The organism is Paenibacillus bouchesdurhonensis, assembly GCF_900155685.1.
Classification (GTDB): Bacteria; Bacillota; Bacilli; order Paenibacillales; family Paenibacillaceae; genus Fontibacillus; species Fontibacillus bouchesdurhonensis.
Map to the genome: position 1 here is coordinate 4,135,492 of NZ_LT732548.1, position 230,686 is coordinate 4,366,177.

A 230,686-nucleotide genomic window follows, 5' to 3' on the forward strand; every position below is an offset into this window, starting at 1 on the left:
CGGCCCCAGGGCAGCGCCAGACGCCGGACGGCGATGTCGGCGAGCCAGAGCAGCAGCGCGGCGACGAGCAGCGCGCGCTCCCAGCTGCGCAGCGACTTATACGGCTGCACCGGGAAATCGAACAGCGCGCTCGGCTCCTCCCATTTCAGCTCGCGCCCGCCCGTTAAAGCGGCAAGCTTGGCCAGCTTCTCCCCGGCATCCTCCGTCACGATCCGATACTCGGGTGAATAAGGGATCACGAAGCCAGTGCCCGTTCCTCCGCCATCCACAATTTCATCCCCGCGCTTGCCCTGCAACTGAAGGAGGAAAGAGCCCGGCTCACGCACAGAAGTCACCCCGGTATACACCCCGGGAGACGTCTGAATTAGCGGTACTGTAACATCGCTCAAATCCTCGCCAGTGACAATAGCCTCAAGCTCCTCCGGCGGATTTGCCCCTTCCGCAGCAGCAACTTCAAAATAAACCTCGTTGCCCTTTACCGTCGTGTTCACTTCAAAAGGCGAAGCCGAAAACTGCGGGAAAGTCCATTTCACCATATCCGCGAATACGCTCGGAAACCCTGGCCAATTCACCCAGTCCCGCGACCATTTCCCCGTCAAATCGCTCGTCCAGGCTACGGCTCGTCCAGAGCCGTACTGCCAGCGGGCCAGCAGGGGGTCAGGCTCGGGACTTGCCAGCACCGTCTGCGCAGTCGATTTAGCCGATGTGGCCACATAACCGTAGATGGTCGGCAGTCCGCCGGACAACGATTCACGCCAATCTCCCGGCTGGACAAGGGCAGGAACGAAGGGTTTATCCACGATATATGTTCTAGCAATCATCGCCGCTTCCCGGCTGAATATCGTCGGCAAAGTCGTCGCATCTTTTACAAAATAATAACGGCCTTTGGCGCCCTTGGCGAGCGATTCAAGCAGCTGCGTATCCGCGCCATCGCCGACAGCGACGGTGGACATCGTCATATGATTGTCCTTCATCGTATTCAGTAGTTCATCGTAACCTGAGTTCACCGCCGACTGTCCATCCGTTAACAGAATGATATGTTTGCGCTGAGCCTCGACCTCCAGCAGTTTATTCGTCGCATCCGCCACGGCCGGATAAATATTCGTCCCGCCCGCGCTTGGAATGCTATTGATCTTGGCGATAACATCATCCTTCTGATCCCCGAGCTTCGTCGGCTCTACGACCCACCATGGCCTGTCGTCAAAGGCGACAACGCCTACCGTATCCTTGGATCGCAGCATTTCGACCGTACGTATCGCCGATTCCTTGGCCAGCCTGATATTGTCCCCTGCCATGCTGCCGGATCGGTCGATGACGAGAATGAGCCCAAGAGACGGGATCTCCCGCTTGCCCTGCAGCTCCATCGATACCGGAAGGAGCTTCTCGATCGGCGTTTTGAAATAACCGCCCATGCCAAAACTCTCTTCTCCACCGACCATCATGAAGCCGACGCCATAGGAACGAACCGCCTGCTCGATGAGCTCCATCTGCTTGCCTCCGACCTGTTCGCCGGATACATTGTTAAAGATGACGCTGTCATAGCCGGCGTATTTCGCCATTTCCGTCGGCAGCAGGCCAGGCTCGATGACCGTATACTGAATCAAGCCCGATTTCAGTGCATTTTCCAGATTCGAGGACGTTCCCGGCTTTCCCTCGACGATCAATACCTTTGGACTGCCAGTCACGCGGGTAAAAGCATAATTGGCATTGTTTGCTGCCTGCTCGTCCCCGTCCATGAATATTTCTGCCCTGTAGCGATGAAGCCCTGGTTCTCTGGCCAGGCCCTGTAAAGCGAAGCGATTCTCTCCTCGATCCAGCGTCACTGTTTTGCGGCCAATTTCCTGATTATCCTCATACAGCCGCAGCTCGCCGCTGCCGGAAAAAGTACTGCGAATCGATACTTCGAACGTAAATGACTCTGCCCGGTACAGCTTCTCCGGAATGCTCAGCGACTCAACGGCTGCATCCCTCCGCTCTTTCACCGGAGCCTGCAGCACATCAACCGCAATGCCTCTGTCCTTCAGCGTTCTTGCTGCGGAAAGGACATCACCTACATTTTCCTCGCCATCCGAAATAACGATGATCCGCTGGTTGCCTTTACCACCGAATAGACTGCCCGCAAGCTGAAGCCCTTTCTCCAAATGAGTAAAAGCCGCATTCACTTCAGCGCGGGCGCCGCCGGTCGACAGCGGCAGGATATCGAGATTTTTTTCAATGACAGCATCGAGCCCTGCCGAGACGATGGCCGTGCTATCCTGCTCCCCTTTACCGCTGGACGCTTTCGCGGCCCACGCCAAGGATGAGTCGATATCCTCCATGCTGGCGGAACGGTCGATAAGAAACACGGCTTCCTTATTTTTAACCAGTGTAAAGGTCTGAAAATCGGCAAGCGCCAATATTAACAATGTAACAATCGTGACCCGCAGGCCTACGGCCCATTTCTTCCTGCCACCGCTGAGCCGGAAATCCGAACGATAGGCGTAAAATGCACCAGCGAACACAAGGAGGAGCAGCAGCAAAACCCATGGATGATTAAATTGAACGCCCACGCTGGTACACCCCCCATTCTGCGATAATCACGATCAGAGCCAGTAGCACCGCCAAGTAAGCAAGGGAATGCTTGGACTTCGCTTCGATACTTATATTTGATTCGCTCGAAGCTCCGTTTACAGGGGTACCGCTGCTGCTATCGTTAGTGTCTTTGTCATCACCGCCAAATACAAGCGGCTTAGGCTGCCCCATCGCGGATTCGGACGGATAAGCGATCACCTCCACATAGTAGCCAGGGAGTTCGCTGCCGTCTGCTCCCTTCGTTTCAAATCGCCAGAGGCCGGGGAGCTTCGGTGCAGTTTGCTCAGCAGCCAAGCTCTCATTTTGAATGATTGCCGGAATCGGCGCCGCCCCTGTTCCCAGCGCATAGCCATCCGCCGCGATCCAAGCGCCATCCGTCGCCTCTACAGTTGCCGGGATTTCCAGCGTTGAACCCGCGACCACGCGGCCCAGCCCCGTCGTCCGACCCGCTTGCAGCCACTGAACTGCATTGTTGACCATTACCGGGAATTCCGGACGGAGCGGCAAATCACCATCACTTAAGGAAAAGAGGAATACGAGCCGATTGATTCCGCTCTCGGTTCCGGCATAAGCCGCTGTCTTCGAGCCAACTTCGATGAGCGGCTTGCCCCATATTGGCAATTCCCTATCAAGAAGGGTTCCGGTTGGCGGATCATTCAACGAGATATAGCGCATAACCGGGTGATCGAATATCATCGTTCTGCCGTTCGGAGGCTGAATGGTTGCTCCATCACCGCCCAGTGTCCAAGTCGGTATCTCTTTCACTAGCCGGCCCCATTCCCCGGTTTCCAAATATGCAGGGGACTTGCCATCCATAATGATCAGATCCGGCCTGTCTTTGGGAGTTTCCGGAGCTTTGGCCGCCTCTTCATCCCCTGCATTTGCCGAGCTTGATAAGGGCTCCATCCGGGTTACCCTAGCTCCCGCTAGCTGAAGTGCCTTCTCCAGAAAAAGGTTGCCCTGGGAAATAAGCAGCACGCCTGGGGCACCGCCCTTTTCACGGAATGCAAAAGCCTCGTTGTCAGGCGCATAGTCGTCATCCGTTGCCAGCTTTAATTTGTAAATATCCGCAGTAGGCAGTTCTCCGAAGGTAACGGTTGCGGCCTCGCCATTCTTAATCTTCACGGATTCCGATGCCAGTAGTTTGCCATCCCCAAACAGTTCCAAATTCACTTCGACCGGGCTCCCGCCGTGATTCCGAATCACAGCTACCCCCGTGCCGTTCTCCCCATCGCTTTTTACGCCGAATTGCTCTACGGCTGCATTATTAACCGCGGCTCCTCTCAGAGATACAACCTCCAACGGAACAGCAAACGGAATATCGTCCGCCGGCTCGCTCCACTGCTCATCCGTAAAAATAATCATTCTCGCGTCAGGATCATCCTTCGTTAATGCCACAGCCAGGGACATCGTCTCCCGATAAGCAGCCTTGCCGTATTCAACCGCCAGCTTATCCACTTGATCACGGATCGCCTTCTGATTCTTTTCACGAGTCAACAGCACCTCCGGCACCATCCCCAGCTTTAACAAGGTTACCTCGCCGTCCGCTCCCAACGATTCGATGTACTTGCCAACCTGCTGCTTAAGCTCGTCCATCGCCGTTCGGGATGAATGAGTATCCTTCTCGGTTTCGCCGTTCCATGCCGCACTCATGCTCGCCGATGTATCTACAATGATAACGGTGTGCCCTTCCAAGCCGCCTTTGACCCAAATAAAAGGCATCATCAACGCAAATGCAAGCAATGCAGCTACAAGCAACTGCAGCCATAGCAGCAGTCGATTTTGCAGCTTCTGCCAAGGGCGGTTAGCCTCGATATTGCGCAGCACGCGATTCCACAGCAAATGGCTGGGTACCAGCGTATCTATATACTTTCGCTTAAACAGATACATCAGCACGATCAGCGGAATCGCCAATGCGAACCACAGTCCGGGCCAAAAGGAAATTCCCATCTTTTCACCCCTTTCTAGTTGCTCTAACATGATCTGCTTCCAATTCAAAAACAGCTTAAGAGCCAAGCACTCCCGCTCCGCGCAGCGTCTCGAATATTCCCGTTTCTAATGGGGTATCAGTCGTGATCTGTACATAATAAATAGCCCGTTCACTGCAAAAATGCGCAATTTCCGCTTGATAAGCCTGCAAAGTACGTCTATAGGCATCCAGCACTTTTCCGGTCAATGCGATTTCTTTGCCCGTACCCAACTCGCTGTCCACCAGCCGTAAATCTCCACTCAGATTCGGGGCAGTTTCCTCGGGCGACAAGACCTGTACCAATACAATTTCCTGCCCGGCAGCCAGCAAGAAGGACAATGTCTGCGCCAGCTCATCTATTCCGCCATCCAGCCAAAAATCAGAAAAAACCCATGTCATTCCCGGCTGTTTGGGGAGTGCTTTGGGCTGTCGCAGCGCCTGAGCCAAATTCCCGATGCCGCTCGGCTCCGCCGCCTGCAAAAACGAGAACAGTCTAGCCGCAGAGGCCTTTCCCCGAATAGGAGGCAATTGTCCCTCCACCTCTGAACTGAACACCGTTCCCTGCACGCGGTCATATGAGGCCAAAGCCATGTATCCAACGGAAGCAGCAAGGCGCTTCGCATAATTCAGCTTGTTCGCGCCAGACGACGGCTCATTATTTTTAGCGGATGCTTCTTTGTCTCCAAAGTCCATCGAGGCGGAAATATCTACATACAGATTCACCTGCAGCTCCTGCTCATCCCAATATTGACGAACAAAGGGTCTACCCGTTCGGGAATATACGCCCCAGTCGAAACGGCGGATATCGTCTCCCGGCGCGTATTCCCGATAATCGGCAAATTCCAGCGATGACCCAAAGCGGTTTGAGCGCCTCTTCCCCTGCATCGTTCCGCGCACCCGCCGCTTGGAGACTATCGACAGCCGTTCCAGGCGGGGAAGAAGCGATGGCGGAAGGAGAGGTTCGATCATCGTCTTCCCTCCTCAAGCACGGACAGAATATCTTCAATCAACTTGTCCGGGGATACTCCCAGCGCTTGTCCTTCAAAATTCAAAAATAAACGATGGCGCAGCGCTGGAACGGCTACCGCCGCGATATCTCCGGTCGACACATGCAGCCTTCCTTTCGAAATTGCCCTTACCTTGGCTACCGATACAATCGACTGGATTCCCCGCGGCCCCGATCCGAACAGCAAATATTTGCGCACGGACTCCGGAGCCGAGGCTTCCTCGGGATGTGTCATCATTAGCAGCCGCACCCCATAATCGAGCACATCGTCGGCAAGCAGAACCTCTTTAGCAGCTTGCCTGATTTCCAGCAGTTCTCCAGCCGAAGCCACCTTATCCGGAGTCGGCTGATTGCCGGAAGTCGTACGGCGGACGATCTCCTTAAGCTCGTCGGGAGATGGATAACTAACATGAATTTTCAATAGAAAACGGTCAAGCTGCGCCTCCGGCAAAGGATATGTCCCCTCATTCTCCAACGGATTTTGCGTGGCCAGGACAAAAAACGGCTGCGGCAATCTATGCGTCTCCCCGCCAATGGTTACTGTCTGCTCCTGCATCGCCTCAAGCATGGCGCTCTGCGTCTTCGGCGTAGCACGGTTGATTTCGTCCGCCAGCACAATGCTGCTGAACACCGGCCCAGGCTGGAAGACTGTATCCGTGCTGCCTTGCGGCCCAAAACGAATAACGTTTGTTCCGGTTATATCACTCGGCATCAGATCGGGCGTAAACTGAATTCGCGAGAATGACAGGTCTAAGGTGTCAGCAATCGTACGGACGAGCATCGTCTTCCCTAGTCCGGGAATGCCTTCAAGCAAGGCATGTCCTCCAGCAAACACGCACCAGAGCAGCTGCTCGACAATCTCCTCCTGGCCCACAATGACTTTTCCAATCTGCTCCCGCACGCTTGATATTGTATTTGTCCACGACTCCACCCGTGCATTTGCTTCTAGCATCATATGTCCCTCTTCTCCTTCGTCCTCAATATCCCGGATCTATTTCGGTAAAATAGCTCTCTACCAGGCTTTGCATGCTTTGCGGCAGCTCGCTTCGCTCCAGGGAGCGCTTGGCTTCGGCGGCATAATCGCTATACACCTCGTCATAGGGCCGGCTTACTCCGTCAAATACTGGCGACTTGCCGCCTTTTTGCACATCACCGCCGCCGCCGTGAATTTCGCCGCCATCCCGCTCTATATTTCCACTGCCCTGCAGGTCGCGCGGCGTGGTAACAAGCTCCCGTCCGCCGCTCCCGAGTCCCGCACCCAGGCCTATGCCATTTCCTTGACCACTGCCAGTGCCTTGGCCGCCATTTCCCGTGCCACTGCCGTTGCCGCTGCCCGATCCGAAGCCTGAACCTTGACCGCTCCCTTGCCCGGAGCCCTGACCCTGGCCGCCTCCATGATCACCAGAATTGCCGCTCCCTGGCTCCCCGCCGGCGGGTAAATAACCAGCAGCTAATTGATCAGCGACTCCGCCCATACTCCAAGTATCGGAAACAGCAAGGCCGGAGGCGGCCATTTGCTCCGCGAGCTCCATTCCCTGCTTCGCTAGCGCGGCGGCTAATGCCGCGGCAGCCTCGGCCTGATCCATATCGGAATTCAAACCGGCGGCATTCTCTTGAATCGCTTGATTCAGCAATTCCAATGCCTGCTCTATCTCTTCCGAATTTCCCTGTTCGAGCGCTTCTGCAGCTTTTTTCAAAGCTTCCGCCAGACGCAGCGCTTTCTCATCGTCTTGTGGCGCAGCCTCGGCAATACGCTGTAAATCCTGGGCAAGCTGTTTGCGTTCTTCCTCGGACTTTGAGGCAGCTTGCCGACGGAAATCGTCCATTTTCTCTTTCAACGCCTGTTGATTTTGCTGTTTCAGCGCCTCAGCCAAGCCTTGAGATAACGGATTGACCTTCCACTGATCCAGCCATTTCTCTGTTTCCTTTTGCTTGAGTTCTATTTTATCGGCCATTTCCTTCAAGCTTTTCATCGTATTCTCTACACTATCCAGCGCTTCCTCAGGCGCCTTGCTTAACTCCAGCGCGCGCCTCAGCTCAGCTATTTCCCGGTTTAGGGCATCTTGCGCGATTGGCTCCAGCTTGCGCGCCTCCAGCTCTTGGACTCTTTCGTTCGTCTCCTGCTTCTGGGCGGTTACCCATTCCCTTTGCTCTTTGCGCTTCGCAAGCTCCTGATTCATCGGATTCGGCAATACAACCAGCAGGGCTATCGCCATCAGCAAACATGCGCCAGACATCCAAAATTTTCGGCGAACCGCAAAGGGGAGCCGCCGCTTGATCTCTCGCAAGTAGGCCGAGCCATACTCAACAGCTTGAGCGCGCTGCCACTTCGCCGCAACCGTATCCGCTTCGCCGAACGACAGCGCCGTTGCCATATCGTCTCGCCTTTCCTTCCCGGTCACCTGACGATCCATCATACGGGCTGCATCCATTAGGGATACCCGCCTTGCGAACAATCCCCATACCATACCAAACAACGCAGTCAATACGATTACACCGGCTCCTTGCCACAGCAAGCCCTCAATCGGCCGCAGGCGGCCGACAGCCAGCCATAATAAAGCGGCTCCCAGGCCGATGATCAAGCCATGCCGAAATCCATCCCACGCTCTAAGCCATTGCATGCGTCGGCGTACCGAGCTGAGCTGTTGATATATTTCCTTCATGCTGCCGGCCTCCCCTCATAGCTCCAAATACGAAACCTTTTTTATGCCTGGTTGTTACTCCGTCTGCTCATTGTCCTGCGGTTCCCAATCCGTCTGGAGACGCTTCTTGCCCCGCCCTCGTTTGACTGGACGGATATAACGGATCGCTAGCCAAAGCACCAAAGCTATAACTACACTATAAACGAGCAAGAATTGCTGCCACAACTGAATCGGCGCACTGCCCTGCTGGCCTCGTGAATGCGCAAGAAAGACGCTATCCGAGAACGACGGTTCAAAAATGCTGATCAACGCTCCCGCCGGGTTAAGTCCAAGGATAAATCCGATCCAGGAATAATCTGAAGCTAGAGCCGTCCCTGATACATAGTAATTAGCCTGAACCACTCCCATTGCAAACAAATAAACAATTCCCGTAACGAGAAAAATAACAAGTCCTACACCATAAGTCATAATTACGGCAACCATCGTTCGTTTGAACAACGTAGAAAATAGCACGCCCAATGAACCGAGCAGCAGCATAATGAACAAATAAAATAAAAAGACGAATACAAGCTGCTTTGGAGCTACTCCTCCATAAAGGAAAGCTATGCTGTACACCGGCAGCGTCGCCAAAATGACTAATGTCATGAAGCTTAACGAAGATACCAGCTTGCTCAGAATAATCGTCGACGAGCTCTGCTGGGTCGTCAGCAGCATGTTTAAGGTCTGCTTCTCCCGCTCACCGCTAATGACTCCGGCCGTCAGCGCAGGTGTCATAAACGCTATTAGCACTAGCTGGGCAATGCTGAGCGCGTAGAACATGACCCGGCTTGTGCTTGGGTCAATGCGGCCCGAAAAACCTGCACCGCTGCTCATCATGACATAAATAATGCCCATCGCTAGGAGCCCCATCACCAACACATAGACAAACACCGTAACGGCAGAACGAGATGATCTCATGCGGAGACGAAACTCTTTATCCATCACAGGATTAATCAATTTCCTACGCCAATTCATCCGCCGCGCCTCCCTTCGTAATCTCCAGGAATACATCCTCAAGATTGGTCTGTGCTTCATGGAAGGACACAACCCCGTACCCCGCGCCAATGACTTTATTCAGCAGCTCAGCCTGCTCGGCATCCCCGCCGCTAAAATGAACATGCACCCCTGTAGAATCGCTCAGCACTTGAGTGACATGGAGTTCGTCACGGAGCATATTGGCTAGCTCGTCCCCGCGTTCCATGACGCGTATATGCAACACCCGCTTGACGCGCAGTCTATTTTGGATGTCAGCCACCTTGCCCTGAGCCACCATCTCTCCATGCTCAATCACGCCGATCTCGTCCACCATTTCCGCGAGCTCAGGCAAAATATGCGACGAAATAATAATCGTTTTGCCCATGAGCTTCAACTCTTTCAAAATTTCCCTCATTTCGATCCGAGCGCGGGGATCAAGGCCCGAAGCCGGCTCATCAAGTATGAGCACATCGGGATCATGCACTAGGCAGCGGGCCAGGCACAGCCTTTGCTTCATACCGCGAGACAGGCTGTCCACATATGCATTCTGCTTATCGCTTAAATTAACCAACTCAAGCAGCTGCGGGATAAGCTTCTCCCGGTCAGGACGAGGTATGCCATAGCTGGCTCCGTAAAAATGCAGGTACTCCGTCGTTCTAAACTGATCATAAACCCCGAAGAAGTCCGGCATGTACCCGATTCTCTTTCGCACCTCATGCGGCTGCTCGGTGACCTCGAAGCCGCCTACCGTCGCCGTCCCAGAGGTGGGCAGCAGCAAGGTTGCCAGAATCGACATCGTCGTTGACTTCCCGGCTCCATTCGGCCCTACAAATCCGAACACAGTCCCTTTTGAAATGGAAATATTCACCGACTTCAGCGCTTCAAAGCTTCCATAGGTTTTCGTCAAATTGCGTATTTCTATCATCGGCTGCTACTCCCCTTTACAGCGATTTCCGGCAGGTCAAATCCGTTCCAATCCTGCGTAGTGATGACAACGCGCAGCGTCGTCCCACCGACCAAGTATTGATCTATCGGCTGGGCGAGCTCGACAATTCCCTGATTAAATTGCAAAGGCTCAAGCTCTCCCTTAGAGGCATTCCATACCGCCATACTCATGTTGTACCCACGATTGTTTTGGCGCATTTTCAGCTCAGAATACTCAACCTCGTTAGGCAATACATATTCAAGCTCCATTTCGCCGGCGGACATATGCACATTGCCGCTGGACTCATAGCCCCACTCGGAAGACGTTGTCTTGGCGATGGTAGGTTGAATATACCCATAAGGCATACTCCATTGTCCATTTTTTTGGAACTCTGGATTAATACGCTGAACCCACATATTCAGCGAATCATCTTCCACATTTTTACCGTTAACCCCATACTCGAGCAATTCGTCCTTGCTCCAGCCAATGAAGGCATAGTTATGCGTCATATTGCCCCGGTTGAAATAGCTGTTAACCAGGCCTCTGGCACGTTCCTGCTTCATATTCTCTTCGCGATTGCCAACGGTTGGGAATATATGATAGCCATAATCATTGTAGCTTACGGGGATCGGATTCGACGTGATCGCGGCCGTTTCACCTTTGGCAAGATCTCCAAGCAAGTACAATTTATCGTTCAATATAATCGCAGTATCCGTTAAATCCATCATAGTTTTATTTGCAACCGTCCCTTGGGGCGCCCCCTGATCATCAAAGGAAATATTGACTTCCAGTTGACCGAATTGCCGATCCTCCAGCTGCTCCACGGTGAACTTGGCCAGGGAGCGGTACGTCATTCCTTTTAAATTCACAGTCGTTTCGCTATCGCTCTTCCGAATCAACTGCCGCTCGGAAGCATTCGACTGGCCACCGGAAATGAGCCCGTCTTCACGCTGCACCGTAACATGCGTTCCAGCTGGGAAGCTCAGCTTGTAGTTCCCGCTGCGCGGGATAAATAATGCTGTTGACGTGGAGCGGTCGGCATAGCCCTTGCCATCTAATTCAAAAATGCTGAGCGTGTTCGTGCGCAGCGTGCTTTTGCCTGTCGTACCAGCTACGTAAATTCCGCCGCTGGCAAGTACGGCAATGACCGGAATCAGCAGCCATGCCCATTCGCGCTTATCCAATTTTTTCAGCACGAAATACAGTCCTGGGGCAACAATCACTGCATATCCCAGCAGCAGCCAAAGCAGCAAAGAATACGGCGGCAATGTCAGGCTTGGAAAATAATCCAGCAAATGATCGATCCGCTGGGCTATATTTCCCTTCCAGCCCATGTTGGCTTGCGAAGTCGCTGCTAAGGGCTCGTGCTGCTGAAGCACCGTATTCCATAACTCGGCATGACCCGGCCAGGATTGCAACGGCTCCATGGAAACATCATAAGCGGCATAAATTACCGCGCCTTTGCTTACATCCCAGGAAACAAACAAAGGCTGTTCTCCATTAATTATCGTCTGCGCGCCATCTTTCAGCTTAACGGCGGAAATAGGGAACGACGAAGTCAAGGGTATTGACTTGCCAGTCACTTTCTCCAGCTCCTTCAGCGAGGTGACATCCGCATGGCCGGAATAGTCAACTGGGGACAGCTCCTCCAGCCCCTGGATCGTTTTCGCATAGCCAGCACCTCCGGCAAGAACGAGTGTTCCGCCTTTGTTCACCCAGGCCTTAATCGCATCTACCCGCTTAGTCCCGAGATTCCCAGTCGTATAATTATTAATGACGAGCGTATCCAGCCCTGCCAGCAGGGCGGCATCCTCCGGTAATTGTTCCGGCTTAAGGGGGATGAGCTTTACATCCTTTCCCTTGCCGTTCAGCACACTGAGAAAATTCATGCTGTCCGGATCAGGAGCCAGCACACCAATCAGAGTGCCGCTGCTTGCGCCGGAATTCAAATATGGAGCTTTGGTTTTAAAGGGAATATATTTTCCCGTTTCTACCGAATCTTTGTAGAAGCGGATCGAGTTGTTGTCCTTGTGAAAGGAATGCCCCAGAATGCCAAAGGTAATTTCCTTCGGCGTACCCGCAGGCAAATCTACGCTTTGGACATAGGAAGCCTGGCTTGCGTTAAATGGATACTCCACCTGGACAACGATATCACCTGATAAATCCGTATCGCTGGTCAGCGTAATTTTAAGCGGCGTCCATTCTCCCATTTTGTAATGGCCATCGAAGCCAATATCCGTCTTGATAGAAATCGACGGCTCTGCCGCATAGGCGGGCTTGGGGCTCGTGAGCCCCGGCAGCAGCGCTAATATGGCAATAACCAGCCACAGCACTGTTAGGGATGCCCTCTTATTGTCATGTGATAACAAATGATTCTCTCCTCTCATCCACGCAATGATTCTATTAATAGGACGTTTCAAGCGACCAAAATGTTTACGTTCCCGCAACTAATTTTCTGCATGAAACGGCAAAAGCTTACAAATGCGCGCGAAAAACGTAAAGCTAAAGCCGTCCAGTATGACATGCATGCCAACTGTGACGGCTTCCTAGTTGTTCAAGGTAAATTAGTAATTTCAGTTCAACCTTAGCTGAACACGACGGTTTTGTTCTGATGCACGAGGATGCGATCCTCAATATGCCATTTCACTGCGCGTGCCAGTACAACTCTCTCAATCGTGCGGCCGATGCGCTTCAGCTCCCCAACGTCATCACGATGGCTGACGCGCTGAACGTCCTGCTCAATAATTGGGCCGCCATCCAGCTCTTCCGTTACGTAATGGGCTGTAGCGCCGATGATCTTCACGCCGCGATCATAAGCTTGCGCGTATGGCTTGCCTCCGACGAAGGCGGGCAGGAAGGAATGGTGGATATTAATAATGCGGTTCCGGTAAGGATCGATCAGAGCCGGAGACAGGATTTGCATATATCTGGCCAGTACAATCAGGTCTACTTTTCCATTAACCAGCTCCAGCTGCTTCTGCTCGGCCTCTCTTTTGGTGTCCGGGGTAACCGGAATATGATAGAAAGGAATTCCGAACGATTCGACATATTCTTTATTGTCAGGATGGTTGCTGACGACCATGGAAATTTCCGCATCTAGGTCGCCTGCTTGCCATTGCCAGAGCAGTTCTACCAAGCAATGGTCCTCCTTGGATACGAAAATAGCCAGCTTCTTCTTCTGATTCAGCGGATATATGTCCCATTTCATTTCGAATTTGGCAGCAATGACCGCAAAATCCTGTTTTAATTCCGTCAACTTGTCATGCAGCTGTTCCAGGTCAAATTCGACCCGCATAAAAAACATGCCGCCCTCAGGATCCATCGTATACTGATCCGATTGAACGATATTCGCGCCGTGCTGATAAAGAAAATCAGATACGGCAGCGACAATGCCAGGCCCGTCCGGGCAGGAAATCAGCATCCGCGCCCGGTGATTTTCGTATGGTTTTGCAGGCCTTGCGCCTGTTTTAACATGGATATCCATCTTTCTCTCAAATCCTCCCAGTAACTTTTATTAACACATACCTAAAACGCTTATACAGTAGCGGATAAATCCTTCGCCGCCAGCCAACCGATCAATCTGAAATTGATTTGCTCCTCCGTATAATCCGGGAACAGATTGGCTTCCAAGACGAGGTCGTATAATCGCTCTAGCGGCTCGCGCGGATCAGCCTTTCTCGCTTTGGCATCATTCTTGAGCAACGTCCACGTGTCCAGCACGAACGCCCGCTGTGTTATATCGCGTTTTGCAAAAAAGCTGTTCAGCATTTCCATTTCCGTCAGGAAGGATTCGCCGAATCTTCCCGTAACGTCGCCGCGAAGCAGGGCGATTTCGACTTCGTACATCGGCCGTTGGGTTTTGGCTTCTTTGCCGATCCAAGGCGTCTCTAGAATAAACGGGCGCCCCTGCAGCAACTCATGATGCACGACGCGGTTCAGCGCATCAAATCCGATCCACCCGCTGCCGATTGGCGTATGGCGGTCTTTCTTTGCGCCGATTGGATTTTTACTATCATTTACGTGTACGACAGCGATCCGATCCAAGCCGACCAACTGGTCGAATTGATTGAGTACACCGTCCAGATCATTAACGATATCGTAGCCGGCATCATGGATATGGCAGGTGTCCAAGCAGATCGTCAGTCGTTCGTTATGCTGTACTTTATCGATGATCGCAGCGATTTCTTCAAAGCTGCGCCCCATTTCCGTACCTTTGCCGGCCATCGTCTCCAGCGCGATATTGACTTCCGTATCATTCGTACCGTTCAGTACTTCATTCAAGCCCTCGGCGATCCGGTTAATGCCGTATTCGGCATCCTTATCCGTGAATGCGCCGGGATGAAGCACAATATTCCGTACGCCCAGCGCATGGGTACGGCGGATTTCTTCCTGCAGGAAGTCTACCGCCAATTGATACGTATTCGACTTATAGGAGCCAAGATTGACGATGTATGGCGCATGGACAACAATTTCGTCTATTCCGGCAACGGCCATCGCAGCCTTGCCGTCTTCAATATTCATCGACTCAATCGGTTTGCGGCGCGTGTTTTGCGGTGCGCCGGTATATATCATAAACGAGCTGGAGCCGTAAGATGCGGCCTCCTCCGTTGCGGTTAATAGCCCCTTGTCCGAGAACGAGACATGTGAACCTATTTTTAACATTTCCTTTATCCCCCTTATGGACAACGTTCTTTGAACAAACCTATTTTAGCTTGAATGTCGATATAAATCTAGTTAAGTTAGAAGACGAAGGACTTTTTTAGAAAAATATCAGTCCTGGTGTTGGTTTCACCCTTTTAGGATAGAAAGCAGGAAAAGTGGAATATTTGATTTGAACCGATGCGAGTGTACGTTCGCGATTAATGCGTTAAAGACCACTATGCCTAGTGGTCTTATTTCGTCAGGTTATCTGTCGTTTTTATATACTGAGATTGATATATTCAGCATTTTTATTTTTTGTTGCAAATGCAACATAATCAGGTTAAATTATTTATATGCACTTTTGTTGCATTTACAACAAAACTATGTGCCAAGGAGTTAATTATGAAGGAAATTCTTCGTGAAATTGGAACGATCGCTAGGGCATTAGATTCTATAAGTAATATAGAATTTAAAGAATACGACCTTACAAAAGGACAGTATTTGTACCTTGTTCGAATATGTGAAACCCCAGGAATCATTCAAGAAAAGTTAGCTGAGATGATAAAAGTAGACCGAACAACAGCAGCTCGTGCTATTAAAAAACTTGAAATTAATGGGTTCCTCGAAAAAAAAGAAGATAAACATAACAAAAAGATAAAAAAACTCTTTCCAACAGAGAAAGGGAAATATGTGTATCCATTTATAAAAAGAGAAAATGATTATTCCAATATTGTTGCATTAGATGGTTTTTCCGAAGGTGAGGTAGAAACCATTTTCAATCTGCTTCAGCGAGTGAGAAAAAATGTAGAAAAAGACTGGGAATATGTAAAAAAGGGGAATAAGAGAAAATATTAATTATCGAGGAGCGCCATATTTAAATGACTATAACTATAAAAAAGTGTACTTTTAAGGATTTACGACAACTTCAAGAAATTAGCTATGAAACTTTTAAGGAGACATTTAAGCATCAGAATTCTCCCGAAAATATGAATGCCTATCTGGACAGCGCTTTTAACTTAAAAAAACTAGAAAATGAATTATCCAATATTTCTTCGCAATTCTTTTTTACTTATTTTAATGATGAAATTGCTGGATATTTAAAGGTCAATACCAATGATGCTCAGACTGAAGTAATGGGTGATGAATCACTTGAAATCGAAAGGATTTATATAAAGAACAAATTTCAAACACATGGGCTTGGTAAATGCCTGCTAGATAAAGCAATAGAAATTGCGATAGAATGTAAAAAAATAAAAGTCTGGCTAGGTGTATGGCAAAAAAATGAAAATGCAATTGCTTTTTATAAGAAAATGGGCTTTGTTCAAAATGGAGCACACTCTTTCTTTATGGGTGATGAAGAACAATTGGACTTTATAATGACGAAAACACTCATATAACATTTTTCATCGGTGAATTACTATGTATAAATCCATAAATAAGGTATAATTCTTAAAGATTGAAGGGTTTAAGGACTAATTATTCGAGGTGAATGAATCGATGCCACACTGGAGCATAACTTGGTTTATACTGGCCGCGCCGGGGCCAAATCGCTGGTTTATGAACTCGATTGCTTTTTGGGGATTCGTCATGCTTGGCGTTATGTGCATCGGTGGTTTTTTTATGTTTCGCAAATTTTTGAAGGTGCTTCCGAAGGCCGACGGCATGTCCAAGCTCGATTGGCAGAATCACTGGGTAGAGAAAAGCAGGCATTTGTGGACGGACGAAGCGAAAGCCTTCCTGGATCAGCTTGTACAGCCTGTGCCCACTCCTTTCCGGGATATCGCCAAGCATTCGATCGCGGCGGAAATCGGCAAAATCGCCTTAGAAGAAGCAGCAAGCGAGGTTACGAAGGATCACTGCATCAAAGGCTATATTGTGGCTACACCAAAAAGGGACTATAAGTTCCTGATGAACTTTCTGGAGAAGAGCAATATCGACTACCATCCCTACCAGCATCTCATTAACAAATAGCACAATTCCTGCATCCGGTCGCGACGTCCCTGAACAACGCCAGCCGGATGTTTTTCTTAAAAGGTGTATTTTTCACTCTTCCAATTTAACGCCAATGCCCTGATTACTTGCATTTACTTCTACGCAACTTCGTTCTTCGTAAGCATACCTGTTCTTCTTGAATATAAAAGGAGTTTGTTCATTCTATCTTAGGAGGGAATGCTATGAAAGTAGTAATTTTCGGGGGGACAGGTTTTATCGGCAGTGCCTTAACGTCCTACTGGCAGCAGCAAGGCCATGAAATTACGATTATTACGCGGAGCAAGTCGAGAATTGATACAAGCGCTCATCCAAAGAATCAAACTCAGGGGGCTGCCGCTTCGCCTAATTATCTGACGTGGGAGCAGCTATCAGAATCTTCATCCAGTAAGCTAGAAGTAGATGCGGTCATCAATTTGGCAGGAGCTACACTGAGTCAGCGTTGGACCGGCAAGGCCAAAAACCGCATTTTGGAATCGAGGCTGCAAGCAACGAATTTAGCCGCCAAATGGGTGCAGGCGCTCAATCATAAACCTAAGGTCATCATTCAAGGCTCTGCCGTCGGTATATATGGAACTTCCCTCACGGAAACCTTTGATGAGTACTCCCCGCCTGATGCTGAGGATTTCCTGGCGAACGTAACAAGACAGTGGGAGGCTGAAGCGGATGAAGGGTTTCAAGGTATCAGGCTCGTCAAGCTGCGAACCGGCGTAGTGCTTGGAAATACGGGCGGAGCTTACCCACTCATGCGACTTCCTATCTTACTTGGCGCAGGCGGTAAAATTGGAGACGGCAATCAGTGGGTACCCTGGATACATATCGCCGATATCGTTGCCTTGATTGATTTCTGTACGATGCATCCCGAAGTGAATGGCGCCATCAACGCTGTAAGCCCAAATCCCCTGACCAACGATGAGTTCAGCAGAATCGTGAGCCGGGTACATCGAAGGCCATATTGGTTTCCGCTACCTGCCTTCCTGCTAAGAGCGCTGCTTGGTGAAATGTCTGCCTTGCTGCTGGAGGGACAAAGGGTAGTACCGAAAGCCGCTTTGGAACACGGCTTCCGTTTTCAGTTTCCTGAACTTGAGTCTGCTGCGGCAGATTTAAAAAAGAAAGCTAAATGATTTCTGCCGCTCTCTCTATTTCTACCGATTCCTACCCAGATGAAAAGTGATCTCCGCAATGCTGAATGAGTCCCCGGGCTCCATCGAGTAATCTTTGTAAGGCGCAATCAACTCGCCGTTTAACTTTGTGCCGTTTCGGGAGCCTAGATCCTTGATGCTGCAACTAGCCTCCAGTATCATGAGTTCGATATGAGCACGGGATACCCCAGCTTCCTTCTCCACATATTGAGCCAACTCCTCGGAACGGCCGATAATAAAGCTGCCCTTCGGAAGAGGAACGCGTTCCTTGCTACCACCTGAACATTGTTTTTCCAAATAATATGCCGCCTCAGCTTGCAATTGCCCTGGCTCCTCATATTCCTTCAACAATACCGTAGCAGGAGCTGGTGCCGTAGGCTCCCTATGCGATGCAGACTCTGACAATGGAGCCGGAATAAGATTTATGTCCGTTACTGCTAATTCCTCAGCCGTAGAAGCCATACTGCTTCTTGCTTGCTTCGCTGATAAAGATTGTGAATCCGCTTCAACAAAGGAATCATTCCACCGCCATTTTTCCTCATAACGGTGCAGGTTTCCGCCATAGTGAGAGCCTGGATTTTTCCTATTGTCCTTATGATCATTGTTGCCTTTGACGCCTTTATCTTCCTTAAGAACAAAATCGGAATCATGCCTCTCCTGATGGTTATCCCCACTCCATTTTCGTTCGTTCTCATTCCTGAAAAATCCAGCCAGGTCAATTGTTCCACGATTAATAAGCAGCACAAATAATACTATCGCTGCTGATACTCCCATACTTAAATATAGTCCGGTAGCTGTCGGCCTATCCAAATACACAAACTTCCAAACCACCGCCCCTAGCAGCGCAGCGCCAAGCCACATATAAGTAGGCTGAATTTCCAATCTGCTTAACTTGTGCTCCTCGTTTTCTGTATCGTCATCTTCCTCTCCGGAGAAGCGAGAACCGCTGCTATTATCTGTAGCATCGAACGAAAAACTCGCTTTGCTTCGGCTCGGGAGATTTTCCGCTATTGAGAGATATGGATCATTTAGCGAATTTCGTTGCAGCTTATGAGCAGGAGGTACTCCCCTTCCCCCGCCTTCACTTGAACGAAGATTTGTTCCGTGCTCCACTGAAGGGGTTTCATCAAGCAACAGGGAGGTCAGCAATTTTTTTAGCCCAGCAACCGAGAATAACTCTCCTCCGCATAAGCTGATGACTTTCTGTATTCCGCTTCCTTCCATATCCGTTATTCTTGTCATTAAGCGATTGACGAGGGTTAGCAGAGCCTGGGCTACGGATTGCTCTGACGAAATATCAAGTAATGGAAGGTAAACTAAATAAATGATGCCGCTGGATAAAGACTCTTCTACAAAGATATGATTCTCATCCAGCAGGTAGTTACCGGAAGTCAGCATATATTCCTTGCTATGATCAAGCGCTCTAACAATCTGCAGCAGGAAACTGTAGAATTCGGTCATCGTCATCCAATCGCTTTTTAGGCACTGGGACAGCATTCTTTTCCCGGTAATTTCATAGTGCAGCGTAACTTCAAAATCAATTTCCCTTATATCCAGCCGCAGCAAATTAGGGATCGCCACTGAAGCTATCATACTCCTCTGAACCCGATTCAAGTGCTCTGTATGCAGTCCTCCCTCCGTGTTAATAACCATATATGTTCCGCCATTTCTGACAAAATCGGTCACAAACCCCGCCATCTCATGTTCTCCTCCTCACTTCTAAAAATAATAGACGGCCATGATCGAACCGGGCAGTACAGCCAGCATGAACGGAAAGGTTAGCGGCTTATCCTTTGCCGTAAGTGCTTGTACCGGACTTGCGCTGCGCAGCACAATTATCCCTATAACGCTGCGCAATACGGCGCCAAGCCGCATCACCACTTCCCTTCTGCAAATTAGAATTAAAATGCCGATGCATCCGGCGGCAACAATCGAATACAACAGCATAGACAATGTAAGCGGCACTCCTACCCAAGCCCCGATCGCAGCAAATAATTTCACGTCCCCGCCTCCTACGGCTCGTACCACATATAGAATCGCCATAATTCCAAAACCAACGGCGGCGCCCTTCGCTGAAAAAACAAACCCCTGTCCGCCATTCGTTATCACATGGTATGCTGTGCCAAGCAGCGTGCCGGTTATGGTAATCGTATTAGGAATTTTCATCGTACGGATATCGGTTACGAACGCAGCAGCAAGCAAAATAAAACAGCCCCAAATTTCTAAATACATGGCCAGCCCTCCTTACTTCTTTTTATTTGGACTTTCGACAACAAAATCCGCCGCCGTACGCAGTCCGTCTTCCGTTTCAACGACAAAAGTCCAGGTGCCCGGCGTGGTATTCCCTCCAACAAGCCATTGCCACTCTGTAACCCCATGCTCATCGGCGGAAGCTTCGCCCAAATATTTAGCTTGGCTTACCCCGCTTTTATAGTAAACTGTCAGCTTAGCCACCGTTCCGGGTTCGACCCGGGCACTAACCCGCGCTTTATGGCCCGCAAATGCGGGATCTGGCTTCGATAAAATCACCGGGGCTTGTCCCTCGGCCTGCTCCGCACTTCCGCCCTCATTCAACTCATCGGTATCCCCGATCCAAAGACGCTCCTGAGCCCTCGCCTGCAGGACGATTTTCCGGTTCGAGAATGGAACCTTTATCGGCAGTTCGTAACTTAACTCGATGCCGAAATAAGGATTTTTCCCCGTTTTTAAATCAGGCACAGTAACTCGACTGACATGAACATGTTCTTCGCGAAGCAATGTGTCCTGCATAAATGGCTTTAATAGCGGCTTCATCACGGGATCAAGAACAGCCTCCAGCATACTATTTTTAATATCATTCAGCGGTTCATCTCCCTTGGCTGCGGCGTCGCTCATCCATCCAGATAAGGGCTCGGGAAGTGAATCAGCATACTGCCCAGCCCATTCCGAAAGAGACAGCTTGGGCATGCTCCACTCAAATACATTCATTTGCCTGCCATGGCTTTCGCCCTCCGCATTCTGCTCCGAGTGCTTATCGTCGATAGCCAAGGCAATGGGATAGATGTGCGCGGATACTTGTTTCACTGCATTTGAGGCTGCGATATGCATTTGTACAGAATAAACAGTCATTTGAACCATATAGATAAAAAAGAATATTACAATAATAAAAACAGGCATGACAAGTGAAGCTTCCAGCACCATGCTGCCTTGAGAGGTTCTACTGGAAGAGTCAGTATGAATAATGCGCTTGCTTGACAGCATAATATCTGCTTCCCTCCACTCGTCCCTCTAAAGCCCCGGCGTTTCCGATCGCTTTGGATACGCCAGGCAGGAACCATAATGGCAAGGCTGCGGTAACTTCTCCTTTAATATAAGTGGCTCGTTCATCGGGGTTGATTCCTGTCTTGAAACGAATTACCGATATCATCCGTGAAAGTCGCTGTTCACTGCCCCCATGCAGCAATAGAAATAATCGAAGATGATCCCTGTACGTTAAGTTGATTTTCAAAAAACTGCTAAGCGGTATAGTGCCCTTCTGACATAAAAGCACCACATCCTTGATCGCCTCTACAACTCCGTGCAGTAGAGCGGAAGCCAAGATAGCTAGCGGGTTGATCTTGTTAGCATGCTTGATCAGTCCCTCCATTGTGCGAATCGCCAAACGCATAGTAAATATTTCTCCATAAACCGCAGCGATATTTCCTGCTGGATTATGAAATCCATACAATATGTACTCTACTTCCTGACGTTCCGGGGCAAATTGCTCAACTATTGCATCCAGCTTGTCTGGCTTGCCTTCCATAAGTCCTTTCAAGGTGCTGATATCAAAAAAATCAAAGTAACTGATAAGATACTCCGTCTGGTAACCATTGTCCGTCAGGCTTGACAGCATATCCGACAAAGAAGCATATAAAGCATCCATGCCCCCCATCGCCTGCTCTCCAGTCTCATAAGGATCACTGCCGCGCTTACTCAGGTTCTCTTCCGATTCAGCCGTTTGATTTTGATTCAACTTGCGATTACCGTCAAAATAACTATTCAGCAAATCAAATTGCTTCTGATGCTCGCCCATCTTATGCTTTAGATCCTCGATTTGCTTGAGTAAATTAGACACTTTCTTCAGTTCAGCGGCAGCTTGTCTTTCCGTTTGCTTGCGTTCAGCATCGCTAGTTCGGTGAGCCCTCAAGGTGGTCTCGAATCGCTGCAGGACATTGCCGCTTCCGGCATCAACATAGGTTCGTAAATAATGATCGATTTCACGACTAGCCTGAATCGTCCCCGATTTAAAAGCACTTATGCTTCCGGATGAAGCTGCATTAATATCAGAAGACCTCAAAAGTAACGAGTCTACGGCTTGATGAACATGATTGAAGCTCGACTCTTGGGCCTCGATTCCTGCTTCTAAGTCTGCAAGGAGTGATTCTTGCAGTAGCAAGGAATCGCTCTTGCTCCGGACTCCGGCAAGCTCCGCCTCCCCGCTAACACTCTCTTCTTCCTCTGTACTCGGTGCTGAAGATATTGAGTTATACCCCTGCTGTACGGGTCGCTTCTCGGACTCGCTGATCACATGACGCATTTGCTCGTTTAGTTCTCGAATTTCGCCGAGTAGCATTGTAGCGGAAGGCAACTGCTGAGTATGCTGCTTTTCCGCACTTTTGTTCGCCTCTGAAATCGCATCAAAGGCGGCCAGCGTATCATATCGGTAATCCGCCAGTAAGTCGGTATAAATCCGTTCGGCTGGCTTTCTTTGCCGATCCTCCTCCCGTTTTTCTAAATAATCCTGGTATTGGGACGCTGCATCGGATATCAACAGGATACGACCACCAAGCGGGTTGTCCGGAATATATGAATAATCCGCACGGGCTAACCGATCAAGATATCCATTTGCCGAGGATGCGGCTTGCCTCTGCGCCGCAAGCAGTTGATCCAGCTTTTCCTCCCTCTTGTCATAAAGCTTCTGAAGCTTGGCTAGCAAATCTACCGTATTCGAAGCTTCCTTCATGACCTGCGACAATGGTTTGAATTTATTAATCACCTCGATTGCAAAATCGATCGGGGCTTTGTATTTCATCTCTTCCCGAATTTGCTGTGCAAATACAGAATAGTTCCCCAAAGGACGCAGCATTCCTACGGAAGAGGAGTCCAGTCTCGCTCTCATAATCGGCAGATCATCGCTCCGGACTGCAAGATCGAAGTTGTCCTGAAGCACTTTGGACATTATATAATTCCCATCCGTCCCGCCGAATGCAAACAAGCCATATTCCTCTAACAATTGCTTATCGTAAGCGGATAGCACTGAACGAGCTGCCGCATGAGCAAGCGCCTCTGTCCTCGCCTGCAGCGCAGACATCCTGGCAAAGTCAATGAAAATAGCTACAAAGGCGAAGACAGCCGCAAAAATAACGATCAGAAATACCGTCACTGCCCCATGTTCTGAACGGCGCTTGTCAAACATAAGAACCCCCTTCTGAAAAAAACAAATCCTTATTTCGCATATAATTCCAGTGCTTTTCCTGCCTCGTCCTTATGGATATGCTCCGTTCCAGAGCCTTTGAACTTCGCTCCGTAATAACGCACAAGCTCCACGGTTCGAATCCATTCCGTCGGCTCTACAACATAAGCGGCCGAATATCCCGATTGCATGACATCACCGATCACTGCTTCGAGCGGGGAAAGTGGAACATAGCGATTCAAAGATACGGATACTTTACGAGACAGCAGTCTATTATCGTATTGCATCTGCCCTTTCATTCCGGCTGGAATTTCCCTTCCTGTATTTCCGAGCTTCTTCATTGGGAGAGCAATTCCAGACTCATCCCCGTTTGGCAGCTCCAATACAACCGAGGAATTTCCTCCGAGCCAGCCGAAGAGAAGCTGCAGCATGCCATCGTCATTTAAGCGCCAATAAATGGAGTCCTGCTTTCCTTCCTCATAAGCCCCTGTTCGGGGATCCCGATAGCTGTTGTCCCATGTGTAGGCGCTGCGTTCAGCGGCCACGGCAGACGTATGGCCAAGTACGGCATTTTGATACAAATACATGCAAAAAAACATAAGCAGCAATATCGTAAAAAATATGACCGGAAAAACTAGCGAGGCTTCTATTGTAAAGTTCCCATCCTTATTCCGGAGCAGCTTCACTACTCTCCGCCTTCCATGAAAGAATCGGTTTTTTTGCCGGCTTTGGAGAGCAGGTTCTCAACGATCGCCTTCAGCTCCTTACGAAATACAACTGCAATAATAACGATGACCGCGATAATCAGGATCATTTCAAGCATCCCAAGTCCGTCCTCGTTCCGCCAAAGCTCTCCCATTCTCGCACGCATTACCTTCAACATTATTAAATTCCTCCTTAATTAATAAAAGCTATAAATCCATGATCATGAAGGCGGGAGTCCCCACCAAAATCACAATAATTAAAAATAACAGCACCATCGGAAACACCAGCTTGGATGAAGCCTGCTCCCCCAATGTCTTACCGACTGCCTTTCGCTTCTCCCACAACGTATGGGACAAATCGCGAAGCGCCAATACAAAATCGTTCCCGCCGCGGCGGAAATTAAGCAGAACAGTCGTCGTAAATGCAGACACCTCCTGAATTCCACAGCGTTTGCTGAAGCCTTCCAATGCCTGGGGAAAGGAATCCCCCCCTTCACACTCTCTTTGCATTTGAAACAGCTCTCGATACAGAGGATGCGTCTCTTGCCCCCGCTTTCGTTCCAGGCATTGCTTGATTGCCTGCTGGACGGTTGAACCAGCGCCGACCAGCAGTACAATTTTATTCAGCAGCTCCGGCAGCTCAAGTATGATCTGCTGCTCTCGACGCTTTACCTTGCTGTGCAGATCATTAATCAGAGCGATCGGCAGCAGCACGGCGAGAACAGTACCTATGAAAAATCCGCTGGCTTCCCCCTCCATGACTAATGAGATGAAGCATCCTCCTATAAGCAGCAAGTAACTGTAGGAGAGCATCTCCGCTAGAAACAGCATGGTGTATTCCCCGCCGTGCTGCTGGCCATTAATCCGCCTTATCGAGCGCTGGATTTTGAAGAAAAAAAGCGGAAGCCTCTGCGACACTTTCACCTTTTCCAGCAAATAAAGCATGGGAGGGGCAATTCGCTGCAGCCGGATGACTTCCATCCGCAGCTTGGCGAGGTTGGAATATTGATGTGCCGATTTCCGATATAGTAAATTCCACGTGATAAGTAAAACGATCAGCAGGGTTCCCCACAGCAGGTTCATTTTCATCCCTCCTAAACCCGGATATCCATAATCTTCATCATGATCCAAGAGCATATGACAAATAGAATGAGGGCAACGGCTGAAATAACCAGTCCGGCTCCGTGATGAAGCGGCTGCATATATTCCGGAGATGTCAGATCCATAAACAATAAAAACAGGACGGGCGAGACCAGCATGGCCTTAGCCTCAAAGCGCTTTTGGGCAATCATGACACTGATCTCCTGGCTGATTTCCAGCTTCTCGCTAATAATGGAAGAGGTTCTTCTCACCACCTCTACTAAATCACCACCGGAGCGTTTGCAAGTCATAAATACATCCGCGAAATTGCTGATGTCTTCCATGCCGGCCCGTCTGCTGAAATCCTGCAGCGCGTCCTCGATTGGCTCCCCGTACTCCAGACGGGTACATATAATTCCTAGCTCAATGATGAGATCATTCGTCCCATCCGGGTATAGCAGCCGCAAATCTTGTATCGCTTCACGAAATCCGTTCTCCACCGAGCGTCCTGCTGCGAGGGAGGAGGATAATGAATACAAGGCCTGCTTGAAGTTCAGACTCAGTGCCTCCCTTCTTCTGCGCAATAAATACCTGCTCCACGGCTTTGGAACAAATACGGTGCCGCAGGCCAGAATAAGCGACAGTATCCAGGAATGAAAAAATATATACCCGACAACTAAAAGCAGCGCGCCCCCTACGACCAAACAAAGTACGGTTTGCCTTCCTGAAAGCACATAATCCCGATAACCCGGCAGCTGCCCTGCTTCATTCTCCGGGGAATTGATCCTGTTAATCCTGTTACTCCGCCTAAGCAATGCTTTCTTCATGCGTTCTCACCCTTCGATACTGCTCCGTTCGCCCTCTCTTGATCCAGTATAATCCCCGCCATGCGCAGCTTATCGAGTTTGATCAAGCTCCCCCGTCTTGCCAATTGCCCCTGAATTTTCCCGTTCTGCTCCTCCTCTTCCTGAAAAACATACAGCGGATTCAGCACCACCTCCCCCTCACTTAAACCGCATACTTCCGAAATTTCCACGACCCTGCGGGAGCGATCCCGCAGCCGGGATAAATGAATAAAGATATCAATCGCAGACCCGATTTGCTGGCGTACCACTTGAATAGGCAATTCGGCGCCGCTCAGCACCATCGTCTCCAGCCGGCTGATCATGTCCTTAGTGCTGTTAGCGTGACCAGTTGATAAGCTGCCGTCATGTCCAGTGTTCATCGCCTGCAGCATATCCAAGCATTCGCTCCCTCGCACCTCGCCAACAACGATCCTGTTCGGCCTCATGCGCAATGAAGCGCGGATTAAATCTCGAACGGAAATTTCGCCCTTCCCTTCCGTATTCGCATTTCGCGTCTCCAAAGAGACTAAATTCGGAACTGTAACGATTTGCAGCTCTGCCGAATCCTCAATCGTGATCACCCGTTCATCCGGCGGTATATATTGCGAGAGCGCATTGAGAAACGTCGTCTTGCCAGAACCCGTTCCCCCGCTAATGAAAATGTTGTATTTCCCTTTAACTAAGCTTTGTAAAAAGGCTGCAGCCTCCTCGCTTAAAGAGCCCCATTCCACAAGCCGTTCCATCGTTACAGGCTGCTCGGGAAACTTTCTGATCGTCATTGTCGGCCCCTTCAGCGCTATAGGCGGAAGCACGATGTTCACCCGCGACCCGTTCGAGAGTCTCGCATCGACAATAGGTGATGAATCATTGACGACCCGGTTTACGTTAGAAACAATGTTCTGGATGATATCCTCCAGCTTCTCTTGAGATTCGAAACGTACAGGTACCTGCTTGACCTGACCATCCTGTTCAATAAAAATCTCCTCATGGCTGTTGATCATAATTTCAGAGACCAACCGGTCATCCACGAGCGGCTGAAGCACATCCAAGCCCCGAAAAGAGTCATACAATCTGCGCACCCATTTCCGCTTCCCGGAAGCCGTTAATCCATTGAGTTCTTTCTCTTCCAACACGCGGCGTTCAATATAGTCCATCAACTGCGCGTCCGATAGCGTTGCAGTCATATCCAGGCCAGATCGAATACTCGAACGAAGCTCCGTTAAAAATTGCTCAGTCACCCTGCCGTCCCCCAGTCTCAATCGAATGACTTCCGTTGTATACACTGCGGCAAAGCTTGAGCATATCCTTCTGAAATGCCGGTGAATGCAGCGGGGAGCCCTGTCCCGTTCCTTGGCTCCATGAAGGAATATTAGGAAGCGTAACCTTAGCTGTCATCCCCGCTCTGGGCATGTCATGAACCAGTTCTCCCATGCATCTATTGACTGTAAACAGCGTCTTCCCCATCATTTCGCGGAATAGAGACGAATCTCTCCGCTCTATATGAGACATCCACAGTCCGTTCTTACGCATCGAGTTCCACTCATCGGTTAATAGCCAGATTAGCTTGTCACAGCGTTCCAGCACCGTTGATGTCCGCACGTTCGGATATGAATCAACGTCGACGATAATCGCATCGTAAAGACCGCTATTTGCAATGAATTCAATAAGTCCTGCCGTGTCCTTGCGATCCATTTCCAGCATTTCATTCATATTGTCGAGCGGCCCAAAAGTATCTCCCTCTAGGAAGGAATCTCTGTATACATAGGTCGAGAGCTCTCGTTTCAATGGTTCGTCACGCTCCCCTGCCGCCTTCAAATCGTATAGAAGCCTGGCAAGCCCTTGCGCCTCATTCTGTCCTTCCCCCAGAAGCCGACTCTGAAATAAAATACCGCTGCTGATCGTCTCCAGATTAAGATAAAAAGCCTTGCATCCCTCCCCGGCAAGCTGCTTCATCAAATGGATCGCCACCGTCGTCTTGCCGCATCCGCCAACTGCGGAATATATTCCGACGACCAAAGCCTTGCCCTCCACCGAGCCTCTGCCCCCTGCTCCTCCCCGAGCACATTCCAGCACAGCGGATAGAAGCAGAGGCAACGGTTGAAATTTGGAGAGGCTCTTCCCCTGGACATTCCCCTCCCCGCCTTCATCAAGGCGAATCCAGGGCACCTGCAGAGCTCCGCCGCCGCCCAGCCAAGCCTCCAGAAACGTATTCTCCGCCAGAACGAGATCCACAAATAGCCGACTCGACCCCATGTGCCGTACAAAAGCATCCTGGCGGCTGAATGCCGTTACGGAGAAACGGCGATCAAACTCGCTATGGCGAACATAATACAGAAAAGGCTCAATATACTGCTCATCCTTAACGGCCAGAATAAGCCGAACTGGAACCACTCTTACCACCAACCCCCTTGGAACGCAAAAAAGCACCGCCCAATAACCGCTTTACGGTTGTTGGACGGTGCTTCCGCCGTTCATTCCTGAAATTTACAGTTAGAATACCATAATTAGCAAACTCTCGCAAGGCCTTTTTTACATGGCTATCCGTCCTGCAAAAAACGCTCCTTGTTATCCTTCGTAGGAACAAGACATGTCTCATCCTTGCCGAACCATCGATAACGATTGGCTGCCACTACGCGATACACGGCATCCCTTATGAATCGCGGCACAATGATAAACCCGTAAGCCAGCGGCCAAGGAAAACGCAGCCCCTTCGCGATGCGAAGCGCAGCAGATGACCGCGTATAGTAAGCGCCATTCTGATAAAGTACAATCGTATCGATCCGCTCGGAGGAAATATCCTGCCGGGGGCTGCCCTGCAATATTCTCTTCCCGGCTTCCGACTGGAGGGAAGCGAATCGAAAGCGGCGCCCTGGGTCGCGCTTTATAATAAATTTGACCGCGCCCTGGCATAAATGGCATACGCCATCAAACAAAACTACATTTTGCTCCTGCCCCGTCTTTCGTGTCATCATCGCTCACCTCACTTTAGAACGATTATAACATTTCAAATCTAATGAAGCTTCTTAATTCTCAGGGCAATTCCCGGCTTGGCCGGCAGCTCGATCGTGCTTGTCCCGCTAAGCACACCCTCGACCGGAGTTATTGTCATCTCCCAAGTATCGATGATTTCCGCCAGGTAGCTGCTCTTCTCATCCAGCTCAGCTACAAAATAGGCCGGACGATGAATTCCGAAGTAGCCCAAATAGTACTCTCCCTCTATCCCGATCGTTTCCATTTGCCGCATCGTAAACAACGGTTCGCTTCCCTCGGGCAGTTGTTCTATAAAAAGTCGCAGGAAGGATATTCTCTTCGGGCTGCTCCCTTGAAGCTCTCCTCCCTTGGCCCACCATATTTCACCGTCGGGGTGAAGATAAGTCTCGCCATGGCCGGCATACCCCCCGCGGACTGCCGCCTCCCAGAAGCGGTGGGTCATTTCCTCTCCCGTTATATTTCCCCAGCGAAAAGGCACATTGCCCTCATACAGGCATTCATCAATGACGATGGGCTTGCTGTAAGCTCTTTGCCACTCGCGCACCAGAGTAACATCCCAATGCTGTATACTGCAATGCGTAACCCAATCGCGGCTGTGATCATAAAAAACTACACTGGCCGGCTCATACATCCTCGTACCGTTATGAATCGAGCGGAGATGTCCGTACGGATCCTCGGCTTGGACAATTTGAAACAGAGCATCCCACTGACTCATGGTTTTCTCATTCATAAAATCATATTCATTGGCCAGAGACCACCATACGTTGCGGAAAGAAGCAAGCCTGGCTATGATATACCGCAAATATCTCTGATCTGCTTCCGTCGGCATCCGGTCAAAGCCCCATCTTCCTTCATCATAAGGATGAAAAAGGATAAGATCCGCTTCGATCCCCAGCTTAAGCAGCTCATCAATATGGCCTTCCAATCTTCTAAAGAAGGAGGGGTTGAATCTCATAAGATCAAACCCTTCCTCTGGACTGCCTTCGTACGGAAATTCTACCGGATCGGTGGCATTGAAGCTGTAATTCTTCGGAAATACAGTCATGCGCAGCTTGTTAAACGGCGACCTGCCAAGAGAATTCATCGTACGCCGTCTAACGTCTTCAGGCTGATGAATCCAAGCATAACACGTCGTCCCAAATGGATGATAAGCTGTTCCATCCGCATAACAGAAATGTCTTTCGTCTTTTACCTTAACGTAACCGTGATTGTTTGCGGCGGGAGCTGTACATTCAAATGTACCCGATACACCATGAAGCTCCGGCATCCTGCTATTTATTACGTAGGACCAGATCCCGATATCATTAGGCATGAATCGCAGCCGGTATATCCCGTCTCCATCGTAAAATCCCTTCACCTTAATGGATTGAGAGCCCTTCTTGAAGATTGCGCTCCATATATCGTCACTATAAGGATCACTTTGTTCTGGAGCCGAAATAGCAAGCTCAAATCTGTCCCACTGCTTTACAATAGCTGAAGACGTATCCAACTGACCTGAATGCAGCAAGCGATAACCTCCTTGATCTACTATATCTGTTGTTTTATCCCTTGATCCCGGTTGTAGCGATTCCTTCCACAAAATACTTCTGCATCGAGAAGAAGAGAATCAAGCTAGGAACTAAAGACAATACGGACATGGCAAACATCGGCCCCCAGGACGATTCTCCGGTCGAATCCATGAACAGCCGCAGTCCAAGCTGTACCGTGTAAAGAGCAGAATCATTAAGATACAGCAGCTGGCTGAAAAAATCATCCCATGTCCACATAAAGGAGAACAATGCAGTAGTGACTAACGCGGGAAAGGCGAGCGGCATAATCATGCGGTAATAAATCTGCACAGGCCCGCAGCCGTCAATCCGTGCCGATTCATCCAATTCCCTCGGCAAACCCCGGATGAACTGAACCAGCAGGAAAATAAAAAATGCCTCTGTAGCGAGAAACTTAGGCGTAATCAGCGGAAGGAAGCTGTCGACCCAGTCGATATTTTTAAACATAATATACTGCGGTATTGTCTTGACGTGCTGCGGCAGCATAATCGTGATCATCATCATGGCAAACCAAAGCTTCTTCAGACTGAAATCCAGCCGTCCAAAAGCGAAGGCTGCCATCGAACAGGAGATCAGATTACCAATAATGACAAAGACGCATATGAGAATAGAGTTCCAAAAATATATGCCGAAGCCGCGTCCGGCAATCCCTTTCCATCCATCGGCATAATTGCCGAAGGTGAACTCTTTAGGCCAAAGGCTCAGGTCGCTAAAAATATGTTGACTTGGCTTCAGCGAGCTCATGAACATCCAAATGACGGGGTACATCATCAGTACTCCCAGCAAAATTACAAAGCAATGCTTTAGAAGCACCGTATAATTTTTTGTCGTCCGTTCCATGGTTTTATTCCCCTCCATCCCCATATGTCACCCAATGCTTCGAGGAAGCGAATATAACGGCTGTAAATATGCCAATAATCACAAGAAGTACCCAAGCCATCGCGGAAGCATAGCCCATTTCAAAGAAAGAGAAGCCTTTAAGATATAAATAAAGGGTGTAGAACATCGTCGAGTCTAAAGGTCCGCCTTTCCCGCCGCTTACGATAAACGCAGGGGTAAATGCCTGAAACGAGCTGATAATTTGCATAATCAAGTTAAATAGAATGATAGGGGACAGCATAGGGATCGTAATACTCATAAACTGCTTGAATTTGCCTGCACCATCAATCTGGGAAGCCTCATAGTAGTCCTGAGGGATCTGCTTCAGCCCTGCCAGAAAAATAATCATCGAGGAACCGAACTGCCAGACCGACAAAGCAACCAGCGACGATAAGGCATACTTAGGATTGGACACCCAATCCGGCGCCTGAATGCCAAAGTAATCCAGGAGAAAGCTATTCACAACACCGCCACCGCCGAACATTTTTCGCCAAAGCACGGAAATGGCCACGCTTCCTCCCAGCAATGTCGGAATATAATAGATTGTTCTATATAAGCCAAGACCTCGCATGCCCTTGTTCATAAGTATTGCTACCAGCAAAGCAAAGGCAAGCTTAAGAGGAACCGAGCTAAAGACATAGGTGAAGGTTACCTGTAATGATTTTATATAGCGCGGATCGTGATTGAACATCGTGTCGTAGTTGGCAAGACCGACCCATTTAGATGGTGTAAGCAAGTCAAAATCGGTGAAAGATAAATATAACGAAGAAATCATCGGTATAAGTGTCAGAACAAAGAAACCGATAAACCAGGGCAGTAAAAAAAAGTATGCCGTTGCATTACGCTTCCACCACGTTACTAACGGGCGGCTGCCGGCCCGGTCATCTTGACCGGGCGCTGTTGGTGTAACTGCAGCCTGACTCAATGTGCGCTCATCCTTTCTGTCCATTACACTCTAATTCGCTTTATTCACTGCCGCTTCCGCCGCAGATACGACATCCGTCGCTGCTTCTGCCGGCGATTTAGTCCCAAATCCTACAGCCATAGCCGCATTATTCAGTTGTCCGTCGAATTCGCTAATGTTCGGAAGCTCGCGATCCATCGTACTGGCCGTACCTGTTGAGAGATTAAAGTATTCGTAAATCTTCTTATCAATATCGGAACCTTCGCCGATCAGCATTTCTCTTACCTTCTCTGAGCCCGGAATGCCGCGGTCGTTGCCGAGGATTTTAGTGGCTTCCAGATCGTTAACCATAAAATCGATGAACATAGCCGCTTCCTTCGGATGCTTGGATTGCTTACTGACCGTCATGAACTGACTCGGCTGAATCCACAAGCCAGAGCGCTTCTCGTCTTTGGCTGCCGGCAGCAGGCTAACGCCCAATTCATCCTGCATGGCATTTTGGAAGCCGGACATTTGGTTCGACCATACAAGCGACATCAATACTTTGCCCTGTACAAGCAAGGATACATCCGGGCTTGTCTCTGACATGGAGGCCGTTGCTTCGGAGGTAGGAACAATCCCTGCTTCCCGGAAGCCCTTCCACATGTTGAACCAATTTTCAATATCCTCCTTGGCAAAAGCTACTGCACCATCGCGATAAAAGGTTTTGTCCTGCTGACGAAGGAAGTAGTTCAGATAATGCGGGAAAAATGATTGATCCGCAAAGGCATAAACGCCTTTGTCCAGCTTTGCCACCGCATCCTTGCCAAATGCCTCAAGCTCTTCCCATGTCATGTTATCCTTCGGCGGCTGAAGTCCCGCCTTCTCCAATAATGCCTTGTTATAAATAAGCCCAAGCACATTGGAACCCAGGCTGATTCCGTATTGTTTGCCATCCATAGCTCCTGCTTCGATCACATTCTGGTCAAAATTATCTACATTGATCTCCTGTCCCATATAAGGGGTCAAATCCATTAAGGCATCCTTAGAAACGTAGTCTGGATAGTTATTGCCGAGCTGCATCAAATCCGGTGGATTCCCGCCAGCAATTTGTGTAGCCAGCTTGTCGAAATATCCATCATTGCCCATGTATTCCGGGTTGACTTTAATATGCGGATATTTCTCCTGGAACTTTTCAATGACCTTTAATGTCGCATCATGTCTGGCCTGAGAGCCCCACCACATAATTCGGAGGTTCACCTTCTCCTCCCCGGCGCCTTTTGATGTACTTGCAGCATTCTTACCGTTTTCGCCCCCGCTTCCCGAGCAGGCTGTAACGACGAGCAGCATTAGAACCAGTAAAGCTGTCAACAGTTTCTTCTGAATTTTCATGTTAGTTCCCCCATTCTGTTTTTTAAATGCTAGAAATCCTTCTATTTATATTTAAAAAAAGAGAGTAACCGTTTTCATAACTTGTAGTTCATTCAAGCTCAATCGCTTAAATGCAAAGCAAGTGCAGGCTTGCCGGCAAGCTCGTCAACCATATTCAGCACTAGCATATTCCAATTCAGGAATCCGCCGTTCATGACGGGCTGCCCACTGGCCGGATCATAATATTCATGGAGCGTTCCGCTTCTCTCCAGGTCGCTGCCGAAAAGCAATACCGTTTTTCGAGCAATCTCCTTCGCCTCTGCCTTGAATCCGTAGTTCATTAATCCGCGGAACGCTACGTAGTTGACGATTCCCCAGATCGGCCCAAGCCAGTTTGACGGATTATTGGTCGCCGAAATATTATACATTTTCTCATCCATAGCAAGCGAAGGAACTCCATAGGGACTGTTGAAAGTATTTTTGTCCGCGAGATGCAATCCAGATAAATAAGCGCTTTGCTCCAGCGTCGCTGTTCCCGACCATAAGGGAATAAATCCACTCCAAGCGCGAACTTTAATCGGCAGCGTCTTCCAGAAGACACCTAGTCCCGTATGGAACCAATCGAACTGACGTGTTTTAATGTCGACATCCACTGAGTAGAAAAACTTGTCCCTTGGATCCCAGCATTCTTCCTGAATCGCCAACTCCAGCGTCCTGGCTTTCTCCAAATAATGTTCCCTTCTGCCCATAAATCCCCATTTGCTGCAAAGTAAAGCCATGGCTTTCAGTTCGCTGACCATAAATGCATTTAAATAAATATTAGCCGTTGAATATTTCGGTCTTCCGAAGGTCGCTGGATCATTGTCCATCCCAATCATGATGTCGTCCGCCCAAACATATAGTTTGCAGTTCTCATGATAGTAATCGCGGTCATAGCAGCCGAAATACTTTTCTAACCCTTCAACGTATTGGCGTGCCCACTCGTAATCGCCGCAATGTCCCGAAATAAGGGCAATGTGCTGACTCAGAAACGGCTTGTGCATATTGAGCTTGAAACCTTCCTTGCGCTTGCATATAAGATAAGGCTCCTCTGTCTTGCCCTTCTCAATCATCATGGGAATATAGCCATCCTCCTGCTGATGATCAAAGAAGTTATGGATACTTCCCTTCGCGTACGGTGTCACTGCTCCCACTGGAAGCAGGCTGCCCTCCAAATTCAGCAAGGCGTAGGCCGACCAGAAAGAATCCCAATCCCATAGATTCGCGCTATACACGGATCCTGGGTCTATAAAAGGATATTTCAAATAATGCGACGGTTCCTTCAAGCAGCCTACAGCTTGTTCAGCTATGAAACTACGAAGCAAGGTCACATGCTGATCATAGCTATTCGTGTTCATCTGCAACCTCCTGTAATGTATCTTGAGATCGTATTTCCTCAGTTATTAATTCGCTTTCAAAGTAATAATGCCCCGAGCCGGCCGTATAGACCGACCGCCCTTCCTTGCCCCCGACATATTTAGCCGGGCCGACGGTATGCGTCACGCTGCCGGGAATGCAAAGTTCAGCAGTGGTGTTCACTGGCAGGCTTACCTTCATGCTAAATCTGTTGTTCTCCCTGGCCCAATCCACGGTTATGGTGCCGTAAGGACATTCGTAAATGCCCTTAATATGGGTCAAGCTGCCTCCCGGATATGGCTTTATCCGTATTTTCTTAAATCCAGGTTCAAGGGAATCAGGCTCTATACCGGCAGCATATCTGTACAGCCACTCTCCTACGGAACCGAGCGAGTAATGGTTGAATGAGTTCATCGAGGGAGACTGAAAGCCTTTCTCCTCCGTCCAGCCATCCCAGCGCTCCCAAATGGTCGTAGCTCCGTGCTTCACCGAATACAGCCAGGACGGGAACTCCTCCTGCTGCAGCAATTGATACGCAAGATCATTCAAGCCGTTCTGCGATAATACCGGAAGCAGATACCCTACGCCGAGAAAGCCGGTGCTTAAACGGCAGCCATTATTAACGATAAGCTGTTCGAGCCGGTTTATCGCTTGCGGCTTAATCGCCGGAGCAAGAAGATCAAAATGGATAGCTAACACATATACAGTTTGTGTATCCCCTTTGATCCTGCCGTCAGAAGAAACATAGGCCCCCATAAAGGCATCGCATATTCTCTTGAATAGGGCTAGATAAGCTTGTTCATCCTCATCTTTCCCAAGCACTCGCGCTATTCTTGCCAGCAGGGAGACACTGTAGCCGAAATATGCTGTGGCGAGCACATCCTTAGGGGTATCCGCGCCGATGGATAACCAATCGGCATGATCCGCATAATCAGCCCGCAGCAATCCGTCGCTGTTTTTCTCCAAATATTCAACCCAACGCTGCATGGAAGCATAGCAGTCGCTCAATATATCCAAATCACCATACATCAGATAAACCGTCCACGGAATGATGACACCTGCATCTCCCCAGCCTGCATTATCAGGCGCAAACCATTTTGCATTGCTGATGCCTTTATAAATCCGCCATCCGGCATCCGGGGCAACATCAGGGAACGCCCCCTCCGGCGACTGTGCATCTATGATATCTACCATGTACTTCCGGAAAAAACCCGCTACATTCATGTTGTATGAGGCCGTGCGAATGAAAATTTGCGCATCTCCAGTCCAGCCCAGCCGTTCATCGCGCTGCGGACAATCCATCGGAACGGACAAAAAGTTGCTGCGCTGTCCCCACTTGATATTGGAGATAAGCTGATTAACCAATTCATCGGAAGTGTGAAGCTCTCCGCTAGGCGGCGTGTCCGAATGTATGACCTTTCCCGTTAACGCCAGCACAGTCACTTCTTCGGAAGAAGTCTCTACTTCAGCGTATCTGAAGCCATGAAACGTAAAATGGGGTTGAAAGGTTTGCTTCGACTCCCCATCCAGCACATAGTGACAGGTTTGTACGGCTTTCCGCAAATTCAAGGTATACAATAAGCCGGATTCATCCAGCATTTCCGCATGATTGACCGAAACTTTGCTGCCTGCCGGGCCGATCGCCGTCAATGAAGTCCAGCCGGTCATATTTTGACCAAAGTCGAATATGATGGTTCCTCGTTCTGTCATGTAGCTCCGAACAGGCTCCAAGGTTTGCGTTATTCGAACGGGCGGGCCATTTTGCGGTTGAAGCGTGCCGGGATAATCCTGAAATAAATCCGGTACCGTCCAGTTGGAATCGTCGAACCCGGAGCGATCCCATCCACGTTGCTCAAGCCGGGAATCAAAGCTCTCTCCCTTAATCATATCGGAATAGCGAATAGGCCCTTCATTCATTCGCCAGCTTTCATCGGTACAAAAGCTTGCGCTCGTTCCGTCCTGGTATTCTACCCGGAGCTGCATCAGGCAGCATGGATTGCTGCCATAAATCCGAGTTCCCATCATGCCTACATTGCCAGCATACCACCCTGTCCCCAGTATAATCGCCCAGGCATTTCTCCCTTCATGCAGCATCTGCGTAACATCATAAGCCTGATAAAGAGTTCGCTGTGCGTAATCTGTCCAACCCGGAGCCAGTATATGGTCGCCTACCCGTTCGCCATTCAGCCGTGCTTCGTACATTCCTAAGGCTGTTGCATATAACCTCGCCCTAAGAACAGGCTTGTCTATATTCAGCTCTCGGCGCAAATAGCTTGCGGGGACTAGCTCCTCCTCCTGCTGATCGGCCCGTCCGATCCATTTTCCGTTCCAATCCGCATCAGCCAATGCTGTATCGAATTTTCCAATGGGACTCCATACGCCGCCCTGCTGATTTGAGCACCAGATTTGAACTTTGTAAAAATAGGTTGTCCCTGAGGTTAACGTCCTGCCGCGATATGGAACATAAACAGATTGATCACTTTCTATCTTACCGCTATCCCACATATTCCCCTGATCTTCCGCCAAAATCGGCTCGCTATCAGCGACAATAATCCGATAAGCGACTTGCAGTAAATTCCACTCGGGGTCCAGAGAATCTTGTGCCAGCTGCCAACTAAATCTGGGGCAATCTGTTCCGATCGCCAGAGGATTTTCCTCATCCTCAACAAGCAGCCGCACGATTTTTATTGTCATATTTTTGCTATCTCCCCTTTAACTTAAGCCATTAAATCATTACTCTGCAGAATAATTGTTAAAGATTTATCCACAGTATAGGTGAAGTAAAATATAAATTTATAGGGCGATCCGGCATAATAAAAGGGGGGATAATGTAGACTTGATCTTTCCGTGAATCTATGTTTAATATTAGAAAAGCAATGCAAAAATTACCGTAGCCTATTCTTTCTTATATCTTAAAGGCATCAGCCAGCTCATTCTCTGCATGAAAATGGAGGCGCTTTCAAATGGTGTTTACATTGCGCGGCACCCGGTTCTTTGAAGATGATTTTCCAATCTACCTCAATCGTGAAGTCGAGGCGTTTCATCTACGGGAACATGTACATGATTTTGTGGAATTATGTTTGGTTGAAGAAGGACAAGGTCATCATTATATTGACAAAAAATCATACCCTGTGCAAAAAGGAGACATCTTTCTGCTGCCAGTAGGCACGGTTCACGTATTCCGTCCGGTCTCGGCAAAAAGCTCCCATCCGCTGGTAGTTTGTAATTGCATCTTCAAGTTGGAGGCGCTTCAGGAATTGCTGGGCTCCTTTCAGCCTGGCTCGCCGCTTTATGACATGTTGACCAGAACCTCTGCCGGAGAAGGCGGCTGCTGGTACCAGTTCCGGGACAAGCATAATCGACTGCACCAGTTGTTTAATGAGGCCTATATCGAGTACTACAACAGAGGCAGCAATTACAGGGTGCTTATCCGTTCACTAGTCCTGCAAATTTTCATCACACTCGATCGCCTCGCCAGGGAAACTGCTACAAGCTCGTATATAGAACCCTCTACCTTGAAGGCTGACAGGATGCAAGAAGCGCTGCAAATCCTGCAGGATCGCTATCAGGAGCATTTGACGCTAGAGATGATGGCGGAAAAATCATTCATGAGCGTCAGACAGTTCCAGAATATGTTCAAACAAGCCACGGGCAAAACCTTTAACCGTTACGTTCAGCACGTGCGTATTCTCAAAAGCTGCGAGCTGCTCGTTCATACCGACTGGTCTGTTGCTCAAATTGCTGAGGAGGTCGGTTACTCCGATATGAAGTTTTTTCATGCTTTATTTCGAAAAATTACAGGAGAAACCCCCTTGAGATATCGCCAAATATATAAAAAACAGGAAAAGTGCGAATCGGCATATAGTGCCAACAAATTTGTTATGTAGATAAATAAGAAGCGTCTATAAATTCTATATCCAAAAAAAGCAAGCGGGTCAGCCAAGGAAAGTCCTTGATCAACCCGCTTGCTCTTCAATCCTATGAACGGTCTCATAGAGTCCGCTATCAAGCCCGTCTTCAACGTTGATTGACTGCTATCTTACTGAGCCAGCGCTTTCTCGATCCACTGACCATCATCAATCTGCTGTCTGATTTCTCCGCTGAATCTGTCCATGCATTTGCAAATAAAGTCTTTGCGGCAAACCGGACAAGGAGTTCTCTGTAACCGGCTGATGTTCGTTAGCCGCCATTCCGGGTCTCGGTGAAAAAATACTCGGCACGCTGTACCATCAACCATCGTAACGATAAATTCGTACAGCCCTTCCTTTTCGTTGCTGCTGGCCTTGGTCACGTTGTGAACACTCGGTCTGTAAGACATGGTCATCACCCGTATTATCAAATTTAAATCCTAATTTAGTACTTAGACATATTAAATAATTTTTTGCAGTGTGTCAACTTGGAATGATATTACAATTAAATCCATTTCCTACACGTGAAAAAGACTTCTCTCGATCAGTATTGCCCATGAGAAGTCTTTTAAAATCATTACGATTCAATTAAGTTTAATTTTACTTCAATATTGCCTCTAGTCGCCTTCGAATACGGACAGAAATCATGCGCTTTACGCAGCAAGTCCTGAGCTGTATCGCGTTCTACTCCCGGAATTTGCGCATCGATGGCCACAGCTAATTGAAATCCGTCATCCCCCGGATCCTTGCCAATGCTTACGTGGTGCTTAACGATCACCTGATCCAATTTTACGCCTTCTTGTTCGGCTACATGCTCCAGGGCACTGGCAAAGCAAGCCCCATAACCGGCGGCAAACAGCTGCTCGGGATTAGTGCCAGAACCTCCCTGGCCTCCCAGCGCTTCAGGCATGCTGAGCTCTAGTTTCAACGCACCATCGGATGTCTCTACTGTACCTGTTCTGCCGCCTTGTATCATAGCAATTGCCGTATATATTGCTTTCATATTTCGCTCCCTCCTTGTTCAAAATTCGGGTCACTGTCCATTTAAAGCAATTAGCATGCTTTGAAACGCTCGAGATTAAAAAAAAGCCGTCTCAGCAGTAGATTAATCTACTGCTGAGACGGCCTTCCGTCACTTGATGTATGCGGTCGAGAGGACTCGAACCTCCACGGGTATACACCCACTACCCCCTCAAGATAGCGTGTCTGCCATTCCACCACGACCGCATATTGTTTGAAACGAACATTTTTTATTATATCGCTGCCATCGCTAAAAGTAAAGTGTTATTATTTTCCTCAGTATTTCTTAAGGCTTCTACGATATTCGGTAAATTCCAAATATTCTTGAATAAAGGCTTTTTCCTGATCGGTCAACTGACTGATTAAGCGAATCCAATCGATTTCATCGACGACATAATTTTCTCTGCGTTCAAGTACCCTTTCCTGCGGCCGCTCTCGCCCGGTCATCAGCCAATCCAAACTGACGTCAAAGTATGAGGCGATATCGATGAGTTTATTCGTACCGGGTGAAGATTTTCCGCGTTTCCAATCGCCCAAATTGCCAGTACTGATTCCAAGTGTTTGACAAAACTCCTTCTTCGTCATCGATTTGCTTTTGATCAGCCGTTCTATTCTTTCGTAAATGGACAAGTCTCCTACCTTCCTTCACAACAAAAAATTACGCATTTAAGTCATTATTGTTGTAAAATAGCGCAGTTGCGAGTATAATTTCATTATACCACTACTACGTACTGGTCATTACTCCCAGGATCATTATATCATAGACCTCTTCGGCCCTTCACTTCCTGGCAGTTATCCATCATGAATACAGCCTAGCATATATATTACTTATATAATAGATAGGAGTGTTCGCGATGTCCCACGAACCAACCTTATGGATTTCAGCTGCCCAATCCTTGAACCAAGCTCTTGCCATTACCGATGCCCAGGGTACCATACAGCATGTCAATCCAACCTGGACATCAAAGGCGGCACAGCTAGGTTTATCTCCCCTATGGGATCGTCCTGGAATTAATCTCATCGATTTCCTGAAGAATCCTGACAACCGTGAAATATGTCCTGACGCTCCGATGTTCCTTGCTCAGCTAAGCAATATACTTCATGGAGATTGTGCTTCCTATAGCAAGGAGTTACATTTTCATTTATCCCTTTCTCAAGAAGCGATATGGTTTCAGTTGGAGGTCATCCCCCTTATTGACCAACATAGCTCCCTAATCAACGGCATTGTTCTCAGCTGCATAGATACGTCACGCTATAAACGCTTTGAGCTGCAGCTTGTTGAAATCATCTCGCAAATACGAACGCTCCGCGGTTTGCTCCCGATCTGTGCGGTGTGCAAGCGAATCAAGGATGAAGAGAATCATTGGGATGACATTGAGAACTTTTTAATTAGGAATACTCATGCCGAATTTACCCACGATATATGTCCTGATTGCATCCGAGTCTTGTACCCTAAATATTCCTCCTTCCTTGATCAACCTGATGAGGAGGAGTAAGTGATCGAGCGCCTCCCTCTTTTATGATTGGATATGCCTGTTTCTTTTTCTGCCCAGCATTTGTCCTGCCGACGCTCCGATAATTCCGCCAACAATAAGACCAATTCCGCCTAGATTCATTAATCCTGCCAGTGTTGCTAATGCCGCCCCTGTACAAGCTGCCAATAGATGCGGAAGCGTACGTTCACCACCAAACAATAATGCCAGGAACAGCGCAGGAAGTGCGAAACTAAGCACAGTAGCTGTTTCTGAAGGTACAATTCCGCCGATTCCAGCACCCACTATCGTTCCGGCGATCCAAGATCCGTATGCAGCCAATGCAAAAGTTAAATAATACGAAGGTGTAAGCCTTTCACCTGCCGCCGCACGGTTAGAGGTAACAACAAAGCTTTCATCCGTAAGGCCGAGTGCTGCTAACCACTTTAATGGTTCCCGCCAATCTGCTAAATAAGGCCCCATTGTAGCGCCATATAAGACATGACGCATATTAACAAGAAGGATCGTAGCAATGATTGTGACTGGAGCCGTTACTGTTTCAAGCATGCTGATCAGCATAAACTGTGCTCCTCCGGAATAAATCCATACAGAGCTAAATACGGATACGTACCATGGCACACCGCTAGCTGCCGCCAAAACACCAAAAGTAATAGATAAGGGAAAATAGGCCAACACTATAGGCAAGACGTCTTTTAATGCTAAAGCAATTCTATCTTGTCGACTCATATTTGTATCTCCTGTCACATCAAATAATAGGCTATTGCGTAGAATGCGATGCCAGACACAACGGTTAGCAACAATCTTCGTGTCCACCAGGCAACTATTATCGTCGGGATCGCTGCTAACATCATCGTGTTATCCCTGAGCGAAACCCATTGTCCATCATTTAGCAATAGCAAGGGCCCAAGCAAAGCTCCAAGAACCGCCGGTGACACATAGGAGAGCCACTCTTTAGTCCGGTCTGACCATTGCACGCGGCTTCCCAGCGCGAGTGATCCTGCGCGAAATAAATAAGTCCCTAATCCAATAAGAAGAATAATCCATAGTTGAGATTCCATTAACTCATTCCTGTCCTTAAGTTGTCTTGATGATTAGGCGGCACATCAAATTTCATGTATTCCGCCCGGTTAACTACAGATTAATACTATCATATTATCCTTATGTTGACCTGAAATCAATTTCATATTTTATACTCTTAGCAAACAACCACAGAATAATCTATGAGGAGGATATATAAATGAAGTTAATTGCCATCGATCTGGACGGAACACTGCTTACTGCTGAGAGTAAACCAAGCTTAGAGGGCCTACAGGCCATTCATAATATTTTATCCGCCAATGATCATGAAATAACGATTTGCACGGGTAGAGCCCGTTTTGACGTTTTAGGTATTATTGGAGAAGAAATACCCCTCCCAATTATTTCATCGAATGGAGCTGCCGTGCATGATGAACGGGGACAGCTTTTACAAGAGACTCCCATCCCCCATTCTACCGCCGCCGAAGCTATAAATTATCTGATGGCACAGGATGTATATTTTGAAATCTTTTGTCCTGATGAAATTTATACACCTTTTAGCGGGACAAGCAAACTTCAAGCAGAGGTAGATATTCTCGTCAGCGCTAATCCGGATATAGACATCGCCACGCTGCAGAGTGGCATACAAACGCAGATGCATCAATTTGGCATCCAGCAGATTGATGATCCTCGTGAAGTTCTACGCGCCGGAACTCCTATTTATAAATTGCTTCTATTTACTTATGACAATGCAAAATTAAGACTTATCAATAAGCATTTTCAAAACCAAGAATCCGTCCAAACTACAGCTGCTGCCAATCATACGCTAGAAATCATTTCCACAGAAACGGACAAAGGCAGCGCACTTCAATTTCTTGCTTCCTATTACAACATCGACATGGCTGATACAATTGTCATCGGTGATAACTATAATGACATTTCCATGTTTCAGGTAGCTGGAACACGTGTGGCCATGGGCAATGCTGTCGATGAGATTAAACGGCTAAGCACCCTTACCACGCGCAGCAATAACGAGCATGGAGTTGCCTACGCTTTAAATTCACTGCTTAATCTGTAATCTCGGGTTATCTATCTTTATTCCTGCTTAAAGAACATCCTCGCTAAAGCGAGGATGTTCTAATATTCAAGTGATTAACCTATTAATATTGATGATTCGCTGGACTGCACCTTGTATGTAATCATAAATACAGCTAGATGCACAATTTCAAAAGAACCCTGCTTACCAGCAAGGTTCTTCTTTTCGTTATGAATGCGGTCGAGAGGACTCGAACCTCCACGGGTATACACCCACTACCCCCTCAAGATAGCGTGTCTGCCATTCCACCACGACCGCATATTAAGTTGTAAATTTTCGCTCCGACGAACCCACCAAGGGATTCTCACCCCTACTTAAAGCTTATAAGAAAGTGGTGACCCGTAGGGGATTCGAACCCCTGTTACCTCCGTGAAAGGGAGGTGTCTTAACCCCTTGACCAACGGGCCAAATAAAATATTATGTCTACCCTTTTTTAGAGTGACAACAAAAATGAGTATATCAAAATTTACGTGCGTTGACAACCCTATTTTTTGTCGTAAGAAATAAAAAAAGCCCATTAGGACTTTAGCATTTGCTTCGACGAACCCTCCTTCTGAGGGTTCTCACCCTCTAACATAGAGAACCCTCCGGGGATCCGGAGGGTTTCTGATTGAAGTAGTTCAGAACGGAGAGAGAGGGATACTCTCATTTCATTCGAGACTGCGAAGTAACGCTAACGTAGTCTACGCTTCGACGAACCCTCCTTCTGAGGGTTCTCACCCTCTAACATAGAGAACCCTCCGGGTATCCGGAGGGTTTCTAATTGAAGTAGTTCAGAACGGAGAGAGAGGGATTCGAACCCTCGCACCGCTTACGCAGTCTAACCCCTTAGCAGAGGGTCCCCTTATAGCCACTTGGGTATCTCTCCAAAAATATGGCTCCCCGAACAGGACTCGAACCTGTGACAACTCGATTAACAGTCGAGTGCTCTACCGACTGAGCTATCAGGGAACGCTAAGTCACTATAGATACGGTATAATTTATCATGATTTTGAAGCAATGTCAAGGTAAAGAGCAGGTGGCGAGCGGGGTCTGGCTTCACAGCCAGACCCCATGGAACTTTAGGAATCCTTCCGGTGCCGCGCCAGTTCGATGAGCATAACGATGAGTACCAGCAGTTGAATAAGCAGCTCTGCGCTCATAATGCCTCGCCTCCATCCGCGTATTGCTCCTTCGAAGCCGGTTGCCCCTCTCCCCATGGATTCCTTACGCTCCCGTTCTATATATATGACAAGCATGACGACTTCTTGACAATAAAAAAGAACCATCATCTCCATAGAACGAGATCAGGTTCTTCAGTCTGTGTTTATTCTGATTCATAAGTTCTTGCTTGGTCTTAGTTCTTCTTGTTCTCAGATCAGCTGCCGCAAATGGGCTGCGGCTCAGCTCAGGGCTGCGTCCACCTTCACGCGTTAATTTATCGCGCATACGTTTGGCTTTTGATTTAGCCATACATCATCACATCCTTAGTCGATTTGACGTAAGTATATCACATCTCAAGGCATAACCAATTACAAATTTTTCTGTTGCTCATAACCGTATAACTGAAGATTTCCAGAACACTTTCCGCATCGATACCGCTTGGGATCAACACGGCGTTTACGCAAGTATTCCATTCCGCAGCTTGTACACTTTAACATGTAGCGGTACGGCAACTGTTTTCTGCCTTGGCTTCCCGGCAGTGATTGGCAATATCGGCTTCCTCCGACCTGCTTTAATAAGGCTTTGAAGTCAGGATCGCGGTGTCTATAGCCTTTGCCCATAATATGCAGGTGATAGTGGCACAGCTCATGCTTAATAATTTTCTCCACCTCCTCCATGCCGAAGGTTTCCAGCTGCGCAGGGTTAATCTCAATATGATGTGATTTCATGAAGTACCTCCCGCCCGTGGATCTTAATCGCCGATTGAATCTAGCTTCATGCCGGAAAGGAAGTCCAAAGCTGCGAAGCGAAATCTCCTCGACCCAGGCCTGCAGTTGTTCATCCTTCATGAGAATAACCTCCTTTTTGTTCTGCAAATTGCAACCCCACCGGCTTCAAGCGCTGTTTATACTTGAATTCTAACTTCCTATTAAGCTACACTGTCAAGTAGCAATAATAAAAAGGAGAATGTTAAAAAATGGCCTCAATGAGATATGTCATACTACAGCAAGATAGTAATCTACGTTTTGTGGAGATGCCCTCTGACTATGCCTATCAGCTTAGCGCCCTTAATTTGCGCCTGAACAAAGAAATCGAAAAACTAACCGCAGCCGAGGTTCCCTCATTGCCACGAGCGATTGCCGAATGTAACGAGCTAGATCTGCTGCAGGAATCGCTGAAAATTACGAGCGGCCTGGATTACATTAATGAGCTCGAGGCTGCCTTCTCCGCTATTCGCGAGGAAAATTATCCTTTGGTCTCTTTGCTGACGGAAATCCGTGCATTACAGGCTCAATTGGAACAATGGTACGAGGAAGAAGGTCAATAAAGTTATTGGACCTGCACTCTTCATGGCTTCTCCCCATATGCTAACGTACATAGGGAATTGTCGGGGAGGAGATTTTATTGCCCAATTGGCTCAGCAACCAGATGATGCGTGCATTTCATAAAAAAGACCGGCGCCAAATTCGGTTGCTTAACGATTGCTGGTTTTTTTACTACAGCCGCCATAAAACTAGCAATGAAACTAGCCAAATTCAGTAGATAGATCAGCCGCAGTCTTATCATACTAAAATCCCCTTTAGGTTCAGTGTCTGACCCACGCACAAGAAAGTGTGAGCTTCATACACAGTTACTTAAAGGGGTTCTTTTCGCTGCATTAAATCCAAATGGAGTAGTATGCCTCCGCTATGCCGGAGGTTTTTTTTATTTATGCGTGTCGCTTAACTTCCCTGCTAATTGCCGCAGCGCAGCTCCACGATGGCTGATCGCTTGCTTCTCCGATACCGTAAGCTCGGCAAGGGTCTTCTCGTACTCCGGCAGGTAAAAAAGAGGATCATACCCAAAGCCTCCTCCGCCAGCCGGTTCTGAAGTAATCCAGCCTTCCACCGTTCCGGAAGCCTCTGTAAACGCCCCCGTCGTCGGGTTATAAAGTGCAAGGTGACAAACAAAACGGGCCGTACTAAGCAAAGGCTGCTCCGTATCTTCCCCAAGCTGCAGCCGCTCCAGCTCGCCTAGCAGCTTCTCATTGTTGTCTTCGTCTGAAGCTCCTTCTCCCGCATAGCGGGCTGAATAAACACCTGGTGCACCATCCAGCTTGTCTACGCAAAGTCCTGAATCATCAGCCAGTACAGATTGCCCCAGCAAGTCGCCTACTTCCTTTGCTTTCTTGCGAGCGTTCTCTTCGAACGTCTCGCCATCCTCCACTACCTCAGGAACATCAGGATAATCATACATACTCTTAACGGGTTTACCTAGAAATGCGAGTGCATGAGCAAATTCTCTCACTTTCCCCTGATTACGCGTAGCTACGATAATGACTGAATCCTGCTTGTTCATCACATGCCTGCCTCCGGCTGCTTGCTTCCAATCTTCAGTGCAATCGGCCCAAGGGCTTCGCGCTGAATTTCAATCATCTCATTAATACCCTGTTCCGCGAGTTCCAGCATCTTATTCAGCTCTTCCCTGGAGAACGGATTCTCTTCACCAGTTCCCTGTACCTCGACAAAATGCCCTTGCCCTGTCATTACTACATTCATGTCAACCTTTGCCTTGGAGTCTTCCTCGTAGTTAAGATCGAGCAGCGTCTCCTCGCCGACAATGCCTACACTAACCGAAGCAAGGTAGTCCGTAATTGGAAAAACAGGCAGAGAATGCTTCTGAACAATCTTATTCACCGCTAATGCCAGAGCAACGAATGCTCCTGTAATCGACGTAGTACGGGTTCCTCCATCCGCCTGCAGTACATCACAGTCAATCGTAATGGATCGCTCGCCCAATGCATGCAAATCAACAACAGAGCGCAGCGCTCTGCCGATCAAACGCTGGATTTCCATCGTACGTCCGCTTTGCTTGCCACGGGCTGATTCGCGTTGGTTACGGGAGTGAGTTGCCCGGGGAAGCATGGAATATTCCGCGGTAACCCAGCCTTTGCCCTGGCCTTTCATGAACATCGGTACCTTCTCTTCTACCGTAGCCGTACATATTACCTTCGTATCCCCAACCTCAATGTATACGGATCCCTCTGCATATTTGTTAATATTTGCTGTTAACTTCAATGGCCGCCGCTGGTTTGCTTCACGCCCGTTTATTCTCATCGTAACCTGCCTCCTACGTTTCATGCTGTCCTTACGCTTTCCCTATTCTACCAAAGTGTAAGCATAAAATCACCATTCCATTCCTCCCAGCCGGTATCTCTTTAGCTATTATCCACAAAATGAAAATCAGAGCAAGCTGCATCGTCCGATACAACAGAACTGGGCTTGCCGCGGCAAGCCCAAAGCGAAGCGCATAATTATGAAATTACAGAGGAATTTCATTAATGTTTACCGGCCTAGACACGGGTTCACTATATTTCTGATTATCAAGTCCAACGACATCCTTTTCACCATTCAGCCAAATTCGCACTTGATCCTCCTGCGTATTCTCCGTCACGGTAAGAACTAACGATTGAAGCATTTGAGCAGGCACTCTCTCGCCAGGATCAAACATATCGTCGCTGATCGATACGGTAACAATTCCCTCCTGCGATACATCGACACTGTCGACAGTAGTATTGTCTGTAACGACCCTCTCCATGCCTTCCCCACGGGTTGGGCCTTTTATTAATTCTTCCAGCGCCGATTTAACCCGGTCAGAAGCGCTGGCGACAAAACGAGTGACAGGCACGAAATATTGCACGCCTTCCGGCGTCGCCGCTGAAAAATACACAGTAACCGGACTGCTTTGGGACAGGCTAATACCGCTATTCAGCTCCAAATTAATGCCTAATGCTCGCGTCAACGGACGTTCTAGCGGTGTTCCGTCCACGGGCATTTCATTTAGCTTTTCGCCGTCAACCCAGAGCTGAACCTGCCTGATGTCTGGATTTTCCGTCAGCGTCCAAGTGAGTGCCTCCATTACCTTGCGTTCATCACCAGCCTCATAGTTTCTAAAAGGCTCCGTGAATTCGACGATGGCCGTTTGCTGCTCTTTCTGCAGCGTAATTGCCTTGACCTCAGTTCCTTCGGGCAGCACCCCCGTAAATCCTGATGGAATGAGCTTAGCATAAGGGCCGTCCTTTACTAGGCTTTCCAAAGCACGAGTTAATTGATTGCTGTTGTCTTCCTCCGGCAGTTGTAGAGCAACAGGAGCTAATAAGCCGTGATCATTCTCCAAGTAGACAGTCGACATATTGCCTTCCGTGCCCAAGCTTGTCTGGTCTTGCGGCTCAAGATTCCTAAGCATCTGGTATTCGATATCTTCCGGTGGCGGGTCAATCTGGCCTGATGATTTTGCTGCAAAGGGATTACAGGCTGTCAGCAATAACGGGAGTGCGAGCAATCCCGCTACAGCAGAGTTGCGTATTGAGCGGTTCCATTTCATGACCTGGGTTCCTCCCTAACATTTTTCTAAGGTTTGTATTACTATATATACGAGCCCTTTCATGAAAAATAACTAATTTTTCCCGGAAGTGGATACACTGCATCTTAGCCGAGGCAAAATATTCAAGCAGTGGACATTATAAAAGAGGGGTAGAGGTGAATGGGGATGGAACAACCAAAAGCGAAGGCGCCTTACAGTTTGAACAGTAAAAAAGTCGCTGACACCACCATGGAATGGCTGCAAAAACGGGGAGTGAAACTTAACGAGATTGCCGAGCTCGTCATGCTGCTGCAGCAAAAGTATTACCCAAGCCTGACCATGGAGGAATGCATTCACAATGTGGAGCAAGTCCTCAGTAAGAGAGAAGTGCAGAATGCCGTGCTTACAGGAATACAACTGGACATTTTGGCAGAGCAGGGACTTTTGATTCCAGAGCTGCAGGACATGATAATCAATGATGAAGGCTTGTACGGCGTAGACGAGATCTTGGCCTTCTCGATCGTTAACGTATACGGAAGCATCGGCTTCACCAACTATGGTTATGTGGATAAGCTTAAACCAGGTATATTGGAACGATTAAATGATAAGAGCGTAGGCTGCAACACCTTTCTTGATGATATCGTTGGAGCCATTGCTGCTTCAGCAAGCAGTCGTATTGCCCACCGCAAGCAGGCGGAGCGTGAGAAGGAACGGGGCGAAGATACGATGGATACCGACAGATGACTTTGTTCCTGGCAAGCAAAAGAACAAGCTGCAACCTCCGCAGCTTGTTCTTTGTTTTAACCTTATTACGCTACAGCACCCCGTAGCTTTGCTGTAATACTCTAAATCGAATTCCCGTCCCATCGGTGTTCTCTTCCTCGGCCGCACGGCCTTGACGAACGAGCTCAAGCAAGTGGGCGAGCGTCTCGGACATTGCAAACCGCATTTGATGGATGCCAAGCTTCGTCCCAAATACTGCGCTGCAAACCTGGAAGCCCGTCAATGACTCCTCTCGCAGCAGTTGCTCCATCCGAAGCAGGCGCTGCTCATGATGCTGAATCAATGAGCGTATCCTTTCATGGAAATAGTCGAAGGGGCTCCGGTGTCCAGGGAAAGCCATGCTGACTTCATACGTGCCAAGTCGCTCCAGTCCACTTACAAAGGAATTCAGCGGATGGGTCTCACTGCCAGGAAGCAAACTTATATTAGGTGATATTTGCGGCAGGACAGCATCCCCGCAGATCATTACTTTTTTATCCCGATTATACAAAGAAATATGGCCAGGGGCATGTCCACCGCTCATTACAGGCTCCCAGTGCCTTCCACCCATGGTCATTAAAGTATCTTCTGTTATTATCGTAACCTTCGGGAAAGGCGACACTTGAGGAATAAACCCGTTTAAATGCCGCGGCAGCTGATTCAACCATTCGTCAGGCATGCCGTGTTGCCGAAACAGGGTGGGCAGCGCTTCATTTACCGTACTTGCTGTCCCCCACATCCGCTCCGCTTCCTTATAAGCCCTTGCCGACATGTAAACCGGGGCTAGGGTCAGTGACTGCAACTGCCCGGCAAGCCCGAAATGATCAGGATGATGATGTGTCACGACGATCGAGGTAATATCGCCTGGATGTATGCCAAGCTCCTTCCAGACGGCTTCCCATTCCTTCTCGGTCACTTCCGTTCGCGGCCCGGGATCTATAATAGTAACTCCCTCGGGGCCGCGAAGCAGGTAGCTGTTCACTTGGCGCAGCGGAGGAGCCATCGTAATCGGGATTTTAATCATACCAGCTTCCGCCCACTCCTGGTATCTTCCGGAAATCATAAGGATTTCCCAACCATAATCATCCGCGGAGAAATCTCCGGGTCATAGGGGATATCGCCATATCCGCCGTAGACATGCTCCAATTGCAAGCCGCTCTCCAGCAGCATTTTTGTAAAATCCTCGCGATTATACAACTTAATCCGTTCTAAATAATGCCTTGGCTCGTCAGAAGAGCCTGACTCTATATTCTGAATCGTTATATGCTTCTTCACATATCCATCCTGGATGCTGCGTTCCTCTGTAATATGCTGTCCTTCATCTACCCGTTCGGATCGAGGAACCAAACGATTTACGGTATAGGACGGATTTAGGAAATCAATAATGAATTGGCCTCCCGGCTTCAGAACTCGGCGAATTTCCTTAAGCACCTTGATATGCTCCGTATCCTCCTCAAAGTAACCGAAGGAAGAAAATAAATTAACGACAGCATCAAATCCGCCCTCCAGCGGTAAATTGCGCATATCTCCCTTTATCCAGGTTACACGTCCTTCCGGATCATGAATACGCGCCTCCCGCAGCAGCACGTCCGATAAATCTATGCCAGTTACCTTATAACCGGCTTCTACTAGTGCCATGGAATGCCGTCCCATGCCACAGCAAAGATCCAGCACTTTTGCTCCAGCAGGCAACTCTAACCAGGAAATCATCGTATGTACTTCACGTTTCGCTCCCTGCACGTCACGATGTTTATAGACCAGTAAATAATCTTCACCAAAGCTGCGTTCATACCACTCCGCCATTAGAATTGCTCCTTCCTATCTATGCAAAAAAACTGCTCTATTAATAAGGTATACATAAACCAAATAACTTGCAAACGAAAATACCACTTCACGGCATAGTTTCAACGCAATGAATCATTAAATACAGGGATAGCCAGCGTCTCTTTTGCAGGAGACACTGGCTATCCTTAATTCCATATAAATGCAGTTATCACTCGCTGGCTGAATTATCGTTTGCAGCTGTATTTTCTGCATTCGTTAATTTATTGGTAATCTTGGATTTGCTCTTCACTTCATTATACCAATCTTCGAATAATTCCGATACTTGCTGGGCTACCAAGTTCTTACGAATCTCCTCTTTATTCTCTTCGAGTGTCGCCTCTTTAGCGTCCTTGCGATCGGTTAATTTAATGACTCTGTATCCATCATCCGTTTTTACCGCGCCGCTGATTTCATCCTTCTGCAGCTTGAAGGCAGCTTCTTCGATTGCCGGTTCGATCTGCCCCCGCTCAAAGAATCCGGTATCTCCGCCCACTTCCTTCGTAAACGCATCTAGCGACTTATCCTTGGCAAGCTCTGCAAAATCCTTGCCGTCCTTCAATTCTTGGATGACTTCGTTTGCTTCTGCTTCGGTCTCTACCAAAATTACCGAAGCTCGAACCTGTTCCGGTGTGTTGAAGGATTCTTTATACATTTCGAACGTTTCTTTCACTTCCTCGTCCGTCACGTTCGTCTTATCCTCAAGCAGCTTGGACACCATGACATTAAGCTCAGCTTCCTGTTTCAAATCGTCTAATGTCATTCCATACTGTTGAAGCATTTGCTCCAATATCTCGAGACTGCCGAAGGATTTCGTATAATTATCGATCTCAGATTGGATATCTTCCTCAGATACAACAATATTCTTCTTCTTGGCCTCCTGTGTAATCAGCGTCTTCGTAATCATTGCTTCCAACGCTTGCTTGGCTTGTTCTCCGCCGCTAGCCTTTACCAGCTCATTATACAATTCGGCCTGAGTAATTTTAGTTCCATTAACCGTCGCTACAACATCTTTCTTGCCCCCGGCCAGCGGCAGTAGTAATACGATAACAAGCGCTGCGGCTAAAACCAAAGAAATGATCGGCCATATATTTGATGAACCGGATTTCGAGGGAGGAGATGAAGATTCAAACTGCGGAAATGCTTGTCCGCTAGGAGCTTGCTCGGGCTCTGCAGCGCCCGTAGTATCTATTGCCTTCATCGTTTGAACTGCTTCGGGCTCCGTTTCAAGCTCAGAACCTGCTCCATCTGCGGCGTCAGTTGCTGCACTGGCCTCGGTGTCAACTTCTTCGCGAGCTTCCGCTGCCGCTTCACGATCGGCCTCTGCCTCTGTTTCCGCCATTGCCTCCAGATTCCCTTCGTCTGCGGAGTCTGCATTCACGTTTGCTTCTACAGCTGTCTCAGCTTCCGGTGCCGCGTTTTCCTTTTCGACTGCCGCAGCGTCTTGGGATGAGCTCTCTTGCCCTGATCCAGCTTCGTTCTCCTTCCCTAGCGATTCCAGTTCCTTCTTATCTTTATCATCCATTTACTCAATAACTCCCTTCATCTCACCTAACGACGGAGCTCTCAGAATTAAGCTCTCTTTAAAGAGAGTAACAGAATATGCGGAATCAAACATTAAATAAATATAAATTTAAACCGACTTTTATTAAAATCTGCTTAATTCACATCACATGCCATCCCCGCGGTTAGAATAATCCTATTGTTGCTTTGCATTCGTGTTAGTGGACAAAACGTAGTAAAATAGAGGAGCCACAATAACGTTCGGGAGGATCTGATCAACGATGAACTATGAATCCTATTTTCAAAAACACAGAGAACAACATTTGGACGAATTAAAGCATTTGCTGACAATACCAAGCATTTCCGCCCTATCCGAGCATAAGCCGGATATCGCTAAAGCGGCGGAGTGGATTTCCAGCTCGTTATCGAGCGCAGGGCTGGAGAATGTGGAAATCATTCCGACCAAGGGGCATCCGATTATTTATGCAGACCATCTGCATGCTCCCGGGAAGCCAACCGTGCTCGTCTACGGGCACTATGACGTACAGCCGGTAGATCCACTGCATTTATGGGAGACGCCTCCGTTCGAGCCGACCATCCGGGATGGCAAGCTTTATGCACGTGGAGCAACGGATGATAAAGGCCAGCTGTTTCTTCACATCAAAGCCGTGGAGGCTATATTAAAGGAAGAGAAGCAGCTTCCGGTCAACATTAAGTTTTGCATTGAGGGCGAGGAAGAAATCGCCAGCCCAAACCTTCCGCCTTATCTGGATGAGCATAAGGAAAAGCTAGCCGCCGACGTCGTACTCATCTCCGATACGTCTCTGCTGGAGCCTGGCAAACCGGCCATCTGTATTGGCCTCCGTGGATTATGCTCTTTAGAGGTTACGGTGCACACCGCCAATACGGATCTGCATTCAGGAACCTTTGGAGGCGGCGTACCGAATGCACTGCATGCGATCGTTTCTTTGCTAGCTTCGCTCCATGATGACAAGGGAAGAGTCGCCGTGGAGGGCTTCTATGAAGGAGTTCCGGAGCTGACCCCTGCGATGCGTGAGGAATTCGCCAAACAGCAGTTCAACGAGGAAAATTTGCAAGCCGATCTCGGCCTAAATACACTCTATGGCGAGGAGGGCTATAATTTCGTAGAGCGGATTGGCGCCCGCCCGACGCTTGAACTGAACGGCGTATACGGCGGATTTCAAGGCGAAGGCTCCAAAACCGTCATTCCGAAAGAGGCTCACGCCAAAATTACATGCCGCTTAGTCGGCAATCAGGATCCTCAGGATATTTTGGACAAAATCGAAGCTCACTTGAAGCAGCACGTACAGCCTGGCGCCAAGTTAGACATTATCCAAGTGGAGAAGGCGCGTGCGTTCACCATCGATCCTGCAAATCCGATGCTGCAGAAAGCGGCAGATGCATACGAGCGCGTATACGGCACCCGCGCCCTGTTCACGAACGACGGCGGCTCCATCCCGATTGTCGAAACGTTATCCCGCGTCCTGAATGCTCCGGCCGTCATGATGGGCTTCGGGCTTCCCGACGAGAACCTCCATGCTCCGAACGAGCACTTCAATCTGGAGAATTTCGATAAAGGGCTGTTAACGATCGTAGACTACCTGAAATCGCTCTAGGACAGACGACAATAAACCTTCTAGCCTCTCCATTCGTGGATGGGCTGGAAGGTTTTTTAGCTATATAAGATCAACTAAAAAGTTCGATTTTCAAACAAATGGATTTATAGCAGTTAGATTCCGCGGCAAGGAAAGAAAGGTGGATTTAAATGGATTTCATGTCGTTAGAAGAAGGTATTTTTCCAATGATAAGCGGAATGCTTGATTTAGATACCTAAAATCCATCTAACCCCTAAGCAGATTCGTTTAGAGTACAATTAGATACATGAATTCAATTTAGTGTACGACACAGCTTATATAGCTAAGATCGATAAGCCGGGAACCGTCTGCGTATAGCCTTGGTTATGTTCAATCGTTCGGTTTCTGCATGTCATTGAGATGTAGTTAGAAAGGGGACTCGAGTGGACTTGAGCAGCAGTAGCGTGGGGAGGAATGAATCGGTACGAGCTGTAACGGACATAAAAGACGCTATTAGCCAGGAAAACAGCCTTTAAAAATGTAACGGGTACAGACAAGCTTAATAAGGTGTAAAGGAAGCCAATGGATACTCTAGAGTCGCTTGAGGCTGCAAGACGTAGACATTAGCTACAATACTTTTTTCCGCGCGATCCGAGGGATCGAACGCTAGCAGTGTCGACGGAGGGCCTGTTCAACATGTCCTTGTAATATCGGTTTCAGAAGGTTTCAAGCAACAAAAAACCTCCTAGTTCCTTTCCTTTCCGGACAAGGAATTAGAAGGCTTACGGTTTCTTACATGCTTTGGCAAAACCGTCAGATTTTTAGTTCCCCAAGCTTGATTAGCTCGACAACCGCCTGCGCACGACCTTTTACGTTCAATTTCTGCATGACATTCGTGATACATTTTCAAGCACGCAAAGTTAAATGTATGTTCGGATGTCGATGTCTCCGTCTTGAGCCACATCAATCCTTCTCACCACCTGCATTAACAATGCGCGTGTCTTTTGAATGTCGTCATCGTATGATTTTAGATTTGTCATCTCAGTTAAAACTCTCCGAGCATCTTTCTTTATCCGTTCTACGTCAAAGCTTCTCTTTTCCTCAGCTACTATTGCTTCAAGTCTTTTTTCGTGATCGGTAATCTCTTTCTCGTACTGCTCTTTTTCATACTCATACTGGCTTGTCTGTATGTCGCCCAGCATATGCTGCCGTCGGATTTCGAAAAGCAATTTCCGATTATTTTCAATTTGTTTGTTAAGCTTGCGCTTTTCCTTGTCAAAATCATTTTGTGGGATTGTAATTCCAATATCATCCGTGCCACGCGACTCTAACTCGCGTATTTTTTGACGTATCCGACCCAATATATTGCCTATTAAATCGTTTCTAAGGTCGTAATACGGAAAATAGGTATTGTTTGAGCAGCCCGCTTTTCCCATCCTCCGTCGGCGGCTGCACAAGAGGTATCTATATTCCTTACCTCCATCACGACTTTTACCTTTCATCGTTACCATTGCCGATCCGCAATCTTTACAAAATATCATCTTTGCAAACACATTAACAAATGTCCGTCGTCCGCCACGAGCAGCGCCCCCACGCTGAATCCTTAATTCGCGTGCCAGTTTGTAACGTTCCAACGGGATTATTGCGGGATGTGTCTGTTCTTTAGACCATTCCCACTCGCTTTCTGGTCTTTGCACAAGTTTCTTTCTTCGGTTCATGAGATCATTTAAATCATCGTATACAACTTCCGTTGTATATCTACCAGATATATTATAACCAGTATAAGTTGGGTTTTTAAGTATAGATTGAACCGACCCAAGATTCCACGGTCTGCCCGTATATGATTTATATACTATACCCGCAGGGTTTTCTCCGTTAAGGTAATTGACAATGTTTTTATCGCCAGTGCCTGAGATGTAAAGTTCATAAATCAAATCGACGACTGCAGCTTGTTCAGGGTAAGTTTCATATGTTCTTCGTCCTTCTGCTGTTGTAACTATTTTATACCCATACGCCGGCTTGGAAGCGATTATATTTCCGTCTTCAAGCACTGACTTCCTGATACCACGACGCGATGAAACACTGATGTCGCCACTTGTATTTTGATTAACAACAGCTTTTATTCCAAATAAGAGCTCGTCATCCTTCTTCGCAGAATCATAACCATCTTCGATAGACACGACCCTAATATTTAGCGCATTAACCAAAATCCTTTTTAGCGAGATAGCATCCAGCGCATCACGACTAAAACGAGAAAGAGAGGTAAACCATAACGATCTAATCTCACCACTCTTTGCATCTGCGATCATCTTCTGCACATCTTCCCGAGCCACGATGCTAGTACCAGTGTCCCTATCCTCGTATATACGATCTAACTCAACTCCTTCTCGCGCTGCCGATTCAATGAGAAACGACTCCTGATGTTCCGGGCTGTCTTTTTGCGAGTCGTATAAGGTGGAGACCCGAACATAACCTCTATCCTTTTTCATCATTTTGCATTTCCCCTGTAATATATTTGGACAAAACATCATCCAAATTGTACGACACGACCCCGTGCTTTGCAAAAACTTTCTTCATTTCACTGCGAGCAAGATTCCTGACTATCTCAACAGAACGATCCTCTTCTAGGATAAAATTAAGTCTATATTTCTTTTTCCCTTGCTGCTTCCCCATTTGGCATCACCTACTATCATGCTATGTGAAGGGGCTTGGCTAAGTTGCCCCTTCAGTCTCTTCCTCCTCCGACTTTTCCACCAACAAATTCAAGTCCGCAGCCAGTTTATAAAATGCTCTCCAGCGAATTGTACCGTACTTTCCCGCACTGATTTCCGGCTTAAACACTTGATTGTAGACATGATAGTCCGTGATATAATCATGCTCCTTCGTCATGTATCGTTCCTCGATCAAAAACCGTTCCATCCGTGGCATACGGTTGACAACCCGCTCAATTCGTTCGCAGTACTTTTTGCGGTATGCTCGGGAGTCCACGTTATGAATAGCTATGTCGGCGGTTTGATCACTAGTGACATTCGTCGGGCCATGGAATCTCTCGTTGTATCCCGCTGTCGTGCTTGCCTCTCGGTCTTCGTGACTCAGGAATTTATACATCCTGTATTTTTCGAAGGCGTTCTCAACCGCTGCCTGTGTCTTCTTCCGATCAATCTCCGGAAGGAAACTTAATTGCCCCACTCGCATTCACCTCCAGGATTGGGGTTCCCCCGGCCGGAGCCGGGGCATCCTTTATTGCGGTAACTCATCCGGGTCGCCATCCTCAACGCCGGCCATCGGATCGCTCTTCGCAGCCAAAGCATCATCAAGCGTCAGTTGGTTTTTATCCTCGACCTCAACGGTTCCGTCTTGGTTGATCTTGCCCTTCAGTCCTTCGCGGTACTTTTTCTGGTTCTCCCGAAACTCTTTGACCGTCTGACTGGCCTTTGAAAGAGTTAGCGTAACATCCGTACCGGAACGGCTGTAAAAAGCTGCGCTGCTCTCTTCAGACGTTCCACCCTTGACCTCAAACTCCATTACGGTTTTCTTATCATCCCGGTTGATCTTCTTGTATTCGGCCTCAACCGTAACGTCTTCCAAACCTTCGATCTCAAGTATTACGACATTGCGGGATAATTCTCGGAGCTCTTCTTTTTCCTCGTCCTCCCCTTTGACCCAGAAGGTCATGGATTCCTTTTTGCTATCGCGAGTTTGTTTATTAAAATGTGCTTTGATTGTGATGGACATTTATAATTTCCCCTCTCGGAATAATTTTGGAATAATTTCAGTTGAATCTGACAAGTTCATCAGCGATGAAGAAGTTGCCCCAGCCGTCCTGTTGCAGCTTTCCATCTGTGGCCATCCGAACTTTCAACTCCTCGCCACAGACGTGGCATGTCACTACGCGCTCTTCCTCAGGGATATAGTGATTGCCCTTGTTCTTACAGTCAGGGTTCTTGCACCAATATCGGCAGCGGTAATGCGGCACCCCATCTTTGTACTTAATGCCCGTTTTGTAGTGCTCTGGCTCCGGGATGGTCTTCGGCCCGCTTTCAACCGCTTTGCTTACCAGCTCCGCTATTGGAGTTGTCAGATTCCTTCCCGATCCAATAAGCGGTGGCTTGGTAATCTCTACTGCTGATTTTGGTAGTTGTGGGATCTTAGGTAGCGGTATGACAATCTCACCGGGACTAATGCATTGCAGTCCTCTTGCTGCATCTGCCACGGTCTGGGTAGTTGTGGCCCCTATCTCCCTCGCCAACTTAGACAGACCCTCGATCTTCTCGCTGCTCTCATTATTTGATTTAGTCAAAGATTCACTTTGCGTCTTAACCCCAAATACGCTCATGAATCCTTCAATGATGGATTGTCCATTCTCCGCCGTAGCCCCATCCATCTCCAACTCTCCGCTACCTTCAGGCGTTTGAATATTTACTCTCAACCAGCTCATGGATAATGGCTCCTCTCATGAAAATACTTTTATAATTGCTATTGCTATAATTGCCGCGCAGCAGATGGCAGCCATGTTTTGACCATGCGGCTTATTGTTCTTGCCGTCCCCAATAGCTTCCAGAAAACTGACTCCAGCGACGATGGATAAAAAGATGATCACGATCCGCTCGCCCCCTCTGGCTGCAACATTTTCCTAAGCTCTCCTACGTTGTCCGTAACCTTATCGAGCACCGTCATCACCTGCGGGTTTACTCCGGTTGATAGCCGTTGCCTAAGCTCGTCTTCCCAGCTATTCCAGGCGCCCAGGCGAATGCCGTAATCACCCAGCAATTCCCGAACCTGTTGCAACAGATCAGAGTCCCTTTGAAGCCGCTCCTTCTCCCAATCCACATCACTGACTTTCTTCCGAAGCTCGTTAATTTCGTTGACTAGCTTGGAACCTACATTTCTGCCAAGAGCCCTGCACGTCTTCTTTTCCTCCAGATAAGCCTCAAACATCTCACGTCGGCTGCTAAAAAACGGATGACTGTCCGACTCTGTCCGGGACATGAGCATGTATTTGTAAATGTCCGGCGGTATCTCGGTTAATCGGTGCTTCGCAGCTCGCTCTGTCCGCAGAGCCCCTGTATCCGGGTAGTAATAAATTAGTCCTACCTCCGGCGGTAGCTCGTCTTTTGCTATCAGACCCTTGGGGCATACAAAGCTAAATCTATTGCAATATGCCATGTATCCCGGCCATTTCTGATCTTGCAGAAAATCGCCGCGGCTCACTTTAACCTCATATCCCATAAGGCACGGGTTTGCCCAACTCTTCTTCATTGCCAAAGCGTCAAATTTCAGCAACTCCTTGTTGTCCCAGGTTCTGCCCGTCTTAACTTCAGTAAGAAACAAATCGTCAGTATGGCGCTTAGACAATGCGAGCTTGACCTGATCGGCTCGTACTTTACTCACCAGCCCTCGCCGCCCTTCCGCATATATTTGTTGTTGTATCCCTCCTGACTAGCCGTAATGGTACTGTCAACCGGCTTTCGTGGTGGTGGCGGGCCGTCAGCGCCGATTTTCTTTAAATGCGCCTCTATCTGCTCCGGTGTCCAGACTTCTCGCTTAATCTTTTTGTACAGCATTGGAATCACCCCTCTTCAATGCTTCCGCCTCATAGTCAGCAATTAACTGATTCATTTGGGCAATCTCTTGATCATAGGCGGCGTTTTCTTCTGCCAGCAAAGTTACCATCCTGTCCTTCTCTGCCAACTCCCGATTTTGCGTCTGAAATCGGTTTGCGTCGGCATGATGCTTGCACGCCCAATGTGCAGCTGATTCGTTGGCCTCGCGCAGTTGCTCTTGAAGCGAGGTGATTATCTCGTCTTTCTCTGCAAGCTCACATAAAGGACAGGTATGGTTTCCGTTACCCTCGCCCGTTACTGGGTCGATGTCCTGATGATCCGCGTCGAAGGTGAAGCCGCATGTCGGGCAGTCCCATAATTTTAGTGATTCGCTCATGGCTGACCATCCCAATTCCAGAGCCCCTGCTGCCCCTTGGCCGGGATTGGCTCCGGTAGACGCTGAACGTCACTCATTTGCCATGCGAAGCGGCCGTCAGTATAGTCACCGAACTTATCCTCTTTGAGACTGACTCTCCTCCTCTTGGTAGACCCATCTACAAAGTTGAATAGATACGGCATTAGGCTCCTCTCATAATCAAGACCGACGAACCAGCACTCCGAAAGATTAGCAATGGCAACGACCGCGCCTGTGGGGAGGTTGTCCGTTGTGTATCCGTGTTTAGCTAGTGTCGATTTAATCGGTTCCCACTCACAGGCTTCCCGGTCAACCTTCTTGCCTGCGTGGATCGCCAACGGGCCCCGATAATTGATTTGCCAACTGCGCGTTTCATATTGCTTTTCACCGAGAGCGATCAATGTCGCCCAGGGCTGATGAATCGTTATGGACTTCATTCCTTATCCTCTCCCCTCAAAACAGCTCCATCTGTCCGAATTCCAAATCTTTTATTTGCACATAGTTTGGTGCCTGCTCCCAAGCGTCACGGCCATGAAATTCATGTTCTCGCCTAAATTCGTTGGGATTGCGTATTAATAAGTAGTGGTGAAGCCGACCCTCACCATACCCGGAAAGCGCCCTACCGATGATATTGAGCTTGTAATATTTGTTTACAGCGACTAATTCAATAGGTGCGTTAATCTCAGCAATAATTCTTTTGATTTCCACCGCATTTTGCATCATCTCCGACTTGCTGGCTTCTACGGCATGCGGCGAACCTCTATAAAAGAAATCAAGCATAGAATCCCTCCTAAAGTTGATGTACTCGTTGGTCGGTTCTGCATTCGGATATCCATGGATATTATCGGGATCGTAATATGACGGAGTCCATCCAGGAGTGAGCATCCATTTTGAAAGGTCTACTGGCCCCAACAACGGCTCACAACTTAGGAACCTGACAACTGCAGGAATCTGAAGCAGATGAGGTATACGCTCATCTGCCGCCTTTTGGTTCTCTACGCTAACCCCGAGCCAGACATGCGGAAGTTCACTCATAATCCATCCGCGCTGCAAAATCCAATCTCGCATACGCTCAGGCCGTTTAGTTAGAATTTGATAGGTATGATGCTGTGCTATTGTCATAACTCGAAACACCTGTTCAATGAATCCGTCTGGCACATCCGGATGGAAAAGGTCACTCATGCTATTGACGAATATCCGCCGTGGACGCTTCCAACGCAAAGGCTGATCTAGCTTCTCCGGCCGCAACGTCACATGAAACCCTGACTCAAAATAGTGCCCCGGTGTTCCCTCAAATCGTTCCGTGAACGTCTTGGCGTAGCAGTTCCGGCAGCCTTCGCTGACCTTAGTGCAGCCCGTAACCGGGTTCCAAGTAGCGTCAGCCCATTCAATTCCTGTTTTGTCGCTCATGTCCATCACCTCAATATCCGCTTGCCTGCCGCTCGTGATTCACGGCGTTTTTCGCGGCGTAAGCTTCGGCGATCTGTTCCCATGTGAATTCAAATCCAATCATTCCAACCGCCATAAATACAAACCAGGCGTTTCTGAAATAGAATACTTCGGTCGAATAACCTAGATTTTCTTTAATATTCGGTATTTCCTTTTTCTCCATATACCATTTCGATAGCCAATAAATAACCTCAAGGATAGCACCGCCGATACCGCCGTCTAATCCGTTCTCACGCGCTTCTTCGATCGCTTCCTCATAGAGATAGAGGTGTTCGAGCCAGCCCTTTTGAACGGCTATGCTTAGGAAGAAGTGCAGGCAATCTGCGTATTCTTCGAGCAACTTCTGTGGCTTCTTCTCCGGAAAATGCGGATAGTCTTTGAAGTCTGGAATATACTCTCCGTTTGAAGCGGCATACTCTTTCTTGGTCATGTCCCAGCAATGTTCGCACATATCAGCACCAGCATCTGCTATAAAAGGACTAGGCCGAGTGTAACTGACTTCTTCTCCGCAATAACTACATGTTTCAAGCGGGTACATTAGAGGTTCTTGCCGTGTACTCCAATGCTTGAATCCGCGCCATTCGTTCCCCAGCTCTCCGATCTCCACCTGAAGCGCAAACACCGTATTAGGGAGAAAATCTTGCCCTTCCAGCCCCTTCTCCTTGATAATCCGGGCATCGAGCTGCTTTTGCATTTCGTACATTTGTTCTAAAGTGATCGTCATTTATATCATCCTTTCCACCTAAAATAGAGTTACTCGCAAAGCCCATACACGCTAGAGCAGGCTGGAATATCATCGAATTCAATGGCTTTAACAAGGTCGTATTGCTTTCCGCCAAAAGTAGTTTTTGACCATTCCACCCACTCTAAAATTCCGTTTCCAGCTACTTCGTCGTGTTTGAAGAACGATGCAGCTCCCCTTTTTGAAGCCTGGCTGACGATCCTTTCCCATTCAACTACTCGTTGTATTTCATCTGGATATCTGCGAGAAATCTCGAACAACTCCTGTTTAGAGCAGTTAATACACGGCATACATCCGACGCGTCCCATACCTTGCTTGTAAAGCGGGTTTGGTTCTACTCCGTGCTTTTCGTGCATTTCAAACACTTGTTCAACATCCCATTTCAAAATAGGTCGATATATTTCAAAGCCTTCCGGCGTTAGCTCCCGTTCCGCCAGCTTCGCTCGCGCCGGACTTTCTTGCGCTCTTACTCCTTGCCAACTCACAACGTTATAACCTTCTTCAATCAACGGCAGATACACTTGGTCGAATATCGGTTCCCTTTTTATCATGCCAACTCCTCGAAATCAAACAGCGTAGGCATATCCGCTTCCATCTCGGCAGCCTGCAGGTAGCCGATTCCATCACGGAAATAATCCGTGTTGAGTTCGATCCCGTACCCGCTGCGCCCCATCTTGACTGCCTGCATCGGGACTGTCATCAGACCACCGAAAGGGTCAAGAACAAGGTCGCCGGGGTTGCTGTATCGGTTAATGATCCGCTTCACGATATCGAGCTGCAGTGGGCAGACGTGCATCTGCTGGCGGCGCTGGCTTTGCGTGGTGTTAAGCGTCCGCATCCGGTTAATGTCGTCCCATACCTCGAACGTCCAGGATCCGGGAGCGACAACCATAAACGTGGCTGGGAGTTTCCCGTCCTGGTCGAGTTGCTTAGCCAGTGCCACGTGCTCCTCATAGCTGTACACATTGCCCCTTGAGAATTTTCGGTAAGCGGCCTGCAGCTTGTTCACAGGGATAGAGGCAAGCTCATCTTTACTTAGCAGTCGGTCACCTGAACTACGCCAGTAACCATGGGCATCGATCTGCCATTGCGCTCTGGTGTACTCCTCTTTGGTCTTGGTGACTGGTTTGTCAGCGTAGGCACGACTGGTATCGCTCGGAAGCTTCCGTAATAGCAGAATGTACTCCGGGCAGCCGACGCCCATTTTTGTACCATCCTTGCACTGCTCCGACCAGCCAAGTCGGTACGTCTGGTTGTTCTCCCGGACCACGTCCGTAACCACCGTGATCATCCCGAAGTATTGAAAGCCGTGCCGTCGGTAATGGTCAATGCACATTGCATGAAATGGCTCCATCGTTGGCATTCCGGTACCCGTTGCATTCCCGAAGAGTACCCGATCCTTTACGTGAATGGCTGCCACACGACCGGGCTTCAAGATCCGGAGCAGCTGCGGCGTGAGGTAATCCATCTGCTCGAAAAACCGATCTGTATCCTCGTTATGGCCGAAATCGTTATATGACGGCGTATATTCGTAATGGTTCGAAAACGGAATGGATGTATGAATCAGATCAATGCTGTTTTCCTCCATTTCCGAGGTTTCCAGCACGCAATCATTGTTCACGGCCGTCCACCGCTCGCCTTGTAACTTCACTCGCTCAACCCCTATCGTGCGGGCTAACTTGTCGATGACCGATGTGCCCGATAACCCATATTTTTTGATAATCTCGACCATCTTGCTGACCAGGTAATCATGCTGGCGCCATTTTTCCATCAGTGTCTTGAGTATTTCAGATTCCGATTCCATGTAAATAAAGTGGATCTGGCAACGGTGCTGCTGCTGGAACCTGTGAATCCGGTGAACTGCCTGAATTGTGTCGTTAAAGCTATAGTCGATGCCGGCAAAGATGGCGATATGACTTTGCTGCAGGTTAGCGCCGGAGCCCAATATCTCTGGCTTAGACAGGAGCACGGTATATTTCCGATCCTTCCAGTCCAGCACTCGCTGCTCCTTTTCATCATGCGTCAAGCTGCCATACACTGAGGCGACGGTGATCCCCTCGGAAGCCAGTGCCCGCTCAATAGCATCCTGTTCGTCGTTGAGGTGGCACCAGATTACAACTTGCTCCGGAGTGCTCGCTTTGACGATCTCCACAACCCGGGCGACTCGCTGCCCGATACTCTCCCGCTTTTCCCTCGCAGCATCTTTAAGCCCGATTGCCGCATCACGCAGCAGTAACAATTGTCCGTCCCGTTCGGCTCCAGCCGCGCTGTGATCAACCGGGAGCTCGTGATATTGGATGTCCAGCGGTGGCAGATCATACCCCTCGTCTGAATATCCAAGATCTGAAGGTTTCGTAATAAACAGCGCCCAAGTCGAAACCCATAGCCAGAACTCATCTTCCTTGTGAGGGTAAATGGTCAGGTTATTGGCCTTCGTGCTGTCCCGCTGGAAGAACCGCGTCAGAGCTTGCCCTGTGTCCATTACTTCCAAGAAGCCGGCATAATGGATAAGTTCTTTGTATTTGTTCGGGCTCGGCGTCGCTGTGCAAACCAGCTTGAATGGCACGCCCTTAAACTTGTCGAGAAATGTCTGGTATGTCTTGCTCCCGTATCCTCTCAGCACGCTTGCCTCATCAAGCACGGCGGCCGTAAAGTAGGTCGGATCAATGTCGCCATCCCTTACCCGTTCATAATTCGTCAGCAGGATAGAGCCGGGTGCAGCCTCCACCTCCGCCATATTCCGTACATACTCCGGTTTTTCCATCCCCAGCAGCTTCACGGCGTCATTTTCAAACTCTAGCTTTACGCCGAGCGGTAGAACAATAAGCGCCTTGCCGCCTTGATGCTTAACCACTAACCGACTGAACTCTAGTTCCTGAATTGTCTTCCCAAGGCCGAACGCTTCAAACAGCGCCCTGCGCCCGCCGCGAATTGCCCATACTACTGAATCCCGCTGATGCGGCTTAAGAATTTGATTTATTTCATCCGGAGAGACCGTAAAACCAGTCTCCCTGGCAATCTCGATTTTTGTTTTAAGGAAGTCGATGTATTGCATTGCCTCTCCTCCTAATGCACCATCGCAGGTATTGAATCATCCTCGTAAGGCGCCACCCAAACCGTATCCCACGACATCGTGAATGTGTCCCTGGCCTCTGCTTGCGCAGCCGCAAGCAGGATCACGTTACCCATTGCTTGAGCTGCATCACAAGGCACGGCATTGCCGATATATTCCCGAGCCTTTGCATCGCTGCACCCTTCCAATTGAAACGGTCGTCCGTCTGGAAGATATCTCGGAAAACTCTGGAGCATGGCGAGCTCGTAGGTCGTAAGGGGGCGATGCCATGTGCCATCCTCAGCAATCAATATCCATTCCCCTCGATCAGTGTCAGCTGGGATGCGAGGATCAGCAAGGGCTGACGTTCCAGAGTGGATATCTCCAGCTCCCGTGACCGTTTTCCCCGGTTTGTCCCAACTTTGAACGCCGTATGACCCGGAACGAGGGCTGCAAGATAAGCGAGGATCGCTGATGCTGGCCGGGCTATTCATTATGCGACTTGCTCCCCGCACAGTCTTCCCTGTCGCATCCCAATCCTGTACGCCGTAGCTGTCTGGCATGAGGTTGGTATTAACTCTTGGGTCAGAGACTGATTGTCCCCCACTGCCTAATGAGTCCTCGCCTGTAACTGTGTATGCCTGCTGATCCCAATCCCGAACAGAATAGCCGTTACTGCGCCGCTTGCCGTTTCGATCATTCAATCGGGGGTCGGCGATTGCCAAGGCACCACTGCCAAACCTGGTTCCAGTAACGCACGGCGCTGGCTCATCGGCCCTGACAATCCGATATACTCCCGGATGCCGCCCTGCCCTGTCCTTGAGCCGGGGATCTGAAATCGAGATAGCTCCATTGTTCGGCCCACCTGCCCCCGTTACTGTTGGTCCTGGCTGATCATCCCGGCAAACTCGATAAATTGCCCCGTGAGTATCCTTCTTAAAGTTCACCCGCGGATCAGACACAGCCGCAGCCCCGTTGCTTCGGCCTGGCCCGGCCGTTCCCGTAACCGTTCTGCTAGTTTTATCCCAATCCTCGACTGCAAAGGCTCCGCCTCGCGGCTCATGGATAATCCGATACTGCTCGAAGGGTACATTTTGAAGATCGCGCCAGTCTCCTCCGGCTGGAATCAGTGCAAGCCGCACCCATGTTTTCCATTGCAGTTTAGGCAGCCGATGAAGCGGTCCGCCCGCTTCGGTATCGCCAGGCATTGGTAGCTGTCCGATTACGTCCCCGATACTTCTAAGCGGCTTTTCCTCTGGATAGAAAATGAAGTTTGGCACCTGATCTTCTTGGCGAGACATTACCAAGAAGCGAAGTCTATCTGCTCCTAAACCACCGATTTTCCCGAGATTATGATCCGCGCGCATGTTAACTGCGAATCCGTTCTTTTTCAGCATCTTTTCTATCTGCAGCAGCAGAGCTTTTCCACGAGTCCGAATCCGGGGAACGTTCTCTAGTTGAATGATTGCTGGCAGCCGATCCCCATAGAGCCTGCATGCCTCAAGAACAAGCCAGATACCCCGAACCGTAAGCTGATTTAGTGCCTGATACTTATCCGTTTTAGCCGACTTTTCAGGCAGCAGCCCGGACAATCCCTTGCATGGTGGAGAAGTGAACAGGAAGAATGGCACTTGCTGTCCCATAGCAACCCACATATCCCAAGGGGTTACTTCCTTCCATTCGGGCGGCGGTGCTTCGCCGTGCCATGCAATGTACTGCTCGCGGGTAAACAGGTCCATGCAAATAGATGTTTTTTCGCCAGTAATTAAATCGTGGTTACGACAGGCGACCGGGTCATTATCTACAGAGCCAAGAATTTTGAATCTGTACACCTTGCCGCCGTATTCGACTTCTGATTTCATCAAGCCCTTGGTTTCCCCACCGATGCCACCAAATAAAATGAATGCCGTCTTGTACTGGACATTCTCTAGAATTTGCAAAAACGCACCCTCCTCTCAATTCCTCTGGTCATTTCCGTTAAAATAAGAACGGTTGTTCTGCCAAATGGGTATGACTATCCGCCGCCGCAGGCTTCCCCCGGCGTTTGCTCGTTTTCGGTTTTGGTTTCTTAGGTTTCTTGACCGTGCTTGGATCGATGATGGCCATTATGACCTCTTGCTGATATTTCGGGTAACAGCTCAGCGCTTGGCCGCGCTTTACGTCATATACTGTCTCGGCGATCCGGGCAAGCACATAGGCGTCTGCGATGTTCTCCGTTCGGGGCTTGACTCCCCAGTGTTCTTCAACAGCAGCTATTACCCGGCGCTTAACCTCTTTGCTCTCCAACCGCACCTTACTCCCAGGCTCGCCTTCCCACTCTTCGACATTTACAAATTTCTTGAGCTGGTTAGGTGTTGCTGAAATGAATGTGCCCACCTTTCGATCTGTCGCCAGCCTAGCCGCCCAGTTGTATCCGGTCGAAACCTTATTTGTATCGAATTTTGCCTCCATCGCAAAACCTTCAATGCAGACATTATCATCCGACTTAAGGTGCCGATAGACTTCATTGAGAATCATATTGATTCGAGCCGGTGCGGTATCGCCTTTGCCGACGAACTCAGTCCAGCCGATTAGTGCGCCATCAGTGCCGATTACGACGAATCCTGTATGAGTCGCAGGATCAATTCCGATGTGCCTCATATCGATATCCTATACGGCAGAATCAGGTACAGATTTTCGTTACCGTCCACCGGACGAATGATGATTGGACTCATAGCTCCCGTGAATCCTATGAACAGCTGCTGGCTACCGATTACTTTCAGCACGTCGAGCATGTACTTGGAGTTAAATGCAATCTTGATCGGATCGCCGCTAAATGAATCTGCTTCCAGTTGTTCGATCACTTTCCCGACCCCGGAGGATTTAGACTCTATTCTTATTGCACCATCCTCGGAAGCCTCGAGCAGGACGATGTTCGTTTTTTCCTCACGAGCCAGTAAGTACGCCCGATCAATCGATTCGTTAAACGCTTTGACATTGACCGTAAGCTCGCTTTTAAAGCTAGTCGGTATAATTTTGGACGTGTCCGGGTAGCTGCCTTCCAGCATGCGGGTGAAGAAATGAACCTGGTCGGTTTGAAATAGCACATGACCGCTACTGACCGATATCCTGACATCCTCCTTGTCCTGAACGATCTTGGACAACTCGACAAGTGTCTTGGCTGCGATTACGACGTTCCGAAAATCCGCTTCCTCGTTCGCTCCCGTTTCCACTACGGTGCTCGCCAATCGATGCCGATCAGTTGCCGTAAGTTTCAACCTGCCGTTGTCCAACTCCCACAACACGCCCGTTAAGATGGGGCTTTGTTCGGCTGTGGATACTGCGAACTCTGCCTCTTTGATTAATCCCTTGATTTCGCCTCCGGGTATGGTTAGCTTAAGTTCGTCGCTGCTCGCCGGCATAGCCGGGAATTCTTCCGGATCCATACCAACAAGGTTAAGCTTGGTACGGCCGGATTGTATCAGGGTCGCAAAATTATCCTGCACCTCTATGTTGACAGTTTCCTTCGGCAGCTTCTTGATGATTTCCACGAAGAACTTCGCGGGGAGCACTACGCTGCCACTCTGTTCAATTGCTACAGGCTCAACCGGGATAGTCGCCTGTATGGTTGTTTCAACATCGCTCGCTGTGAGCGTAACGCCCTGGTTGGTGACGTCCAGCTTAACCCCGGTCAAGATCGGTATGGTCGCCTTATTGTTGACCGCCTTAGATACTTGCAGGATCGCTTCGCTTAAGGCTCGTTTCTGGATTGTGAGTTTCATGCCTTCTCAGCCTCCTTGACTAACTCGATGTCCTCTAGGGAAATGTACATTTCATCGTACTTTTCTGGGCCGATAATCTGCACATTGCCTAGTAGAGTTTCCTCGTCATCCACTTCTATTTCCTCACCGGGTTCAAGTGTTATATCCAGAAATATATGTTTCACTAGTCTTTTAACTATGGCTTTCATGCCCTCATCCTCCTTTGCTGTCTCTTTGACTTGCGATATCTCAATCATCATCTAACCAGGCCGCTGCCGCCGACTGTTTAGGCTCTTCCGGTTTCTCCAATGGCGGAGCTGCTGCGGCTGCAGGGACGGCTTCGGGCGGCTTCGAATCGGTTGCCGGACTATCAAACTCCTGAAACTCCTTGCGCCAAATTCGATACTGTTCACGCAAGCCGGGAAATTCCTGTACCAGCCGTCCCCGACGGTAGAACTCAATTAAATCGACCGTCCGATCGTAGATTGCCAGTTTCCTAGCCCTCTCCGCTTCCGTCATCCCACTGAGTGGATCGTCCAGTTCTGCCGCCAGCTTAAACTTGCCTTCCTCGGCGCGCTGATACTCCTCATCGTCCTTTATTACGCGGCTTCGACTGCTCATACTCCCTCACCTTCTCTGCGAGTTTTTCCTTATCTTCCTTGGTAAGGTCTGTAAATCGGCCGTTTTTTCTATTGAAGGCCATTGTAATTATGCCAGTGCCGATCTTCCGTCCTTTGGCAACTATCAACTCAATAAAACCTTTCCACGGTATATCTGGATAATAGTAGTCGTCACGATACAGAAAGATGATTACATCGGCATCGAATTCAATGTTCCCCGATTCTCGCAAGTCGGACATCATCGGTCGTTTGTCGTTTCGCTCCTCGCACTTTCTGCCGACTGAGCTGATCGCGACCACGGGAATATCGAAGGTTCTCGCCATCTGCTTCAACTGCTTGGAGACGTAGTTGACCCGATCCGCATTCTGGCTGAATTTCTTCTCTGTTTCGATCAACTGCAGGTAATCGATGTAGATGATCAAATTAGAATGCTTCTTCTTCATCGCCTTCGTCTGCCGCCAAATGTACTCAATGGTCATGCCTGGCGTATCGTCAATGTAGATCGGGAGCTGATCAAGGATGTCCAGAGCCTTGCTGTAGTTGTCCCAATCATTTTCCGTAAGCCGACCTTTCTGCACCTTGCGGCTGTCTATCCCGCTAATGTCGCAGATATATCGCTCGGCCACATCCTTCGAAGACATTTCTGCTGAAAAGAATCCTACTGTATACCCGGCCATTGCTGTCGACTTGGAATCATTTACGATGTAGGCCGTCTTCCCGATGCTAGGCCGAGCCGCTACAATCGTAAGGTCTTTCTTCTGATGGCCTCCGCCCATCTCGTTAAGGTCATCACTGGCCGTCTTAGCTCCGGTTATGCCGCTGCGAGATCCGCGAGCCATAATCTCCTTGTGATGGCCGTCCAATATGTCCGGAATCCATTGCATGCCGTCTGTTATGCCTTGGCTTTGCAAATCCTGCAGCCGCTCCATCTGATCTTTGACAAAGGACAGATCAACCTCTCCGGCTGCTAGAGCTTCCTGTAAGGCTACCGATGCACGGCGTTGGATGCTGGCTTGCCTAATGATCTTCTGGTATTGGTCAAAGTTTGAAAGAGTCGGGACTGACTCTCGAAGCCGCATTAGATAAGAATTGCCGCCTATCTGCTCGAGACCCTTCCCCCAATGCGTAGCTAGTACCAACGGATCGAATGGATTCTTTACGTCTGGTCGGTTAGACAAATGTTCATACGCCCAACTCAATGCCTCCATCACCGATCTATTTAGGCCATTCGGGTCAAAATCTTCCGTCGTAAGATAGCATTCATCCATAAGCTCCGGCTTCTGCAGCATTGCTCCTAATGCAGCCTGTTCCGCTTCAAGGCTCATAGCTGTTCACCTTCCGTTTCGCCCGACGTTCCAAACGCTCCCGAATATGGTCGGGCATAGGGACTGCTTTCTCGTTGTAGGCTTCCAGGGCTAGCTGTTCCTGCTGCTCTTCCTGCCTCAGCAGATCGTAATAGGACGGCTTCTCTTCTGGCGCCTGAACAATTTCCGAAATAGTAGGGGCAAATTTGCTCGTCCTAATGTGATCTGCAAGCCGCACTTGCGCCGTTTTGAAATCGATGTCTTGCAGCATCATGTGCCACAGTCTGGTGCCTGGTTCTGTAATTTCAAAGAAGGGGTAGGCGGTCTTGATCATGGCTAGGAAGTTCGCTGTTTCCGTTTGTTTCACGAGCCGCACCCTCCTCATAGAATTGATTTAAAATTTCCATTTCTTCTTGATTGCGCTGGGTCCTAGTCTTGTGACCACTATCCCGCGTGACGATATCCAACCGCTGCTCGAGATATTTAGGAAACTTACTTGGTCGAAATAGGGTTTCGTAATCCAAGTACTTCTCTTGAGCAGTCCCGATCCATTCTGCACACTTAACATCGATCACGTGAATGCAGTCGTCTTTGCTGTAACCCTCGTTTAAACGGGCGATGATAAGCTTTGTAGTCCCCTTGGTTGCTCTATACCTCTTGCCTGTTTTTTTGTTCAAGTAAGAGATTAATTCCGAAGCAATTTGTTGATGTTCAATACTCGGCATATTAATAACACCTTCTTCTTTTAAACCTTCTTCTTTAATACCTTCTTCTTTCATTGGTTGCTGTGCTGGTTGCTGTGCTGGTTGCTCTGAAAAATCCTGCTGGTTGCTATCGACCTCAAAGCCTTGCGGCTCAAGGGGTTCTGTTGGTTGAATTAAAATTTCCTGCTGGTTGCTGTGCTGGTTGTTCTGCTGGTTGATTTCAGGGGCATATTCGAAGGAATAAACCGTGAATTTGCTGTGCCGTTGGGTCAGTTTTATGAACCCTTCGTCTACCAGTTTTTTGATTAGAGTCTTCAGCCTTTGTTCCGATATATCCAGCCTCCGACTCCAACCAGGGCGACCAAAGATAAACTCCTTATGATTGATGATTACTTCCAGCCCGTCTACTACCCTCGTCTCAGGCTTGGTTGAAAAACGGGCTAGAAAGTACATCTCACAAAATACGTTCCAGTAATCTTTATCCCGCCTAATCCAGTGATTCTGAAGCTCCCTGCCGATCGGGATAAAACCGCTCATTCCTCCTCACCAACGTTCAAGTAAATTGCTTTGCATGCTCCACGATCTTGCCGGCGAGTTCCTTCGCTGCCATTGCTACATCTTTATCTGTGGTCATCGGAGAGAACCACCATTCTTGGATCAAATCCTCTATTTCTTGCTGCAGCCTTTCCTCCGGTGATTGCTTAACGGTGTAGCCGTTCACTAGGGCTTCCATCAACATATTTCCGTCTCCAGGGCCGATATCAGACCAGACATGAAGTGCATCCGCATATTTCCCGTCCGAAGGATCTAGTGAAAGCTCGTAAATCTCCTCATTGGTCAACGACTGAGCCCTGAACCATTCAATAGCTTCAGCCACATCCTGGGGCACTGAAACCTTCTTGCGCGCTTGATTCAGTTCATCTTGCATATCAACCAATGTTTGCGCATGCTTGGCCAGATCGTTGATCGCCTTATCCCGCTGTTGAGAAATTATTTGGCTATTACGCCACAAGTTCGTCAATTCGTTTTCAGGGATTTCTTCAATACTTGGCAAATAAACAAACTTGCCGGCATAATCCCGGGGCATAAAGATTTCTCGTGATTCCTCGTCATAACCAATAACTGTTCCTATATCAATTGTCACTCCACCATTTGGTACGTACATATTCCTGTAGACCATTGGCGTCTTAACAACCGCATATTTGTAGCCCATCTAAACCACCTCCCGTGGCTCGTATCTATTTTGAGTTCCGAAGATTGATGCGTGTTCCGGCACCCAAACCGGAGGGCCATACTTGCTCAGATAGCCCAACCGATTAAGATAAGCATCAACTGGTTCATCATCATGCATAGCCTTGAGCAGTTCCCAGCAGCCGAGCACGTCGTTTAGGGCTCGGTGAGCTCCTTCAAGCTCAATCCCATATTTACCGCACATGTCAGTCAACTTATGAGGATAGAAATGACGGTCACGACTGATCGTAAGTGTATCGATAAATGGATTGGTGAACGTTCTCCCTGCCAGTCGATTTAAAGCATGGTGCAGAAATTGGAGGTCGAATGCAGCGTTGTGAGCAACTAACAAACTGTCTCCCATGATATTCCGAAGGATTCGGAACGCTAAGGATTCATCCATCGCATCAACAAGCATTTCGTCTGTAATACCAGTGATCTCAGTAATTTTTGATGTAAGTTGTTTGCCGGGCTGGACAAGGGTATGAAAGCCAGTGACGATTTCACCGTCCACAACTCGAATCGCAGCCATTTCAATTACTCTTTCTTCTACCGGATCAAGTCCGGTCGTTTCAAAGTCAAATACCGTAATATTTGATAGCATCAAACCACCTCCAGAAAATAATCTCGTTTATTGATAAATCCTTTTTCAAAGAGCGCCATTCTAACCGCGTGTGAAGCGAGTTCCGGCGTATTGTTATTGCTGCTAAGATGCGTTAGGAAAATCCGCTCGCCGCGACCATTAACCAGCTTTTTCAGCGCTTCTGCTGCCTGGTCGTTGCTCAAATGTCCCCGATGCGGATCGGCTATTCGGTCTTTGAGATAATCAGAATACTCTCCGTTCTGCAGCATATCCACGTCGTGATTGGCCTCAACGATGTAGATGTTGCCTTCCATCATCTGCAGCATGTCGTCGTCGATCTGCCCCGTATCAAACACCACACAGGCGCGGTTTCCGTTGCCGTCCTGGATCGCGTAGCCGACTGGCTCCAGTGCATCGTGATGAACCTTGAAGGGGTAAATGTCCATTTCACCGATCCGTACGCTGTCATATTTGCCGAACGTCGTTTCAAGTACATGCTTCTGATCGTCGTCCAAGCCGCTGATCTTCTGCCACTCGCCATGCGTTGCATATACCGGGAAAAGGTACTTCTTAGCTAAAGTCAGACCCTTGATGTGATCGCCATGGGCGTGTGTAATGAAGACTGCCTGGATGTCCGTTGCCGCATTGATGTTGTTCGCCAGCAGCCGCTTTTCCAAGTCGCGCTTCCACTTGCCGGCATCGATCAGGATCCCGGTGGAGCCACTTTGCAAATGAATGCAATTCCCGTCACTCCCAGTTGCGATGATGCTAACCCTCATCGCCATCATCCTCAAACAATTCATCGAAGCACTTGCCGCATACACCCGAAATGATCAATTCCCTTTCATCTGCTGATAAATATGGAAATGCATGCTGTGCATGTGCTCCTTCGTTGTACTGTTGCAGATCACTCCGTCTGACAGTTACCACCTGAGTCATCGCGCAAATGCTACAAGGGATATGCAACTCTTCAGTTTCAGGCACTGTTTCTTTATGATTCTCAAACATTACAGAATTGAAGTGATATCCGGGAATCTCCTGCAGATAAACATCCGTATGCCATCCTCCGACATCAGTACGCTCAACCGTGTAAATCTCACCTTCAACCAATCCGATCTCTCTTGCTCGTTCAGGTTCCCAATCATGCCCATTCTTGTTTAGAAACCTGACTCTATCGCCTTTTTGGGAGTAAATATTCATAGTTGGCGGCGGTTCAATAAAGTTAAAGTTCATATGCTCCTCTCCTTCTTGATTCGTTCTTTCCAAGCCTTGTCGCCCAGGCAGCGTGCAGACGTTACCTCAAAGTACCGACGGCCCTGCACGTAGGAGACATATAGTCCGGTGCTGCGCTCGTAGTACATGCCGTTGAGGGCTGGCTCCCCGGCCGGAGCCGGAGGCGGCTTGTCATTGCTGCCGCCGAATAAATCCAGCTCCAATTGCACCGGGTTAGATTGGCAGCTCATCTTGCTCCGCCTGCTGCTTCTCGGCAATATGGAGTTCCATGACCTTCAGTAGCGCCTTAAACTCGGCCAGTGTTGGCTTATCCCCTTTTATCTTTCCGTGATTCTTGATGTATTCGTCTATGGCTTCCGGTGTATCAATGCCCAGTTTCGCGAAATTGCGCTTCATCTCAGCTCGGCATTTTTTAAGATCTGCTGCATCGTCTTTCGGCGGTGGTGTCTGCTTCGGCTCCTCTGCTGGCGGCGGTGTCGTAGATGCTGCTGCGTTTGCTTCGGCGGTGATGTCCCGGCGGACTGGTTCGGTAGAATCATCGCCAATGCCAGCATTAAGGGCGGTCATGTTTTCCTCAACCGCTAATGCGATGTCAAATTGCTCCTTGACCGCTCTTGTTGCAGCGTGCTTTTTGCACATATCAGGATCCAGTGAACCATCTTCGAGTTTCCAGAACGAAGGGTTTTTCTTCGCGTATTTCTCAAACTCTGTCTTGTCACATAGGACAATGACATCCTCCCTCCCTTCACGTTTTGCGATGGCATAAGCTCCGACTACCTTCCCGCGAGGAAATCTAATCTTGTGGCGTATTTTAGTTACAACGCCATCTTCATTTGTTTCAGCCTCGAAGTCCTCAACTTCATTTTCACAAACTACTTGTCTATAAACGCCCACGTATCCGGGGGATTTCCGGGCCAAGGAATGAAATCCCTCATATTCGATTCGGATGTTTACGTCTTGGCCGTAAAGGATCGGCACCCCATGCCCGAGGCTTGGGTCGAGACCCATCCGATTCATTTGGTACATGAAGAGGTTGAACTGCGGAATGGTCAGCTTTTTCGCTATGGATTCCTTCATAGCCATGAGTTCGGCAACGCCAAAGTCACCAATTTGTTGAATCTGGTTAATATCAACCGCCTGAACTTGCGTATCTTTTGCCATATGATTAAAGCCTCCTATAAGAAAATGATTTTAGTAGTGCCCATATATCGATGTACGAGATGAAGTCGATCGGGTTCAGCCCGCTGCACTAGCCAGTCACCCGGCGTTCCAACGTTAGCGGCGATGATCTTTTTCTGTGCTAAAGTGGGGCGTTTTCCTCTCATAGGTTGAAGCTCTGGGCAAGATATGTGCCGTCTTTCCTAAGGTGATGGAAAGATCCGGAATCATCACGAACAATGATATGAGTTTCATATTCCGTATCCACTTGATACGTTTTCCCTTCGGTGAACTGACCCGGAACCGACTGTTTACATTCGATCTCTTTTATCATGCGGCTACATCCTCCGTTTCGATTTTTAATTCTTGGCCTTTGATAGCTCTGGCCGTAATCAGTTGGCCGTAGACCAAAAGATCACCCGTGTACTCCCCGATGCCGTCGACGAAGGTCGGAACAATGAGTTCAGACTGCTTGAACAGCACTTCGGTGAGCTCCAGTCCCGCCGTGATCTTCTCGCCGACAGACAGTGACGAGTAGTCTTTACCGTCCATTTGGATGCTGAAATCCGGATCGTATTCGCCAGTCGTCTTCACATACTTGAAAAGTCGAATCTTCAACCTAGTGAATAGCGACTGCACCTTCTCTGCCTGCAGCTCCGCCTCTTTGGCGCGATATGCCTTAATTGCGTCAAGGATAAATATGGACTCTTTAAGCGCCGCAAGCGTGTCATCCTCGGCATTCTTGGCTGCTTCGACATCTGCTTTGAGTGCTTGCCGGGCCTTGTCTGCGTGGAGCAAATCCTCTAATACATCCCGCTTCTGCTCAAGCTCGCGCATTTCGTTCCAGAGGTCTGAGACGTCGACCTCCTCCATGCCAGCCAGTTCGGCCTCTAACTCCTTGCGCTTGGCCACGGCCTTGGAGTGCTCGGCATGCAGTTCCTTCTTCCGGGCTTCCTTGGTGTCGGTAACAGCCTTCACAGCCTCCTCATCCAACGGCCGTTTACAACTCGGGCAGGCATCCTCGATCGGCTCATTGTAAACCTTCATATAATGGTTTTTGGCAGACTCAACACCGAGCCGAGCCACAGCCAGCTTACCCATGACCGAGGAGCGTTCTTGATTGGTTTGCTGGGCCGCATCAATCAGCTCGTTGATCTTCTTGATTTGTTCCAGCAGCGCGGCTGATTCAGCTTTGACAGCTTCGACATCCGTTGGCGCATCCGGCAGACGGCCGTACTGTTCCCGCAGCGTATTTGTCCTACTTTGAGCTGCTATGTGCTGCTTCTCCAGCTTCGCTTTCTGCCCCCCAGTTCCGCCGTGAATCTTCTGCAGGTCGTCCAGGGAACGCTTCTTCGTGAGTTCGTCGAGTTTGGCTGCAGCAGGATTCAGGGCAATGTCCTTGACTTTCTGCTCCTTACTAGTCCGGCTCATTTCAGCTAACACTTCCGACTTAGCCGGAGGGACGGTGTGTTTCATTACCTGCTCCCGCTGCTTAGTCCAGTGTTGAGTAAAGAAGAATCCCGGGTTATAGAGAGATAGGAACTCCTCTTTGCTAAAGAGCTCGGCCACCGCGGCCTCGTATTCCTTGGCCTTTGCAGGCACATAACTGATGCAAAACTCATTGACCCCGTTTTCGTTAATTTCTCGGGTGAAGGTCATTTCCTCGCCATCGACCGATAATCTAAGTGACGCATATACCCGATCAAACTCGTATGTTGTTGGCGATGGATTAAACCTATTTCCAAATAAATCAGTACCGAAGAATATCCAAGCCGGGGCTTCTCCGAATGTCGTCTTGCCTTCTCCGTTATTGCCGGACAGATTTGTTATATCGCCATATTTTTCATCTAGCTTCCGGATCCCGGCGAAGTTCTTCAACTCCAACTGGATGAATCTAACTTGCTTTGCCATTCTCAAACCTCGCTTCCCTGTGTTATAGTGGTATTAGGATATTTTTTATTGTCCGCTCTCTAATTGGGCGGCTTTTTTTCTGTCTACCTTCACGCCGTACTTCTGCTCAAGCTTTTCCAACTCGCAAATCAGGTGAGCCCTTATCTCGGGGTTTTCCTCCGTTTGCAACCAGTCCAGTGCGAATAGGTAATTGTTCAAATCGATCCGGACAACTTCCGGCTGCCGCTCGTAAACGCTAAGGGCAAGGTTGATAGGTAATAATGGTGTTTCTGGCATCGGAATCCTCCTACAACTGAGCGAACTCTTGCTCGAGCAGTTTGATTTCTTCCTCGACTTCTTTCAGGACAGCTACTTTGGCGCGGGCTGAGAGGCGGTCGAAGTTGTAGCTTACGAGCTGAACGTATCCACCACCGTCCGATAGTCTAATAGTGTCTTTGCCTTCGCTGTGCTGAATAAATTCGTTTAATTCCGCGATCTTTTTCTTAATAGCATGAGCTTTATCGACCCGCTCGCCCATGTATTGCAACGTTTTTTCATCCATGCTTTTCCCTCGTTTTCGTTGATATTTGGGCTTAAAACCCCGATTTTGGCAAAAAAATAAATAGGCTACTGATTTTCAGCCTCTTCATAGGGTTCATAATATTTGAGCAAATCTTCTTCCGTTATAGGTGGCGTACGTAAAGCAGTTGCTACAACCGGCCTGAGAATGTACCTCGTTTCGATCTCACATACTTCAAGCCGCTGACCAGTAGACTTCAATTTGAATTTCTGGCCTAGTTCAATGCACATTGTCTTGTTCACCTTCCTCTCATTATTCGCAGTCATCACACTTTCGTGGATACCCCGGATCCTCGCCGTCGATCAGTAACCCGCAGCATTCACATAACAGACCGTCCAGCACCATTTCAGCAGCTTCTCCCATCGCTTTCCTCACCTCCTTTCAAGCGCTCCACAATGGCTGGGAAAAGCGGTCAAGATCAGGCATAGCCACCCCGCACCTCCTCAGACGTAATGCTGCAAACTCTGGTAGTACGAGATTAGCCCTCGCTTTTTGAGCTCCAGATACTTGTTTTGCACTACCCGCTCCGTTTTACCGAGAGCAAACGACATCGCCCGCCGACCATCATGCTTGTAAAACTTGCACAAATAGGACAACTCATCTTCCGTAAACCGCTGACCGTGTTTTTCATGAAATTCCGGGTGATACATCATCCGGCCTAAGTTGTCATATTGGATACCATCATCTTCTATGGCTAGGCCAGCCATGCGAGCCACGCTCCCCGCTGCACCCGCTCCACGAAGTCCGCGAAGGTTATTCCGTAGCGGGCGCCAACATCGAAGTGTTCAAAATAGGTTCCGAGCCGATCAAGCAGTTCGTCTGGCATGCTGCTCACTCCCCCATGTACCAGTTAACTGCCTGCGGAAAATTGTGTATTGCTTGCGGGCATGCAGGGCAATTAATAAGCGTCCGCTATCTTTCATCCGGCGTTCAAGCTGCAGATAGAAGTGCATTAGCTCTCGCAAGCTCCGTTCATCCTTCACGTACATTTCGCCTCCATTTCATCGAGTTTTTGACTAAAGTGCATTACTAGATCCATTTGTTCATTGCACTGCGCTGCATAGGCCGCTTCCTTATAACCGTCAATCTTTTGCACCAGATCAGCGTTTGCCCTGAGACAATGCATCATTTCGCTGGCTTCGAATAGGTTCAATCCGCCCTGCAGCATCTTTATTGTTAGCTCAGCAAGCCTGCGTTGTACCGGGTGAATCATGATGGCCATGCTATTACCGTCCTTTCAGCCGATTTAAATTTTGGTTGAGTTCGGCAATGATGTCATCGTATTGCTCTACGACCACCTCAAGTTGACCAATTACATGGCGCTGCTGATTGTTGAGCTTGCTGCGCTCAATTGTTACAAAGATGTTTGCCGCAACTGTCAGCATGAAGATGATGAGCACGAGCCATTCTAATCTACGAAACCATTTGGATTGTTCGTCTAAGTTCATAGCGACTCCCTTCCGATATCCAATTGTCAAAGAGCGGATGATGATTAGTTAAATGCTAGTTGCGAGTTCGCTTGCTCAATATCCCGCAATAACTTCCCGTGTGGCCGCCAGCTGCTAACATATTCCTTCGCCTTGTCGAAGTCCTTGACTAAGGTGTTTTTATAGGAATTTGTATTGAAGTAGCCCTTGAAATCTCGCCACAATGCTGAGTAGGTTTCGCCTCGGATCGTCTTGTTCAGATATGCCGGGCTCTCTTTTCCTCCGAGCATAGAAACGACAACTTTGTTGGCTAGTAATTGAAGGTCGTTTTGCTGCCCGTAATCTATGGTTGTGTTGTTTTCTAGACGAGTGACCCTTACTTCAAATGCTTGAGTCCGCTGATCCAGGAGGAATATAGCTTGGAGTTCTTGACTAAGTTGTTCATATGGGTTTGACTTGATCCTGTAATAGTCATCCACCAGCATTTCGTAAGCTTCCCACGCCTGATCAGTGTTGAGAGACTTCGCATGCATCCAAGCGCCTTTTTCTGTCCAGAGGTAAACAACAGGGGCGAATTTGAGGTTGGTATCAAATTGATGTGAACCTTTGAAATCGTCCAATTCTTGGCCACGAAGCTCGAAATAGTGCTTTCCTGCAGTGTAGCGATCCTTATTCCGAGAAAAATTGTTTGTAATGATTTTATTCTCAGTCCCAAAAGTCTCCGCCAATTGCGCCGTTGTCAGCACGCGCTGATCTTTGTGATTAATTACTCGCAGTTTGTTCATTTGTCTGTACGATCCCTTCAGGTTCGTTGAATTCGAAGTTTACTGAAATCCCCAGCGCATCACAGACTTTATTGATCGAATCCTCGTTCCACCTACGTTCACCAGCAATCAAATCGTGTATGTGTTGATAGCTGTATCCGGTAGCCCGTGCTACGTCTGCTTTATTAATTCCCTTGGTGTTCATCACTGCCTTGACTGCCTCAGTGAAATTCATGCTATGTTCACCTCCTGTGATTCGTATTATCACGCTATTAGCTGTATTTTACAAAGCCTAAAATAAAGCATTTAGCGTTATTTCGGAGGATTATTATGGTTTTTTCAGCTAAACGCTTTATTTTTCTCTGTTTTCCAGCTATTTGCGTGTTGTTTTTTGTTTGTAGGAATGATAGTATCAATTAAGCAATTAGCTTTATTTTGAGGAGCGGTGAAAATAATGGAGAGTAATAATCGGATTAGAGAACGTAGAAAAGAACTTAAATTAAGCGGTCCAGAAGTAGCTGCAAAACTTGGCATATCGACTCAATACCTCTATGACATTGAACGAGGAAAGCGAGGATTAAGCAGTGAGATTCTAGGTAAACTATCAGAGGTGTTAAAAGCAACCACAGACTACCTTTTAAAAAAAACAAACTTAAATCTTTACGGAGTTGACCTGAATGACAAAAACCCCGATCCACATGAAGAATCGGAGTTAGCAGACATTCCTATTGAACGCTTGAATCAATATAAACTAACCTACAAGGGACATGATTTAAGTAAAGAGGAAGCCGACGACATTATTGAGCTTTTGGAAGCTGCCTTGAAGCGTTGGAAGAAATAAGTCCCTCCAAGTACCTTGTAGCTTCCGAAACATCAACGCCTTTAGATTTTAAATTCGCTAGGTACAGTTCTAAATCGATATTGATAGGTCATCACTCCTAGTAGGTGGTAATGTATTCCGCAAGAGATAAGACGAGCATACCACAAACGCGAACAAAAAACGAGAACAAATGTTCTGAAAAATAAATGATGTATTTCCTGAAAAGAAAGGAGTAATCCATGGGTCTCCGGCTCGGGGATTGTCTCCTGCTGGAACGATTAGAAGAGAAGGGCATATCACAAGCTGAGTTTGCAAAAAGAATGGGCGTTTCCCGCCAATTTGTTAGTAAGCTCATAAGTGGTGAACGAAAAATGTCCCTAGAATTCGCCTTCAACGCTGCGCATATTTTAGGCTGCCGCGTCACTGATTTATACATCCTCGAGGTCGTTCGCAACAGGAGATGAGCAGGTTAACGCCGCTCTCCCCCGAGAATATCGTCACCCAATGGGGTTACACCCTTCCTCCCTTCCTATGAAGTCACCACCAATTATAAACCCAACAAGAAATTAAAATAGGACAATTACAGGACGTAATCACTCCTCTTTGAACAACTTTCTAATTTGGATAGAAACATTTTCCTAGTTCTGGTAGACTAATATCGAACATTACATAATTAGGAGGATGGGATTTGAACAGGCCAATCTATAAAAAATGGTGGTTTTGGCTCATTATTGTCCTTGTTATTGGTGCCATCGGTAATATGAGCGAGAGTAAAAATGAAGCCGATCCGGCCGTAAATAGTCCGACCGAGTCAGTGGTTAAACAAGAGGATGTTGCAAAGGAGGATAAGAGCGATCCGGCGGTAGAGCAGGCCTCTGCCCCACAGCAAGAAGAAGATAAGACGGAGCAATACGCTGCCTACGTAGATGATTTTATGCAGGAAATTTCAGAAGCCGAAAACAAAGCAAATCCAGTTTTCGAAAATTATGTGGAGAAGATGAACGCAGCTGCTGACGGAAGTGCCTCGCTACTAGATGCTTATGAAGCAGCGAAAAAGGCAAAAGAACAGGCGAGCCAGTTGCATGCAGATTTCTTTAAGATTAAGGTCCCGTCTGATTTGCCGAAGGATGCAAAGAGTTTATTGGAAGAAGCAAAGACCGAACTATCCACGGCCTACTTTGTTAGAGAAAAGGCCTACAAGTCAGCAATGGCCTATCTGGATGAGCAGAAGGTGAGTCATCTCGATGCTTTTAAAGAGAACATGGAATCCTCCGATAAATTTATGTTATCTGGAGCAACAAAGATGGCTCAAGCAAAATTAAGTTTGGAGGATTCTAAATAAAAGTAGCGAAAGCACAAAACCACCGGGACTATACCTCGGTGGTTTTAAATTTAATGTTAAACAGGTTAATCTCCCGCAGGTGCATCCCAAGAAAGCTCCGTGATATCCTCCATATGAAACCATTCGCCATCCACCTTAAAGCGTGCTGTAAGGCTGTCCAACCACTCTATAACGCCGATCACATAAACATCCTCGTACTCGTCAAACATGCGCAGTTTTACGGGCTGCCGCGTCTTATGAGCTGTAACTATAAATCGCGCAACTTGCTCCTTTTCTTGATCGTCTAATTCTACTCTCCGCCGCTTCGTTTCTTCTCGTTGTTGCCTCAGAGCCGACTCCCTGTGTTGCGGCAGTATCATCCGGCTAGATTCCCATAGCATGTTAGTGCCTGGCGTTAATTTATTCACCTTAATCACCCCTGCTGGAATTATAATGCGAATAAACGTTCGTAGTCAATGGAGTTGGCAAAAAGCACCTAATCAATGTATCCTAGTAATTGGATACTAGTAATTGATAAGGAGGGTGTCAGATGCCTGTTACCATTGAACTACCTAGAGATCTTAATGTTATGAATTCGTTGATGTTTTGTCGTGAACTTGAGCTTTTAGAGGATGCTGATGTGTACAACGTTGATTGCAGATCCTTGGGTAATGTAGAGCCTTTCGGTATGCTTTTAATTGGGTCTCGGTTACGGCAATTAATAAAGGATAAAAAAGAAAAAGGCGCTAAGTTTTTCGCAAGGAACTATGAACATAATGATTACGCAGCCCACATGGGCTTCTTTAAAAGCGTTCAACTGAATTATGGGAACGCTCCCGGAGAGGCAAAGGGTAGTTCTACATATTTACCAATAACTAAAATTGATGTCCAAGAACTTATAACAGAATCGCACGAAAGAAGAGAACACGTAGTAGATACTATAGAGGGGAGAACTAGGCAACTGTCAAAGGTTCTTTCTTGTGGGAACAAAAATATCGAGGGAGTTCTGACTTATTCAATAAGAGAAATAATGAGAAATGTTTTAGAACACAGCTATGCTGAGAGTATTTGGTATGCGGGGCAAGTATGGCCATCAAAGGATCGTGTGGAAGTGTGCATTCTTGATGAAGGTATCGGCGTTCAGAAAGCATTAAAAGCTAACAGACACCTGGAGTTTAAAACTGCAGAGGAAGCCTTATTGCTAGCAATTGAGCCTGGTATATCGGGCAAAGATATTAAGGCTGAACAACGCCGCGACGAGGTTTACGGGAATTCTGGTTATGGGCTATTTATGACAAGCAGAATTTGTCAAGATAACGGAAGTTTTATCATCGGAAGTACTAATAGTTTTATCATTATAAACGGAAAAGGCCACAAATCATATGAAAGTCCTTTTACGGGAACCATAATACGGTTAAGTTTAAACATTTCCAATATAGCGCAAATAGACTCCTTATTGCCTATTTATCTGAAAGAAGGCGCAAAGAGAGCCAGAGATAATAAGCATCTTGATTCCATTAGTGCATCAAAATCATCAAGACTTCTATTAAGAAAAGATAAGTAAAGCAACAAAAAAAGGAGCTCCGCCAGCTAAATTCCAGCGGAGCTCCACTCTATTTAAACAGCCTGCTCAAGATCGTTCCCAGTGTTCCCACGTCTAATTGGTCAGTCGCCTTCCAATCCGGGCTGATCTTCGCGTTTGCTATGAGCCACTCTCGGCCGTTTTCCTTCCAGGCTGGCACTTGCGTTGTCTTCTTATCATCTGCCAAGGCTGCCCCCTCCTTTCGCTTCAAGCCTAAATATTTAGCGATACCGGACACATGCCCCTGGATGATCGCCTCGATCACCTCTGGCCGTTTCAGTTTATTTGCATCAGCTGCCACATCAATAAACAAGTTCTCTGTCAGCACTGCCGGCATTTTGCTTTCACGTACCATGTGCAAGTTCTTAGTCTTCTTACCTCGATCTATGACGCCATAAGGCTTAAGCGCGGCCATGATCTCGGCATGCAGCACATTCTGAAATGATGTACTCGCAGCTGATGCATTAGTATAACGGAACGTCTCGAAGCCACCAGCACCGCCGCCCGCATTGCAATGGATACTAACCAGAATATCGGCCCCCACTTTGTTTGCCAAATCCGTGCGTTCTTTTAGCTCCAGGTATACGTCCGTGTAGCGTGAGGGCAGCACTTGCACGCCCACATACTGCGATTCTAATTGCTGCTTGATGGCGAGGGACACAGCAAGAGCTATGTCCTTTTCCTGCAGTCCGTTTGCTACTGCACCGGGGTCTTTGCCGCCGTGGCCAGCGTCAATCCATACATTTTTCATTTAGTAGCCCCTCCCTTTTCGTTCAGCTGCTCCAAGAAGTCTTTAACTTTCGGTGGGAGGTACACGCCTAGGATGCCTAGATTTTCGACAACAGACAGACCCTCTCGACCAGCATAAAAGTAAACGGCCAAGGTACGAAATACAGATGCATCCCCTCCAACCCATCCGTCAATTAGCACGGCAAGTCCGACAACAAAAAGCACCGTAATCTTACGGATTCCACCCCAGAACATTACTTCGCTATTAAGTGTTTTTGTCTTGATTGCTCCCAAAATTCCCGTAATGTAATCAGCTGCCATAAGTACGACGAGAAGCTGCAGCGGCTTATCCCAACCGCCTAGCAATGTAGCGATTAAACCGACAGCAGCAAAGACTCCGCCAGTAGCAGCCTCTTTACCCGAAGCACCAGCTGCAGCAGCCAGTACAGTGCTACCAAACACCTTTATTTGATTTAACATAGTTCACCCTACCCTTCATATAAATATCCCCCGGGGATCCCGAGGGCAAAATAAAAAACGCCTTGCGGCGTTGGTTGTCTATTCTTCTGTTCCCGTGACCTCTTCGTATCTCTCGGCTAAATAATCATAATTACATATGCCGACAGTGCCGGTATCGTTTTTGTATACAAACTGCCCCGGGATGGCCACAAGCTCTTTAGTCCCGCTTTTTAGAGTTATAGATTGCAGCGCGCCCGCTGGCGAGAAGTCAACCGATATCCCCATGCTTGTAAGCATTATAATTGGCTGGATCGACGACAAATCTTTAAACTCCACGGCTTCCACAGTATCCTTTGATTTAAATACTCGTATCATCTTCAACACCCTTCTTAATTATTCAAACGCTATCCAATAAGCATTTTGATTTCCGAAAAAAAGTCTCGCGTGGAATCCATTTTCTTGTAAGAAAAACGTGTTTCTACCATCTGCAACAGAAGTTGAGTGTTGGTCAACGTTCACTGGTATAACTATGAATGTCTTATTATTTTTATAAGCAATAAATGAGAAATAAGCAGGTTCATTAGCTGGGTAGCAGAAAACAAAGTTCGGAGTAAACGGGAGGCCAGATACATCCAAATATCCGTAAGTGTTACCGCCAGAGACATTCGATGTTACGCCGTTCCCCTCAGCAAATCGCCTACCCTCTACTAAAGTGCCTAAAACCCCGAATATATTAACACCATTTCTAATATTAGAAGCGATAAGGTCTGTATCTCCTAAAATAGTGATCGGGCTACTGTAATATCCTGCTGCCTTAGTCTGATTCGTTGTCCCTGGAGTAACGTTTCCGCCCGCTCCTCGGTTTGGCATTGTCCCGGTCAGGTTGTTGGCTCCAGCGTTAGAAAATGTTTTGCCGCTTAGTACGTCTGCTGCAACTGCATTTCCCGTCGCTTTAACGATAGCTGCCATTTTTGCAATCAGCGAATCCCATGATTCACTCGTGGATGCCGATATTCCCCAGGCAACAAGCGCGGCAACCACTTCCGCTTTCCGCTCATTGCCAAGCTGAAAAGCCGCTGCTGCTGCTGAGTTTGCGGCGTTGGCTGTAGTCTGGGCTGCTGCGGCCGCATCGTAGGCCGATTTAACCGCTCGTGGTGTCGCTGCTAGTGCTTCGCTCGTGCTGTTCGTAGCATTAGAGAGTTGCACAACACCTTTTTTCGTAGTGCTAGCATCCTCGATCGTTATTCCCGCAAGCGCATCATCCAATTCCTTCTGTGTTACAAAGACCAGGGATTCATCAATATTGGCCGTGATATTGGTTGCGGCTCCGACGAACACATTCATATTAATGGCCTTCTCGATCACTCCGTCACCGCTTGGAGTGATGTAGTCGGCAGTTGCCCCGGCGTTGGCGTACATATAAAGGATTTCGCCCACGTCCGGATCCTCGGCAAAAACACCAACCTCGCGCAGATAAAAACCAGTCGTGACGTCCGGGTTAGTCAGCGTCGCCCCGATCAGAGCGCGGATCGAACCAGTTGGATGCTTTAATCGTGATATTGTCAGATCTTTGACCGGAGTGATCAACGAAGTCATGCTCTCCAACGATTGCCCGCTCAGCGTGCCGCTTCCAACGGCCATCCTAGTATACACAAGTTGGGCGCCAGCCTGCGCTTTCGCCTGCAGCTGTCGCCCTTTATTTGTCATTGCATAACTCCAACTCGACATTATCTCACCTACCCTATTGTTATAGTCTCCCCGATGTGCAGTGAACCGCCGAAATAGAGATCGTTTGCTTGGATTGTTTCCTCTAAGATTACCGTCTCAAGCCAAGCGCTCAGCCGCTTAACCGAATCGACCGCCCGTATAAATTCCTGAGCCCTCTCGCTGGTCGCGGTCTGATCGCTGGTACGTACCCGAAAGTATCCCGGCTCGCCGCCGTATTCGAACCACTCTTCGACCGCTCCTGTACCAAATAGGATCGATATCAATTCCTCTACGGCCGCCGGCGTACCCTTTCGGCGATGAAACAGAAAGGCGTTTTTGACCAGCTCCCGTTTTTGCTCGATCGGCAGAGCCGGATCGTAGAAGTCGACATGAAACTGCCAAGCCAACTCGTCGGCCTCATCATCGTCCAACTCGTCCAGCCGGGAGAAGCGGGGAAGCTTCATAATTTGCTCTGATAGTCTCTGTAATTGCCCGTCTAACGCTTCGGCAGCTGCCTTGATATTGGAATCACGCTTAAGGTTGTCCGGCAGCATATCAAGCATGCTTAGGCTCTTAATATCAATCATCGGCAAGACCTCCATATGTGACGTTGACAGAAGCGTCCTTGGCAACCTGTAGTTCGCCAACCTCCACAAACGTCGGAGATGTGACCTCTACCCTCAGGACACCTGCCGACATCACTCGCCAGATCAGTTCCGAAGGATTTATATCCCGGCCGAGCTTGGACTTTTGCCAAAGCTTGTACGCATCCACAGCCGCTGTTACCGCCGCCTGTATCCCGGTCGCTTCGGTTGCCCGAGACCGATCAATATAATAGGTGAGAGCAACATCATAATTCACGACCTCGGGGGCCTGTATGGTAACAAGGTCGGTCAGTGGCCGGACGGTTCGGTTATTGAGCACAGCTGCCACGCTATCTAATACATCCTGCGAGGGTAGTTCCCCGCCCTGCAGCAAGGGAACGACGGAAATCTCCCGGGGAGCTGGCGAAGTGACCGCCACATCCACGATCGAAGGGCTTGCTGTCATCGCCCAATAACGATATGCCCCCTCTGGCCCGGCCACAGAAAAACTCTCAGGAGCAGAACGGATGCGCAGCCGAAAAGCATCGTCCGTCTCCTCTTCCGCGCCGCCCGAGCTCTCCGTCAAATTAATGACGCTTTGGACAAATGGCAAGGGGTCAATAAATGTGTTAAGCTGCCCCGGAAGGAACCCATTTCCTACAGTCCCAGGACTTGTGCAAGAGGCAGCGACGGTGCCTGATACCTCGCCCGCAACGATTTCAAGTACCTCATTTGTCGCAAATACAATAGCCCCCTCGCCCCCGGCCGGACCTATCCGCGTTCCAGCCGGTATAATCGAAGCAGAAGTAAGCGGAATCGACAGATTAAACTGCAGCGTAGTAATTGCAGATTCAGCAGGGAGCCGGGTCACATCGCTCATCGCGCCGATATGATCTAATACCAACCCGCTCGCATATTTGAGCAAATCAGCTTTCTTGTTGTGATTAATCAACGCCTGCTGCTGGATGATTATTTGTGCCAGGGCCAATAAAAAAAGGCGCCTCGGGTCTGCCGGGTAAAGCTGGCTACCGATTATGCCTTCAAAAATAGTTATAATGCTGTTCTCGATCTCCTTGGCGTCTACATTCACAAAATCAAAATCCGGTAGAGCATCAAAGTTGCTCAAATCCTTCCCCCTCCCCTGCCAGAGTATATTTAATTACAGGCGAAAGTCGGCCGTAGATAGCTGACTCCTCACTCGATTCAATGACTTCAACACTCGCAATAACCGCCCTCGGCTCCTGTTCAGAAACGGCGACCATAATTTCAGCAGCTATACGAGCAGTTAAGACGTTAATCGGTTCGTCTATAACAACGTCCATCCCGATCGAGCGGCTACCGGGAACCGATCCAAGTATAGTCGTTACTATTGTTCTAATGTTTTGCCCGACCTCATCCTGCAGTGTTGTAGGGTTAAAATTAACCCATTCTCTCGACGCCGCCATATCTACTGTGTATATCACTTTGCATACTCCTCTAAGGATAAATTTACTGTTGCAGCCAGTAGATTCCCTCGGTTGTCGATGCTAGTCCACTCTTGCTCTAGTCCAGTTATAACCCACATGCCACCCTTCCCTACTGGCTTCCCGCCTATTAAAAAGGGTAATGCTTTCCCCAGCCTCTCGTATTCGACTAGTTGAGCAATTTCTTTCCGGGGATTCACGCCAAACCGCACGTCAAAACGTATTGTGAGCGAACTAGTGTCAAGACCCGGGCCAATGAATTGCAGGAGAGGTCTTTTTCCGATCACTTCATGCGTCGCCCATCGAGGGGTAGAACTTCGGGTCAACTCTTCGAACGTCCTTACTTTTTCATGGCTAACTTCAAAGACGACACTGCCCAAGCTGCCAATTTTATTCATAGGATTTCGCCTGCTCTCTTAACCGTTCCAGTTACCTCTAAGTCGCCATCGATTATAACACCCCCAGCAGCCTGTACAACGAGTTTTTGAATGCTACGGTCATAATAGACATGGCTACCGTCTTCGAACCAAACTCCGCGCTGCTGCGTCGTGCCTGGTGGATGTTCGTCATCTGTGTAATAAGAACCAAGACAAAATCCTTCTTGTATCCCATTTCCGAGAAATAAGCACAGGACACTCTCGCTCGGGGCAGGGAGTGCATTCCCCTTCCCCGACCCGCCCGGAGTCAGGACAGGTAGTGAACCGGAGACGTGATTGTCCTGATCGGGGAATGTGACCCGAACAGTGCCGGACGCCTCATCAACACTCGATACGATACCAGCCCTAATTAAGTTCGAATTCACGTCTACCACCCCAATACTTTTCTAATTTCAAGATTCGTTAGATATCCACTTCCAGAAATGGCATGACTGCAGCTCTCGATAATGTATTTTCCGTCAAATCGCCCCCAACCCTTTACATTGAGGGTTAGGCCTGCCGCCATCCGGATATCTCCGACAAGAGTCAGCGAAGCCTTTCCAGCTTCCTTGTTCTTTTCCCGGATGCTTTTTTTTGCGAGTCGCTGTGCTTCGGCTGCCGAACTTACTTTTTGATTTATTTTCAATACCGGACCGCTTTTAGGAGCTCCGGGCGGCGTATAGGTATATTTGATGGTTTTCTTGGACTTAGGTGGCTTATACGTCACCTGACATGCCCGATAGGCTGTGTAAGCCGTCCCCCAACTAAATTGGTATGAAAGGATGTTGTCCTTCCCGTGCTCGATGGTTGCGACAGCTTCCTTCTTCTCATACTCAGACTCGTCAAACAGTACCAGCTTCCCTGATGCAATCTTAACAGCGATGCCTTCCTGCTTTGCCTGATCATTTAAAAAAGCTAAGTCTGATTGCTCAGTCTGATCCAGGCGGTCATACGATGGATTATCCGTTGCCTCGTAAAGCAGCTTCAAGCCCGCCCTCTTAGCGACATCCTGGGCAATAGTTTTGAGCTTTACTTTCTCCCATGCTTTTGTGCGTACTTCCTGCCGAGCGGAAGAGCCCACTGGAAGAGATACTGCCTTTATAGCCACCGTATCGGGCGGCCCGGCAAACTCAAGGCTATCCACCTCGAACGATCCCAGAGGGAGGCTCTTTATCTCGCCAGGCCCTCCCCAGTTAATCGTCCGGAGCTCTGCCTTTATTTTGTCTCCGGCAGCAGGTTGCCACGGTTCTTGCCATTTACGCTCACGATCCTCTAACGTGATTTGGATGTCATCCATAGCCCCGGGGTCGGCGTCATTATAGGCGAAATCCAGCAGTGAATCTGCTAAATCCTGCGTGACATCCTTACCATTGTAATTGATTACTAAGACAACTCTACGGGCGTCCTGAATCTTATCCATATCAATCCTCCCGCTTCCACGGTGGTAATGTTTGTGATTGCTCTGCCGGGAGTTCGGGCACATGCAGCACGATGTTACCCGAGAATACAACCGTCTCGATATGCCCAGGGTTAGCATTCATGAGCTGAACCGAAAATCGTTCCTCGCCAAACAATTTAAAGGAGATACCATCCCAGGTATCTCCTTGAATCGTGGTGTACGTCTTCATTACGTGAAGGCCACCCGCCTTTTATTTTTAATCATTTGACCATACATCTTTTCAAACTCAGATTGTGACATCTTGCCAGCCTTCTCCACTTGTCCTTTAACATCACCACCGCCATCTCCTGAGATTTGGTACACGGGACTATACTCGATGTAAATGTCCCCTCCAGAGTTGCCCCCCGTACCAGGTTCACGTCCCATAATCCGGTTTGCTGTGTCCAGCAATGAGTGTGACCTTGGCTTGTCGTTTAGTGGGATTGCAATCTCCGGGCCAGCCTCTCCAAAGATCGACGGTCTGTCAGCAATACCACCTTTGGCATATGCATCAATTTCGGGGATTTTCGGGATGGAAAACCCAAGTGTACCGCCGCCCAGCCAATCCGGGATATCGACGCTAATACCATTTATACTTTCGATGGCCATATTAACCAGTCGAATAACAGCGTTAATAGGCGTTGCCACCAGACCCTTGAGCATGCCCCAAATTGCGCCAAACGTGTCCACTACTCCTGTCCAGGCCAGCGACCAATCGCCAGTAAAGACACCTGTAACAAAGTCAATTATGCCGCCGAACGCCCCTACAAGTCCCTTAGTAATGACGGTGATGTTGTCGACAACTCCGATTACGATCGTTTTGATATACGGGAAAGCGAAATTAAACGCCCCTACCAGCCCGTCAATTATCGGCTTAACAAAATTGAACATGGCAGATATGGAGTTGCCTATTTTTCCGAATGTCGTTAAGAATACCGGAGCAAGGGCATTTACAGCTTTAGACACCCTTGGAGCCACATCATTTGCGATGAATTGAGAGACCTTTGATATTATCGGCCACAGCTTCCCGGCTAAATACGTTACAATCGGAACTATCGCTTTGACGATCTTCCCGGCAGCTTGCCAAACTATACCTCCCACCTTAACTACGATAGGAATTATTTGTTTAACAATTTTCACGACCGATCCGACACTGCTCATGACGAAAGGCGCAACATTTTTCCAGCCGTCGATAATCCCTTTTACGTAGGTACTCGTGGTGTCGATTAAATGCCCTATGGCGTCTGAAAACACGCCTGCAGCACTGTCGTCCAGACCAAGTGCAGCCGCTATATCGATGCCAGCGCCCGTAAGATCGCCGGAGAATAACTTAGATACAGCCGAGCCAATACCTTTCACGCTAGAGATTATCGGCCCGGATAGGGTTTTCACCATGGATATAACCGGGGCGATCCATTCGCTAACCTTGTTAAACGCTACGCCCGCTTGATCCACTGCCACCGGTATATAGTTGGTCATCCAATCGGCTACCCTGCGGATCGTTGGAGCCAGCTTCTCGCCCAGTTGTATTTTCACGCCGTCTATGGCTGACTCGAGGAGTATCATGGAGCCCTGGAAGGTATCCATCTGAGTATGAGCCATATCCATAAGCGCGCCATCTGCTCCGGATACTTGATCCTTAAGATCGCCATACTCTTTGCCCAAACCGTCGAGTAATCCGGTAAAGGTTTTTAGGTGTTCCTTACCCGCGATCATGGCAATGTATTGAGCTTTTTGGGCATCGGTCATAGGGTCGAGTTTGGCCTTGACCTCACGGAAGACATTTTCGAGACCTTTAAAATTCCCTTGTGAATCGAATGCTGATAACCCTAATTTTTTCATGGCGGTTCCAGCTCGACCAGCACCACTTGTAAGGTTCGTAACAATGGCGTTCATCGCAGTACCAGCTTCGGCACCTTTGTAACCGCGGTTAGCCATTATTCCCAGAAAGCTGTTTGCCTCTTCCAGAGGTACGTTGAAAGTCTTAAACGTTCCCCCAGCTACTAGGAAAGCATCCATTAGCTGCTCGACTGAGGTATTAGATCGCCTAGAAGTCTGAGCTACCTTGTCGAGATACGCCGGAAGGTCTTTGACCTCTATCCCTAGCGCTGCCATGGAGTCGGTAGCAAGGTCGGAGGCTCGGCCGAGATCCATAGCGCCAGCTTCGGACAATCGCAGAACTGGTTCAATACCTGCAAGCATTTGCTCAGTGTTCCAACCAGCAAGAGCGAGGTACTGGAGCCCGTCAGCGGATTCAGCTGCGGTCTTGGATGTCTTGGCACCCATTTCCTTCGCCTTTTCGGTTAGTCTCGCAAAATCATCTGCGGCTGCACCAGAAACAGCCTTGACGTTAGCCATGGCCTGCTCAAATGTCGCAAATGTATTAACGATATCCTTGCCAAATCCTACGACCTTAGAAACAGCAAAGGCGCCGGCGACTACAGCTCCTGCCTTTTTCAAAGCATTTGCCATAGCCGCGCCAGCGCCTTCTGTTTTCTTCATTTCTTTTTGCATTTTTCCAAATTGACCGTTCGCATTGGAAAAAGTTTTGTTGAATGTAGGATTAAGTTTTCCCCCGAGTTGAAAAGTTGTCTGATACGTCTTACCCGCTGCTGCAGCCATTAACGTCTGACCCTCCTTCCTTTAGGAGAGGGATTATCTTGCGGCTTCGGACGCCTCTTTTCGACTGCTTCATAGGCATCTGTCCATTTAATTAATTCACGGATAGGTTCATTAAGCCAAAAAACAAAGTCAGAGCCAGGAATATTGGATAAGGAGATTACAATTTCTCTTATCTCCTTTTCTATGTCACTGCTTCCTAGCCCCGACCCATTAAAAAATTAGCCGCCAACTGTGTTGCCTGCATAAAGTCCGCTCCTTTGAGTGCCTGGATGTGATCAGCCGTTACCCCTGCAGCTGCAGCTGCTACCGCAATTTGATACGACATTGTAAAAGCGCGAATAGGAGCAGCAAGAGACTCCTCTGGATCAATTTGACGAGCGACCTTCACGCAGACAAGCAACTCTGTTCCGTTCAACTTGTCAAAATCGAAATGGAGTTCCTTTATCTCTTGACCCTCGAAAGTAATAGGACGCTGAAGTGTATACTTATTTTCATCTTCTTTAGCAACTGTTTTTTTCTGTTCTGACATCTTTATATCCTCCCTTTATAGTCCGAGATTTTCCCGAACTTTTGCAAGATAATCCACGCCATCAATTATGCAGATGAAGTTAAATTTATCGATTTCCACAACCGTCTCACCGTCATATAGAATCTTGATGTATGTCACTTCTAACTCGTTAGAGTTGTCCATGGTAGCACCAACGGCCAGGCTTCCAAGGGGTGTGTTTTTAGGCAGCCCGCGAATAGTTACTCTTATCGGAATCTGATCATACATTCCGGCAGCGGAATTGTGAGACTGAATCGAACCTCTAAAGTCGATGTGTTGAGATTCTTGGCGAGCCAGCTTGAAGTTAAGTCGTTCAAGCACCCTCCAGTTAATCGTTGCAGACATGGATGCGAATTGTCCGATTGTCGGGCTTTCGATCTCCCCTGCGATGCCAGCGCCGCTGATCGTCTCAGACAGCGACTCTAAATCAGGCAAATCCACATCGGCCACACCCATGTATTCACTGCCATTTCGGTAGGCCATGAAGTTATTTAGTTTCTCTGGTATTTGCTTCAACTTTCATCCCTCCTTAGCTTAGATCGAGCCGAGATAGCTGGCGTCGTATTCAACGGTATACTCCATTTCCTGAGCAGGAGATGGGGGCGTTATATATGTTCGGAATTTAAGCTTTCCGTTTGCTACTTGATCAGGAGGATTATCCTCTTTGTTAAATTCGACGCGACCGCCCAGGATATACCCGCTGGCCATCAGGCCATTAAGTCGGATGTTTAGAGAATCGACCACAGCCTCGACCAGCCGTTTATTAGCTGGCTCATCCACATATGCCCACTGAGTTAGAATAATGGTGTTATTCCACCAGTCGAACATTCGACGCACCGGAATAAATGCGTTTTGAGGATCGATCAGTTCGGGATACGCACCAGTCCGATTTCCCCAAGCCTTAAATCCGCCGATGAAGTTTATAGCTGTCACGATTCCCTCGCTATTTATAACCTCTGCATCATCGGGACCGAGTGCTACAGGCTTACCGTCCTCCGCTACAACACCATCGATTTGGAGCGTCTTGTTGGATGGTGATCGGTAAGGCACGCCGTCGCTCTCTTTATCCAACTGACAGATAACTCCGGCCAACTGGGTTGAATAGCGGAATGTACGGCCTGATTTTGTCACTTTCGGCCAGGAGACGACCTGATTTTTGCTCGTATACTGGTTTTGTTCCTTCCATTCTCCGATCTCGGTATACCTCAAATTCGCTGGGACATCAGTAATGGCCATTGCATTAAAATGGCCATTTATTTTAGCTGACTTCGCGGTCATCACGGCTGCAACGGTCGGATCGTGTGAGAAGCCAGGCGCTAGAATCAGCCCAGGAATAACTCGCAACAACGGAAATACCTTTTTAATCAATTCCAATCCAGTAGCAACGCCATTACTATCAGTGCCGCCAATAATATCAACAGCTGCAACAACGCTCGGATCAAGTACGTCATATTCGACACTGACCGAATCCGATGGAGTAATAGCCCCGCCAGACATTACAGAGATAACTGCTTTCCCAACCTCGTTAAATGTCAGTGCATAGTCCGTATCAAGCACGTATTCCGTCCCTGAACCACCTGTGGACTGAACTTTAACGCTGCTCAGGATAATCCCTTCATCCTCGATCACAGCCCGACCAGCCGAAAATGTAACTGTTTTGGACGACACTGCTTTTTTGTGAGTAGCAGGGTCTAAAACATTGATAAATACCGCTGGAGATTGCCTGTAAAGACGAAAATGCGAGTAAGCAAATTCGCATAATGTATAGCTATTCCAGTCATCAGAGCTGCCAAAAGACCTGACAAACTGCTCCCAGCTCTCGATGAGCAGCGGCACGTTAACAGGATAAGTACTGTTGCGCGACAGGCTAACTGGCGCCGTGCCAATTACAACAGGGATTGTAGCAATTTGGGACACTGGTGTAAGGGTCTGGGGCTGTATTTCAGTAACGTAAATTCCGTGGCGTTCCATACTAAACACTTCCTTCCTGTTCGGCTAATACCGCTTGATACGCTGCGTAAAGAGGCGAGCCAACTTCATTTAATTCGCCGCGCCGTTTTGTAAATTCGGAAACAGGCAAAAATAAAGAGCGCATCGCCGGGATACGCTCCAAATCCTTTTCCATATATTTAGGCACGCCATCTTTAAAAACTGAGTAGGTCGCAACTTTAGGCAACGGAGGGCCAAGATAAATAATCGCCTCAGTCGGCCCTGGTTCAGTGCGAGACTTCTTTACGGCCGCACTTGCTGGTTTCTCTTTACTCACTTAAAAATCAACCTCCTGTTGGATCGCCGGAAGCGTCCAATTAGTTTCGACAGCCCCAAAGTAGTAAGGATGCAAATCCTCATCGTCGTAGACACTCCAGTCGCAGGGGTAATCGATCCTGAATTGTTTATTTACTATCCGTTTGGATAATAGGTGTGTCCGGATGCGCTGCAGTACATTCAGCACAATCTTATTTCCTTGACGGTCGTGCTGCTCGTCGTATATACCAGCGAGCAGGATTACTCTGGAACTTTCCGGATCTCCTTCTGACTGAGCGCCCCCGTCCGTTACCCGGACAATGATATATGGAAAATGCTCGGAGTCGTCTTCTTCCACCTTTGCAGGCAAGGACTGAGGATAAATGTTCATTGGTGCAGGCTCTCCCCCTGCATTCAACGTTTCAAACCCCGCAAACAAAGCCTCTAATTCTGCAACTAGAGCGTCTTGAAGCAAATATGGTGTTGACATCAATTCCCCTCCAATGTTCGCTTGATTTCGTGCTGCAGCCTCTTGTTGTAAGTCTCGACAGCCTGCTTTTCAACGAAATCGCGGACTTCTTTATTGTTTACCATTTGAGGCACAGGAGGGCCGAACAAGCGCTGGATCGGAAGCCTACTCTTAGATGTACGCCTAAATGCTTTAACGCCATTTATACTGGCGACAAACCCGCGCATGATTTCCTTCAAGGAGCCTTGTTTCTTAACAGCAGCCTTGAATTTTCTCGGGCGAGAATTGGGATTGCTGGCGTTGATACGAAACTTTTCCAGCCCGATACTACCACTTTTTGAAGTAGCCGCAGCTGTTAGCGATCCCCGAGAGGCTTTAATGACAGTAAAGGTCTGATTAACATCCTTCGCTTTTATTCTATATACCTCTCTAGCTTTTTTGTTCGCATTGGTTCTTACGCCGCTGGCAGCACGATTAAGCGCCCGATAGATTACCACGGGCGCTTTTTTAGAGTACTGTCCTAGCCGCTTCTCGACCTTTTTAATTTCTTTTGAAGTTATCTTGATCATGATCCAGTCCGCTTAAGAGTGATGGTATACATAGCATCGTCCTCCTGCACATCTGCTACCTTAAATGTCCGCTTATCTACCTTCATATCGGCATCAATAACGGGCTTTTTAGGCAAGCTTGATTTAAGCACATGAAACAAAAAAGAGGCGCTATAAACGCCGTCTGTGGGGTTGTTCGTTAAGCTGCGCCTTTTTTGCAACAGATCATCATCGACGATTATTTCAACTGCTTTATTGTCGATTAGGCGAACTTCTGCGAATTCTTCTAAATTCATAAAGACATTCTTGGCATCCTTGGCCAATTGGTCTTTAAAGTTGGACATTCAGATCACCATTTGTCAATTGGTTGTGGTACCATTCCTCATATCTGGCGACTCGCTCCTCTTCCTTGCCAGACGGATCGATTTCCAACTCTTTAAGTCGGGCCTTCTGCTCATCGGCTTTAAGTTTGGCGAATTGCTCTACAGAAAGCGGAAGACCGAAAAGAGGCAGTTGACCGTTGTCCAAATTTGAGTCAGGTTCCGGAACAGTTCCTGGACTACCCTTCTCCTCATCATTGTCAACTGGTTGGATATCTGGAGCTGCTTCACAAACCCCTAGAGACAGCAACCGCCGTTCTTCAACCTCGTCTAATTTAGGGATAATCTCCCCCGATTTATACGTCCGGCCACCCGTCAGTACCTTCTGATTCTCTTTAACTTTTAATCTCATGTGGCACCTCCTACACCTGAGCGACGAACCAGCCGTCAACATCTTCTGGAATTGGGATTGGACGAGTACTCAACCGAATCATTCGAGCATCGCTATTTTGATCTGACCACGATTTTGGAATCCGAGTACCCTCGTAGGTATGGAATTGACCGTCGGGCTCCATTTGAGTCACAGCGCCATAAGAAAAGCCGCCCAAGTTAGGACGGCACAGGATAACATGATCGTCAGGAATATACGGTTGTTCGTTGCCGTCGTCATCAATGAACCAATCATTGTAAGTGTACATTTCCATGCCAAGCTCTGGAAGACGGCCGACAAACGTAAGGGCCTCATTGATAACGTTAGGATTCATCAGAGCAAGCGTAGCATTCTGCTGATCTACCAGTTTCTGAATTTCTGGATCCTGTCTGAAATCCTCCCAGGCGCTTTCTCCGAAAATGACCATGATAGGAGCAATTCCGGACTTTTTAATAACTTCAAGGCGCCATGCCTTCAAATTTCTAAGCTTCTTGCCAGCGGATCCGCTATCACCCCATCTGTCAGCACCTGCCAAGGTCACTTTGTTATCGAAACCAAAGTCAATGACGTCCTCGACATACTCCGAGTCTAGTTTATCGATAAAACCCTTCACGATGATCGGCCTGCCAAGAAATAATTCTCTTGCCATCCATTCGATACGACGAGCGTTCATATCTTCGAGTTCAGATAGGTCTTTTGCAAGCATTTCAGCCTGTCGCTGCGCCGGCGTACGCTGGCTAAACACATTTTCTCCCATACCCCGGGTCATAAGGTCATCCACAGTTAAAATACGCTGTGGAGCGATTTTCGGCGCCCTGTACTCTTTGGTTTTGTAACCATCACGCGCGACCGTAATACCGCCTACACGCGGCGCAACAAACGGAGCCATCGGACGCTTGCCCTTCTTATAATCAAAGATTACATTCTCTGTTACGAACGTTTCTTCCCCGGGGAAAAAAGTTTTAGTGAAGAATTTCCGTAGCGGCATTGTTTTTTGAATTGCCGCGAGCATTGTCGTTGTTCTGTACAAATCCAGATTTAGCATATGTTTTGTCCCCCTTAACCTTCATAAGCTTGAGCATCTTTAATAAAAATGCCCAGCATGCGCAAACGCTCTTCGTGCTTATCCGCAGTGTCAGAGCCACCAAAAATAAGTGCTTGACGATTAAACGAACCGGAGCTATATGCCGTTGTGACGATATCATCGGTCGCCCCAGCGCCCCCGGTGTCGATCGTATCCGTCAAAATTGAGTCAGCCAATTGACTCCCATCATCTTTCGTGCTGTCTACAATTACAGCTAGATCGTCATCAGTGATAATTCCGACAACTGTCCCGCGCTGCAACACACCCTGACCAGCCTTAAGTGTGACTGCCTTTATGTCCGTTGGATGTTTCGTGTCGTAAAACAGATTATCCGGCGTCGTCGAACCAAAATTATCATTCCACAAGTTTGCCATTATTTCGTCAACTCCGTTCCGCCTCTACGGGCATTCATTGCATTTGCGATAGCATCAATATTTGCGCTTTCCTGAACCTTCTTCTGATCCGCGTCCGAAGGAGAATTTTCTGGTTTTACCCCTCCGTTATTCTGCAGCTCTTGCTGGCGAGCTTGAATAAACACCTCGCCGCGCCCGGCGTCCTCTTTAAGGGCCATGAATGCCAGCTTGCCAGCATCCATCGGCTCCTCATACTTAGCCTTGTTTACCAACTCCGGAGAAACAGTGTTAGAAATCTCGTCGATTTCTTTCATACGATTCCGCTCGGTTTCAACTGCATTTTTAACAGCCTGCTCGACGAGTTGGTTACATAACTGAGGGTACTCATTTTTAAGTTCTTCGATATTTGTGATAGGCACGCCGTCACTCTCCTTTTGATTTTCGTTTTTTGAACCTTGTTGGGCAACATTTTGGGGCGATTGCAGGGACTGTATTAACCCAGGTGCAGATGTAAAAGTAGGACGGGTATTAAACCCGGATAGATCATGAGCGATCGAGTTAACAACTACGAAACGGTTATCTTTCGTCATGCTAGCCTCGACAATTACATCATCCATAATCTCGTCCACAAAGCCCTCAGCCATTGCTTCTTCTGCTGTCATCCATTTCTCTTGATCCATCAGAGCTGATAATTCTTCAGCTGTTCGACCTGTTTTGCTGATATAACCATTGATGATGCTCGACTTTACGGTATCCAGCACATCTCCTACCTTCTCTAGGTCCTTCTTGTTGTAGTACCCCATCAACCCTGCCAGAGGATCGTGCACCATTATAGTCGCATTACTCCAAGCCTTCACGATGTCACAAGCAGCCAGAAGGATCGTGGCAGCACTCGCAGCTACACCTTCGATTATCCCAGTCACCTTAGCGGGGTGGGCTTTCAATTGTGCGTAAATTGCGTTAGCTGCAAAGACATCGCCGCCGCCGGAATTAATTCTCATAACCAGATGACTAATGTTGCCGAGCGCTTTAAGGTCTTTGGTAAACTGGTTGGCATAAATACCTTCTCCTTCATCGGCCCACCAGGGCTTTGACGATGCGATTTGACCGTATAGGATTAATTCCCCTTCGGTTTCGCTGATATTTCGGAATTCCCAAAAATTATTCATCCTCTTTGTTCACCCCCTTCCCCGGAATAAATAACTTCTCTGTTGCCGATGTAGAGAAGCCAGCCTTCTCCAAAGCCTCATTTTCAATTTGAAGCTGCTGAACGTTTGTCCAGAAATCGCTGCCGTTATTTTCTATTGCTTCCCGTTCGTGAGTGCTCAGTCCCATCTTGATTTTTAATATCGATGCCTGTGCCTCTTTAACAGGGTCAAGTTGTCCTGGAGCCGGGCCGTTCCACTCTGCCTTACACCATGCTTTTCGAATTCTAGGGTCGCCAAAGAACCCGGGCGCACGAACACGACCGAGTGCAACAGCTTCTGCAAGCCACTCCTCATAAATCGGCTGACAAAACTCTTTTGCCGTCCACTGTCGGCGCATACGGAACATTTTCCAAGCTTCGAGCAATGCGGCCCGTGACGCCGAATAAGACGATTGAAAATTTTTAAGTAATAGTTCGTAAGGTATCTCGAGCGCAGCTCCCACATAAAGGCAAAGAGATCGTACAAACGGGTCGAAGTTGGCATTTGGTCGCTTTGGATCGGCGATTTGAATCTCTTCGTCTTGCCCAAGGATGTTGATAGCCCCAGGACCCATCTCATAGTTATTTTGGTCTTCTGCTGCCACTTGTTGATCAAGAGGGATCATTGATCCCATTGGATTTTCTGTCGTCGTTCCGGTAGTTTTTATGAAAATCGTAAACATAGCAGATATTACTGCCGCCATAAGTTCGGCCTCGGTATAACGTGTTATCTGCTTCAGCGTCTCGATTACTGGCGCCAATAACGGCACGCCTCTACGTTGCTCGGCCCGTTCCGCGTCCATAAGGTGAATGACATTGGGTCGTCCGGTGCGTTGTCCATATGCTTCGATCCTAACCCATTTCCGCATCTTCCCGCTGGTGTAGTCGGTGGCATAAGTGTTCGCAATATGATAGGCAACGAGTGCGCCATCGTCATCAATTTCTACTCCAGAGTAGATGCGGTTACCGTTCGAAGCCGTCGCCTCTACGGAAGTGCCTAAAACGCCGTTTCCTTGCGGAGTACATACTCGATCCCCCTCGATAAGGTGGATGCGTAAACCATAAGGCATATACGGTTTTCTTTCCGCTTGTTTAAAAACTGTAAAAGAGTCTCCATTCATTAGCATTCCAAGAAAGGCAATGCCCTGCTGGTCATAAAAATCATTCATCCTGACGGCATCTGAATGCTTTGATTCCGCCCAAAGGTTAAACTCCTCCTCCACATGGCCACACCAAGCGTCAGCTTCTTCAGTCGTGAGCCCAAGCAGTTCGGCGTTTATCCTTGCTTTTAGCCGTAGTCCAGGGCCGATAACATTTGTTTTTGTAGTCTTAAGTGCTGCTGCACCAAGTGGACCATTCATGTATAGGTCACGGGACCGGCTCCGCAGCGTGTCAAGGTTGGGGTCAATATCATCTCTCGGGTTTTTAGCTGACGTTATCCAACCCCGCATACTCTTCTTTTGCTGACTGGCTCCCCCTTGCTCATAACCATTGATGACACGAGTAACCTGGCGAGCTGCCGCACGCCTCATCCCGGCCTCTGGGTTAAAAAATGAAACGAAACGATCTGTGATATTAATAGCGTCCACCCCCTTTCAAAAAACAAAATTTAAAAATCCCGCGGAATTATGCCGAATGTTTTATTCCGGCCCTTCCCTTGGGATACAGCTTCTTCAGCAGCTATTTCTTTTTCGAGGTACTTAATCATTCTGGCTATTTCAGATAGATTTGCTCGCGTCAAATTTTTTCCGGAAATAGAGTATGACTGAGCTCCGCTTAAAATAGCTGCCTCGCATGCAATGTACTGAGAATAACGTATCTTCAATTCACTCAATCTGCTGCTCACTAAAATCCCCCTCTATACTTGAATTCCTTTACTCGCTACTCCCTTTTTCCTAGTACCAACAACTCGTGAACTTGCATTAGGAATTACCCCAGTACAGAACGGTTGCATATTATCCAAATCAGGTTGAAGAATTTCAATTGCAGCGCGATTGTAAACAGCTAGGTCAAGCGGCTCATTCCTGGCCCGCACTTTCACCCAAACTTGATATGGAACACCCATTTTTACGCGAGTATGAAGCGCCTCGGCCGTCAGACCCTCGAAGTACTGGCGCTCATAGCCGCGGTTCCGCTCCGGTGTAGAGAGCGGGAAATGGCAGTAGCCCCGCATTCTATTCCCATCCTTATCTACCAACGGGGTTTTCAATGCACTCATGACCTTCGACTTCCCTTCGTCTACGCCGAGTCTGACGACGGTAGCCTTATATCGGTTATTCGTGGATGTACCGATGATCAGAGGCAGCCGTGTCCCGTCGCCAGTGCCTTCCCCTTTGATAGCAAAAATCCTTCGAGCCGCCCGTTCCTTACAGAAACGGTACACTTCATTCGTAAAGTGACCGCCCGAGTCCATGCAAGTGAGAGCGATTGGGAATTTCCTGCCCTCAACATCTTCCCATGTACGTTTCAAATATTCGTCGAGATCCATCCAGACCTGCTGCTGTTTAAGGTCGCCGTAAATAACGTGATATTGAATATGCCAATTTTCATGACCAGCTCCCCAACCTTGAATTTCAACCTCAAAGCGATCGTCCTGGGTATCAACGGCCGCAGTGAGCACCTTTACGCCTTCCGGCACGTCAGCGTGGTACATTTCGCGGCGATTGTAAAGGATATCCTCGTCAAGTCGCTCGCCCTTTTCTTCCCATGGTTCGCCGAGCGAGGTATTAACCCAGGCTTTCAACGTTTCCGTACCGTTACGTCTCGCTTCCAGAAACTCTTCAATGATGGTTTCCCAGCGTTTCCACGGGCTTGCGAGCTCGTTCAGGTGGAAGCCCCTAACCTTTGAATTATCCTTCCTAGCGATCCACTTACCATGACCGTTCTTCCATTCAATTTCCGAATGGATGGCCCCGCAATATTTGCAGGCCATGGACGCATCTTCGAAACGGATTTGAGCCCAAACAAGCGGCTGATGATCTCCGCAGCTCGGGCAAGGCAAGCTCCACTGCTCCATACTGCTGTCCTCGTAAGCTGATTCGATACGGCTTGCTCCCTTAGTTGTCGGCGTACTGACCAGCAGCCGCTTTCGGTTGTGAAAGGTTGTGGCCCGCTTGGAAACAAGGGTCACCGGGTCGCCCTCAGTGCCTGCTGAAATCGGGTAGCGGTCGACCTCATCAAGAAGTACAATGCGGATCGGACGAGACGCCAAAGAAGCCGGCGAGTTGGCGCCAGCCATTGTGATGTGTCCGCCCGGGAATGTCTTGTGCAGCATCGTGTTCCCGCTATCCCGGCTTTTCGCCCCAGCCATCCTCTTTTTAAGCTCTGGGGTATCCCGCGCCATCGGAGAAAGGCGGTCCTTCGAGAAGGCTTGCGCCAGTTCAAGGGTCGGCTGCACCAGCATCATTGGTGACGGATCTTGATGCACATAATATCCGATTGCATTCAAAATGATTTCTGTCTTGCCCACCTGTGCCGATGACATGACGACAATTGTCTCGACCTCCTCATCATTGAGGGCATCCATGATTTCCCGCTGATATGGAGCGCGATCTGTCCGCCATTGACCAGGTTCAGCAGAAGCTTCCGAAGAAAGCCGACGGAATTGATCGGCCCATTCGGAAACAGTTAGCTTTGGTGGCGGAGCAACGACCCGAGCGATCCTACGAAAGAGGGAGATGGTCTTTTGATCAGGTTTCGTCATTCAAATCAGCCCTCACTCGCTCCTCCCGGAAAAGATCAGGATCGTAATCGGCGAGCTCCGCCAAAGCTTCGTCCAGCGCTGCAGATATCCTGCCTTTTATAACATTCAGCTGGTTTTGACCCATCAATTCCGGGGCCAGGCGCATCGGTATAGCTCTGATCCGCTGACGGAAAGCACCGAGCATGTCGTTCATAACCGCCTCGACATCCTGAGATCGATGCAGTTCACCCTGCATTTCGGCGAGCTCAAGGGCCGCCTTTTCCTTTTTGATGCGTTCGTGCTCCGTCTTCTCATCAATATACCGAGGCTTTTTGTCATCCTCTCTACCGCCAGAAACGTGCTCGATGTAATCCTGGACCGCTTCCCCCAGAATATATTTGCCACGATTGACCTGTTTGAGGACGCCTTCCCCGGTGATCTGCCGGACCCAACGATCAGATTTTCCGATAATGGCCGCCAATTCACCGGTTCCGACGATCATCTCATGCATTTTTTCAGCTTCCGCTTTCTTTTTGGCCATTATCCCACCTCAACTTCCGTTTTTTATCGTTTTTCACGCTTCGCTTCTTTAGTAGCTTAATTCGAAGGGAAAATTTAAAAGCCTCGAATCCTGACGACCCGGAGCGGAAGCGGAACTAAAAATTTGATAATAAATCTAGCGGAAATTCGGGGTCACGCGCACCCGCACTCAGTCTCGACCTCTGAAAGTACCTTTTTTGAAAATTTTCACGTTTTTTTCATAATCACATCACGTCACAGGACGCCCGCACTTCCTTGCTACAGACGTTCTAATGCTTGTCAGTATGTTTGCGCTTGTTTGACATTAGAATGCACTATGCGTCATTTCTGATCGTCTGGCGATGTGTCAATTGCCACCTTCCTATGTTGTGCCTTTAGATATATCTCAGGCATCGAAGCTACCAGTAATTCCTTCACTAGCGCCTCGTCAAATTCCTTGAGCAGGGCAGTGTATAGTTTTTTAGCTTGATAAGCTGCGGTTTGTTCGGTGTTGAGTATTATTGGCTTTGGCAACGATCCTAGACGATTAACTATGCTGGGCTTATCATTGCTATTCGGTTGATTCATACCTGATCTACCTTTCTATTTGGAATATAAAAAAGCCACCCATGAATGAGTGACCTTGGATTTGCGTATTCGGTTAAAACTGATCATGCATCCCTATATCGAATCTTCTATGAGAAGCATACAGGAACGCTATAATATTCCCGTTGTTCGTCTTAGGTAGATTCTCGAAGTGATCTCTCACCTGTTCTTCCCAATCAATTGCTGTCACCTCATATGATCTCAAATGCTCTATCTGATTTATTATCCATTCTCTCTGCTCTGTTGTAACTCTCATATGCTGTTTGTTCTTCTTAAGAGAGAAGTATTTCAGATAGGTTTTTATATATGAATTATCCTCATTCTCTAAAGTGAGGTATTTATTTAATCTTTTATCATTCGTTATTAATATATCATTCGTTATTAGCGTTGGATTTTCCACAACTGGAAAACCCGATTCTGGACGTAATGACGGGCTTTCGTAAATATCCAGCTCCCACGACATGATCTTGCCCCGCTCATTTTTAACCGGGTACCGATGTACATAGCCCAGCTGCTCCAGCTCCTTCATGCCGGCCCGGATAGAGTCCTTACCCTCGGTGGTGTGCTTGGTCAACTCGTCTATGTAGAATTTGAAAGTGTCCGGCTTGGACAGCATATAGGAGAGCAGGCCGCGAGCTTTAAAGGAGAGGCGTTCATCATGAAGTAATTCATTGATTATCCGGGTGAATGGTGGCGCTGCCTTGCCTACTTTGCTGACTCGATATGTTGCCACCTCACTCCCCTCCGGTTAATCAAACTGCAAAAGAAAAAGCCGCTCAAATAAGCGGCTTAATTGCTAGACTTTCCTTCATGGTAATTCTTCAACATTGTAACACAATGAGTTATGCCATCATAAACGCCCTTTAAAAACAATCCTTTGTCGCGGTCAACCTCAATAGGATATTCCTCGCAGAGTTCTCTGTATCTCTTCTGCTCTCTTTCAATTTTCATGATCAGATCGCCTAAATGTTCTGACTTTTGGTCGTAAACTTCCTCGACCTTTTGAACGAATTGATCAAGATCAACACTTTTATGATCCAACCTCAACACCTCCCCCATCACATTTCGACACAAGGAGGCAATTTCCTGCTATTCCCAACAGACATAATAAAGAGCGGTAATTATACGGATGTGGGCAAGGATTTGCACCCTGCATATCATGTACACCTTGTTTATGCACCAATACACGACTACTCCGTCTGATGCTCGGGCCGAGTTTATTTAGCGTCTACCTATTCCGCCACCACACCTCGGTTATGATTGATCACGCTCCTCAGATGAGTTTGCCCACTACATCCGTGACATACATAATCAATCGTACTGGGAAAAGATCAGGAACTTTGCACCGAATCATTTTTAACCGTCCTCGCGGGTATTCGGAGCGTTTACGCCCCATCGGTGTCCTTTATTCGATTCCCCATGATACAAGAATATCAGGTAAAAAACGTTGCAACACACAAATTCTTCTCATTTTTTTCTCTATTTTTTCTCTGAAAATAAAAAAAGCCCGAGATTACCCCGGACAATTCTATACATGGCTCATTGCTCTGCTTTCCCTTCTTCCGTTAATCGCTCATCCGGAGGGTAAGAATATAACCCAGGCAATTCAGGCTGGCGCCCTTCTTTAATCGCCATGTACCGATTAACCCGACAGTCATTGAGAACATCATAATTGAATTTACCCTCACCAGTATCAAACCAGAACGTCCAGAGTGCGCCGCGCACCTTAACATCGATCACAATCGTTGGCGAGTCGACATCTTCGCATTCCTCGGGATCGTACCCAAAATCATCAGTGGAGATTATCACACGTTCCAGCTCGCGAAATTTAGTTATGTTTTCAATCTTGTCCATCACATAATGTGTGAACTCAGCATTAGTCAGATCACGTATTTTTCCGTATTCAACCCCATCCTTGGACTCGAACACATCTTCAAACATGACGCTGTTAAATCCGTAATCTCCGAATCCCTCCAAGTACACATCGGTTGATGACTGGTAGATCGCAACGTGATCTACAATATATTCAGCACCTATTTTTAACTTCTTCGCTGCAAGTTCTGCCTCTCCGTCCCAACCACCAAGGCCTGTAAAGCGGACTTTACTTCCCTTTTTGGCCTTAAATATGTCCATACTCAAGTTATTCAACTCCATTCTTGTATATTTACAATCAACTGAGAAACGGGCCATAGTCACCTAGATAACGATAACCAATACCTTTGTAATCCTTCGCTACAGTCGTTGTACCCCGAGAGACCATAATATTGTCGATCGATTTAGTTATGGCCATATTCAAAATCCGATCTTTACTTAGTCTGTACGGAGAGTTAATCGGCACTGTTATCCGCAATCCCTCTCTCTCCAAATCCAGCACACAGATATAGCTGTGAAGCTCCACGGAACCACTCCTTTCCCAATTGATTAAAGTATATGCTCGAAAAAAAGAAGCATCACTTTGTTGTGTGCTTCAAATTATATTACATTAGAAATATGATTCCGTACGGTCTTCTCGCTGATGAATAGTTGCCCCGCAATGTCGCGCGTCGTTTTATCCTGCACGAGGAGTTCGAAAACTTCCCGCTCACGATGAGTCAACAGAAATTTGCTGTTACGATCGCTGCTCTTCAAAATGCGTCACCCCTCCTTGCTCGGGTTTTGTGGTATAACAAGGTTAAGGGATACAGTCAACACATATTATGAAAAATAACGCATAAGGGTGCGGTACTAAGCAAAAATGGGCTGCATACGCAGCCCATTCCTATTTAAACGCCATTGCGGCTTGAACCGCCTTTTTCCACCCATTATATAGAGTTTCCCGCTCCAACTCTGACATCGCCGGTTCAAATCTGCGTTCCACGCTCCAAATACGGCGAATTTCATCAAGATCCCGCCAATATCCGACAGCAAGCCCTGCCAGATAGGCTGCGCCTAGCGCAGTCGTCTCGCGGACAGCCGGACGTTCTACCGGAACATCAAGGATATCGCTTTGAAAAGCCATTAGGAACGTATTCGATACAGCTCCGCCGTCAACCCGCATCGTATTGACTTTATAGCCGCAATCCTTCTCCATCGCTATGAGAATATCCTTGGTCTGATACGCCAAAGATTCCAGCGTAGCCCTAATAAAGTGCTCCTTGCTCGTTCCCCTTGTCAGGCCAAAGACTGCGCCCCGAACCTCACTGTCCCAATAAGGACTCCCCAAACCGACAAAAGCGGGCACCACATAAACGCCTTCCGTAGATTTCACGCGTTCTGCATACTTCTCACTGTCTCTAGCTTCGCGGAACATCCTTAGACCATCTCTTAGCCATTGTATGGCTGAACCCGACACAAAGATACTCCCTTCAAGCGCATACTCAACCTTGCCACTGAGGCCCCAGGCAATCGATGTAATCAGTCCATGCTCCGACGAGACTGGCTTCTCCCCCGTATTCATCAGCATGAAGCAGCCTGTGCCGTAGGTTGTTTTCACCATGCCCTGCTCAAAGCAATTTTGTCCAAAAAGTGCGGCCTGCTGGTCGCCCGCGGCTCCAGCAATCGGTACCTCACGGCCGAAGAAATGGTAGGACGCCGTATGTCCATAGACTTCGGAGGATGAGCGGACTTCCGGAAGCATAGCCTTAGGCACATCAAGCAGGTCAAGCAGCTCATCATCCCAGCATAGCTCGTGAATGTTAAACATCAGAGTGCGAGATGCGTTGGAATAATCCGTGACATGCACCTTCCCGCCGGTCAGCTTCCAAATGAGCCACGAATCGATCGTGCCAAATAGCAACTCTCCCTTTTCCGCGCGTTCTCTGGCTCCCTCTACATGATCCAAAATCCACTTTACTTTCGTGCCGGAAAAGTATGGATCGATCAACAGACCGGTTTTCCGTTGAAAAAGAGAATCATGACCCGCGGACTTCAGGTCGTCGCAGATGTCCGCCGTCTGGCGGGATTGCCATACGACGGCATTGTAAATATGATTTCCGCTTTCTTTCTCCCAAATCATCGTCGTTTCCCTCTGATTCGTAATACCGATCCCGGCTACCTGCCCGGGCTTCACTCCCGACTCCGACAAGCAGGTAGCGATCACCGCGAGGGTTGAGCCCCAAATCTCGTTAGGATTATGCTCCACCCAGCCGGGCTTAGGAAAATACTGCGGAAATTCGCGCTGCGCCAAGTGTACGATCTCTCCCTGCTTATTAAAAAGAATCGCACGCGTGCTCGTAGTTCCCTGATCCAGCGCTAATATATATTGATTCATAAACATCCTCCGCTCTTGGTTAACTCGACGCCTGCATATCTATGCTGAATGAATTGCAAATATCCAAAAAATACGTAGTCACAATTGTAATATTAACCTTATTCTACCCCGATGGGGAATGACGTGACAAATGAAAAAGAGCACCCCAAGGCGCCCTTCCTTACATCGAATGTTTCATGCTTGTCTCTTAAGCTATACAGCGTTGTTCCCGTGCCGGGCAGTTACGCTCTTTGGTCTTTAAGCCGTCCCGCCTCATCAAGCTTGTTAATCACTCGCTCCAGCACTTCCTTCTCTTCTTCATCCAGGCAAGTAAAGTAGTAGGCAAGCACCTCTCTTGTTTTTCTCCGTGCCTCCTCATGTACTTCCCTGCCGTGCTTTGTAATGGATAACAGTACTGCGCGCCGATCCTGATCGTCATGCCTGCGCTCCACATAACCGCTTTGAACAAGGCGATCGAGCATAACCGTAATCGCGCTCGGCTTGACGACAAGCGCTTCCGCCAAATAAGTGACATTGCAGCTTCGCTCCTTGGCAATGAGCGACAGCATATGGAATTGCGGGCCGGTTAGCGGCAGCTCGCGGTGCTGCATAATTTCGTTTCGCAGCCTCTTCACAACCGTTGAATACTTCGCTTGAAGCCGGTCTATATATTGATCGAGATTCGGATCCACTTTATTCCTCCTCATCGTATATTCATAAGATTAAGCCGTCTTAATCATGAACATATATTAGTGTATTACGCGTTTCCCCAAAAAACAAGGAATATCGCTTCGTTTCAAAAGTGTCACATTAGGGTAACATAACACCTTGCATTATAAAGTGGAATATTTTATTATGTATTAAAATAGTTTTCATCAAATTTGTTAAATTCACAAAAATTATTTTCTCCTTTGTGGTGCATTTGTTAAAGGAAAGAAGGTGAGTCTACATTCTTACTCCTATTCTGCACGCGTTGTCTACTCAACTGAACGCCTTGCCACCTCAAGAAAGACGCCTGGCAGAACATATCCTAAGTGCCCCTACATCCGTTATCCATATGGGCATTACTGATCTCGCTGAGGAGTGCGGAATCAGTCCTTCTACGGTGACTAGATTTTGCAAGACGTTTCATTTCAAAGGATTTCCCGATTTCAAAATGAAGTTGGCCTTCGAGCTGGCTCACAAGCCTTCAGAAAGTCATTATCAGGATATTATCGCAGGCAACGATCTTCACAGAATCGTGCAGGCTATGGAGGCTAACCATCTGGCTTCAATTACGGATACAACCCGTCTGCTGGATATTTCCCAGCTTCAAAAAGCGGTGGAGACGCTTTGCCGCGCAAAGCGGATTGATCTTTATGGCGTAGCGACTTCCTCCGTCATCGCTCAGGATTTCTATCAGAAGCTAATCAGGATCGGTAAAAATTGTACCGCCTTTGCGGATTCTCACATGCAAATTACTTCTGCGTCCAGCTTAAGCGAGGACGATGCGGCCCTAGCCATTTCGTACTCCGGGGAAACACCGGAAACCATCGATGCGCTGCGCTGTGCAAAGGATAGCGGTGCAGTGACTCTATCTTTAACCCAATACGGCAGCAGCACCTTGGCCTCATTAGCGGACATATCATTATTCTCTTCATCTCTAGAGGAAGGTATGCGCCGCGGCGATATGGCCTCAAGAATTGCCCAACTCCATGTAATCGATATTCTATTTACAGGAATGGTAAGCCTGGAATTTACGGATTATACGCCTAAGCTGAAAAATTCATATCAGAATGTCCAAATCTATCGCAAGACTACAGGAGGCTAATAAATATGTTTAATATTATTAAAGTAAACAATGAACAGCAATTCAATGAGACTGGAGCAGGAATTATTGCAAGTCTGCTGCAAACAAACCCGCGGGCCTCTCTCGGGCTAGCAACCGGAGGCACACCTGTCGGGGTATATAAACATCTAATCGAACTGCATAAACAAGGCCTTGTTAGCTTCAAGGAAGCTCGCAGCTACAATCTGGATGAGTATATCGGACTGCCTGAGGATCATTCGGAAAGCTACCGCAGATTTATGAATGAGAAGCTGTTCAACCATGTAGACATAGATTTAAGCAATACCCATGTCCCAACAGGCGTATCCGGCGATGGGCACAAAGCCGCAGAAGAGTATACGGAGCTACTGAAACAAGCTGGCCAAATCGATCTGCAACTGCTCGGTCTCGGCCATAATGGACATATCGGCTTCAATGAGCCGGCTGAGGAGCTAGTAGCAGCGACGCATGTAGTTGAGCTGGATGAAGTGACACGCAAAGCTAATGCTCGTTACTTTAACTCCATTGACGAGGTGCCAACACATGCAATTACGATGGGCATCGGTTCTATTCTTAAAGCGAAGCAAATTTTGTTGATGGCTAAAGGAGCGGACAAAGCAGAAATTGTTGCCAAAGCGCTTAAAGGGCCGATCACGACTCAATGCCCTGCTTCTTTATTGCAGCTCCATCCAAATGTTGTCGTTATTGTGGATCAAGAGGCTGGAGGATTGTTATAAGCATGCGCACCCCGAACCGGAGTTTTCAAATTACTCACGCCGAGATTGTTACGCCTACAGGCATCATTCATGACGGTACGGTGGTCGTGGAGGAAGGCCTTATCACATACGTGGGCTCGACATCAGGAATGCCTTCAGATTCTCCGGCCTCAGCCTCAACGATTGACGCTGGGGGAAGCTATGTCCTGCCTGGCTTTATTGATGTGCATGTTCATGGCGGCCTGCTTGAGGATTTCTCAATTCCAAGCAAGGCAGCCTTCGACGCGATCACGAAGCTGCATTGCAGCCAAGGAACTACGTCCATGCTGGCTACAACAATGACAATGCCGCATGACGTCATCGATGAAGTACTCAGCGAAGTACACGAGTATATGTCCAACGACATGCCTTACGCTCAATTGGTTGGCGTTCATTTGGAAGGTCCTTTTATTAGTCCTAAATGGCCAGGGGCCCAGAACCCTGCCCATATCGTACCGCCAAACCGCTCCTGGGTAGAAGCTTGGAACAATAAATATCCTGGCCTTATCAAACAGGTTACCTTTGCACCGGAAAGAGAAGGTGCCTTGGAACTGATTCGCTACCTTCGCAAAGAAGGAATCGTTGCTGCCGCTGGGCACACCGATGCTTCCTACGAAGAAATTATGGCCGCCGTCCAGGTAGGACTGCATCATGCCGTCCATACTTTTAATGCCATGACTCCGCTTCATCACCGAAATCCGGGAACCGCTGGGGCTGTTCTGAGCACTCCGGCGATCAGTGCGGAAATCATCGCTGACGGTATTCACGTCCATCATGCGGCCATTAAATTGCTGGCTCAGGTGAAGGATAACAACAATTTAATTTTAATCACGGATGCCATGTCAGCAGCGGGGCTTGGGGACGGCGAATACATGCTCGGCGACCTTCCGGTCATCGTGAAGGATAACGTTTGTACCCTTAAAGAAAGTGATAACACCCTGGCTGGCAGCACCCTAACGATGATTCGCGGCTTCCGCCATCTCGTACAAAAAGTAGGCCTTTCTGTAGAAAGAGCCTCCGAAGCAGCCAGCTTAAACCCGGCAAAGCTCATTCGGATTGATCATTTAACCGGCTCGGTTGAGACAGGCAAACAAGCAGATTTATTGCTGGTTGACCGGGATTTAAATTTAAAGGACACCTGGGTTAAAGGACAACATTTTAAGGCATAAGCCATGAACCATGAGCATGAGCCATAATCAAAAAAGCAGCAGCTAAGGATTTTATTATTCATCCTCATGGCTGCTGCTTTTTCTTATATGCAGGACTTTGCTACTTCTTAGCGGGTTACTCCGCCCGAGAATCCGGCGCCGCTGCCGGTTCCTGTTCCTGTAGTGCCAGACATGCCAGTACCAGTACCCGTTGTACCAGCGCCGCCGCCTGTATTTCTATATCCGTTCGGGCCGGTCATTGTACCTGCTCGCCCAGGAAAAATACGATTTACAAGATGTTCAAAGTCGCTAACATAACCCTGCAGTGTAGCTCCAGTGCGGGATTGAGTCGCATAGTTGCTTACATGCGTTACGAATTCCTGATGTCCGGATACGTGCACATTTCGAATGTGAGGCGCTGTCTTCTTCACGGCTTTGGAGATATTATCCTTTACGCTCTGAGGAACATTATCCACAAGAGCCGCGCCTGTACCTGCCCCAAGCCCTACAACGGAACCGTTGCCTGTTCCATCTACATTAGTTGTATTGCGATTACGCATACTTTTCATGCCGAGCATGCCGTCTGCTCCGCCATTCATACCCGTTGCGCCTCGATTGCCCCGAGTTGCGGTATCGAACAGGCTTCCAGCTACACCGGATCGTCCCATTAGTCCTCTCCCAAGTCCGTCATTGACGCGTGTGCCGTCGTTTACACCTGAAGGGGTTCTCGGGGTCGTTCCATAGCCTGTAGTGCCATAGCCCGTCGTGCCATAGCTTGTTCCGTAGCCTGTAGGACCGTATCCCGTCTGATTTCCTGTTACTCCATTATTCATTGTTCCTGGCGTTCTTCCATTCAGGACGTTGTTCGTTCCATAACCTGTCGCCCCGTAGTTCGTAGTCATGCCGCGGCCTGGAGCAACTGCTCTTCCATGTTGATTGCCATGAAGCGTTACGGCGACATAAGCGTCGCGATCCGTAACGACTACATGCGCCGATTGAACCTCACTAAGCTGGGATACCTTGTTGCTTAGAGCCGGACTGTACTTCAATGAGTTGATTCGCTCGCTCTGGCCGTTGCCGAGACTGCGCGTAAAATTCCGATCGCCGTCACGGAGCGAATTGACGTCATAATTACGGTAGTTCTTGTTGCGGACGCCCTGCGACTTCAAATTCCCCTGATCGGTTCTTGTCCCGCAGCCCGTAATTCCAACCATACTGGCAAGCAGCGTTGCTGACAGAGATAAGCTGACAACTTTGGCAATTCGCATTTAGTCATCCCCCGTTATTAAAGTGATGTATGATGAACATCTGTTAGGATGCTCGCGGTGGAGTTTTTGCATACAGGTAAACATAACCGGACGCCAGGCGTACAATAACATATATAATGACCTGAGGTGATTCTTCTATGAAAGTATTGTTTACCTTCTACGTCCCCAGCGGCGGTGTGGAAACGCTGAATCGCCTTCGCTGTAAAGCACTTAAAGAAATCGGCATCGAAGGGCATCTCCTCTATCTTGAAAACGGCTCCGGACTCCAGAACATTTCTGGCATTCCCGTATATATTTCCCCTACCGATTATCAGCTGCAAACCCTGTTAATGACACAGGAGTATGATGCCATCGTAACGACCTCAGACTACCTTATGACGCTAAGGCTGCGCCAAATCGGCTATATTGGCCCGATATTATACGAAATTCAGGGACTTGGTACCAGAGACCAGGCCGAACAGGCACTCAATGAAGCAGAGCCCATTTTAAGGGATTTCTGTCAGGGTATGCTCATGCCGCCTACTCCACACCTAGTCGAGCTTGCCACAAAAATATGCCCCACGATTCCCCGCTACATCTTTTCTAATCCGGTTGATACAGACACGTTCTTGCCACTTAATGTAAAGGCTCCGAATAGACCAATCATCGCCTGGATCGGACGACTAGAAGCAAATAAAAATTGGGAATTGTTTCTTCATATTGCTCATTCCCTCATCCTTGTTAAGTCAGAGCTGCTTTTTTGGATGTTTCTCGACGATAAGCTAAGTTCTGAGGCAGAACGCAACTCCTTCTGGGAAATTGTCCAATTGCGGGGCCTTTCTGAGCATATACGGGTTATTTCCAATGCTCCGCATGCTAGCATGCCTGAATATTTATCCCTTATCGGCGAATCAGGAGGACTGCTGCTTTCGACCTCCCATCTGGAAGGCTTCGGGTATGCCGTCGCGGAAGCCATTTCCTGCCGCTGCCCCGTGCTCAGCACCGACTCGGATGGAGTACGCCTTTTTATCCGCCACAATGAGACGGGCAAATTTTTTGCCATGGGGGATGTTTCAGGTGCGGTCAAGGAGATTCTTGAACTTATGGATAATCAATGTCTGCGAGAAATGATTCGCCGCAACGGCCAGGATTATATATCCAGACTGATGTCTCCCCAGCAATATGCAGCCAATTTTCACCAGATGATTTTGAGCCTCAAAGGATCGTCATAAATATTGCAATAGCAATAAAAATACAAAAAGGTTGCCCCTTCGTTATCAAATGAATAACGATTGGGCAACCTTCTTGGTTATGGTGAATCATCGTCGCTCAAAAGCATTCCAAGCGCATGTTGGAGCTTAGAGCGATTCTCAAGCAATCCGCGATCCTGTGGAAGATATTCAAGCGCTTTTTCGTTATGATTGTATGCGCTGTTCAGATCTCCTTGCTGTGCGTAACAAATGCATAACCGACTGTGCGGAACCCATGTGCGAAGGCTGCGATTCTCCATGATAGCCAAGGAAGATGCTGCACCGATATGCAGGGCCTGTAAATACCAGTAAGTCGCAGCTGCCCATTGCCCCCTTTCTTCGAAACAGCTTCCGATCGCGCAGCAGATTTCGCTCTGGGGCAAATCATATTGAAATGATTGCAGCAGTGCCTCCAGCTTTTTCTCCCGTAAACCAAGCTCCCCGCAGCAATCCGCCAATTTAATGCAGGCCAGAATGCAGTCATCCTTATATTTGTTAGGCTGCTTAAGAAAGTGGTTCAGTTGAACGACCGCTTCTTCATAGCGCTTCAAATCCGCCAGCTCACTCCCGTAATGCAGCAAGAGGCGTCCTTCCAGACTACCGCCGGAAGCAATCCATTTTTCTAATATGCGGAGATTACGCTCTGTATGCACACCTTGTCTGGAGTGGGTGACAGCTATATCCGAATAAGCGATCCTGGCACCTGACACCTCGATATCTTCATGAACGATTCCTTTCCACTTGAAGCCTTTATCCCTACGAACAAGCCGATGTCTCCGAGACAAAATAAGCGGTTCTCCAGCAGCACAGAATGCCAGATGGTAATCCATCATGATGACTTCCTGCTGTTTGCTCAAGGTTCTCTTTAATCGCTTCAATTTATCCCGATCTGTTGGCAATAATAAATCATCGGCATCCAGCCACATAATGAATTCTTTTGTCGCGTGTCCAAAGGAATCATTCCTGGCGGCTGCGAAGTCATCATTCCACTGGAAATCATAGATTTTTGTGGTGTAGCTTCTGGCAATTTCCTTCGTTCGATCAGTTGATCCGGTGTCGACAATAATAATTTCATCGACAATGTCGCATACTGAATCCAGGCACTTCTGCAGTTGCTTCTCTTCGTTTTTTACAATCATGCATAAACTTATGGAAATCAGGAGATGAAGCCTCCTTCCCGGAGCAGATCAACGATATCCTGGTTTGAGATCAGACTGTCGTTCGAATGGTATTCATCAAAATTAATGCGCTGAAGATGGCTGTACTGCTTATATAGATGGGCAGGAGGGTTGGATGGAAGGATGACGAAGTATTGCTCATTGTATTTGTACGTATAAGGCGACTCATATCGGGAAACAAGCACCTCATGCAGCTTTTCGCCTGGTCTCATTCCGATTTCCTTCAATGAGACGGTATGCCCTAAATAATGATCCGCCAAAGCATCCCCAATGTCGGTAATCCGGCAGGCTTTCATTTTCATGACGAACATCTCGCCGCCGATTGCCGTTCTTGCTGCCTTTAGCAGCAGTTCGATCGCCTCCTCCAGCGTGAGGAAGAAACGGGTCATTTGGCTATGAGTTATCGTCAGTTCGCCCCCTGACTTCAACTGCTGGATAAATAAAGGAACAACGCTGCCATTCGTTCCTAATACATTCCCCCCGCGTATACAAGTAAAACGGGTATGCTCACTTAAATAATTCGCATGAATCATCAGCTTTTCTCCGATTGCTTTTGTCATACCGTACGTATTGATCGGATCCACAGCTTTATCGGTAGAGACATCAATAACTTTAAGCACTTTTTGAGCAATGCTCGCCCGAATGATATTCTCTGTACCGAGAACGTTTGTCTTAAGCGCCTCTGTTGGTTGATGCTCGCATACGGGGACGTGCTTCAGGGCTGCTAAATGGAATACATAATCCGCGCCTTTGCATCCGGATTCAACCGCATCGTAATCGCGAACGTCTCCAATGACAAATTTAAGCCTGTAGTCATACCCGAATTCCCGTTGCATCAGAACCTGGGCGTATTCGTTACGGGAGAAGATGCGTATTTCTCTCGGATTATCCCGGAGGAGCGTCCGGGTCAATGTCTTCCCCCATGATCCGGTGCCCCCGGTAACGAGAATGATCTTATCCTTAAACATTACAGCACCTTCCTTTCTTTCCTTTCCATCAGAACTGCCGCCATGTACTATTTAGGCGGTTTGGCCATATAATCTCTCAATATGGCGTTAATTTCCTCCGTCTTCATCCGATTCTCCTCCGGAACAACCTTGGGTGACGTATTGGTTGAATGCACAACGTTAACCCAATTTCGTCCTGCCAGTTTCTCATGGGGAAATTTAATGACATGACCGTGGTCTCTAATGGTGTAACGCTCACCGTTCAGAAATCCCTTAACTTTATAAATCAACACATAAAATTGGGGAGAAGCATAAAATTTCGGGGCCATCACATGGCGATCACGATCCCAGTAATACCCGTTTTGGTTAAGCAGAGCCCAGGTTTCTGCTTTGTGCCGATAATCATGTAACTGTTGAAAATAATCCTTGTGCAGCAAGTCATCCGAGTCCGTTCTGGCGATATACAGCTCATCAGCCCCCTGAATATATTCGGATATCGCTTGCTCGTACTGCTCCACCGGGACAAAACGGATATGATCCGGAAGTTCGATGCCCAGGTCACTCAATACTTCATAAATAACGTCATGTGAGCGCGGGTCATATTTAAGCAATGTTAAAAAATTCTGATTGCTCTGATGCAACAAGCTGCTCAGCGTTAAATCCCGGAACAGTTTAATGCGATGCTCTACCCATGGACGTGTTAACCGATCCTGGCACATGCCCATATTGTTAAATCTGATATCGATAACCAACCGCCTAGTCAATATCTATCCCTCCTGTATTGTGGTTAAAGGAACTTAAAGAAGCTGGTGCAATCAGCTATGCTGTCTCCATCCGGCCTCCGCCAAGGACAACAACTTTTGCCTTTCCGGTCATCCCGGCAGTAGCATTCCTCGTATCGAATACAAGACGCGAATGCTTCAGAATACTCTCAAGCGGTAATTCGCGATGATCCGTGGCAATCACGACGCAGTCCGCCAAGCGAAATTCAGAATTGCTGGCCTTTGCCGTCTTCAGCACCATTCCCTCTATTTCAAGCTTAGTAATGTAGGGATCGTAATAGAGCACCTCCGCTCCTTCCTTGGCCAGTAAACGAATCAGTTCAATGGAACTGGATCCCCTGATGTCGGCCACGTTCTTCTTAAAGGTAATGCCCATGACAAAGATCCGGAGACCCTTCATGCTTTTTTGCCTTAGCGCCTCCTTCATCCTTGAAATAACGTAAGCGGGCATGCTGCGATTAATACGTGACGACAATTCAATGAACGAGCTGGTTACGCCGATTTGCTGGGTCTTCCATTGCAAATAATGAGGGTCTACGGGGATGCAGTGCCCGCCGATTCCTGGACCAGGGTAGAATGCCGTATATCCAAACGGCTTAGAAGAAGCCGCCTCGACGACCTCCCACACATTGATATTCAATTTGTCGCATAATACGGCAAATTCATTGATAAAAGAAATGTTTACGAGTCGAAACGTATTCTCCAGCAGCTTCGTCATTTCAGCTGTATCCGTGGAGGATACCTTGATCACCTGGGCAAAAACAGCCTTATAAAGACGCTCTGTCCGAAGCGCGCACTCCTCGGTCACGCCGCTTACCACTTTAGGAATAGCAGTCAAAGGAAATTGTTCATTGCCCGGATCGACTCTCTCGGGCGAGAAACCTATATAAATCTCCTTACCCGTCGATAGGCCGCTTTCCTCCAACAGCGGCATCAGCACTTCTTTGGTAGTTCCCGGGTAGGTCGAGCTTTCCAAAGTCACTAACTGACCGGCTCTTAAATGGACTCTTAAACGCTTAGCTGCATCAATAAGATAGGATAGATCCGGCACATGCTCCTTCGTCAGAGGCGTAGGTACACAAATAATTACCGACTCAGCCGGCTTAACAGCGCTGAAATCCGAGGATAAAGTGAATCTTCCTTGTGCAACGGCCAGTTGGATGGTTTCGTCCGGCACGTCCGCAATATGACTTTTTCCTTTTTGCAGGCTCTTAAGCTTTTGTTCATCCAAATCAATTCCTATTACGTTATACCCCTTATTTAGAAAAGCTGCGGCCAGTGGCAAGCCTACGTACCCAAGACCAATAATTGCAATATTCCTACTCACATTCAGCCCTCCTTCTCCTATACTGCTAGATTAGTATATGAGAGGATGTTCTTGTCAGTTTGGATGCATGCTCATAACAGATTTAATTTTCATCCATTTTTTAAGATATTTCGTATAATTTTCAGCAGCTTCTGTGCTCGAACTGCGGTCGTATGATTCTCATGAATGAACTCGTAGCCCTGTCTGGTGATCCGCTCGCGCAAAGCTTCAGCCTGCGGCTGTAAATAATACTCCACTTTCTCTTCATAATCCCGCTCGGAAACGGCAATGAAATGAACTCCCGACCTAAAGCCCAGGTCTCTCAAATCCTCGTTTGGCGGAGCCATTAGCATCGAATAGCTGGCCGGCACCTCAAAATATTTGCGAAGCGAATATTTATATATGGAATCGCAGGTTAGGAAAATTTTCGCCCGGTTGGCCTCCATCGCAAATTTTTGCGCTACGAGTGCAGGTTTATCTACTTCGAAGTTCGCGTATCCCGGATGCTTGTGGAAGACAAACCAAGGTTCCTTCAAATACCTGTTTTTCATTAAATGCCGTAAGGGATAGATTCTGCGGTTGATAGCCCCCATGAGTAAAACATCGATATCCTTGGGCTGATTGTAATTCCTGAATACGCTAGGCTCTGCGAAATGAGGCAGCCAGTATAAATTCCCCTCGTATTCGGGGTACCTGTTTCGAAAAGCCCTGCGGTAGATCGTAAAAATGTTAGCCGGCTTTCTGGCCAGAAACTCTCTCCGCTTATCCACATGTCCATGAAGGTCGTGCATAATCATCCCCCAAGGGATTTGCAGATCAAACACGCCTTCTACAGGAGGACAATGCGTGGAGTGGAACATGTCATTTAGCAGGACGAAGTCAGGAGTAAACGGTAAACTACGAAGAATTTCCGGCATTTCTCCGCCTTCATGACACAATGCTACATCTGCATGCTTGGCAAGCTCCATCTTCAAGTAATGAAAATTACGCTCCAGATACTGACTAAAGTCTTTCGTGATAAACAAAATTTTTAGCCGCTTCATCGCTCCCATCCTCTCTCAAGGCGGCCTTCCCGATCTATTTCTTTCATAAAAAAGCTTGAAAGCTTGCCGGAATTTACCTGACAAGCTTTCTGGCAAAGCTCTCATCTAGACCATGAAGCCGTACCTACAAATGTTTCTGGACCATTGCGAACCGACGTAGACACACCCGATATAAATGAGGAATATACCGTATGCGGTGAAGCCGGAGCATTCAGATCGGCAGCGACAAAGCTCGTATGATGCGTATCGGTTGCTTCGCTTACCGCGCCTTCCAGCGTATAAATTACATTCGCGGGTGCGTAGGTCGCACCGCGAACGATCTCGATTCGGAAATTATCGCCAATGTCCCCCAGAATCCCGACGCTTCCATGTAAAATAACGATCGGTTTAGGTGCGTTATACGTCTGCAATCCAATAATTCCGAATAACTCGGGTGTAAAGGACAGCGGAGTCCCCGGAAAACCTGGCCGATTCGAGTTCATGGATGCTCTGGCATCTAAGAAAACCCCCAATATACGTTCACCTCCTAAAATTCCAAGCTACATTACCCTATGCTAAAGTTAATCCTTATGAATAGACAGGTTACATGGGATAGACGCTCATTTTGAAAATTTATTATGATAAGCTGAGCGTTGATTCAATCCTAACGCGCACGATGAAGCAGCCGATGCAGCCTCCGCTTGTAACGGTGCTGCACGGCAGCAATTTCCTGGCCGATCGCAACTTGATGCCGAAGAGTTCCCATGCCGGGATGACGTCGATAAGCAGTAAGAGGCTGATTCAAATAATGGAGGGAAATTCTAGCAAGCAAAATCCGATGCCATAAATCATAATCATGGGTATACGGAAGCCGTTCATTGAACAGCCCTATTCGCGCAAACAGGCTTTGTTTAATCATGACCGTACATCCGTTCACCGGATTGCCGCCCAGGAAGGTAAGCAGCAGCTCCCGACGGGTCATTGGAGAAGCGCCTGCACTATATTGAACCGTTATCCCGTTCTCATCGATATAATCGAAATTCGTATGGGAAATGAGCGCTCTATTTTTAAGCATAAAATCAAGCTGTGTACTGATTTTATCGGGATAGAACAAGTCATCCGAGCTGAGCCAGGCGATATACTCGCCGGTAGCATGGCGTATTCCGTGATTAAGGGCGGTTGCTGTTCCCCCATTTTTCTTGCCCAAATAATAAATTCGATTCTGATATGGCGCCAGCAATTCGGCATGCGAGGTCGAGCCGTCATCTACCACGATAATTTCTAGGTTGGGGTAGGTCTGATTCAATGCGCTGGATACAGCCTGCTCGATATAAGGACAATTATAAAAAGGGATAATGATGCTTACTTTTGCACTCATATATAATCCGCGTCCTCCCTTCGGAAATACTGTAAAATATCGTTAACGGAGGAATCCCATGCAACCGATGGACTCCAGCCCATTTCCTTCAAGGCTTCTGGCTGGATATTTGGAGTTTCCGGCAGCACGCCTGCATGCTCGCTTCGGGATTCCTCTTCAATCAGACAATCCACCCTTGCCAAGCTGATAAAAGATTTACATACCTCCCCAAGGCTTTTATCCACTCCCGAGCAGACCGGATATACTTCGCCGGGGACGCCTTGCTGCAGCAGCAATTCATAGGCGTTGACGGCATCCCTAACATCAAGGAAGTCTCTGGTCGCTTGCGTGGACGACAGACGAAACGGCCCCCTTGGCTCCCCTCGCTCGAGCGCAGCAATATGTCCGGCGAGCAGAGAGCAAATGCCGGTTGAGGGCCCCGGCCCAACCAAATTTCCAGGTTCGGCTAAAACAATTTTCTGTTGAAATAATTGCCCCCACGCCAGCGATACAGCCTCCTGGATCGATTTGCTTAGGCCATATGGATGAGTGGGTTCCACGGGGAATCTTAGGTCAAATTTAAGCCGAGAGCTGGCAATTAGGATCATAGCGTCCTCGTAGCCGCGCAGGGCATTCAGCAAATGCACAGTAGCCATAATATTGCTTTCCACGTAAAGAACCGGGTTCACCCATGATTCAGATACCGAATTTCTGCCGGCAAGATGAAGGACATATTGGGGAGCAACGCATTGGACGATTTCCTGCACCTGATCTGGTTTATTCATATCGCAGACATAATAATCTACCCCGCTTATTGGAGACATCACTTCTAGGGAAGCACGTGTTCGTACAATGGCAGCTACCCGATACCCTTTCTCGGCTAATTTTCGGCAGGCATGCCGCCCTGTAAATCCTCCGGCTCCCGTAACGAGAACGACCGGGCTATCCATCGCCCTTCATCCACTCTGCCATTTCTACGATCATATCCCGAAATGTGGGCAGCCTAAATTGTACGTCCTTCCGGGTAGATACCAGGGTGCGATCCATGGAAGGTTCGTCCGTCGGTATGATCGTGACATCTTGCTTAGTCCATATTTCCTGAAATAGCTTCAGCATATCGTGCTTCGTGACGATCTCCGGATGGGCTAAATGCACGAGTCCCGAAAGGGAGGAATCGAGTACGGAATCAATCGTTTTCGCCAATTGAATAGTCGTTACTCCGTTCCAGGGGACGCGTCGGTAGCCGTTCACCTCGCCTTTTTGACCCAGAAACCACTGCAGTAAACCAATTCCTTTCCCCCTTATTTCGGGCCCGATGATCGATGTGCGGATCGTAAGATGCCCTTCATCGCGCACCTCGCCAAGCGACTTTGTTATTGCATAGGTAGATGTTCCGTCCGCCGCATCGTTTTCTTCGTACCCTCCCTTGCTGCCGAGGAAGACACAATCCGTACTAATATGAATCAGGCGGGCGGACAGAGCGTCGGCCGCACTGCGCAAACGATGGGGAAGAAATCCGTTAATATGGTAAGCCGCAATTTTGTTCTGATCAGCGAAATGATTCAGTACCCCCACCGCGTTGACAATGACATCCGGTCTCACCAGTTGGAGGGCTCGATCAACCGCAGAAATATCATTAACGTCAAGTATTAGCGACCCGGGGTCGCTCACGTCCCGGGTCGTATAGAATACTTGATGCTTCCCTTGCCGCTGGAAATAGCGAACCAATACATGACCTGCCATGCCATTGCCGCCCATGATTAGAATTTTCATGATATAAATCCCCCGCGAACCAACAGGTTCCGGATCTCGTCTTTATTCATCAAATTATGCTCCGAGCTGAAGCTGTCGAAGGGCACAAGAGGATAATGTCTATACCGCCCTTTTAATTCTGGGAAATCCAGGGTAGGCAGAATAACCAGATACTCACGGTCATAGACTATGGTAGTCATGCTTTCGTATTCACTCATGAGGATTTCATGAATTTTCTCTCCAGGGCGAATCCCTGACTCGATTATCTCCACGTTTTCTTGACCTGATGCTTCAATCAATACTTCTGCCAAATCAACGATGCGGCAGGTCGGCATGAACATGACAAAGATTTCTCCGCCGATGCTCTCAATGGATGCCTTGAAGAGCAGACTGATAGCATCGGGCAAAGTAAAGAAGAAGCGCGTCATTTGCATGTCTGTAATGCGGACATGGTTTTTATTCATAATTTGACTTTTGAATAAGTGAATGACACTGCCATTTGTGCCAAGCACGTTACCTCCTCGGACGCATACAAATTTCGTATCGTTCTGCAACAGGTTTGCATAGACGATTAACTTCTCCCCGATCGCCTTGGTCATCCCATAGAAATTTGACGGATTCGCAGCCTTATCCGTGGAAATATAAATCACTTTTTTCACCTTATTCTCTATTGCTGCTTCGATCACATTCTGAGTTCCGATCACATTAGTCTTCAACGCTTCGTAGGGTTGATCCTCGCAAACGGGAACATGCTTCAATGCAGCCAGATGATAAACGATATCAACTGACTTGCATGCGTCCATCAAAGCTTCTTTATCGCGAATATCCCCGATGCGAAAGGTGAGCCTATCATCCTCAAATGCACGGTTCATAGACACCTGCGTAGATTCATTTCGCGAAAATACGATAACTTCCTTCGGCTGCTGCACAAGAAGCTGCTTGACCAGCTCATACCCCCATGAACCGGTTCCACCGGTGACAAGTATAACTTGATTAGTGAACATTCGCCTTCCCCCCAAGCACGAATTTAACAACCTTATGCGAAACTCGTTCCTCTAAATAACCTTCGGGACAAATCCAGTTTCGCTCCAGTTCAATCATTAACTGCACTGCAGCTGCAATTCTCCCCGAATTGAGCCCAGACACGACATTACTGCCGCAATCCACAGTTTCAGGCCGCTCGGTCGTACGGCGAACGGTTACCGTAGGCACCTGCATAATACAGCACTCTTCCTGTACAGTACCGCTGTCTGTCAGGGCGCAGCGGGCATGCTGCTCCAATTTGACGAAATCAAAAAATCCGAAGGGTTCATGAAATTCGACCAGGGGGTTCATTTGAATTTTCAAATCCTTGGCGATACGGGATTCCGTCCGAGGATGAATACTGCAAATCAAGCGCTCGCCATAAGTTTCTGCGACCTTGTTCAAGCCCTCCATAATTTCCTGCAAGTGGTCTGGACGATCCACATTCTCGGCTCGATGTGTCGTAACGAGGAAATATTCGCCCGGTTTGAGCTTCAGGCGTTCTAGTATATCACTGCTGGAAATTGATGGCTCGTAATGCTGCATAACCTCGTAGATTGGATTGCCGGTCACGATGATGCGACTACTGGGCACGCCTTCTGCGATTAGATGCTGCTTGCTTTGCGGGGTATATGGCATATTTATAGTAGATATGGCATCAATCAGTTTGCGATTCTTCTCTTCGGGCACCTCCAAATCAAAGCAACGGTTCCCGGCTTCCATATGGACGACGGGAATTCCCATCCGCTCCGCCAATATGGCACATAAAGCACTGTTCGTGTCCCCAAGCAACAGAACCCGATCCGGCTTTTCTGAATTCAGAATCTTCTCCATCTGAGAGAACATCACGGCTAGTTGATTTCCGAGGGAAGTATTCCGGTTCTGTAGAACATAATCCGGCTGCCTAAGGCCCAGTTCCTGAAAGAAAATATCGCTGAGGCTGGAATTGAAATTCTGACCTGTATGCACCAGCACATGCTTGTCGGCGTAACGATCCAGCAGGGGAATAATCAAGCTGAGTCGAATGATTTCCGGACGTGTGCCGAGTATCGTCATAATTCTCACTATCTCATCTCCCTGTTGAAGTTCTTCTCGTCTTGTTTCTTCTTCTGTTTCTTCCCATGCGGTTACGGCTAACCCGCCTCGTCCGGCGCAGGTATCGGCTTCCCCGTTTTGTCCGGCTTTTGTTTCCAGCCTTCCGCCGTCGCCGCAATGTCCGAGTTGGCCTGCGGGCCGGAGATGATCGTCTTGCCCTCTGGGCGCGGCGTTTTTTTAGCTTTGGCGTAGTTGCTGCAGGATGAAGCGCTGGCGTTACATAATCTGGAACGTTACCTATCGGCAAACTGTTGATTTTATTGATTACAGTTTGAAGATTGGCTTCGTATGCCTCTGGCCCAAAGCATGCCCCGATTTGATTTCGGTTATTGTCGCTAATGGATTCCACCAACTCTGGATGCTCGAGAATGGCAGAGGTTTTTGCGCTTAGTTCATGGTAATTCCCAGTTCTGGCAAGATACGGATGATTGCCCGTTAATCTTAATATTTCCTCCAACCCTCCTGATGCATAAGCTACGACGGGTTTGCCGAGGATCATCGCTTCCATCGCCGTAAGTCCGAAGCCCTCATCCTTCAGGCTGGGAACAATAACAACATCCATTGCGCTATAAGCCGATTCGACGTTAAGCACGTAATCAATGAATATGAATCTTCCCGCGTAAACGGATTCGCTAACCCTTCGTCTAATATTGCTGTAGAAGGAATCATGGTTTTTTCCACCAATGACTACAAATCGGCTCTCTTCATGCCTTTCCGCTAGTTCCAGAGCTAATTCAATAAAGTGGTCGGCTCCCTTTTCAGCGGTCAAATAAGATGATATATAACCTATCAGCTTCGCCGTGGAACCCACCTTCCATTCGAGCCTTTGCTGCTCTCGCAGCTTCGGCCACAGGTGAGGATTGAAATCCTTCCCGGACCAGGAGGGATACAGAATACTTAGTTTTTCGGAAGAGCACCCGCGTAAAGGAGCGGCGGCAGATTCCGAGATGCAAATGATACAGTCGCTATATTGGTCAATGATTCGGACTGAATCGGCGGCATACTCGTTATTGGCAATGACCTCAGTAATGTGCCAAATCACAGGGATTGCGAGGGATTTCGCCGCCACAGCTGGGATAACATGGACACTGGTATTAACTAATACGTAATCCGGTCTTTCGTGGGATAGGAGCCGGGACGTCTCTACAAACGAAGCCCCCCTTGAGACATCCTCGGCTTCTTGAGCAAGTCCCTCATGGGGCAGGCACATCCCGTACAGCAGCGGGATATTGTGCACGATCGTTCTTATGCCGCTTTGAGCTGCCAAGCGGGTTAACGCGCCTTCTCTAGGAACGACAATGACACATTGAAAATATGGCGCTAATTTCGTAGCCAGAAAAAGCAGCAGCTTCTCTGCCCCCGTAATATTTTTTTTATTGCAAACATGCGAGAATAACAACAGCTTCTTCGTCCTAGACATAGCTTTCTCTCCTCATATGATGCAAAGGAGATCCTCACCTCCTCGTCCTGTAAATGCATAGCAGACTAGCCAAAAATCCGGCTGAACATTTCATGGAGACGATGGGAATAGGTATGCTCGCGATAGGTTCTTTCCAATGCGCGAAGAGCGATTTCACGACGTTCCGTCTCATGATCCAGATAATAATTCACTTTTTCGTACAACTCACTTGGACTGCTGAAGGTTTCTATCTCCTGTCCCGGGATATAGAAATTGCTCAAATCCTCCCGAACGTCGGCAAGCTGCAGAGTTGCACAGGCAGATATTTCGAAAGTACGGGGATTGGGCGAAGCTGCCGTAAGACCGATCGTATTATTATTCACGGTCTCGTCATGCGGTGAACGATGCAAATTCAGGACGATCTTCGAGCCGCTATACACTTCCGCCGTCTCACCGGGACCCATCCACTTTCCAATCTCTATTCGGTCGGGATAAGCAGCATATTCGGGAAGCCGATCCCACCAAATTCCATTGATTGTTAACCCTTTATCCATCAGCCCTCTGAGAATCGGCTGCAGGAATTGGATTCGATTCCAGTAAGCGGAGCCAATAAAGCTGATTTCCCGTCGAATGGCAGAACGGGTTAACGTTGGACGGTAATGTTCAATATGAGCTGCAAATGGCAGATAAAATACATTTGCGCAGCCTGCAGAGCGATAGAAATCCAAGCAATTGCGCTCCAGGGTAAACACATAATCATAATGCGGTGCAATTCTAGCGGTCAAGTCGGTGTAGTAGGGATCATCCGTCAACCAAATCGCTGTTCGTATTCCTTTGGATCTTATGGCATCGATTTGCTCGACAGGCAATTCCATTCCATCCAGCACAAGCACCAAATCGGGGAAAGTAGTTGACGCCAGCTCTACTACCGCTTGACTCGGATTGGTTACACTCACCCCCGTTACCAGCGTATGAAGCGTAGCAATGATCGCTTCATCGATCGGAGAATAAGGATAACCTTTACCCGAGGACACATAGAGCACATTCAAGGGTCTCTTTGGAAAAATTGTATGCGAGGACTCCACGATCGCTTTTGCCTTCCCACGCAAATACCCCTCATCAAAGCCATCCTTTAAGCCTGCTTCCCTTCCTTTCCAGCTTGAACCATGTACTTCTCCCTCTCTTGGAGGCGCTAGCTGTGATTCCGAATGAACGAACATATTGTCACTCCTTCTTGGATAGTTATTTCATAACCACTTATACGGTTTTCAATACGGCTAGTAAGCTCGCAACACGTTCATGAAACGTATGCTTCCACCGAGTCGTCCATAAAGAGCGCCAAGCGATATGAAGACGCTCTTGATCGTGAGTCAAGTAGTAATCGATTTTTTCCCGAAGCTCGGCAGCATCGGCAAATGTTTCAATGTTATACCCCGGTTGATAATGAAGCGTTAAGTCGCTGCGGATATCCGTAATTTGCAATGTTCCACAACCGCTGATTTCGTAGGTTCGCGGATTAATTGAGCTCCCTGGAAGATTCATAACATTCCGGTTATCCGACCCGGCCGCTGTAGGGCGATGAATATTGATGACGATTTTTGCACCGTTATAGTAGGACACCGTTTCTTCCGGCTCAATCCAATCGGTTCGAATAAACCGGGTGAGCTGGTCGTAATTGGTCAAACGATCCCAATGCTGACCCGCTATAAATACTTTTTTATCCTGCAGATACGATGCCAATTGGTCAAATAGCTCAACCCGATTCCAAAAAGCATTGCCGATGAAGCAAATATCGTAGCGATATTCCGGAGAAGAACGTATCGGGCGGAACATTTGCGGATTCGCAGCAAGTGGAAGGTAGTGAACATGCTGGCAGCCAATTTTTTGATAAAGCGCCGCACATTCTATTTCATGCGTAAATACAACATCATAACTTTGGGCGATTCTTACCGTATCTTCTGTAAAATAAGGATCGTCGACAAACCATATTGCTGTATGAATTCCCATTCCGCGAATGGTTCGGATCTGCTCCTCATGATCAGGAGGAAATACATGCAGCCCGTTCATTACCAGCACCAGATCAGGGCGTACAGAGACAGCCATAGTCAACGCCGATTCAGGGGGGGCAACAATGCACTCTGCCGTCAAGTCGTGTAAGGCTTCTATAACCCCTCGATCAATCGCTTCGAAGCCTTGAGGAACATAAAGCACGCGATATTGGCTTTTGCTTGGCGATTTCGGCTTCTCAATCCGCTCTAGGACGGCCTGGCATCCGCCGAAGCGATATCCCTCCAGGTATCCATCCTTGAAACCTTCGCTAGCATCTGACTTGTTCTTGTTCAAACTATTCAAGGCATTCATCCTATCTATATTTGAATTTCCTAGGTCTGTATAAATATATGCGTGGAGGGCATGTGCATCATGGACGACTACCCGGGAAGCTTATAAATTGGCTAATGCCTTGGAGTCCAGCTATTAAATACATCATTTTTAATGATGGATGTTCTCTATGAAAATGCAAACAAGCGGGCTTTCTCCCGGACATACCGGGGCAAAAGCCCGCTTGTTTGCATCAAACTCTATTTTTGTACGCTAATTTATGGCCATCTTCAAAACCTTTGGAGAATCCTGAATTGAACCCCTCCTGGTAAGCTTCATCATAGGCTTGCTGATATAATGCAGGATCGTGTACATAAGGAACCTGCAAAGGAACGGCCTGTTCATCGGACACAGGTGCCGGGGGCAAGGCAGGACTAGCCTTCTGCTTCGAACTCGGCAAGCGCGGCTTTCTTCGCCGCAATCTCCTTTTTCTAGCCTGGTATCCTTTCTTTCTGCCGAGAAGTCTGCGTTTACGTCTAAGTAAAGGCTTGCGTTTACCGCCTCTCCCGATTCTTTTGCGCTTGACTAGCGTTCGGCGTTTCCGCCGAGGTTTGGTCGTTAACATTCATAATCCTCCCATTCTCCTCGGGCTGCAATGTTTGCGGGGTAGCATATCTTCATAATCCAGGGCTTTGAAGGAGTTCCATAATGTACTTGATGCAGAGTAATACCGCATACCGTTTCGGCTATGGCCTGTTGATACCTGGTTAATGCCTGAATGTTCTGCGCCAAATGACGGGCCGTCTCCGCCGAATGATCCGATACATCTGCCAGACTGTCCAGAATCCGCGCCATCGCCGTTTGGCTCTTGGCGATCGAGTCTATTAACCGCAGCTTGGATGCCTCAGCGGAGCCGATTCCCAACATCATTTCTCTGAATCCTCCAAGTCAAAGGAGCCGCTGAACAATCCGCCGAACCCATCGTCATCGCCAGAGCCGGATTCCTCTTTATCAGATACGAGCACGGCTTTCAAATTACTGCTGAATCCGTTCTGCAGCTTGGTTAAACCGTCTATGACCTCAACGAGTTGCTCATGGATATCCAACGGTTCGGACAGCATCTTCTCATGGCTGTCAAAGCTTCCGCCATGTACATGATTCAGCACCCAATTGCGGACCTTTTCCGCTTCTACTGCCTTTGCCTCCAGAATCATTGCGACATTCCATTGCACCTTCGCCGCGGCATCCAACACATTCAAAAAAGACTGCTCTCTACTCATCGTATCATCCTCACTCGTAACAACCTATTCTTCATCCTGATCCCTTAATTCCTTAATCACGAGTTCTAAATTTTCGGCGATGGCCTCCTCCAGATCAGCAATTGAACTCAAATAAGCGACAACGCTCTTGTTAATGCGCCCCGCACTTTCGATCAACCCGTCCGTTCCTTCAAAGGCCGGTTCAGCATCAGGAATAGCGTGAATAATCTGCGCGATGCGAACAGCAACATGCCGCTCAGCATCGATAATTCTCGCGATTTGACCATGGGAGTGGGATAAATGAATGATCATTTCCGTGATTTTCTGATCCACCCGGATTCCTCCTACTTCACTCGATTATGCCGGACACAGAGAGTAAAATTCATAACCGGGCCCGGGTTCACCTGCTCCAGCATATGCAGAGGGCAAACTCATCGTTACTCCGAACAACGGATATTACAATTCTTGCGATTCGAGCCTCGGAGGAGGGAGAATTGGGAGACCCTTCCCGTATCTCCCCAATTCCTCAGGAGTCCCTATCTCCGCACCCCCAGACAATCCCCACAACTCACATGTATAGGTAGAGACGATTTCACGCCATTGTCCCCGGTCAAGCTGATACCGCTTGCCATCCTCGCCTTGAATGACGGCACCCTCCCGTAAGCCGTTTTTCTCGATAAGTGCAAGATTAGGGGGAGGCGACCCTGCTCCGGTAGGTATTTGCATCAAGTCGATGACCGACAATCTGACCGGGCTTCTGGGCAAGGTATTCTCGCCTGTTAGACCGGATAGCGGATATTTCATACCATGCTCTAGCCAATAGCGCTTGCCGAAGCCTCCTTCAACCCAGACATGCGTCGGGTAAAAGTCCACGGATCTTCTATCGCGAAGCTCCTCCTTTCCTTCCTTCATACGCCGAAGAAGTTCCAGAGACCTGCCCCATTTTTGATGATAAAATTGTTCATTCTTACCGTTAACGACGGCGAAGCCCTCCTCGCCAAGACTCTTCATCGACACGCTCCCGATATGATGAACAAAGGTATCCCCTGCAATCATCAAACGCTTGCCCTGCAGCTGCAATCGGAGAATCCAGTCGTCGTCCTCGAAATTACCGATCTTATATCCTTCATCGAAATAGCCTACTTCTTCAAAGGTCTTGCGCGAAAATAAAAGACAAAATCCAACAAGCCGATCAGTATACCACCATTTGGATCTATCGGTCGCATTGTAATTCGCTGCGAATGCCGCCATCTCCGGCAGATCCTTATAAGTCGTGTTAATTTGCTGTTCCCCGCCGATATAATTTGTAACCGGGCCGACGGCCGCAACCCCCTTATTGCTGTTCAGCGCAGTTAGCAATTGACTTAGCCAACGCTCCGTAACGAGTACATCGTTATTTAACAGCACGATCATGTTTCCCTTGGCCATCATCAATCCGGTATTGACCGCACTTGCAAAACCCAGGTTTTCAGAATGGACGCCAACGCGAATCAATCCTCTTCGCTTCTGCAGCGCTTCGCGGGTTCCATCCACGGAACCGTCGTCCACGACGATGATTTCGTAAGGTTGTTCGGTATGCGCTTCAATGCTGGCAATGCATTGCAGTACCAGCTCCTTTTGATTATAAGTAGGAATTATAATGCTCGTGCCTTCAAATGGGATGGCAAAAGTCCGCTGTCCTTCAGTTACGCCCCGAGCATAACCAGCCTGAAATCCGTTCCTGTAATTTTTAACAGATTTCATCTTAGAACGCCTCACCGCCTCAGCCCGCTCACTTTGCACAACGCGGCGCAGCAATTCATACTTATCTCTTTTCATCCATTCACCTCCAAGCCGGGCAACAGAAGAGCTTCGCCGTCCTCGAGCCGATTCGCCAAGTGTCCCAAATCAAACGATACCTTGCCCAGTTCTTCGGCTATGGCCGTACAGATCATAACTGCGGCCACTCCCGCCGCAACCAGAGCAAGATCAAAATCTAAAAACGCGACTTCTTCCATAATGCGGTTTACATCATGCACTCCATTGACGGGTGTGATGATACCGGCAACCTCAAAGCCCTGACTGCTAAGCACATTTGCCAAGCCGTCGGCTTTATTGCCGATCAGAAGCAGCTTTCGTCCGCGAAGCATTGGATAGAAGAGCCCTTGCTCATGCAGCGCGTAATTGATCGTCGAGGTGGTCATTTTCAGCTCGTGATAAGAGATCCCCAGTTGCTTCAGCACTGGAAATAATAACCCTTGGAACGAAGGATGCCGCGACTCGGGAATGCCCACAATGCTTGCCACTCGAAGGGAATAGGCCAAAGCACCGCGTGCTGCTCCGTCCGGCAGAATCACCCCGGCATAAGGCAGGAATGTCCCCCAGAGCCGGGCCTGGTCTGTGGAGATGATCATGTCATGCGCCAAGGTGAGCAGCTCTCCGTCCCCAAGACGGACGACCGATAGTGGTAGCCGCTGATCTAGGGCTTGAACGACTTCCGCGTACACTGCGGCGGGAGGCATAATAGGAACGAGCGAAGACGCCGATTGCAGAATTCCGCGGGCGATCACGTCATCGACGGTCAAATCGGGCAGTACGGTATAGGGAGGCAGCTGTCGGCAGAGCCTGCCTTCCCCGCCCTCGTAATAGCCTTTGCGATACCCCTCCTCGAAGGCTGCGGCTGCGAATGAGCCGTTTTCCGTCGGAAGCTCCTCTTGCAAACAAACCTCAATTCCTGCTGTCTCAATGTTTTGCGTGTCACGTGGCAAGTTGTGCTCAGAGCGCAACGGCGCTGGGGAAGCTTTGCGGAATCGCCTTGTTGCCATATTGGCGCGAGGACGCGAGGGTTTTCTCCAACGGGTACCGCTCAAACGAGGCATTCTTTTTCTTGATAAATGTTTGCGCCTTGCGGATCGCTTGCGCCCTTTGCTCTCCATGCTATCTCCCTCCTCTCGCTTTATCCCCAGCGCTATTTTTAAGGAAGCACCCCTTTCATACGCGTCCCGGCCTCTAGCAAGGAATCGAACGTTCCAGCATCCCCCCACCATAATTGGAGGATATCGTATTCCAGCTTGCCATCCTTGGCATATAAATTGTTCACATCGGTAATCTCCAGCTCTCCTCGAGCAGAACGACCGATCGTACCGATCCGCTCGAATACCTTGTCGTCATACATATATATTCCCGTCACCGAGTAGTTAGATTTCGGCTTTTCCGGCTTTTCTTCAATATACGAAATCAGATCGGGGCATGACGGATCAAACACGGGGACTCCGTATCTTCTCGGATCGTCGACCGGCTTCAGCAGCACTCGGGCGCTTCCGTGCACCTGCTTCAAGAAGCTCTCCACGTAAGGCGTCAAATCATCCAAAAATAAATTATCACCTAGCAGCACAACGAACTTCTCTCCCGGCGCAATAAAGCTTTCAGCCAAACTCAACGCTTCGGCAATCCCCCCTGCGGTCTCCTGAACACGAAAAATCAGATTCACTCCGAAGTTCTCCCCACTGCCCAAATAATTCGTATAAAGTCCTGCGGACTGCTTGCCGATGATAAGGAGGATATCCGTAATTCCCGCCTGCCGGAACCGTTCAATGCCATAGCTGATCATCGGATAGCTCCCGACCGGGAGAAGATGCTTGTTAACGATTCGAGTTAACGGATGAAGGCGAGTTCCCGTTCCCCCCGCCAAAATAACACCTTTCATGTACTCCCCTCCCTCAAAGCTGTTTTTTACAAATAAATCCACGGATCAATTCCCCACTTATCGATAAATTTCTGTCGATTAAGCTCGAGCAGGGATTTCCAGCCATCCGGATTTTTAGCCGCAAAGCTGGCGCTTCCTCCATGGTATATCAGCGTATCTCCGCTGATGAGCAGACGGAATGCTTTCTTGCGCGCCCGATAGCAGTAATCATCGTCCTCATAGTGTCCTGGAGAAAAACGCTCATCGAACCGTCCGACGATGTCCCACAGCTTTCTTCGAAACAAGAAGCACAGACCGACAAGTCGATTAACGTCCTGCCATTTCGCCGGGTCGGTCTGATTATACCGCTCCGCAATTTGCATGAATTCCTCCAGCGTATTCCATACCATGTCCACCTGCTGGCGTCCACTGGCATAGTTGCTAACGGGGCCGACTATGCCGATGTCATCGGCACTGTATAAGGCGCGCAGCATGTTCGACAGCCAGCGCGGCGTGACGATGACATCGTTGTTCAGCAACAGCAACTGTTCGCCGGAAGCAATGGCCAGCCCGCGATTGCACGCAGCCGGAAACCCTTCGTTTCTAGGTAATGCTATAAACGTAAGTCCTGCTTGACTGCAATACTCCTGCGTTCCGTCTGTAGAGCCGTTATCAACAACGATAATTTCATATGGCATTTCAGTATGACGGCGAATCGATTCGATGCAGGAGCTTAACAAATGAAGACCGTTATGAGTCGGGATAATGATGCTTGTAAGCTTGGTGTCATTCATCGGCAATTCCTCTTCCTTGCCAATTTGTCTCTTGGTGTTCTCGTCATGCTCAACCTAGCTCCCTGCAGTTCCATCGCCGCTTCGAAGGCTTCAATATGATCGCCAAGAATGAGCCTTGCTACTTCATTTCCATCCCCGACATTCCCGCTGCGCACTCGATTCCTCTTCACGACATCTATGGATCTCGGAGCCCGGATTACCAGTCCCCGTACGATGGCCAATGCTTGGGCTTTGGGGGGCACAACCAATGAGCGGACTCCCAACTCGGCTATCGCCCGTCTGGATAAAGCATGTGGAACGGCAGTGAGCGAATTCGCCTGCAAATCGGGACGGCCGAGTACATGATTCAGGAACATTTTGCTGCGGGTTACCGCATCCTGTTTAGAGAACGGAGGCAAATAAGGAGAGATATCATTGAGCACAATGTCCGCACCCTTATCGATTTCCAGCAGGAAAGGCGCCAGATCTTCTGCATCAAGAACGATATCGCCGTCCGTGAACAATACGGCATCCCCTGTCGCCATCGATGCACCTATGCCGCGGGCAACATCGTGTCCTAGCCGCCTAGGATAGTAAACCACGATTACGCGGTCATTCCTGCCTATGGAATGATAACTGCGATCCTTGCAACCATTCAAGACAACGATAATTTCCCGGATCGGCAGTCGGCTTAGCTCGGAAATGACGGCCGCAATCGTTCTCTCCTCATTGCAAGCCGAGACGACCGCAGACACCGTTCCCTGCAGCGGCAAGGGGATTCCTAGCAAAGGCTCCTTCGCAATCATATTATATCCCCGGCGGTAAGCTCTGGAGATGCCCAGTATGCTCCGCCAAGTTAACGATTCATTTATCGTTTCCTTAAACCAATTCAGAAACGAGGATTGCAGGTGCTCATAAGAAAGAGAGTATCCCACTTGTCCGGCAGCAGCTGAATATCCTGCCTTAAAGGCGCGGTGCTCATGCTCTCCCGATCCGGTTTTGCCTTGCACCTTGCCCCTCCTTCCAGACTTCGACAATGGTGGTGTTCGCTTCATGCGGCTGTTGGGTTGAGCTTTCGCGGCAGACCGCTGCTGTCTCATCGGCTTCTCCAGCTTATTCCTTGACACGCCCCTCACCTCACCTTCTCTCGTTGACGGCCAAGATCGGTGTATCCCCCGCGAGAGCCGCGTTCAAGAATGAGCCGGTGAACAGCCGCCAAATGATCCCCGACAATTAGGCTGACCAGGGGATCTTCCTGTCTGCCTCTGTATTTGACCGGATTTATTCTGCCTACCTGAACGGAATGAACCGCCCGTACCTTATAACCGCGAAGCAATGCTGCGACTAAAGCTAACGGCGGTACTTCGAGCGCCTCATAACCAATGGCTTCAATTACACTACGACTCATGGCGTGAGGAACGGCCGTCAGGGAGGCTCCTTTCAAATCGGAACGCCCCAGCAAGGCATTCAGCGAATGTTTGGCCACAACGACGGGATGGAGCTCCCGCCCTCTTGTAGGCCCCGAATAATCATTTAGGGCCACATCCACTCCTCCTAATACGCCCTTGACGAAAGGACGAAGCTCAGCAGCTGGGATAATCATGTCTGCGTCAATAAACAGCAGTATTTGCCCTTTTGCAGCTTCCGCGCCTACCCGGCGACCCACATCATGTCCAAGCGGCTCGTCAGCCGTGATGACGCGTGCTCCCCATTTCCAGGCAATGGCTGGCGTACCGTCGGTTGATCCGTTAGCCACGACGATCGTTTCGCTGCAGGGGTGAACCTTGCCTGCTTCGCGTAATACACCAGGCAGGGTAGCTCTTTCGTTCATCGCGGGAATAATGATAGACACGAGCGGGTTCGGATGATTGAACACACGACGGTTCGGCCGCTTGCCTTTCCTGGTTTGCCGTAAAGCACCGCCTGTGAATTTGCGCTTTCTGAGCATAGTTTCACCTCCAAGCTCCGATTGCTGAAGAAGGTAGCACAAATAGGGCTTTTTGTACTATTCCATACAGTGTATGTGGCTCCGCAAACGTTGCAACGGCAAACGTACAGACCTTTTTACTGCAAGAAACTCCACTCGCATCAAGCTCCTGAAGATCAGACTATCTATGAATCAAAAGAAAAAAGACTATTTTTCGGCTTGACGGAGCGATCCGCACGAAAATAGTCTTATAACAAGCTTTTATCTTCCGGTTTTCTGCCCTTTCATCAAATGAACCCAACGAGCAGCGGTATGCTGCCAGCGGAATTTGCGGCGGGCCAACTCACGTCCCGCCCTCCCCATCCTGATGCATCGTTCCTCGCTCCCGAGCAAGGCCGTGATTCCCAGCGCCAAACTCTTCGGCAGCAAAGACGGTGGCAGCAGCAATCCGGATTCCCCGTCGATAACCACTTCCGGGATGCCTCCGGCGCGGCTGGCCACGACCGGAACCGCCGAAGCCATCGCCTCCACGTTCACTAAGCCGAAAGCTTCATCTTCCCCAGAAGGTACAACTATTAGATCGGCCAAGTTATACCAATCGGCAACGCTCGGGTAAGGGGAATAAGGAAGAAAAGCTACTCTATCCTTATAAGGCTCCGCCATCTTCTTCAGGCGGCGGACATACTGACTCTCCCGGTTGACGCCGTAATACGCGCTGCCCACGATAACCAGCATGGCATCTTTCTCCTGCCTCAATATTTCCGGCAAGGCATTCAGCAGATGGTGAACCCCTTTTGAGGGAAGAAGGCGCCCGATGAACATTATGATTTTGCGTCGGCTCCAGCCCAAATCGGCAAGTCTGGCCTGGCGCAGGTATTCCCCCGGCGAAGTCCAACGAGGGGTGAAATCTTCGAGGCTTACCCCTAAGGGATTTACGGAAATCGGCGTCTTCATCGCTGGAAAACGCTGCTGGAGTTTTCTTTTTAAATATTCACTATTCACGATGATCGTATCTACGCCGTCCAATATGAAACTCATTTTCCCCACTGACTGGCTAGAGGTGACGAAGAAAGTGGTCGAGTGCAGAGTCAGGAATACACTAGCCATCGGAAGCTTATTCTTCAATTGATAGGCAAGCAGGGGGCGGTTATGGACATCCACAATATCGGGATGCCATTTCCTCAAATGCCGTAACAACGAAGATAAGTACTGCCTGCCGCCTGGCATACGAAAACACGGAATCTCCCCAAGCTGTCCTAATTTGGGGATCTGTCCGTCCGTTAAGCCGAATATCCGAATGTCCAACTCATTCGCCGCCAATGGAGCCACTTTCTCGATCACCCGCTCGACGGAACTGCTGTGTCCCGAAGGAATGACGAAAGAACCCGGAGTAATGACCGCCACTTTTTGTCTGCTCATGCACCCTGCTTCCTCTCTATAAAATAAACCCTTAACCTAAAATATGCGCTGTTCGCCGCCAAGGTGTAGGGCTCGGTGAAAATCAAGCTACACCGCGGTTGCCATGAACAAAACAGGCTGTTGATTCAGCACAGTCGTCCACGCCTTTTAGGTATTGCCACATAAATTAAATCAGAAGTCGCATACAAAAAGGAGGAAAATCCATGGGGCAAGACCATATCGGTATTCTGCTTAATTCCAGCATGTACCGGGGAATTCCCCAGCGCAAAACCGGCCAGGAATCGATAGCCAACTATGAAGAAGCGGCACGGGCTAACGGATTCATTCCTTGCTTTCTGAGATTGGGAGATATGGATGTCGGAAAAAACAGCAGTATCGCTTATGTACGGGACGGCTGCGATTACTTAAGAATGACGATTCCCACGCCGAAGGTCATCCACAATCGCGCCCTGTACAGGGATGCATCCACCCACCGGAAAATTCGCAGCCTTGTATCCCAGGGCATAAGCATATTCAACGTAAACAACCGTTATGGGAAAAACGTCATTCATCGCCTCTTGCAAGAGGATCCGCGCTTAAAGCAGTATCTTCCGGCAACTGCAGAGGTTACCAGTGCCTCTTTAAGCAGAATGATGGCAAAATACGACGACCTCATACTGAAGCCTGCGCGCGGATCTGTTGGCGAAGGAATCATGAGGTTGCAGCGGGATAACCTAGGTTGGAAGATCACGTATCCCTCCAAAGCAAGAAGAGAGTGGACTTCCGAAAGAATTGGCAGAGAAAGCTTTCCAACCCGATTTCAGCGCCAGTATAGACGCACCCCTTATCTCATCCAGGAGCGCATCCCTCTTGCCGAATATGAAGCTAGGCCGCTAGATCTTCGTGTGACCGTCCAGCGCGGCGCATTTGGCGCATGGGGCATTACCGGAATGTATGTCAAAATCGCTCCGGAAAACAGCTTCCTATCCAACATTGGCAAAGGCGGACGCCCATTTCCCGTCCAACTGCTAAACGAGTGCATCCCCGCCCGGCTCGTGCCGGATGCCCTTTATCACGTAAAAACGCTGTCCCTCTCCATAGCCTGTCATTTATCGGCACGGCTTCCTCTGCTCGCCGACCTTGGGATCGACATCGGCTTGACGCAAGCTGGCCAGCCCTACTTTATTGAATGCAACGGGAGAGATCAGCGGTACGGATTTCGAAAAGCCGGATTGACGGAAATTTGGAAAGAGACATATCAGCGGCCGATGGATTTCGCAAGATATTTGTACGATCACGCAGGTCAGTATGAGTTGCAGGGCGAAGTATAACAAGCCGACAGAAAACAGAAGTCCAAATCCGCTTAAGCGAATCTGGACTTCTATTCCTTGGCTGTATTTAATATCTCACATCTAATATCTTATATCCGTGATGCCGAATAAAGGATACAGTTGCGACAAGTTGTAAGCTGCCGCTAAAGCCAAAATCAGCACTAAAAGCAGCCCTAAATCATATAGCGTAAATACAGATGAATAATAATAGGTTCTCCGGCGACTGTTGTGAAACGCCTTGGACTCCATTGCTACGGCTACGCGATGCGCCCGGCGGATGCTTTGAGACAGCAGCGGCACAGCATACTGCTTCGTTTGCTCAACCCAGCCGCGCATGCCCCGAGCATGCCGCACGCCCCGAATTTGAAGCGCGTTGCGCCTTATCTGGAATTCTTCCCAAACCATCGGCAGCAGCCGTACGGAAGCCATGAAGCTATAAGCATATTTCGGTGCTAGCTTCACCTTCTGCATCAGGGCATAGAACAGGGCGACCGAGGAGGTAGTCAGCACATACAGCAGTCCCTCTGCAGCGAAAGTGATCGATTTAAAGCCGATATGAATCCCCCTAAAGAAGCTCTCCTCTGAAATGCGGATAATCCCCCACTTCCACCAAAGCGTATCCCCCTTACCGAATAAGATCATTGTTATGGAGGATGATACGAAAACGAATAATAAGGGAAGAATCAACAGCAGGATTTTCCATGGCGGGTGCCCGCTCATCAGGAATAGCACAAGGAAGATGACAATCGCCTGGTAAACGATAAAATCCAAGTTATGTGTAAACAAGGTCAACAGGAACAGCAGTACTATGATACCCAGCTTGGCAGCGGGATTGGCACGGTGCAGCCAAGTCTCTCGCTTGGGCGTAAGAAATTTTCTCATCGTCTTCCCTCTTCCTGTGATTCCTGTACTGCACGATCCCGCAGATGTTTCATTTCTTCTCCGCGCTCCGTAAACTGCTGGGAGACCATGCTGCCCTCCCGCACCTCCCAACGCTTAGTGGCGATAATATCCGCAATCTTCTCCTCATGCGTAACCATGACGATCGCTGTTCCTTGACGGCGCAGTTCCTCGCAAACTCGCAAAATGGCAAAGGTATTTACGGCATCTTGCCCGAAGGTCGGTTCGTCCAGCAGGAGTATCGGCTTATGCAGCACGACAGCGCCGGCTACGCTTAATCTCCGTTTTTGTCCGAGGGAAAGCTGATAAGGATGACGGTGATCCAAACCTTCCAGCCCAAAGGTAAGCAAAGACTTGCTTACCTGCTCTGAGACGGCCTCCTCAGGCATCCCCTCCTGCCGCAGGGAAAAAGCGATCTCCTCGCCTACCTCCTCGGCTACGAATTGAAATTCAGGATTCTGGAACACAAAGCTGATTAGTCGTGCTGCCTGTTTCACCTGCTTTTGGCGCTTCTTCCAGCGTCCCCGCCATTTGCCAGCTCGCCCGTGGACATCCTGTTCCAATGGCTGCCCCTTCAGCAAATAAGTTCCTTCCGAGCTGAGCAAGCCCATCAAGCTTAACAGCAGGGAGCTCTTTCCCGCACCGTTCGGCCCGGTAATGGCAATGAAATCTCCGGGTGCAATGGATGCCCGTTCTACCTCAATAACCGGCTGCCCATATCTCAACCCTCGGAATTGAGACAACTCCAGCAGCTCCTCAGTCGGTACGGATAACGGACGCTCGGGCAGAACGGGCTCTAAGAGCGCTTCCCCCTCCGGGGAAGTGAAGAAGTGCTCCCAAACGCCGGGATACCAAATTCCGAATTCCTTCAGCTCGGATTGATAGGAGCTGAACACCTCTTGAGGCGTTCCTTGGCCGAGCAATTGTCCTTCCGGGCCAAAGAGAATGACCCGATCGACAAAGTCAGCGATCTCCTCGATCCGATGCTCTACAATAATAAGCGTTCGATCCGGCGAAATTTGCTTCACCGTATCCCATATCTGTTCCCGGCCTTCCGGATCAAGCAGCGCGGAAGGCTCATCAAGGAACAGCACCTGGGGATTAGAAAGCAAGACGGAGGCCAGGGCCAGCCGCTGCTTCATCCCCTGGGATAAGGAGTCTATCTGCACATGCAGTTCCGGCAATTTAAGCCCGACCGCTTGAAGAACCTCCTCCATCCTCCCCCGCATCTCGCTCTGGGGAACCGCTAAATTTTCGAGAACAAACGCTAATTCCTCATCCACATAGGGCATGCAAAATTGAGTATCCGGATCCTGGAATACAAATCCCCAAGACGCAGGTTGATTTAGATCCTGACAGCGCATCGGCACCTCGATGAGTGAGGGAATAATGCCTGAGAGCACCTGTAGCAGTGTCGATTTCCCACTTCCGCTAGGCCCAAGCAGCAATACCTTCTCGCCCTGTCGTACATGGATTGTAAGATCTTTAAAAACAAAACGATCTTCCCCTGGAAACTTAAGCCGCAGCTCGGTTACGCCCGCTGCAATGGCCGCAGCCTGGTTCTGCCTGTCGCTTGCAGCGGCCTCTGATGTCAGTGTAGGCATCATTGCTTAATCGTCCAGCGCAGCATAGTCTTTTTCCTCGACAGGCCGTAGAAGATTCGTTACCCCTGTTGCCTCTACTGCTTTAACGATCGCGTAGGCCAAGTATCCGCAAATTACAGCCGAACTGACGGCGCGCATGCCGTATTTGGCGAACAACAGCCAAGTCTGATAATCCTGGATGTAGCCGTAATAAATATCGGGAATCAAGGATCCGACGGCCGCGCCTATTCCAGCCAAAGCAGCCACGGAGGCCGAATAGTTCTTGTACCGGAACGCTGCGAAAACCAGTTCAGCCCCAAGGCCTTGAAGCACACTATACATGACGAGCTGTATTCCCCACTCGCTGCCGAACAATATCGATACATGCGCAGCGGCGATTTCAGCGATTAACGCCACACCAGGCTTGCGAATCAGCAAAAACACGAGCGTAGAAGCCATGAACCACATCCCATAAACAAGCTCATCCGCCTGCGGGAAAAACGAAAACAAATTATAAACAGCGCTCCAGAAATAATATACGACTCCCAGAACAAGCGACACTAGGATCGTGACGAGCAAATCGCTCAGCTTCAATCCCCGGCCACCTCTTTTTTGTACTGCTTCTTGCATTGCTTACATCTCCCCTTCTTAATTAACTACATAGAATAGTATGGCTAAAAAACAAAAAAACCGACTGGATATGCTCAGGCGGCTGTATATAGTTCATAGGCACAAGAAAACCTTGAACGACGAATTATCTACGCTGGCATTATCCAGATCAGATTGACGGTCAGCAGCGGACTATGCTGCTATCTCAGCCTGATTCTCTCAAGCTCCCGTATCACTATGCGATTGACTTAACCATACAACAAGAGCTGCTGTACTAGCAAGTATAATTTAATTATTACAGCTTCGTTGTTGATTTAGTTTGTATTATATGTCAATATAATCGAAATGGAAAACGGCAGCACACTTGTTCAGCAAAGTAACTAGGGGGAACCGATTTGACCGCAAAATGGATGAAATGGATGACAGAGCTTACGTCCCGGAAATGGATTTCCCGGCTAATGGGTCGGTTTTCTCACTCGGGGGCAAGCCGGCTCCTTATACCTACCTTCGCTAAATCCTACGGCATTCCGCTGGAAGAGGCTGAGAAGGACATTAAAGAATACAGGACGCTGAACGAATTTTTCACCCGCAAGCTAAAACCTGACATGCGTCCGATTCATCCCCTGCCTGAAGGATTGATCAGTCCTGTCGATGCGTTAATTACAGCAATGGGAGAAATTCAATCGGGTACGATCCTTAATGTAAAAGGACAAGATTATTCGCTGCAAGAGCTGCTCAATTACTCTCCCCGCACAGAAACGTACAATCATGGTTATTTCTTCGTACTATATCTTAGTCCGACCGACTACCACCGCATTCACGCCCCCGTAGCGGGACGCAAGCTGGAGAGCGAGCATATTAAGGGGAAGGTCTACCCGGTCAATGACTTCGGAATGAGACATATGAGGACGGTACTTAGCCGAAACGAGCGGCTTATCACTTATATTTCGCATGATCTCGGCGAAGTTGCCGTCGTTAAAGTAGGCGCCATGAATGTAAGCAGCATTAAATATACAGATGTTGAAGCAACAAGATGGGATCGCGGAGATGATTTAGCTTATTTCGAATTCGGCTCAACCGTCGTTCTACTCATTGAAAACGGCACATTTGAGCCGCTTTCTAAGCTCAATATCGGCAGCAAGGTTAAAATGGGCGAGCCTCTGGGGAAATTCTACTCCGCGAATAAGACCAAACGTGGCAATGGATCTCATCTTGGATAGCGATGATAGAGGTAAAAGCAGGCCGTCCCCTAATACTGGGAATGGCCTGCTTCTCTTAAGACATTAGTTTAGACCACTGGGTTGAACGCTATCAACGGATTAAATGTATTATGATTTCTAGCTAGTATTCAAATTCACTATAAAACTAGGCTAGCTGGTTAGAGTCTTGCTCTACTAATGCGAACTTTTCTCCTAATTCGCACTTTTCTTCAAATGCACACTTCTAAGGCACGCCTTTAATACGCACTACTTCACCGTGATCATACCGATTTCGGATTGAAGCGTGATCTCTCCACCGCCTCCATTAATTTCACTGGTTCCTTTCTGGGCGCCGCTAATTCCCCCTACCTCGCTCTTGGTGACAAGTGTGCATTGTACAGCATCGTCCAAGTTCAGTTCGATATTGCCGACCGTCGTCTTGACGTTGAGCCGGCTCTCCTCGTTCATATCCGCAATATGCATGGAGACACCGCCCGTAGTCGTTTGTATCGATGATTTCCCTGTAATGTACGCATTATTCATCTGGATTGATCCAACTTCACTGCTTATATTATAGCTTCCTTTCAAATCGTATAGCTCGACGACACCGACATCATTATGAATATCATAGCTGTCGATCAAGTCCGGCACTTCAATAACATAATCGATCATGAAATCAGAAATCCCGTATTTCTTCTCGGCCCAAGTCCATAAGCTCGTATTTTGCTGCTCCCCCTTTGGATGTGTTGCAATCGTCAATTGACCGCCCTTCTCGGTCACCGCCACCTCTGCCTGATCCAAAATGTGCTGCCTGCTCTCCAGCTTGGTCGACTTACCGAACCAAACAGTGGTGTTGATACGTATTTCTTCCCCGTCATACGCACTGATTTTAATATTTCCTACCGAATGATCGAGACTAAGCGTCGTAGCCTTGCTCACTTGCGAACTCGTTGAAATATCCCGGGCCAACCCTGCCTCTCTGCTTCTTTGCCCCCAATCCTCAGCCACCTTTATTAGCGATTGTTCCAGCGAACCCGCTGCTTGGCCGACCGCCTCATGGGTCTTATCCTTCATGCTGGTACAACCTGCCAGCACAATCAAAGATACCGCCGCTGCAGTCAACGTTATGGAGTTCATCCGACTTCTGCCTCTACTCCTGCTTTTGCGATTGCTTGAATTCACGATTCTGTCTCTGTTCATCTCTCTTGCCTCCCATATATTCCTTCTACATGTAAATAACGTATGTGCCGCAGCATTGTTTATGTAAGTACCAATAAATGTTTCTTTCTTGAATTCTCCTTCTATTGTAATCGTTTATTTTTGCATCTCCACAGGCTGGAGACTAGAATGATACTGGACCTGAGCCTAGGTAGTTCTTTTTCCGCATTCAAAGCAAGAAGCCGGCATCTTAAACGATGCCAGCCTCTTAGAAATACGTGCTTCTAGTATTGCTTGGATAACAATTGATATACAACTTGCGCTGCTTCGGCACGAGTCAGATGAGCTTTAGGAGCAAACTCTTCTTGTCCTCTCCCATGGATCAGTCCAAGGGAATGGGCTGAGTTTACGGCAGTTGCCGCCCAATCCGATATTTGCATCGCATCCTTAAAGCTGTGCGAAGCCTCCTGTGCGATTGCCGCTCCCCCTTGGAGGGCATAAGCCTTCATGAGCATGACCGCCATCTCTTGCCTAGTGACCGGAGCACTCGGATCAAATGTCCGATCATTCCGCCCCAGCACGAGTCCTGCTTGATAGGCTCCTGACAAAGTATCGTAATACCATGCATCCCGTGATACATCCGCGAACGAATCCATAACTTCAGGCTCAAGCTTTAACGCACGAGCCAGCATGACGGCAAACTCCGCTCGGCTTACATCAGTACCAGGATTATAGGTGCCGTTTGGCGCTCCCGCAACAATTTGCCTTGATGCGAGTCCAGATACGGCATTATATGCCCAGTACGTTTCCGGAACATCCGTGAACCGTTTCGTCAGCTCAAGAACAGCATACTGGCTGAAATGGTGAACCGGCGCACTGATTTCTCCATTGCTCCATTGCCCTCCTACGTACTCAAGCTGGCCTTCATTGGAAATATAAAAGATACCCGTTTGACTCAGATTGTTAACTGCATCCAGCTTGATCCTTACCGTAATTGATGAAGCAAAGCTCTGCAATTCTAGGTCTGCCCCGCCCCGAGTGATCACGCTTAGTTTAAAATCATAGGCCTGCCCTAATATTTTGATCGATGTAAATTTGTCTTGCAATGCCCCCCGCTTAAGAGCAGCCTCCACGCTTTTGTGATCCACTGCTGCAAACTGCAGCACGATCTCATAGCCTGACGATGCTCCACTGCTCTTGATGAGCTGCTGGAGAACATCCGCCGGAATAACCAGCGATAGGCTGCCATTCGTCATCTCCAGCTTGCTCTCGCCCAGCATGGCTATAGACTCTTCCGTCAATATAATCTTGTTTACGCTCGGAGCTACCGTAACCAATCCGACCCCTGATTCATTGATCTTAATTTGATCTGGTTGAATCCTCACTTGTCCTGAATCAGACTCTGATTTTACTGGCTCTGCGGTGCCTGCTCCCGAGTTAGAAGCGGTGGTCGTTCCTCCACCGGCTCCTGGCGACGTAGGGGTTGTCGGCGGCGTCGGTGGAGTAGGCGATGTAGGTTCTTCCTTGGTCAGTACCAGCTCAACGTCATCGAAATATCCCCAGACCTCGGCTGGTGCTTCAACGTCAAATCCGATTGTTAGCTGTCCGTCCTTCACTTCAATGTCTTCAATGGCATATTGCGTCCAGTTATTCCAGCCCGTATTAACCATTTCCGTGCTAAGAACAATCCCTGCGCTATCCTCGGCAAACAGCTTCAATTCCGTCTCCCCGCCGCCCCCGGAAGCCCAAGCTCTCAGTGCATAAGTTCCGTTTGGAAGCTCGGCGATGGTTTGCGTCAATTGATACGAATACGGCGCATCATACCAGTAGTTAAAGGCGTGGCTTCCAGAGCGGGCATTGCCGGCATTGCTCTCAACCTTGCCAGCCGAACTCGTTCCCGTCAGCGTCCAATGGCTCAGATCACCGCTCTCGAATCCGGCGTTCTTGACCATATTCTCCTGTGCCAACACCGTAATTTCAATTTGCGCCTTTTTCTCCATGCCTGTTATCTTGCCTTGAACCTTAAATGTACCCGGCGTTTGCAGTTGTTCTTCTGCAATGCTGTCCCAAGTTACAGCCGCCTGTGAGATCGTACCTTCGTTGTACAGCACCTTCACCGTTGCCGGCAATAGCGGAGCCACTCCCTTGGCAACCGTAATTTTGTCCGCAGGGTAGACCAGGATCGGCAGCTTTTCTGTTATACTGCCAGGCATGAACTGAAATACATTTAGCGATTCCAGGACATTGCCGTCATAATCGAACATCGCCTGATTTTCCCACGCATTGCCCTCTCCCGATTTCCAGCCTACTCCCGGAAGCCAGGCCGGTTCCCAATAAAATACTCCAAGTCCTTTTTGGTTCCTCACGTTGGCTACGGTATGGAAGACTGTTTCAATAACAAGCTTCTGGTTATCCACGCTAGCAGGGAAGCCGGCGATATCCGTCTCGGTCTCGTTAACGATATTGCCATGATCATCCCCGTTTTCATAAGTGTAGGCGTAAGCAGTCTCCACTACAACGACCTGCTTGCCATATCTGGTCACTAGATCATCCAAGTTGCTCTTCAAATCCTGGAAAGTCCCATGCCAATAAGGATAATAAGATAAGCCGATGATATCGTATTCTACGCCGCGTGCTTGGATTTGATCGAAGAAGCTGCGGAATTTGCTGTTGCTTCCTCCCTCAGCGAGATGGAGCATAATCTTCGTCTCATGATTGGCCGGTGTCGTGTCACGCACGCCCTGAATTCCCTGCTTCAGCAGCTCGGCCAAATTGTTGAAATTTCGGATCGCTCCGTCCGGGAGCAGCATCCCGCTATTAATCTCATTGCCTACCTGCACCATATCCGGATAAGCGTTTACGGCATCCAGCTCCGACAACACTTCGGTGGTATAGTCATAGACCGCCTGCTTTAGTTCCGTGAAGCTAAGGTCTTCCCAGGAAGCCGGCTTTACCTGCTGCCCCGGATCAGCCCAGAAGTCGGAATAATGGAAATCTACAAGCAGCTTCATGCCCGCAGCTTTAACCCGCTGCGCCATTTCTACGGTATGCGCCTTGTCATTGTAGCCATCCGCTTGCACAGGATCATTCCAGACTCGCAAACGAACATAGTTTACGCCGTGATTCTTCAAAATCTCCAGCAGATCCTTCTCTACTCCGCCTTCGTAATACTTGACCCCAATATCCTCCAAGGCCTGCAGCGTAGAAATATCCACGCCTTTGATAAATTCACTTGGATCAGACGGCTCTTCTTCCGTAATTTTCACGAGCTGGACATCGTCAAAACAACCCCAATAACCAACTGGTGCCGCCACATCAAAGCCGATTGTAATTTCTCCGCCAACCACCTCGATGTCCCGAACGACGTACTCGCTCCAACCGCCCCAGCCCGAATTGACAATTGCCGTAGTTTGTGTCGATGAATTGCCGCTAGCATCTACCGTGTTAGCAAATAGCTGTAAATCTGCATCGCCTACATCTCCTGCAGCCCATGCCTTCAGTTCATAGCTGCCGTCCTCAAGACCGCTGACCGTCTGCGATAATTGAAACTCATATCCTCGATCCCCGAACCAATAATTTAAATAATGATCTCCGCTACGGGCATTGTCTGCGTCCCTCTCTACACTAACTGCATAAGTCGCCCCGGTCACGGTCCAGCCCAAAGCATCGCCATTCTCGAATCCCGGATTCTCTAGCGGAATTTCGATGGCTGTCGTAATCGTTCCGGCTGCTTCCACAGTTCTCGCGCTCTGGCTGAACAGAACGCCTGGAAACGCCAGCAACAAAATCAAAAAAATAATAAACGGCTTATGAATCCTCCGCAATTCCTTCATTGTCCTCATCGCCTTCCTTCCTCCCTGCATATTGTTGTACTGAAATGAAACGATCCCGCGCAAAATGACACCCCAATGATCGTCTGCACATCTATTGTAGTAGGAAAGAATTAGAACGAGGATTCAGCGCGCCAACAAAATATAATACTATTTCTACGATCTGCCCCCTTTCACCGCACCAATCCTGTCGTTTGTGCCGTTATAACAGCAGCTCAAATTAAAAAAGCAGCCGACTCGCTGAGCCGCTGCTTCTATGGAAATACTATATTAAGCTTTAAGTATTAGAACCAATTATTTCCTTCCTGATCAGATACTCTATTGCGACGTATGCGATTCCGAAAAATATTGCTGCCAGCCGCCACGCACTGACGGCTGCGAATCCGCCGTCTTTGTCCCATTGCATGTCACCTCCTCTAAGACGTAAATCAAAATTCATTACCCTTTTCGAAGGCTTTTGAAACAACATTTTTTTTAAAAAAAGATACAGCTATCGGATTTCCGAGGGACTTTTGCCGGTATGCTGCTTAAATTGGCGGCTGAAGAAGAAAATATCTTTATATCCAAGCGCGTCGGCCACCTCGGTCACGTTCATTCCGGCATGCAGAAGCAAATGCTGGGCTCGATCGATTCTGGATTTAATGATGTAAGCTTGCACCGGCATGCCGATCAATTCCTTGAACTTGATGGAAAAATAACGCGGCGACAACCCCGCCCGAGCCGACAAAGTATCCACCTTATGCGGTAAGCCGGGGTGCTGTACAACGTAATTGGCTATCTCAAGAATAATTTCCGCCAGCTGATTGCTGACCTTCTTCTCCACGGGCACATAACGTTCCTCGCGAAGCAGATGAATGAGCAGCTGCTTTAATATAAGCCGGGCCTCTTCTTCAAAGGCGTAAGCCTTGATCAGGAAAAGACGAACATACCGCGACAGCATGTACTCAAAGTCCAGCGTATCCTCCAGTTTGCGATAAGATCCCGGGACTTCGCTTACAGGCTGATCCAAATCAAAATGAATATAGGTCAACACGAGCGGCCGCTGCGGATTATGCGTAGCACTTGGATGGTCGCCACGGCGGAACAAAAAACAACTGCCTTTAGCAACGGGTATAGACTTATCATGCAAGTTGACCGTGCCTTCCCCGCTCCATACATAGAACAAATCGTAATTGGCCAGCGGCTTATCCCGCTTATGCCATTTCCAGCCTGGCTCGCACACGATTTTCGCAAAGGCCGGCTTTAATATGAATGAGGACGGTGAAACATGGAGCATGTCCTTCTTCCCTCCCGAATCAAAGTCATTCCAAGTATATTATATCGCCTACTGGCGTCCGCTTAAAACAACTTTCCACACATTGGCCATCCTTTGGATTCCTTCCGTAATCTGCTTTTGATCCAAATGAGCAAAGCAGAAGCAGGCAGCCGGAGCTCCAATGGATAATTGATAGGCCGAGGCGTCCCGGAATTGTACACCATCCGCGAACGCTGCCGCGCGGAAAAGCTCATAATCCTCCGCAGAACCACGCCAGCGCGCATACACATGCAAGCCGGCATCGGAAGGCTGTAGATCGAACAGCCCCCCAGCATGCTTTTGCATAGAGGCACGGAGCCATTTATGCTTGTCCCCATAGTAGCGGCGCATTCTCCGCAGATGGCGGGCATACTCTCCGCGCCGCATGAAGCGGGCCAGTGCGCGCTGCTCCAGCCTCGCTGGAGATACAGGCTCGTACAAAGCCTTGGCCCGAGCCATCGGTTCCACGAGGCTTGGCGGCAGCACAGCATAGCCGATGCGAAGCGCGGCGAACATAGTCTTGGAGAAGGAGCCAACGTACACGACGCGTTCCTCGCGGTCGAGCGCCTTCAACGGCTCCAGCGGCCGGCCGGCGAAGCGAAACTCGCTGTCATAATCATCTTCGATGATGACCGCATTCCGCCGCGCCGCCCACGCGAGCAGTTCCCGGCGCCGCGCCGGGGACAGCACTGCGCCGGTCGGGTACTGCCGGCCCGGCGTCACAAACAGCAGCCGCGCGTCCCAATCGCGCGGCACGATGCCATCGCCGTCGACCGGAGCGGCGACGGCGATGGCTCCGCAGGCGGCGACGGCCCGGGAGATCCCCGTGTAACACGGGTTCTCCAGCACCGCCGGCTGGCCTGGCTCCAGCAGAAGCTGGGCCAGCAGCACGAGCGCCTGCATCGAGCCATTGAACAGGCAGATTTGCTCCGCATCTGCCGCAATGCCGCGGCTGCGCCGCAAATGAGCCGCGATTGCCTCGCGCAGCTCAATATCCCCTGCCGTGTCCTCGAGCGAATGGGAGGAGTCAAGCTCCTCCCGGACGGCCGCGGCGATCGCGCTTTTCCACTCGGCAAGGGGAAATAAGTCTAGAGAAGGCCCGGCATCGCAAAAAGAAATCCTGTTCTCCATCGATTTCCATTCCCGTTCCATTTTCGGCATCCCCATAACCGTATGCCCCCATGCGGACAATTCAATCGCGGCAGTTTCACAAGGCTCCTCTATAATTGAAGATACCGTATTGGATACATAAGTTCCGCTTCCCAAAACGGAATGAATATAGCCATCTCCATGAAGCATATCGTATGCCTGGGAGACGCTGCCGCGGGATAAACCATATAGCTGAGCTAATTCGCGAGTAGAAGGAAGACGAGTTCCCCCGCTAAGAGTACCCTCATGAATCGCCTCGCGCAGCGCATGATAGAGCGCTAGGTATTTATATCGATGTATTTTGCTGTGCCCTTCTAGCGGAAGGATGAAATCCAAATCTAACCACCCTTTCTATGTCAAAAGTGGATCAATGAAATTAATGTAAAGTGGTTCTTTTTTATTGTCAACTGTGCCCGTACACTAGTTTCAAACGAAGCATAGAAGATGGAGGAAGGTATATTATGAGGAGAAAAGAATTCTCAATGGATGAAAATGAACAGGAAATAAAAAGCTTTCTGCAAGAAATGACCTTTGGCTTTCTCGGAACTGTGGGAAGCGATGGCAACTGCCGGGTTACTCCTTTGAATTTTGTATATGGGAAAGGCTATTTCTATATGCACGGCAGCCTTGCCGGAGAAAAAATGAAACATTTAAAATCCAATTCGAATGTCAGCTTCACGGTAGCCAAGGAGTACGCGATCATTCCGTCCTATTTCACCCATCCGCAGCTCGCCTGTCCTGCTTCCGCATACTTCAAGAGTGTGATGGTTCGCGGGCATGTTGAAATCGTGGACGATCTGCAGGAGAAGGCCGATGCCCTCAGCATGTTTATGGAGAAGCTGCAGCCAGAAGGCGGCTATGATCCGATCAATCCGGAAGATCCGCTATATGCCGGACAACTGAAGGCGGTCGCCCTGATCCGGATCGTTCCCGCAAAGATCAGCGCCAAATTCAAATTTGGACAAAATTTAAAAGCCGATAAATTCGAAAAGGTCGTTGGGGGACTCAAGGAGAGAAGTGAGATGCTAGATAATGAAACGGTAGAGCATATGTATAAATACTGCCCTTTTCACAGCGGAAGGTAAATACGAAATCATCGACTCCCTATAGTCAAAGTGATATAATGTTAGGCAGTAAAAACGGAAGCTATCCATTATATCAAACTGATCGGAAGGATGATTACGCAATGAACTCACTTGCGGAGCAGTTGAACGAAAATCTCAAAGCAGGTAACGCCCATTTATATGAAATGTTGTCTACGCTGGGCAAGGAAATTTATTTTCCAAAGGAAGGAATACTCAGCCAATCGGCTGAAGCCTCCAGCCATGCCAAGAAGTTCAATGCCACTATCGGTATAGCCACGGAAAACGGCGGCCCGATGCATCTTGCAGTCATACAAGATACCTTATCCGCCTATAAGCCGCAGGATTTGTATCCTTACGCTCCCCCTGCCGGCAAGCCTGAGCTGAGAACGGTCTGGCGCGACAAGATGATCCGTGAGAATCCTTCCCTAAGCGGCAAAAGCTACGGCAACCCCATAGTGACCAATGCACTTACCCACGGGCTGAGCATTGTGGCCGATCTGTTCGTCGATGAAGGGGACGCTGTCATCTACCCGGACAAAAATTGGGAGAATTATGAGCTGACTTTCGGAATCCGCCGCAACGGTTCTATCGTCAACTATCCACTATTTACTGAAGATATGAAGTTCAACAGTGAGGGGCTCCGCGAAACGCTTCTTGCTCAGAAGGACAAAGGCAAAGCCGTTGTTATTCTTAATTTTCCAAACAACCCAACGGGGTATACTCCGGGAGCCAAGGAAGGGGAACAAATCGTCGCTGCCATTCTGGAGGCTGCGGAAGCAGGCATTAACGTCGTTGTCGTTACGGATGACGCCTACTTCGGACTTTTCTTTGAGAATTCCTTGTCCGAGTCCCTCTTCGGCAAGCTTGCTGGCCTTCATCCGCGGATTTTGCCTGTAAAGGTAGATGGTGCTACGAAGGAAGAATACGTCTGGGGCTTCCGGGTCGGATTTATCACCTTTGCAGCAGAAAGCCAAGAAGCACTTGCCGCTTTAGAGCAAAAAACACTGGGCATCATTCGCGCTACGATCTCTAGCGGCGCTCACCCGTCTCAGACCTTTATTCTTCAAGCGCTGAAATCACCGGATTTTGAAGTGCAAAAAGAAGAGAAATTCCATGTCATGAAAGGCCGGGCCAACAAGGTGAAATCCTTGCTCGACAGCGGAAAATACGGCGATGTATGGGAATACTACCCATTTAATTCAGGGTACTTCATGTGTCTTAAGCTTAAAGAGGTGCAGGCCGAGGAGCTTCGCCAGCATTTGCTCCATGAATACAGCGTCGGAACGATTGCCCTTGGTGACCATGATCTGCGCATTGCATTCTCTTGTATTGCCGAGGAAAACCTGGAGGAACTGTTCGATATTTTATACAAAGCGGTACTGGATTTAAAAGCGAAATAACATTTTACTAAAATTAGAACAATCGCCCAAGCATGATATGGCCCCTTGTCATACAATACGGTGTAGTGACTTACACAATGTTAGTTTGGAAAGGGGAATTTATATGAGCGGTATAGAGGATGTAAGAGGCGGCTGTGGCAGCTGCGGAGGCTATGGTGCAGGACTGTTTACCAGTACAGGCGTGATCCTTGTACTCTTTATTCTGTTAGTCATTGTAAGCCGTGCTTTCATCTAACTGATCGATAGGGATCAACGAATTTCACAAAGCTAAACTAAACGCCCTGCAGCCGCAGGGCGTTTAGTCGTCGTTCTACATCCGGCATATTAATCGTCTTCCTCAGAATTGCTCCATTTCCGCGCCCAGTGGGAGCGAAGAATCAGCACGAGCAGCATCCCTGCCGCCAACCCTCCTATGCCGAGCATAAGATTTGCATCAGGGTGGATTAAAGAGGCCCCGAGGAGGGGTATCCATAATACGACCGCCAAAATGAATAGCAGCCGAGAAATAAGCCGCAGCACTTCTTTAAGCCGTACCCCCTGCATAATCGGGTAATAGGAGGCTGCAGGAGAATCCCGGTGAACATACCGCAGGGCGCTAAGCTGGGTGCCGATCATGAAAATAAAAAATGCATAAACAGCTACTCCGAACCATGAATGCCCCGTCCAATATACAAGCAGCATGCCCAGTAGCACTAAACGAACTATGATGCCCAGCAGTTCGCTTCTGACGAAGGTCTTGACCAGCAAATAGCGATACGAGGCGCTCTGCGTCCACGGAATCCGATTGCCGGCCATAGACAGCCAGCGGCGGCGAATGACCTTCTGACCTTCAGCGGGAATCTCTACGAACCAACCAAGAATCATCATGGCTCGGGCGGCACCAGCTTTTTCGTATGCTATTAAATTCTCCCAAGCTAAGGCATGTTTCATCGGAAAGCGCAAAGCAAGCACATAATTCACACTCAGCAGCAGCATGAACAGCACACTTTTCCACCAAGCTGGCTGCCAGATCCAAGCCGCAAGCATCAGCAGGACGAAGCACCAGCGCAGCAATCGATAGCCTGCCTTGGCCCGGGAGGTCGCAATTCTAAGCTCTTGCCAGGCGCCGTAAGCGCTCAGCACCTTCAAAAGCAGCAGAACGACAAGCATCCCCCAGAATGGGATAGCAGCCTCCCCGCTTCTAACATACATCGGCCATGCTGTAAGCGTGACGAGATATAGTCCAAGCAGTTTATATATAACGCCGCTGAAATATACCGGGGATAGATACTCCTTCATCTTCGATTCCTGCGGAAGCAGGAATACAACATCTGCCGGCTGAACATAGGTTCGGAAGCCGGAATATACGGTCAAAGGCCCCAGCAGCAGGAGCATGATCCAACGGACGGGCAGATCCGGCGGCAGCGCCTGCAGGAATGAGGTATACCATGCCGAGAATACAATAATCAGAATGAGGAGCACGACCGCGACTCCACTCTGAAATACGTAAGGCAAATAAGGGATGATCTGACCCCAGAACGATGATTTACGCTGGCTACGCAGCGCCCTCAATTCCATGATTTACTCCTTGTCCTTGACCAAGGCATAGAACATATTCTCAAGCGATGCGCCAGGCATTTGAGCCTGTTCGGCAATGTCCTTCAAACTGCCTTGAGCGATGACCCTGCCTTTGTGAAGGACAATAAATCGGTCGCAATAATTTTCAATGGTCGATAAAATATGAGAGCTGAGCAGGATCGAAGAACCGCTCTCTTTCATCTCCAGCATGAAATCCAGCAAGGAACGGATTCCCAGCGGGTCAAGGCCCAGAAATGGCTCATCGATAATATACAATGGGGGGCGGGCCACAAAAGCGCACATGATCATTACCTTCTGCTTCATGCCTTTGGATAGATGCATCGACAGGCTATCCGCCTTCTCTTCCATATGGAAGAGCTTGAGCAGCCGTTCCGAGCGCTTGGCATAATCCTCCTGCCCCACGTTGTAGGCTCTGGCGGCGAATTCCAAATGCTCTCTCACCGTCAGTTCCTCATAGAGCAGCGGCGATTCTGGAACAAAAGCCAGAGAAGACTGGTAAGTCTCCGGCTCCTCATCCCTTGTCTTGCCTTGAATCACGACACCGCCCCGATGCGGTGTCATCAGCCCCAATATATGCTTCATCGTCGTACTCTTGCCCGCGCCGTTCAGACCAATGAGACCGACCATTTCTCCCGGCTGTACATCAAATTGAATATCATGAAGCACAGGACGACCGAGGCTATAGCCCCCGCTTAGTTCTTCCACTTGCAATACGGGCATTTCACTCACAATCGTTCCCCCCTAACGTCAACTTTTCAACCGAAACTCCCGGTTTGTTGTTACTTTACCCCTTATTTTGCTTATCTTTCAGCCATCTAGGGGCGCCTTTATTTTTGCGATCCTGATCGCGCTCATTCTTCTTGGATGTTCGACTATTTCCCTTAACCACTCCTGAGCCAAATCGCTTTGCCGCATCATTTGCCCCAGAGGATGTGGCAGAAATATCCGCTTTGTTCTCAGCCCCTCTTTTCGAAGACCCTTGTCTTGGGGCGACTTGTTTTGCGGAGCTCTTTCTTGCGGCTGCACGGCCTCCTTCAGAGGCCCGGCCGGCTTCTTTTGCACTGCCCCGCCCGCTGGAGGCAGAATCCGGTTCAATCACTTTACCAGCATACATTTCCCGAGCGGAAATTTTGATTCCAAGCTCTCTCGAAAATTTCCGAATAATAAAATGCTCTTTAGCTGAAATAATGGATACGGCCAGCCCTTTTCTCCCCATTCTTGCCGTTCGTCCAACGCGATGTACGTAATGCTCGGTGTCCGGCGGAGGATCAAGATTAATCACGAGGTCAAGCTCTTCAATATCCAGACCACGGGCCGCAATGTCGCTCGCGACCAGCACGCGGATTTTCCCTTCGCGGAAACGGCGTAAAGTTGCGGCTCTAACTGTTTTGTCGGCATCGCCGTACAGCGCTCCGGCTTGAAGGCCCACATAATTCATCTTCGCCTCAATCTCGGCAATATTGTCCGTATGATTAATGAACACGATCGTTCTAGTCGGATCATAATGCCGGATGATTCTTCGAAGCATGTCGATTTTGTCGCGTTCCTCCGTAATAAAATAAATATGTTCCAAGCTTTTTGCGGTTCGCTGCTCCGGCTCGATTCCGATCTCTGCCGGATCTTTCATCTCCTGAGCAGCCAGATTTCTGATTTCCATATTAATTGTGGCCGACAAGAACATCAGCTGACGTTCCCGAAGCGTTCCTCGTAAAATATGCTCGACATCGGCCGTTCCCCCGAGCTGGAACATTTGATCCACTTCATCGACTACAACAGTACGCACCGTATGCAGCTTAAGCTTGCGCAGAGCCAGCACTTCACGGATTCTCCCCGGTGTGCCTACGACCAGCTGCGGATGCTGCCTCAGCCGCTCCAGCTGCCGCTTGATCGATGCCCCGCCGATCAAGGCTTGGACACCTATACCCAGCGGCTCACCGTATTTCTCGGCTTCGCGAAAGATTTGCATTGCCAGCTCTTGAGTTGGCGCTAGAATAACACCCTGCAGCGCTCTCTCGACCGGATTCATTTGTTGTAATAGCGGCAACAAATAAGCCAGCGTCTTTCCCGTTCCTGTCTGTGACTGGGCCAGTATATCACGCCCGCTCAGCGCTGCGGGAATACTCTCCGCCTGTACAGGCGAAGGCTCGAAAATTCCGAATTCCGCCAATCTAGACAATAGCGGCTCCTCAATACCTAATCCGGCAAAACTTATCGTATTCATATATGTTCATCCTCACCGTAAAAGTCATATCTTACATTATATGCGATAACAGCAAATCCCACCAAATTCGCCATGTTTTTTAACTCCTCGCGCTGTTTCCACTCCCCAAAAAAACCGGCTGACTCCTTCAGCCGGTTTTATTCTACTTCTTATTTAACATCCGGTAGCTCAACATGTCCGCGAGACGGGGGAACAACTGATAGAACTTCGCGCCAGCCCCGGCAACCCATGGCAAATTTACTTCCACAGGACCTTTCTCCACAGCAGATACTATAGCTCTTGCCACCCGTTCAGGCTTCATCATAAACCATTTCACATTATTAACATAATGTCCGCTCGGATCGGCCAAATTAAAAAATGGCGTATCGATCGGGCCCGGATTAATCGATGTTACTTTGATCCCGTACTCCCGAACCTCTTGGCGGAGCGCGCTGCTAAAGCCCAGCACCGCATGCTTGGTTGCTGTATAAGCTGTGGATTTCGAAGTTCCCAGCTTGCCCGCAATCGAAGCCACATTGACGATACGCCCGGCACGAGCCTGCTTCATATAAGGAAGCACGGCCTTGGTGCATCTTACGATGCCCATATAATTCACGTTCATCATAGCAGAAAATTCATCCAGCTGCATTTCATCGCAATATGTAAACTTTCCGTATCCAGCATTATTCAATAGACAATCCACTCGGCCATATTGCGAGTAAATTTCCTTGAACCCGTCTTCAACGGATTGATCGTTCCCAACATCCATGGATAATAGCCTGTATGAGCCTCTTAGCCCAGCTCCGATCTTCTCCAGCTTATCCATCGACCGGGCGGCCAGAATAACGATGGCGCCACGTTCCGACAGCATTTGGGCTGCCATGGCTCCAATCCCGCTGGAAGCCCCGGTCACAACAATAACTTGATTCGTTAGCGGCATGATTTCATCTCTCATCCCTTCCTAAGGGTAGTTCAAACACAAATAAAAGAACTAGCCCTTCAAAAATACATCTTCTAGAGCTAGTTCCTAGTTCCATAATTCTATTCTAAGAGATCATGACTTGAATATCCAGTTCTCCGATGCCATCCATCATTAGAGGAATGCAAAGTGCTTTGCGAGGGAGTGTGCCATTCATGGCTGTGTCGGTTTTAATGACTTGAGGAGGGGTAATATCAACGGCGTAGCCTTGGTTTGATAAAATCGTACTGGCATTTCCACTTATCATATTTCCTAGCTCCGAAATAGCGCTTTGACCCATCTCGTCCATTTCGGTAAGAACAAATCCGCCCATCATGGCCGATACGATGCGCAGCGCCACCGTCTCTTGCAGACCAAACACAACCATGCCGCTATAATGGCCCGTCATGCCGATTTGTATCCATATATGATCATGCTCCGGCTTAATATCTTTGACACCAAGATTTCCGGTAGAAGGTGAAATTTGAATAACCTGCTCAATAACCGAACGTGCGGATTCCAGAAAAGGATTTATCACTTCCGCTTTCACTATTATATGCGCCCCTTTACACTTGGAAGTAATTAATTCATTACAAAAGTCCCAATTTTCCACTTTTACAACATTATACTTTATTCCTAGAGATAAGTCATTAAAAATCGAACAATGCAATTTTCTGCATTCTGCATTTCTTTCCTCATACCATGGGCTCTCTTTGGGGGCGATGCCACGCATTGCGTTATGAAGGGCTAATCCCCTATAATTAATGAAATGAACATGTTCGCCGTCGTGGCAGCAAATTAAGCTGGACAACAGCTGCGAAAGGAGAGTTCGGATGAACATAAGCCAACTGGAAACACTGCTTATGATTTCCAAGACCAAAAGTTTTCGTAAGGCAGGAGAACTGCTCAACCTAACTCAGCCTGCAGTTTCCGCACAAATCAAGAGCCTGGAGGATGAGTTCAATACGGTGCTGGTTGATCGCAATCAGCCCGTGACATTGACGGATCGCGGGCAAGTATTTCTTGAGCGTGCCGAAGCTATTCTTGATATTGTTGAGGAATTGAAGCAAAAACTTTCCGATATGGAACATATTCCACAAGGACATATCGTGCTCGGTACAACTACTTCGATTGCCATACAAATTTTGCCGCGAATTTTATCCTATTTCCAAGATCAATTTCCTCTGATCAAGACGACGATTCAATCTATGCCCTCCTCGCAAATTTATCAAAATGTGGAGCAAGGACTCGTTGACATCGGCATCGGCTATTTGATCGAGAACAATCCTCAGGTTCATGCATCCGTGCTGTACTATGATACTTTCGAGCTTGTCGTGTCTCCGCTTCATCCGCTTGCAGGAGCACAATCCCCCACGCTCGATTCGCTGCGGGAAGTACCGATGATTATGCTGTCTCCTGACACGGTGGGCAGACGGTTCGTGGATGAAGTATTCCGAAAGCACAGCATAGAACCAGAAATCGTAGTGGAGCTGTCTAGCAGCGAAGAAGTCAAGCGAATGGTGGAAATCAATTTAGGAGCCGCAATCATATCCAAGCAATCGGTCATGCGCGAGCTCCGTCAGGGAACATTAAAGATCGTACCGATCCCCGAGCTTGAAACGACCCATCCTGTTGGCGTCATATATAAGTCTAGTCGTTACATCAATTCGGCAATGCAGCAATTCCTGAATGACTTGAAAGGAATGCCAGAAACTCATTTTATTAGTTCCGAATAATCTATTCTGAATAAAAAAGGAGTATCACCATGAAATTCGATCTGCACACTCATCACTTCCGCTGTGGCCATGCCGACGGCAACATCCGCGATTATATCGAAGCCGGAATCAAAGAGGGGTTATCCGTCATTGGCATCAGCGACCATACCCCTTATTTCGGCAGCCCGGAGGAGCAGCCCTTTCCACGTATAGCGATGGCCAAAAAAGACTTTAAACATTATGTAGAGGAAGTGCTTCAGCTCAAACGGGAATATGAAGGAAAAATCGATGTTCTGCTAGGTATCGAGTCCGACTTTTTTCCGGAGCATGCGGAAATATATCGCCAGACGCTTGCGCAATATCCGTTTGATTATGTCATCGGCTCGGTGCACAGTGTCGGGAACGTAAGCATTTTTAATAAGAATCGTTGGAAAAAGCTAAGCACAGAGCAGCATGTCGCGGATAAAGAAGCCTATTATGCGTTGATTCGTGAATCGGCACGAAGCGGAATGTTTCAGATTCTGGGGCATATCGATGCCATGAAGGGAAATTATCCTGCATTTTCGGACATCCCTGCCGCTGAAGCGATTGATGAGACGCTTAAGGTCATCTCGGAGGAAGGCGTTGCCATAGAGATCAATACCTCTGGGAAGACGAAGCTGTCCGGCGGCTGGTATCCTTCGGATTCCATTTTGGAGAGAGCACTGCATTTCGGAGTCGAGGTCACCTTCGGATCGGATGCCCATGTTCCTGCGCGCGTGGCGGACGAGTGGGAAGAGGTTGCCGCCAGGCTCAAAGAAATCGGCTTCACGAAATGGGTATATTATAAAAACAAAATAAAGCAGACCGTTCCGTTGTAAAAACAAAAAAAGAGAACCCATGCGATACGGCGCTGGGTTCCAAAGACAAATATATTCAAAAGGGGGTCATGTATTAAGTGTACCCCCTTACTGTTAGAGAACGATCACAGTAATATTTCATTTATGTAACAAACGATAGACTTTAATAAACTAATCGGCAATTTCTCCTCCACGGTTCATTGCAAATAATTTGAGAGATGTCTCCTCATCTCCCTGCTTCTTCGATCCCGTTGGTACCGTTTTGACATAGTTCATCCCGCATTTCTGCAGGACGCGCTCTGATGCAGGATTATCCCAGGCACAGCGCGCCTCGATTCGCTCAAGCTCCAAGGTTTCGAAGCCGAAATCGATTAAAGACCGGGCTGCTTCCGTCGCATACCCCTGTCTCCAACATGCTGGCGACAATAAATAGCCTAACCGCGCTTTGCTCTTGAACTGATCCCAATGTTGCAACGAGCATACCCCGATAACTTTATTGGATTGCTTCAACTCTATGGCAAAATGCAAATCTCGAAGCGACTCGTAACATTCTGTAAAATATCGGAATAGCCGGGCTGGGAACAGCAAGGTCTGCGGCTCGAAGGAAGTATTGCTGCTGACCAGCGGATTTGTCATGCACTGATACAAATCCAGGCAATCCTCTTGGGTAATCTTCCGTAATCTAAGCCGCGGACTCTCCAGTACCGGAAATCCCCGGCTGATTCCCTCTTTGACATGAATAGCCATCCATGTTGCCCCCTCTTCAGCTTCAATGATCTCCGCTTCTGTATCCATTACCTCCTAGCTTTATTGTCCTGCATAACGCCAAAATAATAAGCAAACACGTAACAGAATAATGAAATGAGAAATATCCATTTACAGAAGCCGATCGCATGACGCAAATATTCAAAGTCCATCAAATATATGATCGTTTCGCCGATAATACGCAATGGATCCTGAAGTACATCCCAGCTATTCCAGCGGATAAACCGACCTAAATAAACGCCGAAGCAGCTGAGCAGAAGAACGCAAACGGCGAATATCCAGCCCATCACCGCACCCAAATATTTACGTACGAGCGCATGAACCGAAGCTAAAGAAGCCGAAGCGATCGCCAGGCCGAGCAGTGCGGCAAAGAACATCGTAAAGAGGTGATCCCAGAACAGATTCTCCTCCCAGAAACGTATTCCCGCACCAGAACCAATCGGGTAACGATGAAACGGATGAAGCATATCCGTAATTAAATAAGCGGCATTGGGATAAAAAAACAGCCACAGCAAGCCGGCGCCGAGAAAGAGAACTAGCTTCAGCATTTTTCCTTTAAGCAAGCTGATCATATCCAAAACAACGGCCAAACCTAGTGGAATCCAGGCTAAGAAGGTGTTCCAAAGCATAAATAAGTACGGGGGTCTCCCCCCGTCCGGGAGTTGTGTATGTAGAACATATTTCATACCTATCAATGTGGCAACAAAAAGAATCATGTACAAAATCCATTTACCGGGGTAACCGAGCTCTCTCCAACCTTGCACTTGCAATGCCTCCTCCATATCCGACGCTTTCTATATGCTATAATGTCCCCTCAGGCTTTAGACGTTCTACGAAGGCGGAAAGTTACAATGTTGACAAACATATGTTTGGAAATAAATAGGCTGTAAGATTGTTACTTGACTAGCTTGATCTTATGTTTATTCAAAATATTCATGATCTCTTCATTGATGGCCTTAATATCCGGCCCGTCTACGACTTCGTCACGCAAACCGTACTTTTCTTTCAGCTTCAAAATAGAGTATACACGCTCGTCCAGCATGTCTAGCGTAATTTGTTCATTCTTTACTGCTTGGTTCAATGCATCGATCACCGCAAGCTGTCTGTCCTTCTCATGTCCGACCAAGACGATATTTCCCCCGGCCTGAATGAATTTGACCGCCGCTTCCCCGATATCATAGTGTTTTACAACCGCACCCATGGTCATATCGTCCGTAATGACTACCCCTTGAAACTTCAGTTCTTCGCGCAGCAGATCAGTAATTACCGCTCTTGAGAATGAAGCCGGGTGTTCGGCATCGAGCTCCGGCATGAGCAAGTGGGCAATCATCACCACATCCGCTCCTTCTTCGATTGCACGGACGAAGGGCACCAGCTCCAGCTGCCGCAGCCTTTCCAAATCATGCTCCACTACAGGCAAGCCCAAGTGAGAATCAACTGAAGTATCGCCATGCCCAGGAAAATGCTTCACCACTGGAATCACCCCTTCCTGCTTGATCCCCTGCAGCATGGCAATGCCCATCTGACTAACGACTTCCACATCATTTCCAAAGGCTCGGCTGCCAATAACCGGATTATTGGGATTGCTATTTACGTCCAGCACTGGTGCAAAATCCATATTCAAACCGAACCCGCTCAACTCTCTGCCGATCACGCTTCCCAAGCCTGCTGCCAGCTCTTTGCTTCCCGAAGCGCCAATTATTTCAGCGGTTGGCAAGGCTTTGAATTCCTCGGGCATTCGAGTCACGCGCCCCCCCTCTTCATCCACGCTCAGGAATAGGGGCACCTTGCTCTCCGCGTTTATTTTCTTTAGCTGATTGAAGAAGGCTAGGGCCTGATCGGCACTCTTGATGTTATTTTTATAAAAAATAAACCCGCCTACATGGTAGTCCTCTATGAATTGCCGCGCCGTATCGTCAGGAGTCGTGCCTTCGACCCCGACCAATACCAACTGACCGAGCTTCTCAGCCGTGCTCATCTGCTTTAGTATGCCCCTGGCCTGATCTTCCTCCTGGCCGCTGCTATTCCCATCCCCTATCAAGCCTGATTCTGATCCGGCTTCAGGCGCCGGTTGATTCGATTGCGAAGTATTCGGGGTTTTCACATTCTGATTATTATCTGGAGCTTGCTTTGGCGAACAAGCCGCCGTTATAGCAATTATTAGTACAACAATTAGCCCTGACCGCAACCATAGCTTCATGAAGCTGCCTCCTGTCTGTTCATTATGTCTGGCCGTTCGAGTTCGAGTATAGCCACATAATCATGGCAAATGCAATTTGCAGAAAACTAAGCATTCCGAATAAAATCAGAATCACTATTATGCTCGCTTTCAACAGCCGTTTTCCCCATCTCAAGCAAACGTGGCGGTAAGACCGGAACGTATGCATATTATTCCCCGTTCTTCTTCTCTACTTGAGCCATATGATGCTGATCATGCCAGATGAAGTCCTTTAAGTATTGTGCTACGAAAAAAGGGTGTCCATCCCCGTCCACATATTCCTGTTCATACAGCTCTTCTGAAAGAGATCGGATGGCAGCGATAATCTGTTCCCGATAGAAGATAGACTGGCGGATCAGCTCCTCCACGCTAACTTGCTCGCTGTATGATTGTGCGATTTTGTTGAATTCGTCGTAATCGGTATGTTTCAAGGCAAGCGGCTCTTGTTTCCATACCTTATCGATCGCATGGTCGTAGAAATATTGATCCCATAGCATAATATGGCTGACAACGGCACGCAAAGACCATTTTCCCGGGGAGAGGGGCGCGTCCCAAACGTCATCGCCCTGCTCTTGTCGTTTTTTCAAGAAGTGAATCCAGTCTTGAAACGAGGCCAGAAGCTTCGCTTTCTCATCTTTGTGCATAAGTTTCTCCAGGTATACGAGATTTAATCGGTCATGCACCTGCTCCGTACGGCAAACGCTATAACCGAGCTTTTTATAAAGGTGCAGGTTTCTTTCGCTCTGATGTCCCGTAAACAGCTCTATTCTTTCGCAGTGAGCAAAGCGCTGCTCCAGCTCCCGAATGAGCGCAGTGCCGATCCCTTGATTCTGATAATCTGGATGGACAATGACTTTTCCAATAAAACAAGTTCCATTCCCTTCATGAGCCCTTGCCGAACCGATAATTCGCCCATCGCTTTGCTCCGCCTTTAGAATGATCTGCGAGTGCGATTCTTCAACGAGCTGCTCCAAGGTTTGTGTCAACGGAGGGATTTGGTAATCGTTATAAATTTGAGCTTCGCTCTCGTAGGCTTGATATTGGAGCTTTAGAATATGAGGCAAATCGGCTCTTTCGGCTTTGGTTATCATCATCAATAATGAACCTCCTTTTTTTCAAATGCAGGAATAGCATTATTTTACCATAACGATGCACACATACGTTTGCAATAACTTCATAATTGCCCGCATTCTAATTGTGAAAAAGCCAGGAATTGCGGTATATTGGCATGAGTTGGATATGAAGTTAACCGTTCTATAGTTCTATAGTTCAATTAAGGAGATGCATAATACGTGATCCATATTCTTATTGCCGATGATGACCCGCATATTCGCGAGCTTGTGCGCTATTATCTTGAGTCGGAAGGTTATGCCGTAGTTGAAGCAGTTGACGGAAAAGAGGCCTCCGAACGCCTTGTCTCCCAGCAAATCCATCTTGCCATCGTCGATGTGATGATGCCGAATAAGGATGGCTACCAACTCTGTGAGGAAATCCGGGAGTATTATGATTTTCCCGTTATTTTGCTTACAGCTAAAGATCAGCTAGTGGACAAAGAGAGAGGTTTTGCCGTAGGAACGGACGACTACTTGACGAAGCCTTTTGAACCGAAAGAGCTGCTGTTCCGCATCAAAGCCCTGCTGCGCCGCTATCAGATGGTGAATTCCGAAACGATTCGGCTGAACGATACGGTCATAGACCGGCGGAGCTATGAGGTGCACAGCAATGGCAAGCTGTTCATGCTGCCGATGAAGGAATTTGATTTGCTGTCGCAGCTCGCCAGTTATCCGAATCGGATTTTCACGCGGGAAGAGCTTATTCAGCTCGTATGGGGGCCGGACTTCGACGGGGATGACCGGACGGTGGATGTACATATCAAACGCCTTCGCGACCGCTTCGGAGAACGAAATCAGGATTTCAGCATTACTACGGTACGCGGCGTGGGATATAAGCTGGAGGTCGCACCCCGATGAAGACGCTGTATTTACGAATTGTCATCACGACGATCCTCGTCATGATTCTAAGCTTTCTGATCGCCTTTATCGGCTCCAACCTTTATTACCAGCACCTCCTGAAGCCCTTTAATGATCAGAAAATTACGACGATGGCTAAGAGTATCAGCACCTTTTACGAGGAAAACCCGGATCTGCATCCAGAGGCTTATCTAAACCATATTGGGGAACTCGGCTTCCAAATGTATTTAGTTCAGGCCTCGGAGCAAGGAAGCTTCTACGGCGACCCTTTCCGGGAAACGGAGCTCGGCAATGATGTCGTCCAAAGCGTCATTCACGGCGAGGAGTACCACGGCGTCTCCAAATTTACGACAGGCCCGTTCGTGACGGGCTTCTTTGACAATGTGCTGATCAACACGGTCGGCGTGCCGCTGCACGCTGGCGGTGACGATTATGCTTTGTTCGTAAGACCTAACGTGGGAATGCTGTTCGGCGAACTAAGGATTTTTTTCGCGGTGCTGGTTATTCTCTCGGTTCTGTTAAGCATCCTGTTCGTCGTCGTTAGTACCCGCTATATTGTGAACCCCATCGTGAAATTGACCGAGGCGACCAAAATGCTCGCCCAGGGCAAATACAACATCAAGCTGGAGGTCAAGCGGCGGGACGAAATCGGAACGCTGGCGGGAACCTTTATGCAGATGGCCAAAAGCCTGGAGCAGCTCGATCAAATGCGCCAGGAATTCGTATCCAATGTATCGCATGAAATCCAATCGCCGCTCGCTTCGATTCAAGGCTTCTCACATACGCTGCAATCGGAGGATTTGACAGAGGAGCAGCGCAGGCGCTATTTGGCGATTATTGAGAATGAGAGCCGCCGCATGTCCCAGCTCGGCAAGCAGCTCCTTATGCTTGCCTCGCTCGATAAAGAGGAAACGATTCTGGACAAGCTGATGTTCGATGTGTCCGCCCAGATCAGGCAGGTGCTATTCATGCTGGAATGGAGCTGGCGCGAGAAGGATTTGGCGGTGGAACTCGACCTCCCCCCGGCTTTTATTATCGGAGACGACAAGCTGCTGCATCAGGTGTGGATCAACCTCATTACGAACAGCATTAAATACACAGAACCCGGCGGAACCATCGCCATTCGGCTGCGCCGGACGGAAACGCTATGCCATGTAGTCATTAAAGACACGGGGATCGGCATTGCCGAATCGGATCTCCCTTACGTGTTCAACCGTTTCTACCGGGTAGATCCAGCGAGGGATCGCAAGGAAGGCAGCAGCGGCCTGGGGCTGGCCATTACGCAAAAAATCGTCGCGCTCCATCAAGGACGCATCGAAGTAACGAGCGAGCTCGGCGCAGGAACTGCATTTCACATCTATCTCCCAAGCCGTTAAATAAATTGTACTGTGAATAAATGGTGTTCATACTCCGTTCATAGAGAACTCTTATAGTTATTTCAGAGCCTGATAGAGAGACTATAGGAGACAGGAGATGAAGCTATTATGTTTTTAGCTTTGCGCGAGTTGAAACACGCAAAAATGCGGTATTTGCTAATCGCTCTAATTATGGTGCTGATCGGATGGCTAGTCCTTTTTGTATCCGGACTGGCTCAAGGCCTGTCCTCAGACAATGCCTCGTCCATTCAGAATATGAATACGGACTATTTGATACTGCAAAAGGAATCGGATCACAGGCTTACCCGCTCGTCGCTGCCGGAGGCCCAGCTGCAGCATATCCGTGAATTTACGGATGAGGCATCCGCATCCCCGCTCGGCGTTCAAATGACCGCCGTAACGAAAGCCGGCGAAACTAAAAAGCTGGACGCCACTTTGTTTGCTATTGAGACAGGCGGCATGCTGATGCCGGAAGTCGTGGAGGGCCGCATGATTGACGCCGATACGCTGGACGAGGCGGTTGTTGATCTTTCTTTTAAAGAGTCGGGAGTCGCGCTCGGAGATGTGCTGGAAGAGCAAATGTCCGGTCAGCAATTCAAAGTAATCGGCTTTACGAAGGGACAATCCTTCAGCCACTCTCCGGTCATTCATGTGAATTTCGGCGAATGGAGTTCTCTTCAAGCCGCAGTTTCAAGAGGAGGGGCAGGGGATGGAATTCAGTATAATGCCATCGCGCTTCAAGCTGATTCCGCCAAAGCCGATCAAATCGGAGATTCGATTTCAGATATTGAAGTAATTACGATGGATCAAGCTTTGCAGGGGATTCCCGGTTATAAAGAGGAACAGGGCTCCCTGCTGATGATGATTGCTTTCCTGTTCGTTATCGCTGCATTTGTCCTGGCTGTATTTTTCTACGTAATCACGATTCAAAAAATGAACCAGTTTGGCGTGCTGAAAGCGATCGGAGCCAGCTCAAAGTACCTGGCCCGCAACATCATCGCCCAGGTATTGACGCTATCCGTTGTTAGCCTCGCCGTCAGCATTGGGCTTACCTACGGAGTATCGGCTATCCTGCCGAGCAGTATGCCATTTGATCTTAGCCCGCAGCTCGTATTACTCTGTTCGGCGCTGTTTCTAGCAGTTGCAGTAATCGGCTCCTTATTGTCACTGTACCGTGTCGTAAAAATTGACGCCATCGAAGCGATTGGGAGGGCTGCATAATGAGTGATAAATTGCTGCTGGAGGATATAAGCAAGGTATATGGCGACGGAGATTCTTCGGTTAAAGTGCTTGATCGCGTTTCACTGGAAGTCAAAGCAGGGGAATTCGTAGCTGTCGTCGGCCCGTCCGGCGCAGGAAAAAGCACGTTCCTGTCCATCGCAGGGGCACTGCTCTCGCCGACAAGCGGAAGAATTGCGCTAGGTGGAGAGGATATAACCGATCTATCTCCTCCTCAGTTAAACCAAGTTCGCCTAGAGAAGATCGGATTCGTGTTTCAATCGTCCAACCTCATTCCTTATTTGACAGTGACGGATCAGCTGCTGCTCATCTCCAAGCTATCCGGGAGCCCGAGCAAAGCAGCACAAGCCAAAGCCGAGGAACTGCTGCAGCGGCTCGGACTGGCACATCGGCGAAATCATTATCCGGACAGCCTCTCCGGCGGTGAACGCCAGCGCGTTGCCATCGCCCGAGCCTGGATGAACGACCCGGAAATCATTCTCGCCGACGAGCCAACGGCCAGTCTTGATTCGGATCGCGGCCGGGATGTCGTGCAAATGCTGGCGGACGAAGTGAAGCTCCGTAACAAATCGGCTGTAATGGTGACGCATGACCAGCGGATGCTGGATCTCTGCGATCGCATCGTCTATATCGAAGACGGAAAACTGTCCGAGTAAGGGGATAGGCCCGGCTGATCTCTTCCTAAGAGATTGTCCAGGCCTATTGCTCTTCAATAATAGAACGACCTTTGGAGTAATCGCGGCACGTCCATTGCCACTCCTCATGCAACTGAAGTTTGCCGCTGGGCAGAAGGATCGGACGGGAATGGCATTTCCCTGTCATAGCTCTCCCTTCTCATTTACATGATGGTATCTCATGTCCAGTTCTCCACCTTGGTTCACCGTAGCGAGCGATTGAAATTATGTATGACTGGCATTAGTTCCTAAATGTATTTTTTACGCGTTCTGATCTGATAAAATACGGAATCCATACCGCACATCCCAAAATACCGCCAATCAGCGTGGATATACTATTTGCGCCTTGCACCTCTTTAGCCAATGGAATTTCATTTAACATCAGGATGGTAATCAACAGCAATAGAAAATTCACACTATAGAAAATGATCATTAAACGAGGCAGTATGAGCTTTTTCTGATAGAAACTTGTTAGAATAATGATAGTAAATAGAAGCATGATCACCGAAGATACACCTTCGAAGATAAAAGCCGTCTTCCAAATAGGATGATAGTACGGCGAGTCAGGAGAGGTTAGAATACTCCCTGTTCCCGAACTTGATAGCATAGAAAGCGATTGAATCATAGTCACAAATCTTGCGATGATCGAAATATACAAGCCGATCTGTATGAGTACCAACCATCCTCCCAAACCCGATACGCCCAGTGGGGGGTCTTCCACATGCCTGTATCCTCCATTTGTTTCCAATGTATACACTCCCTTCCATTATAATAGTCGTACTTTATCCTGCATGACAATCAATAATATTTAGGAAAAACCTCCCTTTTTATTAGATTGTTTCATTATATCCGATAATGTGACAAAAACATACAATATTCCACTCTTTCATTCCATGAGTATGATATGGCAATTCTCTATTAAGGATGGTAAAATCTTCATTAGTATTTTTTCCCTACCATTCTATCAATTCTTCAAAAAAATAGTGCATGAGGAGGACTGATATCGTTCCGCGAAAAAGCTCTGCATATGATATCAAACTGAACTGGACTTAAATCCAAATTTAGTAGCCAAGTGGAGGGAGTTATTTGAAAAAAGGTTTTTGGTTTCGTAAATGGTTTGTTGTAATTCTAGCTTTCGGATTGCTGCTCGGAGCTTTTCCTGGTGGGGGCAGTGCTGCCGCTTCAACGATACTACCGCTGCAATCCTTTGATGATCTAATTATTGAATCTGAATCGGCAGAGACGTTCATTTCGCCTCGAATTAACACCAGCTCTCAAAGCAAAGTTCGTGTCATTGTCCAGCTCGATGGCCAGCCGGCTGCTGTAGGCAAATATGCGACGAGAGTCGGTATTCGATCACTTGCAGCAGCAGCGACTGAGTCGGCAGTTCGCGTCGAACAACAGGATTTCCTAGAAGAAGCCAAGGAGCAAGGACTGGATCTGCAAGTAAATTATCAATACAACACGGTGCTTAACGGGTTCGAAATCACGATTCCTGCCAACGAAATCCCTTCGCTTGCCCAAATTCCGGGAGTCAAATCCATTCAAGAGAACAGTATCTGGTATCCTATTCCGATTGCCTCCGCCAGCACAGATGAAGCAGTCAACTATGATGAAACTCCGCTGAAGCAAATCGGAGCTGATATCGCCTGGTCTCAAGGATTAACAGGTAAAGGTCTCAAAGTCGGCGTTGTCGATACCGGGGTAGACTATGAGCATCCCGATTTGAAGGATGCTTATAAAGGCGGCTATGATTCTTTCTACAAAGATGAGGATCCCTATGAAGAGATTCCACTAACGCCCGCCGCTGACCCTCATGGAAAGGGATACGGGGGTACCTCGCATGGAACCCATGTTGCGGGAATCCTCGTCGGCAGAGGTGCCAATACATCAGGCAGCATCGCTCAGAAAGGCGTTGCATACGAGGCGGAACTCTATGCTTATAAGGTGCTTGGGCGCGATTTAAAAGAGCCCACTACAGCATCCGGTACTTCCGCACAGCTTATTGATGGGATTGAACGAGCGGTCAAGGATGGTATGGACGTCATCAACCTGTCCTTAGGCTCGGACACAGAGAAGAACGTCAATTCTCCGGATGCCATCGCAATCAATAACGCCGTCTTGTCCGGCGTAATCGTCGTTTCCGCCAACGGCAATGCCGGACCTGGAAACTATACAATGGGTTCCCCCGCGACTTCACAGCTGGGGATCGCAGTTGGTGCAGTTACGAGCGAGAGCAGACTGTACCATAGCGAGCTATCCTATCAGTTTGTGGACAAATCCAAATCCGTAACAGATGCGGCCTATACCGCTGTTCCGACTTCAGCCACGTTAAGCACCTACGAAACGACCGATCTGATTGCCTTTGGCTGGCAAAGCGGAAGAGAGGACTTAAAAGCAATTCTTGGTACCGATCCAATCGATGTTGTTTATGTAGGACTGGGCGATGCCAAAGACTATGCAAACAAGGATGTGGCTGGTAAAGTCGTATTGGCTTCAAGAGGCAAGTCATCTTTTACTGAAAAAGTAGCTTATGCCGGATTGTTCGGCGCTAAAGCTATCGTTATTTTCAATGGGATAGAAGACGGAAATCATGCGAATTTAAATGAGTTCATCCCAGATAGAGACGGCTATATCGACACCACGCTTGGCGACAATCCGCTGTTTATACCAGCGTTTGATATGAAGGGAAAAGAAGGACGTGCTTTAGCAAAAGCTATTTTGAATCATCCGGACTTATCCCTCCAGTTTGCCTTCGGGGCTAATTACGAACTTCAAACGATGCGCGGCGACATTTTGGCCAGCTTTTCCTCTTGGGGGCCAAATGCAGACGCGAACCTGAGCATCAAGCCGGATGTCATGGCGCCAGGCGTATCTATTTTGTCCACTTATCCGGCATATGGCAAAAATGATTCGAACGCTTCCTATGAAAAGGCTTATATGCGTTCAAACGGCACTAGTATGTCTACCCCTTATGTATCGGGCTTAGCGCTTCTTCTCAAGCAGCAGCACCCCGATTGGACACCGTTTGATATACGGGCGGCGCTTGCCAATACGGCAGATGTCATTCGAGATGAAAATAACAATCGATATGATGTTTACAAACAAGGGGCCGGACGTGTAAATGTTAGCCAAGCGATCAAGACCCCGGCATTGTTGCAGGCTCTTGAACCGATTACGATCTTAGATTCGAATTATTCGCCGAAAAACGTTATTAACTACAATTCCTCAGCGAGCTTTGGCGTGATTGCTAAAGGAGGAGTCGCGGTCAAAAATCTGCAGCTTAAAAACATTTCCGATCAGCCAGTAACTTATGATGCTTCCGTAGAATGGCATCAAGCTAATTCGGAAGTAGAAATTTCGCTTGATAAAAGCACGATCACTGCAGCTGCTAAATCGGCTTCTATTCTGAAGCTTGATTTGCGTGTTGCAAATCATGCAGAAGAAGGCTTTTACCAAGGTCAAGTTAACCTGACCAGCCCAGGGCAACCTTCACTTCATTTGCCTTTCACCTTATATGTCGGCAATCAACAGCCCGATAACGGGTTTGGCATTCAGGAAGTGAAGCTGACACACTCGACCATCTATCCAAATCGGAGCAGTCAGAAGTCTACAGACCTTACTTTCAGATTGACGGCAGCAGATACGAACTATTATATGGTTGTAGTCGTAAATTTAAAGGATGAGCTGCTGGGTTATTTTGCAGCCGAGGCAACTGATGATCTGAATGAGCGTTTTGCGCCTGGAGTATATACTGTTCCTGGCATAAACGGAACGTATTACCCAGTCGACGCTAACGGTAAGTTAACTGGAACTACAGCACAACTTAATACCGGAAGATATAAAATTTTAGTTTCCGCTGCTCAAATTACCCCCGACGGGGAAATTGTCGAGAAGGGCGATAAAAAGATCGAATATAAGGCCCTTTCTTCTTTGCAAGTAGATCTTAGTGGAAACAGCGAAGGTGGAGGCTCTGGTGGAGGCATTGGAGGTGGTGGTGGCGGTGGTAGCAGCGCTGCTCCCGGAGGGGCCGGTGGAGCGGTTCCATCTCCAGCACCAGCCACCCCTGCCAAGCCTACACCAAATCAATCCGCCGACCTTGAACCATCAGCAGTAGCGGTAGTTGAGCAAGGACAAAAACAAATCGTTATTACACCGAACACGGGTAATACGAAGGAGCCCTTGGCCACAACTATTCTTGACGATGACTTGATGAGCGCACTGACTTCCATCAACAACGAGGCAGCAGCGCTGATTATCGCAGTTCCAGACAATGATCAGCATCATGTCCGAGTAAGGTTTAGCCCTAGTCAGCTTAAGCAATTAGCTGAAAAGTTGAATACAAAGAGCACGATCATCGTAAGCTTTGAGGGCTCCGCCGTCGCCTTGCCAGCATCCCTGCTGCGCTCGGCTCCGTCTGGTGCTGAGCTTGAAATTCATATTTCGAAGGCGGAATCCGACAAATTCAAGTTCAACGCTAACGCTTCCGGAGCAAAGGTAATCGGTTCTCCTATATCATTCGAAGCAAATTGGATAGTCGGCACAACTAAGAAGCCCATGGAAACACCGAGCAATGTATTTATCAAACGAGCCTTCACCATTCCGGGCAGCATCGCGGCTAATCAAGCGGGCGTCCTCTATGAGAGCAGCGGCATCATCCGCCCTGTCGCTTCTGTAATGAACGCGCAAGCGGACGGTTCGACGTTAGTAACAGTTAGCCGTCCCGGCTTTTCCGTATATGCTGCCGTAGAACGTTCCGTTCATTTCAAGGATATCGCTAGCTCCTGGGCAGCAGCCGACATTACCGCTTTAGCGAACAAATTTATTATTCAGGGAACCTCTGCCGAGGCCTTTTCACCGAATAACAACTTGACTCGCGCCGAGTTCACCTCCCTGCTTGTAAGATCGCTGGGACTTCAAGCTGCTGGAGCCGTGACATTTTCGGATGTGTCCTCTACCGCTTGGTATGCAGATGATGTAGCGGCGGCCTATGAGGCTGGGCTAATCCAGGGCACAGGACAAGACAAATTCTCACCAAATGCTTATGTAACCCGTCAAGAGTTGAGCACCATTTTGGCCCGGGCTTTGAAACTTACAGGTACTGAACTCAAGATAAGCAATCCGTCTATAAAAGCTTACAAAGATGAAGCAAGCATAGCCGGCTATGCTTTAGAAAATGTTAAGACGCTATCTGCCGCAGGCATCATCAGCGGGGATCACAGCGACAATGGGCAAAGCTTCCAGCCCAATGCGCCAACAACGCGAGAGACAGTGGCATCAGCACTTCGCCAATTTCTGCGGCAAGCAGAATTGATAGAATAAAATATTTTATAGGAGAGCGAAAGCTCTCCTTTTTGATTTGTTATTCGGGTACTGTATGAAAGTCCGGTTTTAGTACAAACTACACATAACAAAAAACATCCTATGGTGAAATCATGATCCTAAAAAACATAAGCAACATTAGCATGCCGCTTAAGTCGGCTTTATTAGTTTGTTCTCTTATCATGCTGGGATTGGTGACCATGGGAAGCTTCGTCCAGGCTGCCGTACATAAAGATCCTTCACTGCCTATAGTGGCGGAAGAAGGTCTTTATACGATTGAAATCTACCCTCAGTATCATCAGCTGATCGTACGGATGCAAGGGCAAAAATTCAAGACATATCCCGTCGCGGTCGGAAATCCAGCCACGCCTACCCCTGTCGGTGAATACAAAGTCATTTACAAAGGAACCGATTGGGGAGCATCCTTCGGCCCTCGTTGGCTTGGGCTGAACGTACCCTGGGGAACTTACGGCATTCATGGCACGAATAAGCCCTATTCTATAGGACAGCACTTAAGCCACGGCTGCATACGGATGCGTAACAGAGATGTGATCGAGCTGTACGATATGATTCCCGTTGGCACTAAAGTAACCATATTCGGACACGTGCTGGGCAACGCCAAGCATGATCCCAGAGCTTTAGCCGAAGGCGATGTCGGGGGAGAAGTTCAACTCATCCAGTCTAGGCTGAAAAGCGCCGGATATTTCAACGGAGTTTGTAACGGTAAATTCCGTGGCGATACGACGGCTGCCTTGAAACGATATCAGAAAGATCATGGGCTCATTCCTAACGGTGTCGTCTCACTGAAAGTATATGAAGCCCTGGGCTTGTTGGAATGATGGCATAAACAAAAAGCCCCAAGCACCTGGAGCGCAAGCTCAGGTTGCCTAGGGCTTAAATAACAGCTCTCAACTTCGTTGCTCAGTCATTGCAAGCTCTTAACTAGACTTGGGACTGACCATAACAACAAACGCTATGCTATAAAATCCTTCATAGATCTTACCGTCAGCATACCCGGCTTATCCTGAACAAAAGCTTCATCGCCGGAACTGCGGCGCTGGAAAGTTACAGTATGCGGCAAGCCCGGGATAAGATCGAAGAAGTTGTCGGAGAAAATCCCCTCTTCTGCCGCCAACACCCATACTTGTCTTGCAAGAGCATCTGTTCGAAGCGTAAAGGATGTGCCGCCGCTGCCCGGAACTTCTTCGATCGTAATCGCAGCGTCCGGCAGCTCAATCTCGCGGAATGATTCAAAATAATAATGCTTGCTATCCAGTGAAACCCTACCCTGTTCAAGTTGAACAAGCAAAACCACGCGCTTGGGATCATGAGTTCCCAACAACTCACCTGTTCGGGCAGAGAACACTTTGTCTGCGGCATCTGCACTAACGGTCACTTCCCGGCTCATCGTATGCAGAAGTTGGCCGCTAAAATCGTATAGACTCAGCTTCAAAGTGCCTTCTACAGGCTGCTGCAGATCGGAAATAAGATGAACCGCTAATTCCCCTTCTTGCGTATCGTCAATCGAAAGCATGACATCCTGGAAGCTGCGACGTACCGTATACTGCAAAGCCTTCCAGCGGCCGTAGTAATCCATACCCGCCCAGGAAGCAACAGGCCAGCAGTCATTCATCTGCCAATACAGCGTTCCCATACAGTAAGGCTTATGTCTGCGATGAGCTTCGATTGCCGTTTCGATCGCCTGCGCCTGCAGGATTTGGCTCATATACAAGAACGACTTGAAATCTCGCGGTTCCGGCAAATATTGTCCCATATATTCCTTGATCAACTGGTTGCCTCTGCCGTTCTTCTGGTGAGCAAGCATGACCTTGGACTCCAGCTCCAACTGCTCTTCCTGTGCATATTTCAGTACGGTATCCAGTTCAGGAAAGGACTGAAAGCCATATTCGCTCATGAATCGGCCAATTTTCTGATTGTAGTTATCAAACGGTTCTACCGAATGCCACACGCCCCAATAATGAACATCCCCTTCCCCCGTTACTTGAGTTGCATGCTGATTCTCATCTCCGGTCAAGCTGCGCAGCGGAGAGGACGGCCAGTAATCCGTACCTGGCGCCCATTCATTCACGGCCTCAGGCAGAATTCGGTGGAACACCGCCTTATAATCTGCCCAGATTTGCTCCCTAATCTCGGAGCTGTCATATTTCTCCTTCCAGCCCCAGCCTGTGCCCCAGGCATAATGCGCCCAAGCGGAGTCAATTTCATTATTTCCACACCATAAGGCAATAGACGGATGATTCCGCAAACGCTTCACGTTATATTCAGCTTCAGCAGCCACGTTCTCAAGGAATGCCTCATCCCCCGGATACATGCTGCAGGCGAACATGAAATCCTGCCAGACTAGAAGCCCATATTCATCGCACAGTTCATAAAAAGCATCCTCTTCATAAATTCCCCCGCCCCACACACGCAGCATATTCATATTGCTCTCTACCGCCGAGACGATTTCATGGCGGTAACGCTCCCGTGTAACCTCTGTCGCGAAGCTGTCATTTGGAATATGGTTGGCGCCTTTAATAAATACACGCACTCCATTCAGCCGGAAATAAAAAGACGTTCCCTCCTCATCCTTTTCGCGAATCAGCTCGATCTTCCGCAATCCTGTTCTTACGGTTCTCTCCGCTATAATCTCCTCAGCCTGCAGCAAAGCCGCACGAAATGAATACATGGATGGTTCACCCAGCCCGCGGCACCACCATAGTGTTGGCTTAGCAAGCTCTAAATCCAGAGTTATCGTTTGCGATCCCGGTTGGAGGCTCACCTCTTGTTCCCAGCTCATATCCTGCGCATCGATGCGCAGGCGCCCACTCCAGGCAGATACCGCATTCACTTCAACGACGCCTGTCAATTTAGCCTTTTCAGCGCTTACTTCATCCTGACGAATAAACAAGTCGGAGATTTTTGGAGTAGACCAACCCTCGAGCCGAACCTCACGCCAAATGCCGCTAGTCACAAACCGCGGCCCCCAATCCCAGCCATAATGGTAAGGAGCTTTACGGGCGAAGATACTGACCTTCTGCTCCTCCAAACCACCTAACTCAGATTGATCATTCGTTGCCGGCAGAGCATATCCAAGCTTGGCAAGCTTAGGCAGATCCTCCATAATCGGCGACCGAAATTTAATGAGAATATCATTATTTCCTTCCATCAGCTGCGCCTTTACATCCACCCGCCAGGCTCTGAACATATTGTTGGCAGATAGCACATGCTGTTCGTTCACATAAATGTCTGCATATGTATCCAGACCGTCAAATATAAGCTCAATCCGAGTCATGTCCTGCCATCCTTCCGGCAGCTTGAAGCTCGATTTGTATTCCCAATCCTTCTTATCGATCCACTGTAAATCATGCTCGTTCGTTCCGTAGAACGGATCTGGAATCAAGCCATGCCGCAGCAAATCCGTATGCACCGTACCCGGAACTGTTGCCGTAAGCCAATCCGTCTCATCACAAGCTTTAAAACTCCATCGATTCAATACATGATGTTGAGTGCTCATAAGTCCTCCATCCAATGACGTAGTAAATTTTCCTGACTTGATTATTTCACATTACGCATTCAAGTTCTTCTTTCCATCACTTGAATTATGATTTATTATAGTACATTATTGAAGTTATTTGTTATTATTCTGTTATTTTATTAACAAAACAAAATCCCCCGCTTATTAAAAACTGATCATCTCATGCCAATAATAAGCCAATTCAAGACAATAAATAACAACTCAGTACATTTCAACCTAAATAACGAAGCGATACAATTTAACTGTAAGCGCTATCAAATTACGAATAAGGGGCGATAATGGGATGAAAAAGAAAGGTTTATTAATCGCATTCATGATGGTATTCGCACTAACCGCGGCACTAACAGGCTGCAGCGGAGGCAAAAGCAATACTGGAAATGGCGGAAATACCGCACCAAACAACGGCTCGACCAATAAGGCTGAATCAAATTCAGCCGGCAATGACACCTCCGCAAAGCTTAGCGGAAAGGTTACCTTCCTCACCAACCGGACGGACATGATCGGCAAGGAATACGATGACTACGTCAAACGCTTTAATGAGAAATACCCTGACATCCAAATCGAGTTCGAGGCGAGCCAGACGGATTACAACCAGCAAATCAAAGTACGTATGGCCAGCGGAGAGCTTCCTGATCTCATGTTCATCCCGGATATTCCGAACTCCGACCTGCCAAAATATTTTGCACCGCTTGATGACCTGGATTTAAGCGCTGAAGTAACCTTTAAGGACTTCAAATCTTTTGATGGCAAGCTATACGGAATCACGACAGGTAACTCGACTTCTGGAATCGTTTATAACAAACAAGCTTTTGCCGATGCCGGGATCACTGAGATTCCAAAAACATGGGATGAATTCCTCGAGGCCTGCGAGAAGTTGAAGCAAAACGGTGTTATTCCCCTCTCTTCCAACTTTAAAGACAAATGGCCACTGGGCAGTTGGGTGTTCGATATGCCAAGAGTGATCGAGAACAATAAGGACTTCCCGAACGCCAGATTGAATATGGATGAGCCATTTACGATGGACAACGGATATGGCAAAGCGATGTCTCTGCTGAGAACTCTGGCTGAGAAGGGCTATCTGGAGAAGGATATTAATTCCACCAACTGGGAGCAATCCAAGAAAGACATAGCAAACGGGAAAATGGGCATGTACTTCCTAGGCAACTGGGTCATCAATCAAGTCATTGGCGTTGGGGCCGAATCGGATAACATCGGATTCTTCCCTCTTCCCTTCGACAACTCCGGCGAAATCAGAGCAGCCTTTAATCCGGACTTTTTCTATGCCGTAAGCAAAGATAGCAAAAATCTAGAAGCGACCAAAGCATTCTTGACCTGGATGCTGGAAGATTCAGGGTATGAGGATTTCGCCGGATTCATCTCTCCGCTGGAGGGCCGCGAATCCAAGCTGACACAGCTCGCAGAGTTCCAGGCCACCGGGGTAGAGCTTCAGGAAGGCACGCCGGACGATCCGAAGGTCATCGAAATTTCCAACAAAGCTCAAATCGATTTACCGGCAATCGCCCAGGAATTCGTATTGGCGAAAGACCCCCAAAGCGTGTTAGATAAATGGAATAAAGCGTGGGCCAAAGCAAAACAGGATCTCGGATATTAATTTATTAGTCAATTAGCAGAACCTTGTACATCTCGCAAAATGGGTTATCGGCTCGGCGATAATCCATTTTGCTGTCAATTCAGCGGATAGAAAGAAGGGATTCGGGAATGTTTGGAACCTTATCATATAAAACGCAGAAAAACATTATCATCTTTTCCTTTTTGCTAATACCGGTCGCCCTCCTGCTGCTCTTCACCTATTATCCGGCGCTCAAGCTGGTTTGGTTCAGCTTCACCGATTGGGACGGCTATAGCCCGGAGAAGCCCTGGGTAGGGCTGGATAATTATAAAGAAGTGTTCTCCAATCCAGATATTTTCGGCGTGTTTACCCATAACTTCGCTTATTTTGTCATGGGAATCGTCCAAAATATCGTGGCCATTTATTTCGCCGTCCTCTTAAACGGCAGGCTGCGGGGAAGAAACGTATTTCGGCTGCTTCTGTTTCTTCCTTATATCATGAACGGTGTCGCGGTCGCTTTCATGTTCGGCTACGTGTTTGATACGACACAAGGCTCGCTCAACCTGCTGCTGCAGAGCATCGGACTAACAAAGCTGGGCGAAACGAGCTGGCTCGGCACGCCTGGCCTGGTCAACTACTCCCTGGCTTCAACTGGCTTGTGGCGGTTCATGGGCTATAACATGGTCATTTACATCGCATCCCTGCAAGCAATCCCGCGAGATATTTATGAAGCAGCAAAAATTGACGGAGCCAATGCCTGGCAGACCTTCTGGCGAATTACACTGCCGAACATGAAGCCGGTTATCCAGCTCAATTTGTTCCTTACCGTCACCGGTGCGCTGGAAGTATTCGATCTGCCGTTTGTACTCACCAAGGGCGGCCCGGCCGGAGCTTCTCAAACCTACGTACAGCGTGTAGTAGAGACCGCATTTGCCTATAACCATTATGGCCTGGCCTCGGCCATGAGCATCATTCTGTTGTTTTTTGTCATCCTTGTCGTAGGCCTGCAGCAATTCGTTCTTAGCAGAGGAGGTAACAGCAAATGAACACCAAAAAATTTAGCGGACTGGACATCATCAAATACCTCTCCCTGCTGATCGGAGTATTCGTTGTCCTGTTTCCTCCTTACGTCATTATCGTAAACTCATTTAAGTCCAGCGATGAATTCAATACAGCCAGTACGATGGCGCTGCCTAACAGCTTTTTTAACTTTGATAATTTCAAGGTCGTTTTCGAGCGGGGCGGACTGCTGAATGGCTTCAGCAACACGTTGATTATTATTTGCGTTGCACTCGTTTTTAACATCATATTCGGAACGATGGTTGCTTACGTACTGGGCAGATTTTCGTTTAAATTGAAAAAAGCCGTATTCGGAGCCTACCTGTTCGCTACAGTTATTCCGAGCATCACGACCCAGGTTGCCACGTTCGGAATAATCAAGCAGCTTGGACTATACAATACGCTGGGGGCACCGATTATTCTCTATATTGGCGCCGACGTCATTCAAATAATTCTATACTTGCAATTCATCCGCAACATTCCAGTCGATCTCGATGAGAACGCCATGGCAGAAGGAGCCACTTTGTTCCGTATTTACCGCTCGATTATTTTTCCTTTGCTGACTCCAGCCACGGCTACGCTCGTCATTCTGAAGTCGATCAGCATCTACAATGATATGTACACCCCGTATCTCTATATGCCAAAGCAGAGTCTTGGCGTAGTCACCACGGTGCTCATGCGCTTCCAAGGGGTCAACATCGCAGATTGGAACCTGATCAGTGCAGCTATATTATTGATTTTGCTGCCAACCGTCATCTTGTACTTTGTACTGCAGAAATACATTTTTGAAGGCGTAACGAGCGGCGCAGTTAAATAACCGGCAATCCATGCAGGAAGGACGATACCCCATGTTCTCATTTATTCCACACTTATTCCGAAAAGCCTGGGTGTTCTTCGCTAACCTATCCATGCAAAAAAAGCTGGTCATCATCTTCGTATTTCTAGTATCTCTGCCCATCACCTATGTCAGCTACTCATCGTACCGAGCAAATTCCAATTCCATCCTGAATAATATGACCAACTCGGCCGGCCAAATGACTGACAACGCGATGGACAAAGTGGATCGCTATATCGCCGATCTAAAACGCTATACCATACTTCCGCTCTATAACAAAGACGTAGAGAGGCATTTGGATCAACGCGGGACGGATTGGGATAAGAACACGAGTATTAATATGTTCCTCATGTATCTGGCAAATATGAAAGAGGAAATTGCCGCAGTCTATATGACCGATCGGTTTGGAACAGTTTTCTACAATAAAAAGCCCGGCATTAACGAGGTCTATCCCGAGGATCGATTTGCAGAATGGGAGATGCGGACGCAGGAGGCCGGCGTCTCCCCCGTCCTGCTGGGCACGCACTCGATCCGAATCAGCGGTTCGGAACAGCGGCAGGTGTTCACAATAATGCGGGGCATTCAATCGGTCAGCACGCTGAAGAACATCGGAATCATCGTCATTGACGTAGATATCCGTTTATTCGAAGAGATTATCCAGCCGTTAAACACAGTCACTCATGGCAATACCTTCATTGTCGACGAGCAAGGAAAAGTCGTATATAACCACGATCCTTCGATGCTAGGCCAAGATTTAAGCGGCAGTCCCCAGCTTAGACAGGCTACTGATCAGCGCGGGCACTTCGAGCTGGAGATCGAAGGCAAGCCGTACATTTCGGTATACAGCGTGTCTGAAAGCACGGGATGGACGACAATTACCTATATCCCGCTGACCGAGTTGCTCGCGCCGATGAAGCTAAGCCGAAACGCCCTTATGATAACGACGTTGATTATTATATTCTTTGCCCTGGCGGTAGCTATCTTTATTTCCTACGCGCTGACCAAGCCGCTCACCCGTACGGTGCGATTAATGAAGCAGGTGCAGCGTGGCAATCTGGACGTCCAGGTTCAAGTAAAATATAACGATGAAATCGGCAGACTCGGCAGTCATTTCAATCGCATGATTCTCCGGATTCAGGAGCTGCTGCAGGAAGTTTACGAAACTGAGAAAAGCAAACAAAAAGCGGATATACTCGCTCTGCAAAACCAAATTAATCCGCACTTCATATATAACACGCTGGAATCGATCCGCATGCTGGCCGAGCTCAATGATGATGATCGTGTGGCCGAGCTCACTTATTTACTTGGTTTGCTCCTAAGATACAGCATCACGCGCAGCGATGAGACGGTAACGATCGAACAGGAGCTAAGCCATGTCCAGAACTATTTGCACTTGCTGCAAATTCGTTTTCCGGACAAATTAGAATTTCATATCTCCGTTCCGCAGAACTTCTATCATCTGTCGATCATTAAGCTGGTCTTTCAACCGATAGTAGAGAATGCGGTATTTCACGGACTCGAGAAGCAGGAGAAACCCGGCACGATCACGATCACCGCTTGGAACGAAGGAATGGACGCCATATTTAAAATTCGCGACGACGGCATAGGTATGGATGAAGAAAGATTGGCCCAGTTGAACCGCAGCCTAACCGATGGCAAGGTAGATAAATTCGGTATCGGACTGCGTAATGTCAACGAAAGAATCCGCCTTCACTATGGCGACAGCTCTAACTTAACCGTTGATAGCAAGCCAGGGGAAGGAACAACGGTTACATTAAAGATTGCGGGTCTCCTGAGGGACGAAGGATAGCATACGCTATAGAAGGGAGAATTTCTAATGCTTCGAATCGTACTTGTCGATGACGAAACCTCAATTCGCGAAGGACTAGCCAAAATAATCAGTAAAGAGAACGCTGGATTTATCGTAGCCGGTATTTGCTCTAACGGGCAGGAGGCATTGAAGTTTATTGAATCAACAGACGAGGATGTAGATGTAGTTATTACAGATATTCGCATGCCGCTTGTTGACGGATTGGAGCTCATCAAGCAGTTGAAATCCGTTCAGCCGGATATCCGGTGCATTATTATGAGCGGATTCACTGATTTCGAGTACGCCCGTCAGGCGCTTCGTTATTCTGCGGTAGACTACCTGCTCAAGCCGATTAACAAGAAGCAGTTGTTCAAGCTGCTCTATGAGCTGGAAGGAGAGAAGGAAGCCTGTCTTGGCAAAGAGCAGCGCTACCGCTCCGGGGTTCTGCTTTCTTATTTGAAGAGTTCCACCTCCCTTTGCAGCAAGCTGCCTGAGTTGAGCCTGCAGTTGCCCTACTTTGCTGTACATGTCCTGCGCAGCCGCGACATAGACGCGCTTCATGCCCGACTGAATCTAGCGGTTTTAGACTGGGCTGGTTCTAGTGATATCGTGGATACAGGAGACGGTACGCTCGCACTGATAAGCTACTTTTCACAGGAACCACGCGTGGAGCTTGTTAAGAAGCTATTGGCTCAACTGCGCCCAGCTCTCGTTTCCGTCGGGTTTGTCCATGCTGGTTCCAGCCGCGTATATCAACAGGCAGCTCAATTAAGCGAAGCCTACAGCGAAGCGCTGCGGGCTTGTGACTACGGATTGTACGATTATTCTACTTGGAGCTGCTGGCACTACGACGACTTGCCGCAGCCTGAGCCCGACATCACGGATTGGTTCATCCGCACAAGGGAATTGCTAGGCGAGCAAATGCAGATATTGAATACTTCCCAAATAAATACCGATCTGGAGAAATTGTTTGGAGAGGTCAAACAAGTCAAGGCCTCTCGGCAATCGATCATCTTACTATGCCGACTTATTTTCGATACAGCATTAGCCGAACTTCCAGAATGGAGATCTTTCTACGACACCGCGGTCGAAGAGCAGCTCAGGGAACAGATGCTGACCTGTCTTGCTTTTGAAGAGCTAAAAGGTTTATTCTTCTCCTTTTTTCTTAAAGGACTCGAAGAAATCCGGGCAAATCGTCTCCAATTGGCGGACAGGTCGGTTGAAACGGTCAAGCGCTGGATTCGCGAGAACTACGATCAGCAAGCGGAGCTTAGCAGCCTGGCCAACATGGTATACCTGACCCCGAGCTATCTCAGCAAGCTCTTTAAGCAAGAGACAGGCATGACGATTACCGATTACTTGATCGAAATGCGGATTAAGAAAGCAAAGCATCTGCTCAAAACATGCTCTGACTTGAAAATCCATGAAATCGGCTGTGAGGTAGGCTACCCTGATCCGGCTTACTTTAACAAGCTGTTCAAACGTGTCGTCGGTGTGACGCCTAGTGAATATAAGAAGATAAATCCACTGAACTCCTCCCTATCTAAAGAATAAAAAAATCTTGATGCTTCAACAAACAGAGCATCAAGATTTTTTCCTTGGTTAGCATTTTATCCGGTGCGCATAATTTATACAGGTTATTTATTCTTGTAAAGCGCGATCCTTCCCTTTATCTGCCTCGCGTGCATTCTTGTTCGCGGCTTCGCGATCTTCCATCATTTCATCCACCGTTTTCACATGCTGGCGCGCAGCTCCCGCATAACCTTCACGAGTTGGAATCCGCTCGTTAGAAGCCTGACGCTCCTTCGCTGCAGCAATAGCTTCTGCATACTGCGGCAACCATGCTTCCTGGGCAATGAGCATATCATCGACCATCTGCCAAATTTCCGGAGGGTTACAGACAGCTCCGACCAGTGGATCCATCATAAATGCCTGACGGAGCAGCTTGTCATCGCCGTTCACCGCAGCTTCAACGGCCAGGCGCTGCACGGAAATGCTCACATTGCACACCGCTGCAGGCCCAAGCGGCAAATCGCCCACATGCGGCATCGAAATTCCATTGCCATCCACATATCCCGGTGCTTCGATAATCGCATCATCCGGAAGATTAGAAATAATGCCGCGGTTGATGACATTGAAATGTCCACGGTATACCCGGCCGGTCTCCAACCCTTCAATAATGTAAGAACCATGCTCCTCGCTTCGTTCCTCTGTTTTGAATTCCAGTGCCGGTTCCTTCATCCAGTTCGGGAAGTCCGTCTCAAACCAGTTGCGCCCTTCCGTGCACACCCGTAAATATCCGCCCGTTTCGCCGTTAATCCAGCTGCCAAGGTCGATCCAGTCCATGATTTCCTCCGGCCGCTTCCGGTACCAAGGCACATACTCGCTCAAGTGCCCATTGGATTCTGTGCTGTAATAACCGAATCGACGCAGCATATCGATGCGCACCTTCTCGGTTCTGGAGAAATCAGGATGCTGCTCAAACGCCTCCAACAGCTTATCGGTCAAATCCTCCCCATTGTGACGGATGCTAATATACCATGTCTGGTGGTTGATGCCCGCGCAAATAATATCGACCTCTTCCTTCTTCAGCCCGAATGCTTCAGCGATTTGCGAGTGGCCGCCCTGCACTCCGTGGCATAGCCCAATCGTCCGCACGCCGCCGTACTTATTGCAGGCCCAGGTCAGCATGGCCATCGGGTTCGCATAATTCAGAAGCAGCACATCCTTAGCAGCCACCTCGCGAATATCCTTGCAAATGCTAAGCATCTCCGCAATTCCCCGCTGACCGTACATAATTCCCCCGGCACAAAGCGTATCGCCGACGCACTGATCCACTCCGTATTGCAGCGGAATATCTACGTCCGTAGCAAAGGCTTCAAGTCCGCCGACCCGGATTGTGCAGATTACGTATTTCGCATCCTTCAGCGCTTCCCGGCGATCCGTGGTCGCTTGAATACGAATAGATAGACCATTCTCCTGAATATCTCGCTGACACAGCTCGGTCACCATATCCAGGTTGTGCTCATTAATGTCTGTAAAAGCAACCTCAATATCACTAAATTCCTTCACGGACAACAGATCCCGAAGCAATCCTCTCGTAAACCCGATACTGCCAGCACCGATAAATGCAACTTTAAATGACATAACTATTTATCCCCCCAAGTATTGGAATGTCGGGAATCCCCAGATTCCTTAAGGTTTCTTAAGAACTCTTAAGAGTACTTAGAGCAATCTCCCGAGTGATAACCTATAGCCTTATTCTATCAGGGGACTTATCGGAAGCGATATCAATATTCTGACTTGATGCAGCCTGCAATGTCAGAAATCCTCACTTTTTAATCCTGTATCATTCTTTTGAGTATGCAGGGAATTACGATAATGCACCGGGGTAAAGCCAGTATGCTTCTTAAAGAGAGCATGGAAATACTGCCGGCTGCCAATCCCCACATAATCTGCAATATCGGCAACCGGAATATCCGTGTGCAGCAGCAGCATAGATGCCTTGTCCATCCGCAGCCGCGTTAGATATTGCATCAACGTCTCGCCCGTATGATTCTTAAAAATACGCTGTAAATAGCCCGGATGCAGATTGACAATCCCTGCTACATCCTGCACATGGATTTCCTGGTCATAGTTCTCATGCAGATAATTGAGGCACTGCTTTACATAATGATCGTATTCCTGCTGTCCGCTTGTGCTATACTCCTGTCTTAGCCGTCCAAGCGAGATGAGCAGCTGGGCAAACAATAGTCGCACCATGGCCTGACCCTGGACAAGCCTGTCATGCTGCTGCATCCCTGCTGCCGGGCCCCCAAAGGCTTGGCTTGTTCCAGTCTCTCCCCTGCCATTTCTGGCAGTTGGGACTTCATGTCCGATGCGATCCAACTCCAGCACCAAGCTTTTTAACGTATAATAAATATCCTCTGGATCCCGCATCACGATGTAGTCAAATGGGGAAGCAGTCATCATGGTTACGCTATCCCCGCTATCATCAAGATATTGCCGCAGCGAGGGATAGCTCCCTTGACAAGCGGAGAAACGAAACTCAATATTCAGCATCCGACATGGGCTCTCCTTCTCTACAATGAGCCTATGGGGTACATTGGCATCAATCAGAATAAACTCGCCCTTCTTAAGACTGACTCCATCAACTTTTGAGCCGCTCCCCTTGGCACTGCCGCTGCGCACTTCAACCCGGCAAACTCCGGAGATGATATACATAATTTCAGTAGAATCGTGACGGTGAAACGTCATATTCATCTCATTCCACTGCTTAAAATAATAAGCTGTTATTTCCGGTTGAAAATCACCGTCTAATAATCCGGTTCGAAATATGCTGCCCCGCTCCATTGCATTGACCTCCTGACTCTTGCGGTTTTGCTCTGTCTGGTTTCCTGCCGTATTCCTGTCTCATACTAATGTAGCTTGTCAGCAGCCGTTCTTTCAAGTTGTCTCGGGCCTCGGCCCCTGATCGTAGAAAATATGCTATCCTATTGATATTTAACAGCAAAAATCAACTCGTTAGCAACGATATGAACGTAGGGGGCAGCAAATGAAACCAGAGACGCCTTGCGGGACTTACGGATTCCGATTCAATGACGCTTCGCATCTTCCGTTATGCAGCTTGTTTGCCGTAGGACATGAGCTTGCAGATCATCCGAATTACTTTTGGGATGGCTTAACCCGTACGGATGGCCCACTGCTACTATTTCAATATTCCGTTCAAGGCGAGGGCATGATTGAAGTCGGCGATCCAAGAGATTTTGAAGACGGGAACGGGGATGGAAATTCAGAGCCAGGCAACGGCAGCAATAACATCACTCGCATTCCTGCGGGGCGGGCTTTTTTGATCGAAATTCCGAGCAATCACCGCTATTATTATCCGTCAAAGAGTAAAACCCCGTGGGAGTTTTATTTTTTGCTGATTCGTCCCCGGACAGCTCTGCCGATGTGGAGGGAGATTGTTTCCCTCATCGGTTCCGTGCCCTATCTCGACCCCGATGGGCTGCCGATTCAAAGGTTGAAATCTATATTCAACGAGGCTCATAACGGTAAAATCACGGATCCGTATATCGCCTCCTCTTTTGTATACCAATTCCTTATTGAGCTAAGACGAGCCGCTTCTGACCGCTATCGCGAAGAGGAGCATTGGCCGGGCGCCATTCGCGAAGCCGTTCGCTTCATGAATTCCCATTATCACCGCATGATCGGTCTGGAGCAGCTTGCTGAGCAGTTGGGCTTATCAAAATTCCATTTTTTACGCACATTTACGAAGTATGTTGGCATTACGCCTAACGATTACGTCAATAGAAAGAGAATTGAAGAGTCGATTGAGCTTCTGCAGTCAACGGATTGGAGCATCGAGACGATTGCCAGCCAGGTTGGTTACTCATCGGGAAGCTATTATATTAAAGTGTTCCATAAATTCACGGGGCAAACCCCCGGTTCTTTTCGCTTGGGCAGCCATGTTCTGCAGTATAACCGCCTCTTTTTCGATTGACCGCAAAGCTCCCTGCAAACGAACAGCAATTTTCTGCTATCCAACTTCCTAAATTGTTGTAGATGTCTATTATATAAGCATCTTATGATTAAAACACAGAGCAACTTTATTCAATCAACAAAAATTAGGAATATGAATTGGAGGAGCAATCGTATGAATCATCGTTTGTTTGCCCCCACGCCGCCAATGGGGTGGAATAGCTGGGATTGCTATGGAGCTGCTGTAACCGAAGCGGAAGTTCGCGGGAATGCCGAATATATGGCTCAGCATCTTAAGGAATATGGATGGGATACAATTGTTGTTGATATACAGTGGTATGAGCCGGAAGCCAATTCGTCCCTCTACCGCCCCTTCGTGCCGCTGGTGATGGACGAATTTGCCAGGCTTATGCCAGCGGAGAACCGTTTCCCTTCGGCAGCGAATGGTCAAGGCTTCAAGCCGCTCGCGGACTATGTTCACCAGCTGGGGCTGAAGTTCGGCATTCACATTATGCGGGGAATTCCGCGGCAGGCCGCCCATGCGGGCACGCCGATCAAAAATACAACTGTCACGGCACGCGATATCGCCCATCCAAATTCAATTTGTCCATGGAATACGGATATGTACGGTGTCGACGCCGCCAAGGATGGCGCGCAGGCTTATTACAATTCTTTATTCGAGCTTTATGCACAGTGGGGCGTGGACTTCGTCAAGGTCGACGACATCGCTGCATCGAAGCTCTATGATACGCATCAGCCGGAAATCGAGCTGATTCACCGCGCAATCGACCACTGCGGCCGGCCGATGGTGCTGAGCCTGTCGCCGGGCCCGGCGCCGGTCAAATATGCCGAGTTCCTCTCGCAAAATGCGAACATGTGGAGAATGACCGATGACTTCTGGGATCATTGGGAACTCCTGCTCGACATGTTCGACCGCTGCGAGAGATGGCAAGGCCAATCGGGGGATGGTTGCTGGCCCGATTGCGATATGTTGCCGCTGGGCCATATCGGTATCCGTTCCGTGGACGGCGGAGGCGCCGATCGTTGGACGCGTTTTACCCGCGAGGAGCAGGTTACGATGATGACGCTTTGGTGCTTGTTCCGCTCCCCGCTGTTCTTTGGCGGCGAGCTGAGAGACAACGATGAATGGACTTTATCGCTGCTGACCAATCGTGAGGTGCTGGCGATGCACCAGACTAGCAGGAATGCCAGACTGCTTGAGCGGGAGGGACATCGCATCGTTTGGGTAGCCGACGGGCAAGACGGCAGTCTTTATGTCGCCTGCTTCAACACCGGGGAGACATCGCTAGATATCAGTTTTCCGATCAGCATATTAGGTGCAACTTCCCCAATTCAAGCCAAAGAGCTTTGGACGGGAGCTGCGAACGAGATCCAAGGCAGCCTTTCGGCGAGTGTCCTGCCCCACGGGGCTGCACTATTTCGCCTAGACCCGCTGAAATAATGAAACAGGAGCTATCCCTTGCCGCTTGTCTGGCGAAAGGATAGCTCCTTGTTTAGTTAATTTCCACAGATTTATGCGTAACAGCTTATCAAGATCAATTGAATATTTAAAGTATTCATCTTATCTACAGTCTCATAAACCATGGAGCCTCATAAATTCCTTCGGGCTCATTCCAGTAATTTGCCGAAATACGGAGCAATAGTAACTCGTATTCTCGAAACCGACCCTTTGGGCAATTCTCATATATCTTCTTGTCCCGCTCGCTGAACATCAACTGCTTGCTGCGATTTATCCGCTGCTGATTCACGTATACCATAGGCCGAAGCTGCATGGTGTTCTGAAAAAGACGGCATAAATACTGCGGCGAGACCGAGATGACCTCAGCCAGCTCACTCAGCTGCAATGCCGGTGAAGATTGCTATCCACGTACTCCAGGACAGGCTTGATTCGCTCCATTTCATGATCCTGATTCAAGGGCAGCTGCAAAGCTCTTTTTAAATCGGGCAGCAAAGTGAATAGCAGCTTCGAATCGGGAAAGCCCTTGGGTCTAACGGTCTCCGGCTGGTGCCTCCAATATCCAAGCGTTGTCGCATATACAGGCAGGAGAACCGCTTCATGCAGATTACAGAAAATCATCTTGCTTTCCACTTCATGATCCTCGTTTCATATATTGATACAAATAAGGAAAATCCTTATATATTATTCCTTATACATTAAATCTATAATATGAATATATCAACAATTGACCCAAAAAAGGGAGTGGTTATTTTGCGCCAGAAACTCATCTATCAACCGCCTGCCAACGGATATCCCGAGTGGAATAACAACCCGGAGATTTTCCAAATCAACCGCATGGAGGCGCATGCTTCCAAGATGTCTTTTCATACGGTGAATGAAGCCCTTGCCGGGGATAAAACCGCCTCTGCCTACTACCGCTCGCTGAACGGAGCCTGGAAATTCGCCTTTGCTGAAACTCCTGCACAGCGGTGCATCGATTTTTATAAACTAGACTATGACTATAGCGATTGGGCAGATCTTCCCGTACCCTCGCACTGGCAGTTTCATGGCTATGATTATCCGCAATACACGAATGTCCGTTATCCGTGGGCGGAATCGGAGCCTGAGCTTCAAGCCCCCTTTGCGCCAACCGTTTACAACCCGGTCGGCTCTTACATCCGGACGTTTACAGTGCCTGAAGAATGGAAGGATCAGCCGGTGTATCTCAGCTTTCAAGGGGTAGAGTCGGCTTTCTATGTATGGGTGAACGGGGAGCTCGTCGGTTATAGCGAAGATACGTTTACGCCTGCGGAATTTGATATTACCGCCTATCTCGTCACTGGAGAGAACAAGCTGGCCGTAGAAGTGTATCGCTGGTGCGACGCCAGCTGGCTGGAGGATCAGGACTTCTGGCGGCTCAGCGGCATTTTTCGCGAAGTCTATTTGTACTCGGCTCCGCCGCTGCATATCGCCGACTTCTTCGTTCGAACCAAACTGGATGACGCATACAAGCACGCACAGCTGAATGTAGATGTGAAGCTGGAGGATTACTTCATAAGCAAGGCCGGCTGTACCGTTGAAATGCAGCTCTATGACGCGGATCGGCAAGGGGTATGGGACGACCCTTATTCGTCTGAGGTTTCTTTTCAAGAGGGGCTTGAGCAAGCCGTAAAGCTAACCGCTCCTGTCCAGCATCCGCTCAAATGGAGCGCCGAATCGCCAAATCTTTACACATTGGTGCTTAGCTTAAAGGATGAGGCCAGACAACTGCTGGAAGCCGTCAGCTGCAAAGTCGGATTCCGTACATTTGAATTAAAGGACGGTTTGATGGAGATCAACGGCAAACGGATCGTGTTCAAAGGCGTCAACCGACATGAATTCTCCTGCGATAAAGGAAGAGCTATCACTAAAGAGGATATGATCCGTGATATCGAGCTGATGAAGACGTATAACATCAACGCAGTCCGAACGTCCCATTATCCAAACCAGTCTCTCTGGTATGAGCTCTGTGACGAATATGGCTTATACGTCATTGACGAAACCAATTTGGAGACGCACGGTGCGTGGGAATACGGGCAAAAAGGGCTTAATGAGCGCAATATCCCGGGCAGCAAGCCGGAGTGGCGCGATAACGTGCTGGATCGCTGCAACTCCATGTTCCAGCGGGACAAGAATCATCCTTCGATCATCATCTGGTCGCTTGGCAACGAATCCTACGGGGGCGATAACTTTATCGCCATGCATAAGTTCTTCAAGCAGGCTGATCCAACAAGGCTGGTGCATTATGAAGGTATTTTCCATTACCGGGAATCGGAAGCGGCATCCGATATGGAATCCACGATGTACATCAAGCCAAAAGAGGTCGAGCAATACGCCAGAAACAACCCGAAGAAGCCTTATATCATCTGCGAATACAGCCATGCTATGGGCAATTCCTGCGGAGGGCTTCATCTCTATACCGAGCTGTTTGACCGTTATGAAATATTGCAAGGGGCGTTCATTTGGGACTGGGTCGATCAGGCAATTCGCACCAAAACTTCCGACGGTATCGAATACATGGCTTACGGCGGAGACTTTGGAGAGTCCCCCCATGACGGAAATTTCTGCGGGAATGGTTTGATTTTTGCTGATCGGACGGTAACACCAAAGCTGGACGAGGTAAAGAAGTGCTATCAGAACGTTAAGTTCGAGGGCGTCAATCTGGAGGAAGGGCGGATTCGGATTACAAATCAATTTTTGTTTACGGATCTAAACAGCTATGCTTTGAAGTGGGAAATCCTTTTAGACGGCGAGATTCATCAGAGCGGAACGGCCGGGCTTAACCTGCCTCCGGGAGAGAGCACGGAGCTTGTGATTCCTAACCTATTATCTAATGATCAATTAACTGCTGAGCAATATAAGCGTGAAGCCATCCTGACCGTTTCTCTTGTCACGCGCGAGGCAGCGAAATGGGCGAATGCGGGTCACGAAATAGCATGGGAACAGTTCATAATTACTCCTTACTATAAAAAAGAACTGCCTAGCGCCGACAGCATCGCTGCAGTATCCGCCAAGGAAGTGGATGAAGATTTGATCGTCTCTGGGGACGGCTTTGCCTTAAGGCTCAGCCGGGTTACCGGAAATCTTCTCTCCTACGATTCCTCCGGCACAGAGCTGCTGGCAGAACCGGTGAAGCCGAATTTCTGGCGCGCAGTGACGGATAACGATTTGGGCAATAAACTGGACAAGCGCTGCCGCATATGGAGAGAGGTATCGGAGAACAGACAGCTAAGCGAATTCACCTGGAAACAGGAAGGGTCGACAATTGTCATAACAAGCCGCTACATTCTCGCGACTACACCGTTATCGACGGTATCTGTAGAATATCGCATTCTACCAAGCGGAAGGATCGAGGTTTGCGAAGAACTCGTACCTGGAAGCGGCTTGCCGGAAATCCCCGAAATCGGCATGATGTTTATTCTGAGCGGACGCTTGGACACGATCGCCTGGTACGGCCGCGGCCCGCATGATAACTACTGTGATCGCAATACGGGAGCGAAAGTAGGGCGCTACTCGGGAGCTGTCCTCGAGCAATTCGTACCTTATTTGCGACCGCAGGAATGCGGCAATAAGACCGATGTCCGCTTCGCTTGCTTGACGGAAGGAACGGATGGCCCGGGTCTGCGCATCGAAGCTTCCTCGCTCATGGAGGTCTGCGCTCTGCCTTGGACGCCGCTGGAGCTCGAAGCGCATGATCATCCTTATAAGCTGCCTCCAAGCGATAAAACCGTGCTGCGCGTCAATTACAAGCAGATGGGCGTTGGCGGGGACGACAGTTGGGGCGCGCCGACGCATGAGGAGTTCACCCTTCCGGCAAACCGGATCTATACATTCAAATTTGCGCTGCAAGCGATAAAATAAGAGATTTAACGGGTCTGTTTCTTCGGAATCATTTTTCTCACTTAGTTTAATATTTAAAAATTAAAAAGCGTGGGTCACGTTATAGGGTCAGTCCCTAACAGTGATCCACGCTTTTTTCAAAACCTTCTAAATTATAAACCGCAAGTCCGTAACCAGGCGTCGGCAATAAGCTCGTGCCCTGCGGGCGACGGATGTACTCCATCCCCGGCCCAATAAGCCGGCTCTGCTTTGCTGCAGGCTGCAGCAAACAATCCATCCAACGGGACAAGCAGCGCTCCGAATTCCCGTGCCAATTGGCGTACGACCTGAATTTTAGGATCCAAATCCTCTCTCCAGCCTTTCCGGTCTTCGGGATGAGGTAATACAAAAGGCTCGACCAAAACTAGTCTAGCATCCAGCGACTTTGTGGTTCGCTCCAGCAAGTCACGGTAATACGTCTCGAATTGTTGACTTGTCGTCGGCATGCCGTTGTCATAACGGCGCCAGGTATCGTTAATGCCGATATAAATAGATACGATCGTAGGTTTGAGCGCAAGGCAATCCTCATCCCAGCGCCCCTGTAAATCCACGGCTCGATTTCCGCTAATGCCGCGATTGAGAAACTTTAGATTTTTCTCTGGATAACGATGTCCCAATCGCCCTGCAATCAATAAAGGATAGCCATGGCCGAGCGAGTTATAATCGCTATAATCCCGTCCCGCATCCGTTATGCTGTCTCCTTGAAATAGAATGACATCATCTTGTTTCAAAAACACGCTTAGTACCTCCTCTGAATTGCCTGACTAGTCTTCCAATGTTACCACTGCCTTAATCACCTTCGATTCGGGCTTCAGCCATGCATCAAATTCGCTGATCATATTTCCAAAGGCAGAGCCGTGCGTTACGTACCGGCTTATATCCATATGGCCCTCTAGAATCGCACGCAGCACATGATCAAAATCCTCTTTGGTCGCATTTCGGCTGCCCATTAAAGTCAGCTCGCGCTTGTGGAATTCCGGATCATCAAACGTAATTTCATCCTTCACCAGGCCGACGAAGACGATTCGCCCTCCATGAGAGGCCAATTCAAATGCCCCCGTCATCGACCTGGCGTTGCCGGTAGCGTCAAACACAACTGACGGGAATTCTCCCTTTGTTATGAAGGAAATCCGCTCTTTAGGCTTGCTCTGAGCGTTAACAGTATCATTGACCTTGGCCCAGGAGCGGCAATGCTTGAGACGTTCTTCATTCACATCCATCGCGATGACTTTGGCCCCAAGCGCCTTGGCAAGCGCCATAATGCCAAGCCCGATCGGCCCAGCACCGATGACGAGCGCCGTCTCTCCGGCCTTAAGTCCGGAGCGGCGAACAGCATGAGCGCCGATGGCCAGTGGCTCCAGCATAGCTGCTTGATCCAGCGTAAGTCCTTCTGTTTTGATCAAATGGCTTATCGGTACAGCGATTCGTTCCCGCATGCCCCCGTCAATGTGCACGCCAAATACCTTCATCGACACACAGCAATTGGTTTTACCACTGCGGCAAGCAATGCATTCCCCGCAGTGGATATAGGGAATAATGCTAACCTGGTCGCCAACAGACAGCCCATAACTATTTTCGTCAAGCGCTTCGATTGTTCCTGCTAATTCGTGTCCTAGCACTCGCGGATAGTTGAAATAGGGTTGGTTGCCTTGATACGCATGCAGGTCGGTGCCGCATATTCCGATTCGCTGAATACGCACAATCGCTTCTCCCTTGTTCAGAGCCGGCTCCGGCAAGTCCTCCCGGTATACGAATTTCCCGGCCTCCTCACACACGATCCCTCTCATGCTTTCCGCCCCCCTTCAATCGGCTCAACCGAGCCGCTGTTCCGGCGTTGCTCATTGTATTCTTCCAAGCCGCTTCTCCAAGATTCGTTATGAATGGGTGCCAGTATTTCCAGCACTTTATTCAGCAGCGCCTCGTTCAGCGGTTCATCTGTCCAACGTGCATTATTGACAATATTCTCGCAGTTGGCTGTGCTGACCAAGGTTGTCGGAATAAGCTCATTATGCGTAGAGAATTGTACGGCCAGCTTCGCTATGTCCTCCCCTTGGGATGCACAATAATCGATAGCTTGCTGGCAGACTGCCTTCACTCTCGCATCGGCTGGATGCCAATCCGGCATCCCTTGACCGCTCAACAATCCCATTGACAGCGGGGAAGCATTCACTAAGCCAACCTCCCTTTCCTGCAATAATGGCAGCAAATCAAGCAGCGAGGTATCGTTCAAGGAATAATGGCAGTAGGAAAGGATCATGTCGATGTCGATTTGCGGCAATATCCGCTCGAACAGCTGCAGCGGCAGCCCGCTGATGCCTCCGTAGCGAATGATCCCCTGTTCTATTAAACGGTGAAGCGCCGGTACGGCTTCCTCTAGAATGATGCCTGGCGAAACAAACTCGATATCATGCAAAAACAAAATATCGAGATAATCCGTCTGCAGCCGATTCAAGCTTTCCTGCACACTGCTGTATATCCGCTTCGCGGTAAAATCGAACGTATCCTCTCCATAGCGCCCCGCCTTCGTGGATAGCAGGTATTTGTCCCGTGGAATACTCTGCAAAGCTTTGCCCAGCACCGTCTCCGCCTTCGTCAGGCCGTAATACGGCGAGACATCGATCAGATTGATCCCTGCATCAATAGCCGCGTGCACCGTGCGGATGCTTTCATTGTCATCCGTTTGACGGAACACAGATCCTAGCGACGAAGCCCCAAAGCTAAGCACAGATACGTCCAGGCCCGTGTTGCCTAATTTCCGATATTTCATAGCAAGATCACCTCATCCAAGTTTATAAAAATCTACGGCGTTCCTGCCGAACACTCGCGAAAGTTCCGCTTCCCCCCAAGTCTCCGGCAGCGTGCTCAGTAATAGCTCTATCACTTCGCTATACTCACCCGCTAGCAGACAGACGGGCCAATCGCTTCCAAACATCACTCTCGCAGATCCGAACAATCGGATTATCCGCTCCATATATGGCTTGAAATCTTCCGGCTTCCAATGCTGATGATCCCCTTCGGTAACCATCCCCGATAATTTGCAGTACATGCCCGGAAACTGCGCTATTTCTTCCATATAAGTAAACCATGGTTCGGTTTCTCCGGTCTTGACGGGCGGCTTGGCCATGTGATCGATAACTCCGCGCAGGTTCGGAACCTGCCGAATCAGCTCTAAGGTATGCTCCAATTGCCCGGACACGACCAGCAAATCAATCGGAACATCCTCGGAGGCATAGCCTTGCAGCGCTTGCACAAAGTCTCTCTCCAAAATCCGGGAACTGTCCGGCATATCTTGAATCATCAAGCGAAATCCGACAAATTTAGGATGCCGGCGAAAGCGCTCATAATGCCGCCTGTGATCAGGCTGATGGAGATCAAGCCAGCCCACAACCCCGAGAACGGATGAAGCCTGCTCCGCAATCGAAAGTATATATTCCGTTTCTTCTACAGTCGGTGCCGCCTGCACAAGAATGCTGCCGTCCAGTCTATGCTCCCTCAATAAGGGCTCTAAATCTACGGGCAAAAAATCCCGGTAGAGCGTAGGAATATCCGGCGTAATCCAGCCGTAATCCCCCCGTTCGATCCGCCAGTAATGCTGATGAGCATCAATTCGCATTTTATGTCACACCTCTATTTATGATATAAATCTATTCATACCTTCATTTTATATGTAAAATATGATAATGTAACACTTCATTCCTGCATTTTTATAACTTATTTTGATATCATAAATAGAACATGATGGAAGGAGTGAGCCCATATTCATCCGCTTCGCAAGCCTTTTTTTGGCGATCCTTTGTTCCCGTTCGAGATCGTTTATAAAGCGGTAAAAAGACAGCGGGATGAGCTGCCCGATCATCTGCACGACCGTTATGAGCTTGTATATATTCATCAAGGCAGCGGGAGTTTTTTTATCAACAACACGTTATACGAGAAGAAGCCGGGCGATTTGTTCATCATTCCCGGCAATACGATACATCATGCCCTGCCTGATCGGGACGAGCCCATCGTATCAACAGCCGTTTACTTCGCGCCGGCATTGCTCACGACCAGCTCTCTGGATGATTCGTATTCCCATCTGCTATGCTATGAGCTTGCGCGAAAGAGGAAAATATTCAAAATCGAGCTGTCCGGCGATCTTAAGAATATTACGGAAACGGCCCTGGAGAACATCAACGAAGAAATCATTTGTCAGCGTTTAGGCTATCGCGAAGCGATCCGCTTGCTTGTGTGCCATTTACTGCTGCATATCAACCGGCTATCTCTGCAAGAATGGAAAGAAATCAGCGATAGCTCCAAGATAGGCCCTCAATGGATCAGGGATGCCCTGCGGTACATAGACGAGCATCCCGAACATCGCATCGGGCTAGCGCAGCTCGCTGATGATGCCAATGTTTCCCCGCCTCATTTCTCGCGGGTATTCAAGCAGTTGACGGCGATGAACGTTACGGATTATATCAATGCCAAGCGAATTATCCGTGCTAAGGAAATGCTGCTGCAGTCGGAGGACAAAATCAACGTCGTTGCAGAACGCTGCGGCTTCGATACGCCGGCTCATTTTCATCGTATTTTTAAAGCATTGACAGGATTAACGCCGAAGGAATACAGAACAAGCCCGGAGGCAAAAAAAGAGCCCTACCCCATTCCTTGATGGCCATGCTGCTAAACAGCATAATTCAAAAAAAGGGTATGACTCTTATGACGATTTATATGAAACTAACGATCACCATGAACTAAGGGCTAATCCGTTGCTATGCAAACAAATCGGCTCCGACCATGGCCCTTCCAGCCGATCCGCTACCATCAGGTAGCTTTCACAATCTAGTGAAGGGCGCGTGGAGCTCTTGAGATCGGAATAGATCAAATAAAATTGATGGTCATGATAGCTCAGTTGCGGGGTGCAGGGGTTAAGATTTGGACTTCCATTCCATTCGCCTTGGTCGGTGACAATATCCGTATAATACTCCCACTGCTCCAAATCCTTGGACTGATAGATCCGCACACCCGGCAAGCCGTCAATCGAAGGTAGCGCTGCATAGTAGATGTCCCTGACGCTAATAATGCTCGTATTCGCATCCAAACTCATAGGCTCTACTCCTCTTTTCGCTGCCAAAAATCTGTACCGGCAAAAACTTGTTCCTTTCTAAGCGACTTGGACTCCGGCTCATTCTCATAAATACCTGCCCACGGGACTCGCTGGTAGCGTAAGACCTCCGCATGACGAACGCCATACTCTTCATAGCGCACGCTCGCTTGATTGGCAAGGTCGTTCCAGTTGTCCCAGCCAAGCGGATGAATGTGATCGCCCAGGATGCAATTTACGTATGCAGTCTTGGCATATTCGCGCCAAGGTCTCCCTAAGTACACGTCTGCAACTCCGGGAGCCGCCGTTAGGAAGCAGCGATGAAACACATAGCCGTGCTCTTGTCCCGCCGGCGTAGAAGCCGCCGTGATATAACCTGCTTGATCCTCGTAATGACGCAGGCTTCTTAGCTCGCAAGTGTCGAAATAGGCAGTCGCTCCGCCAAAGATAAAATCCACGGTTCCTTCGATATAGCAATTTTCGTACAATTGACGGTAATGAGCATGGCGCTCCCGGAGCGGGATTCCGCCGAACTCCGCCCGTTCTCTCGGCGCTGGCGGCAGCGGTCCTGTAAATAACGTATCCTGGTGAGCCTTAAAGGAGCAATTCCGGAATACGGCCAAATCGCAGTGTGCATACACGGCTAACGCCTGACCGATATCCGGCCCCTGGCCTGCCGTATTTGTCACTACTATATTTTCTACAACCAGATCGCTGCCGCCTAGAAACAAAGTCGGTGTCCCGAACGTCTCGATGCGCTCACCGCGCTCGTCCAACTCTTGCGCATACCGCCTACCGGCAATTTCGACGTATCCTAGGCCAATGATCCGTAAATGCGAGCGGTAAATGAGCACGTTCTCTTCATATACTCCTGACAATATATACAGCGTCTGAATCGTACCCGCAGTGTACCTCTCCAGGAAATCGATCGCCGCTTGAATCGTACGGAAATGACAGAATGACTCTTGTCCTACTATGATATGATCCGGTATATGGTTCGGAAGTTGCTTCGTTAACTCGCCCATTCTACAGATGCTCCGCCAAAAATTGCTGCCAGGCTACCCGCATCTCCATCGTCTCCATATGACCGGCACTGGATATTACGGGCTGCCAGTGGTCAGCTTTGCCCGCAGCTTGGTAGGCCTCATATAGCCCGTCCGCCAAATCCTCAACGCCCTCAATCGGAGTCATCCGGTCGTTTCTTCCGACCATGCTCATCCGGGCACGAGGCACAATCAGTTTCTGAATGTCCAAGGTTTTAAAGTGCTTTAACAAGCCGGGGACATAAGAATAGAATCCATGATGATCCAGACCTCTTTTAACAATAAGGGTCTCCGCGTCAACTTGTCCGCAAATATCGATCGAGACCTTGATCCGCTCATCCAGAGCCGCCATCCACCAAGACATCATGGCTCCCATCGACATCCCCATCGTCGCAATGCGAGAGCCGTCGATATCTTCGCGTTGACACATATAATCCACCATGCGCATATTATCGTAGATCATCATGCCCCACATCACTCTGCCTCGCCAAAGCATTTCCTTAACTAGCTCGCTCTCCTTCTTGCCGCCGCGCTCATTAAAGCCCCACATATCGATACAACAGGCCGCATAGCCCATCCCCGTAAGAACCTTGGCAAAGGAGGGCTCCTGCAAATAATGGCTGCTCTTAATAAATTCCTTGCGTCCCCGCTCGTAATCCCCGCCATGAGAGTGATTCACAACAACGAGTGGAAACGGCCCCTCTCCATGTAAAGGTTTAGCCACATAAGCGGGTACTTGTTCGATTCCGTTTAAATCGAGCACCAAAGTTTCCAACCAATAACCATCGTGCTCCTCCTGGGTCAATACCTTTGCTGAAATTGGCTTATTGACAGGCAGGTCTCCTAACAATCCTTTTAATCGCTCACGTGTCATAACACTCCACCTCATTCATTGATATTATCGTTTGAAGGTGCCACCGTAACTTGTTCCACTAATTTTTCCGGCTTTTTAGTGTTTCTGGATTCACATTGCGTGACCTCCACATTCTCGCCGTTCTCAATATAGAAGGCGGTGCCTTCATGATTCTCGATCGTGACCCGGTTAAAGCGAATATCCCGAACGTTCCCCAAATAAAAGCCGCGGCGCTGCATTTTGTCGATGCCGGCCATCATCGCCGGATAACCTGGAATGGCATCCTCTGCCATGGAAATATCGATATCGTTAAACGTGATTTCCGAAATATACTGCTCGGCAAGTCCATACAGGAAGCCAGCTGCTGCATGAACATTCCGCGCTGTAATATTCGCGAAATGAATACGTCTGAAGCACGGGGTTTCCTCGGTAACCGGATAAGGATGCTTATCCCATACATATTTCTCCTTGCCGCGAGGGCCACAGAAATAATACAGGTTCAGCTTAATTGGACAGATCACATCCTCCATCACAATGTTGCTGATGCGGATGTCTTCGACTATTCCGCCTCGTCCTCGTCTGGATTTCAGGCGAATGCCCCGATCCGTCTGTTTAAAAGTACAGTTGCTAATCGTGACATTGCGAATATTTCCGCTCATCTCGCTTCCGAGCACGACAGCGCCATGACCGTGAACCATCGTACAATTCGTAATCGTAATATTCTCGCATGGCACTCGATCCGCCGTATCCTCAGTTCCAGCCTTGATCGCGATACAATCATCACCGACGTCGATATTGCAGTTGCTGATGCGCACGTTGGTGCATGACTCCGGGTTGATGCCGTCCGTATTCGGCGAATCCGCCGGGTTATAGATCGAGACATTGTCTACAGTGACATCGTAGCAGCAAATTGGATTCACCGTCCAGCTCGGGGAATTCCTGATGTTCACATCCTTAATCGTCACCCGCTTGCAGTTATAGAAGCCGATCGTCGTCGGCCGCGGGAATTCCAATTCCTCCGGTCTATTGCGATGCTTATCCCACCATGGCTGCCCATTCCCTTCGATCATCCCGCTTCCGGTAATCGATACATTATGTATATCGATGCCATTAATGCAAGGGGCATGAACCTGCCGCTTAACACCTTCCCATCTCGCTTCCACGGCCGGAAAGTCATCCGGATTCGTACTAAACGAGAGAACAGCTCCGGGATTTAAGCGCAATTCAATATTGCTTTTCAAAAATATAGCTCCGGTCAGAAACGTCCCTGCCGGTACATAAACGGTACCGCCGCCAGCTTCGCTTGCAGCAGCGATGGCTTTGGAAATGGCCTCGGTTACGGGAACCGTGCTATCCTGTACTGCTCCAAAATCTACAATATTATATACTTGCATCTGTCCTCGCTCCATTCTCATGCTCTCGTCTTAACGGTTCGTATTCGGCGCATGCTTTTAGGAACGCGCCTACTCCCTTTTGATCGTTCGTAATAATCGGCTCGCTGATATAGTAAGCATAAGTGCCGTCGCGCTGGTCAACTCCGCCCAATCCAGCTACCTGACAGTTTTTGTTCAGATTCACCCAGCCTTCTTTCGTCTCAAGCACAAACTCTGCAATCACCCCGGCGAAGGCGTGATCCACGGTTCCGATCCAGCTGTTATCCAGCACACCAAGCCGGAGTCCCTTAGCCATGGCATAGACGAACATGCTCGATGCTGAGGCCTCCAAGTAATTGCCCTTACGATCACCCTGATCTATAACTTGGTACCAAACCCCTGTAGCGGCATCTTGATACTTCTTAATCGCGCTTAAGAGATCCCTTAGAATTCGAACCAGTTCTCCATAATCGCCATGCTCTTCCGGCAGGATTTCCAGGACATCCACCAGAGCCATAACATACCAGCCAAGGGAGCGTCCCCAGAAGTTGGGGGATAGTCCCGTACGAGGATCACACCACGGCTGAATGCGCTTCTCGTCCCACGCATGATAGAGCAGGCCTGTTCTCGCATCCTTCGCATGCTTCTCGCTGATCATGAATTGCTTCGTCACATCTTCGATGCCGTGCCCTTCTTCAAACGTCAATAAATACTCCAAATAGAAGGGTGCCCCCATATAAAGACCATCCAGCCAAATTTGGTTGGGATAAATCTGCTTATGCCAAAAGGCGCCTTCCGAGGTTCGCGGATGAGTCTGTAATTGCTTTCTCAACAAAGCTGCCGCCAGTTTGTACTTCTCCTGCTTCGTCTCGCTATATAGCGTAAACAACAGCTTTCCGTTGTTAATATGATCGATGTTATACTCTTCAAGACGATACCCATGAATGCTCCCGTCTTCCTGAATGAAGCGATCCATATTATCTTTAATGAACTGAAAATATTTACGCTCGCCCGTCTGCTTCCATAGCAGTTCAAATCCTTTTAACACTACGCCGTAATCATAAGACCACCTGCCAGCATAGCCTTTGTCCTCATAGAGCTTCGGCAAGCGATCCATGATAGAATCTGCGGTACTCGTAGACCAAGCTGTAATCGTCATTATAGCCTCCGTGGATCAGATGAAATAGAAGGACTTGATACCCTGCAGCCTCAGAGAATCAAGTCCTAGATCAGTGATGATGTACAGCCATTAGCCGTTGATTAAGGACTCCATCTCAACACATGCCATGACCAGGGCACCCACCCCGTGCAAGTCGTTATTTACTTTCGGCCTGGAAATGTAATTCTCGTAATCCCCAGCCGATGTGCCAATACAGATGTCTGGCAGGATCAATCGTCCCTGCTCGTCCTGCTGCAGCGCCTGAATTAATCCTGAATAGCCTTTTTGGGCAGCAGCTAGAGCATTCCCGCCGGATATCCCCAATTTCACCGCCTTGGCTATCGTATACACGAATAAGCAAGAGCCTGAGGTTTCCAGCCAGTTATCCGGCATATGTCCCTTGTCGACGACCTGATACCATAAGCCGCTCTCTCCGTCTTGATAACGGATCAGCGCTTCTACGAAATCTCCCAGAACAGGCGCAAGTTCAGCACGTCCTGGATGATCATCAGGCAGCAGATCCATGAATTGCGCCAAGGCCAGACCATACCATCCAAGCGATCGGCTCCAGAATTCCGGTGAACAGCCCGTCTCCAGATTCGCCCAAGGCATGCGTCGGCTCTCATCCCATGCGTGGTACAAGAGACCCGTCGCTTCATCCTTCATGTGCTTGCGCATTAATCTTTCCTGGTGAAGCACGGTTTCGCGCAGACTCGTTTCTCCGTATGCGTTGGCATACTTCAAGGAGAATACTCCGGCCATGTAAAGTCCGTCCAGCCACATCTGATACGGATACTTATCCTTATGCCAAAAGCCGCCTTCCGTAGTTTTGTTGATCGTTAGAAGCAGGCTCCTCAATTTCTCTGCTGCAATCCGATATTTTTCCTGTCCCGTTCTTTCATGAAGATTGAACAGCAGCAGCCCGGCCTGCATGGCATCCAGCTCATCCCGTTGAAAGTATAAATTACCATGCTCATCCACGAGATCATCTACATACTCTTGAATATAATCAACGTAGCGATCTTCCTTGACCGTTTTCCACAGAAGCTCCATCCCGCAAAGAAATACACCTTGGTGATAATGCCAGCGATGAGCTGGGGGAAGCTCCCCCGCCTTATAAGTTTCCATTAAGGAATCGCATGCTTTTTTTGCCCAGTCGAGCGGCGTAGCCGATACATTTACAGTCATTTTCAAGCTCCCTCCATGCTAACAATATCCTCTTGCTCCAAGATGAACTACAGTATGAATTATCCTTTCATCGAACCAAGCATAGCCCCTTTGGCAAAGTGCTTCTGAAGGAATGGATACACCATCAGAATCGGCATGGTAGCTACTACGATAACCGCCATTTTAATGGTTTGGTCTGGCGGCGGCACCGCAGCATCCAGCGTAGAACTATGATCCATGCCGCTGGCCAATACTACGATTTGTCGGAGCAGAACCTGAATCGGCCATTTCGCGCTGTCATCCAAATACAGGATCGCCGTCATGTAGGTATTCCAATAAGTTACCGCATAGAACAAGGAGATGGTTGCAATTGCCGGCATCGATAACGGCAGCACAATTTTGAACAAAATACCGAAGTCATTACAGCCATCAATTTTGGCCGATTCCTCCAGTCCCTCCGGAATATTCTGAAAAAAGTTTTTGAGAATAATCATGTTAAAGGCGCTGATTGCTGACGGAATAATCAATGCAGCGTAAGTATCAATCAGCCCCAGCTCTTTAACGACTAGAAACGTAGGAATCATTCCGCCATGGAACAACATCGTGAACACGACCATGAAGTTTACAACTTTTCGCCCATCCAAATCCTGGCGGGACAGTCCATAAGCCATCAGTGCCGTCAAGAACATACTGACAAGCGTTCCAACTAACGTTACTCCAATCGATACGCCCATCGCCCTGAAGATCGTATTCGTTGAGAAGATGAATTTATAAGCTTCAAAGCTCCAAACCTTCGGAATCAACACAAATTTACTAGCCGCCAATTCCGCACTGGTAGTAAATGAACCTGCTACAACGTGAATAAAGGGAAGTACAGTAATCAAAGTGATGATCGCTAGCAATGTAAAGTTCACAGCGGCAAAAAGTCTGCCGGTGAAAGATCTATCTTCTACCATTTCAATTCCTCCCGTAGTCTATCAATAGACGCCTTCTTCTCCCAGCTTCTTGGCAATTTTGTTCACTGCCATGACCATAATGAGGCCAATGATGGATTTAAAGAAGCCGATTGCGGTACTGTAGCTAAATTGACCTTGCCTTAGACCAGCGGTGTAAACATACGTATCGATAATCTCCGCAACCTCTCTGTTCATGGAATTCAGCAGCAAGTAGACATGTTCGAATCCCAAATCGAGAACGGAACCAATTTTCAAAATAAATAGGGTAATAATAACGCCTCGTATGGCCGGGATCGTAATATGCCAAATTTGTCTGAGTCTGCCGGCACCGTCCATGCGTGCAGCTTCATAAAGCCCTGGATCAATTGCAGCAATGGAAGCCAGGTAGATAATCGTTCCCCAACCTGCTTCTCTCCATATGACCTGAATGATATACATAGGTCTAAACCAGCTCGGGTTTAGCAAGAAATTGATTTTTTCAAATCCAAAGAAGACAAGCAGATCATTTATAATTCCTCCGTCCATCGTAACCATAACGAATGAAATGGAGACGACGATAACCCAAGACATAAAGTGGGGTATATAAAGGAGCGACTGAAAAATTCGTTTAAAGAAATTACCTCGGAGCTCATTTAACATGAGTGCAAGTATAATCGGAATCGGAAAGTAGATAAAGATATTCAATCCGAATAGAATCAAGGTATTCATTAAAATATTGAGGAAATCCGGTTCGGTAAATAACCTCGTAAAATGCTTCATACCTACCCAATTGCTTCCGAGAATGCCATTGTAGGGCTTATAGTCCTGGAAGGAAATAATTAGCCCGTACATCGGTAAATATTTGAAGATAATGAAATACAGCAGTCCGGGCGCTATCATGACATAGAGCCATCTATTTCTCCATATTCGCCTTTTGATCTCTTGTTTGCTTTTCGATGCATCTAGCTTTGGTTGAACTGGACTCGGACTCGGCTGTACGGTCACTTCCTGCATGATCTTCTTCCTTTCTGTTTCATAATGGAGCAAGGTGACTTAGCCCCCTTGGAATAGAAGAGGCTGTTGAGTGTATCAACATCAACAACCTTTTCTAATTCCTTTATCACTTTGCCTCAAACTAGATCCTTACTTTTTGTATGCAGCGTTGTATTCTTCAATAATTTTATCCCCGCCGCGCTTCTTCCAGTTCTCTACTTCTTTCTCAAAGCCCGCTTTATCGATTTGACCATAAATATACTTATATGTCGCATCCGTAATAATTTGCTGAAGCTCGACACCCTTCTCGGTGAATGTAGCGGAATCAAGCGGTGCCGTTGGATCTGGAACCCCTACCTTCACGTTCTCCAGAAGCAATTCTTCAGCATGGATGCGGCCCGGCAGCACGTTATACGGCTCGTACATGCCATTCGTCTCGGATTCGCCGATCACGCTATCCTTGTAGCCTTTTACTTCCCGTTCGATCAATTCTTTATCATCGGTTGGCTTCGCTTTACCGTCTTCAACCGTGTAGTGCACACCTTCGATTCCCCAGAACATAAGGTTGGAAACCTCTGGAGTCATCATTTTGTCAAAGAACGCGAGGATTTTTTTCAGTTCAGCCTCGTCTTTGACAGCGCCTTTAGGGAACAGGACAACGTTGTTATATCCAGGAATCATCCATTGCGCGAATTTGCCGTCCGGTCCGGCAACCATACTGTGCGTATCCAGTACAGCATCCGGGGCGTTTTTAATAAGATCCTTATTCAAGGAATCAATATCCTGCATGGAACCGCCGATATATAGACCCGCTTTGCCGCTGGTGAACATTTTGACGGCATCCGTTTTACTCGTTGCCGCGAAGTCCTGGTTCATATATCCGCCATCGCGAAGCTTTTTGAAGAAATCCATCGTATCGATATATTGTGGGAACGTAAATTCAGGCTGCAGCTGGCCATCCTTTTCTCCCCAGCCGTTCGGTGTTCCGAACCACGAGGATACCGTCTTGAATGCGCCGTATGTCAATTCGTTCCGATCAACGACCCCTGTCGTATCCTTCACATTGTTGCCATCGGGATCTTGCTCTGTAAACGCTTTAGCCATTTCGAACAATTCATCAACGTTAGCTGGAGCAGCAAGGTTCAATTTGTCCGCCCAGTCCTTACGATAGATAATCCCTTGGCGAGCCAGCGGTCTGCCGATGTACAGCGAGTACAGCTTGCCTTCTACTTTGGTATTATTCAGAATTTCCGGCTTCAGCTTGCTCAGGTTCGGAAACTCGCTGAGATAAGGCCCGATTTCCCAGAATTGACCGTCTTTAATCGCATCCTTCATTTGGATGAATGTCGTCTGATTTTTCAAATAAGTCACTTGCGGCAATGAACTCGTTGCAAAAGAAGAATTCAGCTTCTCTTCATACGTGTCTGCCGGGAAAAATTGATACGTTAATTTTGTGTTCGTTAATTTTTCTAATTCTTTTTTAATGGTGTCTGGCGGTGTCTCTGAAGTGTTAAGTGGAAGCATGATTTTAATTTCCATCGGCGCTTCTGATTCAGCGCCTTTCGCGGTATCGCCCCCTGTATTCGGTGCTGCTTTTTCGTTGCCGCCTGAACAGGCTGTCAACATTACGCTTAGTGTCAGCAATACAGCCAACATGATGGAGAAGGATTTTTTCTTCATAACCATTTTGACCTCCATTTGACTTATTGTTTTTACACTTTCAACAGTACAGCCTGAATGAGGTTACGAATACAATCATTTGTTCATAAACGCTGATATACCAAGGGATCTGAATAAATGATTATCACCGTAACAGCGCTGGAAACACAAAGAAACCACTGTGCATAAGGCGCAGTGGTCTCGTATGATCCTTCATTAATTATTTCGCATTCGCTCGCGTAATAGGGCTTCCTCGTACTCTTGAATGATGAGATCACCGCCGTTTTGACGCCATTTCAAAGTCTCATTCACAAAGCCTTCAGCGGTTATTTCCCCCAAAATATAATTGTACGTCGCATCCGTAATGATCTGTGAAAGCTCGGCATTCTTCTCGTCAAACGTATCAGAGCTTAAATGAACGGTCGGATCGGCCACCAGGAAGGATTCATTATCTTCACTCAGCCGTTCTGCAGCAGCGGTCAGCTCTTCCTTCTGAACAACCTCCATAATGTTGGTATTGCTCATATCCGCGATCATAAGAGAATACAAAGGATTCACTTCATCAACGCGCAGCCTTGAGGTTTCTTCGGGAAGAATGACCTTACCGTCCACAATTTTATAATGTCTTCCTTCTACGCCGTACATCATCAGGTTGGCTACATCTTTATCCATCGTTCGATCAAAAAAAGCGAGCACCTGCTTTAATTCCTCTTCCGTTGCAATGGCCTTTTTGGAGAAGAGATACAATCCATTGTAGTTGGGAATAGACCATACCTTATATCCTTTCGGGCCATGAATTCGATTGATTAGGGTCAGCTCAGCCTTAGGATTCAAAGCTTGTGTTTCAATGGACAATCGCTGGACATCCGTCATACTTCCAATATATACGCCTGCGGATCCGCGAATAAAGCTATCACGCTGCAACTCTTTGCTGGTTAAAGCGAAATCCTGATTAATTAATTTCTCGTCATACAATTTCTTCATGAAATTCATCGTATTCATATATTCTTGCGTCTCGAATTCGGGAATGAAATGGCCATCGACCTGCTCCCAATTATTTGGAGTGCCGAAATAGGAGCTCAGCGTCTTGAATACGCCATAAACCAAGTCATTGCGGTCAACAAGGCCGAACGTGTCTTGCTTTCCGTTCAGATCAGGGTCGTTATGAGTAAATTGCTTCAATACTTCATATAAATCCTCCAGAGAATGAGGCTCCTCCAATTGAAGATTGTCCAGCCAGTCCTTGCGGATAATGATCCCCTGCCTTGAGGAAGGCCGTTCGGTATATAGTCCGTAAATTTTGCCCTCCACAGCCGTTTGCCGAAGAATGGCTGGACTCAGCTGACTTAAGTTCGAAAATTCCGCAAGATAGGGCTCTATCTCCCAGAAATCGCCGGATTTGATGGCATTCTTGACCAAGCCGTAATCCGTAAATTTCACGAAGGTCACCTTCGCTAAAGAGTTCGTCGTGAGAGCCGTATTCATTTTATCGGTATAGACTCCTTCAGGAACCCAGCGTATATCAAGCTCCACTTCTGTCAGTCTTTCCAACTCAGTAATCACCTCTTTCGAGGGCTGCTGCGGAAAATGAAGCGGGGCCAATATGGATACATAGGGACGAATATCGCTGGAGTCCGTTCGAGCAGATTGTACATCGCCGCACCCGATCAATACAGTGAAGAAAATCGGTATAAGCAAATGTAAATAGTGTAGCGTGGTTTTTCTTGAAGACAATCTAGGCATTTCAGTTCCCCCTACAAGTAATGTAAGATCTGTCTCTTACGCTTAACGTACACATATATACAATACAACCTATTACTTGAATATTTTATAACTGATAGACATAATTAGAGGAAATGATTATTGCGTTATGAGATGATTATTGTTATTATTCATCCACATGCAGGTTACGCTGACTACTTCTACACAAGCAGAGGTGCTGAGTTCTGTGAGACCATTAAGTTTCTTGAGTAAACTGACTATTTTCGCCTTTGTGATCGGTACGCTTCCCGTCTTGTTCATCGGTTCATTCTCATATTTGACATCTTCAAACGAAATCCAAAAAAATGTGAACAAAAGTAAAATGGAACTTATCCTGCAAATCAACTCCAATGTAGAGCATAAATTAACAACAGTCAATCAAACTTTAAACCAAGTTGTCAACTCCAGTGTATTAAAAAGAGCACTCGACAACCCGCTAAATGAGAGCGATTTCATTTTGTATAACGACTTAAGAAACGAAATCCGCAACATGCAATCTTTTGATACGAAACTGGAGGACGTCGTTTTATTAAACCAGCGAAAGAACTGGATGATTAAAAACTCCGGATTGTATCGACTGGATCAATATAAAAATTATGAGCAGCTTACGAATCTGATTAACACCTCGGATAATACGTCATGGGTATTAACTCCCTCCGCTTGGTTCTATAGCGAGGAGAGCCTGAATGTCACGGATTGCAATTACAGCATAAGTCTGATTAAGAGGCTTCCTACTTCCAAGCTGCATAAATACGGGCTTGCCATGGCGAATATACCGGCCTGTAGTTTAAGTGATTTTATCAACTCGGAAATAGAGCCTTTTGACAGCATTATGATTCTCGATGAGCATCACCGAGTCCTTCTTCACCCAGATAAAACGATGATTGGCAAACCTATAAGTGAAAGTGGATTCACTGAAATGCCGGTAATTACCGATTCTCCCACGTCTTCAGGCCAATTCAAGACGCTGATCGATAAAAAAGATTATGCGGTCACCTACTTGAAATCGCAAATGAATGGCTGGGTCTATTTGTCGGTAACGTCCATCGAGAGCATGACCAAAGAATCGAATAAAATCGGCGCGTATACATTGTACGTCTGTTTAATTATGCTGCTGCTGTCTATTCTGACCGCTTTGATCGGTTCGCGCCGCATGTATTCGCCGATTGAAAGATTGCTTAATCAAATGGGACAACGAAAAGCAGACATTAAAATAAAACATTCCAATGAATTTCAACTGATCGGTGAGCATGTCCACCATCTGTTCCAATCGAAATCGCAGCTCGAGAAGGAAGTTCGCCAGCATATTCAGCAGGTGCGGACATTTTTCCTGATCAAGGCGTTCAATGGACATCTCAAAAAGAGGGAGTTCATCGAAGAGCTTGAGCAGTTCGGTTACTTGACTCAAGTCGAAGAGTGGCGAACGATGGCCGTATTTACCCTATCTATCGATTTCTGCGACGATTCGGCCTATGAGAAGAAGGATCTAAACCTGTTATTATTTGCCGCCCATAATATGATTGAGGAGTTGGTCTCCCCTGAGCAGCGGCTTGCCCCGGTCATAATTGATCAAACTGTCGTTACACTGATCGGCAGTACGGATGCGGATGAGGTGTCTTTTCACAAAACGCTCTATTCGCTAACGGAAAATCTACAACAGGAGATCAACAATTATTTGAAGCTGCAGGTCAGCATCGGCCTGAGCCTGCCGTTCCAAACCGTGCATAGAATTTCAACCGCTTACCGGGAGAGTCTGGAAGCGTTGAAGCATCGGATCAAGCTCGGCAAAGGGGTAATTATTCAATATGAGAACATTAACTCTGGCAAGCATTATTTGAATTTAAACTATCCGACGCATAAAGAAAATGACTTGATGGACGCGATCAAGCTGGCGGAAACCGATAAAGCGAAAGAACTTGTACGCCAATTATTTAAGTCTATCTTCGGACTGGAGCTTACTCCGCAGGAATATCAAATTCCTCTGACTCGTTTGCTTAATAATTTGCTAATTATGATGCAGGAATCGGGAATCAGCCTGAACCAAATTTATCATGCAAATGGCTCTTTGTTCGAAGAGATGCTTGACCTGCATACGGTTGCGGAGATCGAGGACTGGTTCTGGAGCGTAGTCATCCATCCCATGATCAAAATATTTAACAGCAGGCAAAATGCCCAATATCATAACATTTCCGAGAAGATCATCGATTTGGTACAAAATTATTACGATACGGATCTTACGCTGGAGGAGTGCGCTTCAAGACTTCATTACAACGCAAACTATATCAGCAGCATCTTCCGTAAGGAAACGCAGTATAATTTCAGTGAATATCTAACGATGTATCGGTTCAAAATGGCAAAGAAATGGCTGGAAGAGACAGATATGCCGATCAAGGATATCGCCGCCAAGCTAAGATATAACAATTCGCAGAACTTTATAAGATCGTTCCGCAAGCTTGAAGGGATGACCCCGGGCCAATATCGGGAATGCCATGCTGTGTCCAAGAAGTCGAATTCAGGGTTTGACCAGACGCTGTAACGTTCATATTTTTTTCACGTGTGCATAACATAAAACGCTTGATTTATCAGGTGTTAGGTTATACAATGAAATCGTTAACAATTATTGAGATTCAAAATAGTGAGGTTCTATGATAACGATTAAAGATATTGCACGTGTCGCTGGTGTATCCCATACAACGGTCTCCCGGGCGCTCAACGGCAATCCGCTGATTAAGAAGGAGACAAGGGATCGCATTGAGAGAATCGCCGCTGAACTAAATTATGTGCCGAATTACAATGCCAAGAGCCTGGTGATGAAGAAGTCTTATACGATCGGTTTATTCTTCTCCAGTATCGATCAGGGAACTTCAGCCAGCTTTCTCGTGGAGGTCATCAAAGGAATCAACCATGTGCTTGATGAAAACTACAACCTGTCTGTAAACGGGATCGATAGCATCCACAATCTGGACAATATCATCCCCCAACGCTTTGACGGCATTCTTGTGATGAGCCAAAGCGATGCAGACAACGCTTTTATCTATCACGTGAAGAAGATGGGAATTCCTTTGGTCGTTCTGAATCGACAGTTGGAAGATCCGAGCATTATGAACGTCATCGCGAACGACCGCGAAGGGGTCAAGGAAGCTATCGATCATGCGATTTCCCAAGGTCACCGCAAGCTTGCCATGATTGAAGGCAAAACAGGCTTCAAGTCCTCTACCGAGCGTAAACAAGGCTTTCTGGACAGCATGCTGGGGAATGGCCTGCCGTTGACTTCGGATTATTTCGTTATCGGCGACTACAGCATTGAGAGCGGCTATACGGCGATGTCCCAATTGTTAGCTCTGCCTGATCCGCCTTCCCTCGTCTTTTGCAGTAATGATGATATGGCGATCGGTGCAATGAATGCTTGCTTTGCAGAGGCTGTGGCTATCCCCACTCAATTGTCCCTCATCGGTTTCGATGATATCGTCTTTGCCCGCTATACGAATCCTGCACTGACGACAGTTCGCAGACCGATTGCAGATATAAGCGAGCTCGGAACCTTGAAGCTGATTGAGCTAATGCAGCAGCCGGATCGCAAGCCGGAGCAATTATTCGTCAAGACGGCCCTAATGGTTCGTCAAACCGTAGCTCAAATTTAAACTTTTCATTCTAGCGTCCCAGCAACAACACCTATTTATATTAAAAAAAAGAGTTTTCTCTTTTTTTTAAATAAAATTGTTAACGTGTGCATTATGACGTTAATCACAAAAAGGAGACAGCGATCCAATATGACACAACCACAACTTTCCAGAACGACCTTTCCAGACTTGCCCATTTACCCTGAGAAAATGATTCAATTCGGCGAAGGCAACTTCATGCGCGCTTTCGTGGACTGGCAGCTGCAGCAAATGAACAATAAGGGGCTGTTTCAAGGCAGCGCTGTTCTGGTGCAGCCGATCGAGCAAGGCCTCGGCGACATGCTGGCCAAGCAGGATTATCTGTATACGGTGCTGCTAAACGGCATCATGCAGCAGCAAACGGTCAATGACCATGAGATCATCACCAGCGTCAGCCGTGTCATCAATCCTTATTCCGATTACGAAGGCTATCTCGCATTGGCGGAAAACGATGAGCTTGAATTCATTACATCCAATACTACGGAGGCCGGGATCGCCTATCGTCCTGAAGACCGCCTTGCCGACGCTCCGCCAAAGAGCTTCCCTGGAAAATTGACGGCGCTGCTTCACAAACGTTTTCAGTTAGGCAAAAAGGGATTTACCATTATCCCTTGCGAACTGATCGACCGCAACGGCGAAAAGCTGAAAGAAGTCGTACTGCAATACGCGAACGATTGGCAGCTCGGCGAAGCATTCATACAGTGGCTTGAGCAAGAGAATACCTTCTGCTGCAGCTTGGTTGACCGTATCGTTCCAGGCTACCCGCGTGACAAAGCACAAGCTTTGGCAGAGGAATTGGGCTATCTGGATAATTTGATGGTTACCGCAGAGCCTTTTCTATTCTGGGTTATCGAAGGGCCAGCCTCCCTCTCCGAGCGTCTGCCGTTGGCCAAAGCGGGATTGAACGTCGTTGTCACGGAGGATATGACACCCTACCGTGAGCGTAAGGTTCATCTGCTGAACGGCCCTCATACCGCAATGGTGCCTCTAGCTTTATTAGCCGGATTGGAAACGGTGGAGGATGTCATGAATGACGCTACTTACTCCGTATTCGTGAGGAATTTGATCGAGGAAGAGCTAATCCCTATGCTCGACCTGCCAAAAGAAGAATTGCAATCCTACGCGGAAGCTGTTCAGGAACGTTTTAAAAACCCGTTTATCCGTCATGAGCTGACTTCGATTTCATTAAATAGCATTTCTAAGTTCAAAACGAGATTATTGCCTGTTTTGCTTCGTTATCAGCAGGAAAAAGGAGAACTGCCTAAGCTTACTACTCTATCCTTTGCCGCCTTGCTGCTCAGCTACCGCGGCGACAAGATCGAACGCCAGGACGGCGCCGAAGTAATTGCCGTATTTGATGAAGCCTGGAGCCGTCCTGACGAATTCGTGGCAACGATTCTGAAGGATGCAAGCTTATGGGGCGAAGATTTGACCGAGGTTCCGGATCTCGTGCAAGCGATCGAAGGTTATTTGCAGCAGCTAGAGGCATCTGGCAGCCGCACTGCTCTACAACAATTGATTTAGGAGTGATGATACTATGCAAAGACTAACGAAGATGAATCCCCGCGATACCGTAGCCGTGGCTTTAAGGCCGATTAACGCAGGGGAAGAGCTGAATTTCGAGAATGAGATTCTAAAAGCATTAGAGGATATTCCCCAAGGCCATAAAATCGCCTTAACCAACTTCGGGCCCAACGATGTCGTAACCAAATACGGTTATCCTATCGGGCATGCCACCTCCGCGATTCAACGCGGCGGATGGGTGCATACGCATAATTTGGCGACGAACCTCGAGGGCGAGGAGGAATATGAATATGTTCCCGATCTCCATCCGGTAACGTACCCTAAACGTGATTTGACCTTCCAAGGTTATCGCCGCAAAAACGGAAAAGTCGGCATCCGTAACGATCTCTTCATCGTTCCTACTGTAGGGTGCGTCAATGGGGTTGCCGAGTTAATGATTAAGGAATTCAAGGCGATCCACCCTGATCTGGGTACCTTTGATAATATTACCGTGCTGAAGCATCCCTACGGCTGCTCACAGCTCGGGGATGACCACCGCATGACGCGCAGCATTCTGATGGATGCGGTCAATCATCCGAACGCTGGCGGCGTGCTCGTCTTCGGCTTAGGCTGCGAGAACAATATTGTTGCTGAATTCCGCAGCATGCTGGGCGAACACGACGAAGAGCGCGTGAAGTTTCTCGTGGCGCAGGAAGTCGGAAACGAAGTCGAAGCCGGCTTGGCCTTACTGGAAGAGCTCTATCATGCAGCACAAAACGATCGCCGGGAACCCGTTCCGGTCAGCGAGCTGAACGTCGGCCTGAAATGCGGAGGATCTGACGGATTCTCAGGTATTACGGCGAACCCGCTGCTGGGAGCCTTCTCTGACTTCTTGATCTCCCAGGGCGGAACCTCCGTTTTGACGGAAGTTCCCGAAATGTTCGGCGCGGAGAAAATGCTCATGGCTCGTGCGGAAAACGAAGAGGTATTCGAGGACATCGTACACTTGATCAACGACTTCAAGCAGTACTTCCTGTCCCACGGAGAATCAGTCTACGAGAATCCTTCGCCGGGCAACAAAGCCGGTGGCATCAGTACTCTTGAGGATAAATCGCTTGGCTGTACTCAGAAGGCCGGAACTGCTGCGGTCGTCGATGTATTGCAGTACGGAGAGAAGCTTCGCAAAAAAGGGCTGAGCCTTCTGCAAGCACCGGGTAATGACCTTGTAGCATCCTCCGCGTTAGCTGCATCCGATTGCCATTTAGTCCTGTTTACGACAGGCCGAGGAACGCCATTCGGCAGCTTCGTACCAACGGTCAAAATCGCTACGAACAATGATATATATAACAACAAAAAGCATTGGATGGATTTCAACGCCGGCCCTCTGCTCGATACGCCGATGGATCAGGTTCTTGAGGAATTTATCGATTATGTGATCTCCGTAGCCAACGGCCAGCAAACCCGCAATGAGCAGAATGAAGTTCGCGAGCTGGCGATCTTCAAGACTGGAGTTACTCTCTAGGCTATCGAATAATTATAAAGGAGCTAAGCGGCATGTTTCTAAACGACAACTTCCTATTAACGACAGATATGGCCGAGTCCCTATTCCATGACTACGCCGACAATATGCCTATTATCGACTATCATTGCCATCTTGATCCAAAGGAAATCTACGAGAATAGAAATTTTAAGAATATTACCGAAGCGTGGCTGTACGGGGATCATTACAAATGGCGCTTGATGCGTGCAAACGGTGTGCCGGAATCCCACATCACCGGAGATGCCTCCGACTATGACAAATTTCTGGCCTGGGCAAGAACGGTGCCTAAAACGATCGGCAATCCGCTGTTCAGTTGGACTCATTTAGAGCTTCGCCGTTTCTTCGGCATCGATGAGCTGTTGAACGAAGAGTCTGCACCGCGCATATGGGAGATAGCGAACAAAAAGCTCGCTTCCCCGGATTTCCGGCGCCGCAGTCTCATCAAAACCTCCAAAGTGAAGATCATTTGTACGACCGATGATCCTGTGGACTCCCTGGAATATCACCAGGCACTGCTTAAAGAGGAGCAGGACTTTCATGTGTTCCCAACCTTCCGGCCGGATAAGGCGCTTAACATTGATGCGCCGGGCTTTAAAGATTGGATTGGACGTTTGGGAGAGGCTGCCGGCAGTTCCGTAACCTCATATGCGGAGCTGGTAGACGCGCTTAAGAATCGCGTGCAGTTCTTCCATCAGCACGGGTGCCGTCTATCGGATCATGCCCTCGATGTGCTTCGTTACCAAGCCGGGGATGCCAATACGGTGGAACGGATTTTTGCGAAAAGGCTGGCCGGGGACGATCTTTCCCAGGAGGAAATAACAGTCTATCGCACCGAGCTTCTATCCGCATTGATTGGCATGTATCATGAGATGGACTGGACGATGCAGCTTCACATACACGCCTACAGAAACAACAATACGCCGATGTTCAACAAGCTTGGGCCTGACACCGGTTATGACGGAATCAATGACCTGTCGCTGACCGAATCGCTCTCGCAATTGCTGGATCGTGCGGAAAGCACCAAGGGTTTGCCGAAGACGATTCTGTATTCCCTGAATCCGAACGACTACCCGGCCATCCTGGCTTTGATGGGCTGTTATCAGAAGGATACCCCGGGCAAGCTGCAGTTGGGATCGGGCTGGTGGTATAACGATACTCGCAGCGGAATGCGCCATCAGCTCACGATGTTTGCCGACAACAGCGTACTGGCCAATTTCGTTGGAATGCTGACGGATTCACGCAGCTTCCTCTCCTATACGCGCCACGAATATTTCCGCCGCGTCTTGTGCGAGCTGATCGGGGAATGGGTAGAACGCGGCGAAGCTCCGAACGATGTTGTACTGCTCGGAAAACTGGTCGAAGACATTTCTTATAACAACGCAGCAAACTACTTTGGCTTCAGCACTGGCCAGTAAAGGAGACAGCGCTCATGTTACTGGTTTGTGCGAACAACGAGCAGCTGACGAAAGAGGAAGGAAGGTTTCCCAAGGAAACCTCCCTCCTCTTTCTCTATCCTGCTCTGGAAGCGAACGAGGTGGAAGATAAAGAACAGAGCGGCGATAAAAAGGATATCCCCTACATGAAGCAGAACAATGATCTAAGCCGCAAGCAGGGCGACCAAGGCCAAGGCGGAGACAAGGCCCGGCCCTTCGTGCTTGTATTGCCTGGCGGCGGCTACGAACATTTGGCCGAGCATGAAGGCGAGCCGATCGCTCGCTGGCTGAACAGCCTAGGCATTCACGCAGGGGTGCTCCATTATCAGGTTGGAGATTTTGAATTCACTTCGCTGATTAAGGATGTGGAGGATGCTCTCCAATGGGTACGGGAAGCCCCTAAAGAATGGAGCGTCATTCCTGATCAGGTCGGGATGATCGGCTTCTCGGCAGGAGGGCATTTGGCTTCCATCGCTGCAACGACAGGCGTGGAGAAGCCGAATCTTCTACTGCTAAGCTATCCTGTCATCTCCCTGCATTCGCCACATACCCACGAAGGAAGCCGGGATCATTTTTTAGGAGCCAATCCTAATCCAGAAGTGCTTAATGCCTGGTCATCCGATCAGCAGGTTACTGCCGAGACACCTCCTACCTTCATTTGGACGACCGCTGATGATTCCGTCGTGCCTGTAGAGAATAGCCTGCTACTTTCAGCGGCCTTATCCCGCAACAAAGTCCCTTTTGAGCTTCATGTGTTCGAGGAGGGGCGTCATGGGCTCGGCCTCTCGGACGACCATGCCCACGTTAAGCAGTGGCTAACCCTTGCCGAGAAATGGTTGGGCCAACATCACTATGTAAAGAAAGGAACTTGATGTTGATGAGCCATATCTTGTTTATTGCCGGGGATTCTACAGCAGCTCTCAAAGGGGCCGCCGAGAAGCCGATGACAGGCTGGGGCGAATATTTGCAGAATTATTTCCAGCCCTCCATGCGAGTGGACAACCGCGCAATTAATGGGCGCAGCACGAAGTCATTCCTAGCTGAAGGGCGGCTGGCTGCCATAGAGCAGGATTTCGGCGCGGGCGACTATTTGTTCATCCAGTTTGGGCACAATGACGGAAAAGTGGAAGATCCGAGCCGCTATGCAGATCCAAAACAAGAATATCGCCAGAACTTGAAGCGATTCATTGATTCTGCTCGCGGGCGCGGCGGTTACCCCGTGCTGCTGACCTCGGTGAGCCGCCGCCGCCTCTTGGAAGACGGCACGCTCGACCCTTTCGCGGTAGGCGAGTATCCCTTTGCTATGAGGGAAATCTCCGCTGAGACAGGAACGCCGCTGCTTGATATTTTTGCAGCTTCGCAGCAGCTTTACCAAACCTTTGGGCTCGGCCAATCGAAGCGGCTATTTATGCACCTGCCGGAGCAGGCGCATCCGAATTATCCAGCCGGCATCACCGACGACACCCATTTCTCGGACGAAGGAGCACAGCAAATCGCCAGGCTTGTAGCACTAGCCATCCAGCAATCCGCTGAACTATCTGCTTTACAGCAGCATTTAAAAGGAGAGATCACATGACCGTTCCATTTCATCTCGGGATTCGCGCCCATGATTTCGGACAAGTTCCATTGGAGGATCTTATTCAGAAGCTGCAGCAATATGAGTTTTCACATATTCAATTTGCCATCAAAAAATCTTTCCCGAAAAGCGCGCCGAGCCTTTCCGCGTTAAGCCCGGGTACAGCAACCTACTACGGCAACGCCTTTCGGCGGGCCGGCATTCAAATTGCCGTGCTCGGCTGCTATGTCAATATTGTCGCTCCCAGCCCCGAGGAGGAGACTCAGGCGCTGGCTGACTTCAAAACCAATCTCCGCTTAGCGAGAGATTTTGGCGCCAGTCTCGTAGGGACAGAGACGGGCAGCGTCGGCAAAGGCTACACGACCGATAATTTCACCGAGGAAGCCTTCCAGAGAGTCATCGCTGCGGTACGCGAGATGGTTGCCGAGGCGGAACGTTTTGGGGTTACTGTCGGGATTGAGGCAGGATTGAATCATCCCCTCCATACAGCACCTTTAGCTCGGCGCCTGCTCGACGCGATTCCTTCGAATAACCTGCAAATCATTCTCGACTGCGCGAATTTAATGTCGCCAGATAACTACAAGCGGCAGGATGAAGTCGTTGCCGAAGCATTCGAGTTGCTTGGAAATCGCATAGCCGTCATCCATTTGAAGGATTTTATCGTCCAGGACGGGAAAATCCAAATGGTGCCCGTAGGCAAGGGCTGGCTCAAATTCGAGCCCATTTTGCGCTACATGAAATATGAGCGCCCTCATATTCAAGGCATCATGGAGAGTACAACCGAGCCGCATTTGGCGGAGAGCGTTGCATTTTTGCAGCGGTTGTATGAGGATGTGTAAGCAACGGTCTTAACGTCATATCCCCGGTTCGGCCCGCATTAGCGGGATTTGAACCGGGGATTTTCGTTGGGGCGTGTGAGCCCGCTTAAAGCTCATGAAACGGTTGTTTTAAATATATTAAAGCTTTGTCAGCAAAATATGGAACTTTTTAGGTGGTAATCTTCCTGCACATCTGCTATACCTATGGAGTAGCATATACAGAAATGAAGAGGGTAGGGGGCGAATGGGTTGAAGAGAAAAATAGCGGATTACAAGCCATTATTATGGATTTTGGCTATCCCGGTACTTAATATCTTTTATGGGGTATTGAACCACGGCAATACGACAGTAAGAAGTCTCATGATCTCTTGGGATGACCATATCCCTTTCATATCGGCTTTTATTATTCCTTACATCCTATGGTACCCTTTTATTCTGGCCATGCTGGTCGCTTATTTCATGAAAGACAAAACAACGTACTATCGCACACTGTTCACGCTCTGTCTGGGACTTATCGCCAGTTATATTACCTTCTTCTTCTACCAAACGACGGTAGGTCGTCCGGTGATTACAGAGACGGGGCTAACCTACTGGCTGGTCAATTTCATTTACCAGACGGATGGCCCTTATAACTGTTTTCCGAGCATTCATGTCCTGACCAGTTATTTGATGCTCAAAGGGCTGGCTGAATGCAAATGGTCTGTTTTATCCAAATGGACGATTATTATTGCGTCTTGGACGATTACGGCCTCCACGGTATTCGTGAAGCAGCATGTCGTCCTGGATATTGCCGGGGCGATCGTGCTGGTCGAAGTTTTGTATTTCGTAGTGCGTAAATGGGTTTTCCCAGAGGTTTCAGAAATGAGCGCAATGCACGCCAACCAGCCGCCGCTGCAGGAACCAAGTCTCGAAATCTCACAAGGCAAGTAACCAATGCAAGGGTTGATTTAGTGCCATGGTCTGAGGAGCAATCACGCAAGGGCTGAGAACTGCCGCGGACGCTAGGAACAGGTATCTTTGACTTTAGTGTCAAGACTGTAATAATTCCTGTATTCAGAATTACACTTCCAAGTTGCTGGAATCAACAATTAGCAGTCGCAATTAAGATGCCCCTCGGTAGAAGGGGGGCTGTTTATTCAAGCTCCAGTACTTCCTGTGGTATTTTAATTTTCTTAAGGTTGTTATAGTTAGAATATTTACTCCTCTTCTCCATTTCAATGGAAACCTTGCTTCCAGACACTATCACATAATCCATCTCCATAGATAAACTGATTTCAACAGGATAATACGTATCCTTGTGAACAGTAAACACGATATTCGCTTTCCTGAAGCTTGCCTCGGAATAATTCTCCATCAACGGCTCTCCGCGATCATTCGTCTGGTTCCGGTAACTGTCGGCGAATTTCAGCATCTGGTTGTTATTTAACTTGGCTCGGATGACATAATGCTCTCCTTCTTCATTAACTTCCAGCGCTTCAAGGACGGATTCATAAGGCTTCAGTTGCCGTTCAGGATATCCCCCTTCTCTCATGGCTGGCATTGCTTTTACGCTCAGTTCTTCATTCATCTTCATCCAGTTTCCAAAATTCATATAGATGGCATCTTCCGTCACATATTGCTCTAGATCTAAATCCATTTCCACATCATTGTTCTCCCCACCCATCTTGGTTTCAGACTTTACGTATATCTGGAATGGCTCTTTGATGACCTCGCTCCTCGACCGCATATCGATGATTTCCACCGTAGGAGTCATCTCTGAAATATTGCTTACTATACGCTGATACGAATCCTCTTCGACCGAAAAGCTCTTCAACTGCTTTCCCGCCAAGATAATCCGCTCAATGAGATCTCCAGCCTCTGGCAAATTTGAATTTTGTTTCGGCTTCGCCGAAGATTTTATGTTTGTTCCGGCTTCCGTTTCACGCTTGCCCTCTAAGCCATTATTTGTATCGTTAGTTGTAACGTTGGCCGTTGTGTTTGTACTAGAGTCTGATGTTTTATTCTCAGCAGAATTTACTTCCATTTCAGAAGCAGATTTCGACGTACAGCCCGCCAATAAGCCAATCGCCAGTAGAGCTGTTAACAAAGTCATCCTCGCCGTTCTATGTATCAAAGTACATTTCCTCCTTTATCCATCGTTAAATTCGACCCTTTATTTTTCACATTTCTATAACAAGGTAACGAATGCCCTAATAATTGTCAACGACAAAAAGAACGCCTTTCAGCGTCCCCATATCGTATTTAATCACATTTGCGTCATTCTTACTTGATTTCACAACTGCTATTACCTGCGTCTATCATTATACATAAGTTACACTTACTGCCGCCTCAAAAATCTATGCTTGCTAAGATCAATAGCTGTATCAGCCTCTCAAATCGCAAAAGGGGTAAATTTCGGCACAAAGAATCGAACTGCCTTATTCAGAGCGCTGCTCCGGGAACATAGCTCGGTCGCCGTTGTAACCGGATTTCTGAATTTCACAAACCTATGTCACCTAAGAATATAGCAGCAGCAACAACGCTTGGAGGAACATTTTCCGTACGAATCCTGACATCCATTTTAATAATTTAAATTGTACAACTGGATTTATAGTAATTAGTTTGCGCCCTAAGAGAGAGAAATCAGATTTAAGTGGATTTTTGGACTTCTGTCAAGAAAGTGGACACCTATTAAGTGAAAGTTTATGCCGTCTTCTTCTTGAATTGCGCAGCAAATTGAACCGGCGACAAATAGCCGATTGAACTGTGGATTCGTTTGCGGTTGTAGAAAAATTCAATGTACCTGTAAATGGTCTCGTAAGCCTGTTGTTTGGTCTTGAACTTCGTTCTGTAGATGAGTTCTTTTTTCAAGATGCTGTGAAATGACTCGATACAAGCGTTATCGTAGCAATTCCCTTTACGACTCATGCTAACCTTCATGGAATACGATTCCAGCTTGTCACGGTACTCCTTCGATGCGTACTGTGAACCGCGATCGGAATGGTGAAGCAATCCCTTACCTGGTTTTTTCGCATCATATGCGGCCTCTAGAGCATCTAAGACAAGTTCTGTTGTCATCCGGCCGTAAAGCCGCCAACCCACGATCTCGCGTGTGCACAGATCCATCAGACTAGCCAAGTACAGCCGTCCTTCTCGGCAGGGGATGTAGGTAATATCTGCAACCCACACTTTGTTCGGTTCAGATACGGCAAAGTTCTGGTTCAACTCATTGGGAGCAATGGGTGAGTCATGATTGGAATCGGTCGTCTGCACCTTAAATTTACGGGAGACACAAGAACGCAACCCCAGTTCTTTCATGTAGATGCTAACTGTGCGCTCCGCGATCTGGATACGCTCTTTCCACAGCATTCGGGTAATCTTAGGACTGCCGTAGCGTTCCCCGGAGTCATGAAAATGATACTTGACTCTCTCCAGAACCTTCGCCTTTCGAAGTTTCTGCTCGCTAGGCAATGCCTTTTGCCACTTGTAGAAGCCACTCCGAGACACTTGTAAAACCTTGCACATCTTCTCCACCGAAAACTCGGAGCGATGTTCTTCAATGAATTGGAATCTCAATTCCTTTCTTTGCTGAAGATGTGCAGCGCCTTTTTTAATATAGCGAGTTCTTCCTGGAGATCTTGATTTTCCCGCTCCTTCTCTTGATTCTCCAGTTCCTTATTACGCAGTTGTTGTTCGAGTTGACGCACTCTCTCCGGTGTGACTAAAGATTCCAGCTGGATTTCATCGCGGTAAAGTGCTTTCCAGTTGTGCAACACACCGGCAGATATACCGAGTTCTTCGGCCAACTGCGGCATGGACTTACTTTGCTCTAAAATATACTTCACTGTCTGCTTCTTAAACTCTTCACTGTAACTATTACGTTCCATCCGGACATCTCTCCCTTAAGAATTATTATCTAGGTTCACTTAAGGACTGTCCACTTTTTATTCTAGTTGCATTTATGTCGTAAAAAGAATGGAACTGGTCAATCATGAGCCGGATTCTTGATTTTTGGTGTATGAAATCCACATATTCCCAATAAGTATTGTCCTAGAGTATAGTTAGATACACGATTTCCATTTATATGCGACAGCTTGGTATACACGACCTGGTATTGCACTTGGTATAGGAAGCTAGGGTATAGTATCTTAATATAGAAGTTCTAGGTATAAGCAGCGCACTTTAAACCCTTCCCCGAAAAGAAATGAATCTTCCTCCGCCTCTGTTACTCGTGCAGTTACTCCTGTTCCTGCTTCTATCCCCAACCTTTCGGCGGTTTGCTCCACGGTCGACAGAGCCTCCCTTATTGGCGGGACTTTCCACACCCCATAGGAATGAGGATCGATTCAAGAAACCCATTCTATACGAATTAAGAAGATTTAAGCGCCACTTCAGGCGATTCCTGAGATTGTCGGGAAATGATGAACAGCGTCATCCAAATCAGCATAAACCCAAAAGCCTGCGCCAGCGTAATCATCTCCTGGAAGGCAATCCAGTTAATAACCACGCCAACCATCGGGAAGCTCAGCTCCGCGAGAGTTGCCACGGATGCCTTAGTCGTGGTCAGCCCCTTATAGTAGACAAGCAAGCTAAGCAGGCCTGGCAGCAGCGCTTGACCGAGTAAATTCAAGGATACGGCAGCAAAAGCACCGGACTCAGTAGGAATGTTCCAAGCTGCCCCTTCGTTCCAGGTAATCGCGAATAGCAGAGGCAGAGCCAGCAAGAAACGAAGCGAGGTGACCGTTTCGTATTTCATCTGACCTACCATCAGACGACCCATTACCGTAGAACCGCCCCATAAAGCCGCAGCACCAAGCGATAACAGGCTGCCGACGTGAACAATTTCGCTCCAATGCCCGATTGGCAGTGTAAAGCCAAAGGTCAGCAGATAAGTACCTGCCAGGGCTAGAATTATCAGCCAAGAGAAGTGACGCGGGAGCCGTTCCTTCAGTAGCATTCTCGCCAATACGATGGCAAACAACGGCTGGAGCTTCTGCAGCAGCAGCACAGCATTCGGGTTGCCATTGACGAGTCCCATCGTAAACAGAATGGTAGCTGCGGCCGATCCGCCCCAGGATATGAACAGAAGGGCTCCAGCCTGCTTCCAGCCTAGGCCGCGCAGCTCATCACGATTTTTCCACATAACGGGAATGGCGATTAACGCGATAATGATATGCTCCAGCAGCACAATTTGTGCGGATGTGAGCGACTTAAGCAGAATGATGCGAAATAGCGGGTCGGCTCCCCACAGGGCGGCGCCCAGAACAACCAGCCAAAATCCGCTCTTGGAGCGAGCTGCTTCCAGCGGTCTCGAAGGTTTGATTTTGACTCCTACAGATACATTTTCCATGATGCGTCTCCTTACCTTGAATACGGAGTCTAATGCGCAGAAAACCCCCGTCATCGACAACGTCGATCTTACGGGGGCTGATCAAATAAGCTTGCTTGGGCACAACAAATCCAAAGCATGCTTACCCTTGATCTTCTCCCATCCGGACTTTACCGTCGGCCCTGGAATTGCACCAGATCAGTCGCAGCCTGGTTTCAGACAGCGAGTCGCGGGCTAAAGGCCGTTCAAGGAACGGACTATCACCGCCGGTCAGGAATTTCACCTTACCCCGAAGATCCATATTCAAATTTTTGTATTTTATAAAGCTGTGTTATTACCTTGAATTTAGATTACTACAAATTGATGGTTATTCCTGTGAAGGAAGTCACATCTGAAACCTAGTTTTGACTTGTTTCATGTAATTTCACTTCACTTTCAACCATTATAGCATTTTTCACAGCTGTTGTAATCCGCTTATTTATTCCTCACCTACTTTCTATGCGGTTATCCCAGATGTGTGTATGAACGATGTATTACCAAATTGCGAATGGTTCTCATCACAAGGGAGGTTTGCTACAATGATATATATAAATTTCCATGGAAAAAGAGGTGCCTCCATCTTGCCTAAGCTCCTCGAATTTGAACAATTGAAGAAGAGCCACGCCAATTCTTCGGAAACTCTTCTGTTTAACAAGGTAAGCGCCGCGTTAGCCTGCCATGATCGGATTGCGCTTCTCGGTACTTCCGGGCAAGGCAAAAGCACCTTGCTGCGGATATTATCCCTGCTGGACATCGCCGACGAGGGAGATATCCGCCTAGAAGGCGTATCTTCAAAACAATTCGATCCTATCGAATGGCGCATGAAGATTTGCTATGTGGCACAGCAAGCGGTCATGCTGCCCGGCAGTGTTGAGGATAATTTGCGGACGGTTCATCAGCTTCATCATATTCCTTATGACGTTCAGCTTGTGAACAAGCTTCTATCGCAAGCCGGTCTTGAAGCTATCGACTTAAACAAGAATGCGGCGGATTTATCCGGCGGGGAAAAACAGCGCATAGCCCTAATCCGTTCCTTATTATTGCGACCGAAGATACTTTTGCTGGACGAAATTACGGCCTCACTGGATCAAAGCAATGCCAATCGGGTAGAAAACATGCTCCAGGAATGGCATCGCAAGGAAGGAACCAGCATCATCTGGGTAACGCACCAGCTTGAGCAGGCCGCCCGAATTAGTGATTATGTCTGGTTTATGGACAATCATACATTACTGGAGAGAACATCGACGGATCAATTCTTTGAACAGCCCGAAACAGAGCTTGCCCGCCGGTACCTGCAACAGCCAGCAGACAGGGGGGCATTATGTCTCTCCTAGCACTTAGCTTCACGATTATATTCGTTATGGTCACGATGCTGATCTCCGTATGGCAGAAGCTGGATCTCGAAAAGGATACCGCCATTGGCACGATCCGTGCCGCCGCACAGCTGCTGCTGGTGGGCTATGTCCTTCAGTTTGTGTTTAACAGCAATCATCCTTTGTTCATCATAGCCATTATCATATTCATGATTATCGTCGCTTCAAGAAATGCAGCTAAACGAGGAAAAGGCCTAGAGGGAATCTGGTGGAGAGTGGCCGTGGCCATTACGACAACAGAATTATTAATGATGGGTCTGCTGCTGGGACTGAACATTATTGAGCCCACTCCTCAGTACATTGTTCCGATTAGCGGAATGACGATTGGCAATGCAATGGTGGTGGCTGGCTTGTTCCTGAATCAATTCAAACGCGACATCCATGCTTCGCGCGGGGAGATCGAAACACTGCTGTCACTCGGAGCGACCGCCCGCAGATCGGTTCAGGATGTGATGAAGCGCTCCGTGAAATCAAGCATGATCCCGACGATTGACGGGATGAAGACCGTTGGGCTCGTTCAGCTTCCGGGCATGATGACCGGCATGATTATTGCCGGAGCCAACCCCGTCGAAGCGGTGCGCTATCAGATCCTGATCGTGTTTGCCTTCACCAGTTCAGCCGCCATCACCAGTATTCTGCTGAGCACGCTGAGCTACCGTCAATGGTTTACCAAGGATTTGCGCCTGCGGCAAATTGAATAGCGGTAGAATAACGGTAAAATAGCGCAAAGAATCCGGGGCTCCTATTTGGGAGCACCCGGATTCTTTTATATTTATTTTTTTATTCAAATGCCGGTATCGCGATATCATCATAATTGTCTTGCAGGAACTGCTTCACCTCAGATCCGCTCATCGCCTTAGCCAGCTTCTGCACAGCCTCGGACTCCCGGTTGTCCTCACGCGCTACTAACGTAATCGCAAAGTCGGATTCCGCTGTCTCGGTCAATAGCGCATCCTTCTTCGGCGTTAGACCGAGCGGGCTTGCATAGGCCGGCGTCATCAGTACCAAATCTACATCGTCCAGCATCCGCGCCAGCATGAGCAAATCTACTTCCTCGAACTTATATTTTTTCTCATTCTCGATAATATCTGCTTGCGTCGCATCAATGCCTACGCCTTCCTTCAGCTTGATGATTCCGGCTTTGTCCAGCATATCCAGCGAGCGCCCGATGTTCGACGGGTCGTTAGCGATAGCAATCACCGCCCCATCCGGCAGCTCCTCCATGGATTTGTAGCGCTTGGAGTAAGCACCATATACAGCATGGTAGATCGGCTGAACAGCTACCAGGTTGGCATTTTTATTCTCATTATATTGCTCCATATAAGGAACGTGCTGAAAGAAGTTCACATCCACTTCCTTATTCGCCAGCGCATCGTTTGGCTGAATGTTGTCTGACAATACAACAAGCTCCAAATTAACGCCCTCCTCT

The 230,686-nt window shown here is 48.4% G+C and carries 235 protein-coding genes, 5 tRNA genes, 3 pseudogenes and 2 riboswitches (1 of these 245 cut by a window edge); of the genes and pseudogenes, 52 read left to right on the forward strand and 191 right to left on the reverse strand.

The annotated features are described in order from the left end of the window. From CZ379_RS22825 to CZ379_RS22875, 10 genes are all read right to left on the reverse strand, one after another. The coding region (locus tag CZ379_RS22825) for a VWA domain-containing protein (protein WP_110934522.1) at positions 1-2,549 on the reverse strand (2,549 nt) is incomplete at its 3' end. Beyond that, on the reverse strand, positions 2,533-4,521 hold the full coding sequence (locus tag CZ379_RS22830; RefSeq protein WP_199925738.1) for a vWA domain-containing protein: 1,989 nt from the start codon (positions 4,519-4,521) through the stop codon (positions 2,533-2,535). The genes CZ379_RS22830 and CZ379_RS22825, both read right to left, overlap by 17 nt. A 55-nt stretch (positions 4,522-4,576) precedes the next feature. After that, on the reverse strand, positions 4,577-5,509 hold the full coding sequence (locus tag CZ379_RS22835; RefSeq protein WP_110933717.1) for a DUF58 domain-containing protein: 933 nt from the start codon (positions 5,507-5,509) through the stop codon (positions 4,577-4,579). Then, positions 5,506-6,498, reverse strand: coding sequence for an AAA family ATPase (locus tag CZ379_RS22840; RefSeq protein WP_110934523.1), 993 nt, complete (start codon positions 6,496-6,498; stop codon positions 5,506-5,508). Before CZ379_RS22840 ends, CZ379_RS22835 begins: the two co-directional genes overlap by 4 nt. Before the next feature lie 25 nt (positions 6,499-6,523). Beyond that, on the reverse strand, positions 6,524-8,209 hold the full coding sequence (locus CZ379_RS22845) for a phage tail tape measure protein (protein WP_110933718.1): 1,686 nt from the start codon (positions 8,207-8,209) through the stop codon (positions 6,524-6,526). A gap of 54 nt (positions 8,210-8,263) precedes the next feature. Then, positions 8,264-9,202: an ABC transporter permease gene (locus CZ379_RS22850; protein ID WP_110933719.1), complete on the reverse strand. Its 939-nt coding sequence runs from the start codon at positions 9,200-9,202 to the stop codon at positions 8,264-8,266. Beyond that, a complete protein-coding gene (locus CZ379_RS22855; RefSeq protein ID WP_110933720.1) occupies positions 9,189-10,127 on the reverse strand; it encodes an ABC transporter ATP-binding protein in 939 nt (312 codons plus the stop codon). Before CZ379_RS22855 ends, CZ379_RS22850 begins: the two co-directional genes overlap by 14 nt. After that, positions 10,124-12,496 (reverse strand): hypothetical protein, encoded by a 2,373-nt coding sequence (locus CZ379_RS22860; protein ID WP_110933721.1) that lies wholly within the window; start codon positions 12,494-12,496, stop codon positions 10,124-10,126. The genes CZ379_RS22855 and CZ379_RS22860 overlap by 4 nt, the downstream gene beginning before the upstream one ends. Positions 12,497-12,711: 215 nt before the next feature. Further along, positions 12,712-13,611 carry a formyltetrahydrofolate deformylase gene (gene purU / locus CZ379_RS22870; protein ID WP_110933723.1) on the reverse strand — a complete coding sequence of 300 codons (900 nt, stop codon included), beginning with the start codon at positions 13,609-13,611 and terminating at the stop codon, positions 12,712-12,714. Positions 13,612-13,661: 50 nt separating this feature from the next. Further along, a complete protein-coding gene (locus CZ379_RS22875; protein WP_110933724.1) occupies positions 13,662-14,789 on the reverse strand; it encodes a deoxyribonuclease IV in 1,128 nt (375 codons plus the stop codon). A 381-nt stretch (positions 14,790-15,170) separates the two neighbouring features. Between CZ379_RS22875 and CZ379_RS22880 the strand changes: the two genes are divergently transcribed. From CZ379_RS22880 to CZ379_RS22895, 4 genes are all read left to right on the forward strand, one after another. Beyond that, entirely contained in the window at positions 15,171-15,623 is a 453-nt protein-coding gene (locus CZ379_RS22880) for a MarR family winged helix-turn-helix transcriptional regulator (RefSeq protein ID WP_110933725.1), read from the forward strand. Between the two features lie 23 nt (positions 15,624-15,646). Then, entirely contained in the window at positions 15,647-16,165 is a 519-nt protein-coding gene (locus tag CZ379_RS22885; RefSeq protein WP_110933726.1) for a spermidine/spermine N(1)-acetyltransferase, read from the forward strand. A 100-nt stretch (positions 16,166-16,265) separates the two neighbouring features. Continuing rightward, positions 16,266-16,739, forward strand: coding sequence for a DUF2621 domain-containing protein (locus tag CZ379_RS22890; protein WP_199925739.1), 474 nt, complete (start codon positions 16,266-16,268; stop codon positions 16,737-16,739). A 203-nt stretch (positions 16,740-16,942) separates the two neighbouring features. Continuing rightward, the gene (locus CZ379_RS22895; protein WP_110933727.1) at positions 16,943-17,881 is read left to right on the forward strand and encodes a TIGR01777 family oxidoreductase; all 939 of its coding nucleotides are present in this window, start codon (positions 16,943-16,945) and stop codon (positions 17,879-17,881) included. A gap of 21 nt (positions 17,882-17,902) precedes the next feature. On the opposite strand, the gene CZ379_RS22900 is transcribed toward CZ379_RS22895, so the two are convergent. The 17 genes from CZ379_RS22900 to CZ379_RS22980 form a co-directional block, all read right to left on the reverse strand. Beyond that, positions 17,903-19,597: a DUF6382 domain-containing protein gene (locus tag CZ379_RS22900; RefSeq protein ID WP_110933728.1), complete on the reverse strand. Its 1,695-nt coding sequence runs from the start codon at positions 19,595-19,597 to the stop codon at positions 17,903-17,905. 21 nt (positions 19,598-19,618) lie between these two features. Continuing rightward, positions 19,619-20,131 carry an A24 family peptidase gene (locus CZ379_RS22905; RefSeq protein ID WP_110933729.1) on the reverse strand — a complete coding sequence of 171 codons (513 nt, stop codon included), beginning with the start codon at positions 20,129-20,131 and terminating at the stop codon, positions 19,619-19,621. Between the two features lie 12 nt (positions 20,132-20,143). Continuing rightward, complete coding sequence (locus tag CZ379_RS22910) at positions 20,144-21,139, reverse strand: hypothetical protein (RefSeq protein WP_110933730.1); 996 nt, start codon at positions 21,137-21,139, stop codon at positions 20,144-20,146. Beyond that, positions 21,108-23,333 (reverse strand): DUF5702 domain-containing protein, encoded by a 2,226-nt coding sequence (locus tag CZ379_RS22915; protein WP_110933731.1) that lies wholly within the window; start codon positions 23,331-23,333, stop codon positions 21,108-21,110. The genes CZ379_RS22910 and CZ379_RS22915 overlap by 32 nt, the downstream gene beginning before the upstream one ends. A gap of 29 nt (positions 23,334-23,362) precedes the next feature. Continuing rightward, positions 23,363-24,016, reverse strand: coding sequence for a TadE/TadG family type IV pilus assembly protein (locus CZ379_RS22920; RefSeq protein WP_110933732.1), 654 nt, complete (start codon positions 24,014-24,016; stop codon positions 23,363-23,365). Then, complete coding sequence (locus tag CZ379_RS22925; RefSeq protein WP_110933733.1) at positions 24,016-24,213, reverse strand: Flp1 family type IVb pilin; 198 nt, start codon at positions 24,211-24,213, stop codon at positions 24,016-24,018. Before CZ379_RS22925 ends, CZ379_RS22920 begins: the two co-directional genes overlap by 1 nt. Before the next feature lie 28 nt (positions 24,214-24,241). Next, positions 24,242-25,117, reverse strand: a complete 876-nt coding sequence (locus tag CZ379_RS22930; protein ID WP_110933734.1) for a type II secretion system F family protein — start codon at positions 25,115-25,117, stop codon at positions 24,242-24,244. Between the two features lie 11 nt (positions 25,118-25,128). After that, positions 25,129-25,941: a type II secretion system F family protein gene (locus CZ379_RS22935; RefSeq protein WP_110933735.1), complete on the reverse strand. Its 813-nt coding sequence runs from the start codon at positions 25,939-25,941 to the stop codon at positions 25,129-25,131. Next, positions 25,938-27,197, reverse strand: a complete 1,260-nt coding sequence (locus CZ379_RS22940; protein ID WP_407668691.1) for a TadA family conjugal transfer-associated ATPase — start codon at positions 27,195-27,197, stop codon at positions 25,938-25,940. Before CZ379_RS22940 ends, CZ379_RS22935 begins: the two co-directional genes overlap by 4 nt. Beyond that, positions 27,190-28,350 (reverse strand): P-loop NTPase family protein, encoded by a 1,161-nt coding sequence (locus CZ379_RS22945; RefSeq protein ID WP_234404985.1) that lies wholly within the window; start codon positions 28,348-28,350, stop codon positions 27,190-27,192. Before CZ379_RS22945 ends, CZ379_RS22940 begins: the two co-directional genes overlap by 8 nt. 146 nt (positions 28,351-28,496) lie before the next feature. Beyond that, complete coding sequence (locus tag CZ379_RS22950; protein ID WP_110933737.1) at positions 28,497-28,928, reverse strand: thiol-disulfide oxidoreductase DCC family protein; 432 nt, start codon at positions 28,926-28,928, stop codon at positions 28,497-28,499. A 41-nt stretch (positions 28,929-28,969) separates the two neighbouring features. Further along, entirely contained in the window at positions 28,970-30,457 is a 1,488-nt protein-coding gene (locus CZ379_RS22955) for a DUF5605 domain-containing protein (RefSeq protein ID WP_234404986.1), read from the reverse strand. 34 nt (positions 30,458-30,491) lie between these two features. Next, positions 30,492-31,337, reverse strand: coding sequence for a carbohydrate ABC transporter permease (locus CZ379_RS22960; RefSeq protein ID WP_110933738.1), 846 nt, complete (start codon positions 31,335-31,337; stop codon positions 30,492-30,494). 4 nt (positions 31,338-31,341) lie between these two features. Then, positions 31,342-32,193 (reverse strand): carbohydrate ABC transporter permease, encoded by an 852-nt coding sequence (locus CZ379_RS22965; RefSeq protein WP_234405076.1) that lies wholly within the window; start codon positions 32,191-32,193, stop codon positions 31,342-31,344. A 138-nt stretch (positions 32,194-32,331) separates the two neighbouring features. Continuing rightward, the gene (locus tag CZ379_RS22970) at positions 32,332-33,651 is read right to left on the reverse strand and encodes an ABC transporter substrate-binding protein (protein ID WP_110933740.1); all 1,320 of its coding nucleotides are present in this window, start codon (positions 33,649-33,651) and stop codon (positions 32,332-32,334) included. 98 nt (positions 33,652-33,749) lie between these two features. Continuing rightward, positions 33,750-35,027: an MGH1-like glycoside hydrolase domain-containing protein gene (locus tag CZ379_RS22975; RefSeq protein ID WP_110933741.1), complete on the reverse strand. Its 1,278-nt coding sequence runs from the start codon at positions 35,025-35,027 to the stop codon at positions 33,750-33,752. Further along, complete coding sequence (locus CZ379_RS22980; protein WP_110933742.1) at positions 35,014-37,719, reverse strand: glycoside hydrolase family 78 protein; 2,706 nt, start codon at positions 37,717-37,719, stop codon at positions 35,014-35,016. The genes CZ379_RS22975 and CZ379_RS22980 overlap by 14 nt, the downstream gene beginning before the upstream one ends. 269 nt (positions 37,720-37,988) lie before the next feature. Between CZ379_RS22980 and CZ379_RS22985 the strand changes: the two genes are divergently transcribed. After that, a complete protein-coding gene (locus CZ379_RS22985; protein ID WP_110933743.1) occupies positions 37,989-38,912 on the forward strand; it encodes an AraC family transcriptional regulator in 924 nt (307 codons plus the stop codon). 152 nt (positions 38,913-39,064) lie between these two features. Here CZ379_RS22985 and CZ379_RS22990 read toward each other — a convergent pair whose 3' ends face one another. The 4 genes from CZ379_RS22990 to CZ379_RS23005 form a co-directional block, all read right to left on the reverse strand. Next, on the reverse strand, positions 39,065-39,343 hold the full coding sequence (locus CZ379_RS22990) for a hypothetical protein (RefSeq protein WP_110933744.1): 279 nt from the start codon (positions 39,341-39,343) through the stop codon (positions 39,065-39,067). Positions 39,344-39,510: 167 nt separating this feature from the next. Next, positions 39,511-39,936: an organic hydroperoxide resistance protein gene (locus CZ379_RS22995; RefSeq protein WP_110933745.1), complete on the reverse strand. Its 426-nt coding sequence runs from the start codon at positions 39,934-39,936 to the stop codon at positions 39,511-39,513. Between the two features lie 141 nt (positions 39,937-40,077). Then, positions 40,078-40,160, reverse strand: a tRNA-Leu gene (locus CZ379_RS23000). 69 nt (positions 40,161-40,229) lie between these two features. Next, positions 40,230-40,583, reverse strand: coding sequence for a helix-turn-helix domain-containing protein (locus CZ379_RS23005; RefSeq protein ID WP_110933746.1), 354 nt, complete (start codon positions 40,581-40,583; stop codon positions 40,230-40,232). A 224-nt stretch (positions 40,584-40,807) separates the two neighbouring features. Between CZ379_RS23005 and CZ379_RS23010 the strand changes: the two genes are divergently transcribed. Beyond that, positions 40,808-41,449: a nitrogen regulation protein NR(II) gene (locus tag CZ379_RS23010; protein WP_110933747.1), complete on the forward strand. Its 642-nt coding sequence runs from the start codon at positions 40,808-40,810 to the stop codon at positions 41,447-41,449. Between the two features lie 21 nt (positions 41,450-41,470). On the opposite strand, the gene CZ379_RS23015 is transcribed toward CZ379_RS23010, so the two are convergent. Together CZ379_RS23015 and CZ379_RS23020 are read right to left on the reverse strand one after the other, a co-directional pair. Then, positions 41,471-42,172: an AzlC family ABC transporter permease gene (locus CZ379_RS23015; protein WP_110933748.1), complete on the reverse strand. Its 702-nt coding sequence runs from the start codon at positions 42,170-42,172 to the stop codon at positions 41,471-41,473. Between the two features lie 14 nt (positions 42,173-42,186). Next, positions 42,187-42,504 (reverse strand): AzlD domain-containing protein, encoded by a 318-nt coding sequence (locus CZ379_RS23020; RefSeq protein ID WP_110933749.1) that lies wholly within the window; start codon positions 42,502-42,504, stop codon positions 42,187-42,189. Positions 42,505-42,683: 179 nt separating this feature from the next. Between CZ379_RS23020 and CZ379_RS23025 the strand changes: the two genes are divergently transcribed. Next, positions 42,684-43,541, forward strand: coding sequence for a Cof-type HAD-IIB family hydrolase (locus tag CZ379_RS23025; RefSeq protein WP_110933750.1), 858 nt, complete (start codon positions 42,684-42,686; stop codon positions 43,539-43,541). Positions 43,542-43,734: 193 nt separating this feature from the next. Here CZ379_RS23025 and CZ379_RS23030 read toward each other — a convergent pair. The 7 genes from CZ379_RS23030 to CZ379_RS23055 all read right to left on the reverse strand — a co-directional run bounded on the left by CZ379_RS23030 (position 43,735) and on the right by CZ379_RS23055 (position 45,550). Then, positions 43,735-43,817: transfer RNA gene (locus CZ379_RS23030), tRNA-Leu, on the reverse strand. Between the two features lie 74 nt (positions 43,818-43,891). Continuing rightward, positions 43,892-43,966: transfer RNA gene (locus CZ379_RS23035), tRNA-Glu, on the reverse strand. Positions 43,967-44,338: 372 nt separating this feature from the next. Next, positions 44,339-44,427, reverse strand: a tRNA-Ser gene (locus tag CZ379_RS23040). A gap of 7 nt (positions 44,428-44,434) precedes the next feature. Further along, positions 44,435-44,510: transfer RNA gene (locus CZ379_RS23045), tRNA-Asn, on the reverse strand. Between the two features lie 110 nt (positions 44,511-44,620). Continuing rightward, positions 44,621-44,758 (reverse strand): hypothetical protein, encoded by a 138-nt coding sequence (locus CZ379_RS26390; RefSeq protein ID WP_199925740.1) that lies wholly within the window; start codon positions 44,756-44,758, stop codon positions 44,621-44,623. 7 nt (positions 44,759-44,765) lie between these two features. Then, entirely contained in the window at positions 44,766-45,011 is a 246-nt protein-coding gene (locus CZ379_RS23050; RefSeq protein WP_110933751.1) for a hypothetical protein, read from the reverse strand. Between the two features lie 59 nt (positions 45,012-45,070). Next, positions 45,071-45,550: a SprT family protein gene (locus CZ379_RS23055; protein ID WP_110933752.1), complete on the reverse strand. Its 480-nt coding sequence runs from the start codon at positions 45,548-45,550 to the stop codon at positions 45,071-45,073. A gap of 128 nt (positions 45,551-45,678) precedes the next feature. On the opposite strand from CZ379_RS23055, the gene CZ379_RS23060 reads away from it, so the two are divergent. Both CZ379_RS23060 and cmpA read left to right on the forward strand, forming a co-directional pair. After that, positions 45,679-46,029: a hydrolase/acyltransferase gene (locus tag CZ379_RS23060; RefSeq protein WP_110933753.1), complete on the forward strand. Its 351-nt coding sequence runs from the start codon at positions 45,679-45,681 to the stop codon at positions 46,027-46,029. 77 nt (positions 46,030-46,106) lie between these two features. Beyond that, positions 46,107-46,244: a cortex morphogenetic protein CmpA gene (cmpA, locus tag CZ379_RS23065; protein WP_110933754.1), complete on the forward strand. Its 138-nt coding sequence runs from the start codon at positions 46,107-46,109 to the stop codon at positions 46,242-46,244. A 162-nt stretch (positions 46,245-46,406) separates the two neighbouring features. Here cmpA and CZ379_RS23070 read toward each other — a convergent pair whose 3' ends face one another. The 3 genes from CZ379_RS23070 to CZ379_RS23080 all read right to left on the reverse strand — a co-directional run bounded on the left by CZ379_RS23070 (position 46,407) and on the right by CZ379_RS23080 (position 49,064). Then, positions 46,407-47,039 (reverse strand): XTP/dITP diphosphatase, encoded by a 633-nt coding sequence (locus CZ379_RS23070; RefSeq protein WP_110933755.1) that lies wholly within the window; start codon positions 47,037-47,039, stop codon positions 46,407-46,409. Further along, positions 47,039-47,797, reverse strand: coding sequence for a ribonuclease PH (gene rph / locus CZ379_RS23075; RefSeq protein WP_110933756.1), 759 nt, complete (start codon positions 47,795-47,797; stop codon positions 47,039-47,041). Before rph ends, CZ379_RS23070 begins: the two co-directional genes overlap by 1 nt. Before the next feature lie 205 nt (positions 47,798-48,002). Next, positions 48,003-49,064, reverse strand: coding sequence for a GerMN domain-containing protein (locus tag CZ379_RS23080; RefSeq protein ID WP_110933757.1), 1,062 nt, complete (start codon positions 49,062-49,064; stop codon positions 48,003-48,005). Positions 49,065-49,223: 159 nt separating this feature from the next. On the opposite strand from CZ379_RS23080, the gene CZ379_RS23085 reads away from it, so the two are divergent. Then, positions 49,224-49,787 carry a phosphatidylglycerophosphatase A family protein gene (locus CZ379_RS23085; protein ID WP_407668693.1) on the forward strand — a complete coding sequence of 188 codons (564 nt, stop codon included), beginning with the start codon at positions 49,224-49,226 and terminating at the stop codon, positions 49,785-49,787. Positions 49,788-49,857: 70 nt separating this feature from the next. Here CZ379_RS23085 and CZ379_RS23090 read toward each other — a convergent pair whose 3' ends face one another. From CZ379_RS23090 to CZ379_RS23100, 3 genes are all read right to left on the reverse strand, one after another. Next, on the reverse strand, positions 49,858-50,868 hold the full coding sequence (locus CZ379_RS23090; protein WP_110933758.1) for an MBL fold metallo-hydrolase: 1,011 nt from the start codon (positions 50,866-50,868) through the stop codon (positions 49,858-49,860). Next, positions 50,865-51,608 carry a class I SAM-dependent methyltransferase gene (locus tag CZ379_RS23095; RefSeq protein WP_110933759.1) on the reverse strand — a complete coding sequence of 248 codons (744 nt, stop codon included), beginning with the start codon at positions 51,606-51,608 and terminating at the stop codon, positions 50,865-50,867. Before CZ379_RS23095 ends, CZ379_RS23090 begins: the two co-directional genes overlap by 4 nt. 190 nt (positions 51,609-51,798) lie before the next feature. After that, entirely contained in the window at positions 51,799-53,151 is a 1,353-nt protein-coding gene (locus CZ379_RS23100; protein WP_110933760.1) for a peptidylprolyl isomerase, read from the reverse strand. A gap of 259 nt (positions 53,152-53,410) precedes the next feature. Between CZ379_RS23100 and CZ379_RS23105 the strand changes: the two genes are divergently transcribed. Continuing rightward, a complete protein-coding gene (locus CZ379_RS23105; RefSeq protein ID WP_110933761.1) occupies positions 53,411-54,766 on the forward strand; it encodes a dipeptidase in 1,356 nt (451 codons plus the stop codon). Between the two features lie 771 nt (positions 54,767-55,537). Here CZ379_RS23105 and CZ379_RS26835 read toward each other — a convergent pair. The 42 genes and pseudogenes from CZ379_RS26835 to CZ379_RS23290 all read right to left on the reverse strand — a co-directional run. After that, positions 55,538-55,624, reverse strand: a pseudogene (locus CZ379_RS26835) (helix-turn-helix domain-containing protein); the annotation flags it as partial. A 20-nt stretch (positions 55,625-55,644) separates the two neighbouring features. Beyond that, complete coding sequence (locus tag CZ379_RS23115; RefSeq protein WP_199925741.1) at positions 55,645-57,216, reverse strand: recombinase family protein; 1,572 nt, start codon at positions 57,214-57,216, stop codon at positions 55,645-55,647. Then, a complete protein-coding gene (locus CZ379_RS23120; protein ID WP_110933763.1) occupies positions 57,200-57,397 on the reverse strand; it encodes a hypothetical protein in 198 nt (65 codons plus the stop codon). The genes CZ379_RS23115 and CZ379_RS23120 overlap by 17 nt, the downstream gene beginning before the upstream one ends. 39 nt (positions 57,398-57,436) lie before the next feature. After that, complete coding sequence (locus CZ379_RS23125; protein WP_234404987.1) at positions 57,437-57,913, reverse strand: ArpU family phage packaging/lysis transcriptional regulator; 477 nt, start codon at positions 57,911-57,913, stop codon at positions 57,437-57,439. Positions 57,914-57,964: 51 nt separating this feature from the next. Continuing rightward, positions 57,965-58,459: a hypothetical protein gene (locus CZ379_RS23130; protein ID WP_110933765.1), complete on the reverse strand. Its 495-nt coding sequence runs from the start codon at positions 58,457-58,459 to the stop codon at positions 57,965-57,967. Between the two features lie 37 nt (positions 58,460-58,496). Beyond that, complete coding sequence (locus tag CZ379_RS23135; RefSeq protein WP_110933766.1) at positions 58,497-59,162, reverse strand: hypothetical protein; 666 nt, start codon at positions 59,160-59,162, stop codon at positions 58,497-58,499. Positions 59,163-59,177: 15 nt separating this feature from the next. After that, entirely contained in the window at positions 59,178-59,324 is a 147-nt protein-coding gene (locus CZ379_RS26395) for a hypothetical protein (RefSeq protein WP_199925742.1), read from the reverse strand. Then, on the reverse strand, positions 59,321-60,115 hold the full coding sequence (locus CZ379_RS23140; RefSeq protein ID WP_199925743.1) for an MmcB family DNA repair protein: 795 nt from the start codon (positions 60,113-60,115) through the stop codon (positions 59,321-59,323). Before CZ379_RS23140 ends, CZ379_RS26395 begins: the two co-directional genes overlap by 4 nt. After that, positions 60,112-60,288, reverse strand: a complete 177-nt coding sequence (locus CZ379_RS26400) for a hypothetical protein (protein ID WP_199925744.1) — start codon at positions 60,286-60,288, stop codon at positions 60,112-60,114. Before CZ379_RS26400 ends, CZ379_RS23140 begins: the two co-directional genes overlap by 4 nt. Continuing rightward, positions 60,269-60,664 (reverse strand): DUF1677 domain-containing protein, encoded by a 396-nt coding sequence (locus CZ379_RS23145; RefSeq protein WP_110933767.1) that lies wholly within the window; start codon positions 60,662-60,664, stop codon positions 60,269-60,271. The genes CZ379_RS26400 and CZ379_RS23145 overlap by 20 nt, the downstream gene beginning before the upstream one ends. Continuing rightward, positions 60,661-61,119, reverse strand: a complete 459-nt coding sequence (locus CZ379_RS23150; protein ID WP_110933768.1) for an ASCH domain-containing protein — start codon at positions 61,117-61,119, stop codon at positions 60,661-60,663. Before CZ379_RS23150 ends, CZ379_RS23145 begins: the two co-directional genes overlap by 4 nt. Positions 61,120-61,135: 16 nt before the next feature. Continuing rightward, positions 61,136-62,092, reverse strand: coding sequence for a DUF5131 family protein (locus tag CZ379_RS23155; protein ID WP_110933769.1), 957 nt, complete (start codon positions 62,090-62,092; stop codon positions 61,136-61,138). A 10-nt stretch (positions 62,093-62,102) separates the two neighbouring features. Further along, the gene (locus CZ379_RS23160) at positions 62,103-62,855 is read right to left on the reverse strand and encodes a dUTP diphosphatase (RefSeq protein ID WP_234404988.1); all 753 of its coding nucleotides are present in this window, start codon (positions 62,853-62,855) and stop codon (positions 62,103-62,105) included. Positions 62,856-62,884: 29 nt separating this feature from the next. After that, positions 62,885-63,424, reverse strand: coding sequence for a phosphoadenosine phosphosulfate reductase domain-containing protein (locus CZ379_RS23165; protein WP_110933770.1), 540 nt, complete (start codon positions 63,422-63,424; stop codon positions 62,885-62,887). Next, a complete protein-coding gene (locus CZ379_RS23170; RefSeq protein WP_110933771.1) occupies positions 63,421-65,928 on the reverse strand; it encodes a DNA methyltransferase in 2,508 nt (835 codons plus the stop codon). The genes CZ379_RS23165 and CZ379_RS23170 overlap by 4 nt, the downstream gene beginning before the upstream one ends. Positions 65,929-65,939: 11 nt before the next feature. After that, a complete protein-coding gene (locus CZ379_RS23175) occupies positions 65,940-67,865 on the reverse strand; it encodes a DNA cytosine methyltransferase (RefSeq protein WP_199925745.1) in 1,926 nt (641 codons plus the stop codon). A 37-nt stretch (positions 67,866-67,902) separates the two neighbouring features. Further along, positions 67,903-68,565, reverse strand: coding sequence for a hypothetical protein (locus CZ379_RS23180; protein WP_110933772.1), 663 nt, complete (start codon positions 68,563-68,565; stop codon positions 67,903-67,905). Then, complete coding sequence (dnaN, locus tag CZ379_RS23185) at positions 68,562-69,686, reverse strand: DNA polymerase III subunit beta (RefSeq protein ID WP_110933773.1); 1,125 nt, start codon at positions 69,684-69,686, stop codon at positions 68,562-68,564. The genes CZ379_RS23180 and dnaN overlap by 4 nt, the downstream gene beginning before the upstream one ends. After that, complete coding sequence (locus CZ379_RS23190) at positions 69,683-69,874, reverse strand: hypothetical protein (protein ID WP_110933774.1); 192 nt, start codon at positions 69,872-69,874, stop codon at positions 69,683-69,685. Before CZ379_RS23190 ends, dnaN begins: the two co-directional genes overlap by 4 nt. A gap of 40 nt (positions 69,875-69,914) precedes the next feature. Beyond that, positions 69,915-70,286, reverse strand: coding sequence for a hypothetical protein (locus CZ379_RS23195; protein ID WP_110933775.1), 372 nt, complete (start codon positions 70,284-70,286; stop codon positions 69,915-69,917). Next, positions 70,252-71,610 carry a replicative DNA helicase gene (locus CZ379_RS23200; RefSeq protein ID WP_110933776.1) on the reverse strand — a complete coding sequence of 453 codons (1,359 nt, stop codon included), beginning with the start codon at positions 71,608-71,610 and terminating at the stop codon, positions 70,252-70,254. Before CZ379_RS23200 ends, CZ379_RS23195 begins: the two co-directional genes overlap by 35 nt. Next, positions 71,600-71,956, reverse strand: a complete 357-nt coding sequence (locus CZ379_RS23205; RefSeq protein ID WP_199925747.1) for a replicative helicase loader/inhibitor — start codon at positions 71,954-71,956, stop codon at positions 71,600-71,602. Before CZ379_RS23205 ends, CZ379_RS23200 begins: the two co-directional genes overlap by 11 nt. Continuing rightward, entirely contained in the window at positions 71,895-72,830 is a 936-nt protein-coding gene (locus tag CZ379_RS23210; protein WP_110933778.1) for a conserved phage C-terminal domain-containing protein, read from the reverse strand. Before CZ379_RS23210 ends, CZ379_RS23205 begins: the two co-directional genes overlap by 62 nt. 16 nt (positions 72,831-72,846) lie before the next feature. Then, positions 72,847-73,506: a DUF1642 domain-containing protein gene (locus CZ379_RS23215; RefSeq protein WP_110933779.1), complete on the reverse strand. Its 660-nt coding sequence runs from the start codon at positions 73,504-73,506 to the stop codon at positions 72,847-72,849. Beyond that, positions 73,507-74,127 carry a 3'-5' exonuclease gene (locus tag CZ379_RS23220; RefSeq protein WP_110933780.1) on the reverse strand — a complete coding sequence of 207 codons (621 nt, stop codon included), beginning with the start codon at positions 74,125-74,127 and terminating at the stop codon, positions 73,507-73,509. Then, positions 74,127-74,909 (reverse strand): MBL fold metallo-hydrolase, encoded by a 783-nt coding sequence (locus CZ379_RS23225; RefSeq protein ID WP_234404989.1) that lies wholly within the window; start codon positions 74,907-74,909, stop codon positions 74,127-74,129. Before CZ379_RS23225 ends, CZ379_RS23220 begins: the two co-directional genes overlap by 1 nt. Beyond that, complete coding sequence (locus CZ379_RS23230; RefSeq protein ID WP_110933782.1) at positions 74,875-75,339, reverse strand: hypothetical protein; 465 nt, start codon at positions 75,337-75,339, stop codon at positions 74,875-74,877. The genes CZ379_RS23225 and CZ379_RS23230 overlap by 35 nt, the downstream gene beginning before the upstream one ends. Continuing rightward, positions 75,336-75,569: a hypothetical protein gene (locus CZ379_RS23235; RefSeq protein WP_234404990.1), complete on the reverse strand. Its 234-nt coding sequence runs from the start codon at positions 75,567-75,569 to the stop codon at positions 75,336-75,338. Before CZ379_RS23235 ends, CZ379_RS23230 begins: the two co-directional genes overlap by 4 nt. Next, on the reverse strand, positions 75,553-76,500 hold the full coding sequence (locus CZ379_RS23240) for a recombinase RecT (protein ID WP_110933783.1): 948 nt from the start codon (positions 76,498-76,500) through the stop codon (positions 75,553-75,555). The genes CZ379_RS23235 and CZ379_RS23240 overlap by 17 nt, the downstream gene beginning before the upstream one ends. A 14-nt stretch (positions 76,501-76,514) precedes the next feature. After that, the gene (locus tag CZ379_RS27230; RefSeq protein ID WP_407668694.1) at positions 76,515-76,664 is read right to left on the reverse strand and encodes a DUF6906 family protein; all 150 of its coding nucleotides are present in this window, start codon (positions 76,662-76,664) and stop codon (positions 76,515-76,517) included. Between the two features lie 163 nt (positions 76,665-76,827). After that, positions 76,828-78,408 carry a coiled-coil domain-containing protein gene (locus tag CZ379_RS23245; RefSeq protein ID WP_110933784.1) on the reverse strand — a complete coding sequence of 527 codons (1,581 nt, stop codon included), beginning with the start codon at positions 78,406-78,408 and terminating at the stop codon, positions 76,828-76,830. A 45-nt stretch (positions 78,409-78,453) separates the two neighbouring features. Next, positions 78,454-78,684: a hypothetical protein gene (locus CZ379_RS23250; RefSeq protein ID WP_110933785.1), complete on the reverse strand. Its 231-nt coding sequence runs from the start codon at positions 78,682-78,684 to the stop codon at positions 78,454-78,456. A gap of 10 nt (positions 78,685-78,694) precedes the next feature. Next, a complete protein-coding gene (locus CZ379_RS23255) occupies positions 78,695-78,949 on the reverse strand; it encodes a hypothetical protein (RefSeq protein ID WP_110933786.1) in 255 nt (84 codons plus the stop codon). A gap of 65 nt (positions 78,950-79,014) precedes the next feature. Further along, positions 79,015-79,197 (reverse strand): hypothetical protein, encoded by a 183-nt coding sequence (locus CZ379_RS23260; RefSeq protein ID WP_110933787.1) that lies wholly within the window; start codon positions 79,195-79,197, stop codon positions 79,015-79,017. A gap of 22 nt (positions 79,198-79,219) precedes the next feature. Next, positions 79,220-79,342 (reverse strand): hypothetical protein, encoded by a 123-nt coding sequence (locus CZ379_RS27020; RefSeq protein ID WP_267890504.1) that lies wholly within the window; start codon positions 79,340-79,342, stop codon positions 79,220-79,222. 68 nt (positions 79,343-79,410) lie between these two features. After that, positions 79,411-79,674, reverse strand: a complete 264-nt coding sequence (locus CZ379_RS23265; protein WP_055108938.1) for a hypothetical protein — start codon at positions 79,672-79,674, stop codon at positions 79,411-79,413. Further along, positions 79,662-79,802: a hypothetical protein gene (locus CZ379_RS26405; protein ID WP_199925858.1), complete on the reverse strand. Its 141-nt coding sequence runs from the start codon at positions 79,800-79,802 to the stop codon at positions 79,662-79,664. The genes CZ379_RS23265 and CZ379_RS26405 overlap by 13 nt, the downstream gene beginning before the upstream one ends. Beyond that, a complete protein-coding gene (locus CZ379_RS23270; protein WP_199925748.1) occupies positions 79,774-79,950 on the reverse strand; it encodes a hypothetical protein in 177 nt (58 codons plus the stop codon). The genes CZ379_RS26405 and CZ379_RS23270 overlap by 29 nt, the downstream gene beginning before the upstream one ends. Continuing rightward, entirely contained in the window at positions 79,947-80,189 is a 243-nt protein-coding gene (locus CZ379_RS23275; RefSeq protein ID WP_110933789.1) for a DUF7667 family protein, read from the reverse strand. Before CZ379_RS23275 ends, CZ379_RS23270 begins: the two co-directional genes overlap by 4 nt. 4 nt (positions 80,190-80,193) lie before the next feature. Continuing rightward, positions 80,194-80,415: a hypothetical protein gene (locus CZ379_RS23280; RefSeq protein WP_110933790.1), complete on the reverse strand. Its 222-nt coding sequence runs from the start codon at positions 80,413-80,415 to the stop codon at positions 80,194-80,196. A gap of 44 nt (positions 80,416-80,459) precedes the next feature. After that, positions 80,460-81,179 (reverse strand): ORF6C domain-containing protein, encoded by a 720-nt coding sequence (locus CZ379_RS23285; protein WP_110933791.1) that lies wholly within the window; start codon positions 81,177-81,179, stop codon positions 80,460-80,462. After that, positions 81,157-81,393 carry a helix-turn-helix domain-containing protein gene (locus CZ379_RS23290; protein WP_110933792.1) on the reverse strand — a complete coding sequence of 79 codons (237 nt, stop codon included), beginning with the start codon at positions 81,391-81,393 and terminating at the stop codon, positions 81,157-81,159. Before CZ379_RS23290 ends, CZ379_RS23285 begins: the two co-directional genes overlap by 23 nt. A 219-nt stretch (positions 81,394-81,612) precedes the next feature. Between CZ379_RS23290 and CZ379_RS23295 the strand changes: the two genes are divergently transcribed. The 3 genes from CZ379_RS23295 (at position 81,613) to CZ379_RS23305 (ending at position 83,320) form a co-directional block, all read left to right on the forward strand. Then, a complete protein-coding gene (locus CZ379_RS23295; RefSeq protein WP_110933793.1) occupies positions 81,613-81,999 on the forward strand; it encodes a helix-turn-helix domain-containing protein in 387 nt (128 codons plus the stop codon). Positions 82,000-82,217: 218 nt separating this feature from the next. After that, positions 82,218-82,442 carry a helix-turn-helix transcriptional regulator gene (locus tag CZ379_RS27235; protein ID WP_110933794.1) on the forward strand — a complete coding sequence of 75 codons (225 nt, stop codon included), beginning with the start codon at positions 82,218-82,220 and terminating at the stop codon, positions 82,440-82,442. A 224-nt stretch (positions 82,443-82,666) separates the two neighbouring features. Beyond that, entirely contained in the window at positions 82,667-83,320 is a 654-nt protein-coding gene (locus tag CZ379_RS23305; RefSeq protein ID WP_110933795.1) for a hypothetical protein, read from the forward strand. Positions 83,321-83,385: 65 nt separating this feature from the next. Here the strand turns inward: CZ379_RS23305 and CZ379_RS23310 are convergent, their stop codons facing one another. Continuing rightward, a complete protein-coding gene (locus CZ379_RS23310) occupies positions 83,386-83,727 on the reverse strand; it encodes a YolD-like family protein (RefSeq protein WP_110933796.1) in 342 nt (113 codons plus the stop codon). A gap of 122 nt (positions 83,728-83,849) precedes the next feature. Between CZ379_RS23310 and CZ379_RS23315 the strand changes: the two genes are divergently transcribed. Continuing rightward, positions 83,850-84,863: a sensor histidine kinase gene (locus tag CZ379_RS23315; RefSeq protein WP_110933797.1), complete on the forward strand. Its 1,014-nt coding sequence runs from the start codon at positions 83,850-83,852 to the stop codon at positions 84,861-84,863. Positions 84,864-84,912: 49 nt separating this feature from the next. On the opposite strand, the gene CZ379_RS23320 is transcribed toward CZ379_RS23315, so the two are convergent. The 35 genes and pseudogenes from CZ379_RS23320 to CZ379_RS23490 form a co-directional block, all read right to left on the reverse strand. Next, positions 84,913-85,632, reverse strand: a complete 720-nt coding sequence (locus CZ379_RS23320; RefSeq protein WP_110933798.1) for an N-acetylmuramoyl-L-alanine amidase family protein — start codon at positions 85,630-85,632, stop codon at positions 84,913-84,915. Further along, positions 85,629-86,090: a phage holin family protein gene (locus tag CZ379_RS23325; RefSeq protein WP_110933799.1), complete on the reverse strand. Its 462-nt coding sequence runs from the start codon at positions 86,088-86,090 to the stop codon at positions 85,629-85,631. Before CZ379_RS23325 ends, CZ379_RS23320 begins: the two co-directional genes overlap by 4 nt. Positions 86,091-86,168: 78 nt before the next feature. Then, positions 86,169-86,444: a hypothetical protein gene (locus CZ379_RS23330; protein ID WP_110933800.1), complete on the reverse strand. Its 276-nt coding sequence runs from the start codon at positions 86,442-86,444 to the stop codon at positions 86,169-86,171. Between the two features lie 18 nt (positions 86,445-86,462). Beyond that, complete coding sequence (locus tag CZ379_RS27280; RefSeq protein ID WP_234404991.1) at positions 86,463-87,776, reverse strand: tail fiber protein; 1,314 nt, start codon at positions 87,774-87,776, stop codon at positions 86,463-86,465. 29 nt (positions 87,777-87,805) lie between these two features. Beyond that, positions 87,806-88,363: a phage tail protein I gene (locus CZ379_RS23340; protein ID WP_110933802.1), complete on the reverse strand. Its 558-nt coding sequence runs from the start codon at positions 88,361-88,363 to the stop codon at positions 87,806-87,808. Then, on the reverse strand, positions 88,356-89,486 hold the full coding sequence (locus CZ379_RS23345; RefSeq protein ID WP_110933803.1) for a baseplate assembly protein: 1,131 nt from the start codon (positions 89,484-89,486) through the stop codon (positions 88,356-88,358). The genes CZ379_RS23340 and CZ379_RS23345 overlap by 8 nt, the downstream gene beginning before the upstream one ends. After that, entirely contained in the window at positions 89,473-89,823 is a 351-nt protein-coding gene (locus CZ379_RS23350; RefSeq protein ID WP_110933804.1) for a GPW/gp25 family protein, read from the reverse strand. The genes CZ379_RS23345 and CZ379_RS23350 overlap by 14 nt, the downstream gene beginning before the upstream one ends. Further along, positions 89,820-90,221: a phage tail protein gene (locus CZ379_RS23355; RefSeq protein ID WP_110933805.1), complete on the reverse strand. Its 402-nt coding sequence runs from the start codon at positions 90,219-90,221 to the stop codon at positions 89,820-89,822. The genes CZ379_RS23350 and CZ379_RS23355 overlap by 4 nt, the downstream gene beginning before the upstream one ends. Continuing rightward, on the reverse strand, positions 90,218-90,625 hold the full coding sequence (locus tag CZ379_RS23360) for a phage baseplate assembly protein V (protein WP_110933806.1): 408 nt from the start codon (positions 90,623-90,625) through the stop codon (positions 90,218-90,220). The genes CZ379_RS23355 and CZ379_RS23360 overlap by 4 nt, the downstream gene beginning before the upstream one ends. 2 nt (positions 90,626-90,627) lie before the next feature. After that, the gene (locus CZ379_RS23365) at positions 90,628-91,659 is read right to left on the reverse strand and encodes a phage late control D family protein (RefSeq protein ID WP_110933807.1); all 1,032 of its coding nucleotides are present in this window, start codon (positions 91,657-91,659) and stop codon (positions 90,628-90,630) included. Position 91,660: 1 nt separating this feature from the next. After that, a complete protein-coding gene (locus CZ379_RS23370; RefSeq protein ID WP_110933808.1) occupies positions 91,661-91,867 on the reverse strand; it encodes a tail protein X in 207 nt (68 codons plus the stop codon). Next, positions 91,867-94,299 carry a phage tail tape measure protein gene (locus CZ379_RS23375; RefSeq protein ID WP_110933809.1) on the reverse strand — a complete coding sequence of 811 codons (2,433 nt, stop codon included), beginning with the start codon at positions 94,297-94,299 and terminating at the stop codon, positions 91,867-91,869. Before CZ379_RS23375 ends, CZ379_RS23370 begins: the two co-directional genes overlap by 1 nt. A 196-nt stretch (positions 94,300-94,495) precedes the next feature. After that, the gene (locus CZ379_RS23380; protein ID WP_110933810.1) at positions 94,496-94,828 is read right to left on the reverse strand and encodes a phage tail assembly protein; all 333 of its coding nucleotides are present in this window, start codon (positions 94,826-94,828) and stop codon (positions 94,496-94,498) included. A 15-nt stretch (positions 94,829-94,843) separates the two neighbouring features. Continuing rightward, a complete protein-coding gene (locus CZ379_RS23385) occupies positions 94,844-95,362 on the reverse strand; it encodes a phage major tail tube protein (RefSeq protein ID WP_110933811.1) in 519 nt (172 codons plus the stop codon). A gap of 18 nt (positions 95,363-95,380) precedes the next feature. Beyond that, the gene (locus CZ379_RS23390) at positions 95,381-96,817 is read right to left on the reverse strand and encodes a phage tail sheath family protein (RefSeq protein WP_110933812.1); all 1,437 of its coding nucleotides are present in this window, start codon (positions 96,815-96,817) and stop codon (positions 95,381-95,383) included. Between the two features lies 1 nt (position 96,818). Beyond that, entirely contained in the window at positions 96,819-97,112 is a 294-nt protein-coding gene (locus CZ379_RS23395) for a hypothetical protein (RefSeq protein ID WP_110933813.1), read from the reverse strand. Continuing rightward, complete coding sequence (locus CZ379_RS23400; RefSeq protein WP_110933814.1) at positions 97,113-97,580, reverse strand: hypothetical protein; 468 nt, start codon at positions 97,578-97,580, stop codon at positions 97,113-97,115. Further along, positions 97,580-98,128 carry a phage tail protein gene (locus CZ379_RS23405; protein ID WP_110933815.1) on the reverse strand — a complete coding sequence of 183 codons (549 nt, stop codon included), beginning with the start codon at positions 98,126-98,128 and terminating at the stop codon, positions 97,580-97,582. The genes CZ379_RS23400 and CZ379_RS23405 overlap by 1 nt, the downstream gene beginning before the upstream one ends. After that, positions 98,125-98,451 carry a hypothetical protein gene (locus CZ379_RS23410; protein ID WP_110933816.1) on the reverse strand — a complete coding sequence of 109 codons (327 nt, stop codon included), beginning with the start codon at positions 98,449-98,451 and terminating at the stop codon, positions 98,125-98,127. The genes CZ379_RS23405 and CZ379_RS23410 overlap by 4 nt, the downstream gene beginning before the upstream one ends. Beyond that, on the reverse strand, positions 98,438-98,839 hold the full coding sequence (locus CZ379_RS23415) for a hypothetical protein (RefSeq protein WP_110933817.1): 402 nt from the start codon (positions 98,837-98,839) through the stop codon (positions 98,438-98,440). The genes CZ379_RS23410 and CZ379_RS23415 overlap by 14 nt, the downstream gene beginning before the upstream one ends. Positions 98,840-98,849: 10 nt before the next feature. After that, on the reverse strand, positions 98,850-99,902 hold the full coding sequence (locus CZ379_RS23420; RefSeq protein WP_110933818.1) for a major capsid protein: 1,053 nt from the start codon (positions 99,900-99,902) through the stop codon (positions 98,850-98,852). 14 nt (positions 99,903-99,916) lie between these two features. Next, positions 99,917-100,315, reverse strand: a complete 399-nt coding sequence (locus CZ379_RS23425; RefSeq protein WP_110933819.1) for a head decoration protein — start codon at positions 100,313-100,315, stop codon at positions 99,917-99,919. Beyond that, positions 100,315-101,463, reverse strand: a complete 1,149-nt coding sequence (locus CZ379_RS23430; RefSeq protein ID WP_110933820.1) for a head maturation protease, ClpP-related — start codon at positions 101,461-101,463, stop codon at positions 100,315-100,317. The genes CZ379_RS23425 and CZ379_RS23430 overlap by 1 nt, the downstream gene beginning before the upstream one ends. Next, a complete protein-coding gene (locus tag CZ379_RS23435) occupies positions 101,456-103,012 on the reverse strand; it encodes a phage portal protein (protein WP_199925749.1) in 1,557 nt (518 codons plus the stop codon). Before CZ379_RS23435 ends, CZ379_RS23430 begins: the two co-directional genes overlap by 8 nt. A gap of 77 nt (positions 103,013-103,089) precedes the next feature. Next, positions 103,090-103,326, reverse strand: coding sequence for a hypothetical protein (locus tag CZ379_RS23440; protein ID WP_110933821.1), 237 nt, complete (start codon positions 103,324-103,326; stop codon positions 103,090-103,092). Positions 103,327-103,338: 12 nt separating this feature from the next. Further along, complete coding sequence (locus CZ379_RS23445; protein ID WP_110933822.1) at positions 103,339-105,183, reverse strand: phage terminase large subunit family protein; 1,845 nt, start codon at positions 105,181-105,183, stop codon at positions 103,339-103,341. Further along, positions 105,170-105,703 (reverse strand): hypothetical protein, encoded by a 534-nt coding sequence (locus tag CZ379_RS23450; RefSeq protein ID WP_110933823.1) that lies wholly within the window; start codon positions 105,701-105,703, stop codon positions 105,170-105,172. The genes CZ379_RS23445 and CZ379_RS23450 overlap by 14 nt, the downstream gene beginning before the upstream one ends. 320 nt (positions 105,704-106,023) lie before the next feature. After that, positions 106,024-106,269 (reverse strand): hypothetical protein, encoded by a 246-nt coding sequence (locus CZ379_RS23455; protein ID WP_110933824.1) that lies wholly within the window; start codon positions 106,267-106,269, stop codon positions 106,024-106,026. Positions 106,270-106,342: 73 nt separating this feature from the next. Continuing rightward, complete coding sequence (locus CZ379_RS23460) at positions 106,343-107,020, reverse strand: helix-turn-helix domain-containing protein (RefSeq protein ID WP_110933825.1); 678 nt, start codon at positions 107,018-107,020, stop codon at positions 106,343-106,345. Positions 107,021-107,076: 56 nt separating this feature from the next. Then, positions 107,077-107,328 (reverse strand): hypothetical protein, encoded by a 252-nt coding sequence (locus CZ379_RS23465; RefSeq protein ID WP_110933826.1) that lies wholly within the window; start codon positions 107,326-107,328, stop codon positions 107,077-107,079. 498 nt (positions 107,329-107,826) lie between these two features. Beyond that, positions 107,827-108,426: a hypothetical protein gene (locus tag CZ379_RS23470; RefSeq protein ID WP_110933827.1), complete on the reverse strand. Its 600-nt coding sequence runs from the start codon at positions 108,424-108,426 to the stop codon at positions 107,827-107,829. A gap of 31 nt (positions 108,427-108,457) precedes the next feature. After that, positions 108,458-108,685 (reverse strand): hypothetical protein, encoded by a 228-nt coding sequence (locus CZ379_RS23475; protein ID WP_110933828.1) that lies wholly within the window; start codon positions 108,683-108,685, stop codon positions 108,458-108,460. A 77-nt stretch (positions 108,686-108,762) separates the two neighbouring features. Next, positions 108,763-108,915, reverse strand: a pseudogene (locus CZ379_RS23480) (LuxR C-terminal-related transcriptional regulator); the annotation flags it as partial. A 130-nt stretch (positions 108,916-109,045) separates the two neighbouring features. Then, positions 109,046-110,536 (reverse strand): glycerol kinase GlpK, encoded by a 1,491-nt coding sequence (gene glpK / locus CZ379_RS23485; protein ID WP_110933830.1) that lies wholly within the window; start codon positions 110,534-110,536, stop codon positions 109,046-109,048. Between the two features lie 221 nt (positions 110,537-110,757). Further along, entirely contained in the window at positions 110,758-111,207 is a 450-nt protein-coding gene (locus CZ379_RS23490) for a MarR family winged helix-turn-helix transcriptional regulator (protein ID WP_110933831.1), read from the reverse strand. A gap of 257 nt (positions 111,208-111,464) precedes the next feature. Here CZ379_RS23490 and CZ379_RS23495 point away from each other — a divergent pair, with 257 nt between their 5' ends. From CZ379_RS23495 to nagA, 3 genes are read left to right on the forward strand one after another with little or no spacing between them, the layout of a single operon-like run. Then, on the forward strand, positions 111,465-112,325 hold the full coding sequence (locus CZ379_RS23495; RefSeq protein ID WP_110933832.1) for a MurR/RpiR family transcriptional regulator: 861 nt from the start codon (positions 111,465-111,467) through the stop codon (positions 112,323-112,325). Between the two features lie 5 nt (positions 112,326-112,330). Then, entirely contained in the window at positions 112,331-113,059 is a 729-nt protein-coding gene (gene nagB / locus CZ379_RS23500) for a glucosamine-6-phosphate deaminase (RefSeq protein ID WP_110933833.1), read from the forward strand. A 2-nt stretch (positions 113,060-113,061) separates the two neighbouring features. Beyond that, positions 113,062-114,246 (forward strand): N-acetylglucosamine-6-phosphate deacetylase, encoded by a 1,185-nt coding sequence (gene nagA / locus CZ379_RS23505; RefSeq protein WP_110933834.1) that lies wholly within the window; start codon positions 113,062-113,064, stop codon positions 114,244-114,246. Positions 114,247-114,353: 107 nt separating this feature from the next. On the opposite strand, the gene CZ379_RS23510 is transcribed toward nagA, so the two are convergent. Then, positions 114,354-115,493: a YhcN/YlaJ family sporulation lipoprotein gene (locus tag CZ379_RS23510; RefSeq protein ID WP_110933835.1), complete on the reverse strand. Its 1,140-nt coding sequence runs from the start codon at positions 115,491-115,493 to the stop codon at positions 114,354-114,356. 137 nt (positions 115,494-115,630) lie between these two features. On the opposite strand from CZ379_RS23510, the gene CZ379_RS23515 reads away from it, so the two are divergent. Then, positions 115,631-116,704 (forward strand): glycosyltransferase family 4 protein, encoded by a 1,074-nt coding sequence (locus tag CZ379_RS23515; protein WP_110933836.1) that lies wholly within the window; start codon positions 115,631-115,633, stop codon positions 116,702-116,704. A 77-nt stretch (positions 116,705-116,781) separates the two neighbouring features. Here CZ379_RS23515 and CZ379_RS23520 read toward each other — a convergent pair whose 3' ends face one another. The 25 genes from CZ379_RS23520 to CZ379_RS23640 all read right to left on the reverse strand — a co-directional run bounded on the left by CZ379_RS23520 (position 116,782) and on the right by CZ379_RS23640 (position 139,944). Continuing rightward, entirely contained in the window at positions 116,782-117,861 is a 1,080-nt protein-coding gene (locus CZ379_RS23520) for a glycosyltransferase family 2 protein (protein ID WP_110933837.1), read from the reverse strand. Between the two features lie 17 nt (positions 117,862-117,878). Then, complete coding sequence (locus CZ379_RS23525; RefSeq protein ID WP_110933838.1) at positions 117,879-118,868, reverse strand: polysaccharide biosynthesis protein; 990 nt, start codon at positions 118,866-118,868, stop codon at positions 117,879-117,881. 47 nt (positions 118,869-118,915) lie between these two features. Beyond that, positions 118,916-119,611: a glycosyltransferase gene (locus CZ379_RS23530; protein ID WP_110933839.1), complete on the reverse strand. Its 696-nt coding sequence runs from the start codon at positions 119,609-119,611 to the stop codon at positions 118,916-118,918. Between the two features lie 55 nt (positions 119,612-119,666). Beyond that, complete coding sequence (locus CZ379_RS23535; RefSeq protein WP_110933840.1) at positions 119,667-120,956, reverse strand: nucleotide sugar dehydrogenase; 1,290 nt, start codon at positions 120,954-120,956, stop codon at positions 119,667-119,669. A gap of 89 nt (positions 120,957-121,045) precedes the next feature. After that, positions 121,046-121,978, reverse strand: coding sequence for a glycosyltransferase (locus CZ379_RS23540; RefSeq protein ID WP_110933841.1), 933 nt, complete (start codon positions 121,976-121,978; stop codon positions 121,046-121,048). A gap of 101 nt (positions 121,979-122,079) precedes the next feature. Beyond that, positions 122,080-122,490: a hypothetical protein gene (locus CZ379_RS23545; protein ID WP_110933842.1), complete on the reverse strand. Its 411-nt coding sequence runs from the start codon at positions 122,488-122,490 to the stop codon at positions 122,080-122,082. Positions 122,491-122,621: 131 nt separating this feature from the next. Then, positions 122,622-123,335: a glycosyltransferase gene (locus CZ379_RS23550; RefSeq protein WP_110933843.1), complete on the reverse strand. Its 714-nt coding sequence runs from the start codon at positions 123,333-123,335 to the stop codon at positions 122,622-122,624. Then, complete coding sequence (locus CZ379_RS23555) at positions 123,332-124,264, reverse strand: NAD-dependent epimerase/dehydratase family protein (protein WP_110933844.1); 933 nt, start codon at positions 124,262-124,264, stop codon at positions 123,332-123,334. The genes CZ379_RS23550 and CZ379_RS23555 overlap by 4 nt, the downstream gene beginning before the upstream one ends. After that, complete coding sequence (locus CZ379_RS23560) at positions 124,257-125,087, reverse strand: dTDP-4-dehydrorhamnose reductase family protein (protein WP_110933845.1); 831 nt, start codon at positions 125,085-125,087, stop codon at positions 124,257-124,259. Before CZ379_RS23560 ends, CZ379_RS23555 begins: the two co-directional genes overlap by 8 nt. Beyond that, positions 125,084-126,070: a polysaccharide biosynthesis protein gene (locus tag CZ379_RS23565; protein WP_110933846.1), complete on the reverse strand. Its 987-nt coding sequence runs from the start codon at positions 126,068-126,070 to the stop codon at positions 125,084-125,086. The genes CZ379_RS23560 and CZ379_RS23565 overlap by 4 nt, the downstream gene beginning before the upstream one ends. After that, on the reverse strand, positions 126,060-127,154 hold the full coding sequence (wecB, locus tag CZ379_RS23570; protein WP_110933847.1) for a non-hydrolyzing UDP-N-acetylglucosamine 2-epimerase: 1,095 nt from the start codon (positions 127,152-127,154) through the stop codon (positions 126,060-126,062). The genes CZ379_RS23565 and wecB overlap by 11 nt, the downstream gene beginning before the upstream one ends. Before the next feature lie 4 nt (positions 127,155-127,158). Continuing rightward, complete coding sequence (locus CZ379_RS23575) at positions 127,159-128,604, reverse strand: glycosyltransferase family 4 protein (protein ID WP_110933848.1); 1,446 nt, start codon at positions 128,602-128,604, stop codon at positions 127,159-127,161. Between the two features lie 65 nt (positions 128,605-128,669). Continuing rightward, the gene (locus CZ379_RS23580; protein WP_110933849.1) at positions 128,670-129,803 is read right to left on the reverse strand and encodes a CgeB family protein; all 1,134 of its coding nucleotides are present in this window, start codon (positions 129,801-129,803) and stop codon (positions 128,670-128,672) included. 37 nt (positions 129,804-129,840) lie between these two features. Further along, a complete protein-coding gene (locus tag CZ379_RS23585) occupies positions 129,841-130,944 on the reverse strand; it encodes a CgeB family protein (protein WP_110933850.1) in 1,104 nt (367 codons plus the stop codon). Between the two features lie 211 nt (positions 130,945-131,155). Further along, the gene (locus CZ379_RS23590; RefSeq protein ID WP_110933851.1) at positions 131,156-131,527 is read right to left on the reverse strand and encodes a hypothetical protein; all 372 of its coding nucleotides are present in this window, start codon (positions 131,525-131,527) and stop codon (positions 131,156-131,158) included. Then, a complete protein-coding gene (locus CZ379_RS23595) occupies positions 131,521-131,832 on the reverse strand; it encodes a hypothetical protein (RefSeq protein ID WP_110933852.1) in 312 nt (103 codons plus the stop codon). The genes CZ379_RS23590 and CZ379_RS23595 overlap by 7 nt, the downstream gene beginning before the upstream one ends. Next, the gene (locus CZ379_RS23600; protein WP_110933853.1) at positions 131,829-132,182 is read right to left on the reverse strand and encodes an alpha-helical endospore appendage domain-containing protein; all 354 of its coding nucleotides are present in this window, start codon (positions 132,180-132,182) and stop codon (positions 131,829-131,831) included. Before CZ379_RS23600 ends, CZ379_RS23595 begins: the two co-directional genes overlap by 4 nt. A 24-nt stretch (positions 132,183-132,206) precedes the next feature. Next, positions 132,207-132,494, reverse strand: a complete 288-nt coding sequence (locus CZ379_RS23605; protein WP_110933854.1) for a nucleoside-diphosphate sugar epimerase — start codon at positions 132,492-132,494, stop codon at positions 132,207-132,209. 123 nt (positions 132,495-132,617) lie between these two features. Further along, entirely contained in the window at positions 132,618-133,979 is a 1,362-nt protein-coding gene (locus CZ379_RS23610) for a glycosyltransferase family 2 protein (RefSeq protein WP_234404993.1), read from the reverse strand. Next, positions 133,976-135,076 carry a GT-D fold domain-containing protein gene (locus tag CZ379_RS23615; RefSeq protein WP_234404994.1) on the reverse strand — a complete coding sequence of 367 codons (1,101 nt, stop codon included), beginning with the start codon at positions 135,074-135,076 and terminating at the stop codon, positions 133,976-133,978. The genes CZ379_RS23610 and CZ379_RS23615 overlap by 4 nt, the downstream gene beginning before the upstream one ends. Positions 135,077-135,114: 38 nt before the next feature. Next, on the reverse strand, positions 135,115-135,846 hold the full coding sequence (locus CZ379_RS23620; RefSeq protein WP_110933855.1) for a sugar phosphate nucleotidyltransferase: 732 nt from the start codon (positions 135,844-135,846) through the stop codon (positions 135,115-135,117). 26 nt (positions 135,847-135,872) lie between these two features. Then, entirely contained in the window at positions 135,873-136,619 is a 747-nt protein-coding gene (locus tag CZ379_RS23625; protein ID WP_110933856.1) for a glycosyltransferase family 2 protein, read from the reverse strand. Beyond that, positions 136,616-137,725 carry a glycosyltransferase family 2 protein gene (locus CZ379_RS23630; RefSeq protein WP_234404995.1) on the reverse strand — a complete coding sequence of 370 codons (1,110 nt, stop codon included), beginning with the start codon at positions 137,723-137,725 and terminating at the stop codon, positions 136,616-136,618. Before CZ379_RS23630 ends, CZ379_RS23625 begins: the two co-directional genes overlap by 4 nt. A gap of 5 nt (positions 137,726-137,730) precedes the next feature. Continuing rightward, the gene (locus CZ379_RS23635; protein ID WP_110933857.1) at positions 137,731-138,546 is read right to left on the reverse strand and encodes a glycosyltransferase family 2 protein; all 816 of its coding nucleotides are present in this window, start codon (positions 138,544-138,546) and stop codon (positions 137,731-137,733) included. 240 nt (positions 138,547-138,786) lie between these two features. Next, complete coding sequence (locus CZ379_RS23640; protein ID WP_110933858.1) at positions 138,787-139,944, reverse strand: glycosyltransferase family 4 protein; 1,158 nt, start codon at positions 139,942-139,944, stop codon at positions 138,787-138,789. A 203-nt stretch (positions 139,945-140,147) separates the two neighbouring features. Between CZ379_RS23640 and CZ379_RS23645 the strand changes: the two genes are divergently transcribed. Further along, positions 140,148-141,254 (forward strand): YheC/YheD family endospore coat-associated protein, encoded by a 1,107-nt coding sequence (locus CZ379_RS23645; RefSeq protein ID WP_110933859.1) that lies wholly within the window; start codon positions 140,148-140,150, stop codon positions 141,252-141,254. Positions 141,255-141,335: 81 nt separating this feature from the next. Here the strand turns inward: CZ379_RS23645 and CZ379_RS23650 are convergent, their stop codons facing one another. The 3 genes from CZ379_RS23650 to CZ379_RS23660 are packed head-to-tail and all read right to left on the reverse strand — an operon-like array spanning position 141,336 to position 144,367. Continuing rightward, positions 141,336-142,136 (reverse strand): energy-coupling factor transporter transmembrane component T family protein, encoded by an 801-nt coding sequence (locus CZ379_RS23650; RefSeq protein WP_110933860.1) that lies wholly within the window; start codon positions 142,134-142,136, stop codon positions 141,336-141,338. After that, entirely contained in the window at positions 142,133-143,761 is a 1,629-nt protein-coding gene (locus CZ379_RS23655; protein ID WP_110933861.1) for an ABC transporter ATP-binding protein, read from the reverse strand. Before CZ379_RS23655 ends, CZ379_RS23650 begins: the two co-directional genes overlap by 4 nt. Positions 143,762-143,764: 3 nt before the next feature. Further along, positions 143,765-144,367, reverse strand: a complete 603-nt coding sequence (locus tag CZ379_RS23660) for an ECF transporter S component (protein WP_110933862.1) — start codon at positions 144,365-144,367, stop codon at positions 143,765-143,767. Positions 144,368-144,474: 107 nt separating this feature from the next. Continuing rightward, a riboswitch (TPP riboswitch) is annotated at positions 144,475-144,587 on the reverse strand. A 154-nt stretch (positions 144,588-144,741) separates the two neighbouring features. Here CZ379_RS23660 and asd point away from each other — a divergent pair. Then, the gene (asd, locus tag CZ379_RS23665) at positions 144,742-145,566 is read left to right on the forward strand and encodes an archaetidylserine decarboxylase (RefSeq protein ID WP_110933863.1); all 825 of its coding nucleotides are present in this window, start codon (positions 144,742-144,744) and stop codon (positions 145,564-145,566) included. A 246-nt stretch (positions 145,567-145,812) separates the two neighbouring features. Here asd and CZ379_RS23670 read toward each other — a convergent pair whose 3' ends face one another. From CZ379_RS23670 to pdxR, 4 genes are all read right to left on the reverse strand, one after another. Further along, on the reverse strand, positions 145,813-146,745 hold the full coding sequence (locus tag CZ379_RS23670) for a DUF4097 family beta strand repeat-containing protein (protein ID WP_110933864.1): 933 nt from the start codon (positions 146,743-146,745) through the stop codon (positions 145,813-145,815). Between the two features lie 242 nt (positions 146,746-146,987). Continuing rightward, positions 146,988-150,545: a glycosyl hydrolase 53 family protein gene (locus CZ379_RS23675; RefSeq protein WP_199925750.1), complete on the reverse strand. Its 3,558-nt coding sequence runs from the start codon at positions 150,543-150,545 to the stop codon at positions 146,988-146,990. Between the two features lie 478 nt (positions 150,546-151,023). After that, a complete protein-coding gene (locus CZ379_RS23680; protein WP_110933866.1) occupies positions 151,024-151,809 on the reverse strand; it encodes a helix-turn-helix domain-containing protein in 786 nt (261 codons plus the stop codon). Positions 151,810-151,857: 48 nt separating this feature from the next. After that, positions 151,858-153,312, reverse strand: coding sequence for a MocR-like pyridoxine biosynthesis transcription factor PdxR (gene pdxR / locus CZ379_RS23685; RefSeq protein WP_110933867.1), 1,455 nt, complete (start codon positions 153,310-153,312; stop codon positions 151,858-151,860). Positions 153,313-153,437: 125 nt separating this feature from the next. On the opposite strand from pdxR, the gene CZ379_RS23690 reads away from it, so the two are divergent. The 3 genes from CZ379_RS23690 (at position 153,438) to CZ379_RS26410 (ending at position 155,696) form a co-directional block, all read left to right on the forward strand. After that, entirely contained in the window at positions 153,438-154,061 is a 624-nt protein-coding gene (locus CZ379_RS23690) for a pyridoxamine 5'-phosphate oxidase family protein (protein WP_110933868.1), read from the forward strand. Between the two features lie 101 nt (positions 154,062-154,162). Then, complete coding sequence (locus CZ379_RS23695; RefSeq protein WP_110933869.1) at positions 154,163-155,461, forward strand: aminotransferase class I/II-fold pyridoxal phosphate-dependent enzyme; 1,299 nt, start codon at positions 154,163-154,165, stop codon at positions 155,459-155,461. Positions 155,462-155,564: 103 nt separating this feature from the next. Continuing rightward, the gene (locus tag CZ379_RS26410; RefSeq protein ID WP_199925751.1) at positions 155,565-155,696 is read left to right on the forward strand and encodes a sporulation protein YjcZ; all 132 of its coding nucleotides are present in this window, start codon (positions 155,565-155,567) and stop codon (positions 155,694-155,696) included. An 89-nt stretch (positions 155,697-155,785) separates the two neighbouring features. Here the strand turns inward: CZ379_RS26410 and CZ379_RS23700 are convergent, their stop codons facing one another. From CZ379_RS23700 to CZ379_RS23720, 5 genes are all read right to left on the reverse strand, one after another. Next, complete coding sequence (locus CZ379_RS23700) at positions 155,786-157,018, reverse strand: ABC transporter permease (protein ID WP_110933870.1); 1,233 nt, start codon at positions 157,016-157,018, stop codon at positions 155,786-155,788. A 3-nt stretch (positions 157,019-157,021) separates the two neighbouring features. After that, positions 157,022-157,768: an ABC transporter ATP-binding protein gene (locus CZ379_RS23705; protein WP_110933871.1), complete on the reverse strand. Its 747-nt coding sequence runs from the start codon at positions 157,766-157,768 to the stop codon at positions 157,022-157,024. A 55-nt stretch (positions 157,769-157,823) separates the two neighbouring features. Further along, positions 157,824-159,260, reverse strand: coding sequence for a DEAD/DEAH box helicase (locus CZ379_RS23710; RefSeq protein ID WP_110933872.1), 1,437 nt, complete (start codon positions 159,258-159,260; stop codon positions 157,824-157,826). 142 nt (positions 159,261-159,402) lie between these two features. Beyond that, positions 159,403-160,194, reverse strand: a complete 792-nt coding sequence (locus CZ379_RS23715; protein WP_234404996.1) for an SDR family NAD(P)-dependent oxidoreductase — start codon at positions 160,192-160,194, stop codon at positions 159,403-159,405. Positions 160,195-160,285: 91 nt separating this feature from the next. Continuing rightward, entirely contained in the window at positions 160,286-160,747 is a 462-nt protein-coding gene (locus tag CZ379_RS23720) for a chemotaxis protein CheX (RefSeq protein WP_110933873.1), read from the reverse strand. Between the two features lie 283 nt (positions 160,748-161,030). On the opposite strand from CZ379_RS23720, the gene CZ379_RS23725 reads away from it, so the two are divergent. Next, entirely contained in the window at positions 161,031-161,933 is a 903-nt protein-coding gene (locus CZ379_RS23725; RefSeq protein ID WP_110933874.1) for a LysR family transcriptional regulator, read from the forward strand. Positions 161,934-161,962: 29 nt separating this feature from the next. Continuing rightward, on the forward strand, positions 161,963-162,772 hold the full coding sequence (locus CZ379_RS23730) for a histidinol-phosphatase (RefSeq protein WP_110933875.1): 810 nt from the start codon (positions 161,963-161,965) through the stop codon (positions 162,770-162,772). Between the two features lie 150 nt (positions 162,773-162,922). Here the strand turns inward: CZ379_RS23730 and CZ379_RS23735 are convergent, their stop codons facing one another. The 4 genes from CZ379_RS23735 to CZ379_RS23750 form a co-directional block, all read right to left on the reverse strand. Then, positions 162,923-163,546: a GNAT family N-acetyltransferase gene (locus CZ379_RS23735; RefSeq protein WP_110933876.1), complete on the reverse strand. Its 624-nt coding sequence runs from the start codon at positions 163,544-163,546 to the stop codon at positions 162,923-162,925. Beyond that, complete coding sequence (locus CZ379_RS23740; protein ID WP_110933877.1) at positions 163,546-164,280, reverse strand: DUF1361 domain-containing protein; 735 nt, start codon at positions 164,278-164,280, stop codon at positions 163,546-163,548. The genes CZ379_RS23735 and CZ379_RS23740 overlap by 1 nt, the downstream gene beginning before the upstream one ends. 131 nt (positions 164,281-164,411) lie before the next feature. Continuing rightward, entirely contained in the window at positions 164,412-165,716 is a 1,305-nt protein-coding gene (gene nagZ, locus CZ379_RS23745) for a beta-N-acetylhexosaminidase (protein ID WP_110933878.1), read from the reverse strand. Between the two features lie 188 nt (positions 165,717-165,904). Beyond that, positions 165,905-166,828, reverse strand: a complete 924-nt coding sequence (locus CZ379_RS23750) for a GNAT family N-acetyltransferase (RefSeq protein ID WP_110933879.1) — start codon at positions 166,826-166,828, stop codon at positions 165,905-165,907. Between the two features lie 198 nt (positions 166,829-167,026). Here CZ379_RS23750 and CZ379_RS23755 point away from each other — a divergent pair, with 198 nt between their 5' ends. The 4 genes from CZ379_RS23755 (at position 167,027) to CZ379_RS23770 (ending at position 170,975) form a co-directional block, all read left to right on the forward strand. Then, complete coding sequence (locus CZ379_RS23755; RefSeq protein WP_110933880.1) at positions 167,027-167,704, forward strand: response regulator transcription factor; 678 nt, start codon at positions 167,027-167,029, stop codon at positions 167,702-167,704. Further along, positions 167,701-169,080 (forward strand): sensor histidine kinase, encoded by a 1,380-nt coding sequence (locus tag CZ379_RS23760; protein WP_110933881.1) that lies wholly within the window; start codon positions 167,701-167,703, stop codon positions 169,078-169,080. The genes CZ379_RS23755 and CZ379_RS23760 overlap by 4 nt, the downstream gene beginning before the upstream one ends. A gap of 108 nt (positions 169,081-169,188) precedes the next feature. Then, positions 169,189-170,301 carry an ABC transporter permease gene (locus CZ379_RS23765; protein WP_110933882.1) on the forward strand — a complete coding sequence of 371 codons (1,113 nt, stop codon included), beginning with the start codon at positions 169,189-169,191 and terminating at the stop codon, positions 170,299-170,301. Further along, positions 170,301-170,975, forward strand: coding sequence for an ABC transporter ATP-binding protein (locus tag CZ379_RS23770; protein ID WP_199925752.1), 675 nt, complete (start codon positions 170,301-170,303; stop codon positions 170,973-170,975). The genes CZ379_RS23765 and CZ379_RS23770 overlap by 1 nt, the downstream gene beginning before the upstream one ends. Positions 170,976-171,018: 43 nt before the next feature. On the opposite strand, the gene CZ379_RS27025 is transcribed toward CZ379_RS23770, so the two are convergent. Both CZ379_RS27025 and CZ379_RS23775 read right to left on the reverse strand, forming a co-directional pair. Further along, positions 171,019-171,141 carry an avidin-fold protein gene (locus CZ379_RS27025; RefSeq protein ID WP_267890506.1) on the reverse strand — a complete coding sequence of 41 codons (123 nt, stop codon included), beginning with the start codon at positions 171,139-171,141 and terminating at the stop codon, positions 171,019-171,021. 93 nt (positions 171,142-171,234) lie between these two features. Continuing rightward, entirely contained in the window at positions 171,235-171,714 is a 480-nt protein-coding gene (locus CZ379_RS23775) for a DUF2569 domain-containing protein (protein WP_199925753.1), read from the reverse strand. A 365-nt stretch (positions 171,715-172,079) separates the two neighbouring features. On the opposite strand from CZ379_RS23775, the gene CZ379_RS27095 reads away from it, so the two are divergent. Both CZ379_RS27095 and CZ379_RS23785 read left to right on the forward strand, forming a co-directional pair. Beyond that, positions 172,080-176,315, forward strand: coding sequence for a S8 family serine peptidase (locus CZ379_RS27095; RefSeq protein WP_110933885.1), 4,236 nt, complete (start codon positions 172,080-172,082; stop codon positions 176,313-176,315). Between the two features lie 200 nt (positions 176,316-176,515). Further along, positions 176,516-177,154, forward strand: coding sequence for a L,D-transpeptidase family protein (locus CZ379_RS23785; protein WP_234404997.1), 639 nt, complete (start codon positions 176,516-176,518; stop codon positions 177,152-177,154). Between the two features lie 134 nt (positions 177,155-177,288). Here CZ379_RS23785 and CZ379_RS23790 read toward each other — a convergent pair whose 3' ends face one another. Beyond that, positions 177,289-179,832 (reverse strand): beta-mannosidase, encoded by a 2,544-nt coding sequence (locus CZ379_RS23790; protein WP_110933886.1) that lies wholly within the window; start codon positions 179,830-179,832, stop codon positions 177,289-177,291. Between the two features lie 304 nt (positions 179,833-180,136). Between CZ379_RS23790 and CZ379_RS23795 the strand changes: the two genes are divergently transcribed. From CZ379_RS23795 to CZ379_RS23815, 5 genes are all read left to right on the forward strand, one after another. Beyond that, on the forward strand, positions 180,137-181,465 hold the full coding sequence (locus CZ379_RS23795) for an ABC transporter substrate-binding protein (RefSeq protein ID WP_110933887.1): 1,329 nt from the start codon (positions 180,137-180,139) through the stop codon (positions 181,463-181,465). 107 nt (positions 181,466-181,572) lie between these two features. After that, the gene (locus tag CZ379_RS23800) at positions 181,573-182,469 is read left to right on the forward strand and encodes a carbohydrate ABC transporter permease (protein WP_110933888.1); all 897 of its coding nucleotides are present in this window, start codon (positions 181,573-181,575) and stop codon (positions 182,467-182,469) included. Next, positions 182,466-183,299, forward strand: a complete 834-nt coding sequence (locus CZ379_RS23805) for a carbohydrate ABC transporter permease (RefSeq protein WP_110933889.1) — start codon at positions 182,466-182,468, stop codon at positions 183,297-183,299. The genes CZ379_RS23800 and CZ379_RS23805 overlap by 4 nt, the downstream gene beginning before the upstream one ends. Positions 183,300-183,330: 31 nt before the next feature. Then, positions 183,331-185,127 (forward strand): sensor histidine kinase, encoded by a 1,797-nt coding sequence (locus CZ379_RS23810; protein ID WP_110933890.1) that lies wholly within the window; start codon positions 183,331-183,333, stop codon positions 185,125-185,127. Positions 185,128-185,154: 27 nt separating this feature from the next. After that, a complete protein-coding gene (locus CZ379_RS23815) occupies positions 185,155-186,681 on the forward strand; it encodes a response regulator (RefSeq protein WP_110933891.1) in 1,527 nt (508 codons plus the stop codon). Positions 186,682-186,768: 87 nt separating this feature from the next. Here CZ379_RS23815 and melA read toward each other — a convergent pair whose 3' ends face one another. Next, positions 186,769-188,274, reverse strand: coding sequence for an alpha-glucosidase/alpha-galactosidase (gene melA, locus CZ379_RS23820; protein ID WP_110933892.1), 1,506 nt, complete (start codon positions 188,272-188,274; stop codon positions 186,769-186,771). 174 nt (positions 188,275-188,448) lie between these two features. Next, positions 188,449-189,480: an AraC family transcriptional regulator gene (locus CZ379_RS23825; RefSeq protein WP_110933893.1), complete on the reverse strand. Its 1,032-nt coding sequence runs from the start codon at positions 189,478-189,480 to the stop codon at positions 188,449-188,451. A 202-nt stretch (positions 189,481-189,682) separates the two neighbouring features. Here CZ379_RS23825 and CZ379_RS23830 point away from each other — a divergent pair, with 202 nt between their 5' ends. Together CZ379_RS23830 and CZ379_RS23835 are read left to right on the forward strand one after the other, a co-directional pair. Next, the gene (locus tag CZ379_RS23830; RefSeq protein WP_110933894.1) at positions 189,683-190,630 is read left to right on the forward strand and encodes an AraC family transcriptional regulator; all 948 of its coding nucleotides are present in this window, start codon (positions 189,683-189,685) and stop codon (positions 190,628-190,630) included. 153 nt (positions 190,631-190,783) lie between these two features. Continuing rightward, positions 190,784-192,070: a glycoside hydrolase family 27 protein gene (locus CZ379_RS23835; protein WP_110933895.1), complete on the forward strand. Its 1,287-nt coding sequence runs from the start codon at positions 190,784-190,786 to the stop codon at positions 192,068-192,070. 124 nt (positions 192,071-192,194) lie between these two features. Here CZ379_RS23835 and CZ379_RS27285 read toward each other — a convergent pair whose 3' ends face one another. After that, the gene (locus CZ379_RS27285) at positions 192,195-192,473 is read right to left on the reverse strand and encodes a helix-turn-helix transcriptional regulator (protein ID WP_456093807.1); all 279 of its coding nucleotides are present in this window, start codon (positions 192,471-192,473) and stop codon (positions 192,195-192,197) included. Further along, the gene (locus CZ379_RS26860; protein ID WP_234404999.1) at positions 192,464-192,718 is read right to left on the reverse strand and encodes a hypothetical protein; all 255 of its coding nucleotides are present in this window, start codon (positions 192,716-192,718) and stop codon (positions 192,464-192,466) included. Before CZ379_RS26860 ends, CZ379_RS27285 begins: the two co-directional genes overlap by 10 nt. 120 nt (positions 192,719-192,838) lie before the next feature. On the opposite strand from CZ379_RS26860, the gene CZ379_RS23845 reads away from it, so the two are divergent. After that, positions 192,839-195,967, forward strand: a complete 3,129-nt coding sequence (locus tag CZ379_RS23845; protein WP_110933896.1) for a beta-galactosidase, LacZ type — start codon at positions 192,839-192,841, stop codon at positions 195,965-195,967. Positions 195,968-196,098: 131 nt separating this feature from the next. Here the strand turns inward: CZ379_RS23845 and CZ379_RS23850 are convergent, their stop codons facing one another. Genes CZ379_RS23850 through CZ379_RS23865 form a run of 4 tightly spaced genes read right to left on the reverse strand, consistent with a single transcriptional unit; the run spans position 196,099 to position 199,598 of the window. Next, on the reverse strand, positions 196,099-196,722 hold the full coding sequence (locus CZ379_RS23850; protein ID WP_110933897.1) for an SGNH/GDSL hydrolase family protein: 624 nt from the start codon (positions 196,720-196,722) through the stop codon (positions 196,099-196,101). 27 nt (positions 196,723-196,749) lie between these two features. Then, positions 196,750-197,772, reverse strand: coding sequence for a zinc-binding alcohol dehydrogenase family protein (locus CZ379_RS23855; protein ID WP_110933898.1), 1,023 nt, complete (start codon positions 197,770-197,772; stop codon positions 196,750-196,752). Beyond that, positions 197,769-198,752 (reverse strand): aldo/keto reductase, encoded by a 984-nt coding sequence (locus tag CZ379_RS23860; RefSeq protein ID WP_110933899.1) that lies wholly within the window; start codon positions 198,750-198,752, stop codon positions 197,769-197,771. Before CZ379_RS23860 ends, CZ379_RS23855 begins: the two co-directional genes overlap by 4 nt. 12 nt (positions 198,753-198,764) lie before the next feature. After that, positions 198,765-199,598, reverse strand: a complete 834-nt coding sequence (locus CZ379_RS23865) for an amidohydrolase family protein (RefSeq protein WP_110933900.1) — start codon at positions 199,596-199,598, stop codon at positions 198,765-198,767. Positions 199,599-199,778: 180 nt separating this feature from the next. Between CZ379_RS23865 and CZ379_RS23870 the strand changes: the two genes are divergently transcribed. Further along, a complete protein-coding gene (locus tag CZ379_RS23870) occupies positions 199,779-200,633 on the forward strand; it encodes an AraC family transcriptional regulator (protein ID WP_324616504.1) in 855 nt (284 codons plus the stop codon). A 72-nt stretch (positions 200,634-200,705) separates the two neighbouring features. Here the strand turns inward: CZ379_RS23870 and CZ379_RS23875 are convergent, their stop codons facing one another. From CZ379_RS23875 to CZ379_RS23920, 10 genes are all read right to left on the reverse strand, one after another. Continuing rightward, positions 200,706-201,068, reverse strand: coding sequence for a family 43 glycosylhydrolase (locus CZ379_RS23875; protein ID WP_110933902.1), 363 nt, complete (start codon positions 201,066-201,068; stop codon positions 200,706-200,708). 5 nt (positions 201,069-201,073) lie between these two features. Further along, positions 201,074-202,045 carry a pectinesterase family protein gene (locus tag CZ379_RS23880; RefSeq protein WP_110934537.1) on the reverse strand — a complete coding sequence of 324 codons (972 nt, stop codon included), beginning with the start codon at positions 202,043-202,045 and terminating at the stop codon, positions 201,074-201,076. A 46-nt stretch (positions 202,046-202,091) separates the two neighbouring features. Beyond that, positions 202,092-202,982 (reverse strand): dienelactone hydrolase family protein, encoded by an 891-nt coding sequence (locus tag CZ379_RS23885; protein ID WP_110933903.1) that lies wholly within the window; start codon positions 202,980-202,982, stop codon positions 202,092-202,094. A gap of 11 nt (positions 202,983-202,993) precedes the next feature. Continuing rightward, positions 202,994-204,355 (reverse strand): glycoside hydrolase family 28 protein, encoded by a 1,362-nt coding sequence (locus tag CZ379_RS23890; RefSeq protein WP_110933904.1) that lies wholly within the window; start codon positions 204,353-204,355, stop codon positions 202,994-202,996. After that, positions 204,342-205,493, reverse strand: coding sequence for a glycoside hydrolase family 88/105 protein (locus tag CZ379_RS23895; RefSeq protein ID WP_110933905.1), 1,152 nt, complete (start codon positions 205,491-205,493; stop codon positions 204,342-204,344). The genes CZ379_RS23890 and CZ379_RS23895 overlap by 14 nt, the downstream gene beginning before the upstream one ends. A 90-nt stretch (positions 205,494-205,583) precedes the next feature. After that, on the reverse strand, positions 205,584-206,681 hold the full coding sequence (locus CZ379_RS23900; protein ID WP_110933906.1) for a glycoside hydrolase family 88/105 protein: 1,098 nt from the start codon (positions 206,679-206,681) through the stop codon (positions 205,584-205,586). A 59-nt stretch (positions 206,682-206,740) separates the two neighbouring features. Continuing rightward, the gene (locus tag CZ379_RS23905; protein WP_110933907.1) at positions 206,741-207,616 is read right to left on the reverse strand and encodes a carbohydrate ABC transporter permease; all 876 of its coding nucleotides are present in this window, start codon (positions 207,614-207,616) and stop codon (positions 206,741-206,743) included. 21 nt (positions 207,617-207,637) lie between these two features. Next, positions 207,638-208,609, reverse strand: a complete 972-nt coding sequence (locus tag CZ379_RS23910) for an ABC transporter permease (protein WP_110934538.1) — start codon at positions 208,607-208,609, stop codon at positions 207,638-207,640. 129 nt (positions 208,610-208,738) lie between these two features. Then, positions 208,739-210,268: an extracellular solute-binding protein gene (locus tag CZ379_RS23915; protein ID WP_110934539.1), complete on the reverse strand. Its 1,530-nt coding sequence runs from the start codon at positions 210,266-210,268 to the stop codon at positions 208,739-208,741. Positions 210,269-210,463: 195 nt separating this feature from the next. Beyond that, positions 210,464-211,990, reverse strand: coding sequence for an extracellular solute-binding protein (locus CZ379_RS23920; RefSeq protein ID WP_110933908.1), 1,527 nt, complete (start codon positions 211,988-211,990; stop codon positions 210,464-210,466). 205 nt (positions 211,991-212,195) lie between these two features. Here CZ379_RS23920 and CZ379_RS23925 point away from each other — a divergent pair, with 205 nt between their 5' ends. The 9 genes from CZ379_RS23925 (at position 212,196) to CZ379_RS23960 (ending at position 223,467) form a co-directional block, all read left to right on the forward strand. After that, positions 212,196-214,544: a helix-turn-helix domain-containing protein gene (locus CZ379_RS23925; protein WP_110934540.1), complete on the forward strand. Its 2,349-nt coding sequence runs from the start codon at positions 212,196-212,198 to the stop codon at positions 214,542-214,544. Between the two features lie 109 nt (positions 214,545-214,653). Further along, on the forward strand, positions 214,654-215,649 hold the full coding sequence (locus tag CZ379_RS23930; RefSeq protein ID WP_110933909.1) for a LacI family DNA-binding transcriptional regulator: 996 nt from the start codon (positions 214,654-214,656) through the stop codon (positions 215,647-215,649). 129 nt (positions 215,650-215,778) lie between these two features. Further along, a complete protein-coding gene (locus CZ379_RS23935; protein ID WP_110933910.1) occupies positions 215,779-217,191 on the forward strand; it encodes a tagaturonate reductase in 1,413 nt (470 codons plus the stop codon). A gap of 13 nt (positions 217,192-217,204) precedes the next feature. Next, a complete protein-coding gene (locus CZ379_RS23940) occupies positions 217,205-218,692 on the forward strand; it encodes a UxaA family hydrolase (RefSeq protein ID WP_110933911.1) in 1,488 nt (495 codons plus the stop codon). A 32-nt stretch (positions 218,693-218,724) separates the two neighbouring features. Continuing rightward, the gene (gene uxaC, locus CZ379_RS23945; RefSeq protein WP_110933912.1) at positions 218,725-220,125 is read left to right on the forward strand and encodes a glucuronate isomerase; all 1,401 of its coding nucleotides are present in this window, start codon (positions 218,725-218,727) and stop codon (positions 220,123-220,125) included. A gap of 14 nt (positions 220,126-220,139) precedes the next feature. Beyond that, positions 220,140-221,015: an alpha/beta hydrolase gene (locus CZ379_RS26865; protein ID WP_234405000.1), complete on the forward strand. Its 876-nt coding sequence runs from the start codon at positions 220,140-220,142 to the stop codon at positions 221,013-221,015. A gap of 5 nt (positions 221,016-221,020) precedes the next feature. Beyond that, the gene (locus CZ379_RS26870; RefSeq protein WP_234405001.1) at positions 221,021-221,719 is read left to right on the forward strand and encodes a rhamnogalacturonan acetylesterase; all 699 of its coding nucleotides are present in this window, start codon (positions 221,021-221,023) and stop codon (positions 221,717-221,719) included. Beyond that, on the forward strand, positions 221,716-222,558 hold the full coding sequence (locus tag CZ379_RS23955) for a sugar phosphate isomerase/epimerase family protein (protein WP_110933913.1): 843 nt from the start codon (positions 221,716-221,718) through the stop codon (positions 222,556-222,558). Before CZ379_RS26870 ends, CZ379_RS23955 begins: the two co-directional genes overlap by 4 nt. A gap of 228 nt (positions 222,559-222,786) precedes the next feature. Continuing rightward, positions 222,787-223,467 carry a phosphatase PAP2 family protein gene (locus tag CZ379_RS23960; RefSeq protein ID WP_110933914.1) on the forward strand — a complete coding sequence of 227 codons (681 nt, stop codon included), beginning with the start codon at positions 222,787-222,789 and terminating at the stop codon, positions 223,465-223,467. Between the two features lie 202 nt (positions 223,468-223,669). Here the strand turns inward: CZ379_RS23960 and CZ379_RS23965 are convergent, their stop codons facing one another. From CZ379_RS23965 to CZ379_RS23975, 3 genes and pseudogenes are all read right to left on the reverse strand, one after another. Next, complete coding sequence (locus CZ379_RS23965) at positions 223,670-224,650, reverse strand: DUF6612 family protein (protein ID WP_199925754.1); 981 nt, start codon at positions 224,648-224,650, stop codon at positions 223,670-223,672. 569 nt (positions 224,651-225,219) lie between these two features. Next, positions 225,220-226,403: pseudogene (locus CZ379_RS23970) on the reverse strand (IS3 family transposase). A gap of 482 nt (positions 226,404-226,885) precedes the next feature. Further along, on the reverse strand, positions 226,886-227,866 hold the full coding sequence (locus CZ379_RS23975; protein ID WP_110933916.1) for a DMT family transporter: 981 nt from the start codon (positions 227,864-227,866) through the stop codon (positions 226,886-226,888). A 126-nt stretch (positions 227,867-227,992) separates the two neighbouring features. Then, positions 227,993-228,146: riboswitch (FMN riboswitch) on the reverse strand. Between the two features lie 277 nt (positions 228,147-228,423). On the opposite strand from CZ379_RS23975, the gene CZ379_RS23980 reads away from it, so the two are divergent. Together CZ379_RS23980 and CZ379_RS23985 are read left to right on the forward strand one after the other, a co-directional pair. Further along, positions 228,424-229,218, forward strand: coding sequence for an ABC transporter ATP-binding protein (locus tag CZ379_RS23980; protein ID WP_110933917.1), 795 nt, complete (start codon positions 228,424-228,426; stop codon positions 229,216-229,218). After that, the gene (locus CZ379_RS23985; RefSeq protein WP_110933918.1) at positions 229,206-229,958 is read left to right on the forward strand and encodes an ABC transporter permease; all 753 of its coding nucleotides are present in this window, start codon (positions 229,206-229,208) and stop codon (positions 229,956-229,958) included. Before CZ379_RS23980 ends, CZ379_RS23985 begins: the two co-directional genes overlap by 13 nt. Positions 229,959-230,037: 79 nt before the next feature. Here CZ379_RS23985 and CZ379_RS23990 read toward each other — a convergent pair whose 3' ends face one another. Continuing rightward, positions 230,038-230,686, reverse strand: the 3' portion of a protein-coding gene (locus CZ379_RS23990) for a MetQ/NlpA family ABC transporter substrate-binding protein (protein WP_110933919.1). Its footprint extends 212 nt past the window's final position; the window shows 649 of its 861 coding nt (coding positions 213-861); its start codon lies off the right edge, out of view — the gene reads right to left on this strand; its stop codon occupies positions 230,038-230,040.

What these genes read in the sequence shown, in the direction of transcription:
- CZ379_RS22830 (WP_199925738.1), bottom strand. Translation starts at nt 4,521, where the DNA reads ATGGGAATTTCCTTTTGGCCCGGACTGTGGTTCGCATTGGCGATTCCG.
- CZ379_RS22835 (WP_110933717.1), bottom strand. Translation starts at nt 5,509, where the DNA reads ATGATCGAACCTCTCCTTCCGCCATCGCTTCTTCCCCGCCTGGAACGG.
- CZ379_RS22840 (WP_110934523.1), bottom strand. Translation starts at nt 6,498, where the DNA reads ATGCTAGAAGCAAATGCACGGGTGGAGTCGTGGACAAATACAATATCA.
- CZ379_RS22845 (WP_110933718.1), bottom strand. Translation starts at nt 8,209, where the DNA reads ATGAAGGAAATATATCAACAGCTCAGCTCGGTACGCCGACGCATGCAA.
- CZ379_RS22850 (WP_110933719.1), bottom strand. Translation starts at nt 9,202, where the DNA reads ATGAATTGGCGTAGGAAATTGATTAATCCTGTGATGGATAAAGAGTTT.
- CZ379_RS22855 (WP_110933720.1), bottom strand. Translation starts at nt 10,127, where the DNA reads ATGATAGAAATACGCAATTTGACGAAAACCTATGGAAGCTTTGAAGCG.
- purU (WP_110933723.1), bottom strand. Translation starts at nt 13,611, where the DNA reads ATGGATATCCATGTTAAAACAGGCGCAAGGCCTGCAAAACCATACGAA.
- CZ379_RS22875 (WP_110933724.1), bottom strand. Translation starts at nt 14,789, where the DNA reads ATGTTAAAAATAGGTTCACATGTCTCGTTCTCGGACAAGGGGCTATTA.
- CZ379_RS22880 (WP_110933725.1), top strand. Translation starts at nt 15,171, where the DNA reads ATGAAGGAAATTCTTCGTGAAATTGGAACGATCGCTAGGGCATTAGAT.
- CZ379_RS22885 (WP_110933726.1), top strand. Translation starts at nt 15,647, where the DNA reads ATGACTATAACTATAAAAAAGTGTACTTTTAAGGATTTACGACAACTT.
- CZ379_RS22890 (WP_199925739.1), top strand. Translation starts at nt 16,266, where the DNA reads ATGCCACACTGGAGCATAACTTGGTTTATACTGGCCGCGCCGGGGCCA.
- CZ379_RS22895 (WP_110933727.1), top strand. Translation starts at nt 16,943, where the DNA reads ATGAAAGTAGTAATTTTCGGGGGGACAGGTTTTATCGGCAGTGCCTTA.
- CZ379_RS22900 (WP_110933728.1), bottom strand. Translation starts at nt 19,597, where the DNA reads ATGGCGGGGTTTGTGACCGATTTTGTCAGAAATGGCGGAACATATATG.
- CZ379_RS22905 (WP_110933729.1), bottom strand. Translation starts at nt 20,131, where the DNA reads ATGTATTTAGAAATTTGGGGCTGTTTTATTTTGCTTGCTGCTGCGTTC.
- CZ379_RS22910 (WP_110933730.1), bottom strand. Translation starts at nt 21,139, where the DNA reads ATGCTGTCAAGCAAGCGCATTATTCATACTGACTCTTCCAGTAGAACC.
- CZ379_RS22915 (WP_110933731.1), bottom strand. Translation starts at nt 23,333, where the DNA reads ATGTTTGACAAGCGCCGTTCAGAACATGGGGCAGTGACGGTATTTCTG.
- CZ379_RS22925 (WP_110933733.1), bottom strand. Translation starts at nt 24,213, where the DNA reads ATGTTGAAGGTAATGCGTGCGAGAATGGGAGAGCTTTGGCGGAACGAG.
- CZ379_RS22930 (WP_110933734.1), bottom strand. Translation starts at nt 25,117, where the DNA reads ATGAACCTGCTGTGGGGAACCCTGCTGATCGTTTTACTTATCACGTGG.
- CZ379_RS22935 (WP_110933735.1), bottom strand. Translation starts at nt 25,941, where the DNA reads ATGAAGAAAGCATTGCTTAGGCGGAGTAACAGGATTAACAGGATCAAT.
- CZ379_RS22950 (WP_110933737.1), bottom strand. Translation starts at nt 28,928, where the DNA reads ATGACACGAAAGACGGGGCAGGAGCAAAATGTAGTTTTGTTTGATGGC.
- CZ379_RS22960 (WP_110933738.1), bottom strand. Translation starts at nt 31,337, where the DNA reads ATGGAACGGACGACAAAAAATTATACGGTGCTTCTAAAGCATTGCTTT.
- CZ379_RS22970 (WP_110933740.1), bottom strand. Translation starts at nt 33,651, where the DNA reads ATGAAAATTCAGAAGAAACTGTTGACAGCTTTACTGGTTCTAATGCTG.
- CZ379_RS22975 (WP_110933741.1), bottom strand. Translation starts at nt 35,027, where the DNA reads ATGAACACGAATAGCTATGATCAGCATGTGACCTTGCTTCGTAGTTTC.
- CZ379_RS22980 (WP_110933742.1), bottom strand. Translation starts at nt 37,719, where the DNA reads ATGACAATAAAAATCGTGCGGCTGCTTGTTGAGGATGAGGAAAATCCT.
- CZ379_RS22985 (WP_110933743.1), top strand. Translation starts at nt 37,989, where the DNA reads ATGGTGTTTACATTGCGCGGCACCCGGTTCTTTGAAGATGATTTTCCA.
- CZ379_RS22990 (WP_110933744.1), bottom strand. Translation starts at nt 39,343, where the DNA reads ATGTCTTACAGACCGAGTGTTCACAACGTGACCAAGGCCAGCAGCAAC.
- CZ379_RS22995 (WP_110933745.1), bottom strand. Translation starts at nt 39,936, where the DNA reads ATGAAAGCAATATATACGGCAATTGCTATGATACAAGGCGGCAGAACA.
- CZ379_RS23010 (WP_110933747.1), top strand. Translation starts at nt 40,808, where the DNA reads ATGTCCCACGAACCAACCTTATGGATTTCAGCTGCCCAATCCTTGAAC.
- CZ379_RS23015 (WP_110933748.1), bottom strand. Translation starts at nt 42,172, where the DNA reads ATGAGTCGACAAGATAGAATTGCTTTAGCATTAAAAGACGTCTTGCCT.
- CZ379_RS23020 (WP_110933749.1), bottom strand. Translation starts at nt 42,504, where the DNA reads ATGGAATCTCAACTATGGATTATTCTTCTTATTGGATTAGGGACTTAT.
- CZ379_RS23025 (WP_110933750.1), top strand. Translation starts at nt 42,684, where the DNA reads ATGAAGTTAATTGCCATCGATCTGGACGGAACACTGCTTACTGCTGAG.
- CZ379_RS26390 (WP_199925740.1), bottom strand. Translation starts at nt 44,758, where the DNA reads ATGGGGAGAGGGGCAACCGGCTTCGAAGGAGCAATACGCGGATGGAGG.
- CZ379_RS23050 (WP_110933751.1), bottom strand. Translation starts at nt 45,011, where the DNA reads ATGGCTAAATCAAAAGCCAAACGTATGCGCGATAAATTAACGCGTGAA.
- CZ379_RS23055 (WP_110933752.1), bottom strand. Translation starts at nt 45,550, where the DNA reads ATGAAGGATGAACAACTGCAGGCCTGGGTCGAGGAGATTTCGCTTCGC.
- CZ379_RS23060 (WP_110933753.1), top strand. Translation starts at nt 45,679, where the DNA reads ATGGCCTCAATGAGATATGTCATACTACAGCAAGATAGTAATCTACGT.
- CZ379_RS23070 (WP_110933755.1), bottom strand. Translation starts at nt 47,039, where the DNA reads ATGAACAAGCAGGATTCAGTCATTATCGTAGCTACGCGTAATCAGGGG.
- rph (WP_110933756.1), bottom strand. Translation starts at nt 47,797, where the DNA reads ATGAGAATAAACGGGCGTGAAGCAAACCAGCGGCGGCCATTGAAGTTA.
- CZ379_RS23080 (WP_110933757.1), bottom strand. Translation starts at nt 49,064, where the DNA reads ATGAAATGGAACCGCTCAATACGCAACTCTGCTGTAGCGGGATTGCTC.
- CZ379_RS23085 (WP_407668693.1), top strand. Translation starts at nt 49,224, where the DNA reads ATGGGGATGGAACAACCAAAAGCGAAGGCGCCTTACAGTTTGAACAGT.
- CZ379_RS23090 (WP_110933758.1), bottom strand. Translation starts at nt 50,868, where the DNA reads ATGATTTCCGGAAGATACCAGGAGTGGGCGGAAGCTGGTATGATTAAA.
- CZ379_RS23095 (WP_110933759.1), bottom strand. Translation starts at nt 51,608, where the DNA reads ATGGCGGAGTGGTATGAACGCAGCTTTGGTGAAGATTATTTACTGGTC.
- CZ379_RS23100 (WP_110933760.1), bottom strand. Translation starts at nt 53,151, where the DNA reads ATGGATGATAAAGATAAGAAGGAACTGGAATCGCTAGGGAAGGAGAAC.
- CZ379_RS23105 (WP_110933761.1), top strand. Translation starts at nt 53,411, where the DNA reads ATGAACTATGAATCCTATTTTCAAAAACACAGAGAACAACATTTGGAC.
- CZ379_RS23115 (WP_199925741.1), bottom strand. Translation starts at nt 57,216, where the DNA reads ATGATGAAAAAGGATAGAGGTTATGTTCGGGTCTCCACCTTATACGAC.
- CZ379_RS23120 (WP_110933763.1), bottom strand. Translation starts at nt 57,397, where the DNA reads ATGGGGAAGCAGCAAGGGAAAAAGAAATATAGACTTAATTTTATCCTA.
- CZ379_RS23130 (WP_110933765.1), bottom strand. Translation starts at nt 58,459, where the DNA reads ATGTCCATCACAATCAAAGCACATTTTAATAAACAAACTCGCGATAGC.
- CZ379_RS23135 (WP_110933766.1), bottom strand. Translation starts at nt 59,162, where the DNA reads ATGAGCTGGTTGAGAGTAAATATTCAAACGCCTGAAGGTAGCGGAGAG.
- CZ379_RS26400 (WP_199925744.1), bottom strand. Translation starts at nt 60,288, where the DNA reads ATGCTGTACAAAAAGATTAAGCGAGAAGTCTGGACACCGGAGCAGATA.
- CZ379_RS23145 (WP_110933767.1), bottom strand. Translation starts at nt 60,664, where the DNA reads ATGAGCGAATCACTAAAATTATGGGACTGCCCGACATGCGGCTTCACC.
- CZ379_RS23150 (WP_110933768.1), bottom strand. Translation starts at nt 61,119, where the DNA reads ATGAAGTCCATAACGATTCATCAGCCCTGGGCGACATTGATCGCTCTC.
- CZ379_RS23155 (WP_110933769.1), bottom strand. Translation starts at nt 62,092, where the DNA reads ATGAGCGACAAAACAGGAATTGAATGGGCTGACGCTACTTGGAACCCG.
- CZ379_RS23160 (WP_234404988.1), bottom strand. Translation starts at nt 62,855, where the DNA reads ATGACGATCACTTTAGAACAAATGTACGAAATGCAAAAGCAGCTCGAT.
- CZ379_RS23165 (WP_110933770.1), bottom strand. Translation starts at nt 63,424, where the DNA reads ATGATAAAAAGGGAACCGATATTCGACCAAGTGTATCTGCCGTTGATT.
- CZ379_RS23170 (WP_110933771.1), bottom strand. Translation starts at nt 65,928, where the DNA reads ATGCAATACATCGACTTCCTTAAAACAAAAATCGAGATTGCCAGGGAG.
- CZ379_RS23180 (WP_110933772.1), bottom strand. Translation starts at nt 68,565, where the DNA reads ATGAGGCACATCGGAATTGATCCTGCGACTCATACAGGATTCGTCGTA.
- dnaN (WP_110933773.1), bottom strand. Translation starts at nt 69,686, where the DNA reads ATGAAACTCACAATCCAGAAACGAGCCTTAAGCGAAGCGATCCTGCAA.
- CZ379_RS23190 (WP_110933774.1), bottom strand. Translation starts at nt 69,874, where the DNA reads ATGAAAGCCATAGTTAAAAGACTAGTGAAACATATATTTCTGGATATA.
- CZ379_RS23195 (WP_110933775.1), bottom strand. Translation starts at nt 70,286, where the DNA reads ATGAGCAGTCGAAGCCGCGTAATAAAGGACGATGAGGAGTATCAGCGC.
- CZ379_RS23200 (WP_110933776.1), bottom strand. Translation starts at nt 71,610, where the DNA reads ATGAGCCTTGAAGCGGAACAGGCTGCATTAGGAGCAATGCTGCAGAAG.
- CZ379_RS23210 (WP_110933778.1), bottom strand. Translation starts at nt 72,830, where the DNA reads ATGAGCGGTTTTATCCCGATCGGCAGGGAGCTTCAGAATCACTGGATT.
- CZ379_RS23215 (WP_110933779.1), bottom strand. Translation starts at nt 73,506, where the DNA reads ATGGGCTACAAATATGCGGTTGTTAAGACGCCAATGGTCTACAGGAAT.
- CZ379_RS23220 (WP_110933780.1), bottom strand. Translation starts at nt 74,127, where the DNA reads ATGCTATCAAATATTACGGTATTTGACTTTGAAACGACCGGACTTGAT.
- CZ379_RS23225 (WP_234404989.1), bottom strand. Translation starts at nt 74,909, where the DNA reads ATGAATTGTTTGAGGATGATGGCGATGAGGGTTAGCATCATCGCAACT.
- CZ379_RS23230 (WP_110933782.1), bottom strand. Translation starts at nt 75,339, where the DNA reads ATGAACTTTAACTTTATTGAACCGCCGCCAACTATGAATATTTACTCC.
- CZ379_RS23235 (WP_234404990.1), bottom strand. Translation starts at nt 75,569, where the DNA reads ATGAGCTGCCAATCTAACCCGGTGCAATTGGAGCTGGATTTATTCGGC.
- CZ379_RS23240 (WP_110933783.1), bottom strand. Translation starts at nt 76,500, where the DNA reads ATGGCAAAAGATACGCAAGTTCAGGCGGTTGATATTAACCAGATTCAA.
- CZ379_RS27230 (WP_407668694.1), bottom strand. Translation starts at nt 76,664, where the DNA reads ATGAGAGGAAAACGCCCCACTTTAGCACAGAAAAAGATCATCGCCGCT.
- CZ379_RS23245 (WP_110933784.1), bottom strand. Translation starts at nt 78,408, where the DNA reads ATGGCAAAGCAAGTTAGATTCATCCAGTTGGAGTTGAAGAACTTCGCC.
- CZ379_RS23250 (WP_110933785.1), bottom strand. Translation starts at nt 78,684, where the DNA reads ATGCCAGAAACACCATTATTACCTATCAACCTTGCCCTTAGCGTTTAC.
- CZ379_RS23255 (WP_110933786.1), bottom strand. Translation starts at nt 78,949, where the DNA reads ATGGATGAAAAAACGTTGCAATACATGGGCGAGCGGGTCGATAAAGCT.
- CZ379_RS23260 (WP_110933787.1), bottom strand. Translation starts at nt 79,197, where the DNA reads ATGTGCATTGAACTAGGCCAGAAATTCAAATTGAAGTCTACTGGTCAG.
- CZ379_RS23265 (WP_055108938.1), bottom strand. Translation starts at nt 79,674, where the DNA reads ATGGCTGGCCTAGCCATAGAAGATGATGGTATCCAATATGACAACTTA.
- CZ379_RS23275 (WP_110933789.1), bottom strand. Translation starts at nt 80,189, where the DNA reads ATGGCCATCATGATTCACCCGGTACAACGCAGGCTTGCTGAGCTAACA.
- CZ379_RS23280 (WP_110933790.1), bottom strand. Translation starts at nt 80,415, where the DNA reads ATGAACTTAGACGAACAATCCAAATGGTTTCGTAGATTAGAATGGCTC.
- CZ379_RS23285 (WP_110933791.1), bottom strand. Translation starts at nt 81,179, where the DNA reads ATGAACAAACTGCGAGTAATTAATCACAAAGATCAGCGCGTGCTGACA.
- CZ379_RS23290 (WP_110933792.1), bottom strand. Translation starts at nt 81,393, where the DNA reads ATGAATTTCACTGAGGCAGTCAAGGCAGTGATGAACACCAAGGGAATT.
- CZ379_RS23295 (WP_110933793.1), top strand. Translation starts at nt 81,613, where the DNA reads ATGGAGAGTAATAATCGGATTAGAGAACGTAGAAAAGAACTTAAATTA.
- CZ379_RS27235 (WP_110933794.1), top strand. Translation starts at nt 82,218, where the DNA reads ATGGGTCTCCGGCTCGGGGATTGTCTCCTGCTGGAACGATTAGAAGAG.
- CZ379_RS23315 (WP_110933797.1), top strand. Translation starts at nt 83,850, where the DNA reads ATGCCTGTTACCATTGAACTACCTAGAGATCTTAATGTTATGAATTCG.
- CZ379_RS23320 (WP_110933798.1), bottom strand. Translation starts at nt 85,632, where the DNA reads ATGAAAAATGTATGGATTGACGCTGGCCACGGCGGCAAAGACCCCGGT.
- CZ379_RS23325 (WP_110933799.1), bottom strand. Translation starts at nt 86,090, where the DNA reads ATGTTAAATCAAATAAAGGTGTTTGGTAGCACTGTACTGGCTGCTGCA.
- CZ379_RS23330 (WP_110933800.1), bottom strand. Translation starts at nt 86,444, where the DNA reads ATGATACGAGTATTTAAATCAAAGGATACTGTGGAAGCCGTGGAGTTT.
- CZ379_RS27280 (WP_234404991.1), bottom strand. Translation starts at nt 87,776, where the DNA reads ATGACAAATAAAGGGCGACAGCTGCAGGCGAAAGCGCAGGCTGGCGCC.
- CZ379_RS23340 (WP_110933802.1), bottom strand. Translation starts at nt 88,363, where the DNA reads ATGATTGATATTAAGAGCCTAAGCATGCTTGATATGCTGCCGGACAAC.
- CZ379_RS23355 (WP_110933805.1), bottom strand. Translation starts at nt 90,221, where the DNA reads ATGAATAAAATTGGCAGCTTGGGCAGTGTCGTCTTTGAAGTTAGCCAT.
- CZ379_RS23365 (WP_110933807.1), bottom strand. Translation starts at nt 91,659, where the DNA reads ATGGATAAGATTCAGGACGCCCGTAGAGTTGTCTTAGTAATCAATTAC.
- CZ379_RS23370 (WP_110933808.1), bottom strand. Translation starts at nt 91,867, where the DNA reads ATGAAGACGTACACCACGATTCAAGGAGATACCTGGGATGGTATCTCC.
- CZ379_RS23375 (WP_110933809.1), bottom strand. Translation starts at nt 94,299, where the DNA reads ATGGCTGCAGCAGCGGGTAAGACGTATCAGACAACTTTTCAACTCGGG.
- CZ379_RS23380 (WP_110933810.1), bottom strand. Translation starts at nt 94,828, where the DNA reads ATGTCAGAACAGAAAAAAACAGTTGCTAAAGAAGATGAAAATAAGTAT.
- CZ379_RS23390 (WP_110933812.1), bottom strand. Translation starts at nt 96,817, where the DNA reads ATGGAACGCCACGGAATTTACGTTACTGAAATACAGCCCCAGACCCTT.
- CZ379_RS23400 (WP_110933814.1), bottom strand. Translation starts at nt 97,580, where the DNA reads ATGTCAACACCATATTTGCTTCAAGACGCTCTAGTTGCAGAATTAGAG.
- CZ379_RS23405 (WP_110933815.1), bottom strand. Translation starts at nt 98,128, where the DNA reads ATGATCAAGATAACTTCAAAAGAAATTAAAAAGGTCGAGAAGCGGCTA.
- CZ379_RS23410 (WP_110933816.1), bottom strand. Translation starts at nt 98,451, where the DNA reads ATGTCCAACTTTAAAGACCAATTGGCCAAGGATGCCAAGAATGTCTTT.
- CZ379_RS23415 (WP_110933817.1), bottom strand. Translation starts at nt 98,839, where the DNA reads ATGAGATTAAAAGTTAAAGAGAATCAGAAGGTACTGACGGGTGGCCGG.
- CZ379_RS23420 (WP_110933818.1), bottom strand. Translation starts at nt 99,902, where the DNA reads ATGCTAAATCTGGATTTGTACAGAACAACGACAATGCTCGCGGCAATT.
- CZ379_RS23425 (WP_110933819.1), bottom strand. Translation starts at nt 100,315, where the DNA reads ATGGCAAACTTGTGGAATGATAATTTTGGTTCGACGACGCCGGATAAT.
- CZ379_RS23430 (WP_110933820.1), bottom strand. Translation starts at nt 101,463, where the DNA reads ATGAATAATTTTTGGGAATTCCGAAATATCAGCGAAACCGAAGGGGAA.
- CZ379_RS23435 (WP_199925749.1), bottom strand. Translation starts at nt 103,012, where the DNA reads ATGAGGCGTGCGGCAGCTCGCCAGGTTACTCGTGTCATCAATGGTTAT.
- CZ379_RS23445 (WP_110933822.1), bottom strand. Translation starts at nt 105,183, where the DNA reads ATGACGAAACCTGATCAAAAGACCATCTCCCTCTTTCGTAGGATCGCT.
- CZ379_RS23450 (WP_110933823.1), bottom strand. Translation starts at nt 105,703, where the DNA reads ATGGCCAAAAAGAAAGCGGAAGCTGAAAAAATGCATGAGATGATCGTC.
- CZ379_RS23455 (WP_110933824.1), bottom strand. Translation starts at nt 106,269, where the DNA reads ATGAATCAACCGAATAGCAATGATAAGCCCAGCATAGTTAATCGTCTA.
- glpK (WP_110933830.1), bottom strand. Translation starts at nt 110,536, where the DNA reads ATGAATCAATATATATTAGCGCTGGATCAGGGAACTACGAGCACGCGT.
- nagB (WP_110933833.1), top strand. Translation starts at nt 112,331, where the DNA reads ATGTTTAATATTATTAAAGTAAACAATGAACAGCAATTCAATGAGACT.
- nagA (WP_110933834.1), top strand. Translation starts at nt 113,062, where the DNA reads ATGCGCACCCCGAACCGGAGTTTTCAAATTACTCACGCCGAGATTGTT.
- CZ379_RS23510 (WP_110933835.1), bottom strand. Translation starts at nt 115,493, where the DNA reads ATGCGAATTGCCAAAGTTGTCAGCTTATCTCTGTCAGCAACGCTGCTT.
- CZ379_RS23515 (WP_110933836.1), top strand. Translation starts at nt 115,631, where the DNA reads ATGAAAGTATTGTTTACCTTCTACGTCCCCAGCGGCGGTGTGGAAACG.
- CZ379_RS23520 (WP_110933837.1), bottom strand. Translation starts at nt 117,861, where the DNA reads ATGATTGTAAAAAACGAAGAGAAGCAACTGCAGAAGTGCCTGGATTCA.
- CZ379_RS23525 (WP_110933838.1), bottom strand. Translation starts at nt 118,868, where the DNA reads ATGTTTAAGGATAAGATCATTCTCGTTACCGGGGGCACCGGATCATGG.
- CZ379_RS23540 (WP_110933841.1), bottom strand. Translation starts at nt 121,978, where the DNA reads ATGAAGCGGCTAAAAATTTTGTTTATCACGAAAGACTTTAGTCAGTAT.
- CZ379_RS23550 (WP_110933843.1), bottom strand. Translation starts at nt 123,335, where the DNA reads ATGAGTGCAAAAGTAAGCATCATTATCCCTTTTTATAATTGTCCTTAT.
- CZ379_RS23555 (WP_110933844.1), bottom strand. Translation starts at nt 124,264, where the DNA reads ATGGATAGCCCGGTCGTTCTCGTTACGGGAGCCGGAGGATTTACAGGG.
- CZ379_RS23560 (WP_110933845.1), bottom strand. Translation starts at nt 125,087, where the DNA reads ATGAAAATTCTAATCATGGGCGGCAATGGCATGGCAGGTCATGTATTG.
- CZ379_RS23565 (WP_110933846.1), bottom strand. Translation starts at nt 126,070, where the DNA reads ATGTTCACTAATCAAGTTATACTTGTCACCGGTGGAACCGGTTCATGG.
- CZ379_RS23575 (WP_110933848.1), bottom strand. Translation starts at nt 128,604, where the DNA reads ATGTCTAGGACGAAGAAGCTGTTGTTATTCTCGCATGTTTGCAATAAA.
- CZ379_RS23580 (WP_110933849.1), bottom strand. Translation starts at nt 129,803, where the DNA reads ATGTTCGTTCATTCGGAATCACAGCTAGCGCCTCCAAGAGAGGGAGAA.
- CZ379_RS23585 (WP_110933850.1), bottom strand. Translation starts at nt 130,944, where the DNA reads ATGAATGCCTTGAATAGTTTGAACAAGAACAAGTCAGATGCTAGCGAA.
- CZ379_RS23590 (WP_110933851.1), bottom strand. Translation starts at nt 131,527, where the DNA reads ATGTTAACGACCAAACCTCGGCGGAAACGCCGAACGCTAGTCAAGCGC.
- CZ379_RS23595 (WP_110933852.1), bottom strand. Translation starts at nt 131,832, where the DNA reads ATGATGTTGGGAATCGGCTCCGCTGAGGCATCCAAGCTGCGGTTAATA.
- CZ379_RS23600 (WP_110933853.1), bottom strand. Translation starts at nt 132,182, where the DNA reads ATGAGTAGAGAGCAGTCTTTTTTGAATGTGTTGGATGCCGCGGCGAAG.
- CZ379_RS23610 (WP_234404993.1), bottom strand. Translation starts at nt 133,979, where the DNA reads ATGAAAAGAGATAAGTATGAATTGCTGCGCCGCGTTGTGCAAAGTGAG.
- CZ379_RS23615 (WP_234404994.1), bottom strand. Translation starts at nt 135,076, where the DNA reads ATGGAGAGCAAAGGGCGCAAGCGATCCGCAAGGCGCAAACATTTATCA.
- CZ379_RS23620 (WP_110933855.1), bottom strand. Translation starts at nt 135,846, where the DNA reads ATGAAAGGTGTTATTTTGGCGGGGGGAACGGGAACTCGCCTTCATCCG.
- CZ379_RS23625 (WP_110933856.1), bottom strand. Translation starts at nt 136,619, where the DNA reads ATGAATGACACCAAGCTTACAAGCATCATTATCCCGACTCATAACGGT.
- CZ379_RS23635 (WP_110933857.1), bottom strand. Translation starts at nt 138,546, where the DNA reads ATGCTCAGAAAGCGCAAATTCACAGGCGGTGCTTTACGGCAAACCAGG.
- CZ379_RS23640 (WP_110933858.1), bottom strand. Translation starts at nt 139,944, where the DNA reads ATGAGCAGACAAAAAGTGGCGGTCATTACTCCGGGTTCTTTCGTCATT.
- CZ379_RS23645 (WP_110933859.1), top strand. Translation starts at nt 140,148, where the DNA reads ATGGGGCAAGACCATATCGGTATTCTGCTTAATTCCAGCATGTACCGG.
- CZ379_RS23650 (WP_110933860.1), bottom strand. Translation starts at nt 142,136, where the DNA reads ATGAGAAAATTTCTTACGCCCAAGCGAGAGACTTGGCTGCACCGTGCC.
- CZ379_RS23655 (WP_110933861.1), bottom strand. Translation starts at nt 143,761, where the DNA reads ATGATGCCTACACTGACATCAGAGGCCGCTGCAAGCGACAGGCAGAAC.
- CZ379_RS23660 (WP_110933862.1), bottom strand. Translation starts at nt 144,367, where the DNA reads ATGCAAGAAGCAGTACAAAAAAGAGGTGGCCGGGGATTGAAGCTGAGC.
- CZ379_RS23670 (WP_110933864.1), bottom strand. Translation starts at nt 146,745, where the DNA reads ATGAACAGAGACAGAATCGTGAATTCAAGCAATCGCAAAAGCAGGAGT.
- CZ379_RS23675 (WP_199925750.1), bottom strand. Translation starts at nt 150,545, where the DNA reads ATGAGGACAATGAAGGAATTGCGGAGGATTCATAAGCCGTTTATTATT.
- CZ379_RS23680 (WP_110933866.1), bottom strand. Translation starts at nt 151,809, where the DNA reads ATGCTCCATGTTTCACCGTCCTCATTCATATTAAAGCCGGCCTTTGCG.
- CZ379_RS23690 (WP_110933868.1), top strand. Translation starts at nt 153,438, where the DNA reads ATGAGGAGAAAAGAATTCTCAATGGATGAAAATGAACAGGAAATAAAA.
- CZ379_RS23695 (WP_110933869.1), top strand. Translation starts at nt 154,163, where the DNA reads ATGAACTCACTTGCGGAGCAGTTGAACGAAAATCTCAAAGCAGGTAAC.
- CZ379_RS26410 (WP_199925751.1), top strand. Translation starts at nt 155,565, where the DNA reads ATGAGCGGTATAGAGGATGTAAGAGGCGGCTGTGGCAGCTGCGGAGGC.
- CZ379_RS23700 (WP_110933870.1), bottom strand. Translation starts at nt 157,018, where the DNA reads ATGGAATTGAGGGCGCTGCGTAGCCAGCGTAAATCATCGTTCTGGGGT.
- CZ379_RS23710 (WP_110933872.1), bottom strand. Translation starts at nt 159,260, where the DNA reads ATGAATACGATAAGTTTTGCCGGATTAGGTATTGAGGAGCCGCTATTG.
- CZ379_RS23715 (WP_234404996.1), bottom strand. Translation starts at nt 160,194, where the DNA reads ATGAGAGATGAAATCATGCCGCTAACGAATCAAGTTATTGTTGTGACC.
- CZ379_RS23725 (WP_110933874.1), top strand. Translation starts at nt 161,031, where the DNA reads ATGAACATAAGCCAACTGGAAACACTGCTTATGATTTCCAAGACCAAA.
- CZ379_RS23730 (WP_110933875.1), top strand. Translation starts at nt 161,963, where the DNA reads ATGAAATTCGATCTGCACACTCATCACTTCCGCTGTGGCCATGCCGAC.
- CZ379_RS23735 (WP_110933876.1), bottom strand. Translation starts at nt 163,546, where the DNA reads ATGGATACAGAAGCGGAGATCATTGAAGCTGAAGAGGGGGCAACATGG.
- nagZ (WP_110933878.1), bottom strand. Translation starts at nt 165,716, where the DNA reads ATGAAGCTATGGTTGCGGTCAGGGCTAATTGTTGTACTAATAATTGCT.
- CZ379_RS23750 (WP_110933879.1), bottom strand. Translation starts at nt 166,828, where the DNA reads ATGATGATAACCAAAGCCGAAAGAGCCGATTTGCCTCATATTCTAAAG.
- CZ379_RS23760 (WP_110933881.1), top strand. Translation starts at nt 167,701, where the DNA reads ATGAAGACGCTGTATTTACGAATTGTCATCACGACGATCCTCGTCATG.
- CZ379_RS23765 (WP_110933882.1), top strand. Translation starts at nt 169,189, where the DNA reads ATGTTTTTAGCTTTGCGCGAGTTGAAACACGCAAAAATGCGGTATTTG.
- CZ379_RS23770 (WP_199925752.1), top strand. Translation starts at nt 170,301, where the DNA reads ATGAGTGATAAATTGCTGCTGGAGGATATAAGCAAGGTATATGGCGAC.
- CZ379_RS27025 (WP_267890506.1), bottom strand. Translation starts at nt 171,141, where the DNA reads ATGACAGGGAAATGCCATTCCCGTCCGATCCTTCTGCCCAGCGGCAAA.
- CZ379_RS23785 (WP_234404997.1), top strand. Translation starts at nt 176,516, where the DNA reads ATGGGAAGCTTCGTCCAGGCTGCCGTACATAAAGATCCTTCACTGCCT.
- CZ379_RS23790 (WP_110933886.1), bottom strand. Translation starts at nt 179,832, where the DNA reads ATGAGCACTCAACATCATGTATTGAATCGATGGAGTTTTAAAGCTTGT.
- CZ379_RS23795 (WP_110933887.1), top strand. Translation starts at nt 180,137, where the DNA reads ATGAAAAAGAAAGGTTTATTAATCGCATTCATGATGGTATTCGCACTA.
- CZ379_RS23800 (WP_110933888.1), top strand. Translation starts at nt 181,573, where the DNA reads ATGTTTGGAACCTTATCATATAAAACGCAGAAAAACATTATCATCTTT.
- CZ379_RS23805 (WP_110933889.1), top strand. Translation starts at nt 182,466, where the DNA reads ATGAACACCAAAAAATTTAGCGGACTGGACATCATCAAATACCTCTCC.
- CZ379_RS23810 (WP_110933890.1), top strand. Translation starts at nt 183,331, where the DNA reads ATGTTCTCATTTATTCCACACTTATTCCGAAAAGCCTGGGTGTTCTTC.
- CZ379_RS23815 (WP_110933891.1), top strand. Translation starts at nt 185,155, where the DNA reads ATGCTTCGAATCGTACTTGTCGATGACGAAACCTCAATTCGCGAAGGA.
- melA (WP_110933892.1), bottom strand. Translation starts at nt 188,274, where the DNA reads ATGTCATTTAAAGTTGCATTTATCGGTGCTGGCAGTATCGGGTTTACG.
- CZ379_RS23825 (WP_110933893.1), bottom strand. Translation starts at nt 189,480, where the DNA reads ATGGAGCGGGGCAGCATATTTCGAACCGGATTATTAGACGGTGATTTT.
- CZ379_RS23830 (WP_110933894.1), top strand. Translation starts at nt 189,683, where the DNA reads ATGAAACCAGAGACGCCTTGCGGGACTTACGGATTCCGATTCAATGAC.
- CZ379_RS23835 (WP_110933895.1), top strand. Translation starts at nt 190,784, where the DNA reads ATGAATCATCGTTTGTTTGCCCCCACGCCGCCAATGGGGTGGAATAGC.
- CZ379_RS23855 (WP_110933898.1), bottom strand. Translation starts at nt 197,772, where the DNA reads ATGAGAGGGATCGTGTGTGAGGAGGCCGGGAAATTCGTATACCGGGAG.
- CZ379_RS23860 (WP_110933899.1), bottom strand. Translation starts at nt 198,752, where the DNA reads ATGAAATATCGGAAATTAGGCAACACGGGCCTGGACGTATCTGTGCTT.
- CZ379_RS23865 (WP_110933900.1), bottom strand. Translation starts at nt 199,598, where the DNA reads ATGCGAATTGATGCTCATCAGCATTACTGGCGGATCGAACGGGGGGAT.
- CZ379_RS23875 (WP_110933902.1), bottom strand. Translation starts at nt 201,068, where the DNA reads ATGAGTTTGGATGCGAATACGAGCATTATTAGCGTCAGGGACATCTAC.
- CZ379_RS23885 (WP_110933903.1), bottom strand. Translation starts at nt 202,982, where the DNA reads ATGACACGTGAGCGATTAAAAGGATTGTTAGGAGACCTGCCTGTCAAT.
- CZ379_RS23890 (WP_110933904.1), bottom strand. Translation starts at nt 204,355, where the DNA reads ATGCAAGTATATAATATTGTAGATTTTGGAGCAGTACAGGATAGCACG.
- CZ379_RS23895 (WP_110933905.1), bottom strand. Translation starts at nt 205,493, where the DNA reads ATGACGATTACAGCTTGGTCTACGAGTACCGCAGATTCTATCATGGAT.
- CZ379_RS23900 (WP_110933906.1), bottom strand. Translation starts at nt 206,681, where the DNA reads ATGACTGTAAATGTATCGGCTACGCCGCTCGACTGGGCAAAAAAAGCA.
- CZ379_RS23905 (WP_110933907.1), bottom strand. Translation starts at nt 207,616, where the DNA reads ATGGTAGAAGATAGATCTTTCACCGGCAGACTTTTTGCCGCTGTGAAC.
- CZ379_RS23910 (WP_110934538.1), bottom strand. Translation starts at nt 208,609, where the DNA reads ATGCAGGAAGTGACCGTACAGCCGAGTCCGAGTCCAGTTCAACCAAAG.
- CZ379_RS23915 (WP_110934539.1), bottom strand. Translation starts at nt 210,268, where the DNA reads ATGAAGAAAAAATCCTTCTCCATCATGTTGGCTGTATTGCTGACACTA.
- CZ379_RS23920 (WP_110933908.1), bottom strand. Translation starts at nt 211,990, where the DNA reads ATGCCTAGATTGTCTTCAAGAAAAACCACGCTACACTATTTACATTTG.
- CZ379_RS23930 (WP_110933909.1), top strand. Translation starts at nt 214,654, where the DNA reads ATGATAACGATTAAAGATATTGCACGTGTCGCTGGTGTATCCCATACA.
- CZ379_RS23935 (WP_110933910.1), top strand. Translation starts at nt 215,779, where the DNA reads ATGACACAACCACAACTTTCCAGAACGACCTTTCCAGACTTGCCCATT.
- CZ379_RS23940 (WP_110933911.1), top strand. Translation starts at nt 217,205, where the DNA reads ATGCAAAGACTAACGAAGATGAATCCCCGCGATACCGTAGCCGTGGCT.
- uxaC (WP_110933912.1), top strand. Translation starts at nt 218,725, where the DNA reads ATGTTTCTAAACGACAACTTCCTATTAACGACAGATATGGCCGAGTCC.
- CZ379_RS26865 (WP_234405000.1), top strand. Translation starts at nt 220,140, where the DNA reads ATGTTACTGGTTTGTGCGAACAACGAGCAGCTGACGAAAGAGGAAGGA.
- CZ379_RS26870 (WP_234405001.1), top strand. Translation starts at nt 221,021, where the DNA reads ATGAGCCATATCTTGTTTATTGCCGGGGATTCTACAGCAGCTCTCAAA.
- CZ379_RS23955 (WP_110933913.1), top strand. Translation starts at nt 221,716, where the DNA reads ATGACCGTTCCATTTCATCTCGGGATTCGCGCCCATGATTTCGGACAA.
- CZ379_RS23975 (WP_110933916.1), bottom strand. Translation starts at nt 227,866, where the DNA reads ATGGAAAATGTATCTGTAGGAGTCAAAATCAAACCTTCGAGACCGCTG.
- CZ379_RS23980 (WP_110933917.1), top strand. Translation starts at nt 228,424, where the DNA reads ATGATATATATAAATTTCCATGGAAAAAGAGGTGCCTCCATCTTGCCT.
- CZ379_RS23985 (WP_110933918.1), top strand. Translation starts at nt 229,206, where the DNA reads ATGTCTCTCCTAGCACTTAGCTTCACGATTATATTCGTTATGGTCACG.